This is a genomic window from Paenibacillus beijingensis (assembly GCF_000961095.1).
Lineage (GTDB): Bacteria > Bacillota > Bacilli > Paenibacillales > Paenibacillaceae > Paenibacillus_O > Paenibacillus_O beijingensis.
The window spans coordinates 230,686-461,371 of the sequence record NZ_CP011058.1; the positions used below are offsets into that span (position 1 = coordinate 230,686).

Annotated in this window: 214 protein-coding genes, 1 tRNA gene, 1 pseudogene and 1 riboswitch (2 of these 217 running past the window's edge); of the genes and pseudogenes, 42 read left to right on the forward strand and 174 right to left on the reverse strand. The window is 52.1% G+C overall.

The window, feature by feature from the left end:
* Window positions 1-232: the 3' portion of a VanZ family protein gene (locus VN24_RS01080; RefSeq protein ID WP_045668907.1), read on the forward strand. The gene continues 200 nt to the left of window position 1, outside the view; only the last 232 of its 432 coding nucleotides appear in the window; the start codon falls outside the window, past its left edge; it ends in the stop codon at window positions 230-232.
* A 76-nt stretch (window positions 233-308) separates the two neighbouring features.
* Window positions 309-485, forward strand: a complete 177-nt coding sequence (locus tag VN24_RS26715; RefSeq protein WP_082083553.1) for an H-type small acid-soluble spore protein — start codon at window positions 309-311, stop codon at window positions 483-485.
* An 84-nt stretch (window positions 486-569) separates the two neighbouring features.
* Here the strand turns inward: VN24_RS26715 and VN24_RS01085 are convergent, their stop codons facing one another.
* Genes VN24_RS01085 through VN24_RS01095 form a run of 3 tightly spaced genes read right to left on the reverse strand, consistent with a single transcriptional unit; the run spans window position 570 to window position 3,221 of the window.
* Window positions 570-1,040 carry a DinB family protein gene (locus VN24_RS01085; RefSeq protein ID WP_045668908.1) on the reverse strand — a complete coding sequence of 157 codons (471 nt, stop codon included), beginning with the start codon at window positions 1,038-1,040 and terminating at the stop codon, window positions 570-572.
* A 50-nt stretch (window positions 1,041-1,090) separates the two neighbouring features.
* Window positions 1,091-1,972, reverse strand: coding sequence for an adenylyltransferase/cytidyltransferase family protein (locus VN24_RS01090; RefSeq protein ID WP_045668909.1), 882 nt, complete (start codon window positions 1,970-1,972; stop codon window positions 1,091-1,093).
* Window positions 1,973-2,000: 28 nt separating this feature from the next.
* Window positions 2,001-3,221, reverse strand: a complete 1,221-nt coding sequence (locus VN24_RS01095; RefSeq protein ID WP_052702723.1) for an acyl-CoA dehydrogenase family protein — start codon at window positions 3,219-3,221, stop codon at window positions 2,001-2,003.
* Window positions 3,222-3,443: 222 nt separating this feature from the next.
* Here VN24_RS01095 and VN24_RS01100 point away from each other — a divergent pair, with 222 nt between their 5' ends.
* On the forward strand, window positions 3,444-4,226 hold the full coding sequence (locus tag VN24_RS01100) for a hypothetical protein (protein WP_045668910.1): 783 nt from the start codon (window positions 3,444-3,446) through the stop codon (window positions 4,224-4,226).
* Between the two features lie 242 nt (window positions 4,227-4,468).
* A complete protein-coding gene (locus VN24_RS01105; protein WP_202967423.1) occupies window positions 4,469-5,788 on the forward strand; it encodes an ammonium transporter in 1,320 nt (439 codons plus the stop codon).
* 139 nt (window positions 5,789-5,927) lie between these two features.
* Here VN24_RS01105 and VN24_RS01110 read toward each other — a convergent pair whose 3' ends face one another.
* Window positions 5,928-6,656 carry a helix-turn-helix transcriptional regulator gene (locus tag VN24_RS01110; RefSeq protein ID WP_148505176.1) on the reverse strand — a complete coding sequence of 243 codons (729 nt, stop codon included), beginning with the start codon at window positions 6,654-6,656 and terminating at the stop codon, window positions 5,928-5,930.
* Window positions 6,657-6,860: 204 nt separating this feature from the next.
* Between VN24_RS01110 and VN24_RS01115 the strand changes: the two genes are divergently transcribed.
* Complete coding sequence (locus VN24_RS01115; protein ID WP_045668912.1) at window positions 6,861-7,382, forward strand: DUF2243 domain-containing protein; 522 nt, start codon at window positions 6,861-6,863, stop codon at window positions 7,380-7,382.
* A 49-nt stretch (window positions 7,383-7,431) separates the two neighbouring features.
* Window positions 7,432-8,181 (forward strand): cytochrome c oxidase assembly protein, encoded by a 750-nt coding sequence (locus tag VN24_RS01120; protein ID WP_338012214.1) that lies wholly within the window; start codon window positions 7,432-7,434, stop codon window positions 8,179-8,181.
* A 56-nt stretch (window positions 8,182-8,237) separates the two neighbouring features.
* On the opposite strand, the gene VN24_RS01125 is transcribed toward VN24_RS01120, so the two are convergent.
* The 3 genes from VN24_RS01125 to VN24_RS01135 form a co-directional block, all read right to left on the reverse strand.
* Window positions 8,238-9,005: an IclR family transcriptional regulator gene (locus VN24_RS01125; RefSeq protein ID WP_045668913.1), complete on the reverse strand. Its 768-nt coding sequence runs from the start codon at window positions 9,003-9,005 to the stop codon at window positions 8,238-8,240.
* 336 nt (window positions 9,006-9,341) lie between these two features.
* The gene (locus VN24_RS01130; RefSeq protein WP_045668914.1) at window positions 9,342-9,698 is read right to left on the reverse strand and encodes a hypothetical protein; all 357 of its coding nucleotides are present in this window, start codon (window positions 9,696-9,698) and stop codon (window positions 9,342-9,344) included.
* A 21-nt stretch (window positions 9,699-9,719) separates the two neighbouring features.
* Window positions 9,720-11,663, reverse strand: a complete 1,944-nt coding sequence (locus VN24_RS01135; protein WP_045668915.1) for a primary-amine oxidase — start codon at window positions 11,661-11,663, stop codon at window positions 9,720-9,722.
* A 227-nt stretch (window positions 11,664-11,890) separates the two neighbouring features.
* Here VN24_RS01135 and VN24_RS01140 point away from each other — a divergent pair, with 227 nt between their 5' ends.
* On the forward strand, window positions 11,891-12,235 hold the full coding sequence (locus VN24_RS01140) for a P-II family nitrogen regulator (RefSeq protein ID WP_045668916.1): 345 nt from the start codon (window positions 11,891-11,893) through the stop codon (window positions 12,233-12,235).
* A 63-nt stretch (window positions 12,236-12,298) separates the two neighbouring features.
* On the opposite strand, the gene VN24_RS01145 is transcribed toward VN24_RS01140, so the two are convergent.
* The 11 genes from VN24_RS01145 to VN24_RS01195 form a co-directional block, all read right to left on the reverse strand.
* Window positions 12,299-13,252 carry a PDR/VanB family oxidoreductase gene (locus VN24_RS01145; protein WP_045668917.1) on the reverse strand — a complete coding sequence of 318 codons (954 nt, stop codon included), beginning with the start codon at window positions 13,250-13,252 and terminating at the stop codon, window positions 12,299-12,301.
* 14 nt (window positions 13,253-13,266) lie between these two features.
* Window positions 13,267-14,073 carry a dimethylamine monooxygenase subunit DmmA family protein gene (locus VN24_RS01150; protein ID WP_045668918.1) on the reverse strand — a complete coding sequence of 269 codons (807 nt, stop codon included), beginning with the start codon at window positions 14,071-14,073 and terminating at the stop codon, window positions 13,267-13,269.
* 30 nt (window positions 14,074-14,103) lie between these two features.
* The gene (locus tag VN24_RS01155) at window positions 14,104-15,072 is read right to left on the reverse strand and encodes a heme-dependent oxidative N-demethylase family protein (RefSeq protein ID WP_045668919.1); all 969 of its coding nucleotides are present in this window, start codon (window positions 15,070-15,072) and stop codon (window positions 14,104-14,106) included.
* Between the two features lie 95 nt (window positions 15,073-15,167).
* Window positions 15,168-15,569, reverse strand: a complete 402-nt coding sequence (locus VN24_RS01160) for a cupin domain-containing protein (RefSeq protein ID WP_045668920.1) — start codon at window positions 15,567-15,569, stop codon at window positions 15,168-15,170.
* A gap of 76 nt (window positions 15,570-15,645) precedes the next feature.
* Window positions 15,646-15,996, reverse strand: a complete 351-nt coding sequence (locus VN24_RS01165; RefSeq protein ID WP_045668921.1) for a cupin domain-containing protein — start codon at window positions 15,994-15,996, stop codon at window positions 15,646-15,648.
* A 239-nt stretch (window positions 15,997-16,235) separates the two neighbouring features.
* Window positions 16,236-17,471 (reverse strand): MFS transporter, encoded by a 1,236-nt coding sequence (locus VN24_RS01170; RefSeq protein ID WP_045668922.1) that lies wholly within the window; start codon window positions 17,469-17,471, stop codon window positions 16,236-16,238.
* Window positions 17,468-18,742, reverse strand: coding sequence for a PHP domain-containing protein (locus VN24_RS27230; protein WP_045668923.1), 1,275 nt, complete (start codon window positions 18,740-18,742; stop codon window positions 17,468-17,470). Before VN24_RS27230 ends, VN24_RS01170 begins: the two co-directional genes overlap by 4 nt.
* A gap of 14 nt (window positions 18,743-18,756) precedes the next feature.
* Entirely contained in the window at window positions 18,757-19,629 is an 873-nt protein-coding gene (locus tag VN24_RS01180) for a carbohydrate ABC transporter permease (RefSeq protein WP_045668924.1), read from the reverse strand.
* A 3-nt stretch (window positions 19,630-19,632) separates the two neighbouring features.
* Entirely contained in the window at window positions 19,633-20,508 is an 876-nt protein-coding gene (locus tag VN24_RS01185; protein WP_045668925.1) for an ABC transporter permease subunit, read from the reverse strand.
* 107 nt (window positions 20,509-20,615) lie between these two features.
* The gene (locus tag VN24_RS01190; protein ID WP_045668926.1) at window positions 20,616-22,106 is read right to left on the reverse strand and encodes an extracellular solute-binding protein; all 1,491 of its coding nucleotides are present in this window, start codon (window positions 22,104-22,106) and stop codon (window positions 20,616-20,618) included.
* Window positions 22,107-22,121: 15 nt separating this feature from the next.
* Window positions 22,122-23,150 (reverse strand): LacI family DNA-binding transcriptional regulator, encoded by a 1,029-nt coding sequence (locus VN24_RS01195; RefSeq protein WP_045668927.1) that lies wholly within the window; start codon window positions 23,148-23,150, stop codon window positions 22,122-22,124.
* A 448-nt stretch (window positions 23,151-23,598) separates the two neighbouring features.
* Between VN24_RS01195 and VN24_RS01200 the strand changes: the two genes are divergently transcribed.
* Entirely contained in the window at window positions 23,599-25,221 is a 1,623-nt protein-coding gene (locus VN24_RS01200; protein WP_045668928.1) for a PucR family transcriptional regulator, read from the forward strand.
* A gap of 133 nt (window positions 25,222-25,354) precedes the next feature.
* On the opposite strand, the gene VN24_RS01205 is transcribed toward VN24_RS01200, so the two are convergent.
* The 16 genes from VN24_RS01205 to VN24_RS01270 all read right to left on the reverse strand — a co-directional run bounded on the left by VN24_RS01205 (window position 25,355) and on the right by VN24_RS01270 (window position 41,689).
* Complete coding sequence (locus VN24_RS01205) at window positions 25,355-26,062, reverse strand: XdhC family protein (RefSeq protein WP_158453629.1); 708 nt, start codon at window positions 26,060-26,062, stop codon at window positions 25,355-25,357.
* The gene (locus VN24_RS26110) at window positions 26,032-26,316 is read right to left on the reverse strand and encodes an XdhC family protein (RefSeq protein WP_052702725.1); all 285 of its coding nucleotides are present in this window, start codon (window positions 26,314-26,316) and stop codon (window positions 26,032-26,034) included. The genes VN24_RS01205 and VN24_RS26110 overlap by 31 nt, the downstream gene beginning before the upstream one ends.
* 30 nt (window positions 26,317-26,346) lie before the next feature.
* Window positions 26,347-27,600 carry a YlbE family protein gene (locus VN24_RS01210; protein WP_052702726.1) on the reverse strand — a complete coding sequence of 418 codons (1,254 nt, stop codon included), beginning with the start codon at window positions 27,598-27,600 and terminating at the stop codon, window positions 26,347-26,349.
* Window positions 27,597-28,805, reverse strand: a complete 1,209-nt coding sequence (locus VN24_RS01215) for an amidohydrolase/deacetylase family metallohydrolase (protein WP_045668929.1) — start codon at window positions 28,803-28,805, stop codon at window positions 27,597-27,599. The genes VN24_RS01210 and VN24_RS01215 overlap by 4 nt, the downstream gene beginning before the upstream one ends.
* A gap of 47 nt (window positions 28,806-28,852) precedes the next feature.
* Entirely contained in the window at window positions 28,853-29,014 is a 162-nt protein-coding gene (locus VN24_RS27555; protein WP_158453630.1) for a hypothetical protein, read from the reverse strand.
* Window positions 29,015-29,039: 25 nt separating this feature from the next.
* A complete protein-coding gene (gene adhP / locus VN24_RS01220; protein WP_045668930.1) occupies window positions 29,040-30,056 on the reverse strand; it encodes an alcohol dehydrogenase AdhP in 1,017 nt (338 codons plus the stop codon).
* 17 nt (window positions 30,057-30,073) lie between these two features.
* Entirely contained in the window at window positions 30,074-31,480 is a 1,407-nt protein-coding gene (locus VN24_RS01225; RefSeq protein WP_045668931.1) for a purine-cytosine permease family protein, read from the reverse strand.
* A gap of 16 nt (window positions 31,481-31,496) precedes the next feature.
* A complete protein-coding gene (locus VN24_RS01230; protein WP_082083559.1) occupies window positions 31,497-33,815 on the reverse strand; it encodes a xanthine dehydrogenase family protein molybdopterin-binding subunit in 2,319 nt (772 codons plus the stop codon).
* Window positions 33,816-33,820: 5 nt separating this feature from the next.
* The gene (locus VN24_RS01235) at window positions 33,821-34,306 is read right to left on the reverse strand and encodes a (2Fe-2S)-binding protein (protein WP_045668932.1); all 486 of its coding nucleotides are present in this window, start codon (window positions 34,304-34,306) and stop codon (window positions 33,821-33,823) included.
* A gap of 2 nt (window positions 34,307-34,308) precedes the next feature.
* Entirely contained in the window at window positions 34,309-35,187 is an 879-nt protein-coding gene (locus tag VN24_RS01240) for an FAD binding domain-containing protein (RefSeq protein ID WP_045668933.1), read from the reverse strand.
* 214 nt (window positions 35,188-35,401) lie between these two features.
* The gene (locus VN24_RS01245) at window positions 35,402-36,055 is read right to left on the reverse strand and encodes a hypothetical protein (protein ID WP_045668934.1); all 654 of its coding nucleotides are present in this window, start codon (window positions 36,053-36,055) and stop codon (window positions 35,402-35,404) included.
* Window positions 36,056-36,068: 13 nt separating this feature from the next.
* The gene (locus tag VN24_RS01250) at window positions 36,069-36,812 is read right to left on the reverse strand and encodes an amino acid ABC transporter ATP-binding protein (protein ID WP_045672850.1); all 744 of its coding nucleotides are present in this window, start codon (window positions 36,810-36,812) and stop codon (window positions 36,069-36,071) included.
* A 142-nt stretch (window positions 36,813-36,954) separates the two neighbouring features.
* Window positions 36,955-37,602, reverse strand: a complete 648-nt coding sequence (locus VN24_RS01255; protein ID WP_045668935.1) for an amino acid ABC transporter permease — start codon at window positions 37,600-37,602, stop codon at window positions 36,955-36,957.
* Window positions 37,603-37,654: 52 nt separating this feature from the next.
* Entirely contained in the window at window positions 37,655-38,293 is a 639-nt protein-coding gene (locus VN24_RS01260) for an amino acid ABC transporter permease (protein ID WP_045672851.1), read from the reverse strand.
* A 23-nt stretch (window positions 38,294-38,316) separates the two neighbouring features.
* Window positions 38,317-39,036, reverse strand: a complete 720-nt coding sequence (locus tag VN24_RS01265) for a transporter substrate-binding domain-containing protein (RefSeq protein ID WP_052703163.1) — start codon at window positions 39,034-39,036, stop codon at window positions 38,317-38,319.
* A gap of 316 nt (window positions 39,037-39,352) precedes the next feature.
* A complete protein-coding gene (locus VN24_RS01270) occupies window positions 39,353-41,689 on the reverse strand; it encodes a xanthine dehydrogenase family protein molybdopterin-binding subunit (RefSeq protein WP_045668936.1) in 2,337 nt (778 codons plus the stop codon).
* A 230-nt stretch (window positions 41,690-41,919) separates the two neighbouring features.
* On the opposite strand from VN24_RS01270, the gene VN24_RS27785 reads away from it, so the two are divergent.
* From VN24_RS27785 to VN24_RS01290, 5 genes are all read left to right on the forward strand, one after another.
* Entirely contained in the window at window positions 41,920-42,075 is a 156-nt protein-coding gene (locus tag VN24_RS27785) for a hypothetical protein (RefSeq protein ID WP_169751039.1), read from the forward strand.
* 61 nt (window positions 42,076-42,136) lie between these two features.
* Window positions 42,137-42,358 carry a DUF2905 domain-containing protein gene (locus VN24_RS01275; protein WP_045668937.1) on the forward strand — a complete coding sequence of 74 codons (222 nt, stop codon included), beginning with the start codon at window positions 42,137-42,139 and terminating at the stop codon, window positions 42,356-42,358.
* A 241-nt stretch (window positions 42,359-42,599) separates the two neighbouring features.
* On the forward strand, window positions 42,600-43,295 hold the full coding sequence (locus tag VN24_RS01280; protein WP_045668938.1) for a response regulator transcription factor: 696 nt from the start codon (window positions 42,600-42,602) through the stop codon (window positions 43,293-43,295).
* Complete coding sequence (locus VN24_RS01285; protein WP_045668939.1) at window positions 43,292-44,368, forward strand: sensor histidine kinase; 1,077 nt, start codon at window positions 43,292-43,294, stop codon at window positions 44,366-44,368. Before VN24_RS01280 ends, VN24_RS01285 begins: the two co-directional genes overlap by 4 nt.
* Before the next feature lie 154 nt (window positions 44,369-44,522).
* Entirely contained in the window at window positions 44,523-46,151 is a 1,629-nt protein-coding gene (locus VN24_RS01290) for a multicopper oxidase family protein (protein ID WP_045668940.1), read from the forward strand.
* A 75-nt stretch (window positions 46,152-46,226) separates the two neighbouring features.
* On the opposite strand, the gene VN24_RS01295 is transcribed toward VN24_RS01290, so the two are convergent.
* The 14 genes and pseudogenes from VN24_RS01295 to VN24_RS01350 all read right to left on the reverse strand — a co-directional run bounded on the left by VN24_RS01295 (window position 46,227) and on the right by VN24_RS01350 (window position 59,210).
* Entirely contained in the window at window positions 46,227-47,069 is an 843-nt protein-coding gene (locus VN24_RS01295; RefSeq protein WP_045668941.1) for an aldo/keto reductase, read from the reverse strand.
* Between the two features lie 94 nt (window positions 47,070-47,163).
* Window positions 47,164-47,646 carry a heme-degrading domain-containing protein gene (locus VN24_RS01300; RefSeq protein WP_045668942.1) on the reverse strand — a complete coding sequence of 161 codons (483 nt, stop codon included), beginning with the start codon at window positions 47,644-47,646 and terminating at the stop codon, window positions 47,164-47,166.
* 270 nt (window positions 47,647-47,916) lie between these two features.
* Window positions 47,917-50,064, reverse strand: a complete 2,148-nt coding sequence (gene vanT, locus VN24_RS01305; RefSeq protein WP_045668943.1) for a serine racemase VanT catalytic subunit — start codon at window positions 50,062-50,064, stop codon at window positions 47,917-47,919.
* Complete coding sequence (locus VN24_RS01310) at window positions 50,057-50,899, reverse strand: D-alanyl-D-alanine carboxypeptidase family protein (RefSeq protein WP_052702728.1); 843 nt, start codon at window positions 50,897-50,899, stop codon at window positions 50,057-50,059. Before VN24_RS01310 ends, vanT begins: the two co-directional genes overlap by 8 nt.
* Window positions 50,896-51,963 (reverse strand): D-alanine--D-serine ligase VanG, encoded by a 1,068-nt coding sequence (vanG, locus tag VN24_RS01315; protein ID WP_045668944.1) that lies wholly within the window; start codon window positions 51,961-51,963, stop codon window positions 50,896-50,898. The genes VN24_RS01310 and vanG overlap by 4 nt, the downstream gene beginning before the upstream one ends.
* Window positions 51,964-52,128: 165 nt before the next feature.
* Entirely contained in the window at window positions 52,129-53,244 is a 1,116-nt protein-coding gene (locus VN24_RS01320; RefSeq protein ID WP_045672854.1) for a sensor histidine kinase, read from the reverse strand.
* A gap of 185 nt (window positions 53,245-53,429) precedes the next feature.
* Window positions 53,430-54,131: a response regulator transcription factor gene (locus VN24_RS01325; protein WP_045668945.1), complete on the reverse strand. Its 702-nt coding sequence runs from the start codon at window positions 54,129-54,131 to the stop codon at window positions 53,430-53,432.
* Window positions 54,132-54,314: 183 nt separating this feature from the next.
* A complete protein-coding gene (locus VN24_RS01330) occupies window positions 54,315-54,902 on the reverse strand; it encodes an RNA polymerase sigma factor (RefSeq protein WP_045668946.1) in 588 nt (195 codons plus the stop codon).
* A 174-nt stretch (window positions 54,903-55,076) separates the two neighbouring features.
* Window positions 55,077-55,246, reverse strand: a pseudogene (locus VN24_RS26720) (SDR family oxidoreductase); the annotation flags it as partial.
* 46 nt (window positions 55,247-55,292) lie between these two features.
* The gene (locus VN24_RS27235; protein ID WP_158453631.1) at window positions 55,293-55,925 is read right to left on the reverse strand and encodes an MFS transporter; all 633 of its coding nucleotides are present in this window, start codon (window positions 55,923-55,925) and stop codon (window positions 55,293-55,295) included.
* A 42-nt stretch (window positions 55,926-55,967) separates the two neighbouring features.
* On the reverse strand, window positions 55,968-56,696 hold the full coding sequence (locus VN24_RS27240; protein ID WP_148505178.1) for an MFS transporter: 729 nt from the start codon (window positions 56,694-56,696) through the stop codon (window positions 55,968-55,970).
* A 78-nt stretch (window positions 56,697-56,774) separates the two neighbouring features.
* Entirely contained in the window at window positions 56,775-57,350 is a 576-nt protein-coding gene (locus VN24_RS01340; protein ID WP_045668947.1) for a TetR/AcrR family transcriptional regulator, read from the reverse strand.
* Window positions 57,351-57,615: 265 nt separating this feature from the next.
* Window positions 57,616-58,440: an aldo/keto reductase gene (locus VN24_RS01345; protein WP_045668948.1), complete on the reverse strand. Its 825-nt coding sequence runs from the start codon at window positions 58,438-58,440 to the stop codon at window positions 57,616-57,618.
* A gap of 20 nt (window positions 58,441-58,460) precedes the next feature.
* The gene (locus tag VN24_RS01350; protein ID WP_045668949.1) at window positions 58,461-59,210 is read right to left on the reverse strand and encodes an IclR family transcriptional regulator; all 750 of its coding nucleotides are present in this window, start codon (window positions 59,208-59,210) and stop codon (window positions 58,461-58,463) included.
* A gap of 268 nt (window positions 59,211-59,478) precedes the next feature.
* Here VN24_RS01350 and VN24_RS01355 point away from each other — a divergent pair, with 268 nt between their 5' ends.
* From VN24_RS01355 to VN24_RS01365, 3 genes are read left to right on the forward strand one after another with little or no spacing between them, the layout of a single operon-like run.
* Window positions 59,479-60,066: a TetR/AcrR family transcriptional regulator gene (locus VN24_RS01355; RefSeq protein ID WP_045668950.1), complete on the forward strand. Its 588-nt coding sequence runs from the start codon at window positions 59,479-59,481 to the stop codon at window positions 60,064-60,066.
* Between the two features lie 53 nt (window positions 60,067-60,119).
* Complete coding sequence (locus VN24_RS01360) at window positions 60,120-60,761, forward strand: NAD(P)-dependent oxidoreductase (RefSeq protein ID WP_045668951.1); 642 nt, start codon at window positions 60,120-60,122, stop codon at window positions 60,759-60,761.
* A gap of 59 nt (window positions 60,762-60,820) precedes the next feature.
* A complete protein-coding gene (locus tag VN24_RS01365) occupies window positions 60,821-61,144 on the forward strand; it encodes a luciferase domain-containing protein (protein ID WP_045668952.1) in 324 nt (107 codons plus the stop codon).
* Between the two features lie 38 nt (window positions 61,145-61,182).
* On the opposite strand, the gene VN24_RS28650 is transcribed toward VN24_RS01365, so the two are convergent.
* A complete protein-coding gene (locus VN24_RS28650) occupies window positions 61,183-61,377 on the reverse strand; it encodes a hypothetical protein (protein ID WP_420798591.1) in 195 nt (64 codons plus the stop codon).
* 306 nt (window positions 61,378-61,683) lie between these two features.
* Here VN24_RS28650 and VN24_RS01375 point away from each other — a divergent pair, with 306 nt between their 5' ends.
* The 5 genes from VN24_RS01375 (at window position 61,684) to VN24_RS01395 (ending at window position 64,510) form a co-directional block, all read left to right on the forward strand.
* Entirely contained in the window at window positions 61,684-62,187 is a 504-nt protein-coding gene (locus VN24_RS01375; protein ID WP_045668954.1) for an SRPBCC family protein, read from the forward strand.
* Window positions 62,188-62,235: 48 nt separating this feature from the next.
* Window positions 62,236-63,021, forward strand: a complete 786-nt coding sequence (locus tag VN24_RS01380; protein ID WP_045668955.1) for an alpha/beta fold hydrolase — start codon at window positions 62,236-62,238, stop codon at window positions 63,019-63,021.
* A gap of 28 nt (window positions 63,022-63,049) precedes the next feature.
* Window positions 63,050-63,391: a DUF1801 domain-containing protein gene (locus VN24_RS01385; RefSeq protein WP_045668956.1), complete on the forward strand. Its 342-nt coding sequence runs from the start codon at window positions 63,050-63,052 to the stop codon at window positions 63,389-63,391.
* 73 nt (window positions 63,392-63,464) lie between these two features.
* Window positions 63,465-64,145 carry a DUF998 domain-containing protein gene (locus VN24_RS01390; protein ID WP_045668957.1) on the forward strand — a complete coding sequence of 227 codons (681 nt, stop codon included), beginning with the start codon at window positions 63,465-63,467 and terminating at the stop codon, window positions 64,143-64,145.
* Between the two features lie 32 nt (window positions 64,146-64,177).
* Window positions 64,178-64,510 carry an ArsR/SmtB family transcription factor gene (locus VN24_RS01395; protein WP_045668958.1) on the forward strand — a complete coding sequence of 111 codons (333 nt, stop codon included), beginning with the start codon at window positions 64,178-64,180 and terminating at the stop codon, window positions 64,508-64,510.
* Window positions 64,511-64,597: 87 nt separating this feature from the next.
* On the opposite strand, the gene VN24_RS01400 is transcribed toward VN24_RS01395, so the two are convergent.
* The 14 genes from VN24_RS01400 to VN24_RS01465 form a co-directional block, all read right to left on the reverse strand.
* Window positions 64,598-65,116 carry a hypothetical protein gene (locus VN24_RS01400; protein WP_045668959.1) on the reverse strand — a complete coding sequence of 173 codons (519 nt, stop codon included), beginning with the start codon at window positions 65,114-65,116 and terminating at the stop codon, window positions 64,598-64,600.
* Between the two features lie 289 nt (window positions 65,117-65,405).
* Window positions 65,406-66,083, reverse strand: coding sequence for a YdeI/OmpD-associated family protein (locus VN24_RS01405; RefSeq protein ID WP_045668960.1), 678 nt, complete (start codon window positions 66,081-66,083; stop codon window positions 65,406-65,408).
* A gap of 136 nt (window positions 66,084-66,219) precedes the next feature.
* Window positions 66,220-66,726, reverse strand: coding sequence for a tellurite resistance TerB family protein (locus VN24_RS01410; RefSeq protein WP_045668961.1), 507 nt, complete (start codon window positions 66,724-66,726; stop codon window positions 66,220-66,222).
* Window positions 66,727-66,850: 124 nt separating this feature from the next.
* Window positions 66,851-67,261, reverse strand: coding sequence for a VOC family protein (locus VN24_RS01415; RefSeq protein ID WP_045668962.1), 411 nt, complete (start codon window positions 67,259-67,261; stop codon window positions 66,851-66,853).
* Between the two features lie 272 nt (window positions 67,262-67,533).
* Window positions 67,534-68,490, reverse strand: coding sequence for an ABC transporter ATP-binding protein (locus VN24_RS01420; RefSeq protein WP_045668963.1), 957 nt, complete (start codon window positions 68,488-68,490; stop codon window positions 67,534-67,536).
* Complete coding sequence (locus VN24_RS01425) at window positions 68,487-69,488, reverse strand: ABC transporter ATP-binding protein (protein ID WP_045668964.1); 1,002 nt, start codon at window positions 69,486-69,488, stop codon at window positions 68,487-68,489. The genes VN24_RS01420 and VN24_RS01425 overlap by 4 nt, the downstream gene beginning before the upstream one ends.
* Before the next feature lie 35 nt (window positions 69,489-69,523).
* A complete protein-coding gene (locus tag VN24_RS01430) occupies window positions 69,524-70,468 on the reverse strand; it encodes an ABC transporter permease (protein ID WP_045668965.1) in 945 nt (314 codons plus the stop codon).
* 3 nt (window positions 70,469-70,471) lie between these two features.
* Window positions 70,472-71,407: an ABC transporter permease gene (locus VN24_RS01435; RefSeq protein ID WP_045668966.1), complete on the reverse strand. Its 936-nt coding sequence runs from the start codon at window positions 71,405-71,407 to the stop codon at window positions 70,472-70,474.
* Between the two features lie 114 nt (window positions 71,408-71,521).
* The gene (locus VN24_RS01440; protein WP_045668967.1) at window positions 71,522-73,222 is read right to left on the reverse strand and encodes a peptide ABC transporter substrate-binding protein; all 1,701 of its coding nucleotides are present in this window, start codon (window positions 73,220-73,222) and stop codon (window positions 71,522-71,524) included.
* A gap of 674 nt (window positions 73,223-73,896) precedes the next feature.
* Window positions 73,897-74,589, reverse strand: a complete 693-nt coding sequence (locus VN24_RS01445) for a response regulator transcription factor (protein ID WP_045668968.1) — start codon at window positions 74,587-74,589, stop codon at window positions 73,897-73,899.
* Window positions 74,586-76,052, reverse strand: a complete 1,467-nt coding sequence (locus VN24_RS01450; RefSeq protein ID WP_045668969.1) for a sensor histidine kinase — start codon at window positions 76,050-76,052, stop codon at window positions 74,586-74,588. The genes VN24_RS01445 and VN24_RS01450 overlap by 4 nt, the downstream gene beginning before the upstream one ends.
* Before the next feature lie 67 nt (window positions 76,053-76,119).
* Entirely contained in the window at window positions 76,120-76,869 is a 750-nt protein-coding gene (locus VN24_RS01455) for an ABC transporter permease (RefSeq protein ID WP_045668970.1), read from the reverse strand.
* Entirely contained in the window at window positions 76,862-77,596 is a 735-nt protein-coding gene (locus VN24_RS01460) for an ABC transporter ATP-binding protein (RefSeq protein ID WP_045668971.1), read from the reverse strand. The genes VN24_RS01455 and VN24_RS01460 overlap by 8 nt, the downstream gene beginning before the upstream one ends.
* Window positions 77,597-77,676: 80 nt before the next feature.
* Window positions 77,677-78,549 (reverse strand): hypothetical protein, encoded by an 873-nt coding sequence (locus tag VN24_RS01465; protein ID WP_045668972.1) that lies wholly within the window; start codon window positions 78,547-78,549, stop codon window positions 77,677-77,679.
* A gap of 257 nt (window positions 78,550-78,806) precedes the next feature.
* On the opposite strand from VN24_RS01465, the gene VN24_RS01470 reads away from it, so the two are divergent.
* The 4 genes from VN24_RS01470 to VN24_RS01485 are packed head-to-tail and all read left to right on the forward strand — an operon-like array spanning window position 78,807 to window position 82,954.
* Window positions 78,807-80,396: a spore germination protein gene (locus VN24_RS01470; protein WP_082083564.1), complete on the forward strand. Its 1,590-nt coding sequence runs from the start codon at window positions 78,807-78,809 to the stop codon at window positions 80,394-80,396.
* Entirely contained in the window at window positions 80,393-81,574 is a 1,182-nt protein-coding gene (locus VN24_RS01475) for a Ger(x)C family spore germination protein (RefSeq protein WP_045668973.1), read from the forward strand. Before VN24_RS01470 ends, VN24_RS01475 begins: the two co-directional genes overlap by 4 nt.
* Before the next feature lie 2 nt (window positions 81,575-81,576).
* Complete coding sequence (locus VN24_RS01480; protein ID WP_045668974.1) at window positions 81,577-81,819, forward strand: hypothetical protein; 243 nt, start codon at window positions 81,577-81,579, stop codon at window positions 81,817-81,819.
* 34 nt (window positions 81,820-81,853) lie between these two features.
* Window positions 81,854-82,954: a GerAB/ArcD/ProY family transporter gene (locus tag VN24_RS01485; protein WP_045668975.1), complete on the forward strand. Its 1,101-nt coding sequence runs from the start codon at window positions 81,854-81,856 to the stop codon at window positions 82,952-82,954.
* A 97-nt stretch (window positions 82,955-83,051) separates the two neighbouring features.
* On the opposite strand, the gene VN24_RS01490 is transcribed toward VN24_RS01485, so the two are convergent.
* From VN24_RS01490 to VN24_RS01580, 19 genes are all read right to left on the reverse strand, one after another.
* The gene (locus VN24_RS01490) at window positions 83,052-87,872 is read right to left on the reverse strand and encodes an alpha-amylase family glycosyl hydrolase (RefSeq protein ID WP_045672856.1); all 4,821 of its coding nucleotides are present in this window, start codon (window positions 87,870-87,872) and stop codon (window positions 83,052-83,054) included.
* A 132-nt stretch (window positions 87,873-88,004) separates the two neighbouring features.
* The gene (locus VN24_RS01495; RefSeq protein WP_045668976.1) at window positions 88,005-88,850 is read right to left on the reverse strand and encodes a sugar ABC transporter permease; all 846 of its coding nucleotides are present in this window, start codon (window positions 88,848-88,850) and stop codon (window positions 88,005-88,007) included.
* Window positions 88,847-90,196 (reverse strand): carbohydrate ABC transporter permease, encoded by a 1,350-nt coding sequence (locus VN24_RS01500; RefSeq protein WP_420798618.1) that lies wholly within the window; start codon window positions 90,194-90,196, stop codon window positions 88,847-88,849. Before VN24_RS01500 ends, VN24_RS01495 begins: the two co-directional genes overlap by 4 nt.
* An 83-nt stretch (window positions 90,197-90,279) precedes the next feature.
* Complete coding sequence (locus tag VN24_RS01505; protein ID WP_045668977.1) at window positions 90,280-91,581, reverse strand: sugar ABC transporter substrate-binding protein; 1,302 nt, start codon at window positions 91,579-91,581, stop codon at window positions 90,280-90,282.
* Window positions 91,582-91,939: 358 nt separating this feature from the next.
* Window positions 91,940-93,610, reverse strand: a complete 1,671-nt coding sequence (locus VN24_RS01510; RefSeq protein ID WP_045668978.1) for an extracellular solute-binding protein — start codon at window positions 93,608-93,610, stop codon at window positions 91,940-91,942.
* 44 nt (window positions 93,611-93,654) lie between these two features.
* Entirely contained in the window at window positions 93,655-95,067 is a 1,413-nt protein-coding gene (locus VN24_RS01515) for a response regulator transcription factor (RefSeq protein WP_045668979.1), read from the reverse strand.
* A complete protein-coding gene (locus tag VN24_RS01520) occupies window positions 95,042-96,766 on the reverse strand; it encodes a sensor histidine kinase (RefSeq protein ID WP_045668980.1) in 1,725 nt (574 codons plus the stop codon). The genes VN24_RS01515 and VN24_RS01520 overlap by 26 nt, the downstream gene beginning before the upstream one ends.
* 363 nt (window positions 96,767-97,129) lie before the next feature.
* Entirely contained in the window at window positions 97,130-97,705 is a 576-nt protein-coding gene (locus VN24_RS01525) for an NAD(P)H-dependent oxidoreductase (protein ID WP_045668981.1), read from the reverse strand.
* Between the two features lie 171 nt (window positions 97,706-97,876).
* Entirely contained in the window at window positions 97,877-98,179 is a 303-nt protein-coding gene (locus tag VN24_RS01530; protein ID WP_045672858.1) for an ArsR/SmtB family transcription factor, read from the reverse strand.
* Window positions 98,180-98,244: 65 nt separating this feature from the next.
* On the reverse strand, window positions 98,245-99,171 hold the full coding sequence (locus VN24_RS01535) for an NAD(P)-dependent alcohol dehydrogenase (RefSeq protein WP_045668982.1): 927 nt from the start codon (window positions 99,169-99,171) through the stop codon (window positions 98,245-98,247).
* 111 nt (window positions 99,172-99,282) lie between these two features.
* Window positions 99,283-101,958, reverse strand: coding sequence for a winged helix-turn-helix domain-containing protein (locus tag VN24_RS01540; RefSeq protein WP_045668983.1), 2,676 nt, complete (start codon window positions 101,956-101,958; stop codon window positions 99,283-99,285).
* A 208-nt stretch (window positions 101,959-102,166) separates the two neighbouring features.
* The gene (locus VN24_RS01545) at window positions 102,167-102,733 is read right to left on the reverse strand and encodes a TetR/AcrR family transcriptional regulator (protein WP_238590797.1); all 567 of its coding nucleotides are present in this window, start codon (window positions 102,731-102,733) and stop codon (window positions 102,167-102,169) included.
* A 92-nt stretch (window positions 102,734-102,825) separates the two neighbouring features.
* On the reverse strand, window positions 102,826-103,866 hold the full coding sequence (locus VN24_RS01550; protein ID WP_045668985.1) for an alpha/beta fold hydrolase: 1,041 nt from the start codon (window positions 103,864-103,866) through the stop codon (window positions 102,826-102,828).
* Between the two features lie 186 nt (window positions 103,867-104,052).
* Window positions 104,053-105,192, reverse strand: a complete 1,140-nt coding sequence (locus VN24_RS01555; protein WP_045668986.1) for a toxic anion resistance protein — start codon at window positions 105,190-105,192, stop codon at window positions 104,053-104,055.
* Between the two features lie 103 nt (window positions 105,193-105,295).
* Entirely contained in the window at window positions 105,296-106,984 is a 1,689-nt protein-coding gene (locus tag VN24_RS01560) for a vWA domain-containing protein (protein WP_045668987.1), read from the reverse strand.
* Window positions 106,985-106,996: 12 nt separating this feature from the next.
* Entirely contained in the window at window positions 106,997-107,743 is a 747-nt protein-coding gene (locus VN24_RS01565; RefSeq protein ID WP_420798592.1) for a hypothetical protein, read from the reverse strand.
* Between the two features lie 252 nt (window positions 107,744-107,995).
* The gene (locus tag VN24_RS01570; RefSeq protein WP_045668989.1) at window positions 107,996-108,982 is read right to left on the reverse strand and encodes a cell wall hydrolase; all 987 of its coding nucleotides are present in this window, start codon (window positions 108,980-108,982) and stop codon (window positions 107,996-107,998) included.
* Window positions 108,983-109,917: 935 nt separating this feature from the next.
* Complete coding sequence (locus VN24_RS01575) at window positions 109,918-110,298, reverse strand: DUF998 domain-containing protein (RefSeq protein WP_045668990.1); 381 nt, start codon at window positions 110,296-110,298, stop codon at window positions 109,918-109,920.
* Window positions 110,299-110,315: 17 nt separating this feature from the next.
* The gene (locus tag VN24_RS01580) at window positions 110,316-111,179 is read right to left on the reverse strand and encodes an alpha/beta fold hydrolase (RefSeq protein ID WP_045668991.1); all 864 of its coding nucleotides are present in this window, start codon (window positions 111,177-111,179) and stop codon (window positions 110,316-110,318) included.
* Window positions 111,180-111,298: 119 nt separating this feature from the next.
* Between VN24_RS01580 and VN24_RS01585 the strand changes: the two genes are divergently transcribed.
* The gene (locus VN24_RS01585) at window positions 111,299-111,769 is read left to right on the forward strand and encodes a MarR family winged helix-turn-helix transcriptional regulator (protein WP_045668992.1); all 471 of its coding nucleotides are present in this window, start codon (window positions 111,299-111,301) and stop codon (window positions 111,767-111,769) included.
* A gap of 88 nt (window positions 111,770-111,857) precedes the next feature.
* Here VN24_RS01585 and VN24_RS01590 read toward each other — a convergent pair whose 3' ends face one another.
* On the reverse strand, window positions 111,858-113,069 hold the full coding sequence (locus tag VN24_RS01590) for an MFS transporter (RefSeq protein ID WP_045668993.1): 1,212 nt from the start codon (window positions 113,067-113,069) through the stop codon (window positions 111,858-111,860).
* Window positions 113,070-113,281: 212 nt separating this feature from the next.
* On the opposite strand from VN24_RS01590, the gene VN24_RS01595 reads away from it, so the two are divergent.
* Window positions 113,282-113,860, forward strand: a complete 579-nt coding sequence (locus VN24_RS01595; RefSeq protein WP_045668994.1) for a TetR/AcrR family transcriptional regulator — start codon at window positions 113,282-113,284, stop codon at window positions 113,858-113,860.
* A gap of 485 nt (window positions 113,861-114,345) precedes the next feature.
* Here the strand turns inward: VN24_RS01595 and VN24_RS01600 are convergent.
* Window positions 114,346-114,421: transfer RNA gene (locus tag VN24_RS01600), tRNA-Ala, on the reverse strand.
* 78 nt (window positions 114,422-114,499) lie between these two features.
* A complete protein-coding gene (gene nrdR, locus VN24_RS01605) occupies window positions 114,500-114,979 on the reverse strand; it encodes a transcriptional regulator NrdR (RefSeq protein ID WP_045668995.1) in 480 nt (159 codons plus the stop codon).
* 138 nt (window positions 114,980-115,117) lie between these two features.
* Here nrdR and VN24_RS01610 point away from each other — a divergent pair, with 138 nt between their 5' ends.
* Window positions 115,118-115,336 (forward strand): alpha/beta-type small acid-soluble spore protein, encoded by a 219-nt coding sequence (locus tag VN24_RS01610; protein ID WP_045668996.1) that lies wholly within the window; start codon window positions 115,118-115,120, stop codon window positions 115,334-115,336.
* A gap of 281 nt (window positions 115,337-115,617) precedes the next feature.
* Here the strand turns inward: VN24_RS01610 and VN24_RS01615 are convergent, their stop codons facing one another.
* The 5 genes from VN24_RS01615 to polA all read right to left on the reverse strand — a co-directional run bounded on the left by VN24_RS01615 (window position 115,618) and on the right by polA (window position 121,471).
* The gene (locus tag VN24_RS01615; protein WP_045668997.1) at window positions 115,618-116,199 is read right to left on the reverse strand and encodes a lytic transglycosylase domain-containing protein; all 582 of its coding nucleotides are present in this window, start codon (window positions 116,197-116,199) and stop codon (window positions 115,618-115,620) included.
* Complete coding sequence (gene coaE / locus VN24_RS01620) at window positions 116,196-116,792, reverse strand: dephospho-CoA kinase (protein ID WP_045668998.1); 597 nt, start codon at window positions 116,790-116,792, stop codon at window positions 116,196-116,198. The genes VN24_RS01615 and coaE overlap by 4 nt, the downstream gene beginning before the upstream one ends.
* Before the next feature lie 125 nt (window positions 116,793-116,917).
* Window positions 116,918-117,640: a manganese efflux pump gene (locus VN24_RS01625; RefSeq protein ID WP_045668999.1), complete on the reverse strand. Its 723-nt coding sequence runs from the start codon at window positions 117,638-117,640 to the stop codon at window positions 116,918-116,920.
* 167 nt (window positions 117,641-117,807) lie between these two features.
* On the reverse strand, window positions 117,808-118,686 hold the full coding sequence (gene mutM, locus VN24_RS01630) for a DNA-formamidopyrimidine glycosylase (RefSeq protein WP_045669000.1): 879 nt from the start codon (window positions 118,684-118,686) through the stop codon (window positions 117,808-117,810).
* Window positions 118,687-118,813: 127 nt separating this feature from the next.
* Window positions 118,814-121,471, reverse strand: coding sequence for a DNA polymerase I (gene polA / locus VN24_RS01635; RefSeq protein WP_045669001.1), 2,658 nt, complete (start codon window positions 121,469-121,471; stop codon window positions 118,814-118,816).
* Between the two features lie 342 nt (window positions 121,472-121,813).
* On the opposite strand from polA, the gene VN24_RS01640 reads away from it, so the two are divergent.
* The gene (locus VN24_RS01640; RefSeq protein WP_045669002.1) at window positions 121,814-123,472 is read left to right on the forward strand and encodes a family 10 glycosylhydrolase; all 1,659 of its coding nucleotides are present in this window, start codon (window positions 121,814-121,816) and stop codon (window positions 123,470-123,472) included.
* Window positions 123,473-123,572: 100 nt separating this feature from the next.
* Here VN24_RS01640 and VN24_RS01645 read toward each other — a convergent pair whose 3' ends face one another.
* The 14 genes from VN24_RS01645 to VN24_RS01710 form a co-directional block, all read right to left on the reverse strand.
* Window positions 123,573-124,868 (reverse strand): Gfo/Idh/MocA family protein, encoded by a 1,296-nt coding sequence (locus tag VN24_RS01645; RefSeq protein ID WP_045669003.1) that lies wholly within the window; start codon window positions 124,866-124,868, stop codon window positions 123,573-123,575.
* Window positions 124,869-125,280: 412 nt separating this feature from the next.
* Window positions 125,281-126,456 carry a trans-sulfuration enzyme family protein gene (locus VN24_RS01650; protein WP_045669004.1) on the reverse strand — a complete coding sequence of 392 codons (1,176 nt, stop codon included), beginning with the start codon at window positions 126,454-126,456 and terminating at the stop codon, window positions 125,281-125,283.
* A 38-nt stretch (window positions 126,457-126,494) separates the two neighbouring features.
* Window positions 126,495-127,334: a carbohydrate ABC transporter permease gene (locus VN24_RS01655; RefSeq protein WP_045669005.1), complete on the reverse strand. Its 840-nt coding sequence runs from the start codon at window positions 127,332-127,334 to the stop codon at window positions 126,495-126,497.
* Window positions 127,334-128,248, reverse strand: coding sequence for a carbohydrate ABC transporter permease (locus VN24_RS01660; protein WP_238590798.1), 915 nt, complete (start codon window positions 128,246-128,248; stop codon window positions 127,334-127,336). Before VN24_RS01660 ends, VN24_RS01655 begins: the two co-directional genes overlap by 1 nt.
* 77 nt (window positions 128,249-128,325) lie before the next feature.
* Window positions 128,326-129,642: an ABC transporter substrate-binding protein gene (locus VN24_RS01665; RefSeq protein WP_238590799.1), complete on the reverse strand. Its 1,317-nt coding sequence runs from the start codon at window positions 129,640-129,642 to the stop codon at window positions 128,326-128,328.
* 378 nt (window positions 129,643-130,020) lie between these two features.
* Window positions 130,021-130,695 (reverse strand): FadR/GntR family transcriptional regulator, encoded by a 675-nt coding sequence (locus tag VN24_RS01670; RefSeq protein ID WP_045669006.1) that lies wholly within the window; start codon window positions 130,693-130,695, stop codon window positions 130,021-130,023.
* 248 nt (window positions 130,696-130,943) lie between these two features.
* Window positions 130,944-131,603, reverse strand: a complete 660-nt coding sequence (gene phoU / locus VN24_RS01675) for a phosphate signaling complex protein PhoU (protein WP_045669007.1) — start codon at window positions 131,601-131,603, stop codon at window positions 130,944-130,946.
* Window positions 131,604-131,640: 37 nt separating this feature from the next.
* Complete coding sequence (locus VN24_RS01680; RefSeq protein WP_045669008.1) at window positions 131,641-132,759, reverse strand: methyl-accepting chemotaxis protein; 1,119 nt, start codon at window positions 132,757-132,759, stop codon at window positions 131,641-131,643.
* A gap of 42 nt (window positions 132,760-132,801) precedes the next feature.
* A complete protein-coding gene (gene pstB, locus VN24_RS01685; protein WP_045669009.1) occupies window positions 132,802-133,557 on the reverse strand; it encodes a phosphate ABC transporter ATP-binding protein PstB in 756 nt (251 codons plus the stop codon).
* Window positions 133,558-133,580: 23 nt separating this feature from the next.
* A complete protein-coding gene (gene pstA, locus VN24_RS01690; RefSeq protein ID WP_045669010.1) occupies window positions 133,581-134,456 on the reverse strand; it encodes a phosphate ABC transporter permease PstA in 876 nt (291 codons plus the stop codon).
* Between the two features lie 2 nt (window positions 134,457-134,458).
* Window positions 134,459-135,409 carry a phosphate ABC transporter permease subunit PstC gene (gene pstC, locus VN24_RS01695; protein ID WP_045669011.1) on the reverse strand — a complete coding sequence of 317 codons (951 nt, stop codon included), beginning with the start codon at window positions 135,407-135,409 and terminating at the stop codon, window positions 134,459-134,461.
* Window positions 135,410-135,508: 99 nt separating this feature from the next.
* Window positions 135,509-136,495, reverse strand: coding sequence for a PstS family phosphate ABC transporter substrate-binding protein (locus VN24_RS01700; RefSeq protein WP_045669012.1), 987 nt, complete (start codon window positions 136,493-136,495; stop codon window positions 135,509-135,511).
* A 241-nt stretch (window positions 136,496-136,736) separates the two neighbouring features.
* Window positions 136,737-137,435, reverse strand: a complete 699-nt coding sequence (locus VN24_RS01705) for a TerC family protein (protein WP_045669013.1) — start codon at window positions 137,433-137,435, stop codon at window positions 136,737-136,739.
* Window positions 137,436-137,566: 131 nt separating this feature from the next.
* Window positions 137,567-137,920 (reverse strand): DUF3243 domain-containing protein, encoded by a 354-nt coding sequence (locus VN24_RS01710; protein WP_045669014.1) that lies wholly within the window; start codon window positions 137,918-137,920, stop codon window positions 137,567-137,569.
* Window positions 137,921-138,155: 235 nt separating this feature from the next.
* Here VN24_RS01710 and VN24_RS01715 point away from each other — a divergent pair, with 235 nt between their 5' ends.
* Window positions 138,156-139,169 (forward strand): zinc-dependent alcohol dehydrogenase family protein, encoded by a 1,014-nt coding sequence (locus tag VN24_RS01715; protein ID WP_045669015.1) that lies wholly within the window; start codon window positions 138,156-138,158, stop codon window positions 139,167-139,169.
* Window positions 139,170-139,272: 103 nt separating this feature from the next.
* Here VN24_RS01715 and VN24_RS01720 read toward each other — a convergent pair whose 3' ends face one another.
* The 6 genes from VN24_RS01720 to VN24_RS01745 form a co-directional block, all read right to left on the reverse strand.
* Entirely contained in the window at window positions 139,273-141,603 is a 2,331-nt protein-coding gene (locus VN24_RS01720; RefSeq protein ID WP_052702730.1) for a glycoside hydrolase family 70 protein, read from the reverse strand.
* Between the two features lie 367 nt (window positions 141,604-141,970).
* Window positions 141,971-142,354 carry a winged helix-turn-helix transcriptional regulator gene (locus tag VN24_RS01725; RefSeq protein WP_045672862.1) on the reverse strand — a complete coding sequence of 128 codons (384 nt, stop codon included), beginning with the start codon at window positions 142,352-142,354 and terminating at the stop codon, window positions 141,971-141,973.
* A 62-nt stretch (window positions 142,355-142,416) separates the two neighbouring features.
* The gene (locus VN24_RS01730; RefSeq protein WP_420798593.1) at window positions 142,417-143,067 is read right to left on the reverse strand and encodes a nitroreductase family protein; all 651 of its coding nucleotides are present in this window, start codon (window positions 143,065-143,067) and stop codon (window positions 142,417-142,419) included.
* Window positions 143,068-143,317: 250 nt separating this feature from the next.
* Window positions 143,318-143,947 (reverse strand): hypothetical protein, encoded by a 630-nt coding sequence (locus VN24_RS01735; RefSeq protein ID WP_238590801.1) that lies wholly within the window; start codon window positions 143,945-143,947, stop codon window positions 143,318-143,320.
* A 61-nt stretch (window positions 143,948-144,008) separates the two neighbouring features.
* Window positions 144,009-144,836 carry a transglutaminase domain-containing protein gene (locus tag VN24_RS01740; RefSeq protein WP_052702731.1) on the reverse strand — a complete coding sequence of 276 codons (828 nt, stop codon included), beginning with the start codon at window positions 144,834-144,836 and terminating at the stop codon, window positions 144,009-144,011.
* 342 nt (window positions 144,837-145,178) lie between these two features.
* Window positions 145,179-146,102 carry a MerR family transcriptional regulator gene (locus tag VN24_RS01745; protein ID WP_045669018.1) on the reverse strand — a complete coding sequence of 308 codons (924 nt, stop codon included), beginning with the start codon at window positions 146,100-146,102 and terminating at the stop codon, window positions 145,179-145,181.
* A gap of 230 nt (window positions 146,103-146,332) precedes the next feature.
* Here VN24_RS01745 and VN24_RS01750 point away from each other — a divergent pair, with 230 nt between their 5' ends.
* The gene (locus VN24_RS01750; RefSeq protein ID WP_045669019.1) at window positions 146,333-146,587 is read left to right on the forward strand and encodes a GlsB/YeaQ/YmgE family stress response membrane protein; all 255 of its coding nucleotides are present in this window, start codon (window positions 146,333-146,335) and stop codon (window positions 146,585-146,587) included.
* Between the two features lie 181 nt (window positions 146,588-146,768).
* Here the strand turns inward: VN24_RS01750 and VN24_RS01755 are convergent, their stop codons facing one another.
* Together VN24_RS01755 and VN24_RS01760 are read right to left on the reverse strand one after the other, a co-directional pair.
* Window positions 146,769-147,254 carry a hypothetical protein gene (locus tag VN24_RS01755; protein ID WP_045669020.1) on the reverse strand — a complete coding sequence of 162 codons (486 nt, stop codon included), beginning with the start codon at window positions 147,252-147,254 and terminating at the stop codon, window positions 146,769-146,771.
* 114 nt (window positions 147,255-147,368) lie between these two features.
* Window positions 147,369-147,854: a VanZ family protein gene (locus VN24_RS01760; RefSeq protein ID WP_052702732.1), complete on the reverse strand. Its 486-nt coding sequence runs from the start codon at window positions 147,852-147,854 to the stop codon at window positions 147,369-147,371.
* 128 nt (window positions 147,855-147,982) lie between these two features.
* Between VN24_RS01760 and VN24_RS01765 the strand changes: the two genes are divergently transcribed.
* Complete coding sequence (locus VN24_RS01765; RefSeq protein ID WP_045669021.1) at window positions 147,983-149,158, forward strand: M20 family metallopeptidase; 1,176 nt, start codon at window positions 147,983-147,985, stop codon at window positions 149,156-149,158.
* Between the two features lie 294 nt (window positions 149,159-149,452).
* Here VN24_RS01765 and VN24_RS01770 read toward each other — a convergent pair whose 3' ends face one another.
* Window positions 149,453-150,532, reverse strand: a complete 1,080-nt coding sequence (locus VN24_RS01770; protein ID WP_193790093.1) for a Gfo/Idh/MocA family protein — start codon at window positions 150,530-150,532, stop codon at window positions 149,453-149,455.
* Between the two features lie 160 nt (window positions 150,533-150,692).
* On the opposite strand from VN24_RS01770, the gene VN24_RS01775 reads away from it, so the two are divergent.
* Window positions 150,693-151,565: an AraC family transcriptional regulator gene (locus tag VN24_RS01775; RefSeq protein ID WP_045669023.1), complete on the forward strand. Its 873-nt coding sequence runs from the start codon at window positions 150,693-150,695 to the stop codon at window positions 151,563-151,565.
* Window position 151,566: 1 nt separating this feature from the next.
* Here the strand turns inward: VN24_RS01775 and VN24_RS01780 are convergent, their stop codons facing one another.
* The 4 genes from VN24_RS01780 to VN24_RS01795 all read right to left on the reverse strand — a co-directional run bounded on the left by VN24_RS01780 (window position 151,567) and on the right by VN24_RS01795 (window position 156,944).
* Complete coding sequence (locus tag VN24_RS01780; RefSeq protein ID WP_045669024.1) at window positions 151,567-152,283, reverse strand: response regulator transcription factor; 717 nt, start codon at window positions 152,281-152,283, stop codon at window positions 151,567-151,569.
* Between the two features lie 161 nt (window positions 152,284-152,444).
* Window positions 152,445-154,196 carry a two-component system histidine kinase PnpS gene (gene pnpS, locus VN24_RS01785; RefSeq protein ID WP_045672865.1) on the reverse strand — a complete coding sequence of 584 codons (1,752 nt, stop codon included), beginning with the start codon at window positions 154,194-154,196 and terminating at the stop codon, window positions 152,445-152,447.
* Between the two features lie 120 nt (window positions 154,197-154,316).
* A complete protein-coding gene (locus VN24_RS01790) occupies window positions 154,317-155,360 on the reverse strand; it encodes a bile acid:sodium symporter family protein (protein WP_338012216.1) in 1,044 nt (347 codons plus the stop codon).
* 45 nt (window positions 155,361-155,405) lie between these two features.
* Complete coding sequence (locus VN24_RS01795) at window positions 155,406-156,944, reverse strand: fumarate hydratase (RefSeq protein ID WP_045669025.1); 1,539 nt, start codon at window positions 156,942-156,944, stop codon at window positions 155,406-155,408.
* A gap of 128 nt (window positions 156,945-157,072) precedes the next feature.
* On the opposite strand from VN24_RS01795, the gene VN24_RS01800 reads away from it, so the two are divergent.
* A complete protein-coding gene (locus VN24_RS01800; protein WP_045669026.1) occupies window positions 157,073-158,212 on the forward strand; it encodes a YfbR-like 5'-deoxynucleotidase in 1,140 nt (379 codons plus the stop codon).
* Between the two features lie 122 nt (window positions 158,213-158,334).
* Here the strand turns inward: VN24_RS01800 and VN24_RS01805 are convergent, their stop codons facing one another.
* From VN24_RS01805 to VN24_RS26115, 6 genes are all read right to left on the reverse strand, one after another.
* A complete protein-coding gene (locus tag VN24_RS01805; RefSeq protein ID WP_045669027.1) occupies window positions 158,335-158,673 on the reverse strand; it encodes a hypothetical protein in 339 nt (112 codons plus the stop codon).
* 48 nt (window positions 158,674-158,721) lie between these two features.
* Window positions 158,722-161,631, reverse strand: coding sequence for a DEAD/DEAH box helicase (locus tag VN24_RS01810; protein ID WP_045669028.1), 2,910 nt, complete (start codon window positions 161,629-161,631; stop codon window positions 158,722-158,724).
* A complete protein-coding gene (locus tag VN24_RS01815) occupies window positions 161,628-163,298 on the reverse strand; it encodes an SWIM zinc finger family protein (protein ID WP_045669029.1) in 1,671 nt (556 codons plus the stop codon). The genes VN24_RS01810 and VN24_RS01815 overlap by 4 nt, the downstream gene beginning before the upstream one ends.
* A gap of 164 nt (window positions 163,299-163,462) precedes the next feature.
* The gene (locus VN24_RS01820) at window positions 163,463-164,155 is read right to left on the reverse strand and encodes a tetratricopeptide repeat protein (RefSeq protein ID WP_045669030.1); all 693 of its coding nucleotides are present in this window, start codon (window positions 164,153-164,155) and stop codon (window positions 163,463-163,465) included.
* Window positions 164,156-164,736: 581 nt separating this feature from the next.
* The gene (locus VN24_RS01830; protein WP_045669032.1) at window positions 164,737-164,961 is read right to left on the reverse strand and encodes a helix-turn-helix domain-containing protein; all 225 of its coding nucleotides are present in this window, start codon (window positions 164,959-164,961) and stop codon (window positions 164,737-164,739) included.
* Between the two features lie 357 nt (window positions 164,962-165,318).
* Entirely contained in the window at window positions 165,319-166,059 is a 741-nt protein-coding gene (locus tag VN24_RS26115) for a YhcN/YlaJ family sporulation lipoprotein (protein ID WP_052702733.1), read from the reverse strand.
* Window positions 166,060-166,317: 258 nt separating this feature from the next.
* On the opposite strand from VN24_RS26115, the gene VN24_RS01840 reads away from it, so the two are divergent.
* Complete coding sequence (locus VN24_RS01840) at window positions 166,318-167,322, forward strand: ketoacyl-ACP synthase III (protein WP_045669033.1); 1,005 nt, start codon at window positions 166,318-166,320, stop codon at window positions 167,320-167,322.
* Between the two features lie 13 nt (window positions 167,323-167,335).
* Here VN24_RS01840 and VN24_RS01845 read toward each other — a convergent pair whose 3' ends face one another.
* The 11 genes from VN24_RS01845 to VN24_RS01895 form a co-directional block, all read right to left on the reverse strand.
* A complete protein-coding gene (locus VN24_RS01845; RefSeq protein ID WP_082083568.1) occupies window positions 167,336-168,523 on the reverse strand; it encodes a CgeB family protein in 1,188 nt (395 codons plus the stop codon).
* 24 nt (window positions 168,524-168,547) lie between these two features.
* Window positions 168,548-169,642, reverse strand: a complete 1,095-nt coding sequence (locus tag VN24_RS01850; protein WP_045669034.1) for a CgeB family protein — start codon at window positions 169,640-169,642, stop codon at window positions 168,548-168,550.
* A 240-nt stretch (window positions 169,643-169,882) separates the two neighbouring features.
* Complete coding sequence (locus VN24_RS01855; protein WP_045669035.1) at window positions 169,883-170,179, reverse strand: hypothetical protein; 297 nt, start codon at window positions 170,177-170,179, stop codon at window positions 169,883-169,885.
* The gene (locus tag VN24_RS01860) at window positions 170,139-170,504 is read right to left on the reverse strand and encodes a hypothetical protein (RefSeq protein WP_052702734.1); all 366 of its coding nucleotides are present in this window, start codon (window positions 170,502-170,504) and stop codon (window positions 170,139-170,141) included. The genes VN24_RS01855 and VN24_RS01860 overlap by 41 nt, the downstream gene beginning before the upstream one ends.
* The gene (locus VN24_RS01865) at window positions 170,501-170,866 is read right to left on the reverse strand and encodes an alpha-helical endospore appendage domain-containing protein (protein WP_045669036.1); all 366 of its coding nucleotides are present in this window, start codon (window positions 170,864-170,866) and stop codon (window positions 170,501-170,503) included. Before VN24_RS01865 ends, VN24_RS01860 begins: the two co-directional genes overlap by 4 nt.
* Before the next feature lie 30 nt (window positions 170,867-170,896).
* Window positions 170,897-171,181, reverse strand: coding sequence for a hypothetical protein (locus tag VN24_RS01870; RefSeq protein WP_045669037.1), 285 nt, complete (start codon window positions 171,179-171,181; stop codon window positions 170,897-170,899).
* A 93-nt stretch (window positions 171,182-171,274) separates the two neighbouring features.
* Window positions 171,275-172,585 carry a glycosyltransferase family 2 protein gene (locus VN24_RS01875; protein ID WP_045669038.1) on the reverse strand — a complete coding sequence of 437 codons (1,311 nt, stop codon included), beginning with the start codon at window positions 172,583-172,585 and terminating at the stop codon, window positions 171,275-171,277.
* Window positions 172,586-172,623: 38 nt separating this feature from the next.
* Window positions 172,624-173,658: a GT-D fold domain-containing protein gene (locus tag VN24_RS01880; protein ID WP_052702735.1), complete on the reverse strand. Its 1,035-nt coding sequence runs from the start codon at window positions 173,656-173,658 to the stop codon at window positions 172,624-172,626.
* Window positions 173,659-173,661: 3 nt separating this feature from the next.
* Window positions 173,662-174,411 carry a sugar phosphate nucleotidyltransferase gene (locus VN24_RS01885; protein WP_045669039.1) on the reverse strand — a complete coding sequence of 250 codons (750 nt, stop codon included), beginning with the start codon at window positions 174,409-174,411 and terminating at the stop codon, window positions 173,662-173,664.
* Between the two features lie 6 nt (window positions 174,412-174,417).
* Window positions 174,418-175,203 carry a family 2 glycosyl transferase gene (locus VN24_RS01890; protein WP_148505181.1) on the reverse strand — a complete coding sequence of 262 codons (786 nt, stop codon included), beginning with the start codon at window positions 175,201-175,203 and terminating at the stop codon, window positions 174,418-174,420.
* Window positions 175,204-175,429: 226 nt separating this feature from the next.
* Window positions 175,430-176,380, reverse strand: a complete 951-nt coding sequence (locus VN24_RS01895) for a glycosyltransferase family 2 protein (protein ID WP_238590802.1) — start codon at window positions 176,378-176,380, stop codon at window positions 175,430-175,432.
* Window positions 176,381-177,363: 983 nt separating this feature from the next.
* Between VN24_RS01895 and VN24_RS27245 the strand changes: the two genes are divergently transcribed.
* Window positions 177,364-177,918 (forward strand): transposase, encoded by a 555-nt coding sequence (locus VN24_RS27245; RefSeq protein ID WP_148505182.1) that lies wholly within the window; start codon window positions 177,364-177,366, stop codon window positions 177,916-177,918.
* 220 nt (window positions 177,919-178,138) lie between these two features.
* On the opposite strand, the gene VN24_RS27560 is transcribed toward VN24_RS27245, so the two are convergent.
* The 8 genes from VN24_RS27560 to VN24_RS01940 form a co-directional block, all read right to left on the reverse strand.
* Window positions 178,139-178,654, reverse strand: coding sequence for a WIAG-tail domain (locus tag VN24_RS27560; RefSeq protein WP_158453632.1), 516 nt, complete (start codon window positions 178,652-178,654; stop codon window positions 178,139-178,141).
* A 281-nt stretch (window positions 178,655-178,935) separates the two neighbouring features.
* Entirely contained in the window at window positions 178,936-179,790 is an 855-nt protein-coding gene (thiD, locus tag VN24_RS01910) for a bifunctional hydroxymethylpyrimidine kinase/phosphomethylpyrimidine kinase (RefSeq protein ID WP_045669042.1), read from the reverse strand.
* Window positions 179,787-180,932: a glycine oxidase ThiO gene (gene thiO, locus VN24_RS01915; RefSeq protein ID WP_045669043.1), complete on the reverse strand. Its 1,146-nt coding sequence runs from the start codon at window positions 180,930-180,932 to the stop codon at window positions 179,787-179,789. The genes thiD and thiO overlap by 4 nt, the downstream gene beginning before the upstream one ends.
* A 53-nt stretch (window positions 180,933-180,985) precedes the next feature.
* Window positions 180,986-181,795, reverse strand: a complete 810-nt coding sequence (locus tag VN24_RS01920; protein ID WP_045669044.1) for a thiazole synthase — start codon at window positions 181,793-181,795, stop codon at window positions 180,986-180,988.
* Window positions 181,796-181,799: 4 nt separating this feature from the next.
* Complete coding sequence (gene thiE, locus VN24_RS01925; RefSeq protein WP_045672873.1) at window positions 181,800-182,642, reverse strand: thiamine phosphate synthase; 843 nt, start codon at window positions 182,640-182,642, stop codon at window positions 181,800-181,802.
* A 24-nt stretch (window positions 182,643-182,666) separates the two neighbouring features.
* On the reverse strand, window positions 182,667-183,866 hold the full coding sequence (locus VN24_RS01930) for a ThiF family adenylyltransferase (protein WP_045669045.1): 1,200 nt from the start codon (window positions 183,864-183,866) through the stop codon (window positions 182,667-182,669).
* On the reverse strand, window positions 183,853-185,619 hold the full coding sequence (gene thiC / locus VN24_RS01935; RefSeq protein WP_082083570.1) for a phosphomethylpyrimidine synthase ThiC: 1,767 nt from the start codon (window positions 185,617-185,619) through the stop codon (window positions 183,853-183,855). The genes VN24_RS01930 and thiC overlap by 14 nt, the downstream gene beginning before the upstream one ends.
* A 251-nt stretch (window positions 185,620-185,870) precedes the next feature.
* Window positions 185,871-185,975, reverse strand: a riboswitch (TPP riboswitch).
* Window positions 185,976-186,031: 56 nt separating this feature from the next.
* Complete coding sequence (locus VN24_RS01940; RefSeq protein ID WP_045669047.1) at window positions 186,032-187,192, reverse strand: glycosyltransferase family 4 protein; 1,161 nt, start codon at window positions 187,190-187,192, stop codon at window positions 186,032-186,034.
* A 270-nt stretch (window positions 187,193-187,462) separates the two neighbouring features.
* Here VN24_RS01940 and asd point away from each other — a divergent pair, with 270 nt between their 5' ends.
* On the forward strand, window positions 187,463-188,248 hold the full coding sequence (gene asd, locus VN24_RS01945) for an archaetidylserine decarboxylase (RefSeq protein WP_045669048.1): 786 nt from the start codon (window positions 187,463-187,465) through the stop codon (window positions 188,246-188,248).
* A 416-nt stretch (window positions 188,249-188,664) separates the two neighbouring features.
* On the opposite strand, the gene pdxR is transcribed toward asd, so the two are convergent.
* Window positions 188,665-190,185 (reverse strand): MocR-like pyridoxine biosynthesis transcription factor PdxR, encoded by a 1,521-nt coding sequence (gene pdxR, locus VN24_RS01950; RefSeq protein WP_158453633.1) that lies wholly within the window; start codon window positions 190,183-190,185, stop codon window positions 188,665-188,667.
* Between the two features lie 284 nt (window positions 190,186-190,469).
* Between pdxR and VN24_RS01955 the strand changes: the two genes are divergently transcribed.
* The gene (locus tag VN24_RS01955) at window positions 190,470-191,087 is read left to right on the forward strand and encodes a pyridoxamine 5'-phosphate oxidase family protein (protein ID WP_045669050.1); all 618 of its coding nucleotides are present in this window, start codon (window positions 190,470-190,472) and stop codon (window positions 191,085-191,087) included.
* A 151-nt stretch (window positions 191,088-191,238) separates the two neighbouring features.
* On the opposite strand, the gene VN24_RS01960 is transcribed toward VN24_RS01955, so the two are convergent.
* The gene (locus tag VN24_RS01960; protein ID WP_052702737.1) at window positions 191,239-199,806 is read right to left on the reverse strand and encodes a glycoside hydrolase family 94 protein; all 8,568 of its coding nucleotides are present in this window, start codon (window positions 199,804-199,806) and stop codon (window positions 191,239-191,241) included.
* A gap of 316 nt (window positions 199,807-200,122) precedes the next feature.
* Here VN24_RS01960 and VN24_RS01965 point away from each other — a divergent pair, with 316 nt between their 5' ends.
* Complete coding sequence (locus VN24_RS01965; RefSeq protein WP_045669051.1) at window positions 200,123-201,418, forward strand: aminotransferase class I/II-fold pyridoxal phosphate-dependent enzyme; 1,296 nt, start codon at window positions 200,123-200,125, stop codon at window positions 201,416-201,418.
* 112 nt (window positions 201,419-201,530) lie between these two features.
* Here VN24_RS01965 and VN24_RS01970 read toward each other — a convergent pair whose 3' ends face one another.
* The 13 genes from VN24_RS01970 to VN24_RS02030 all read right to left on the reverse strand — a co-directional run bounded on the left by VN24_RS01970 (window position 201,531) and on the right by VN24_RS02030 (window position 211,685).
* On the reverse strand, window positions 201,531-201,911 hold the full coding sequence (locus VN24_RS01970) for a winged helix-turn-helix transcriptional regulator (RefSeq protein WP_045669052.1): 381 nt from the start codon (window positions 201,909-201,911) through the stop codon (window positions 201,531-201,533).
* Window positions 201,912-201,936: 25 nt separating this feature from the next.
* On the reverse strand, window positions 201,937-202,620 hold the full coding sequence (locus VN24_RS01975; RefSeq protein ID WP_045669053.1) for an NAD(P)H-dependent oxidoreductase: 684 nt from the start codon (window positions 202,618-202,620) through the stop codon (window positions 201,937-201,939).
* Window positions 202,621-202,657: 37 nt separating this feature from the next.
* Window positions 202,658-202,945 (reverse strand): putative quinol monooxygenase, encoded by a 288-nt coding sequence (locus VN24_RS01980; RefSeq protein WP_045669054.1) that lies wholly within the window; start codon window positions 202,943-202,945, stop codon window positions 202,658-202,660.
* A gap of 422 nt (window positions 202,946-203,367) precedes the next feature.
* Window positions 203,368-204,618, reverse strand: coding sequence for an ABC transporter permease (locus VN24_RS01985; protein ID WP_045669055.1), 1,251 nt, complete (start codon window positions 204,616-204,618; stop codon window positions 203,368-203,370).
* Window positions 204,602-205,360 carry an ABC transporter ATP-binding protein gene (locus VN24_RS01990; protein ID WP_045669056.1) on the reverse strand — a complete coding sequence of 253 codons (759 nt, stop codon included), beginning with the start codon at window positions 205,358-205,360 and terminating at the stop codon, window positions 204,602-204,604. The genes VN24_RS01985 and VN24_RS01990 overlap by 17 nt, the downstream gene beginning before the upstream one ends.
* A gap of 76 nt (window positions 205,361-205,436) precedes the next feature.
* Window positions 205,437-205,652 carry a hypothetical protein gene (locus VN24_RS01995; protein WP_045669057.1) on the reverse strand — a complete coding sequence of 72 codons (216 nt, stop codon included), beginning with the start codon at window positions 205,650-205,652 and terminating at the stop codon, window positions 205,437-205,439.
* Complete coding sequence (locus tag VN24_RS02000) at window positions 205,645-205,995, reverse strand: YxlC family protein (protein WP_045669058.1); 351 nt, start codon at window positions 205,993-205,995, stop codon at window positions 205,645-205,647. The genes VN24_RS01995 and VN24_RS02000 overlap by 8 nt, the downstream gene beginning before the upstream one ends.
* Entirely contained in the window at window positions 205,988-206,509 is a 522-nt protein-coding gene (sigY, locus tag VN24_RS02005; RefSeq protein WP_045669059.1) for an RNA polymerase sigma factor SigY, read from the reverse strand. Before sigY ends, VN24_RS02000 begins: the two co-directional genes overlap by 8 nt.
* A gap of 12 nt (window positions 206,510-206,521) precedes the next feature.
* Window positions 206,522-207,355, reverse strand: coding sequence for an ABC transporter permease subunit (locus tag VN24_RS02010; protein WP_045669060.1), 834 nt, complete (start codon window positions 207,353-207,355; stop codon window positions 206,522-206,524).
* Complete coding sequence (locus VN24_RS02015; RefSeq protein WP_045672875.1) at window positions 207,345-208,247, reverse strand: ABC transporter ATP-binding protein; 903 nt, start codon at window positions 208,245-208,247, stop codon at window positions 207,345-207,347. Before VN24_RS02015 ends, VN24_RS02010 begins: the two co-directional genes overlap by 11 nt.
* Window positions 208,248-208,483: 236 nt before the next feature.
* Complete coding sequence (locus tag VN24_RS02020) at window positions 208,484-209,989, reverse strand: DEAD/DEAH box helicase (RefSeq protein ID WP_045669061.1); 1,506 nt, start codon at window positions 209,987-209,989, stop codon at window positions 208,484-208,486.
* A gap of 206 nt (window positions 209,990-210,195) precedes the next feature.
* A complete protein-coding gene (locus tag VN24_RS02025) occupies window positions 210,196-210,969 on the reverse strand; it encodes an SDR family NAD(P)-dependent oxidoreductase (RefSeq protein ID WP_045669062.1) in 774 nt (257 codons plus the stop codon).
* Window positions 210,970-211,223: 254 nt separating this feature from the next.
* Window positions 211,224-211,685, reverse strand: coding sequence for a chemotaxis protein CheX (locus VN24_RS02030; RefSeq protein WP_045669063.1), 462 nt, complete (start codon window positions 211,683-211,685; stop codon window positions 211,224-211,226).
* A gap of 166 nt (window positions 211,686-211,851) precedes the next feature.
* On the opposite strand from VN24_RS02030, the gene VN24_RS02035 reads away from it, so the two are divergent.
* Complete coding sequence (locus VN24_RS02035; protein ID WP_045669064.1) at window positions 211,852-212,883, forward strand: hypothetical protein; 1,032 nt, start codon at window positions 211,852-211,854, stop codon at window positions 212,881-212,883.
* Between the two features lie 78 nt (window positions 212,884-212,961).
* Here VN24_RS02035 and VN24_RS02040 read toward each other — a convergent pair whose 3' ends face one another.
* Window positions 212,962-213,957 (reverse strand): HRDC domain-containing protein, encoded by a 996-nt coding sequence (locus tag VN24_RS02040; protein ID WP_045669065.1) that lies wholly within the window; start codon window positions 213,955-213,957, stop codon window positions 212,962-212,964.
* A 297-nt stretch (window positions 213,958-214,254) separates the two neighbouring features.
* Between VN24_RS02040 and VN24_RS02045 the strand changes: the two genes are divergently transcribed.
* Window positions 214,255-214,533: a hypothetical protein gene (locus tag VN24_RS02045; RefSeq protein ID WP_045669066.1), complete on the forward strand. Its 279-nt coding sequence runs from the start codon at window positions 214,255-214,257 to the stop codon at window positions 214,531-214,533.
* Window positions 214,534-214,616: 83 nt separating this feature from the next.
* Here VN24_RS02045 and VN24_RS02050 read toward each other — a convergent pair whose 3' ends face one another.
* From VN24_RS02050 to VN24_RS02115, 14 genes are all read right to left on the reverse strand, one after another.
* Window positions 214,617-215,870, reverse strand: coding sequence for a DUF445 domain-containing protein (locus VN24_RS02050; RefSeq protein ID WP_045669067.1), 1,254 nt, complete (start codon window positions 215,868-215,870; stop codon window positions 214,617-214,619).
* Window positions 215,871-215,929: 59 nt separating this feature from the next.
* Complete coding sequence (locus tag VN24_RS02055) at window positions 215,930-217,747, reverse strand: APC family permease (RefSeq protein ID WP_045669068.1); 1,818 nt, start codon at window positions 217,745-217,747, stop codon at window positions 215,930-215,932.
* Between the two features lie 656 nt (window positions 217,748-218,403).
* Window positions 218,404-219,411: a 5'-3' exonuclease gene (locus VN24_RS02060; RefSeq protein WP_274520408.1), complete on the reverse strand. Its 1,008-nt coding sequence runs from the start codon at window positions 219,409-219,411 to the stop codon at window positions 218,404-218,406.
* The gene (locus VN24_RS02065) at window positions 219,381-220,610 is read right to left on the reverse strand and encodes an aminotransferase class I/II-fold pyridoxal phosphate-dependent enzyme (protein ID WP_045669069.1); all 1,230 of its coding nucleotides are present in this window, start codon (window positions 220,608-220,610) and stop codon (window positions 219,381-219,383) included. The genes VN24_RS02060 and VN24_RS02065 overlap by 31 nt, the downstream gene beginning before the upstream one ends.
* Entirely contained in the window at window positions 220,607-220,978 is a 372-nt protein-coding gene (locus VN24_RS02070) for an arsenate reductase family protein (protein ID WP_045669070.1), read from the reverse strand. Before VN24_RS02070 ends, VN24_RS02065 begins: the two co-directional genes overlap by 4 nt.
* Window positions 220,979-221,103: 125 nt before the next feature.
* The gene (locus VN24_RS02075; protein ID WP_045669071.1) at window positions 221,104-222,114 is read right to left on the reverse strand and encodes an RluA family pseudouridine synthase; all 1,011 of its coding nucleotides are present in this window, start codon (window positions 222,112-222,114) and stop codon (window positions 221,104-221,106) included.
* Between the two features lie 64 nt (window positions 222,115-222,178).
* Window positions 222,179-222,757: a cob(I)yrinic acid a,c-diamide adenosyltransferase gene (locus VN24_RS02080; protein WP_045669072.1), complete on the reverse strand. Its 579-nt coding sequence runs from the start codon at window positions 222,755-222,757 to the stop codon at window positions 222,179-222,181.
* A complete protein-coding gene (locus VN24_RS02085; RefSeq protein ID WP_052702739.1) occupies window positions 222,754-223,308 on the reverse strand; it encodes a hypothetical protein in 555 nt (184 codons plus the stop codon). Before VN24_RS02085 ends, VN24_RS02080 begins: the two co-directional genes overlap by 4 nt.
* Window positions 223,309-223,485: 177 nt before the next feature.
* Window positions 223,486-223,656 (reverse strand): aspartyl-phosphate phosphatase Spo0E family protein, encoded by a 171-nt coding sequence (locus tag VN24_RS02090; protein ID WP_082084165.1) that lies wholly within the window; start codon window positions 223,654-223,656, stop codon window positions 223,486-223,488.
* 249 nt (window positions 223,657-223,905) lie between these two features.
* Window positions 223,906-225,123 carry an aminotransferase class I/II-fold pyridoxal phosphate-dependent enzyme gene (locus tag VN24_RS02095; protein WP_045669074.1) on the reverse strand — a complete coding sequence of 406 codons (1,218 nt, stop codon included), beginning with the start codon at window positions 225,121-225,123 and terminating at the stop codon, window positions 223,906-223,908.
* A gap of 13 nt (window positions 225,124-225,136) precedes the next feature.
* Window positions 225,137-225,628 carry an Lrp/AsnC family transcriptional regulator gene (locus VN24_RS02100; RefSeq protein ID WP_045669075.1) on the reverse strand — a complete coding sequence of 164 codons (492 nt, stop codon included), beginning with the start codon at window positions 225,626-225,628 and terminating at the stop codon, window positions 225,137-225,139.
* A gap of 165 nt (window positions 225,629-225,793) precedes the next feature.
* Window positions 225,794-226,423 (reverse strand): spore coat protein, encoded by a 630-nt coding sequence (locus tag VN24_RS27885; protein ID WP_082083576.1) that lies wholly within the window; start codon window positions 226,421-226,423, stop codon window positions 225,794-225,796.
* A gap of 24 nt (window positions 226,424-226,447) precedes the next feature.
* Window positions 226,448-226,672, reverse strand: coding sequence for a hypothetical protein (locus VN24_RS02110; protein WP_045669076.1), 225 nt, complete (start codon window positions 226,670-226,672; stop codon window positions 226,448-226,450).
* A gap of 114 nt (window positions 226,673-226,786) precedes the next feature.
* Window positions 226,787-227,458, reverse strand: coding sequence for a hypothetical protein (locus tag VN24_RS02115; protein ID WP_045669077.1), 672 nt, complete (start codon window positions 227,456-227,458; stop codon window positions 226,787-226,789).
* Window positions 227,459-227,738: 280 nt separating this feature from the next.
* On the opposite strand from VN24_RS02115, the gene VN24_RS02120 reads away from it, so the two are divergent.
* The gene (locus tag VN24_RS02120) at window positions 227,739-228,875 is read left to right on the forward strand and encodes a CotH kinase family protein (RefSeq protein ID WP_045669078.1); all 1,137 of its coding nucleotides are present in this window, start codon (window positions 227,739-227,741) and stop codon (window positions 228,873-228,875) included.
* Window positions 228,876-228,906: 31 nt separating this feature from the next.
* Here the strand turns inward: VN24_RS02120 and VN24_RS02125 are convergent, their stop codons facing one another.
* Window positions 228,907-230,217: an MFS transporter gene (locus tag VN24_RS02125; protein ID WP_052702740.1), complete on the reverse strand. Its 1,311-nt coding sequence runs from the start codon at window positions 230,215-230,217 to the stop codon at window positions 228,907-228,909.
* 77 nt (window positions 230,218-230,294) lie between these two features.
* A protein-coding gene (locus tag VN24_RS02130; protein ID WP_045669079.1) for a hypothetical protein crosses the window boundary here: on the reverse strand, window positions 230,295-230,686 show its 3' portion. 121 nt of this gene lie beyond the right edge of the window; the window shows 392 of its 513 coding nt (coding positions 122-513); the start codon falls outside the window, past its right edge; the stop codon is at window positions 230,295-230,297.

Genomic DNA, 230,686 nt, shown 5'->3' on the forward strand with positions numbered 1-230,686 from the left:
GCATTTCATCGGTTTTGCCATTATGGACGTCCTGTTGTTCAATATGGTCCGGAGAAAAAATACCGCTTTACTATTGTCTATCCTGTTCGCAATCGTTACGGAAATTTTCCAGCTGTATTTTCATCGTGACGGGCGGCTGTACGATGTACTGATTGATTCAAGCGGGGCGCTCATTTCTTATTTGCTGCTTTCGGACCGGGCTTTCGATAAGGAGATCGATACCACCCGTTGATAAAATCGGAATATTTTCATGGGAAACGTTACATGCTATTTCAGGTTACAATCACAGCGCATTGGAGGATACGACATTGAACAAACAACGGGCAGTTGAGATTGCGGATTCACCGGTAATGGCAAATGTAACCTTTCAAGGCACCAATGTATACATTCAACATGTAAATGAAGACGAAACCGCCCGGATTTATCCGCTCGGGCAACCGGAGCAGGAGCAAAACGTGCCGCTGGACAGCCTGATCGAGCAATAGGTTACGGACGGTATTGAACCGAAGCGAAAAAAGGGAAAGGGGCTTCAAGCGGCCCTTTTCCCTTCGTTTGTCGTATAAGAAAATTCATAATGATTTCGGCTGTGCTAAAAATGACTCCACTTGTTTGATGTGATGCTCATCGTGCTCAATGAATTCGTCCAACAATTTCTCAAATGTATATTGCCCATGATCGATGCGGAATTGCGTTGTGTCATCATAACATTCATTCAACAGGAGCAGCAGCTGCTTCCGAGTGTTCACGGCGTCATCGATAAGAGCATCGGGCTTCGTATACGATTGAGAAAATAATGAGGCTTCTTGATTGAGCGAATCTATATCCACGAAAAACAACTCTGCGCCTTCTGTCACATTGGGAACTATCTTCTCCAGCAAATTTCGGTCCCAGAACATGATGTGGGTCAAAATTTCCCGGATCGACCATTTCCCTTCGGTGATCGGCTTTCTCCAAAGCTCATGGTCGAGGCTTCTCATTTTTTCCGCCCAAGCGATAAAGCCTGCGAACTCCTTTATTTTCTCGTTCATGTTCGCTGCCATCGTTCCGCTCCTTTTCATTGCTTCCTTATCAAGCTGGCGACAATGTCGTTTCAGTTGCTTGAAGCCCCCATTCGTAAAGCGAACCTTTGCTCTCTCACCCGATCGACCCAACTGAACTCGATTGCCGAATGCTCTTTTAGCTGAACAGATTTATCATGCCATATCATATCGAGCTTGCGCAACCCGTCCGGCTGCAGATCGATAGTTGCAATTCCGCTATACATTTGACTGTTCAAATAAATCATGACTTCATACGTACCTTCCGCCGGCAGCATATAATGTCGATCAACTTGAATATTCGCACTCACCCCGCGCTTTGAATCGTTGTTGAACGAATAAATTTGACCTCTCGTCGTATATAAACCGCCCAAATAGTCGGCGATCCGCTTCACTTCACCTGACCGCAGCAATTCCCGGATCATCGTTGAACTGATTTTCTGCTTCTGATGGTCCATCCGGGGGACGATATGCACCCGGTAAAAACCTCCTCCATCCGCTTCAAGCGTGTTCGCGTTTCCGCTTCCCTTGTCTCCGTAAGTGAAATCGAACCCGACAACGGCATGCTTGACGTTCAGTCGCAGCAAATAACGGTCCGCAAATTGTCGCGGGGACAAGCTTGCAAATTCGCGGTCGAACTTCACGACATAAAAGCGGTCTGCTCCGAGCGAAGCCATAACGTCCCTTTTTAATTCCAAGGGCATCAAATAATCGATCTCTCCGCCACTCTGACCCAGCACTTCCCGGGGATGCGGATGAAAAGTCAGCACGGCTAACGGCATGTTGTGGCGCTTGGCCAACTCCTTAGCCGTCCCAATGACCCGCCGATGCCCAAGATGGACGCCGTCAAAGGAGCCGAGTGCCATTACGCAGCGCTCTTGTTCAATCGAAAAGAAACCGGAGGAATCAGATTCTGACAAAAAGATGGTCTCCATGCATCTAACCCTCCTTTGGTAGTACCGCCTATTCGAGCCAAGGCAGTCCGATCAACGTTTTTCCAATCCAGTCGCGCAAAATCTCGTTTGTCGGCCCCATTACCGCGCCCGCGCGTCCGTCCCGCATATACCGTTCGACACCTCCGCGCAAGTAACCCCGGCCGCCCGAAATTTGCAGTGCTTTGTTGGTGACATCAATGACGATGTCGGCAGCATGCGTTTTTAATTCCCACAGCGGATACAAACACGTATCCAGCCCAACTCCTTTTGCAGTCGTCTCGTCCATCTTCTCGGCTACGCGGTACAGCATGCTTCTTGCGCTGTCGACCAAAATTTGCGCCTTGGCCATTTCATGGCGGATGACCTGGTAGCTTGCAACCGATTGGCCGGTATCGCGATGAACCTTTTTCTTCGCCTGCTCGACCGCCATACTGATTGCTCCCTGCGCAATTCCGACCCAGCAAGCGCTTGACCCGAGCAAGAAGAACGGATCGATAACGGTATCGTTGTAAAATCCGGCTCCGCCTTCATCGCCCAGCCGGTTATAAGCAGGCACGAAAACATCTTTATATTTCATCGGACCGCTGTTGTTTCCGCGCAGCCCAAGCGCATCGAACGGAAACGCTTCGACTCCCGGCTGATCGTTCTCGACGATCAAAAACATTAACGGATCGGATTTTGTGCTGTCCGGAGAGTTCGTTTCGACAATATACCAATCCGCCTGACCTGCGCTGGTGACGAACGATTTGTCCGCATTGAGCAAATATCCTCCGCTAGTCCGGGGCGCTTTGCTGACGACGTTCCAGAAGTGACTGCCTGTCGCCGGTTCGCTAAAAGCTAAGCCTCCGATTTCTCCGCGCGCAACTTTAGGAATATACCGCTGTCTCTGTTCTTCCGTTCCGGCCGCAAACAGCGTTTGAACCGCTGCGGTGTGCATCACCCACACCATTGTGGTGGAAGCGCAATATTGGGCAAACGTTTCGGCAAGCACTGCAAACCCGGAACAACCGGTACCGAGTCCGCCGTATTGTTTCGGAACGGTAACTGCGCCGAAACCGGCATCAGCCAGTGCCTGCAGACTGACTTTCGGATAGACCCCTTCCCGGTCGGAAATATCGGCGTTCGGGCGGAGAACCTGCTCGCCGACAAGCTTTGCTTTCTCCCGCATATCTTCATATCCAGGGATGCAATTCCACCATGCCGGAACTTTCATCAACAAACTGTCATCGATAACTTTGTCTAGCGCCATCCTCGATCTCTCCCTTTTGTTCATGTTCGATTTCATGACAGTATTGTTCCACAGACTTAGGAGAGGTGTCATGTCACCTTCCCGTTTATTGGAAAAGTCAAATATTTAATCTTGAAGAGCTATATTTTTAAATTTTCCCGGTTATGCGGAAAAGGTTCTGCGCCAATCGAGCGAGAGAAGCTATAATCATCCTACTTTAATAAAGAAAAGGAGCTGTTGAACATGCATACAACGACAAAGATACATTCAGCCGATTTCGAGCTCTCGGCATGCGGCCGCCCCGCTTCCCTGGAACATATTTTTCCCGGATTCAACCGGCTCGACCGCATCGGTTTCGTCGTGCGCCAGCCAGGCGGCGGGATCGGGGCAAGTGCTTTGCTTATGGCCGCTATGGCTAAGTTTTACGATTTCTATCGAGAGCAGTTGGGCAACAAGCCCGGCCGTTTAAGAATTTACCCCGAATTTTACATCTTTCATGTCGGCGATCGCTATATGGATCATTATTGGATGGATATATGGCCGTCTCACAAAGAAGTTGATGTTGCCGATGAAGCTGAGCAAATTCTCGAAGCTATTAACGACCGGGGAATTACCCGTTTGCTCGTTCCGGACGCAGCGCCTGTAAACACGGTTGCTCTTTACGAGCGTGCTGCCGCAGAAACACTGGACCCATCATCGGCGACTTTTCTCGCCGAAACGGTCAGCAGTGCGGAAACCCGGATCCTTTCTGCCCTCGCGTATTCTGCCACTGGACGAACGAAGAATGCCGATATTCAAATCGGAAGCTGCCCCGAAGCCGAAAACTGCGTACTCGCCTCCATTAACAGCTCTCACAAACTAACCGATTCCGAGCGCGAACAGCTTCGAACCAGCCGCCAATTTCTGTATACAGACGGGCGCGTAACCGAAACGTATCGACGAATCCCGCTGTCAGATGCGCTTGGCATGCTTACCCCCTGCACCCGCTTAAGCGAGACGACATTAAACTACATGTTAAACATGTGAATTTGCTATTTTCCCGAAATTCGGGAAGTCCGTATGTAATCAAAGTGTATAAGTAAGTTAATATGATGTCATGTTATATTACACGTTACGAATTGGGGTGGCTTTGAGTGAAAAAAAGTTTATGGTTAGGAGGAAGCTCCATGCTTCGACCAACGCGCTGGGTTTGGTTAATGGTTGGCCTATTTTTCACCTTTATGTTCAGTTTCCCCGCAGCAGCATTCGCGGCCGGCGAGACGCCGACCATTGATTCCGGGGATACGGCCTGGCTGCTTGTCTCCACCGCGATCGTGATCTTCATGTTCCTTCCCGGTCTCGCTTTATATTACGGAGGCATGGTTGGACAGCGAAATGTTCTATCCGTCATCATGTTAAACACGAGCAGCATGCTTATTATTAGTGTCGTTTGGGTGCTATGGGGGCATTCGCTTGCATACGGCACTGATGTAGGCGGTTGGATCGGGGGACTCGATTATATCGGCTTCAACGGCGTTGACCAATTGCCATTCGGTTCGCTTACGATCCCTCATATTTTATTTGCGGTCTTTCAAGCGCTGTTTGCCGCAATAACGGTGGCACTGATCGCAGGTTCCGTCGCAGAACGAATCCGTTTCTCGGCTTGGGTTTTATTTGCACCGATATGGGTGACTCTTATCTACGTGCCGATGGCCCACTGGGTCTGGGGAGGCGGATGGCTGTCCAAAATCGGCGGACTCGACTTTGCGGGCGGAACCGTAGTACACATTCTTTCAGGCGTTAGTGCACTGGTCGCCGCAATCATTCTTGGCCCGAGAAGAACATTCCCGAATCGTACATCTCCCCCTCACAATCTGGTGTTCTTCATGATCGGTGCAATGTGCCTCTGGTTTGGCTGGATGTGCTTCAATGGAGGCAGCGCACTTTCTGCCGGCAGCTTGGCCGGACATGTCATTGCCACGACACAATTCGCGGCTTGTGCGGGAGGAATTGTCTGGGGAGCAATGGAATGGATGCTTCGCAAAAAAGCGACCTTATTCGGTACCGTCACCGGAATTATTGCCGGGCTGGTAGCCATTACTCCAGCCGCCGGTTACGTATCCGTCCTTTCCTCTCTTGTTATCGGAGGAGGCGCCGGCGTTGTTTGCTACTGGGCGGTTAATGTTTTAAAATCCAAACTTAAATATGATGATGTATTGGATGTGTTCGGCGTCCACGGAATCGGCGGCATTTGGGGCGCTCTGGCAACAGGAATCTTTGCCAACAAAGAAATTAATTCCGCAGGAAATAACGGGCTCCTTTTCGGCAATCCGATGCAGCTAGTCCATCAGCTGATCGAGATTGGAGTCGCCGTTCTGCTCGCTTCCGTCGGCACGTTTGTTATATTGAAGCTTATTCAATCGGTGATGCCGATCCGTGTAACGGAAGAAGAAGAGACGAATGGGCTTGACATCAGCCTCCATGGGGAAGCAGCTTATAATACATTTGAAGCAGGCCGAAGCGAGATGGTAAATCCGGCTATTGACCAATATGAAGTGAATCAACCTATTGCGAACCAAACAGCATTAGGCAAAAACATGATCGGTTGAGAAAAAAGAAACGGATCCCAATGTAAAATTATCTATGTATTGAACCTGCCAAAAGAACCTCCGACCCCACTATTCTGCAGTGGATTTGGAGGTTCTTTTATGTAAAATTTTGGGACGAATCATTAGGGGAGGATAAAGTTCATAGGATCATTTTATAGGAAAGTTCCGTTCGGTTCGAGGCGCCTGTCTTGCGGTAGAGGTTTAACAAGTGGGTTTTGACCGTGTTGACGCTGATGTAGAGCTGTGCGGATATCTCTTCGTTAGAATACCCTTTTCGGACATATTCCAAAATCTCTTTTTCCTTTCGCGTTAACTGCACTTGAGTATTCTCTGCAAAGAACGGTACGGTTTGTTTGTACATTTCCAGACGCTGCGACAGAAACCGTGCAATAAATTCCAATTTCATCACTTCTTCATCACTGAATGGCGCTTCATTCTTCGACCTTATCAAGTCAATCAGACCCACCACCCTTTGACCGCTGACCAGATATACCGTCATCAAATGATAGTGCTGGTACTTGAGCATATAATCGTGGTAGTAGGGGTTTTTCTCATATGCTGCCCCAGGCACGATATCCCGAAGCCTCAATACACGACCTTCCTTAAGCATCGGTGATACAACTTTGGGCGCCAATAAATCCAGGCTGTAAAAATACTGGTCATATTCTTCGATGGCGCGCTGTTCAATATTACGGGATGTGATGCAGTGGATGCTGAGGTTTTTGTCACACGACCAGAGCAAGGATTGTGAGTACCCGAATGTGCTCTCAAATGAAGACAGCCAGTGTGTCAGATCAGGTTCACGATGCGAAGAAATATCATCCATGAAAGATAAAACTTTCCGCATACTGTCCGGTGACAAGTTCACCACAGCAAATCCCTCCTGAAATCAATATGTAATAAAACCTGACATCATCATAGCATAAATTATCTTTAAATCGAAGTGGAAATATTTTCTTGAGTGCCAAGGCAAAATTAGATGTGTATTTCGGCTGATTTCGTTTATATTTTACTAATTTGGATATAGTGGAATAAGAACAAAGAAACAACGATTTACACACGGGAGTTGCATATGAATTCTAAAAATGTAAATCCAAACAATAAGGCTGCCTATATGGATCGTTCTGCATACTTAAGTCGAAATCTATGGTCGGGTATTCTTTTCGGCCTTGGTTTAGTCGCCTTTATAGATGGAGCTGTTTTTCATCAACTGCCGCATTGGCATCATTTCTATGATAAAGCAACGAATGAAATTGGCCTCGTTTCAGATGGTTTTTTTCATGCTTTTAGTTGGTTTGCGACGGTTGGATCGTTGTTTATGGTTGCTGACCTTCGCCGCAGAAGCGCATGGCGGCGAACGAGGTGGGTAGGTGGTATATTCCTTGGGGCAGGGGGATTCCAGTTATATGACGGCATCGTTCAACATAAACAAATGGAGCTGCATCAGATTCGCTACAACGTGAACATCTTACCCTACGACCTGGTTTGGAACATATCTGCCGTTGTAATGATTGTAGTGGGCTTCATTCTCCTGATTCGCACACGAAGTCAATCAAAACAAGCAGGCACTATTGCCGAAAATGCATATGAATAATTACCTCAAATACGGTACTGGGAGCTACATTCATCACACGTAAGGAATTTTGCCCCAGCTTATCTTATCATTACCGTTTGTGATGGTATTGATTGCTTATCTTGTTGCGGTTGTTACATCCAATCGTCGAAACAAGTTATGCCCAATGTACCGTACCGCCTTCTGGGTAACCGGTGTTTTCTGCGCCGTCGCTGCTGTTGCAGGGCCTCTAGCTGATCGCGCGCGCATGGATTTCACAACCCATATGCTCGGTCATCTGTTCCTTGGCATGGCGGCTCCACTTCTTATGGTGCTAGCTGCCCCGGTGACTCTTATATTACGGTCTCTCAACGTAAGTTCGGCACGCCGCTTTTCGCTCTTCTTAAGAAGCTGGCCCATACGAATTATTAGTGACCCTATTGTTGCCTCCACCCTCAATGTCGGGGGGCTATGGGTACTTTACACAACCAACTTATATACGGCGATGCAGCAAAACATGCTTCTGCATATGGCAGTGCAAATTCATGTATTCTTTGCCGGTTACCTTTTCACGGTGTCTATGATCTCTATTGATCCGACACCGCACCGGACGAGCTTCGTTTACCGTGCCGTCGTACTAGTTACGGCATTGGCCGGTCACGGTATCCTCTCCAAGACGATTTATGCCAAGCCGCCTGCCTGCGTTCCTGCAGCCGAGGCGGAAACAGGCGGCATGCTAATGTATTACGGTGGCGATGCCATTGAGCTTCTTTTTATCTTTATTCTTTGTTTGCAATGGTTCATAGCCACCAGGCCTCGAGCTAAAGTTGACCGTGGGTAGCATATTGGGTCAATAAATAATGGCAGGCACCCTAAGGTTCCTGCCTGCAAAATTAGTTACAAGCGATAAAGTTTGCGGTACCCCAGTTCCTTTGAGATGAGATGAGCATATTTTTTAAGATAAAAGCTGATTTTCTCAATATTTTCAGATGTAAACCGCTGCGTCGGGCCTGCACAGTTCAGAGAGCCGATAACCGTATTCTCGTAAGAGAAGATCGGAGCTCCGATGCCTGTCGTTCCTTCGGTAGCCTCTCCCGAGGTTACGGCATAGCCCTGTTCACGTATCTGTTCCAGTTCTTTGTCTATAAACTCGCGGGTCAGCGGTTTCAAGGACGAGACGGAAGACCAGTCCACATCCGCTAATATTCTCTCTCTTGTTTTTTGCGGCAGGTAAGCCAGTATAACCCGGTTTGATGCGCCGATAAACAGCGGCAGCCTTAACCCTATCGGCTCGGATATTTTCAGGGCTTGGGAGGAATCGATGCTGTCAATATAGACACCTTCCATATTTTCCCTCATGGCCAAATAGACGGTTTCTTTCGTTTGTTTCGACAGTTCCTCCATGAACGGTCTGGCGGTTGATCTCAGCATTAAACTGTCTTGCATTAGGAACCCGTACTTCATCATGCATAAACCGAGTTTATACTTTCGGGTCTTGTTATTTTGCGAAACAAATCCATGCTGAGATAAAGAAACCAAGATTCGGTGCACGCTCTGAACCGGCATCTCAAGCTCCCTGCTGATTTCGGTGACACTTACCTCCTTTTCATTCCCCTGCGGCACCAGAATGTCTAAAATATTAATCGCTTTAGAAATGACAGACATGATCCTCATCCACCCATCGCGTTATATTTTATGACCATTTATCTGTAATTACGAAAAAAATAAAACAATTCAAAAATTTATGTTACGTTTTTTAACATATCTATGTAATACTATTATGAAATATTGGCATGAATTTAACTATCACCCGAACGGGTGATTTTTATCACACCGGTAAGTAGACATTCCAATAAAGTCAAATGGCCGGACAAGGAAGCTATTCCCCTTGACCGGCCATTTGGTGCATTTAAGATGAATGATTCGAGTCCAAATTCAAATCTTGCTCCAAAAGGAAAGCTGGCGCTTATTGAGCGCCAGCCAGTTTAACGATCCTGTTACTTAAAGGGAAATCGTCGTATAGATGCCCATACCAAGAACAACTAATGAAACTCCGGTACAAAGATACGAATGATGCCTGCTGCCCTCCCGTTTTTTCCATGCCATCGCCAGCTGCCTGACGGCAAGATACATACTGATCAAATTCGCGATTACGAGCGCAAGCATGAGCAGTGTCATCACACTGGAGCCGCTCCCCGACAGATCATGGTGATGCGAATGCATTTTAGAAGCGGCACCCATCAGGAAAGGGGTCGACAGCCAGTGAATGAGATGCAGAAGCAGAACCGCCAGCAGGGAAACAACGGAAAGAGCGGAATATTTCGATTGCTTACCCATGGAACTCATTTTCTGTATCATCACATGAACACTCCTCTACGTTCAGCTGTGGCAGCCGCTCTCTTTGACCGCGCTGCTGCAGCTGTTTTTCTTTGGTGAAGGGGGGAGGTCAATCGCCGGGTTCTGATTGAAGAAGCTGACCGGCTTCAGCATAAAGCCGATGTAGGCGGCTGGCATGACCGGCCAATCCTCCGGACGCGGAACGTGGGTATGACCCATCGTGTACCAAACGACAATATCTGTATTGGCAACCGAACGATCCTGTTCCGCCCATACCGAGAGGCCGTCTCCGCCGATGTGCTGATTCGGGTATTTGCCGGATGCGTACAGCTCATCCTCGTTATACGGCGTCACCCACAGGTGATGCTTGATGAAGCCGGCGCGCTTGATCAAGCTGGAGTTGTCGGAAGCGAACGGGAAGCAGTTCTCGCCCGTCACGATTTTATAGCCTACCGATTGGCCCAGCTCATTCTTCACGTTGTCATTCACGATCTTCCAGTAGCGGGCCGTTTCCAGCTTAATATCGCGAATGGCCTGCTGTTCCGTCTCCAGCAGAGTCGATTTCGCATAGAATCCGCTCTCGCGCGGATTGCCTTCGCCGAGCTCTTCCGGTACGACGTTGACTTCATAGACGGAATTCTCGTTACCGTCGATTTGCATATCCATACGCACGTTGAAGAAGTGCTGGTGGTTCGGAGCGTACAGGTCCGGACCGACCAAATTGCCGTATTTCGGCGTTTCGCCGGGATGAAGACCTGCTGTGGACAGAATGCCTGTCAGCTTCACTTCAAATTGAATATTGCCGTCCTGGTACAAATACCAGAAGAAACCATACTCGTAGTTGGCTACCGTCGAAACGGACGAGACAACCATCCGCCGCGAGCGTCTGACTTCAACATCGTTTGTCCGCCAGTCTGTATGCTTCCACAGGATGCCGTAGTCTTCCTCATGCATACAAATCGCGTTTTTAATCGTCATGAGCTCGCCCTTGCTGTTAGTCATGACGGCATCGAAATACTTGATATAACCGACGCAGTCGCAGCCGAGCTCCAGACTGTTCGCCAGCTGGCCGATGCCGTATTCCCCGCTGTCAAAAGCGTTTTTCCGGTTTTGGATCGGACCCGGATCTCCGTAAGGAACGACCATCTCGGACAGTGCCCCGCGGTACATGACCGGACGTTCCTGCCCACCGTCATTATATGAAACGGTATGCAGCGTTAATCCTTCTCTTGCGTTGAAGCCAATGCGGAACTTCCAGTTTTGCCACTCCACCTCATGTCCGTTGACGGTGAAGCTCGGTCCTTCCGGCTGCGTAATTTCAACCGGTTTGATGCCGGTGCGCAGCGGGCCAACCCGATCCGGCGTATAATTGAATTCTTTCGAAGGGATTTTCGTATATTCATATTCTTCCACGCGCAAAACTTCCATTTTGTTCAGATCGACGATCGGAACGAGGGGCAGCGGGCGGGCATAGCCGTTGTCCTTCTCGTCGCTGCGCAGGAAAATAAGCGGGCGGGCCAAGCGGACGTTCGCATCCTCTTCCGTTCCCCAATTGCCCGGCGACCAAAGATCAACCATCACAAGCTCCGGTGTATCGATTCCGAGACGTTGCAGCGCTGCCAGGAAGGTCGCATCCTTTTTCACGATTTCTTCGCATTCCACCTGCTCGTCAAGCATGATCGTCGGCTGAACGCCGGGAACATGCGTCCATGAAACCACTTTCTGTTCATTCAGCGAAACGACGGCTTCATAAGTGGCGTTATCTTGCTTGTTCAGAATAATAATGAACGCTTGGCGGTCGAAAGCTTGCGTACCGTCAAAGCTGAGCACGACTTCCTTCTTCGGCTCTTTCAACATGACCGAGACAAACCGGTCGGCATCGCCCAGTTGTTTCTCTACCTTCAAAATTTGTACGGCTGCCAAAATTTCTTCTTTGCTAAGCGGCTCAAGTGGATGGTTTCCGAGCTTGACGGTGATCTGCTCCATGTTGGTTCCCCTCACTTTTTCGAAATAGGATGTTGCTATAGCTAAATAGTAGCTCGTAAACCGGCAGTGCCATACCTCGGTTTCCTGTATAACGGGAAAACCATATTTTTTTGTCGCTGCCGATTTTTGACCCTTTTCTCGAATAATGAGATTTTCCGATACGTCCAATCTGTTAATCAGCGATAATGACGTCATAGACCTGATTATCTGGGAGGGAGCTTTGGCTTATGAAATTGCTTACGATCATTATCCGTCCGGAAAAACTGAGCAGCGTAACCGCTGCGCTTCATGAGCTCGGCATAAAAGGAATGACGATCAGCGACGTGCGCGGGCAAGGGATTCAAAAAGGGGTAAAAACCGTGTACCGGGGCGTTGAATATCAAACCGACTTTATCATGAAAAATAAGATTGAAATTGTCATTCGCGATGACATCTACGAACAAACGGTGGAAGCAGTCATGGAAGCCGCACGTACCGGTCAAGTCGGCGACGGAAAAATTTTCACGACCGATATATCGGATGTGATCCGAATCCGTACAGGAGAGCATGGAAAAGACGCGCTTGGACAGTAGCAGAAAAATGGTAAACCAAAAAGCCTTGACCAGGATCGTTCCTGTCAAGGCTTCTTCACGCTATTACAACCGGATCGATACCCGATTCGATTTCGCTCTCGAGACGCACGTAATCATCGCATTGCGTTTCTTCTTCTCCTGCTCGGAGAGGAAAAAATCGCGGTGATCCACCTCTCCTTCCTCCACTTCCACCTCGCAGCTGCCGCATCCCCCGATTTTGCAGGAATAAGGAGCTTCGATTCCTTTTTCCAGAAGAACATCCAGCAGACTCCGGTCTTCGGGCACTTGCAGCACGATGTTGCTGCCGGTTAACTCCACCTCGAACGGATGACAAGGACCTTGGTTCGGAGGCGTAAACAGCTCGAAATGAATGCTGGACGGAGGATACCCATAGCTCTGCGCCGCCTGTCTGAATTGGGTAATCATCGCTTCCGGACCGCAGAAATAAACGTGAGATCCGATCGGCTGATTCCACATGACCATCGTAGGCATCCGCTTCGATTCACTTGAAAAATAAAAATGGGCTTGTTCCCCGTAATGGGATTGAATAAAAGAATAAAACGGACAGTATTGTTCGGAAGCGGCTGCATAATGAAGCTCGAACGATTTCCCGGCCGCCTTCATTTCCGCCATCATCGCCATAAATGGGGTAATCCCGATGCCCGCTGCAATAAAAATATGATGCCTCGCCTCGAAGCTGACGGGCAAATGATTTTTCGGATGGCTGATCTCGAGTTCATCTCCGGCTTTCACCTGGGTATGCCAGAACTCCGACCCGCCTCGTGACTGTTGGCTAAGCCTGACGGCAATCGTGTAGGAGTCTCTATCCCTCGGATTGCCGGCCAGCGAATAATGCCTCTCCAGAAATTCATCCTGCTTCTGCAAATAAGTCGTAATATGGGCGCCGGCTGAATACCATGGAAGCCGCCCCGTTAGCGGAACCAGCTTGAAGCGTTTCACTAGCGGCGTCTCCTGTACCGCTTCCGTAACCTTTACTTTAATGTTGGCGTTATGCATCCAAGTGACACTCCTTACTCGTTGACGTTAACATAACCCATGAACGCCTCCAGCCGCGGCGAATAATGATTGGAAATAAGAAGCGGACTGCCGCAGCGTACGCAATCCATCTCACTCCCGTTCGGTTTAGGCTGCATTTCATAACAATGAGCGCAAAATACACGTTCCTCTTTTTCGCCAATACCAATCCCTTGAAATTCCTCGTTCGCGTAGCCGCTCTGACGGGCGATCCGTTTAATGCGGGAGAAATCACGCCAGTCGCAGAAGGCCATAATCCGGGTTCCAATCGTTTGCTCCTTAATGGCTGCGGCGATGCCTTGTTCCCCGCCGCCTCGAATCGAACGGATTGAAAAATCCATCCTTTTGATGTAGTTTCGTAATGCGTTCGAGGCAGCTTTATCGCTTGCGTTCATACGGAAGACTTCAATTTGTGCCCCTGATCTCGCCAGCCCCAAAAGAGACGGCAATGCCGGCAGAACACCGGAATCGTCGATAAACAACAGCTGTTTCCTGCCCTCCAGTGCAACCGTTTGATCAGGCTGTTGCATGCGAAGTGTACCGGATTTCGTATCCGTGATGATAGGCCTCACATTGTCCGGGCATAATCGGATATCCACGTAAAGTTTTAGTTGCCGATTGAAGTCTGTACCCAGCTTGAGGAATGAAACGGGAATACCCAGCCGCTGTTCATTTAACCAGATGCCGCTTGATATCAATCCCACCGGCTCCGCTAAACTCCCTTCCAAAATCTCGGCATTAATCATGTAAAATGCTTTCCCTAACGTCTCTCCCTGCAATATTCCGCATTTGATTTCTTCCAAGCCTGCTCCCCCTAACGTCGCCGGGTCTAATCAAATATGCCGTTTCAGATACTCAATCAATAATGGTTTATAGGAAATAAACCCTTTATAATCCGCCAGCGGATCGGGCAAATCTTCCAGCACCTTGCAAAACCGCTCCGCCCAAACCTGATTGCGGATCAACTCCTGAAATGGCAGCAGATGGGTATGTATGCTGAATAATATCCCATTGCTGCCAGGGATCCGGAACAGCCGCTGGTCTTCGGAGCGCAGGTGCATGATCTCGCCGACATTGTCCAGGTTCAGTCCGAATTTTTCCCGCCCCCATTCCCCGAACGCTTCCGGAGACGTATCCAATCTCGGTCCAACGTTCAACGTCCAATTGATCCGCGTCCAAGGCTTGCCCGCTTCCATTCGCAGCAGGAAGCCGAGCACCTTCTCCGCAAGCCCGCTGTCCGAGTAAATCGGTACCGGGGAATGGAATTGCAAATAGGTCATGCCGAGATCAAACGCCAGCGACCAGTTAGCCGGGAAGCACAACTGACCTGCGTCCATATACAAATCCCCGTCTCTTTGCTGCAGGTAGATCAGGTCCTCTTGGATATGTCTGCCGATAAAATCCAGCGGTTCATACGGGAGCGTAGAAGGGTCTCCAAAAACGAACGTGCATGTTTCATCCAGCAGCCGATTGTAAAACGTCCATTGATCCCCTTTCATATCGAGCGAAAAATAATCGGCGTGCACCGAAGCTAGCTCCTTCATCAGCATGGACATGATTTCCCACTGCGCCTCGAGCGTATGAGGGGCGGCCTGAAACGTGCGTTCGGGATAACGGTCCAGCAGCTTTCGTTTCTCTTCGATTTCTTCATAATACTCGGGTGTGATATCGGTGCAAACCGGTGGCGTGAGCGCCCTGGAATTGTTGGAGTACCGGTACGAGTCGCCTTGAAATGGAAATGGGAAGCGTTCCAGCAACGGGGCTGCTTTTATTTCCGTCCGGTGCAATTGCAATTTGTCCATGTCTGATCTCTCCCTTCAATGAAAAGCGGCCCCGCATATAAAAGAATGCCTGAGCGTCCTTGAATATTTGGAGCCGCTGCAATCATCGTTGCTGCTTACAGGAAAACATCCGCCGGCAGCCGATGGGCGAAGTAAACCGCTTCGCCGTCGCTTTCGCCGTCAAAAATCACCTTTGTCGTCGGAGTAAATACGAGGATGTCGCCCGCTTCGGCTACATACTTCACATTCTGTTCGTCCCGAATCACGATTTTGCCGAAAACAACGACTTTCACTTCCAGAAACGTGTATTCGAATTCAAAATCGACGGATGGACGCATCACGAAACGCCCGGCCGAAAGCGGATTGCTGTCCGCTGTAATCGGTATATCTTTAATTTGGCTGTCCAAAGTAGGCAGGCCCAGCAATCCGTTCAACTCTTTCAGAGGCGTCGTGCCAGCTTTTATTAATACAACGCCAGGCTTTTGGCTTACATATTCATAGGATGCAGTATTAGACATAACTTCAGGTACCTCCCGATTCAAATTGGTGTGATGAAACAAGTCATCGAGCCGTCAATCTCACAAGCATGCCGGCTTAAGCTTCGCCTACTTTACGCAATCCGCAGAAAAATCCGATTCCGTAATCCGGCGAGTCGAACGTAATCCGGCTGCCTTTTTCAAAGTAGAGCACATCGCCGGGAACGACATTTACGGTTTTGCCCGTTTCATCGGTAATCGTCATTTCGCCTTCCACAATGATTTTCATTTCATCGTAGGTATAGGTGTACGAAAGCGGCTTTGACTTTTCCATACGGAAGAATCCGCTTGTAATCGTTTTTTCCTGATCGCTCGAACTGAGCACGTCCCCCAGAAACGCCTTCGTATCCGGAACCCCCATCGTAGGAAAATCCATTTTGATCGCTTTGTTGACCACTTGCATCGGCATCGCAGTTCCTCCTCCATTCGTGATATATGATGTGACTGAATCTAACGACATCATCACATATACAACCGGTCAACGAAACGGCACTCTCCCGAATAGCGGGAATGAGTTCGAATTGTAAGAACATAAAAAGCGCCCTGCACGGGCGCTCTCAGGCAATCATATGAAAAACAATTCCGGCGTAACTGCCGGCACTATGAATATGTGCGAAATCTCCATTCCTGCTCGAACCGCTTGATGGTTTAAGAATAGCTGGATGGATGGCGGTTGAACAATGTCCTTAAAAAATAAACCGGCAGCACCCCGGCGGCAATGACGGCCAGCAAAAACCAGCTTAACGTATTCGCCGGATCCGTCGCTTTATAAAGCCAGACCAGCAATCCGACGCTGGCGATTCTGCCGACGCTTAATGCCAATTCCCTCCATACCATCAGCTCGACGCGGATTTGTCCTTTCAGATCGTGCCGGCTGACGGCGTTATACGAGATAGTAAAGAAAGGCGCGTTGAACATCGGCTTGCTGACGGCGTCGAGTACCGCGAACAGCATCAGCGTCCACGGGTTCAAATGCACCGTAATTCCGATCAGCGACAAGCTTAACAATGTAGTCCCCCACGTGAGGAAAAGCCATCTGTGCCGTTCCTGCCCATACCTGCCGATCAGATAAAAGACGACAACGGAAAGAAATGTCGTAACGAAGGCGTAATTGCCTGTCGTATTCTCGCTTCCGGTCGCCATATAAATCCACAGCCAAATGACGATCGACAGCACGCCTTCACGGAACGAGATAAAAACGAACGCCCACGAGATTTGCCGCCATTCGCGCTGTTTCTTCCAAACGCCGAGCATCCGGCGCCATTCGAAAGCTCCCGGCACGGAATCGGCCGGCAGCAGAAAAGAAGCGAGCAGCGACAGCAGGAAGCATAGAAACGCCGCCACAAAAATGGTCGTATAGCCGGCAAAGCCGGGCATAACCGCAACGACCCAGCCGGCGAGCAGCGGACCGAACATGCCGCTGAGCGAGCCGAAGATGCCGTTCAAGCCGTTAAACCAGTCGCGGTTTGCTGGACGGGTAACATCGACGGTCAGCACATTGGCGGCAAGCCAGTAAAAGCCTGAACCGACTCCATACAAGACGCCAAGCGCCTCCAGCCAATTTGCGGAACGTTCTCCCAACCCGAGAACCGCTACATAAAACAGCACCTGCAGCAGACTGCCGATCCACAACGCCTTGCTGCGCGCCGCTTTTTTGCTGAGCCAGCCCGCCGCAGCAAAAGCAGGCAGCCAAGCCAAATACGAAATCCAATTGAACATCAGTGTCTCGGAGACGTCCTGCGTAATTTTGAGCCAATACACATTAATGAAAATATTGGAGAGACTGTTTCCAAGCGAATTGAACCCGATAATCCACAGCAGCACTTTCGCCGCCTTTGGCAGCATGGGACGGTTTATCGCCGCAGTCTCCGTATGCAGATTCACTGGCCTTCTCCCGCTTTCCCGCTTCCGCGCAAGTAAATCGGGTTCGTCAGGCAGGTCATGATCGTCTTGTCCATCTCTGGAATGTAGCGGCGCGCTTCTACCCTGTAAAATAACCGGTCCGCCGCTGCGGCACATGTTAACTCAGCATTTCCGTCCACAATCCATTCCTGTTCCAAACCGCAGTCGGACCATAGGCTGACCCGGTCGTTGTTCGCGCGATGCACCTCCAGCGTCAGTTCAATGTGCTCCAATCCGTCCATTTCGATCTCGTCTCCGATCCGGCTGGAACCGGAAGCGAGCGTAATGAACGTATCATCCGGATCGCAGGAAAGGACAACCCGCCCCGTCCGGACCGCAGTCAAAACATCGTCGACGGTCTCGGCTTCCACCCATACATGCGTTGTCGGCCTGCCGTGCCGAACAAACAGATCCGGTCTGTGCGTATCGCTGCCGCCGATTGCCGGAAGCCTGCGCCCTTCACACAATTGCTTATGCCACCAGCCGACGGCAGCCTCATTAAGCGGACGCCAGGGACCGTTCCATACCTCAACCGCATCAAAAGAAACATCAAAACCAAGTTCCCAAGGACAATCCGGACAAAAGGGGTGGTTGAGCGATACCAGACCGCCACGGCCGGCTGCTTTTTGCAGTACATTTGAGCCATGGTCCGGCGTCAAAACCCGGAAATCGTCCAGCGCATCGGGGTGTCCCAATATATTGGCATGTCCTTTGTAGCTCGTTAGCTCGACGCCGGGAATGAGCAGCAGCTGATCATCGGAATTGGCTGCCGTCTTGTTTTGGGACGCTGTATTATGATCGGTAAGCGCGATAAACGACAGCCCCCTTTCCTTGCATATTTCAATTACTTCCGCAATCGTATAAGATCCGTCACTGTGCAGGCTGTGCATATGCAGATCGCCCTTCATCCAGCGGCCATGTTTTGTCGTCAGCTCAATCTCAATCGTCACGGTGCAGCCATCATCCGGAACCCGATACGCGCCAAGAAGGACGTACCAGGTCCCTTCCGTGATCGGACCGGCCAAATAGCCGGGCGTCGCTTTCTCCAGCGCGACAAAAAATTCGTCCCGGGCTCCGCCGCTCCAACCTGCAATGCGCTCCGGCGACCGTAAACCGATATCGATGACGGCTCTGCCGTCCGGATTATCGTAACGGTAACGAACCTCGATCCGTTCGATTTCGCCATTAACCTCAAACGGCACTTCAAGATAGGTTTGCTCTTCATGTTTGCCTATCATCCGCTGAATCTTCATTTCGATCAACCTCTCTATTCTTTACTGGCTCCGAGCATGATGCCTTTCATAAAAAACTTTTGAACAAACGGATAAATAGCGATGAGCGGAATAATAGCGATGATGATGCCCGCCATCTTCACATTAGTCGTCAGCAGATAGGTGCCCGAAGTCGAATTGGCATCGATAATCATCGACTTAAGGGCGACCTGAAGCGTATATTTCGTACTGTCATTAATGAAAAGCACCGGCGCCGTAAACATGTTCCAACGGCCCACGAATTCAAACAGCGTCACGGTCGCCAAGCCGGGCGTCGCCAGACGCATGTACATCGTACTAAAGATGCGGAGCTCCCCCGCGCCGTCCATTTTGGCCGATTCCGCCATTTCGTAAGGCACGCCCAGGAAAAAATTCCGCATGAGCAAAATGGAAAATCCGGATACGAGGCCCGACAAGACGAGCACGGTAAGCGTATTGAGAAGATGCAAATCTTTGTTGACGACATAAAGTGGAATCATAATCGCCTCTTGGGGAATCATCATCGTAATTAAGATGAACGTGACCATCAATTTTTTTCCCGGGAGAAAAGGATGCATCAGCACATAACCGGCGAAGCTGGAGAGCAGAACGTGCAGCACCGTCCCGATTCCGGTGACGATGACGCTGTTCAGAAACGGCTTCCAAATATCAAGGCTGTTCCAGACAATGGCAAAGCCTTCGGCGCTGAATTGTTTGGGGAACAAAATGATGTCGGGCTGCATGGAAGAAACGCCTGAAGAGAAGGCCAGCGCGATTACATTCAGGAACGGAATGATCATCGTTAACATAAGGAACAGCAGAAAGAGCAGGTTGAGCGTATCAAAGAGCTTGTTCAACGCCCCTTGACGGTCGTATCGTATTCGATTCATCGTTTACACCTCGTCAAAACGCGTTAATTTCCGGACGATCAAAGTGAGAATGAGCGTAAACAGCACAACGAAAAAGCTTGCGGCGGCTGCAGTCCCGATCTGCAGATCCATAATGCCCTTTTGATAGGTGTACATCATCAGCACATCCACTTTGGACGCAGTCGAGGGGTTGCGGAAAATAAATACTTGGTCAAAGATACGCAAAATCCCGAGCGTGTTCAGCAAAAAAATCACTTTCATCGTATTGGCGAGCTGCGGCAGCGTCACATTCCGAACCTGCTGCCAGCGCGAGGCGCCGTCCATCCGCGCAGCTTCGTAAAGCGAGGGGTTAATCGAAACGATGCCCGCCAGAAACAGAATGCACGTATACCCCATATCTTTCCATGTGGCGACTCCGATCATGACCCACCTTGCCCAGAAGGAATCGGCCAGGAAATGGACCGGCTGCAGCTGGATCGTTCTGGAAAGAAGCTGATTCACAAGACCGATATCAGGCGAGAGCAGAAAAATCCACATCCCCCCTATAACCACCCATGAGAGCAGGTGAGGGATATACAAAATCATTTGCGCCGCTTTTTTGAACCAGACGTTTAGCACTTCGTTTAAGGACAGCGCGATGATGAGCGGAGCGATAAAGCCGAACAGCAATATTCCGACGCTAATCACGAGCGTGTTGACGAACGATTGCCAGAAGATCGGGTCGTGCACAACTTTAATATAGTTATCCAATCCGATATAGGGCCTGTTGCCCATCAGCCGATAATCCTGAAAGCTGATTTGCAGCCCTTTGAACAGCGGATAATACGAATAAACGAGAAAATAAATGACGATGGGCAGCATCATCAAATATAAAGCGGCGTATTTCCGAAACACTTTCATCCGATTCGTTCACGTCCTATCCGGTTTGAAACTTTATACTTTCTCACCTTTGGAAAAGAAAGCCAAACGGAAATGTCCGTTTGGCTCCGTCACGTCTCAAGCGAGAGCTACTCGTCGATCAAATTGGCCGCTTTCAGCTCTTTTTGCATGCTTTGAACGGCATCCTTCGCGGGCATTTGTCCGGACATCGCCTTCAGCGCATAGTTTTGAACGATTTTTTCCGCGTCTGCCCATCCCGGCAGCGACAGCTCAAGCGTCGCGTATTGCGTTGCAATGGACTGCGCATCCTCAACGCCGGGCAGCTTGCCGAAAGGCGCTTTCACGTTTTGGTTGTACCAGAACGGAATGCCGTGGTCCATATTGTGCTCTTTGCCGGTTTTCGTCAGGACGAAGCTGCCGTTCTCCTTCGTGTAATCGACGCCTTCGATACCGAGGCTTCCGAGCGTAATGCCTTCTTCCGAATGCCAGAATTCCAGAAACTTCTTCGCGGCATCGGGATTTTCCGCATTGACCGGAACGATCCAGAAGTCCGGATCGCCGCGCCGCATAAGACGATTGCCCTCAGCGTCGGGAATGCCGGGGATGCCTTTGGCCTGGAACGTCGTGTTCGGGTCCTGTTCCTTGCGCAAGTTGTTGAACATGCCGACCCACGCATCCCAATACGTAACCATGCCGACACGGTCCGTCAGAAACAAATTGCGCATTTTTCCGGTATCATTCGTAATGAAGTTCGGGTCCATAATGCCTTCTTTCACCAGCTTCGCAAACCATTCATACATCGGAATAGCCGCATCGCTTGCATAAGGAATCGTCCGTTTGCCGTCCTTCATCACATAGCGGTATTTGAGTCCCGCCGCGCTCATAAAGCCTTGAATGTCGTACAATCCGGAGGTGGAAAGTCCGTACGTGTCATTTTTGCCGTTGCCGTCCGGGTCCTTCTCCTTGAACGCCTTCAGCACGTTATAGAACTCGTCCAGCGTTGCCGGTTCCTTGAGCTGCAGCTTGTCCAGCCAGTCCTTGCGGACGATCGGCATCGTGCCGCCTTGAAACTTCACGAATACGCCGTATACTTTGCCGTCTTCTCCCTTCAGCTGCTCCCATTCAATGGTCGGGATAACGGCCGGATCGGAGAGCACTTTCGAGGATTGGGCAAATTCCGTCATATCGGAGACGACGCCCTGCTTGATGAATTGGTTTAATTTGCCCAGGTCGCTCAATTCGATTAAATCGTATTTCTCTCCGGAGCTGAGCGCCGTCAGCACTTTTTGATCGTATTCGCTCGGCGGTCTTTCGACAGTTGCGTCAATACCGGTCAGCTTCTTGAGCGCCTCTTCGAACTGCTTGTTCTCTTCGGGCGTTTTACCCCCGACATTTCCCGCCAGCACGCGCAGCTTCATTCCTTCCGAGCTGCTGTCCGTACTGTTGTTCGTGCCGCTGTTCTTGCTGCTGTCCGGGGTTTTGCTCTCAGCTGTCTGCTGCTGAGTCGTGCTGCTTCCTTGTGCCGTGTTGTTGCCGCCGTTGCCGGATTGGCCGCACGCAGATAAAAGCAAGCTTCCTGAAATCGCCAGCACGGAGAGAGTTGCCAATGTTTTTTTCATGAATATTGCCTCCTTTTATAGTTCCGGCGGTTTCGAGCAGGACCCGCGCATCACCAGTTCCGCTGGTACCAGCGTACGCTTGGCTGTTCTGCTCTTGGACGCCAGTTGTTCAATAAGCATTGCGGCCGCTTCTTCGCCCAGCTGCTCCGCATTTAAGCGAACGCCGGTAAGCGGCGGGTTGAATTCCGGCGAAAACACGGAGTCATCGCTGAACGCAAATACGGACAATTGTTCCGGAATGCGCAGATTCAGCTTTTCAGCCGCCTTGTAAATTCCTAAAGCCATCGTGTCCGTATCGGCGATGACGGCGGTGATGTCCGGGTTCGCCTTCAGCATGGAAAGGGTCGTTTCATAGCCAAACGAATACGATGAGGAGATTTGATCCGGTTTATGTACGATCCACTCCGGTGAAGTTGCCAAACCGGCGTCCTGGAAAGCGCGCAGGAAGCCGAGCCCCCGGTCTTCTGCGACAGTGCGTCCCTCGGGCGCATTCAAAAATAAAATACGGCGGTGACCGAGGGAGATGAGATGCCGGGACACCTGCTCCGCGATCCCCGTATTGTCATTGTCCACATAAGAGACACGGGTATCGTATTCCTTATGCGGTCTTCCGACGATCACGATCGGCACCTCATTGTGCAGCCTATCGGTTATTCGCAGATCTCCAACGGCCGGATCGAGTAAGATTTCACCGTCAACGGGGTCGGAAGACAAGTTTTCAACCTGATTGGAATAAGACGACGAAAGGGTGTTGACGAGCAGTCTGTAGCCCTGATCGAAGCAAACCCGCAGCACGCCGTTCAGCAATGACAAATGAAATTGACTGAACTTGAACTGTTCGCCCGGAATGTTCAAGCCGATGATGCGGGTTGTCTTATTGACCAAGCTCCGCGCCCAATAGTTCGGTTTATAATTCAATTGTTTGGCGATGTTCAGCACATGCTCACTGACCTCTTTGCTGATCGGCCTTTTTTTGCTAAACACATTGGATACGGTTCCTTTGGATACGCCTGCCGCCTTCGCGACGTCATCAATCGTTGCCATTCTCTCGTCGTCCTCGCTTTCACCTTCAATCCGATTAGAGATCGTTCTCTTTTCAAGAAGTAACATTAAACCGGTTTTGTAAAAGCAGTGTTAGATCAAAACGAATCTTTTGTAAACCGGATATAATAGGCATAAAATCACCGTTTCCACGCCAATTAACGAACGTAAGTTCGTTAAACCGTTTTGATAAAACCTGTCATTTCTCTCATTAAGATGAGTTAGAATCAGTCATAGAGTAAGCCGGATTTTGCATGAAACGGCAGGTACAAATAAAATAGCGCAGCAGCTGGAAGGGCTGTATACGGCAAGTGCGGTGGTGGGTAGTGAAATGACAGAGCGGATATTCGCAAAACATGATTTAATTTGTGTACATCATGTGCTAATATAACACTTAAAGTGACCTTACTTAACAGTTACTCGGTGAATTTATCAACAGGGAGGGTCTACCGTGGCAGTTACGATCAGGGAAATCATACAAGATCCAGATAAAATCGGAGTGTTGAAAGCAGGACAAAATGGGATTAACCGAATTGTGCAATCGGTAACTGTTATGGATGCTCCGGATATAATAAACTGGGTCAGATCAAATCAAATCTTATTAACAACAGGTTATGTAATCAAAGATGATATTACTGCGCAAAAAAAACTGATAACGGATTTGGCCAATCTCGGTTGTGCCGGAATCGCAATTAAAACGAAACGCTTTCTTATGGAAATTAATCCTAGCATAATTGAATTAGCCGATAAATTGAATTTTCCAATCATTGAGCTGCCTGTGGACAGTCATTTTGCCGATGTCATGAATTGCGTCCTGTCTAAAATTTTATATCCTCGCAACGATAATTTGCAGCATACACGCAATGTACATCATCAATTAACGAAACTGATCCTGAATGGTTCCGATTTTTCTGCGATCGCAAACAAGCTGGAGGGCTTACTTTGTACCGGGGTTATTTTTTTGGACGCAAAAGGTGTTGTTATCGCGCACTCCAATCGGATTAAAAAATATTACAACTCAATCATTCCGCTTATACAGCAGTATGTTTCAAATATTCCTCTAAAACATAACATAATCCATACGAATAATCTTGTTGTAAACGGCAATTCACTTCGGATTATCGCGTACCCGGTATATATCCGAAAAAGGATTAAAAACTTCATCATTCTTACTGAAACGACTGAAAACTTCGTTGAACATTACCTTACCATACTGGAGCAAGTATCCACGATGTTAGGTTTCGAACAAATTAAAAATGAAGCAATTATTGAAAATGAAAAGAAAAAACAACTTGATTTTTTTTCACACCTTCTTGAGAAGAACACCTTATCGAATGAAGAAATCCTGCTTGGAAAAACTTATGGATTAATTGATTCTCCTTATACTTGTGTTATTGTTCAACCACCAGATAAGATATTCGGGAAAAATTCTCAACATTTGTTGCGAGATCAAATTGAGCAGAAGATCCTCCCCGCGTTTCCTAGTACAATCGTTATCCAAAATAGCGCCGAGTTTATTTTACTGATTCCCTGCCCGCAGCACTCATCCCGCGGCAAAGAAAATCACATCACAGCGAAATTGGAACAGTGCTTGGTTGAAATAACGATTTGGTTTGAAAAATACCAACTATTTCCATTCAAAATTGGCGTAGGAGGACGCTATCCGCTGCTCGCCGATCTTCCAAAATCGTTCAGAGAGGCAAAGGAATCTCTGGACGCGGGTTATCAAAGTAAAGCTTCTCCCAAAATCCGATATTATAAAACAAAGGAAGTCGTTGAACTGCTGCGATACATTCCCCAAGATAAAATAGATGAACTATATTCGAACACGCTCGGTAAATTGCATGTTCTTAAAGGACAAGATCGCGAGGAAACACTGCAAACTCTTTATATCTACCTGGAGAACAATTGCAATATTTCCGAAACTGCAAAACAGCTTTACGTTCATCGAAACACCGTTTTATACCGGATTGAGAAATGCGAAGAATTGTTGGATTCCAGTCTGAAAAACCCGGAAAAAAATTTGCTTCTGCGGCTTATGCTAAGAGCATCAGAGTTGTTTACGATCTCTTAAGAGGGATTTGACCCGCGCTCGCACTGATATTGCTACAGAAGCAGGTGGACAAATAGCGCCACCTGCTTCTGTAGATCTCCTAGTATATACATTGAGCAGCAGAAATCTTAAAGTTCGCCGGAGACTCTCAAGCTCAGCTCAAACTGCATTCTGCAAACGAATTCGCGCTTATGACCTGTCCGTTCTTGATCTGGATCAATTTCGCAACTATACTGATCCCTATTTCCACTGGCCCCTGCGAGCCAATGGATATCCCCGCCGGATATTGAAGCCATGGCGGCGAGTCGCAGCCGGCAAGAATTCTTCGGGTCCTTTCCTTCGAACCCACGATGCCCAAATACCGCAAGCAATAAGGAATTGCCAGCTGCAGAAATTGAAAATCCTTTTGATACTGGTGGCTCATGATGACCACATAATCCCTATCCGACAGCTTCAGTGCCGGAATGAGCCGATCGGGGAGACCGATATGAAGCTCCGCCATCGGAAATCGCTCATTCGTGCACAACCCCGTCCTCCAATCGGCGACGGCGACCCGAAAGCCCGTCTTAGCTGCCAAATCGGCCAGCGGCCGGGCATCGTTCCCCGCTCCAAAAATAATCAATCTGGGGCACGGGTCGAATACCGATTCGAAAATTTCGCCGGAGTCTCGCGCTCCGCTGTCCGAACAGCCTGCTGCCTCGTATGAAACGGACATTGGTGACTGCCGAAAGCAGCGGATCAGGCGAACACTCTCTCCGCTGTCCAACCGACGTTTTATTTCCTTCAATGCGTCGCGAAGCTCTCCGATAACGGGCTCAAGAAGAATGCGCATCATCCCCCCGCAGCCAAGTACCTCCCCCAAGACAGATCATCCGGGTCTCTGGAATCGTACACCGAGAATTGCGGCTTTCCGGTATGCAGTACATCTTGAACCCGTTCGATCAAATCCGCTTCCAAACAGCCGGGACTCAAGCTGCCCAGGGTGTCTCCGCCGGCCGACATCAACATGGACACGCCTTTCTTGCGGTAAGCGTGGCCTTCCACTTCCATAATGGTTGCCAGTACGAGCTGGCCGTCGATTTCATTCATATGGGAAAGAAGATCGTGCATGTCCATTAGCTCAGCTCCTTGACGATCCGATAACAATTAGAGTATTGCCGCTTGAAAACAATGGCTTGGAATGTCGAAGCTGCCAACCCCTAAGAAACGGCCGTCCAGCGAAAGACGGGCTGTATTGACGCGAACCGGAACATGTCCGTGCGCGGCTTTCTTGGCAACAAGACCGACAGTGAGGGCATTGCCGAAATCATTCGGTACCCATACGCCGGGCAGAGCGGCTGCCGCCGCGAGCGATATCCGATTCGAAGCCGCGAGCCACTCGCGCGTGCCGGACAGGCCAAAGGAAGGCCACAAGCCGGGCGCAAGCAGCGTGATGCGGCCGCCCCATCCGAAAGCTTCGATCACAGGACTATCCCCGATGACCGGGCCTGCGACCTCACCGGAACCATGTCCCGAACCGGAAGGGAGAGGTGCCGGTGCGGTAAACCAGCGGCCGGGCTTTGAGGAAACTTGAATCCCGATTTCCACTCCGTTGGCCGCGCATGCTGTCACAAGGCATTCCTCTTGTATATCTTCCATTACCTTCAAATACAATCGAGATACGCACATCGACAGGTTTAGAAAAAACAACGGATTGTTTTGCAGAAATCGAATGACCCCTGCTTTCTGTTCACCGGGCCGATCAAGTTCCAGAATGGCGGGCGTCAGCTTGGCGGCCAGCAGGAGAGACGCCGCCTTCGAGCGCATGTGCAGCTCGTCTCCCATAAGCAAAGCCTCCTGGCACACCGGAAGCAGCTCGATGCTCCCTGCCGCCTGCAAAGCTTCAGACAACAGCGGAGCCAACACGCCGTTCATCCAATGAAGCCGGTCCGCAACATCCAGGCCCAATGAACCGAAGCGCACCGTTCTCCCGACGCCTTCATTTAACGGCGAGTAGACGACTTGCTTGGACCTTTCATCCTCGATTATCATAACGGGCATCGATTCGGAGACCATCCCGACCAGAGGGGCTACGATGTTCATCTCCCAGTTGGACCGCAAAGATATGCCGCTTCGTAAGAAGGAATGGTTGATGAGCCGATCCATTTCTTCCGATCGTTCGCGCCCGTCAAGCTCAACAAGCCGGGAAAGGTCCCTCGGATCTACCTTTCCTTCGTAACAGAGCAGGTCGATCAGGCCGTGCTTGTGCACCGTTAGCATGTCTTCCGCCTTCATGGGAGGGCCCGAATGACCGATCGTACCGCGCAGCTCCGGCACGGCCTGTCCGGCGGGAAGGATACCGACCCATCGAGGCTTCACCGCCTGTAGGCGTTCACTGATCTGTTGGCGGGCCGTACTCATCCGGCAAATTCCACCAAGTTCGATTCTTCATCCTCGGCAAGCTCGATGGCTTCGCCGGATTTGATGCAATATTTGGCCTTGAGTTTCTTGTCGCCCATTCTCGACGTTCCCCACGGATCCTTGTATTCGAACCTTCCGCTCTCAATGGCGAATACCGTAATATCCGCTTCTTTGCCCGTCTCCAGGTGGCCGATTTCATCAGATAGTCCGATGAGGGACGCTGGCTTCGCCGTCACCATATCGATAACGGTCGGCAGATCGAAGCCCAAGGCGAGCATCCGGGACATCGCTTTGTTCAATCCGTACGATACTTCCAAGCTGTGCGGCTTATTGAAAGGAGCATGCACGTCGCTGCTCAGCACAGTCGGAACGATACCCTGATCAAGCACCTTGTCCGCGATTTCGAAAGAGAAATGTTCGCCGTAGCCTACATCCAGCACGATGCCTCTTTCCAGCGCCTCGATAATTTCCGGATGAACTTTCCCGTTCCTCGCCAGAATGCCGCCTTCGTTTGCGGTAAAGCAGTGAGTCAGAATGTCGCCGCTGTCGAGAAGCTGTACCGCTTCGGGAAGCACCTCGTCCGGATTTGGAATTCGGTCTTCATCAAAAGTGAACAGCTTTCCGGTATGGACATAGCAGGGAACTTTCGTCGCTCTCGACGCTTTTTTGGCGAGCCGGAGCACTTCCAGCCCCCACCTGGAATAGCCGCCCATCTCCGCATGCGTCTTGATGCCGCGGATGATGTCGCGGTTCTCCTCGATTGTTTCGATCGTTACTCGGACATCGACCGACTGAGGGCCGTGAAGGGGAGGCAGCATGCTCCCTTTTATCGTGCCGACCGCGCCGATGTTGATAAACGAAAGGACGCGGGATTTCGACGTCTCGATCATATAATGCTTGAAGCCCGGAAACGTCAACGCTCCGCAGCTGCCCTGATCGACGACGGTCGTGACGCCCGTCAGCACCCCGACTTTGTCGGGGAACGTGCCGTAATCCGTATTGTAGGCATACCCGTGGATGTGCAGGTCGATAAAACCGGGGGAGACGTAACAATCTTTGGCATCGATGACGACCGTATCGGGACCGCTTTCAAGCGTTCCTCCGATTGCCGCGATTTTGCCGTTCTTGACGGCGATATCTCCAATGACGTCCAGTCCGTCGGATTTGCTCAGCAGTCGTCCGCCTTTGATAATCATATCGTACATGTGAAATCCTCCTCGGTTCGATAGTGAGATTTAAGATAGAATGAGATTCAGACGACCCGGCCCCGGTAAATCACGCATGTCGTGACCGGCATACGGCGCATGAGGTCCCACGGATCGGTGCCGTCAACGATAATCAAGCTGCATGGTTTGCCCGGCTCCAGACCGTAAATATCCTGGATTTGCAGCGTTTTGGCTGTCAATAGATCCATCATTTTCCACCTCGGAAAATGAACATCATGAAAGCTTGACAACGACACGTCCATTGATATAGCCCGCTTCCATATCCGCAAAGATTTCATTAATTTGCTCGATGGGTCGCTCGTTGACATGAACGCTGACTTTGCCTTCGCTGGCAAACTGCAGCGCCTCAATCAGGTCCTGCCGGATGCCGTCGGCGGAACCGACGATCCGGGTCTGGTTATGCACCATGTCGAAGATGGGCACGCTCAGGTCGTCCGAAGGAAGGCCGACCATGACGAGCGTTCCGCCTTTTCGAAGGGATCGGTAAGCCTGCTTATAAGCTTGCTGGCTTACCGCAACGCATACGGCCGCATGAACGCCGCCGAGCTCCTTTTTCATGTACGCGGCCGGATCCTCGGAGCGGCCATTTACGGCCAGATCCGCACCGAGTTCTCTCGCCAGCTCGATCTTCTCCTCGTGGATGTCGATACCGACGATTTTCAAGCCCATCGCTTTCCCGTATTGAACCGCCAGATGCCCGAGTCCCCCGAGCCCGAACACAGCCACCCACTCGCCCGGCTTCGCTCCAGACACTTTCATCGCCCTGTAGGTCGCTACGCCCGCGCAGAAGATCGGGGCCGCCTGTTCGTCACGAAGGTTATCCGGCACTTTCACCACATACCGGGCGTCCGCCTTCATGTATTCGGAGAACGCGCCGTTAACTGTAAAGCCGGTATTTTTCTGCAACTCGCAGAGCGTTTCCCGTCCCGTCAGACAATATTCGCAGTACCCGCAGCTGCTGTGAAGCCACGGAACGCCTACCCGGTCGCCGATCTTAATATTCGTGACGCCAGGCCCCACCTGTTCGACGATTCCCACGCCTTCATGACCGGGGATTAACGGCAAACCGTCTTCGACATGCCAGTCTCCCCGCGCGACATGCAGATCGGTATGACATACCCCGCACACATGGATGCGAATTAAACATTCGGAATACGCCAACGATTCCGGTTTGGGAACGTCGGTGATCTCCAGCGGTTTTCCGAATTCCGTGATGACAGCAGCTTTCATGGTTCCCCTCTTCCGCTCTACGGTGTCGTTGTTTCCTGCAGCATGACCGAGGCGCTCCGGTTCTTCTCAATCGATGCAAAGGCGTAGTAGAGCACTGCCGTCAGTCCGATGCCGATTACCCAACTGAAGTCCGCGCCGAAGGACATCTTAGCGAATGGGCCGGTATACAGCGGGGTGTTCGCATATAGAAGGGAGGCTACCGAACCGATGAACCAGCTGGCGAGCGCAGACCATCGGACGGCAGGAAGCGGATCATACAGCCGCTGGCCATTCATCAACTGATCTTTCTTGAAATAAAGCAGATCCATAATGGTGATGACCGTCCACGGTGTCATCCACAGAATAAGAGTAAGCATCCACTGGTGCATCACACCGCTTATCGCTTCGAAATAGATACTGAGAATGCAGATCACGAAGCCGATGAGTCCGTTGATGAGGCCCGCCCCCCATCTCGGCAGCTTGGCGCCCATGGCCAGAATCGACAATCCGCCGGACTCTACGTTCAGCACGTTCGTCGAAACCGTTCCAAGGAAGATCAGAATCAGAGCCGGAAGAACAAAGCCCGGTATCGTTTGGGATACCATGGCGGCAGGGTCAAGCCCTGTACCCATCGATTGCGCGATGGCTGCGCCGACGATTTCGAGCCAGACGGTTGCGACAAACATGCCCAAATAGGAAGCCCAGAACAGTTTGCCGTTTGACATGCTTCTCGGAACGTGACGGGAATAGTCGGCCGCCCACGTCGTCCAGGAAAGCGGCCAGCCGATGCCGGCCGCTGCGAAAATCAAGGCCATCATGCCGAACCGTTCTCCACCGGTCAGTTTCCCTTCCGTCATACTGACCGGATTGTCGAACGCGAACCAGGTCATCACGAGCATCATCAAGAACATGAGCGGCACAATGACCCGGTCGAACCGCTGAATAAGCCGGAAGCCGTAGACTGCAACCAGTACTTGTACCGCGAAGATGAACAGCGAAGACAAAAAATAGACGAAGAACGATTTCCCAATGCCAAGCTGATTCAAGATCTCGACCGCCACGTTAACCGCAAAATAAGTATTGATGCCCAGCCAGACGATCGTATTAATCAGCTGCAGCAACGTAATCGAAAGGGCGCCTTTTGTTCCAAAAGAATAGCGCGTGGACACCATGGCCGTGAGGCCCGTGTTCTTCCCCGGCAGCGTCGTGAGGGCAAAGAATACGGCGCCGACCAGATTGCCAAGTACCATCATCAGAATGGCGTCCCACAAGCTAAGTCCCAGTATGATCGGCAGCGCGCCGAGCGCCCAGTTCGTTACCGAAATATTCGCCCCCATCCAGATTGAAAACTGGTCGATCGCAGTCCCTTTTCTCTCATCTTCGGGAACAGGCTGCAGTTCCTTCATATCATCCGTACCGGCAAATCCCAGAGCTTTCTCACTCATTAACATTTCACTCCCGTTAGTTAATGGTTAATGGACTGGCATTTTTAACGGCCTCCCTGACACGCGCCGGCGTCATCGGGATTTCCCGGATTTCGGCGCGGAAAGGCTCGAGGGCATCCGCCACCGCGCCTGCGACAGCTGCGGCGGCGCATATGATGCCTGCTTCTCCCGTTCCTTTGAGCCCGAGCGTATTGCGGGTCGAAGGATATTCCACTTTGTGCAATTCAATCGGCGGCAGAGAGAATATGCTCGGCACCAAATATTCTTTGAGCGTGGGGGTCTTGAGCCGGCCCTCTTCGCCATACTGAATTTCCTCCATCAGGGCGCTTCCGATTCCCTGGATCATCGCCCCGATAATCTGGCCGGTCACCACCTTCGGATTGATCTGTTTGCCGGTATCATGAACCGCCCAATAACGTTTGATCGTCACTTTTCCCGTAGCGGGCTCGACTTCCGCCAGGACGGCGTGCGCGCCGCTGGCATAGGTCGTTGTACCGGGGTGAAAGCTGTTCGAAACGGTAAGGTCATCTCCGCATGCGTCCGCCAACTCCTTCAAGCGGATTTTATGATCAGGATTCCGGACCGAATAAACGGTCCCCCGTTCATAAGCCGCTTCCTTCGGGTCAATGAGCAGCCGCTCGGCAGCCAGCTCGATGATCCGCGCCTTCAGGCCGATGCCGGCGGCATAAATCGCATTGCCCGCCACCACGGCGCTACGACTGGCAAAGGTGCCGATTCCGTCCGGCACGATGCCGGTGTCCCCTTCGATGATGTCGATCTGGTCAAGGTCGAGCTCCAAAGCTTGGGCGCAAACCTGGGCGAACGTCGTTTTATGGCCCTGTCCTTGCGAGGCGGCACCCGTAGCGGCACGGACCGTCCCGTCCGGAAGTACACTTACCACCGCTTTCTCATAAGGGCCGACACCGGTTCCTTCCACGAAATTGGCAACGCCGAGACCGATATATTTCCCTTCCTCCCGCAGCCGCTGCTGCTCGCGCAGAAATTCGGCATAATCGACCTGGTCCATCAATTTGTCAAAGTTTTCTGAAAAATTTCCGGAATCATAGACCATCCTTGTCTGGTCCCGGTACAAAATGCCGGCGTCGTAAGGAAACTCATCTCCTTGAATCATGTTCTTCCGGCGAAGTTCCATCCGGTCGATTCCCAGCTTCTTTGCCGATTCGTCGAGCAGCCTTTCCAGCACGAATACCGCTTCGGGCCTGCCCGCTCCGCGGTACGGTGCGGCCGGGGTCTTATTCGTCAGGATGTCGTACGCCCGGTAGAACAACGCCGGACACCGGTAAGGCCCGCTCATGGACGATGCGGTGTTGTAGGCGACGCAAGTTTCCCACAGATTGTAAGCGCCGCAGTCCACATAAAATTCGTCCTCGATCCCGAGCAGCGTGCCGTCTTTGCGGAATGCGGCCCGGATACGGTGCTGCTGGTCCCTCGCATGGCTGGCGGTCAGCAGATGTTCCGTCCGGTCTTCAATCCATTTCACCGGCCTTCGCAGCTTCTTCGCCAGATAAGGAACGACCAATTCCTCGGGATAGACATTGTCCTTAATGCCGAATCCGCCGCCGACATCCGGCGCGGCCACCCGGATCTCCTCCGAGGCGCAGCCGAGCGCTTTCGCCAGGTTGCCCCGCAAATCGTACGGAATTTGCGTGGCCGACCAAACCGTAAGCCGCCCGTCGTCTTCATCGATTTCCGCCATGATGCCGCGGCATTCCATCGGGATGCCGGTAATCCGGCCGACCGAATAGCTTCCTTCAACCACAACATCCGCTTCCAGAAACGCGCGTTTCCAATCTCCCTTTTCGATCACGAATTCCGCCTGAATGTTATCGGGCCATTCATCAAATAATTTCGGACCGCTGCTTTCCAAAGCAGCCCGCATGGTGACGACCGGCTGGAGCGGCACATAGCTCACCTCGATCAGCTCGACGGCATCCTCTGCTATGTACCGGTTCTCCGCCAACACGACCGCAATCGGCTCCCCGGCGAATCTCGTTTTCTCCCCGGCCAAGGGAGGCTGCGACCATTCTCTGCGCTTCAATCGGGATATTTCATGCATCCCCGCGGGAAGGACCCCCATAGGCTCCACATAGCCGAGCCCTTCCAGCTCTTCGGCCGTCCAGACGCCGACGACACCGGGCAGGCCACGCGCTTTTGCCGTATCGATCCCGGCAATGAGAGCATGGGCTTCCGTGCTTCGCAAGAAACAGGCGTGCAGCATGCCTTCCCGTTTCATATCGGCGACAAACTGCCCTTTACCCGTCAACAGCTTCTTGTCTTCCGTCCGCTTGACCGATTTCCCGATCCAGGATGACAACCGATTCACCCCCCCGATGATTGGAGCGCCGCTTGTTTCATCGCTTCCAGAATGCCTTGATACCCGGTGCACCGGCAAATATTGCCCGACAGCGCTTCCTTGATCTCTTCTTCCGTCGGATTCGAGTTGCCGCTGAACAGCTCAGTTGCCGTCATAAGAAACCCCGGCGTACAGAACCCGCATTGCAGTCCGTGCTGTTCATGAAACGCCTGCTGCAGCGGACTCAGCGAACCGTCCGCGTTCGCAAGTCCTTCAATGGTCAAAACGGAGCAGCCGTCCGCTTGAACCGCCAGCATCAGGCAGGAACGGACGCTTCTTCCGTCCACCAGCACGGTGCACGCTCCGCAGAAACCGTGCTCGCACCCTAGATGCGTGCCCGTCAAATCCAGCACCTCGCGCAGACCGTCCGCGAGCGTGTAACGAACCGGGACCGTTATTTCTTGTTTTGTTCCATTGACGTTCAGCACGATGTTTCTTGTGAGCTCGCTCATCCCTACATCTCCTTTCGGACAGCTTCAGTATAAGCTTCCATGATCCCCTTCTTAAGCAGATGGACCGCCAGTTCTTTGCGGTACGCCGCCGAAGAAAACAAATGATCGGGCGGCTCAAGTCCCGATGCCACACGCTCCGCCGCATCCGCGGCAGCCTTCTCATCCGCTATGGCGCCCACAAGCGAGGCGGCTTCCGGTTCGAAGTATACCGGCGTGCTTCCGACGCCCCCAAGCGCCCCCCGGATTCGGGTCACGACCCCGAACTCATCGGTAAAAATGCTGACGGCCGACGTTACAATAGCCGGATCGTTATAGCGCATAGAGAACTCGTGAAACGCGTGTCCTTCACCTGCCCGGATTTTCGGAAACCGCGCTTCCTGCAGGTACTGCGTGGGCAGCAGCGATGTCTGATTGACCCCTTGGAAAAACCGGCTCGCCACTATCTCCATCCGCTCGTTGAGGCCAGCAGCCGTCAGCTCACCGCCCAGCGCCGTCATGACCGTCGGCAGTTCCGCTCCCGGGTCGGCATGAGCCAAGCTCCCCAAAGCGGTGCCTCGGTTGCGGATCGCCTGATGGCCGATGAACCTGACCGCTTTCGAAAGCATCGGACACTTTGTCCGGACAAGGTCGCTCTTCACCAGATCGCGATGGCGGATCAACGGACCGACCGCAATCGACGTTTCCTCTTCCCGGATATAGTGGAAGCTTTCGATCCGATTGATATCCACGACCAGTTTTGGCTTGAGCACCCGCATATTCATGAGCTGCAGCAAACTTTGTCCGCCGGCCAGCACTTTTGCTTCCGAACCGCGCGAGGCGAGAATCTCCGCCAATTCCGCTTCACCCCGAGGACATTCATATTGAAAAGGGGCAGGTTTCATATTCGGAACTCCCTTCTTCATCATCTTTGTCATATATATGTAACATCAAGTTTCGTATAAGGTTAATTCCTAACCCGTTGATAACAAAATTATAATCCTTATTATGGAACCGTTGAAATATACACTTTATACAAAATAAAGTTTAAGGTTTTGTGCAGTTTTGCGTTATATAAGGTATCGTTACTGTGTCATGACAGTGTGAGTTCTCAAGACTTTAATTTACCGCATTAACAGGGTAAATGACATTGTACAATTTGAACATTCGATCACGCAGCTGCCTCGCGCCCCAAATGGCGTTCATCCGCCGTTCATCCGTCGTTAAATATTTTTTTAAAATGGTCACTCCGAGATTGCAATGAAACGCTTCGTCTTTTTTAATTTTTTCGTAACAGCGAGCCAGATCGTCCAGTCCGATTCTGCGGCAATTTTCAATAAGGACATCCATCGTTGTTGTGGTAGAAGTCTCGGACACATTCCAAACGGCTACGGCACAAGCACAATCCATCGTAAGAGCTTTCATGTGCAGTTCTTCCCATTCCTTGGATGTCTCCGGCGTCGTTTTAGGCACGCTGTATCCGTGCTTCTCAATGACATTACTCAACATTTCATAATGCTTGGCTTCATCCCACATATGCTTGCAAAGGGCCGTTACAATACTTCTGTCAAACTCTCTCCAGTAGTTAAGCAGCTCGGTACCCAGGAAAATAACATAAGCGATCTCCAGCCAATCCCTTACAATAATCGCCTCGAAAACTTCATCATGAGTCAGGTCTTCCCGCGACCAGAATTGTTTCGCATTCGCTCCGGAATGGGCCATTAGTTCCTCTTTGATACCGTTAAATTCCGTCCAAAACTGTTCTTCTGTCATAATAAAATCCCTCCTATTTGAGATTTGTGAGAAAGCTGCGAATGCGGAACTCATTGGAATTGTAAAAGATATCTTCCGAAGAGCCTTCTTGCAGAATGGAACCATTTTCCATAAAAATCGCTCGGCTCGAAATCTCTCTGGCAAAACCCATCTCATGCGTGACAACCATCATTGTTCTTCCCGATTCGGCCAAACGCTTAATGACCTTGAGCACTTCCCCCACCAGTTCGGGATCAAGTGCGGACGTCGGCTCATCGAACAGAATCACCTCGGGGTCCATTGCAAGCGTACGCGCTATGGCCACCCTCTGCTGCTGTCCGCCGGATAATTTGCTCGGATAACTGTCCTTCTTGTCCAAAAGTCCGACCGTAGCAAGCTGTTCGAGTGCTATTGTTTTCGCCTCTTCTTTGCTCATCCGTTTCACGACAAGCAGCGCTTCCGTCACATTTTGCAGCGCAGTCATATGCGGCCATAGATTGAACGATTGGAAAACCATCCCCACTTTCAAGCGGATCGCTTGAACGTCTTGGTTAAATTGACGATCGGTCCGGACGGGAAATCGGATCAGGTGACCGCAGCCGTTCACTTCTCCACCATCGGGGATTTCAAGTAAATTCAAACAGCGTAGCAGCGTACTTTTCCCGGAACCGCTTGGACCAATAACGGAGATGACATCGCCCTTTTGAACTTGGAGCCGAATATCTTTCAAAACCGTTTGCGTACCGAACAACTTAGTAAGTCCTTTAGCGGAAATCATCGTTTGAGAAAATCGGGATACTTTCGCTTGTGTGCTTCCCACAGATAACTCTCCTCCTTCCATTCGCTTTTCCGTTGAGGATACCGCAGATCATAATCCTTCTCGATAAGGCAGCGATGGCCGCACACGCGTTATCAGCCGTCTATTTCAAATGGGCTGATAAACGGTTTTCGAGTCTATTACCCACGAGGGATAACAGATAGGCAAGTACCCAATAGACAATCGAAATAATAAAGAACGGAGCGATATAACTGAAGCTTTCCGACACTACCATTTTCGCGATCGCCAGCAGGTCGCCTACCGTTATGATGGAAACGACCGTAGAATTTTTTAACATCATAATAAATTGATTAGTTAACGAGGGAATCGAAGAGACCAACAATTGCGGCAACAGGATGCGAATGAATTGATAGCGTTTCGGTATGCCCAAAGCCGAACACGCTTCTGCTTGACCTTTCGGAATCGTCAACAAATTCGCCCGGATAATTTCAGCCACGTAGGCTCCGTTATAAAGCCCGAGGCCAATCACTCCCGTCGTAAAACTGTTCAGAACAAACCCGGCCTTGGGACCCACGAAGTAGATGATAAACAATAAGATCAGTATTGGAATGCCGCGCATAAACTCGATGTACAACCGAACGATGAGTCGCGGCACCGCAAATCTGGATAATGCGATTAACGCCGCAGAGAACCCGACCAAAATAGAGAGGATGCCTGCAAGTACATTAATTACAACGGTCGTGTAGAAGCCTTTCAGAAAATCATCGGCATAGGGCAAGAGTTCAACCAAGCTCTTTCACCTCCCAATATCAACGGACATCGAGCGTGCAGCGTTCGAACATTCAGCGGAATACATTAACCTTGCGGCGCTCGATATAGCGTGCCAGAGTAGAAATGGAAAACGTCATGATGAAATAGAGAAGCGCAGTGGCCAGGTAGATTTCTGTCGGATTGAAATAGACTCCGACAATTTGACTTGCGGTAAATGTGAGCTCCGTCAACGAGATCACCATGACCAGAGAGGAGTTCTTCAATACAATACTGAATTCATTGGTCAACTGCGGCAAAACGGATAAAAGCGACTGCGGAAGTACGATGTGCCGCATCGTCTGCCAGGAGTTGAAACCGAGTGATTCCGCCGCCTCCTTTTGTCCTTTGGCTATACCCATTATGCCGCCGCGGATGATTTCGGCACTGAAAGCCGAAGTAGTAACCGCTAAGGCCGTCACCCCGCTCAGAAATGGAGGAATATCGAACCCGAGAAGAATGGGTGAGCCGTAATATATAAACATACAAAGAACGAGAAACGGCAGGCCGCGCAGCAATGCGATATACCCTCGGGCAAAGCCGGAGATCACACGGTTGGAAGAAATTTTCAATAAGCAAATGAATAGCCCCAAGAGCCAACCGGCGAGAACGCCCAATACCGTCAACTCCAGGGATACGACGGCTCCTTTAAGCAACTGCGGTATAAATTCCATCATTTACGTTCACCTTCGGCCCGTTAGTTCGGCACATCCTTTGGCAGATCATAAGACTCAGCAAAGTATTTTTCCAGTAATTTTGCAATCGTTCCGTCTTCTTTGGCTTTGGTGATGGATTGCTCCACCCTGTCCCTCAGTGCTTTGTCTTCCTTGCGGAACGCCCACCCCAAATACACTTTGGGACCGATTTTATCCACGATTTTATATTGATCCGGGAATTTCATGACAAGGGCTTGAAGATTCGGCATTGTGTTAGCGACAGCATCGATTCTTCCGTTCTTGAGATCTTCATACGCTTCCGGATATCCGACAAACTCCTTGATTTCCTTAACACCTCCATTCAGCTCGGTTGTGTTATAATCTTTCAAAATCTTCATCATGGCAGAACCTCGTAGAGCTCCAACGACCTTCCCCGCCATATCCGCGGGAGATTGAATATCTTTGTTATCTTTTCTCACCAATACTGCGACGCTGCCATCGGCTATCGGTGAAGTAAAGAGATATTTCTCGAGACGTTCAGGTGTCATAAGGAGCACATCGGAAATAAAATCAAATTTTTTGGATTCCAGTCCTGGCAGTACGCCGTCCCATGGCAGCAAAATCTGTCTATACTCAATTCCCATATCCTTCGCTACGTAAGCTAGCAGATCGACGCCATATCCTTTGTTTTCTCCATTCTCTACATATTGAAAAGGAAAAAAGTCCGGTTCGTTTCCCGTCACAACGAGCTTCTTTGCCATGACCTGTTTCAGAGTATCCCCTTCACCTCCGCCAGCCGCCCCGCTCCCGCCGCTTTCACCGCTTGCCGGATTGGCCGGTTTCGCTTGACATCCGGCCGCGATAAGGCTCACCAGCAGCAATGTCACAAACAGCCAAATCTTCGTGGCCCTTCGTTGAGAACGAAACCGTTTTGCGAACAACGAAATCGAATGCCGTCCCAAACCTCTGTTCGTTTGCATCTTGTCCATTAAAAGTACCTCCATCTGCATTTTTTTAAACTAATCAAGAAGACGTCAGATCGTGTTTCAAAATTTTACTGTTGTACATCTTTTTTATTTATATATACCGATACTCCGGCGTCTTGCTCTCATTGATCAACCGTTTGATCCGTTCCGGCATCACCGGAACTTCGCGGATTTGAACACCGAACGGCTCAAGCGCATTCGCCACCGCGTTGGCAACAGCGGCCGGAGGACAAATAGCCCCCCCTTCGCCCGTTCCTTTAATCCCCAATTCGTTCCGGATGGACCTGTTTTCGGCATGAATGATCTCCACTTCCGGCATATGATAGACGTTGGGAAGCAAATACTCTTTGAGCGTGCCGCTCCCCAATCGGCCGTCATGCTCATAAGCAAGCTCCTCGAACAAGGCGCCGCCAAGCCCCTGCAAAAGTCCGCCAAACAATTGTCCTTTGACGACTTGCGGATTGATCTCCACCCCGCAGTCGTGAACAACGTAATATTTTTGCACATTGACCTGCCCCGTATGGATATCCACTTCCACAATCGCGGCGTGAACGCCGTTAGCATACGTGACGGTTTCCGGATAAAAGTAGTGCTCCACTTCCAAATCCGCCGCATCTCCATTCTCAAAAGCGTAACGGGCCAGATCGGGGAGCGACCATCTGACCGCATCGTCCACGGTATGACGGATCGTTCCTTCATCGTAAACCAAATCTTCACGGGACATATCGAAGCATTTGGCCGTATACGCGAGCAGCTTCTCTTTGAATTGTTTGCTCGCCTCGAAGATTGCGCTGCCGGCAACAACAGCGCTCCGGCTAGCGAACGTTCCGATCCCTTTTGCGATTAGCTGCGTATCCCCTTCGCGAATTTGAATCCGGTCCAGATCCAGCTCCATCGCTTCGGCGCAAATTTGTGCAAAAACCGTATAATGACTCTGACCCTGCGTTGCCGCTCCCGTGGCAACCCGAATGACCCCGTCCGGTTCGATCCCGACAACCGCCCCTTCGAACGGTCCGATGCCGGTGCCTTCCACAAAACAGGCCAAGCCGAGTCCGATGTATCGGTTATTCCGCCTAAGTGCCAGCTGATCTTCCTTGAATTGCTTATAGTCGACCGCCTCCAGCAGCCGTTCGAAGCTGGACGCGAAATCGCCGGAGTCGTAAACGACCGGTTTCCCATCACGGTAATAAATGCCGGCAATGTAAGGCATCTCCGACGCATGTATTAAATTTCTTCTTCTGATTTCCATACGGTCCATCGACAGAAGCTCAGCCGCTTCATCCAAGAGACGCTCCATGGCAAATACAGCCTCCGGCCGCCCGGCCCCCCGATAAGGAGCCGATGGAGATTTGTTGGTCAGCACTGCGTATCCTTTATTGTGGTAGGACAAACATCGGTAGGGTCCTAGCAGATGGGCGGCCGAATTGTACGATACGCACGTTTCCCATAGGTTGTACGCTCCGCTGTCCACATGATATTCGTCGTCAACGGCCAGCAGCATGCCGTCTTTGCTGAACGCGGCCCGGATCCGGTGAATTTGGTCGCGTGCGTGGCTCCCCGTTTTCATATGTTCCATCCGGTCCTCCACCCATTTGATGGGAACCTTCAATTTCCATGTTAAGAAAGGGATGACCAGCTCTTCAGGATACACATTGCCTTTAATCCCGAATCCACCCCCGACATCAGGAGCAACGACACGGATTTGTTCCACCGGACATCCGAACGCTGCGACTAAATTATCGCGGACAAAATGGGGAACCTGGGTTGATGACGTTACTAACAGTTGGCCGGTATGCGGGTCGAGCTCCGAAAATACCCCTCTGCATTCCATCGGCACGCCTGTCGACCGCTTCATTTCATAAGTTCTTTCCACAACGACGCTTGCAATTTCGAAAAACTCACGGTAATTGCCGGTTTCGACTTCGAACTGCGCCTGCACATTGTCGGGCCAATCTTCGAACAATCTCGTATCCGAACGCAAAGCTTGCTCGGACGATGTAACAGACTCCAAAACCTCATAGTTCACTTCGATCAATTCAGCCGCATCTTCGGCGATATGGCGGCTTTCCGCTAGCAAAACCGCCACCGGTTCACCGACAAACCGGACTTTCCCTTTCGCGAGCGCAGGCTGCGTCCATTCCCTGCGTTTCAGCGACACTTTCTCCCGCAATGATAAGGGCAGCATGGCCAGCGGCTCAATTTCACCCAGCTCCTTTAAGTCCTCCGATGTCCAAACACCGTAAACTCCGGCCATTTGAACCGCTTTGCCGGTATCGATGGAACGAATATGGGCATGGGCATAGGGACTCCGCAAAAAACAAGCGTGCAGCATATGATCCGCTTTCAGATCGGCGACAAACTTCCCTTTTCCCGTGAGCAAAGGATAATCTTCTTTTCTTGCTACCGATTTTCCAATCCAGTTATACAATTCCCTTCCTCCTTGTTGGCCGCTTTAAGAGAACCGATAGGCTAGCTCCAGTATATTTTTATGTAAGTTAATATGACATATATATATTGCATAAAGATTAATCGTATTATTTGTGCACATTGGAGCGAGCAACCGCACGGGCCAGCGGTTCCAGGATCGGTAACTTTATGTACGAATGGATATTTGTTCAATAAGCAATACTAACGGCATGAAAGAAAGGAGCGATAACATTGCCGAAACAAAGAAAACAAAACGATGAACCGACGATTGCCCCCGGTACGGATACCCATAATTCACTGGAGGAAGAGGCAACAGAAGAAGAAAAACAACGCGGAGATTATACGGAGGTGACGCGATTATATCTGGACCGGACACCGGAAGACTAATTACGCGCGTAGACTGTACTTGGATTCGATTTTTGACCTATAATTATATAGGGTGATGCGAATGAATTCTTTTCCGAAGCTGCTCATTGGGGCGGGGATCGTTCTGATCGTCATCGGGGTGATCTGGATGGTTGGAGGGAAATTTTTCAACCTTGGACGCCTTCCAGGCGACATTGCTTATGAGAAGGGGAACTTCAAGGTTTACTTTCCGATCGTGACCTGCATTGTGGTGAGCGTTGTGTTGTCGTTCATTTTTTATATTGTGCGGTTGTTTATGAAGTAATCAAAAGAAAGAGATCCCTATTGGAAGATACGGATCTCTTTTTCTCATTTCCTGCCCTTGCATCGTTTTCGCTGCATTTGCAGCCGCTGCTAAAGCTTTATTTGTTGCGCTAGACCCTACCGATCGGCGTACCTGTAAAGGTGTTATGCGCTATAGTATAATTATCGCTACAAAAAAAGCATCTTTTTCTTCAAGTAATGTTACATGATGCACTTATCTACTGGCTTGAAAGGCGGATATGATGAACAAAACGATTCTTGTTGTCGACGATGAAGACAAAATTCGCGATGTCGTAGCTTCTTATTTGCAAAAAGACGGATTCCGTACACTGGAGGCGGATACGGGAGAAAAGGCGCTTCACATTGTTCAGTTCAAAGCGCTTGACCTGATTATTCTCGATTTAATGCTTCCCGATATGTCCGGTGAGCAGGTATGCAAGCAAATCCGGCAGTTCTCCTCACTGCCGATTTTGATGCTCACAGCTAAAGTCAGCGAAGATAACCGGATTCACGGTCTTAGCATCGGTGCGGATGATTATTTGCTGAAACCTTTCGATCCTCGGGAGCTTGTCGCGCGCGTACGGGCCATTTTGCGGAGAACCGACAATCAGCACCTGCTCGCCGACCGCATTTCATTCCGTAATGACGAGCTCATTATCGACTCCGTCCGCAGCGAAGTATTTGTACAAGGGGAACCCGTCAACTTGACCCAGAGCGAATATAAATTGCTGCTCCTGCTCGCTCGCCACCCGCAGCGTCAATTCAACCGGGAGGAGCTGGTTGCGAAAGTGCTCGGATTCGATTTTGAAGGCGACGTTCGCTCCATCGACCAGCACGTCAAAAATTTACGTCAAAAAATCGAGCCGGACCCGAAGCAGCCGCGTTTTATTACAACCGTCTACGGAGTCGGATACAAATTTATCGGCGGTGCATTATGAGCCGCATAAGTCTTCGCCTGTCGTTTCTGCTAATCGGCGTAGCATCCAGCATTCTGCTCATTTCCATTATCAGCCTATTCGCTCTGGTTCACGATCATTTCGCGCTGTTCGCAGCCCAGACCTCAGACGGTCGGGACAGCATGCCGGGGCTGATGCACCATTTGGAGCAGGCGGTGTTCCAGTCGATGCTATGGACGTTAGTAGGAGCTGTGGCGCTAATTATTCTGATCAGTCTATACATTGCGAAGCGGGTTTCGGCTCCGCTTGAGCAAATGAAAGTAGCGGCGGAGCTCATGACGCAAGGGAAGCTGGATAACCGGATCTTTATCGCCGGAAGGAACGAGTTGTCCGATCTCGGGAAAGCGCTGAACCATCTCGCAGAGCAGCTGCAAAGACAAGAAAAGCTGCGAATCACAATGACGCAGGACATTGCGCATGAGCTCCGAACACCGCTGGCCACTCTCAAAAGCCATATGTTGGCGTTGCTGGACAACGTATGGGAGCCGACTCCTGACCGCCTGAGCGCCTGCTATGAAGAAATTGAGCGTCTGATTGCGCTCGTGGCCGATCTTGAACAGCTGTCCGGCATGGACTCCCCCCATTTTCAGCTGAACAAAAAAACAGAAAACGTTTCTGCCCTTATTCGGCAGAGTGCGGATATTATGACGGCCGCATTTATGGAAAAGGGCGTCCATCTCACCTTTCGCGCGGACGAATCCCTTTATATGTATGCGGATCGCGACCGGTTCATCCAGATAATGGTTAATATTTTGAGCAATGCCCTTACATTCACTCCTGCAGGAAAGAGTGTCCATATACAGGCAAAGGATGAGGAGGCTTCCGTTCTGATCGCCGTTCAAGATACGGGAATCGGCATTCCATCAACCGAACTGCCGTTGCTGTTTGAACGATTTTACCGGGTGGACAAGTCACGAAACCGCAAGTCTGGAGGAGGGGGAATTGGGCTTGCCGTAGTCAAGAAGCTTGTGGAAGCCCATGACGGCGCCGTATGGATCGAAAGCGGCGATGGAACAACCGTCTACGTTCGCTTTCCGAAACATTCGGTACTCTGAATGAAGGGAAACCTTTTTCACCGCATCCGCAAGTCACGAAAGTGACAAATCTGTTAACATCGTCTCGCCTTCCCGCGCTGCTCACAACTTCTACATATTCTCCTGTTAAGGTACGATTGAGCTGTTCACGCAGATAGCGCAGGAGGTAATAAGAATGAGGAACGCTACTACACTGAAAAGCGCGGCCGTCATCGCGGCTGCAGCCCTTCTGTTTGCAGGTTGCTCCGGTTCCGGCGGCAAGGGGCATTCCGGCATGGATCACTCAAGCATGGGCCATAATATGGAAACCGGATCAAACAATGCAACGAATACCGGTTCCACTGAAAGATTAACCGGCACCGCCTTCAATCTCACCGCCCAGGTCAGCAAGCAGGAGCTTGCTCCCGGCATTACGCTGCCGGTATGGACGTTCAATAACTCTGTTCCCGGCCCACAAATTCGCGTCAAGCAAGGGAATACCGTTACCATTAACTTGAAAAATGAGCTGCCTGCGCCGACATCGATCCATTGGCATGGAGTTCCGGTTCCGAATGCAATGGACGGCATCCCTGGTGTAACCCAGAATGCGGTTCAGCCTGGAGAGACTTTTACTTATACGTTCAAAGCGGAAGCCCCGGGCACGTACTGGTATCATTCCCATCAAGACAGCGCTAATCAGACGGACCGCGGACTGTACGGGTCCTTCGTTGTAGAAGCGAAAGACGGGGACAAGCCGGATCGCGACTATACCCTTATGCTTGATGAGTGGGTAAGCGCCGGAACGGGAGATAAAGGCGAGAATATGGCCGGTATGGACCACGGCACGATGAATATGAGCGGTTCAAATACGAGCGGCAGCTCCGATATGGGAGATACAAGCAGCGGACATGGCGGCCATGGGGCATCAAACGAAGCCGGTATGAATATGGGGCATGATATGAGTATGTACGATCTGTTCACCATTAACGGCAAATCCGGTTCTGCGGTGGAGCAGCTTCCGGTTAAAAAAGGGGAAAAAGTACGCATCCGTCTCATTAACGCCGGGTTTTTAAGTCATCAAATCCATCTGCACGGCCATGAATTCAAAGTAGTTACATCGGACGGTCAGCCGTTCAACAACCCTGCCGTTTTGAAAGATACGTTGGTCAATATCGCTCCCGGCGAGCGTTACGATCTTGAGTTTGTAGCGGATAACCCTGGGCAATGGCTCATCGAGGATCATAGCGGCGGCAAAGCCGGACAAGGACTGAAGGCGGTTATTGGATACGAAGGAGCAAGCGCCGGTACAGACAAACCGGACGTCTCCGATTCGTTGCCCTTGCTTGATATTACCCGCTACGGCGAAGCAAGCGCAGCTATGTTTACCCTGGATCAAACGTATTCGAAGTCGTACGATCTGGAGTTGAATACCGCAATGAAAAACGGCAGCATGGTCTACACCATTAACGGCAGCATCTTCCCGGATATCCCGCCCGTTAACGTGAAGAAGGGAGACACCGTAAAAGTGCGCATGGTCAACAATTCCCCGATGGACGACCATCCGATGCATCTGCACGGTCACTTCTTCCAGGTGCTGAGCAAAAACGGCAAGCCGCTTGAAGGCTCTCCCGTCATAAAGGATACACTCAACCTCAAACCGGGGGAAGAATATGTTGTCGCCTTTAAAGCGGATAACGAAGGAAACTGGATGTTCCACTGCCACGATCTGCACCACGCTGCCGCGGGTATGGTAGCGGAAGTGAAGTATGATGATTTCAAGACGAACTTTGTTCCTGATCCAAACGCCGGCAACATGCCGGAATAACGCTTCGGCAACAGCACAAAGGGCTGTTTCAAAAGGCCAATGACCTTTCGAAACAGCCCGTTCGTCTTTCATTTATTAGAAATCAAAGTTGTCCGGGTCCGGACCGACACGATGGTTTTGATTCAGCCCGTCAATCTTCTCCATATCTTCTTTTGTCAGCTCAAAATCAAACACAGCCGCATTTTCAACGATCCGATGCTCTTTGGTCGATTTCGGAATGGTGACAACACCGTTTTGCAAATCCCAGCGCAAAATAACTTGGGCAATCGATTTGCCGTATTTATCGGCAATTTCTTTCAAGTCCGAATTATCGAGCAGTTCGCCTTGCATGAGCGGAGACCATGCTTCAAATTGAATGCCCTGCTCCTTGCAGAAAGCGCGCACTTCGTGTTGGGCCAGACGAGGATGGAACTCCACTTGGTTCACCATCGGTTTAATTTCGGCATCGTGCAGAAGTGTTTGAAGATGATGGACGTGGAAGTTGCTTACCCCGATCGCTTTTACGCGGCCTTCTTTATAAAGAGTTTCCAGCGCTCTCCAAGCTTCCTTGTATTTCCCTTCAACCGGCCAGTGAATCAAATACAGATCCAGGTAATCCAGACCGAGTTTTTTCAAGCTCGTTTCATAAGCGGCGATCGTGGACTCGTATCCCAAATCGGCATTCCATACTTTCGATGTTACGAAAAGCTCTTCTCTGGAAATTCCGGCTTCTTCCAGTCCTTCGCGGATCCCGCGTCCGACTCCCTCTTCGTTTCCGTAGATCGCTGCCGTATCAATGCTGCGATATCCGTGTTTGATCGCCACTTTTACCGCGTTCTCAAGTTCAGGACCTTCCTCCACTTTAAATACGCCCAGACCAAACCAAGGCATTTTCACTCCATTTTGCAGCGTTGTTGTATCTTGCAAGTTTTTAGCCATTATGTGTTCCTCCAATTATATTGTTGTTTATATAATCAATAATCCATTCAGATAATGAGAACCATATGGATTAACATTGCCGGGTATCCTGATATTAAAGCGGTTTGCTAATAAAAGTGCGAATCGCTTTTGTAACGAGCTCATGATCTTCTTCCGGGGTTAATCCCGATACCGTCACCGTCCCGATTATTCCGGCGCCTTTTACTTTAATGGGAAAAGCTCCGCCAAATGCAGCGTATTTAAAACGATCGAGCAGATAGCTTTCGTGGTAAGGTACCCCATTCAGCTCGCTCTGGACTTGCAAATAATAGGAGCTGTGATCATGCAGGGCAACGACACGATTTTTCCGCTGAATCCAATTGCTGTTATCTTCAGATGTTCCTGTCATCTTAAAATGGAACAGCTGCACCCCGTTTTTCGTGATGTCTACGGCGATTCGCTTCCCTGCTTTATCGGCCATTTCAATAATCGATAACCCTAATTGAAGAGCATCTTCGTTCGTAAAAGAAGCGAACTGCAGCGTTTCTTCCTCTTCTGCGATCATTGCCAACTTTTCGTTCAAAAACGCAGTACCCATATTATCACCTCTTAACTTTGCTTTATTGTTTGTATCCAGCCGACAAATGTTATTATGGGATATATCAAATATAATGAAAAGTACGTACTTTTTTGTACCGTAGGAACTTAAAAGTACCTATAAAATTGGAGAAGTATGGGCGGCCCCGTCAATAAAATGATCGCCAAATATAAGAAGGGGTTTACCAGCGGAACTGAGTTCCTTTTGTGTCCTGTTTAGGACTTGCTCGATCAATCGTCAAAAAATAGATAGATGGCGATCGTGTTGTTCTTAAATAAAAATTCGCGAAACCCGCGCCCCGAGGGCGCTAACCACTTCGTTCGTAATTGTGCCGGCCATTTCGGCGATTTCCCCGGCCGTAATCCGGTTTTCGCCGTCTTGTCCGATCAGCGTTACCGGATCGCCCTGGCGGACATCGTTAATATCCGTTACGTCCACCATCATCTGGTCCATGCACATTTTGCCGACGATTCTCGCCCGCTGACCATGAATGAGCACGCAGCCGCCTCTTTCCGGCAGCTCCCTTGGAATGCCGTCGGCATAACCGATCGATACCGTCGCCACCTTGCAGTCGAGCGGTGCGGTGAAGCTTCTGCCATAGCCGACGGATTCGCCCGCGCGAACGCCGTTCACCCTCGTCACCCTCGCCTTCAGCGTTAAAACCGGGCGAAGGTCGACGTCTGCGCGAATCCGGTCGCACTCGCTGGACAGCAGACCGTAAAGTGCAATGCCGGGCCGCGCCACATCAAGGTTAAGCTCGGAATAGTTCAGAATGCCGTAGCTGCTTTGAAGATGAACCATGCCGGGACGGAAGCCCACGGCACGAACTTGCCTGACAATGCTTTCGAACCGCTCGATTTGCATTCGGGTGAAGGCGACATCCTCCTGCTCCAGGCTGTCCGCCGCCGCCAGATGACTGAAGGTGCCGGTTACTTTCAGCCGGCTGTGCCGGTACATGGACAGCACCCGCTCCGTATCGTCGTACGGCTCGCCGAGCCGGTTCATACCGGTATCGATTTTAATATGAACCTTTATTTTCTTGCCGAATGCTTGAAGCCGCTCTGCATCATTGGCGCTGACGGCCGTCTGCGTAAGCCTGAAGCGGACAACATCGCCAAGACGATGCGTGGGCGTATAGCCGAGGATGAGAATTTCTCCGCGGACACCCTTCCGGCGAAGCTTTATCCCTTCGTCGATCTCCGCAACCGCGAAGCAGCGTACGCCCGCCCTGTAAAGCCGCTTCGCAATTCGAATGCTACCATGGCCGTAAGCCTCTGCTTTGACAACGGCCATGATTTGCGTGCTGGGCGGCAGCGCGTTCTTCAGTTCCCGTAAATTATGATCCAAATGCTCCAGGTTGATCTCCGCCCATGCCCGATCCGTGCCGGGAATCTTGTTGGCAACCTTAGTTCTCCTTATCCCGGCCAGGAAAACGACCGCAGACGATAGAAGCATCGACAAAGCTGTAACGGCAAGGAAGTGAACGAGGCTGTCTTTGACCAAGACAGGCTCAAGTCCGGTCAGCTTGGCAATGCCGCGAATGAGGACGATGGCAAGCGGGTGAAGCATATAAACCCAGGTGCTTGCTTGTCTCATAAACCGTCGCTCGCGGCCTCCCCACGTAAGCAGCAGGCGAAACAGGGCGTAAACGGCCGGAACCAAAGCGATATACATGCTGTCGTGCCGGGGATAACCTGCCTCGTGCAGCACAATCCCTTCAGCCAGCAGCAGCCCCATCGAGACCAAAAATGCAGCCGCATACCAATTGCCGGATCGGGACTTTTCGTCGCGGTTGGCGGCCGAAGCTCCCAAGGCAATGTACAGGGGAGCGAAGCCGATGCCGCCCCTGGTATAATCGAACCATTCGAATAGATGATCGTAAAAGGAAGAGAGGAAGCCGATTTGAGCGGCAAGCCCGTAATAGCTGTCTCCGAGCAGCGCGAAGACATACAGTACGCTTGCCACAACCAGCACATAGCGGTCCGTTGTCTTGGCGCGCAGCCAATAGACGATGCAAGTGCCTGTCATAAGAGCCGGAAGATACCACAAGTGATAAAACGTGCCGTCGAACACAATGTCTTTCGCTAATGAGGCAATACTCCACGGTTCGTTGAAATGCCCGGCATAAACGTTCAGCGGCAGGTACATCAGAAAGCCCGCCCCGTACAGCAAACCGATGCGGAGCATGAATCGCTTCAATGCCGCCCGCTCCTGCGCCTTCTCTCCCTTCATCCTGCCGAAGAAAAAGTAGCCCGATGCCATAAAAAAGAACGGAACCGCAAGCCGTGCAACGATGCCGGTCAAAATAAAATCCGCGCTTGGGCTGTAAGAGATGAACGGTCCGGTATGTATGGCAATGACTAAAATGGCGGCGATCAGCTTGAAGCGATCCACCTCTCCATGGCTAATCTTAGCCATAGACGGCACGCCCTGCCTTGTTAAATGCGGTGACAACATAACCGTCCTCATTGTTACCGGACAGCTGCCAGCCGTCGCACGCTCTCGGCACCCGCACAGCTGTAACGTCTTCCTCCGCGGCGACATAATAGATCTCAACCAGCGCCTCATGACGCTTGACGTATAGATGTGATTTACTCCACGCATGCTCCTTGATATAAGCTGTATATTCTTCGAGGCACAACCCTTCTCTTTCCATAATCCCCGAATGCGGATAACCGACATAACGGAAATGCCACGGTTCGTTTGCGATGCCCGTAATTTGCGATTTACTTTCCTGGTACCGCTGGATAAAGCCGTATTCCGCCGCAAGCCGCTTGAAGTCTGCGGCGGCGCCGTGATCGGGAAAGGACGGCCGGATGTAATCCATGTTGCCTTCATAAAGCCCCACGTCTACTGCCAGCCCTGTTTGGTGCTCGCTTGCTCCCGGAAGCGCCACGTAGCTTGCCGTAAAAGCCGCGCCATTGTTCTGTAAGGACTCCTCATAAAGACGTTCCTGCGCTTCCTTCGAGCGATAACCGCTGACGACCGCTATCGCCTCTTTACCCCCGCAGGCTTCAAGCAGGGCGGTCAGCTGCAGCAGGCAGGTACTCTGCAGCGAGATGAGCGGTTCCTCGCGCGATTCAATCTGAAGAATGCCGGCAGGTACAGCGACGATATTCCGTGCTGGCCGTCTCACGGGATGCTCGCGGTTGACAAGGATGAGATTTCCGTCGTACAGCCGCCCCCGCTCAATCGGAACAGCCTCATAATCCGCCGCTATCGGCGCTTCACCCCAATAGGTCCATTCCGTCATGCCCGCACCTCCTGAACGGCCGCTGCCACTAACCGGTCCAACAGCTCGGGGAAGTTCATCCCCGCCTCCCGCATCATGCTCGGATATCTGCTTTTCGCCGTGAAACCGGGAATCGTGTTCACCTCGTTGAACAGCAGCGTTCCGTCCTTTGTCAGAAACAGATCGACTCGTGCCAGACCGCTGCAGCCTAATGCCCGATAGATCCGGAGCGCCATTTCTGTTGCTTCTTTTGCCTTGTTCGGATCAATTCGCGCCGGAAGATGAATGGAGGCGGTGCTTAACGAATATTTCTCCTCATGGTCGAAGAACTCGCCCGCAAGCTCGATCTCGTCCATTTCCCCCATTACAAGGTACGGCGTGTTCCCCAGCACCGCGCAGCCAAGCTCAAAGCCGTCGACATGCCGCTCGATCACGACCTTGCTGTCGTGCAGATGTGCGGCCTCGATCCCTGCCATCAGCTCCTGCTTGTTATAGACTTTGGTGATGCCGATCGAGGAGCCGGACTTCGCAGGCTTAACGTAAAGCGGAAACCCCAGCTTCTCCGCCGCGGCAACGGTCTCGAACACCGGATCTCCCGCCGTTACCGTTATAAAAGGAGGAACGCCGATACCCGCCGCTGCGACCAACGTTTTGGCAATTGCCTTATCCATGCAGATCGCGGAAGACAACGTATCGCAGCCTACGAACGGAATACCCGACAGCTCCAGCAGTCCCTGCATCGTGCCGTCTTCCCCGTTTTTGCCGTGCAGTACGGGGAACACGGCATCTAGTGGAGTGAACCGGTACTCCGTCCCGACCAGCTCGATCAGCCCTTTCATCGCCCGGTTGGGCGAAAGAAGAACGGGGGTGCAGCTTGGGTGCAAGCTCCAACTGTCCTCCTGGATACGGTCAACCTCGCCCTCATATCGATACCACTGTCCGTCTCTCGTAATGCCGATCATGACGATGTCATACTTTTCTCGATTCAAATTCAAATGATTCAAAACAGCTGCCGAAGAGGATAAAGACACCTCATGCTCCGTTGAACAGCCGCCAAACAACACGCCGATCGTAAGCTTTTTCATCAATAACCAGTCTCCTTGTTCATCGTGATGACTCTAGGATAACGGGCCGAAATTATGAAGCAATGAAGACGGGCTTAGCAAAATCATAACTTTTGCTTATCGTTTCTTAAGATTTAGTCGACAAAAAAACACAGCCTCCTTTAGGTAAGGTAAGCTGTGCCTCAATTAAGAATGGTAACCGGCTGCTGAGAAGCTCTCAATCGCCAGCGGGAAGCGGGTCTCGAACACCGTCTCCCGATGTCCGCTTCGGACCGTGATGAAACCGTCGTGCAAATCGACGATGCTCTTGACGATCGCAAGCCCAAGGCCCGTGCCCCCCGTTTGCTTCGACCGGGACTGCTCGACCCGATAGAACCGATCGAACAAATAAGGCAGGTCCTTCTCGGGGATCGGCTCGCCGTAGTTGACGACCTCTACCACTGCAAACCCGTTCTCCGCACGCAGGCGGATATCGACAAAATGTCCGTCCCCTCCGTAAAGAATCGCATTCGTGATCAAATTCTCGAAGGCGCGGACTAGACGGTCGCCGTCAGCCATAATATGAAGCGGCTGATAGTCCGATTGGATACGGCCGGCCATACCTGCAGCTTCCAGGCTCGGAACAAATTCCTCCAGCAGCTGCCGGAAGAACGCGTCCAGGTCGAGCTTGAATTTCTCGATCGGCATGCCGTTGTTCAGGCGCGTGAAGTCGAATAGATCGTCGATCAGCTTCTTCAGAGCGATCGATTTCTCATAAGCAATACCGACGTAATACCGCAGCTCGACCTCGTCCTTGTACCTGTCATTCTCGATCAGCTCCAGAAAACCAAGGATCGACGTTAAAGGAGTGCGAAGATCGTGCGATACCCCGGTAATCAAATCGTTCTTCGTTTTCTCGGCAAGGCGTTCCTCTTCGATCGAGGCGCTCAATCTTCGGCTCATCTGGTTAATATTATATGCCACTTCGCCCAGTTCGTCGGATGATCTGACCGGAATCTCATAGTCCAAATTCCCGTGCGCGATATGCTGCAGCCCGTCCGTAATCTCCTTCAAATACCGTATCATCTGGTTGCTTAACAGGAAAAATAAAACCAGAAAGAGCACGCAGCCACTGATAAGCAGAACCGGCTCGACGCCGATGGAACTTAAGAGCAACACGAGCAAATCCCGGATAGGCTCTATTCTTTTCAGAATGGGGCCGACGAACAGTAAGAAAAAGAGAATGGAGAGGGTAATCGCAATGCTGCCCGCAAAGGCAAAAATAAATTTCCAGCGGATGGTCCTATACAGCCAGCCTCCCATCCGGTCCGTGCCGAAGCTTTCGGACCTGGCATGCGCTCGGCCGCGAAAGCGGAAAAAAAGGCGTACACCTATTAACAAGCCGCCAAGGAGCAGGAGCATCAAAAATACGTTGTTATAATACAACCACGATCCGAATCTGTACAGAAACCGTATTCCGATATCCCAAATCACATTGAAGGCATCGCTCATAAGGCCTCCATTTTGTACCCGATTCCCCAAACCGTCTTAATGAATTTGGGATTCTGCGGATCCTTTTCGACTTTTTCGCGAATTTTACGGATATGAACCATAACGGTATTTTTCGATTCCATATAAGGCTCGTTCCAAGCCGCTTCGTAAATGCGTTCCGTACTGAGAACGATCCCCCGGTTAATGGCCAGCAGCGTCAGGATCGCGAATTCGCGGGGAGTGAGTTTGACCTGCCGCCGGTCCACCTCCACCGAATGGGTTGCCGTATTAATGACAAGATCGTCGATCACGATCTCCTGCTCGCTCTGCTCTGTCTTTTGCACGCCCAACCGTTTGTAGCGCCGAAGCTGGGACTTGACGCGGGCAACGAGGACAAGCGGACTGAACGGCTTGGAGACGTAATCGTCGGCGCCGATGCTGAGTCCGGCAATTTTATCGATATCCTGCGTTTTGGCGGACAGCATAATAATCGGAATGTTGTTATCTTCCCTGATCTTCATACAAGCCTGAAGCCCGTCCATCTTGGGCATCATCACATCCAGAATGATCAGATCGACTTCGTTCCGGCTCAGTTGCTCCAACGCTTCAAGCCCGTTCGACGCCTGCAGCAGCTGAAAGCCTTCATTGCGCAAATAAATTTCCATCAGCTTTAAAATTTCTTTCTCGTCATCGACGATCAGGATCGTCTCGCTGGACATATGGCCCCTCCTAAAGGTTTTGCGTAAGCAAAACCACTTCGTTAGCATAAGCTTAGTTTTGCGAAGCAAAACACTTCGTAAGCATTAGCTTAGTTTTGCGGCAGCAACACCACTTCGTTAGCATTGCGTTGATTTTTAATATACATAGGGATGAAGCCAACTACAAGCTTGTGGCCTGCTCTTTCACAGACAAGGCGGGAGATCCCGCATAATCGCCTGCGACCAGAGCTCCGTATCAAGACGGGCGAAGCCGCTAAGCTTCATATTGACCTCCTCTCCCTGCTTCAATCTATGGAGGTATTTGCGCGTGCGGAAAAGATGGGCTTTTACGGTTGGGATCGTACAATCCATCGTATCCGCGATTTCCTGCATCGTATAGTTGAAGTATTTGGCGAGCAGCCACATTTCGATATTCCGCCGGGGCAGCCGTTCGGCCAGCCATTCCACCAATTGGCGCACTTCGGCGTAATCGTTATCCCGGTAATACAATGGAAAAACCTGCGAGCTTAACCGGCTTCTTCTCTTCCTGCTGCGGCAAATGTCGATCCATAAATTTTTGGCTACCCGGAACAGAAAAGGCTTGGCATCCCGTGCCGGCTCCCAATTGACAACATAAACCATGGATCTGAGCAGCGTTTCCTGAAACAAGTCTTCGCTATCCCATTTAGATTTCGTCAGAAAATAACAATAACTCCGCAGATCGTTCACAGCGTCATTCGTCAGCATGGAGTCCATCCGGATATCTTTCACGCCGGTCGCCAGCTTTTTCATTAATCGCCCGTCTCCTCGTTCATCATAATGCCTTTAGCATAACGTGCCGAATTGATGAACCATTGAAGGCTCGCTTAAGAAAATCATAAGATTTGCTTACCGTTTCTTTAACAAACAAAAAAACCACATCTTCACGACGTGGTTTGATTTACGGTATTGCGCTGCAATGAACTGTTAAAATACACTGCGTACTAATCCGCCGTCGATTCGCAGCGCAGAACCATTGATGGCTGAGGAAAGCGGACTGCTTAAGAAGGTGACGAGATAGGCAATTTCTTCCGGACGAACAGCCTTTGAATAATGGAAGTCGGCCGGTTCTCCTTCATAAACCGCTCTTCTACGTCCGGGTACTTCTCAATAATCTCCCGGCATCCTTGTTCGGTTCCCAGATCAGCCGCTGCGGATTGAAGATTCGCGTCGGTTCTCCTTTTTCATTGATTTCAGATGCCAAATGGTATATTTCTTAAGCAAGATGAAGGATAGAAGGGGCAGTACGGATAGCCCAAAGTAAATGTTTTGAAACGCCCCTGCCATATCCGCTCCTTGCTGCAGCACGATCAGCATGCCCGTCACGCCTACCCCAAACGCGCCCCCGAAAAAGCTGGCCAGCTGATTCATACCAAGTCCAGCCCCCAAGTGTTGTTTCGGAAGATACTGCGAGATTTCATTGGAATTGCTGGCAGTCAGACCGGAAAATCCGAGACTCATAAAAAAGTAACTGATGAGAACGCCATATATGGAGAGATTGGCTACGGCTGCAAAGAGTACAACGGAAAGCAACAGGAATCCGATTCCCCATCGTGTGACAACGGTATTTCCAAACCGGTCGATCGTTTTCCCTATTTTCTTAGAGGCGAACGCAGTCGTGATGGCACCCGGGAAAATAATCAATCCGATCTCCATCGGACTTAAATGATAGACTTGCGCAAGCATCATCGGCATGCAAAACAAGGTTGCGAAATTGATAAAATACGCGGCGAAGCTAATCGTAATCAGCGGGGTGAAGCCTTTCTGCCGCAGCAATTCCGGATGGATAAACGGCGAACGAATTCGATGGATATGCCGTCACAGAAGCCCTGCAGCAGCAAGGCCCATGAACAGCGCCCAAAGAGCGAACGTCGTCACGAACAGCAAAAGACCCGTAATCCCTGCCGCCACCAGAATGCTTCCGAGCAGATCGAAATGGACGGACTTTTTCTGTTCTTGCGGCACATAATGATGAAAGAATGGAATGGTCAACAAAACCAACCCTGTCAGGACAAAAAGATAATTCCATCCGAGAAACTGTGTCAGAGCTCCCCCGATCACAGGACCTAACCCAAATCCAAGCGATGTGCCTGAAGCAATAGCGGCCATGGCGCTGCCTCTGCGCTCACTCGGGATATACCGGGAAAAGAGCACATAGCCCAGTCCCGGAAAGGAAGCAGCCCCGACGGCCTGTAAAATCCGGGCAGCTAGCAATAAAATAAAATGATGGGCAAAATAGCCGAGCAGCGAGGAGATTCCCAATAGAAGCGCACCAAACAGAACCATTTTTCGGATGGGCAAATAATCGGTCAGCCTGCTGTACGTAATGGTCGCGATTCCAAAAACGACGGAATACGCCGTCACGATCCAAGATGCAACCGTCGGAGTTAACGAAAACTCATTTGCAACATTGGGAAGAGCAACGTTAAACATCGTCGTATTCATGACCACCAGCAGCGCCGCCAAGCTCCAAAACGGGACGATTACTTTTTCATTAAACGTTTTTTCTCTTTTTTTATTGATCTCGATTTCAGATGTGGCTTGCATAATAGCTTCGTGCCTCCTTTCGCTCGATTCATGTCTTAATATTGAGAACGATTGTTCTCAAATTAGTAAAAAAATTTTTTAATCCAAAATAGCCAACGTCAAGTCGACAATACTTTCCAGCTTTTCTCTGTTGTCTGTTGTTTTCACTAAAACCCGCAAGCCCGTTAACGAATTGAACAAATAATAGGAAAGCTTGGCTGCATCATAATGTGCGGGAATTTCGCCCGTTCTTTGCCCGTGTGCAACCAGCTCGCAAAGGAGCCGCTCTGTTTTGGCAAAAACCTCATTGACTTTCGCCGCCGCTTCCGTGTCCAGTAAAGCCAGCTCACACGCCGTATTCACGATCAGGCATCCTTGCGGCCGAACATCCGACTCGCTGATTGCCATTTCAAAAATGCTCCGGATCGCTCGTTTAGCGGACGGCAAATCTTGAATGCGGGCTTCGATGGAAGCTCCCACCATCTCGCCATAGCGTTCCAATGCTTGCATAAATAAAGCATGCTTATCTCCAAAAGTATCATACATGCTTCGTTTATGGACACCCATTGCTTCGACCAGATCTTTCATGGATGTTTTTTCATAACCTTGACTCCAAAACAAGTGCATTGCTTTCCGCAGCACCGTATCAACATCAAACTCTTTATTTCTAGCCACGCTCCCTGCATCCTCCTTCCTGGCAAAACGATCATATCATATTGAGAACGATCGGTAAAGAATTTTGAAAAGATTTCTTTTTCCTGCCATACCGAAGCGGGAAATCAGATGCACCTATTGAAACGATCTCAACGCAAGAAAAGCCTGTTGAGTTAACGATACTCAACAGGCTGGCGAGGCTTAGAATCGTTTCCAAGACTCGAACAACATTTATTGTTTTGCTTGAAGCGCAAGACGAGCAGTCGAGCGCATCTTTTTTTCAATTTCACCGCACGTGCAATTCGTTTGGATGCGGACCTTTGCGGCGGTTACGATCCAGCTTGTTGATTTCATCCATTTCATTCGCGCTCAACTCGAAATCAAAAACTTGGAAATTTTCTTCAATTCGCGAAGGTGTCACCGATTTCGGGATGACGATCGAGTTGTTTTGCAGATGCCAGCGAAGCACGACTTGAGCCGGCGTTTTGCCTTGTGCTTCGGCAATCTTTACGATCACTTCGTCTTTCAGCACTTCGCCGCCTTGATCGAGAGGACTCCACGCTTCCACAAAAATGTCATGTTTGGCACAGAAATCTTTGAGCTCATTCTGGGCAAGGTATGGATGACACTCGATTTGGTTTAATACCGGCTTCACTTCACATTCGTTAAACAGACGTTCCAAATGTTCAATCTCGAAGTTGCATACGCCGATCGCTTTGACACGGCCGTCCTGATAAAGCCGTTCCAATGCTTTGTAAGTATCGACATACTGATCGAATTGCGGAGTCGGCCAGTGGATCAAATACAGATCGATATAATCGAGACCGAGCCGCTCCAGACTTTCGTCAAATGCGCGCAACGTGTTATCATAGCCCTGATCGCTGTTCCAAACTTTTGTCGTAATAAACAGCTGCTCACGAGGCACGGACGACTGCTTAATCGCTTTGCCTACACCTATTTCATTCTTGTAAATCATCGCTGTATCAATCGAGGTATAACCCACTTCAATCGCTTTTGCGACCGCAGCAGCAGCTTGTTCATCTTCTACTTGCCAAACGCCAAACCCGAGCTGTGGCATCTTCAAACCGTTATTCAAGGTAACAAAATTCATATTATTATTCTCCTCCTTGATCAAAGTGTTTCCGAAATCGCTCTAGCGCACGCTGTAACAAGCTCAATATGAAAGGCGTCCTTTTCTCTGCTCATTCGAACCGAAGGGCCGGTTAACGCGATGGCCGCAATGACTTGATCGCCTTTACGAATCGGCGCACCTATACATCTGACGCCGATTTCTCCCTCTTCGTTGTCCAAGGAATAACCGTTTGTTTTGATACGGTCTAATTCCTCATGAAATAATTGCAGGGACGTAATCGTATGCTCCGTCTTTTGATCAAAAGATAATTGATCCATGATCCTGATCTGCTCTTTCTTGTCTTGGAATGCTAACAGACATTTCCCGATCGCATCGGCATGAAGAGAAAGGCGATCTCCGATTTCATGATGGGTCCGCGTAGCATATTTTCCTTGAACGGCCTGTGTTATCATCACGTCCGTCCCTTGGAGCATGCCGATGTAGGTTGTCTCCCCGGTTTCGCTGCTTAAGCGATCCATAAACGAAACCGATCTCCACAGGAAATAATCATGCCGTTGCTGATTCTTGTTCATAAGCTTGGAGAGCAGAATATCCGATACTGCATAACGATTCTGCTTGTTTTTCGAAATGAAATGGTTCTGCTCCAGTGTGCTCACCAAACGATAAGCGGTGCTTTGATTCAGCTTCAGCTTTTCGATGATCTCCTGAGTGGACAAGCCCGGCTGCTCGACAAGCAAATGGAAAATATCCAGCCCTTTTTTTAGCGTTCCGACTTCGTTGCGGTTGATCTATAACCTCCTCCTCTATGTATTCATTAGTTACAGGAAATAGTATAGCACTAAGATGATTGATTATCAAATAAAGAGAATGTGAATAGGGATTTTATCCATAATGGATAAATTATAGTTTTCGTTGCTTCCACTGATGCACGCTTCCGTTATCGTTAGTCACTCACTTCTTATTACAAGAGCGGAATTACGTTGACATTGGCGGCTAGCGGTTCTATATTGATGTTAGTTACCACTAACAATCATTCAACGCAGACGAGGTGTCATAATGGAGGAAGCAGCAGCGGGAACCGCGGACCGGATTCTTCTGGCAGCTCTTCGCTTAATGCAGGAAAAAGGGTTCAAATCGGTGACGATCAAAGATATTGCTCAAGCCTCGCAAGTCAGCGAAATGACCGTTTTCCGTCATTTTGAAACGAAAAAAGGGGTTTTGGAAGCAGCCGTTACGAAATACTCGTATATTCCGAGCTTCAAGAAATTATTTGATGAAAGAATCGTTTGGGACTTGGAACAAGACCTTGGGCTGATTGCCGAGTCTTATCTTGATTCGATGGATCATAATCAATCGATTTTTCTGATTGCGGTTCAAGAACGGACAACAATGCCTGAACTGGCAGGATTTATTTCCGAAAATACAATGCAATTGAAGCAGCTTATCGCAGCCTATTTTATTGCGATGCAGGATAAGAAGAAGATGGTTCATTCCGATGCGAACGTGCAAGCGATGACTTTCTTAACGACGTTATATGGCTATTTTTCTTCAACCGCCTTATGGGGTACACAATTCATCCGCGAATCGAAAGAACAATTCATTCAACAATTTATCGCTGCTTTTTGCAACGGGTTAAAAAAATAATTTTTTCGCATAGGTTAGTTACTGATAACTATCCTTGCACAGGAGTGTGCGCCATGAAACTGATCGTTTTCGGAGCTACCGGCGGCACCGGCCGTCAAGCTGTGGAGCTACTGCTGGCCGCAGGCCATGAGGTGACCGCCGTCGTCCGACAACCCGACAAGTTTGAGATGTTTCATGAACGACTGATTGTCATACGGGGGGATGTGTTCGCCCCTTCCACAATCCAGTCTGCCATGGTTGGGAAAGATGCCGTGCTTTCAGCACTTGGCGTCAATCACCGACAACCGACAACCGTTTATTCGGAAGGTACGGACCATGTGATCCGGGCCATGCGAAACGCCGGTGTGCACCGGCTCATTTGCTTATCGGCTTCCGCTCTCGAGATCCCTCCGGATACGCGGTTTATGCCGCGTCTGATCATTCAATTGATTGTTCGGCGCTTATTTAAACATCTTTATGAAGACATGGAGCGGATGGAACAGAACGTTCGCCGATCCGCACTTGATTGGACGATCATCCGCCCTCCGAGATTAACGAACGGCTCGAGAACGGGCACATACAGAATTGCCGTCAATCGACCGATGACCAAGGCGAAAGGTCTACGAGGAATTTCGCGGGCGGATCTCGCCGACTGTATGGTAGACCTGTTGAACAACCCCGCTTCTTATCAAAGTCTCATCGAAATCTCCTATTAATGTCATCACGCACCGTCGCATCTCGCGCAGGGAACTCCAATTGAGAGGGGGTGAAACGGATGAAACAATCCAAACGGGATTTTCTGATGGAACAACTGCTCTTGTGGCCCGGAGTAACGGTTCAGCCTCACCGGTTCGGCGGTGACGAATTTGTTCTGGACGGCAAGGAAATCGGACATCTGCATGGGGATCATCTTGTCGATCTGATGCTCACCAAACCTGTTCGGGACAGAGTGGTTGAAGCCGGGCTCGCCTCCCCCCATCACATCTATCCCGACTCGGGATGGGTTTCGGTTTATTTGAAGACAACTGAAGATGTAAAACAGGCAATCGAACTATTGCGCATGAATTATGAACGGATCGAAAAATCGCGGAAGGCTTAGACTTGGTCGAGTGGTCGGAATTGGTTGAGAGGTCGATGCTAAAAAACCAGTTCGCGGGGCGATACGTGTTGGTCACCACACAAATGATTTTTTTCATTATAGTTGATATGTTTCAACAAAAGTACCGTCGTGTTCGGCGTGTACATCACTTGTTTGGCGTTTTCATCCGTATGCAAGGGAACCACAATCTCCGTATCGGCATGAATAATGGAAATCCCGCACTCCATCAGCAAATAGCGAAATAAATATTTATTTCAATGACCTGGTTGCGAGATCGAGACTTCCTCCATGCAAAAAAAACGCAAGCAGAACCGGCTGCGTTTGCGTTAATATTTCATAACTTCAAGGTTTTATATTCCTTGACAAGTATATACTCCAATTGGTATATTAAATCCAAGAATTTGAAATAGACTGCTCTTGCGGAGTCCACCGCTCCAAAGATTCAAAGATTCAAAGATCTGGACGCCTAATGAAAGAAGGAGCAAATGGAGGAAAGTTCGCTTTTTCAAACGTCTAACCCAAAACAAGGAGGACATGAAATGGCAGAGAACGATGTATCAGAAAGTGTTACAACAAGCTCGGGGGACCGGGATTTCGTGATGGAGCGCTTTTTCAACTCGCCGCGCGAGCTCGTGTTCAAAGCATTTACCGAGCCCGAGCATGTAGCGCGTTGGTGGGGACCGTTTGGTTTTACGATTCCGGTCTGCAGGATCGATCTTCGACCGGGCGGCATCTGGCATTACTGTATGCGGTCGCCCGAGGGGGATGAACATTGGGTCAGAAGCGAATACCGCGAAATCACCCGGCCGGAGCGAATCGTTTACGTCAGTACCTTCGCTGATAAGGACGGCAACCCGGTCGACGGGATTCCGGAGCAGCTCTTCACCATAATGTTCTCCGAAGACGAAGGCAAGACGAAGCTTACCATCCGCATCGCTTACGGGTCTGCCGAGGACCTCAAGGCTACATTGGAAATGGGCATGGTTCAGGGCCTCACTATCACTTTGAACCAGCTTGCCGATTATTTGTCGGAAATCCAATAATGAAATTTGCTCTAATCCTAAAGTAAACATTCGTCTAAGGAGAATTCGATGAAAAGAGTCATTTCGAAAGACGGCACTGCAATCGCCTATGACCAAACAGGTCAGGGGCCGGCTCTTATCTTGGTGGGCGGCGCGATGAGCTACCGTTCGTTTCCCGGATTTGTTAAACTTGCCGGGCTGCTCGCGACGGACTACACCGTCATCAATTACGACCGGCGGGGTCGCGGCAACAGCGGAGACACTCATTCTTACGCCGTTGCTCGAGAGGTTGAAGATCTTCAAGCCGTCATCGACGGTGCTGGCGGAGGGTCAGCCTATGTGTGGGGGATGTCCTCCGGCGCAGCACTTGCGCTCGATGCGGCAGCAAGCGGTTTAAATATCACAAAGCTCGCCCTTTATGAACCGCCGTTCATGGTTGGCGACAATCCGCCTGCGCCTCCGGCGGATCATGAAGAGCAGCTCAGAAAGATGATCGCTGCAAACCGCCGAGATGACGCCGTCAAATTTTTCCTCCGCAATATGGGCGCTCCCGGCATCGCGATCGCAATTATGCGCGTCATGCCGTTCTGGGCAAGATTCAGAGCCGTAGCGCACACGCTGCCATATGACGCTGCTGTCATGGGAGACTACTCGCTGCCGGCCAAAAGGATCGCTTCCGTCAACGTGCCAACGCTTGTGATCGGCGGTGAAAAAAGTCAGGCGGTGCTGCGGCAAGCAGTACAAGAAGTCGCGAGCATCCTCCCGAACGGAGAATCTCTAATGCTGAAAGATCAAACCCACAACGTATCGATGAAGGTCCTTGCGCCGGCGTTAAAATCGTACTTTTCCCGCTAAATCCAATTCAAACGAAAGAGGAGATTCGATGAATCAGGAAGTTACCGACTTTATTAACAATGTAAATCAATCGTGGCAAGTCAATATCGGCAGCCAGCTTCGACAAATCGTGCACCAATCGATTCCCGATGTAGAGGAGCGGATCCAATACCGCAAACCTCATTTTTTGAAGAACGGCAAATATGCAGCTGTGATCTCGACAGCAAAGGATACCGTAAGCTTTACGATCTTTAACGCCGCAGAACTCGAATTGCCGGAAGGTTTGTTTGATGGCCCTCCCGAAAGAAAGACGATTAAATTCCGCAACGGTCAAACGGTTGATGACGAATTGTTAACAAAGCTATTAAAGCAGGCGTCCAGTTCCCTGTAAACCATTCATTGTTTTCTAGCTTATGCTTACGAAGTGTTTTTGCTTCGCAAAAACTTTGCTAGGAGGGTTTATTATGCAAGCTGTTACAACAAAGCCTGAGACGCAGATCTCACAAACGGCTGCTCGGCTTTCATGGGCGTCTGCCGTTTTGTTCCTGGTATTACTTGCCGCTCTGCACGTTATAAAACCGGAGTTTGATCCTTCGTGGCGTATGGTCAGCGAATATGCGATCGGGCGTAATGGCTGGGTCATGACGGTCGCTTTTCTTTCCTTATCGGTAAGCTGCGCCGCCTTATTCGTCGCAATCCGGTCGCAAATAAGGACTGCCGGCGGCTATGTCGGGCTGACTTTGCTGCTGATCAGTGCAGCCGCTATTGCCGCTGCAGCCTTCTTTACCATTGATCCGATAACGGCAAGCAAGGATTCCTTGACAACGCATGGCAATCTTCATGGGTTGGCGTCCATGATCGGCAACCCCGGCCTTACAATTGCAGCTATACTCATAAGCCGGAGTTTGACTCGCGCCCCATCCTGGTCCCCTGCACGGCGATCGATTCTATGGATGTCCAACCTGATCTGGATATGCCTGTTGTTGATGCTGTTGACTTTAGCCGTCATGCTGCCGGGAAGCGGAGGTAAATTCGGTCCGGACGTGTTAATCGGATGGCCCAATCGGCTTCTAATGGCAGCGTACGGCGCATGGTTGATATCGGCAGCATCGCGCGCATTAAAGCTGCACAGGCAAAGTGCCTAATGCTTTAAATATTCGATTGGAGTGGATTCGTTATGATCACAACGACTCTAAGTGCTCTGGCGGAGCCAATCCGCTTTCACATCGTCGAAATGTTGCGGGACGGTCCTCGTCCGGTCGGGGAAATCGCCGAACGGCTTCAGCTTCATCAACCGAAAGTTTCCAAACATCTTCGGGTGCTTAGCGATGCAGGCCTTGTCGATGTGCAGCCGGTTGCCCAGATGCGGATTTACAAGCTTCGGCCCCAGTCTTTTAATGAGCTGGACACTTGGCTGCAGTCCTTTCGCCTTATTTGGGACGAGAGGCTCAATCAACTGGATGACTATTTGCAGCAAATGCAAGAGAAAGAAAAGAATCAAATGGAGTAAATGACTGATAATAACCGGGGCTTAGTTCAGGCGAGAGCTGTTCGGCGAGGGCAGAAGGGCCGCCCAACCGGCGGCCCGGATGATTGTTTAATTTTCTGGGCGCTTTTTCTGTGTTCGCGATCCCCACGGTTTGAAGACCGAAATGACGAACATCGCCGCAATCGAAAGGATCTGCAGAATAATTCCGGTCCACAGCTGACCGCTGTTCACATGGAATGACGGATTTTGAAGAGCGCCCAACCCTTCCGCCGATGTCATCGTAACCGCTTTGAGCGTCCAGAAATACATGCCGACCGGTCCTAATACGATGGCGAGGATCGTCAGCCCTTCCTTGACGATAATCCAATAAAACCTAAATAGCCCCCACTGTGTCAGCACAGACAGTAATATGCCGGTAACCAAAGCGCCGATTGTCGAAGCCCGAACAGACGTCTCGGCAAGCAGATGCATACTGGCATAACATGCTTTTAACACGCCTTCATCGTTCGTATTTGCCGCCGTGATGCTTAGTATCAGAAAGACGATCGCCACTCCGAACATAATTGCCACGAACAACAAATGGAGCGTGAGCAGCCACCTTCTCCCGTTTACAGCCAGCTTTACCAATCCCATCACCTCCTCGCAGGATTTACCTCAGCCTTCTGAATATCATCATAACGGTCATGTCTAAAACGCCTCTTAATCAATTCTAAAAAAAGTATAAAGTTCCCGAAGTACTCTCCATAACAAAAAACACAGCCTCATCGGCTGCTGCACTCATTTTTGGATACGAGCAATTTTTCCAGCTTAATCTTGACAGGATCAACAGCCAATTTCCGGAACTGACGCTCCTCAAAAACAGAAAAACACGCCGTATAGTGGCGTGTTCTATTGATGCGTTTGAATGAGCAATGCTTTACTGCACTCTTCTTCGATACAAATCGATCGACTTATATCCCTCGGCTAAAATCGCCTTCATCTCGGCTAATCGTTTCTCTTGTGTTTCGCTTCTTTTGGCGCTGTAAACGTAACGGGCCCAATCTTTCTGGTAACCGGGCGTTAGTTTAGCATAGATTTTAAATATGTCCGGATCATCGTTCAAATAATTGCTGATGCTAGCAACATGCTCGATATAATCGTCAACACATTGACTGCTCTTGGTGCTGGCCGCTTGCTTCCCTTTTTTCGCCTGCGATTTCAGACCGACAACTGTGAACACCTCATCCAGACTGACCATCCTTGAAAATTTCAAGCTGCTGTTCATCACGTACCCCTCCTCGTCTGCAGGGATATGTTGAATGAAGCTGTCGCGGTCAATGTATTCGTTGTATTTCGGGTTATTTTTTTTGGGATAAGCAAAGTACAAGTAGCCGTTGTCAACGATTGCTTGTTTAACAATTACGTGCTGCAAATAGTGACTAAGCTGCTCGAGAGTAAAGATAAAAATAAAAATGAAATCATATTTTCCGTTAGTAAAGACCGTGTCAAATTCCAGCTCATTGAAATCGTCGATATCATCCGGCTTATTCAGGATCAGCTTCGCAGGGTATTTATTTATATTTAATTTTGTGATCACGCTATTCTTCGAATTCACGCTCGAGCCCCCACACTCTCTTATTGTGATTGTTATCGCAAACCATATTATAGCCGGATTTGTTTTGAAAATACAGGATACAGCAAAGCCCGGAAGCGAACGAATCGCTCCCGGGCCCGGACTGACAGTCCCTATCTTATACGCCGAGGCTGACTTGGTAGCCTGGCTGGTTCTTCGGATGGTTTTCGTTGAGGAACACGGAACGGTCGTTCTTCAGCACGATCACTTCAAAGAACGGCGTGAAGCGTTCTTCCGAAATGTTGAACGCCGACAGGAACTTCGCAAACAGCTCCTGCTCTTGACGCTCCGGCTCGCCGTCGGCAAGCGAGGAGTCGACAAGGTTGACGAGGATACACATTTTTTGCGCATCGGTCAAGACCGGAGCTGCTTCCTTCAGGAAGGCGTCGATGGAATTCGTACGGATATACTTCAGAGCGCGGTCCAGCAGAGCCCGGTTATTCGCGCCGACGCCGATTACGCCGCCCTTGGATTCTCCGCCGAGCACCGCCAGCAACTGGCCTATTTCCTCGTTGTCCATTTCGCCGTCGGACTGCATCATATAGAGAAGTGACGTCGCGAATGCGAAGTGCGGTGTCATGCCTTCCGTTGCTTTATCGCCTTTGAACATATCAAACAATCCCATGTTTGAAACCTCCTGAATAGATATGTAGTCCAGGTGTGTTGCCCGGTACATCTACATACGGACAACCTTCAAGTTGGTTTCAATCGGCTTTGGAAGATTATCGATATGCGGCGGATCCCATGTCTTACTCCGGCATCTTACTCATATCCATATACAAAACATTCCACCGGTGACCATCCAAATCCGTAAAACCTGCGCCGTACATCCAGCCCTGACCGGACGGCTCGCTATAAGCTGTGCCGCCTGCTTCTACCGCTTTCCGCACCATTTCATCGACTTCTTCTCTGCTCTCCGCATCAATGGAAAGCAATACTTCGGTTGCTTGCTTTGTATCTGCAATTTCATTTCTCGTAAATTTTTTGAACGTGGATTCCGGAAACAGCATGACCATAATATTTTTCTCCCCGATCACGAGCCCTGCGGCTTCATCGCTGTTGCTATGCCTCGGATGAAAAGAAAAGCCGAGCTTGGCGAAAAACTCCTTTGACTTCATCAGATCCTTCACAGGAAGATTAATCCAAAGCTCTTTTGTCATCGTTATCGCTCCTTTTTGGGATTTGAACCAACATTTTGCACGTATTGTTTCACCCCCTTGTCCTACATTTTACCACAAAACAAAACATATGTTCTTACAAAAAAAAGTGCCAACGATACGGCTGCGCGTCTGAGTGCAACCTCTGAACGACAAGGGAACTCACAAAGAGGCCCGCAACTTTTGACGTGCGGACCTCTTCCTGATACAGGCGTTTATATTGATACAACTTTAAATAAACTCACAGCATTCACCACGTTGAGGGACTTCCCAACTTAAGCATAATGGCAAGCGGCAAAATGGCCCTTGCCCACCTCCAGCAGCTTTGGCTCCTCCGCCCTGCACTTCTCCGTTGCAACCGGGCAGCGGGTATGGAACTGACATCCCTGCGGCGGATTGATCGGACTCGGCAAATCACCTTTCAGCACAATCCGCTCGCGGGTTGCTTCCACCTCCGGATCCGGAATCGGGATTGCGGACAGCAGTGCTTTTGTGTAAGGATGCCGCGGGTTATCGTACAGCTCGCCGCTTTCCGCCAGTTCAACGATCTTGCCCAGATACATGACCGCAACCCGGTCGCTGATGTGCTTCACCATGGACAAGTCATGTGCAATGAACAGATAAGTCAGGCCCATCCGCCGCTGCAGATCTTGCATCAAATTGACGACCTGAGCCTGAATGGAAACGTCCAACGCGGAGATTGGCTCATCGGCGATAATGAATTTTGGATCGACTGCAAGCGCGCGGGCAATGCCGATCCGCTGCCGCTGGCCGCCGGAGAATTCATGCGGATAACGAGTTGCGTGCTCGGGGTTCAGTCCGACCAGATCCAGCAAGCCTTCAACTTTGCGCTTGCGCTCGGTACGGCTGCCTGCCAGGTTATGAATATCAATCGCTTCACCGATAATATCGGTGACCGTCATGCGGGGATTGAGCGAAGCGTAAGGATCCTGAAAGATCATCTGCATATTGCGGCGCAGCGCCTTCATTTCCGCACCGCGCAGTTTATAGACATCCTTGCCTTGGAACGTCATTCCGCCACCGGTCGGTTCATACAGGCGCATCATCGTGCGTCCGGCCGTCGATTTCCCGCAGCCGGATTCGCCTACGACACCTACAGTCTCTCCGGATGCGATCGTAAAGTTGATATCATTGACGGCTTTCAGCACTTTCCCGCCGCCAAGGCTGAAAAACTTGCGCAAATCCTTTACTTCGATTAACGGAGCACTCACACGGACACCTCCCGACCCGCATATGGATGCAGCGTCCAGCAAGCTGCAGCATGGGAATCACTTCCCTCTATCCCATGCAGCGCAGGATCGTTATCGACGCATATTCTCATTGCTTCGTCGCAGCGGGCGCAGAAGCCGCAGCCTGCAGGCGGCTTTATTAGATCCGGCGGTGTGCCGTGGATTGGAATCAGCGGTTCGTCTTTCTTCTGGTCCAAACGCGGCAAGGAACGAAGCAAACCGCGGGTATAAGGATGCTGCGGGTTCCGGAATATTTCCCACTTGGTTCCCGCCTCTACAATCTTCCCCGCGTACATCACGATAACGCGATCGCAAACGTCCGCGACAACACCGAGATCATGCGTAATCAGAATAATGGAGGTGCCCATTTTCTGCTGCAGCTCCTTCATCACGCGCATAATTTGCGCCTGAATCGTCACGTCGAGCGCCGTCGTCGGTTCATCTGCTATAAGCAGGGAAGGATTGCACGCCAGGGCAATCGCAATCATCACCCTTTGGCGCATGCCTCCGGAGAACTGATGCGGATATTGTTTGATGCGCGCTTCCGGATTGGGAATGCCCACAAGAGAAAGCATCTCAATCGCTCGGGCTTTCGCCTCTGCAGAACGTACCTGCTGATGTTTGGTCAAGCCCTCCATAATCTGGTCGCCTACCGTCATAGTAGGGTTAAGCGAAGTCATCGGATCTTGAAAGATCATGCCGATTTTGTTGCCGCGCACCTCATGCATCTCTTTCTCCGTCAGCGTCAGCAAGTCCTGACCTTCAAACAAAACGGAACCATTTTTGATTCTGCTGGGAGGAGACGGATTTAAACGCATGATGGATTGCGCCGTTACACTCTTTCCCGATCCGGATTCGCCGACAATCGCAACAGCTTCCCCCTTCTTTATTTCGAAGCTGATGTTGCGGATCGCTTGTACTTCGCCGCTGTACACATCGAAGGATACGCTCAAATTTTTAACTTCCAATAACGGCTTCATCTTTCGTAACGACCTCCTCTGTGCTAAACTGGCTGTCATTTTCTTAATTTCGGATCGAACGCATCCCGCAGACCGTCCCCGAATACATTAAACGCAAAGATCGTCAGGCTTAAAAAGAAAGCCGGGAACAGAAGCCGCCATGGATAAATGAGCAGCGCTTTCGTTCCGTCATCGATCATCGTTCCCCATGAAGCAACCGGCGATTGGACGCCCAGCCCGAGAAAGCTTAGAAAAGCTTCAGAGAAAATTGCTCCGGGAACGGTTAATGTCAGCGTGACCAGGATCGGTCCCATCGCATTCGGTATGAGATGACGAAAAATAATGCGCATGTTGCCCGCTCCCAGCGCTCTGGAAGCCAGTGCATACTCTTGATTTTTCAATTGCATGATCTGTCCACGCACAATCCACGCCATCTTGATCCAACCCGTAATGGACATGGCGACAATGATGGTCGTGAGGCTCGGTTCCATGACAACGAGCAGCAGGATGACGACGAGCAGATGCGGCAGCGAGTACAAAATTTCCGCGATCCGGTTCATTACCTCGTCTACTTTCCCGCCGTAAAAGCCCATTATGCCACCATAGATGATGCCGATAACCAGATCGATTAAGGCGGCTGTCACGCCTACAAACAACGATATTTGCGCGCCTTTCCATGTCCGCTCGAGCATATCCCGTCCCAAATCGTCCGTTCCGAACCAGTGAGCCCAGCTCGGAAGCTGATTTTTGCTCGCCAAATCATTCGTAAAATGGTCGTGCGGGGAAAGGATCGGGACAAATATCGCACATACCACGATGGCGGCAATGATCCAGAAGCCGCACATCGCGAGTTTATTGCTCACTAACCGCATTCTGATATCCTGCCAAGCGGTCAAGCTCTTCCGTACAATTTCTTCCGAGCCGGCCGAGTCCTTCCGGATCTTCTGAAACATATCGGGCGTCGGATGGTTGACCGAACGCTCGTTCAATTGAATCGACATGTTTTATTTCCCAGCCTTTCCACCGGATATTCGTATACGCGGATCAACCAGCACATAAGCAATATCCGCCAAAAATCGGGTTGCCATCAGAATGACGGCATAAAATATCGTGATACCCATAATAAGCGGGTAATCTCTATCTATGACACTTTGAACAAAATACTTTCCGATGCCGGGGATCGCAAAAATCTTTTCAATAACGACCGATCCCGTAATGATCCCCGCCGTAAGATAACCTAAATATGTGACAACAGGCAGCATCGAGTTGCGCAGCGCGTGCCGCATGACAATCACATATCCGGAAAGTCCTTTGGATTTGGCTGTTTTGATGAAATCCGCATGCAGCACTTCGATCATCGTCGCTCGAAGCAATCTCGCAATAAACGCAATCGGCCCGGATGCAAGGGCAATCGTTGGCAACACATAGTCCATTGGACCGTTCAAGCCCGCCACTTCAAAAATTCTCACCTTGACCGCAAGAAAATATTGCATTAGAGGAGCCAATACCATGCTGGGAATGGCTAATCCGATGACCGCGATGATCATGGCGATATTATCGATCAATTTCCGGTGGTACATCGCCGCGAGAATCCCGAGCAAACAGCCGACAACGACGGAAGTAATGATGGCCGTTATGCCGAGTCTAAGCGAATAGCCGAATGAGCTCGCAATCATCTTATCGACGGATTGAAATTTTTTCTTCATGGAAATGCCCATATCGCCCTGCAGCAAATTTTTCATGTATGTCCCATACTGAATTATAAGCGGTTTATCTAAACCGTAGTACGCTTCCAAATTTTTCTGTACTTGCGCGCTCGTTGCCTTCTCCGATTGCAATGGACTTCCGGGAACCGCGTTCATCAGGACAAAGGTGGCGCTGGCCAAAATAAAAAGCGACAAAAGCATATACAAAAACTTGCTTGTAAGGTAGCGGACCAATCGATCACCCACTTTCATTCTGTTTAAATTCCAAAAGGTATATATAGCGTGATCACTATATATACCTTTTGGAAACAAAGCTGTCTAAGTTAATTGCTGACTATAAGGAGCGGTCTATTTCTTGCTGCCGAACACCCAGTCGATGTGTCCCGCATAATCCGAAACGACGTCCTGGAAGCCGTCTTTAACCATTGTTACCGTCGTATAATAGTAGATCGGCAATGCGCCCATATCATCCGCAAACGTAATTTTCTCCGCTTGGGAAATCAGATCCAGACCTTTCTTGATATCCGTCGTTTTCAGCGACTCGTCGAGCAGCTTACCAACTTCCGGATTGTTGTACTTCCCGTCGTTATTGCCGGACGTTGGATAAAACAGGTCGTACGTGAAATTGATCGGATGGTTGAAGTCGGCTCCCCATCCGGCACGGGCGATATCGAACTGTCCCGCGTCCCTCGTTTCCAGGAACGTACCAAACTCCTGGTTGGCCAGTTTCACTTCGACGCCGAGGTTGGTGCGCCACATGTCAACAATCGCTTCAGCAATTTTCTTGTGGCCTTCGCTTGTATTGTACAGCAGCGTAATCTCCGGCAGTTTGCTGAGCCCTTTCTCCGCCAGCCCTTCGGCAAGCAGCTTCTTCGCTTCCTCTACGTTTTCCTGGAAGTAGTTGTCAGGATACATTTCGCGGTACGCTTTGCCGTCGGCACCTGCGATGCTCGGCGGAACAAATCCGTAGGCAGGTTGTTGGTTTGCTTGCGTTACGTTGTCAATAATGGATTGACGATTAATGGACATCGAAAACGCCTTGCGGATTTTCACATTGTCAAACGGCGCTTTCTGCGTATTGAATACGTAGTAGTAAACAGAGGCCACCGGTTTGACATCCGCTTTGCCTTCCCCGATCAATTTGGCCGTCAAATCGGTCGGCACCGATCCCGCTTGAGCTCCGATCCAGTCGATTTTGTCCGTCTCAAACATGTTGTAAACCGTATTGTCGTCTTCGACGAGCGAAATCGTAACCTTGTCGAATTTCACCTTGTCCGCATTGAAATAATCCGGATTTTTCTCCAGTACTAATTTGTCAGCATGCGCCCATTCTTTCAGGAGGAACGGTCCGTTCGTCACAATCGTGCTCGCTTCAGCAGCCCATTCCGGCTTCGCTTCCACAGTTGCTTTATGCACCGGGAAGTACGTGTAGTGCGAGATCAGGCTGACGAAATACGGTGTCGGTCCCGTCAATTTGACTTCCAATGTATGGTCGTCCAGCGCTTTGATGCCAAGCTGACTCGCGTCCTTCAATTCTCCCTTGTTATATTTCTCGGCGTTCTCGATGTAGTAAAGAAAATATGCGTACTCGGAAGCTGTCTCAGGCTTCAATGCGCGCTCCCAAGAATAGACGAAATCGCTCGCGGTAACACTGTCGCCATTACTCCATTTCGCATCATCGCGCAGCGTGAACGTATAGGTTTTGCCGTCATCGGATGACTTCCATTCCTTGGCGATGGCCGGTTCCGGTTCACCGTTCGAATTCAAGCGCGTAAGCCCTTCATATATACCTGCGGCTACAATGCTGGACTGAGCGTCTGTCATCGTAGCGGGATCCAGGCTTGGCGGATCGCTTGCCAGCGTGAAGCGGAATTCTTGCGGCTCCTTCGGCTCTTCGGTGGTTTGGGTCTGTTCAGTGCTTGTCTGCCCTTCCCCACTGCTTGACTGCTGTCCTTCATTCTTGTTGCTGCTGCAAGCCGCCAGCAATGTGCTGAATGCAAGCAGGAGGGCAAACAGGATGAAGATCGGTTGCTTGAATCTTTTCGCCATGAAACAACGACTCCCATTCTATATAAATTTAGGTAAAACCAACATTATGTAACTACCTTAAACAAATTTCTCAATGTTAAGTTTTATATCATTTGCCAACTTTATTGTCAATTATAAATATAATTATAGTGTATATAACCTTATTTATATGAATAAATATGTAAATAATTAAATAAAATAAATGGTAGAATCAAGCAGATTGGCGCTATCCTCGGATGGCCGGAACGGTAAATGGTAGAGAATAATTGTAATCAACAGCCCTCCCTGCCTCGAAGTGGAAGGGATTTGTATAGTGATGTAAAGTTTCCTGCCAAATAATCTAAGAATGCATAAATATTAATTCATATGGACTGTTTCTACGTTAGAATGGAATGAGAAGCGTTATGCGAAAATGTAGAGCATATGAGCGACAATTTCTGCTGAACAGCAATCGGAGCAAGCCTTTCCAGTCGAATTATTGAATGAAATCCATTTTCTGCATTTCCATTCAATGTTAACAAATATACTACCCGTTACATAAATTGTCAATATAGTTAACATAAACTTACTTTTCACTACTATAAATTTTTCAATAGTGGAACCATTGAAATAAGCGCACAACAAAAAAACGACCTCCACCGGCACGTGAACAGTCGCTTCAAACGCTTAATATACTGATTTGATGTCCTTGCAAACTATAAATTCAACCGGTACCCGACGCCCCAAATCGTCTCGATATATTGCGGCTTGGACGGATCCGCTTCGATTTTCTCCCTCAGCTTGCTGATATGAACGGTCACCGTGGCGTTGTCGCCCAAAGCATCCAGACCCCATATTTTTTCAAACAGCTCGTCTTTGCCGAACACCCGGTTCGGATGTGCCGCCAGAAACAGCAGTAGATCATATTCCTTGGAAGTTAGCGGAACCTCCGTTTCGTTCACGAACACTTTTCGCGACAGCTTATCGATGCGAATTCCCCGAATTCGGACCTCTTGCTCCCGCTTCAACCTGTTATCCGTCATTAAGCGGTCGTAACGGGCAAGATGCGCTTTCACCCGGGCGACCAGTTCGCCGACGCTGAACGGTTTGGTCATATAATCGTCCGCACCAAGTCCGAGACCGCGTATTTTATCGATTTCTTCCTTTTTTGCGGAAATCATCAGGATCGGAATGTTTTTCACTTGGCGGACTCGCCTGCATATTTCGAATCCGTCCGTTTTCGGCAGCATCAGATCGAGGATGATAAGATCAAATTCCTCTTCAAGCGCCTTATGAAGACCGACGTCACCGGTGGCCGCAGTCTCCACCGCAAAGCCGCTTGCTTCCAAATAGTCTTTTTCCACTTCTACAATGACCTGCTCGTCTTCGATGATCAATATTCGTTTCATCCCTGCTCACCGCCGCGTTCAGTCTTTGGCAACGTAAAATAAATGCCGGTCCCTTCTCCCATCCGGCTTTCCGCCCACACTCTGCCGCCTTGCCCTTCTACGATTTGTTTCACAATCGCAAGCCCGATCCCGCTGCCTCCCGTTGCTGTGCTTCTGGAAGGATCCGCCCGGTAAAAGCGGTCGAATATATGCGGCAGCGCCGCGCTTTCGATCCCCGGTCCATTGTCCCGGATATGCACCGTTGCTTCCGCCATGCCGTCGGTCAATTCCACACGGATCGCATTCTGTTCCTTGTTCATATATTTCAAGCTGTTATCGATAATATTCATGATGACTCTGCGCAGCTTTTCACGGTCGGCCATAACGGAAACCGCTCCGCTGCCGGCACCGGAGAACGTAATCCCGGTTCCTTCCATTTGCGGGTCCAGGCTCAGTTCTTCGACGCTGTCGCGCAAATAAGCGGCAAGGTCGATCGGTTCCAAATGAAACGGGAGCCGGTTCAAATCGAGTTTGGAAAACAGCATCAATTCGTCGATCAACCGGTCCATTTCTTCCGTTTTTTTCGAGATCATATCCATATATTTTTCCCGCTTCGCACCGGTGCCGGCGATGCCGTCCTGAATGCCTTCGACGCATGCTTTGATTCCGGTAATCGGCGTTTTCAGATCATGGGAAATGTTGGAGATCAGTTCTTTGCGGTTCTCTTCATATTGCTGTTGAAGACGGATCGACTCGTTCAATCGGCCGCGCATTTCTTCAAACGCCGCGCCGAGCTGTCCGATTTCGTCTTTTTGTTTCAAATTCACCGCATGATCGAGATTTCCCTCTTTAATTTGTTCCGCGGCGTGTTTCAGCGTGTACAAAGGTCTGATAAGACTGCGGGAAACGAGAAAAGTCAAAATGCCATTCGTTAAAGCAATGACAACGAGCAGAGAGAGCACGAGCAGTGGCAAAAACGTTTTTGCCTTTTCGAAGAGCAGGTTTATATCCGAGAGAACATAGACCGTGCCGGTGCTGCGATCGCTGAACCTGATATCGTAACCTTCGACCACAAACCGGCTGCCCGATATTTTCCCCCATCGGTATTGATCCGGATCCGCCAGCACTCGCTGGAGCTGATTGTAAAGATCGGGACTGTCGACAAAAGGAGAGACGTACGTCATCCTCTCATCCCTTACGACAACAAGCCCCGCCTGCACCTGGTTCAGCTGTTCGTCCATGTTTGTCAGAAAACTGCTGTCCGTAAAGCGGTCGGGTTCTATGCGCGCCATAAACTTGACGCCGGCAATAAGTTCATTCCGATTACTCGACGTTTCCCAGGGCGGCATCGCATTCCCGTCCGCAGTTCCTGCTGTTTCTTTAAAAAATAGGGAAGCGAGCGTTGCGGCAATAAGAGCAAACAAGATGACCGGAATGAATGTCATGGCGATATAGGAAAGCAAAAGTCTCATCTTGATGGACATGAACCAATCTCCTTCATGCATTTCGAAGCGGCAGCCGCTTCGAAAGCAAAAGCTAACCGGCGGAGCATTACAACTGTTTTCGGTCGAACAGCATCGACCCCGCCGTATAAGCCATTATACAATAAGAAAGAAGCAGAACGGACATATTGAGCCCTTTTTGAACCGATATCCCGTCTCCGACCAAAAGCACGTACCAATTCGTATAAGAAAAGACGGACCACAACGAAACTTGCGGGTAAATGAACGGTAAAATTTTGGCCGCCGCATAGATGATGATGTTCAGTGTGATGACGCCGGAGGTGTTGCTGAAGCACTGCGCGATGAATACCGCAATTAATCCGATCGCCGTCATAGGCACAAAAGCTGCCGAGTAGGCAATCAGGCTATCCGGCAAACCTCCGGTCATATCTCCTCCCGGCACAAACCATCCCGAAAGGACGGAAGCCATCCAAAGCACACCGAGATGAACGGCAATATAAAACGCGATCGCCGCCACTTTCGATGCGAACACTTTGGTACGGGAGATCGGACGGACAAGTACGAGCTTCAATGTGCGCGCTGCCGCTTCGCCGGAAAAACTGTCCGCTGCGCTCATAAACAGAAACAACGGAAGCAAGGCGAACGTGAACAGTCCGAGCATCATCATCGGGAGATCGCTTCCAAGCCCGCCGAAAACGCCTATATTATTTTGCAACGTAGCAAGCAGTACGGCAGATAGGGCCGGAAGGAGAACGGTAAGCAACAAAAATGCTTTCGTTCTGCGCCGTTTCCACAGTTTTTCCATTTCATTCCGCACATTTGCAACTAAACTATGCATAAGCATTCGCATCCTTCGCCGTTTGAATTTGCGTCACGACATACTGCTCGAGGGTCGTCTCATCGGGTAACAATTCACTCACTTGCCCAAGACGGATCAGGCTGCCGTTATTCATGATCCCGATGCGGTTTGCGATCATGCCCAAGTCGTGGATCAAATGGCTGGAAATGAGGAATGTAATGCCCTGTCCGAGAGCCAGCTGCCGGATTGTATGGCGGACTTCGACCATTCCTTCAATATCGAGACCATTGGTCGGTTCATCCAAAATGACCAACTGCGGATTCGAAAGCAATGCAGAGGCCAGCGCCAATCGCTGCTTCATGCCGAGCGAATAGCCTCTCACCCGTTCCTTCTTATATGGGGCAAGACCGACCAACTCGAGAACCTGGTCGATTCTGGTCTTTGCAAGATCAGGATAAAAACGGGCCGACAGCTTCAGGTTATCGTACGCGCTCATATAGTCATAGGCATCGGCTGTTTCAATAATGCAGCCTACCTGTGCAATGGCTTGTTCGTAAGATTCCGTCACGCTATGCCCGAAGATGCGTATGCTTCCCTGATCGGGCCGAATTAATCCCATGATCATTTTTAACAGCGTTGTTTTGCCTGTGCCGTTAGGGCCGATCAATCCGAAAATATCTCCCCGAGACAGATCAAAACTGACATTTCGGACCCCGCGGCCGTTTTTATACAGCTTGGTAACTTCGTTTATTTCCAATAGAGTCAACGTTCGATCGCTCCTTTCGAACTAGGTTCGCTTCATTGGTGAGCAATCGGACAGCATCGCTGTCCGGTTGCCCCCCGCGCTTAATGATGCCAGCCGCGCTTCGTTCCGTCATTCTGGATTTCCACCGTTTGTTTTCCCGTTAAGTCGATCCTCTCCGGGGTCGTTTCGTTAATTCCGGAAAAATCGACGTGAAGCCGGATGACGAGAACATGAGCTTTGCCGGAGTCATCCGTACCGGAAATGTTGATCTCCGCCGTTTGCTGCTCAAGCAGGTTATCCGGGCTGATGCTGGCATCCAAATTGATTTTCTCGACTTTAATATTGTCCGTCAGCTCCGGAAGGTTCACTTTCTTATCGGGAGACGTGAATGAACCGTTGTGATGTTCGTCAGCCTTGGAAACGGCCAAGCTGCCGAGTGCGTTTACAACTGCTGGAATCTGGCTTCCCGAAAGATGCAGCGAAGCTTGCTTGCCTCCATCCGGTTCACTTTCCACTGTCGCAAGTTCCTTGATGTTGCCCGTCAACGCATCGAACAGTTGCTCCACCGCCTTGGGAGGATTCGGCATCGCCCCATCATGCTGCCATTCCGGATCGTTTTGTTTCATCACCCGATAGATTTCATCTTCGCTGCTTTTGATAATGACGTTTCCATCTTGCCTATACACATTGGTGGAGTGCGTTTGAGATCCGTCGCCAAAAGTTGCGGCTATACTTCCGGTATTCGATGGTTTGTTCAGCTTGATGTCCGCTGTGCCCGCAAGCACCTTCGTTCCGTTATCGGTAACGGTCATGTCCACATTCGCCGTCACGCTCTGTGCCGTTTTCGTATTGTTCATCGCTGCTTTGTACGCATCATATCCGGATGTATTTGCCATTGCGGAAACTCCGCTGACAACCAGCATTACCGCGCCGATCCCGAAAGCGGCTCCCGCCGTCAACCATTTTTTTCTCATTGATTCATTGCCTCCAACGTGAATTATTCGAAAGCTTCCGGCAGCTATATGTTTCGATATCTGTCTCACCTCCTAGCGGATCTTGCCAAAGCTTTCTGTAATTCATCATAACCGTCAGGTCTAAAGCGCCTCTAAATCAATTCTAAAAAAAGTATAAAGATCTGCAGTTTCTCTCTGCCCAATATGAATATGAGTCCCTTGCGTGGGGAAAATAACAGAAATATTTCCATGATTAGCTATATGGGGAGTGATCAACGATGCGGAAACAGCAGTTCAATAAGCAGCGTTCGCTCAACCCGTTATCAGGGGGTGTTTCCGACAATATGACGAAACAGCAGTCCGAAGAATCAAGCAAACTGCCGATTTCGACAAATTTGCCGGACAATCTGAAGCGGATCGAGGATACGTTTATCGACTGTACAGATCTTACCATTCTTCCTTGGAGCTATGGCCCGGAGCTTGAACAAACGGCATTCTCTGTTTATTTTGATACACTGGTCCAAACCAAAAAAGTGAATTATATGAAAGAATCCCTGCAGGATCTGGTCACACATGAAATCGGGCCGGCAACGACAGTCACTCCCGAAGATGTGATGCACTTTTTTACAAAGAACGGGGTATCTGCCCACTCGGCAAGGGTTATAGATGATTTCGGTCTAGCCGTTCAGCAAATTTTGGACGGGAACCTTGTCATCTTCTTTAATCAGTGGAATAAAGCGCTTAGCTATAATGCGCTTGGTCTGGCGCAGCGGGCGATTACCGAACCGATCACGGAGCCAGTCGTACAGGGCCCTCACCTGAGTACGATTGAGGACCTCAGCAGTAACATCGGCTTAATTCGAAGCTTGCTGAAATCTCCTCGGCTTAAATTCGAATTTCTTACGGCAGGAGAGGAAAGCCAAAGGACCATCTCCTTCGGTTATCTGGACGGAGCCGTCAATCCGGAAACGTTAATCGAGTTCAAACGGCGGATATCGGACATCGACAAGGAAGAAATATTGGAAACGTCTTATTTGGAGGAATGGATCGGGGAGTCAGCCTATTCCCCCTTTCCGCAAGTTCGTTATACGGAACGGCCGGATACCGCTGTTGCCGCCCTGCTCGACGGAAAAATTATCGCTTTGGTGAGCGGCACGCCGACGATCTTGATTTGCCCGGGTCTTTTTTTTGAGTTTTTTTCAACAAGCGAAGATTATTACCACAGATGGTTTTTTTCATCGTTAATCCGTTTGCTCAGGGTCGGGGCGTTCTTCATGGCGCTGATGCTGCCAAGTACGTATATCGCGTTAACCACCTTCCACTCCGAGCTGATTCCGACCGTTCTGCTGCTGGCGATCCTCGATACACGGGAAGGGATTCCGTTTCCGGCCTTGGTGGAAGCGTTCATTATGGAATTTTTCTTTGAATTGCTTCGGGAAGCCGGGATTCGTTTGCCGCGGCCGATCGGCTCCGCCGTCAGCATCGTCGGAGCGCTCGTGATCGGGCAGGCTGCGATCCAAGCCAAAATCGCATCTCCCGTAATGGTCATTGTCGTTGCCTTAACCGGGATCGCCTCCTTTTCGCTACCTCAATACAGTATGGCCATCTCAATCCGTATTTTGCGGTTTCCTCTAATGGTTCTCGCGGCTACGTTCGGGGGGCTCGGGGTCATGATCGGTTTCCTGCTGTCACTACTGCATCTGACCTGCATGCGTTCGCTCGGCCAACCTTATTTGGCGATGATGGCACCTCTTGAAATCAATCAGCTGCGGGATGTGTTCATCTTGATACCCAAAAAAATCCTCCTTCACTCTCCGCGAAACCGGCATAAACATAAAAAGACAGGTGAAAGGAAGACGACATCATGAGATCGTTCGCGGCATTCACACTTTCGATTTTGTCATTATTCCTGTTTACCGGGTGCTGGGACAAAGCGGAATTGACGGAATTCGGGTATGTCCAAGCGGTTGCGATCGATCAGAACGAAGAAGGGAAGATTGAATTTACATCACATCTTTATAAACCGGCCAGAGGCGGGGAAGGCGGCGGGCCAGCCGGAAAATCGGGAGGGGGAGACTCAGCGTTCAGTATCAAGACAAAAGGCGACACCGTCTTCGAAGCCGATCGTGATGTCAACACCCAGTTGGGACGCAAAACCAAATGGGATCATATGCGAGTCATTCTCATCGGTGAAGAACTGGCAAGGAAACGAAAAGTCGGAGAAGTTCTCGATATGTTCTCGCGGAATCATGAACCGAGGGCGACCGTCAGCGTGTTGATTGCCAAAGGAAAGGCGAGCGACATTTTGAATATAAAACCGTATATTGAACATACAATCGGGCAACAATTGCGGAAAATGGAAGAAAACTCTGCCCGCTTTACAGCAAAGACATCATTAACCCGGCTGCACGATCTCGCTATTCAATTAAAAAGCGAAACGGGCGTCGCTGTAGTCCCTTATATAAATAGCAACAATTCGCCGAAAAAAATTTCTGTGGAAGGGATCGCTGTGCTAAAAAAAGGAAAGGTAGCAGGGAGCATCTTGACGCCGACAATTTCCGAACAATTATTGATGCTGACCAACAAATATAAAAGCGGGATTATTGAATTCCCCTGTACCGGCGCAACCGAAGAAAAGATGAAGACCAAGGAATCGTTAGAGATCATGTTATTGAACACAAAATTAACGCCTACGGTCAAGAAAAACGAAATCACCGTCCGAGTAATGACTAAAATCAAAGGAGCGGTCGGCGAGCTCCGCTGTTCCACCTTGAAAACCGAAGAAGATGAAAAACGTTTTGAGGAGAACATTGAAAAAAGCGTGGAGCGCAATTTACGGAAAGCGATATCGGTTTTTCAGAAGAGAAAAGTGGATGTGTTAGGAATTGGCGATAAACTATATAAAAAAAATCCCGGGTTATGGAAACAGTTGAAGCCTGATTGGAACGAACGTTTTGCCGAAATCCGGTTTGAAGTCCATGCAGACGTGAAAGTGCTGAACTCAGGGATGAACGTCGGTACCCCGTTCTCGAAAGGCGGAGAATAACCGTGTCAGCAAGTATCGTTTATCTTCTGCTATTGTTTACTGCGATGGTGGCCTATGACTTTTCGAAATGGAAGCAGGCATGCTTACGGGACCGTCTCGCTTACGGTGCGCTCATTTTGCCTATGCTTTACCTCGGTATTCTTTATGTGACGGAAATGCCTTGGCCAAACCTCGACGAGCTTGTCCATTTCTTCTTTGCGGAGCCGGCCAAACGCATCGTCGAAACGGTCAAGCTTCCGTCCTGACTCCCGCAAAACGCTGCAGCGAAAAGAGGATATCATGAACAAGCAGGAAACCGTCAGTTCGATCCAGATGGCCATGCTGTTTCTCACCTATGTAACCGCTTCGGCCATCGTCAATATTCCGGCGCCGCTCACAGGCGCCGCCAAAAACGGAGCATGGATTTCAATATTGCTTGCATGTACGATGGGCATGCTTATTTTGGCTTGTGTCCTCTATTTGCACCGGCAGTATCCCGGACTGACTTTTATCGAATACACCCGTAAAGCGATTGGGAGGTGGCTGACGATTATCGTGGCCATTCCTTTTCTGTGTTCCGCGTTCTTGCAGCTTGCCAATATCGTGATCGATATAGGGGGATTTTTCAGCACCTCGATGCTGAGGAGCACGCCCAACTATGTGGTGCAATCCATATTTTTTTTTATGGCTGCGTTGACAGCCAGGGCAGGGATTGAAGTGATGGCCAGAATGTCCGTGTTATTGATTATCTCGATGCTCGGGTTTGTAATCGCGGTTTTGTTGATGGTAAGTCCCTATTTTCATCCGGATTACCTACTGCCGGTTATGCCAAACGGGATCAAACCGATTCTTCATGGCGCTTATATCGCATATGGGTTCCCTTATGGGGAAGTTACGTTGTTCGCCGCGATGCTCCCGTTTGTCCGGGTGAAAGAAAGGCCTAAGATCGGAAAATACTTGTTTTTGGCCATTATCGTCAATGGGTTCACGTTGTTGACATCGGTCGTTTGCTCGATTATGGCCAATGGGCCTTTGGTCGGCGAGCTCAAATACTCGCTGTTTCAGCTTGCGCGTTTGATCAATATCCAGGAAATTATCGAAAGGATCGAGTCCGTGATCGGATTCTCGCTCATCGCCGGTTCGTATATGAAAGCCTCTATCCAGCTATTCATTTTAACGAATGTTTTATCGCAATTGTTGAAATTGCAGGATGAGCGCCTGTTGACATTTCCTATCGCGTTTGTTTGCCTGCTTCTCTCGCTCACGATGTTCAAGGATGAAATGGAATTCGTTGAAACCGTCAGCGTAATCTGGCCCTTGCTCCTTAACGTTACATACGTTCTGCCGCTGCTTTTGATCGTCGCGGTCACGTTGATTAAACGGATGATCTCGGCACGATAAAATTCGGGACGGCTGCTGCAGCCGTCCCGTTTCTGTCGCTTCCCATCCGCCGTTGCTGCAAAATAACATGCAGTTGCCGGGCAACAGCCAAGTTAATCTAGCTCGTTCTCGTCACCGAAATCGTCAACGTTTTCGTCGCTTGATCGGCGCGTCCCTTATCGGTATACCACGGCAAGGCCAGCGTTTCCGCCGTCGGTTCGATATGCAGCGTAAAGGTATTGAGCCCGGGGGCGAGCGGAATGTTATTCAGGACGACGTTCCCTCTGGCATCCATCGCGCCTTCGGGGATCGGCTTGCCGTTAATCATGAAGGCGACGCCGAACGGAACGACGGCCTTCAAATTCATCGTGCTCTCATCGGTCGTATAGGAGATGTCTTCCCCGTAGGAAGTTCTCGGCAGCGACACCATCATAGGCATATCGAGCCAGCGCAGCACATAATCGTCCACGACCTGCTTGTTGTCGCCTTGGTTGGCAATCGTCAGCTTCATGTTCGTGTCGGTAGAGCTGTAAGCCCAGTTGCCCGGATCGGTCGTATCGTTCTCTACTCTAGCATGGCTGGTGAACGCTTCGGTCGACCAGGAGCCCCGCGTATATTTGTACTCGATCTTTTTGCCGGCCATTATTTTAAAATTGTACTCGACGACGCTGCGGTCGGTCGCTCCGCTCGGCACATGCAGTTTGGTGGACGACGCGTTCCAGCCCTGGAAGTCTCCGGCGATCGTAATATCATCGGTAGTCGGCGTATAAGGCGGCAAATGCAGACGCAACGTCACATCGACCATGACCAGCTTTGGCGTGACCGGCTTTTCCGCCGAATCGCTGCGGTTATAAGCCATATCGAAGGTCGTGACCTTATAGGTGTATGCCGTATCGTTGCTTACCGTATAATCGACGTAATCCTTGGCCTCTTTGCCGAGGGTCGCGATCAAGGCATAGTCGCCTCCGTTTTCGTTGCGGTAAATTTCGATTCCCGCAGTATCGGGAGAAGCATTGTCCAGCTCCCATCTCAGATGGGCCAGGTTGGATTCGACATTGATATCCGCAAGAACCGGCGCCGCCGGCGGGACGGTATCATCGGAATCCGCATAAACATTAACCGTTACGGTCTGTGATTTGAAGAACGTCTCGCCGTTATCCGAAGAAACCTGCGCCTCATAACGATATGCCCCGGCGTATTTCGGCTCGAACGCAGCCGAATATATTTTCGAGCCAACCGCCGCATCGTCTGCTTCGTAGTAAAGCTTCGTTTCCAAAGCCTGGTCCGGAGACAGGAACGACGGGTAATGGATCAGCCGGGTAATCAAGCCGGGCGCCGGCTTGCCGGAATAGACGGTGTCGTCGGTTAAGCCGGGTACGCGGATGCTGACTTGAATTTTGGACGTTATCTTGCCGACGCCGACGGTCATATCGTCAGCCTGCTTGACGAACTCGGCCGCTTGAATCGCAAATGCCGGCGTAGCGGAGGCCATATCGCCAGGAACGCTTTCATTCAGGCCGATTTTTGCCGTAACCGTGTAGTAATATTTGGTGCCGTTGTTCACATTCGTATCGGTAAAGGCGGCCCCATGGACACCGCTTCCAATCAGCTGCAGCTCGCCGCCTTCGATCGCGGCGCGGTAAACCTGGTATTGGTCAGCGCCGGCAACCGCCTCCCATGTAAGGGTCACGCTGCCGTTGCCCCCAGCGGCTTGAAGGCCGGTCACTTGCGGAACGGCCGCGATGTTTGTGGTCGAAAGCATCATCATGCCCGACATCGCCGGAACGGTTAGATGAATTTTGCCGCCCGTCACCGTACCTTGAGCGCCGCTGCCGAGCCGGTCGGCGAGGACCAGTCCGTCCGGCAGAAATCCGCTCACCTCCGCGTCGATTTCGGCGTTGCCGGCACCGCGGTTAATCGCGACAAGACCGCCCTTGGTATCGTTCTTGCGGGCATAAACGATGACGTCGCCTTTGGCGAAAGCGACTTTGAGCTCGCCGGTGCGGAACACCTCACCGTCTGCGCTGCCGCGCAGATTGGCCGCTTTTTGATACGTACCGAACAGCTCCTGATAACGTCCTGCTCCGCTAAAAGAGCCGTCCCCGCTCTCCTGGATCCGGTCCCACGGGAAGGCGCGGCGGGAATCGGGGTCCTTCGTGCCTTCGAGACCCACTTCATCCCCAAAGTAAATCGTCGGAGCGCCAGGGTAGCCCATTTGCAGAATCGCTGTCAGCGCTTGCTGCTTCAACGCTTTGTCCGTTGCCGCGGGAGCGATTTTCAAATGCTCCTCTTCCCACTCCGGATGGTCGTACTTGGTCACCGACCGGGTCGTATCGTGCGAATCCACGAGATTCATCATCGCCTGCCAGGCTTCCTTGGGGTAATCCTCGCGGATCGATTCCAAAGCCTGGTTCATTCTTTCCGCGTTGCCGGAGCCGATGAAATCCTGAACAGCCCCTCTGAAACGGTAGTTCATGACGGAATCGAACTGGTCGCCAAGCAGGTACCTTGTTGCGACGCCCCATTCTTCGCCGATCAGCACCGGTTCTTCAATCGGATTGCCGTTCGCGTCCATGCGTCCTGCAGCGGATTTCACCGCTTTGCGGAATTGCTTCCACGTACCGGCGGATACTTCCGGCGCTACGTCAAGTCGCCATCCGCTCGAACCCATCCACAGCCAGCGCTGCGAGTTGGTCTTCTGCATCGCTTTGTCGGCGTCCGCATCGGACAAGCCGGTCAGATCATGACCGATGACCTGTTCGCGGAGACCGATATTGTTCCACTCATGCTCGCCCGGCAGCGCCTTGCTGTCCGCAGGGAAGAAATCGGTCGGCACCGTCTGCGGGCTTTTCGAATCCATCGCCGGCAGTGAATCATACCCCCACCAGGCGTCATACTTGTAATGCAAATTGCTGCCATCGCGGTCTTTTACTTTTTCGGGAGAAACGGTAAACCAGGTAATATATTCGAAATCGTCCGGGTATTTGTAGTTCTTTCCGGTCAACGGATTAACTTTGCTTGTAAACTCCGCCCGCACCGCCTTCTCCGCTTCCGCCTGCGTGATGCGGTTGGCTGCCATTTTGTCATAAACCTTCGCCCAATACTCGTAAGCGCCGATTTCCGGATACTTGCCGTAGCGGTCAAAATAGATCGAATCGTCGCCGACGTGATTAAACACGCCGTCGTTGATCAGATGCAGCCCCTGCTCGCGCGCTTTTTTCGCAAACAGCTGGTAAATGCGGTCCGACTTGGCCCGCGTCTTCGCGTAATCCAGGCCGGATTCCGGATGGGCCGGTTTAGTATAGACCGGCTCGCCAAACATCGGGTCCAGATGCTCGTAATCGGTGGCGTCATATTTGTGGTTGGAGGCCGCCCAAGAGACGGGATTCAAATAAATAGCCGTAATGCCAAGCGACTTCAGATAGCCAAGCTTCTTGCTGATGCCCTGGATATCGCCGCCGTAAAATTCATTCGTCCAGGCGCCGTCCGACTTGGCGTCCGGATAGTAAGGTTTGTTCTCCGGCAGGACGCGGTCCGGATTCTCGGGCGCGGTCTCCCAATCTCCCCAAACCTGGTCCGGGGTCGGATCGCTGGGTACGCCGTCGTCGAAGTATTGGACCTTTTGCCCGCCTTTGACGGTCGCATCCTCTGGGGAAAGAGCGCCGCGGACGCCGTCAACCGTTTTGGCCCGGTTATTGTGCTTATTTCCGTCGAAAAACCGGTCGGGGAAAATTTGATAAATAACGGCGTTTTTCACCCAATCCGGCGTCTTGTAGTTCAGGTCATACACGGTCAGGTCGTACGGCACGGCTCCATCGCCGGTTACGGAACCCGCAGCCCCGCGGGAAGAATCGTCGCCGTATTCGATTTTCGTCCCGCCGTCCACCAAAATAAACTTATAGCCCCATATGCCGATTTTTGTAAAAGCGGTTTTTGGAATCGTCACTTCAAAATAATCCTGGCCTTTTACCGTTGTGACGCGGTGCATCGGAAATGTTCTGGACACACTGTCGCTGTTGCTCAGCTCGACTTTGGCAAACTGCACATCGTCCTGCTTGGCGGCGATCCGCAGCGTCAGATCCTCCCTGCCTTGTTTGATCGCGCCGAAAGGTTTCTTGTACGTGACCGAGCGGCTGTCGAACGAAATGGACGAGCTGTCGATCAAACCGTCGAAGCCTTTCGTGGCGAGCGTGACCGAAAGCTTGCTGCGGTCGAAGCTGAACGTGGCTTCCGTCGCTTCGGGAACCATCACGGCCAGGTTGGCCCCGTCCCTTCCATCGGCGCCGTAGTTTTCGCTCCAATCCGGCCCGAACGTCACCTTCGCCTCATAGCTGCCCGCAGGCAGTGTCCGCTGCAGCTTGTACACGGTGTTATCAAAGTTGTAGTCGACAAAGAACTGTTTTGCCGTTTCGGGTGACCATGCGCTTTCGTCAAAAACGGTTTGAATGTCGCCAACGAGCCGCGGCCATTTGCCGGTGGACAGCGCCGGCACGTACTGCTTGAGCCCATGCACGTTCGAGATGCTGATCCGGGCCTTGTCATCGAGGTCCTCGTTCACATAAAAGTTGACGACCGTATCCTCGGCCAAATCGATGCTGAAGTTATTGCCTCCATCGCTGATTGCCAGATCCCAATTCCCGTCCTTGACCAGCTTGAATTCGTGATGGCCCTTGGTTAGTACGGTGGAAAACATATAATAATTGCCGACCAGATGCTTCAGCCGCGTTTCCTCAGAGGCAGGGTTCCAGCCTTGGAAATCGCCCGCGACGACCCACTTGCTGCTCCCGCCCGGCTGTTCGGTAAGCGCTTCCGGAACAAGGACGCCCGAAGCCGCCTGAGCCGGAGCCGGCAACATACCGGCAAGCAGCTGCAGCACCACAATGGAAGCGATTACAATTGATAACATTTGAAATCGATGCTTTCCGTGCAACGTGAACATTCGATCATGACCTCCTAAATGATATTCGCTTCCCTGCTTTTATCAGGAATAAGCCGTCCGCCGCCGGCGATGTCTCTGCAGGCGGCAGACGAACGGCTGTCAATCCGATATTGTTGCGGTCCTTCCAAGTAATCAGCCCTTCTCCGCTCCGGCCATCAAGCCGTCCACCAAGAATCGCTGTAAGAACACAAAGAGCAAAGCGACCGGAATAGAAGCGAGCACCGCACCCGCGGCGAACAGCGTAAACTCCGTGCTTGTGAAGCTGTTAACCAGTTCAAACAATCCGACAGCAAGCGTCCAGTTCTCTTTGGACCGAAGGATCAACCGCGCAAAAATGAAGTCCACCCATGCTCCGGAGAACGTCGTTAGCGCGATGAACGTAATGATCGGCTTGGATAAAGGCAGCACGATCCGGGAGAAAATCGTCATATGGCTTGCACCGTCGATTCTTGCCGCTTCCTCCAAGCTTTTCGGAATCGTATCGAAGAAGCCTTTGGCGACGAACATTCCGAGCGCGGCACCTGCGGAGTAGACCAAAATGAGCGCAAAATGAGTATCCAGCAGGTCCAGTTGAATAAGCATAATATAGATTGCGATCATGCTCATGAAGCCGGGGAACATTCCGAGTACAAGAATGGTGGACATAACGGTTTTCCGTCCGGCAAAACGGAAGCGGGAAATCGCGTAAGCCGTCAAAATTTGAATGAAGGTCCCCAGCACCATACTGATCGAGGCTACTTTCAGCGTGTTCCAGTACCATTTTGCATAAGGAACCTGTTTATCCTTCTGCTCGACGAACAGGTCGATGTAGTGCTGCAGGGTGAGCCGCCTTGGGATGAATGTTTCGCTGAACAACGAATCCCCGAATTTAAAGGACGACATGACGACCCAAGCGATCGGGTAAACAAAAGAAACGGCTAACAAAATGAGCAGAATATAGCTGCCGGAAAGTTTAATCGTTTTAGCCGTCTTATTCATTGGATCATGTCCTCCTCCCGGTAAGAGCGCGTTCTGCGGTAGTTCCACAGCGAGAACGATGCGATAATAATAAACAGGATAATCCCGATTGCAGAGGCGAAGTTGTAACGCTGATTTTCCAGCGTCAATTTGTACAGCCAGGTGACAAGCAAATCCGTACTGCCCGCATAAGCATATTCGCCTTTGGCCGGAAGCCCGTTCGTCAGGAGGAAAATGACGTTAAAGTTGTTGATGTTGCCTGCAAACTGCATGATGAGCAGCGGTGCCGTCGAAAACAATATATACGGCAGCGTGATGCTTCTGAATTTCTGGAAATCCGTTGCGCCGTCGACTTCCGCCGCTTCGTACAGATCCTTTGGAATGGTTGTCAAAATTCCTAATACAAGCACCATGGAAACCGGAATCCCTACCCACATGTTAACAAGAATAACGGTTACTTTCGCCCAGAAAGGATCGTTCAGCCACGGCAGGCCTTGCAATCCGAAAAACCGGAAATATTGGTTAACCGGTCCGAACTGGTAATTGAGCAAGTTTTTCATGACCAAGAAAGAAATGAACTGCGGAACCGCATAAGGAATAATAAACACACTGCGCCAAAACGTCTTGTATCGAATCCCCTGCTGCTGGATAAGAAGGGCTACGAAAATGCCGCCAAAATAACAGGTAACGGTCGCCAAAACAGCCCAAATGATTGTCCAGGTAAAGACTCCGACAAACGTGCTCGCCCATTGCTTCAGGAACAATAAATCTTTAAATGTCTTCAGTCCAACCCAATCCACCAGGTTTTTCGGCGGAATATGATCCGGAGCGGAATAGTTCGTGAAAGCCATCAGGACCATGAAAAGAATCGGCAGGATCGTAAAGAACAATACGCCCAAAGCCGGAAGCGACAAGAGCAGAAAAGGAAAGCTGTTCTGCGTTAAATTGCGAACGGTCTGCGTGAACCCGGGAGCTTCTTTCCCCTCGTCGCGCAGCTTGCCGGTACGGTAGGCGTCACGCACGTTGATCACATACAACACCGCTAAAATGCCGATAAACATCAATGCCACCAATCCGTAGATCATCATAAAAATGGAGTGGTCGCCGGCTACGTTTTTATATAATTTTCCTACCTTTTGCAGCTTAGTCGGTGTTTCCCCAAGTGTTATAAGGCCGGCAAAGTTGGATGCAAGCGAAGTAATCAGATAATAGATGTAGATGATTTCCGCCGCCAAAAACAACATCCCTTTTACGAATTGACGGTTGTAAAATTGTCCTAACCCCATGCCGAGTACAGACAATATCGCAGCGGTTTTGGCATGTGCTCTTGCTTGCGTCATATGTGCGGTTCTTATCGGATGCTCCATCAGACAGACCAGCTCCTTTCTTCCGAATGCCGCAATCACCCGCCGGGCAAACTCCGGCAGGTGACACAGCATAGGCATACAAATTATTTGCCTGATGCAATACTGTCTTTCATCTGTTTGACCATGTAGTCCATCGCTTGCTGCGGATCCGCCTTGTCATTCCACATGGAAGCAAGCGTCGAATCCATCGGTGCCCAGAATTGAGCCATTTCTGGTATGGACGGCATCGGAACGGAATTTTCGAACTGCTTCAGGAAACCGGTAGCGATCGGATCGCTCTTGATTGCCGCATCTTCAGCCAGAACTTTATTTGCCGGAAGCAAGCCGAATTTCTCGTATTGTAGCTTTTGATTCTCGGCGGATGCCAATTCGCGCGCGAACAGCTTCGCGGCATTCGGGTACTTCGTATACGCGCTTACATATAACGCTTTTACACCGGAAAATGGCTTCATCGGTTGACCGTTCGGAAGTGCAGGGTAAGGAACAACGCCAAGATTTTTAACGCTCTCTTTCAAAGACCCTGTATCCCAAGGACCGCTGACGTTCATGGCAAGCTTGCCTTCGGCGAACAACGATTTCCGGATATCTCCGTTAATATCCGAGCTTTTAAGCGGAAGAATTTCCGTCAGGCTTTGATAGAACTTCGCCGCTTCGATCGCCTCCGGCTTGTTCATCCCGATATCTGTCGCATCCGTACCGTTTGCGCCGAACAAATAGGCGCCAAAACCGCCGAAGATGCCATAGTTGAAATAACTGCTGCCGGCATCCCACATATAAGCGAATTTATTGTTCTTCACATCGTTAAATTGTTTGGCGAATGTCACGACTTCTTCCCATGTTGCGGGAGGCTGGGACACGAGATCTTTATTATAGAAAACCGCAGTCGTCTCAACCGCTCTCGGGTATCCATAGAGAATGTCTTCATGACTAACCGCTTGAATGGCCGTATCGTATGACTCGGCCTTCGTTTCTTCTTCGAATTGGTCGTTCGGAAGAATGATGCCGGCTTGTGCGCCGCTTCCCGTTCTATCATGCACCGCCGTAAATACGTCGGCACCGACGCCTGCAGGACCGTCCGTAACCATTTGACCCATCGATTTGTCCGCGCCTACATCGGCGAATGTAATTTCCACACCGTATTTTTCTTTAAACGATTTGCCGATTTCCGCGATAAAGTCTTTTTGCTCGCCTGCATCCCAAACAAGCAGTTTAGCGCCTTCTTCCGGCTTGAATTCCTCTTCGGCCGCAGCCGTACTTCCTCCGGCATTTGCCTGCTGCTGGCCTTCGGCTGCCGGCTCGTTGCTCTCTTGGCCTTGGCTGCAAGCGGCGAGGGAAAACACCATCACCAAAGCAGTAAGCGCTACCATCATTTTTTGCAGTTTCATCCGTAAACCCGCCCTTCAATCGTTTTTCACATCTGCCGTGCATTCAAAGCGCAAAAGCCGCGTAAAGCAAAAGAACTTCAGCCGCTTATGGCGTCGTCCGCGAATGAATGCAAGCGTTCGCACCATTTCTGTGACGTTTTTCGACTTGATGTCTCCCGGCTTTGTCAGTATAAACGAAAAAAATCGCTTCCTGAGATAGAAAGCGATCGGGAATTAAGTTAGATGAATGAAAGCTGTTTCATGCAGCGATGATCCTCATAATGTTGAATCGGCTTCATTTATCGTCCTGTTTATCGGTCATTTACCTACCCTGTCCATGCAGGGGAGCCGAACAATGGCCGATTCTTATATTAAATCGTTACCGATTTAAAGACTCCGCCATTTCCTTGGCGATTTGGTCTCCGCCCTGTGTTTTCCAAGCACGGACAAATGTATCGAAAGAGTCAATTGGAGCGGATCCCAGTATAATTTTGATGAATGCTTCAGATTCCAGTTTTTTTAGATTCGCCCATTTGCTCTCAACGGTTCGGGTACGCAAATAGGAGACGCTTCGTATTTTGTTTATATTCCGGTCAAGCAAATTTCTTCCGCCCACCATTAGCGAATATGCGCGGGGGAAATCCTTGTCTGCAATATTCCAGTATTGGATATCCGTATGATCATATGGCTCCAGCTTCGCGTTTTTTATCGTTGCAAGGTCGTGTTTGAGCAGCTTATATTCTTCCTTATCCGCAAAATCTTCCGGCGTTTTGGCTCCGGACAACACTTCTTGCAGCGCTTGTACGGAGAATGCGATTTCATCGCGCGGAGCAAGAACGCTGCGCAATGGCTGATAATCGAACCCATACTTCACCTCGTCTCTGAGGATCAAATTATGGATTCTGATGACAGCTTCCGGATGCCCGTATCCTTTCCGGACAACGACGAACGTTTTCGACGGGTTGAACGCTTTCGCATTAAATTTGCCGTCAGCGTCAAGCGGCAACGCATACGCCTGCCAGTTGGCGTCCGGATTATTCTTCAGCACCTCCGGCAGCGGCGTATACCCGCCATAGAACGGCAGAAAAAAAATACCCGTCGATCCGTTGATTACAACCTCTTCCGGAGCTTTATGGATGCCTATATCCTTGTCGATCAAGCCCTTGGCATATAAATCGCGAATTTTCGCAAGCGCTGCTTTCGTCTCCGGCAGGATGGAACCATAAACGGGCCTTCCGTCGGTGCCCTCGCGCCAAAAGCCCGGATATGATTTGTATGCGGCAAAGATCGGATCCAGCGTAAACGAGCCGGGACCGTAGGTGAAGTCATCATATAACGGACCGCCGGCGGTTATACCGATCGTATCTCTCTTCCCATTGCCATCCGGATCGTTCTCGACAAAAGCCTTTGCAGCCCGTTCGAGCTCGTCCATCGTTTTCGGCGGCTGCAGTCCCAGCTTATCCAGCCAGTCTTTGCGGATCCACATCATGCTCATATCTTCCGCATCCACGGAAGGAAGCGCTAACATTTTCCCATCGAATGTAACGGACTTGAGCGCGATTCCGTCCGCGCTGTTCATAATCCTTTTCATGACAGGGGACGCAGCTTTATGGTAAGCCTCCGTCAAATCCGCCAATTGTCCGGCCTTCGCCATATGATTGAGCTGGATACTGTCGACAACCATCGCATCCGGCAAATCATCGCTGGCGATCGACAGGCTCACCTTTTGACTCAAGTTCGGATTGGCAACCTGCCAGGCGATTTTTATATCCACATTGAGATTTTCTTTAATGGCCGCAACCCAAATGTTATTCGCGGGGGTTTCCCCTTTGCTCGACCTGAAGCTCGGATCAACGCCGATTCCGATTTTGAGCGTAACCGGATAATTGTATTTCCCAAACGGATCCGCATCCGCAGCAGCTGCAGCCGTGGAATTTTCGACTGGATTCCTGTTGGAGTCCGCGCCGGAATGGCCCCAGCTGCTGCATGCATTTAACGCAACCAGAGAGACAGCGAGCAGAACCACGATATTTCTTTTAATGCCGACCATGAACGTCCCTTCTTTCAATCGAACTAATGGAAGATAAGCGGCATTTATCCGCCCATCCGGGTGCTCAGCCGGAATTCACTTGGCAGCATACCGTTATATTCCCTAAAGACCCGGCTAAAATATTTTTCGTCCGTGTAACCGGTATTCTCAGCGACCCAGCAGATCGTTTTGTTCGAGCTCCGCAAATACTCTTTTGCTTTCTCCATGCGAATATGGCGCATATGGTCATTAAACGTTCTGCCGATTATATCTTTAAAGCATTGGCTGAAATAACTGCGGCTCAAATTCAGCCTCTTTGCCACTTCGGCCGCGGTAAGAGGACTGTCCATTTCCGCCTCCATAATCTGTACGGCTCTCATCATGCAATCCGTAATTTCTTGCGAATAGTGGGACTTCTCGGAGAAATGCTTAATGATACCGCGGATTTCGCCAATCCATTGCTCAACTTGAAACCAGGAATGAGGGGATTCCGGAAAGTGAATTTTCCCCATATTCGTCTGAGCAAACAATCGGTTCCATTCATTCACAAAGTAATACAGCACCCCGATCAGCTTCACTTGAGGGAGTTTCAGATCCTTGAATTCACGAAGCAGGCTCTGAAATAGAATATCGCTATGGACCCATTCCAATGTAAGCCAAGTCTCTTTTAATCGTTCCAGCTTTTCTTCATCGGAGTAATGCCGCCTGACGTCTTCTTCTTGCCGAATCGAAACGGTGACGGTTTTGTTGTCAGGATCATAGGCATAAAACAATTCATTGTCTCTATATTTCCGCAGCCAAATCTGTATTTCCGCGTGCGTGAAGCCTTTCAGACCGGTCAGCAGAAGCAGCGTCCATTCCGGCTTTGCCGCTGAAGCAGCCGATAGCTGCCCGAACAGGGTGCTTTCATGACCATCATCGGAAAAACAAAAAAATACATTGCGGTCCGCTTCAATCATGCTCATCTCCCGAGGCAAATTCAATTCCTTCACCCATGAAGAGTTCGATACCCCGTGAAGAGACATCAGTACATAGCCTTGATCCTGATCAGACTTCACACTTTCATCCTGATGAAGAGCTGCTGCCGCAAGATTCGGCTGTTTTTGAATCCGGGCGGCAATTCTTCTAAGTACTTCCTCGAACTGTTCTTTTTCGAGCTGCACCTTGGCAATATAATCAATAGCCCCTAATCGGAGCGCTTCCTGGATATATTCAAAATCCTGATGAAGAGTAAGCACGACGATATGAAGGTGCGGCAACCGTTGACGGGCGATTCTCATCAGTTCGATGCCTGACATAACGGGCATTTCCAGATCGGTCAGCAGCAAATCGATCGCCTGCGATTCCAGAACCTCCAATGCCTTCTCGCCGTTACCCGCTTCCCCGACCACCTGCATGTCGAAATCGTGCCAAGGCATGGCCGAAATAAGCCCTTTTCGTACCAATTTATCGTCATCTACTACAAGCACTTTGATCATATGAAGTTTCCCCCCCTTGGATCGGCAAGGTTAAAAAGATGCTTGTCCCTTTCCCGATTTCGCTTTTAATTTCCAAATTGGCTTTATCCTCATAACGGGATTTGATCATACGCTTCACATAATTCATGCCGATCCCCATTCCAACCTTTTGCTGGTCGACCGTTTGGCTGTTCAGAAGATTGAAGATTTTCTCCTCCGACATGCCGGAACCGTTGTCATGGATCGAAATTTCGATGCCATTGTTCAAGATAACGTTTACCTGTATAAAACCGTCATCATTTAACCCATGATACAGCGAATTTTCCACAAGCGGCTGGAGGATGAATCTCGGAACAGGTATTTTCAAAACGTTCTCGTCCACATCGATGCGTACATTAAACTGGAAATCATAACGAATTTGTTGAAGCACTAGGTACTGTTTCAATGCGTCTATTTCTTCTTCAATTGTTGAAGCTTGTCCCAGCTTGCCCAGATTGTAATAGAGGAGCTTGTTCAGCGATTGAATTAAACGGTCGATCTCATCCTGGCCGTTCATGACGGCAAGCCAGTGAGCGGTATTCAGCGTATTCATTAAAAAGTGGGGGTTAATCTGGTAAAGCAGCTTCTCCACCTCAAGATCGATGCGGTGTTTTTCCTTTTGTTCGATCTCATTAAACAGCTCCCATATTTGCTTCTTCATTTGTCTGAATTGATTCAGTAAATAATCGAATTCCGGAATGCTTGTCTGCTCGAGATTGTGTTTGGTCCGGCTGTTTGACATCCACTTGATTTCGTTATGGAACCGGCCAAGCGGCTTGTAGACCATTTTCCATAATAACCATGCCAGGAAAAGAGTTACGCCGAGAAACAGCAAGGAAACGAGGGCGATCTGCAGAAACCATCGGTTCTTCTCTTTATTGTAGTCCGCCTCGGCGATTACCGAGACCAGACTCCATCCCTGGTTGCTCGTCTCCTTAAACCAGTAAAACTCGTTATTAAATCCGGATGCTCCTCCCATGTCAAAATCGGGAAAAATAGAATTCGTCTTAAAGATGTCCGGCACCTCGCTGTAAGCGATTCGGCCATTGTTGTCCACAATAACGTGGGAAAGCCGGCTGTCACTTCGATCCGTATCCAAAATATTTTGCGTCAATTGAAATCCCGATTCGACATAGATATAAACATCGTCGCGGTCAGGGAGCTCTACTTTTCGTAAAGCGGACAGCACATATTGATTATCCAGCAAATTATTGCTGATATGGGGACCATAATACGAGATTCCGGTATACTCAGCGAGCAGCGGCAGCTGTTCCGGCGAAAATGGATGCTTTACCGGAAAATTCTCGAATTGATATTTGCCTTGGCTCTTGAAATAATACATCGTTAAGCCGATATTCGGGTTCGTAAAAGCAAGCAAATTTAAATCGCTTTTTATCGCGTTGTCCAATTGCAATCGTTGATACGGTTCCTCCGCAAGCATAAACTCATTCAGTCTATTGCCTATGACGCCGCCATATGTAAATTGCTGCGAGATATGATTTAAGTCCCGGATCGAATTTTCCAGTGACAGTGTAACCTGCATTAGACTGCTTTTGATCCCGGCTTCGATTTTATTCGACAAGATAGAGAACATCGTATAGTAAGAGATGATGCTTAAACAGATTAAAGGTACAAGTGAATTAAATGAAAAGATAAGGAATATTCTTCGTTTTAAAGTCATACCTATGAACCCCTTGAAATCTCATTTATGTAAGCGTCTACAATTTAAATATTAACCTATTCCGCATTGTAATTCTACAAATAAAATACCGTTTGCTTGCTTCCATGAAATATGGATATATAGGAATACTCCTTCTTAAATTATTATTATGGAAAATATTTCTGATGGTGTTATCGTATTACTAGAAGAAGACATAGAGCCCACATCCCGGCATATAGCGCCAACCCGGATGTGGACATTATCTATTGGAAAGATGAACGTTGCGCTTCGATGAGATATATCGCGAGGGTGAGTTTCACAACAAACTTGCAAACGGGTTACTGCTCACTAGACTTACATCCTTTTTTGAATATGCCGCTGCGATTAATCTTTTGTGCGGGAGAGGGCGAGCCGGCCCTCCACATAGGCAGCGTAATCGGCGGCATATTTCTCCAGCTGTTCATCGCTCACTTCGCGAATTCCGCTCACAACAAAGTGCGGACGGTAGATCATTCCGGCCAGATTAGCAGACTGCTGGAACGGCCGCAGCAGCTCGCTGTAAGAGTAATTGTGAAAGCCTCCGGCTTGGTACATGCTTTGAGCGCCTCCCGAAGAGGTGGCAATGAGGAGCTCCTTGCCATTCAGCTTATCGCCGCCTTTGCCGTGAGCAAAGCCGAGCTCGAATACATCATCCATCCATTTCTTCAGTAGGGAAGGCGAGCTGTACCAGAATAAAGGGAATTGAAGCACAATACGGTCGTGAGTCAACAACAGCTCCTGCTCGCGCGCAACGTCGATCTTTTCGTCCGGATAAGTCTCGTACAGCCGGTGAACGGTAACATTGCCCCTTCGTTCAAGCTCGGCCGCCAATCGTTTGTTAATCCGGGACGTCTCCAAATCCGGATGTGCAACGATAATGAGCGTTGCGGCGCTGCCGGACGGGTTGGAACGGTTGGACATGTGGAACAGCTCCTTTTTTCGGTGAATTAAGACCCTTTCAATCATTAATACAATTCGGAATATGTCGATTTTTTGGGTAAAAGTAGAAAAATTAAGTTACAAATCTCGAATTATCGATTTATTATTTATATAAAAACTGAATTCAATGTATTGAATCCAGTACTGTATAACCTAGAGGTCTTGCTGAATGTAGGAGGCAATTTGTTTTATTGCTTCTTCATCTCTTTTGTAATATGTCCATTTGCCCAGACGAGTCCCATGTACAAGCCCCGCCCGCTGTAGGACAGACAAATATTGAGATGTTGTTGATTGGGTCATATTCAGTTTTGCTGTAATCAGACTAACACATACCCCAATCTCGATATGATCAACGCCTCCCTGGGGTCCAAAATGGGCTTTAGGATCTTTTAACCACTCTAAGATTTGAAGTCGCGCTTCATTCGACAGTGCTTTAAATATTTCAATGGGGTCAATTGGCTTCATGTAATTATTATATTGACATTTCCCGATATGTCAACCCATCGGCCCAATTGGCGTGTTTAAATTTTGTTTTCATGCTGCACCGTGATGACAACATTACCCTTTTTGTGTCCGTTGTCTACATATCGATGAGCTTCGCGAATTTGTTCCAGCGGATAGCGTCTATCGATGACCGATTTGATCTTCCCCGTCTCCATAAGCTCTTTGAGGAAAATTAAATCTTCCGTACGTTCCTTTGCAATCCCCTGCCCGTCAACCGTCACGTATGTGCCGTTCGGAGCCAGCGCTTTCTTGCAATTGGATTTTGAGCTTTTCCCGACAGCATCAAAGACGATATCGTAACGCTCTCCTCTTTTTGCAAAATCCTCTTTCGTGTAATCAATGATGTTATCGGCTCCCAGAGATTTCACCAATTCAAAATTTCCCGTGGTGCATACCCCTGTAACTTCTGCCCCAAAATGCTTGGCAAGCTGCACGGCGGAAGTCCCCACCGCTCCGGAAGCCCCATAGATCAGCACTTTTTGTCCATTCCGGATGTTTCCTTTTCGAAGAAAATGCAAGGCTGTCGTTCCCCCAAAAAGAACGGCTGCGGCTTCCTCATAGGTCGCATTCGCCGGTTTTAAGGCTACGACCCCGTCTTCTGGCAGACACGTGTACTGGGCATGAGCGCCAAAACGCATCCCACTTAATGCATACACCTGGTCGCCTTTCTTAAACCGTTTGACATTTTTCCCTATCTCCTCGATTTCACCTGCTAATTCCACCCCGAGTATCGGTTTCCTTGGTTTTCTGATGCCTAAAAATAATCGCATTGGAATCCAGTACAAGATCGGACTGTTGAAACTTCGAACTCTGCAGTCCCCTGTTGTTACGGTTGTTGCATGAACTTTTATCAGTATTTCATTGGCTTTGGGAGTCGGCTTATCGACCTCTCTTAGCTCCAGAACATCCGGTGATCCATAATTTGTGCATACAATCGCTTTCATGGGGTTCCTCCAAACCTCAATTTGCAATTAGTATAGCTGCACCTCGGTATTGGCATATAGATACTAAAGTATTGTTTTTGGAAATTGTTCTGAGCTGCTGCGCGGGTAAATTCACAACAGACCCAACTTGCGGGCACGCGCTACAGCTTCGGTTCGCCGCCCAACCTGCAGTTTGTCAAAAATCATCCGGTTATGTCCTTTAACCGTAGTGAGCGCAATGAAAAGCCGCTCGCTAATCTCGCGATTCGAGAGTCCTTGGGCAATGAGGTGCAGCACTTCGAGCTCCCGCCCGCTCAGCGGCTCGATCAGGGGCTTGGCAGGCGGGGCTACGCTCTGATCCGATTTAACTTCACTTGTCAGTTCCTCTGCTTCAAATGCAGCCAGCAGCTTACCTAGATAGTTCATCATCCTTCCGTGAGCAGCTGCTTCACCTAACAACCGGTACATCGGAATGCCTTCGTCGACAAAAATCCGGATGAAGCCGCCAGGCTCGGCCATCGTCAGCGCGTCTGCAAGCAGCTGTACGGCCTTGAACTTTTCGCCATGCGCATGCAGAGCAACCGCTTGTAGAACCGTTGCCTTGAGCTGTTCGTCCTCAAAGCCCTTCGCCTCAGCCTCCTCCCGTAATGCGGAAAGCACCGCCAATGCTGCGGACGTATCTCCCTGCGCCAGATGTACCCGGGCCTGGCTGATGGGAAGATTGTGCTTCTGCGCCAGAGTAGCGGCCGCCGCCAGATTGCCCTGGTGAAGCAACGCAAGCACATGCGCGGTAGCAATGTAGGGCATCTGATTCACGAATTTTTGCCGGCGGGCGGAATGGTCAGCCCTAGCTAAAATAGCGGCTGCATCGTTCACCTCACCCCGCGCAAGCTTCAGCCTCGCGAGAAACACCTCGCCTGCAACGACTCGGTCCGTCTGTTCAAGCTGCTTCGCCAGTTGGATGGACTGGAGACCGTGCTGCATAGCGGCATCCAAGTCGTTCCATTCATAGCATATACGGGCCATGCCAAGGTGAGCTTCGCAAGCGGTCGGCAGCGGCGGTTCACCCGCCAAATTCAGAACACGCCTATAGGTATCAGCGGCCGCATAAAGCTGGTTTTCCGCTTCCTGTATGTTCCCTAGGCCGAGCGCAGCCATAATGCTGATGATGACATGGCCGATCATCTGACTGATCGATAATGCTTCGGTATAGGCCTTGCCCGCCGCGGCACGATCCCCCTGGAGCTGGTAAGCATATCCCAGCGTCCAGATCGTCGCTGTGCGGACAGGCAGGTTGTCCGGGCGCAAATATTCCAGAGCGCGGCGCGACTCGGCAATGATGGTTTCTGCCTGGTGCTTGCTGACGGCCAGAGTTGCGCGTATGGCGGCGATATGACCGATAAGATCTTGGATCTTGTCGTCTAGCCCGGCACCTTCCAGCGCTTTTTCAGCAGCTTGCAGTTTCGGTTCAACGCCGGTCATTTGGCCCGCCATCAGCAATGCAGAGGCATACAACACCCAGAGCGAGGGCCTTGCATCCAGTTCCTCCACCGGCAATGAATCCAGCCAATTCATTACGGGGGCAACCGCTCCGCGAAAAAGTAAAGGCATCCCCTCTCCCTCCAGCAGGCGAGCGGTACGCTGGATATCTTTTGCGGCAGCGGCATGGTGAAAAGCCTCAATCGCAAAACCATTATCTTCATACCATATACTGGCACGAATATGTAATTCAGCCACAACCCGCTCATTATCACCTATATTCGAGGCGATGCTCCGGCGCAGCCGTTTCCGCAGCAAATCGGCAAAGAGATGGTGATAGCGGTACCAGCGCCGTTCGTTGTCCAGCGGGACGATGAATAGGTTGGTGTGCTCGAGATATTCCAACGTTTCTTGCCCGGAAGACGAGAAGGCGAGCTGTTCCCCGGCTCTCCGGCCAAGAACGGCATCGCAAAGAGGACCGCACAACCGGTCGAGAATAGATGTGTACAGCAAAAAATGGTGAATGTTTACGGATTGCTTTTGCAGCACTTCTTCAACCAGATAGTCCAGTACGAAATGGTGGCTGCCGTTGAACGATTTGATGAAGCCGGCGGGATCTTGATGTCCCTGCATGGAAAGCGCGGCTAATTGCAGGCCGGCAATCCAGCCTTCTGTTCGGGATTCAAGCAGGGCGACATTTTCCGCTGAAAGGTTTAGCCCCATCACACGGCCGAGAAATTCGGCCGCCTCTAGGGAGGTAAAGCGCAAGTGTGCGGCGCGCACTTCCGTCAATTGGCCCCTGACACGCAACCGTGCCAAGGGCAGACGCGGGTCCTCGCGGGTGGCGATGACCAGATGCATCTGCGGCGGCATGCGATCGAGCAGTAACGCGATGGCATTGTCAATCGGTCCGGCATCTATAACGTGATAATCGTCAAGGACGAGTACGAAATTGTCCGGAACCGCGGTAATTTCATTGAGCAAGGCCGCTATAATCGATTCGGTCTGCGGCGGCTGAGGAGATTGGAGCAAGCCGGCCACACCTTCTCCAATATTCGCCGCAATCGTCTGCAAAGCAGCGATGAGGCAGGTGAGAAAGCGTGCAGGATCGTTATCCCCCTCTTCCAGTGACAGCCAGGCGGCCGGCCCGGAGCAACCGGCGAGCCATTCGCTGACAAGCGTCGTTTTACCATAGCCGGCGGAAGCAGAGACGAGGGTGAGCTTGCGTTGCAGCCCCTCGTTCATGCGCTCGATCAGGCGCGGTCGGGGAACCAATTTAGACCGAGACAAGGGGATATATAGCTTAGTAGATAAAATGGGTGCAGACATCGTAACCACCGTCCTACGTCGTTAAATGCATGCGGTAACATACCTTGTATATATGTTCGGCAATTCGATCGTATTTCCCTTGAGCGTCCTGTTTCAGCATGACGGTGAGCTGCGACAATCTGCGCCAAAAACAGAAACCCGCGTCCAATGAACGCAGGTTGAATTGTTGTTTGGTGGAGCCAGCGGCCAGGTGAGTGAGGAAACAATGCTACCTTGACAGAATTCGCATCAATACGTCTGTGTCCGGCAATCCGTATTTTTCAATTCCCAGTTCCTGCATGATGAGACTGTTAACGACGGTAAAGTACCAAGACAGCAGTTCCCGGGGGTCCCCTTCAGAGAATTGACCTGCTTGTTGCCCCTTGATTAAGACGGGAACCAGCCGGTCGATCAGAACTTTTTCGGAATATTGATCAAGGAATTGCCCAACCTTCTCCGGGACCTTATCCGCTTTTCGCGCCTGTAGAATAAGCCTGAAAGCGTACTTGTTGTTTTCGTCAAGCATGCTTTGAGTCAAAGTTCTGATCTGATCAAAAGGGCTCTCGGGTGAATGTTGAAGGTTCCCGATTTCCTTTCCCGCTTCTTCCATCAACTCTATCACGAGGTCGGTGAACAATTCGTCTTTGGATTTGAAGTACCGGTATATTAACCCTTCGCTAATCCCGGCCTCGGAGGCAATCATGCTCATTTTCGTTCCTGTAATTCCACGGCAGGCAAAAATTTTGAGCGCCGCTTGTTTAATTTGTTCTTTGCGTTCGTCGCGAATTTGATCCAATTGCTGTTTATTTAATGGGGACAATGAACTTCAATCTCCGATCGTTAAGGAATATTGCATTCATTGTATCATGAACGATTCATCCGCTGCCATTATAAGGAACTTGAAGAGAGCGCCAGAGGGCGGACTCTCCTGATCAATTCCTCGAGAAACTGATCGGGCCGGGCAAAACACGCTAGGTGACCGGCATTTTTGATTCGTACAAACTCTTTGAGGGGGGCTTCGATTTCGTCGAAGAACGCTTTAGCCGCTGTTGTTGGCGTAAAAATATCGGAATCTCCATGGAGAACGAAAAAGGGTAATTCAAATCTAAGCCCAAACCTAGAGAAATCGAAGGCCATTAATTCGTTGAACAAGTGATCAAGGGAGAAATGCATGCCTTTGAATATTTCGATGAGATCGCGCATGGTATGATCCGGTGACGAGAGCATGGACGGCAACATAAGGTCCATAATCATATTGGGAACGGTTCGAATGCTTTTCACGAGAAATTGATTCAACTGATCGAAGTCTTTACGGTTCCAGTTGGATCGATCCGGGCCCATTCTCTCGATTAACCGAATACCCTTTATTAGACCTGCATCGCGGAAAGCGTCCAGCGCCAATTGATACGAAAGAAATTGGGGATCCGGGGCATTCTGATCGGTCCCGACATAAGCATGAAACAGGTCGGGGCGAAGTTTTACCATGATCATCGCGATTAAGCTGCCCGCAGAGCTGCCGATTAGAATGATTTTTTGATGGCCAAGATAATCGCACAGGAAATCAGTCAACTCGATACCATCCTGGGCGAGCCGCTCGAAGGTGATGTTCCCGCTGTCGTCTCTGCCGTACTTGCGAAACGTTTTGCCCGCACCGCGTTGATCCCATTGAATGATGGTGAAATGTTTCTCCCACGAGCGTAACAAAGGGTTGAAGATGGAATAAGGTGAAGCCGGACCGCCATGGATAAAAAGCAGAACAGGATTCTGACGATCCTCGCCGCGTATTGTGATCCACTGTTCAATACCGCCGATTCTAACGAAACGGCTTTCGACGATACTGTTCGGTTTATTCATTCGAAGTATCCTCGCGTTCTTTCGCTGATTGCGTTTCCGTAGAATGAGGTCAGGCAAGATGTTGTTTTTGCTCATCTTCATTTCTCCTATCGCTACTCTTTTATTATTGAGTGAGTCACTCACTCATCCATAGATTAATTTATTTCCTGGAAATTGTCAATTAAAATTAACCGCTCCGAAGAAACTGAGACGTTCAGGGAAGCACGCGTCAGTTGATTCGCAAAAAAACCACGCCGTAATCGACGTGGTTTATTCCATATGTTACAGACCCAACTTATGACCTTTCTCCAGACGAACAATCTGCTTCTCGCCATCATCGGCCAATTCCCGGAACTGATGGATCGTTTCGCGCATTTTTGGAAGAGCTTCCTGCTTGTAGGTGCTGATCGAATCGAGAGCGGCCAACACATCCGTAAAGGCTTGTTTCAGCGTTTCGACCGAGATACTCGTTTCAAGCGATTGCTTGTGGATCTCAGCTCCTTGATCTTTAAGCAATCTGGACGTGCCGGCAATCAAATTATTCGTGGTCTCGTTCAGGAGCTCAATCTTTTTCAAAACAATCCTTTGATTATAGAGCGCGCCGGCGACCGTTACCGATATTTTCAATGCCGAAATCGTCACGTTATTCGCACGGTCGACCCCGCGAATCAGTTCTTTGTTATTTCGGACGACCACTTCGATGGCCATAATCCCCTGCTGATTGACGACCAGCATCTGCTGCAGGTCCATCACCCGCTGACGCAGAGGGAACAGCACTTCTTCCGTGATGAAACGGATCTTGTCAGGGTCTTCCGAACGCAGTTTGCCCGCTTCAAGCTGCGATTCAATCGACTCATCCATCAAAGCGCCCAGCTGAATTTCCTTTTGAAGCTTTTTGGTCAAATCCCGAAGCGTCTGCTGCTCGATCTCCAATGTGGTGTTATCGTTTTTGAGCGTCGCCTTGCCCTTATCCAAAGAAACAACAATATCCGCGATTACGGAATCGGCTTTTTCGTACTTGAGAAAGTAGGCCCGCAGCGGATTAAACAGCTTGCTCAGGAAACCTTTTTTAGCAAAATCCACCATGCTCGGATCCAAATCCTTCAACTGGGTGTGCAGCTCCGCGAGCCCTTTGGCTACCTGGCCTCCCTCATCGCCCGTCTTGGAGAGATTCCCGATCGAAACCTGCAGCAAGGAATTTTTCTGCGAAGACGATTTCATCGTGTTTAGACCGAACGTTTCGATGGATTGCAGAATCTCTTTGCGCTTTTCAAGCGACTCGATATCGAGCGCCATAATCGTTGCAACGTTCGAATCGGCTGCCTCCTTGAGCTTTGCAACTTCCTCGGGCACAGGTTTAACCTCTTGTTCAATGGCGGCCTTAATCTCTTCCGGACTTGTCACTTCCATCGAAAAAGACATCGTCATCCTCCTTAAGGTTTTGCGTCAGCAAAACCACTTCGTAAGGTTAAGCTTAGGTTTTGCGTCAGCAAAACCACTTCGTAAGGTTAAGCTTAGGTATAAGTTACATTTGAACGTTAAACAAGTTTCCGATCTTGTAGATCACATCATCCGTATCGGCATTAATGCTGGCCGCTTCGTTGATGCTCGAAATGCTTTGAAGCGCCTTAATGTTGGCATTATACCCGATCGTATAGATGGGAACCTTGTAGTTCTCAATTAACCCCCTGACATCCTTTAACGAATAGCCCTCATTCGTCTCGCCATCGCTTAAGACAAAGATAATCGGTTTTTCATTCGGATGGAGAGCTAACTCATCTTGAAGCATTTTCAAAGCGACAACAATTCCATCAAAGGTAGCCGTACCTCCGCTCGCTTCGAGGCTGTTCACCGCCCCGACGAACATGGACTGCTGGTTCGTATCGTATTTTCCAATCGGCAGATTAATGGTTACATCATCGGAATAAGAGACAAGGCCGATACTATTGTCTTTCCCCAAATACTTTTGACCCTTCAATAACGATTCTTTCAAGCGGTTCAGAGGTTCACCCGCCATACTGCCGGACACATCGGCTACGAAAACAGCCGCAATCGGCTTATTTCCATTCTTCTTTTCTTTCCACAATTTCTGCGCGGATGACAAAAGGCTTCCATCGACTGCGGCAAGCTCCGGCTTGTAGTCATCGAGATTATTGAAGCCCTTTTCCTTCGCTAACTGTTGATACTTATCCTGTAAAACAAAATCCGCAAACTTCTTAATAATGTCCAGCTTCGTTTGAGGCAGATCGCCCAGCGCATACAACGGACTGTCATGTCTTACACCGAAAGGAGTGAAAACGTAACCGTTCTTCAAGTCCGCCGCATTGACATACGTCTGGTACTCGAGCACAAACCCGTCAAGCATACCCGACTTGGCCGCATCCCGCATTTGTATCGTTGTCGACGCAATAAAGGGCACATTGGCTTGAAATTTTTCAAACCCCTGAACCGCTTTATCTCCCAACATGTTGGAACTGTCGAACGTATGGAGAGCTGTTACAAGGAAGTTTAAGCCTGTTGAGCTGGCAAAAGGATCCGTATAACCCATCGAGAATTCGTTGTTTGCGATCGCTTCGGTAACGGTTTTGACATTCACGAACCCGTACGTCTCCACTAAGGCATCGTATTTGGCTTTGGCGATGACAATACCGGGAACATTCCCGGCGAGACGCTTGGAAACAAGCTGAGCGTTAACACCGCTCGCCTTGACCATTTCGCCCCACAGCTCGTTTGACGGCGTGAAAGCGTCTGGTACGTATTTACCGGATTTGATAAAGTCCGCGGCCGTACCGGAAGCGATATTGCGAATCTTAACCGAAGCCGGTTTCCCGTCTACGATAATATTCGACTTGTTAAATTCGGTGGCTACCTCAGTCAACCATCCGTCGACGCCGCTGCCCGATTTTTCGGTAGATGAAAAGATCTCCGCAAAAGTATCCGTCGTGTTGTCCACGGTGATCGGGAACTTGGAGATATCCGGCAGGGACTCCGCGACATCAATCGGGTTAAGATCGATCTGGCCCTTTACCGGCGTTTCGGTTGTTACCTTGATATCGGAATAAAGATTACTTAATCGCTTATCTGCATTTTCCGCAGTCACTTGAACTTTTGATTTCCCCAAATTAGAGGTTAATCTTACCCCTGCATACACAAGCCCGAAAACGATTACCAAAATTAGACCTGATAGAAGGAAAAACTTGCTCTTCTTTGCCAAACGCAGCACCTCTCACTGTTTATAATATTTGGTTTGGTTAATCAAGGCGTTTATTTCCTGCATGCAGGGCATATTTTCAAAATCACCCGGCTCAAAACTATCCAAGCGGGAAATCTCCAGCAGCAGCTTATCCAGCTTCAACAAAATTTCCTCGTTCGTGCCTAAGGAGCTTTTCATGAAAAACAGAAACTCGTTGTGCAGATTTGTTTTTTCTTGAATAAGCTCTTGAGAAAAAGGTGTTGTCCTTTGACGTCTGCCACTCTCGAACTCCGACTCGTCAAAAACATGGAGCCTGTTCAGAATACTCCTCATATTAAGGTAAAACAGCTTTTCTACCTCTTGAATGACGGAAGCAAACTTCTTGTAAGTTAACTCCGTCGCATCGAATCTCTGGTGGAGGACGTTTAGCAGGGTGCCCGTCTTCTTATTCATCCGGTCTACTTGCTCCAAGGCAAGCGTAATGTCGTCTTCCAGCGCTTTTACACGCCGGTAGCGCGTCAAAGCTTCCACGAAATCTGCGCGTGTTTGGATTTGCTTAACAGGTAAAATAACGGGCGGTTTAAACAGCAGGACATAACTGCCGTAAAACAGAGCAAGCGCACTGGCGCACAGCAATGTTACTCCGGATGCTGTTGCAAAAGCGCCACCGCCTATTTCAACCCCTAAAAATCCGGGCGAGAGCACGAGTATATCCAAAACCGCCACGCCTGAAATAAGTCCGAGCAGTTTGATGTACTTTGTACCGGTCAATACTGACACCTCCTCTTCCCACACATTAGGAATACGCCCAGATGATCAAAAAGTGACGCTATTTTTTAATATGGAAATTCGACATATTCCTTCATTTCCCTTTTTTGTAAACCAAGTTGTGGGATTGTGCTGAAAAAATGATTTACGAGGGCCGTGTTATCGTTATCGTGGAGCGTGGAACGCCCTCCCGGTACACCTCCTTTGTTACGCTCCTCTAACGCAAAAAAACACGCCAGTAATGGCGTGTTTGAACGGACTTTCCTATCTGGCAAAACGATGATGACCTATCGTTACCTTAACATCCAGGCTGGACCAAAACGCTCCCTTGGAAATATCGGGATTGAAGAAATAGACCGCATTCTCGACGTTATTATTCCCGTTTAAGGCATCCTTGGCGGCACGCAGAGCGGTTGCATGAGGCTTGCACTTCTCAAGAATGCCATTATGCGCTGGTGGAAACTGCTTCCCCGAATAAATCACGTCGCGAATCGAATCCGGAAATCTTGTATCCTTTACCCGATTCAAAATGACGTTCGCAACGGCGAGCTGACCCTCATACGTTTCATGTCCGGCCTCGATCATCGTTATCTTGGCGAGCAGCATCAAGTCCTGTTCCGTGAACGGTTCTGCTTTCTTATTAAAAAACGTTGGGATAACGACCTTAAGCTTCGCTCCCGATTTGATCGTCGCCTTGGCATCCAGCCCGTTCCGCTTCAATAGTTCAGACTTGCCGGTTCCAAATTCCTTGCTGATTTCATCCAAGCCTGACTCTTCCGTTACGACCGCTTGCGGCACCGTTATGAGTTCGACAACGTCGGAATCTGAATTAACGCTCAAGTTTGCATGGAGCAGCTCCGACAGCTGAAGCAGCGGAATATATAACCTGCCGTCCTTAACGAATGGAGGGGCGTCCATCCAATAGCGGACTTCGTTGAAGTATACGACCGGAACGCCGTCTCCAAGAACAATATGATCATTAAATGCCGTATGTATCATTAATTCCTGATTTTCTTTATCCCATCTAGACTGCGCTCCGAATAATCCGGCGATGAGAGCCACGGGCGCATATATTCGGCCTTCCTTTATAAAAACAGGATCGTTTATCCTCACAGTATCGCTATTTACTTTTATGGTCACATCTTTCGATGCTGCAGCTGCCCCCGCGGAGACAATGGACATCGGTCCGATACAAAGCAGAAGCAATCCCGCAACCATTGCGATAATAGTCGGCTTGAATTTTCTGATCATTTGTACCTCCCAGCTTATTAAGTCTGTTAAGCACTCAACGTTCATCTTCTCACGCAAAATTATAGCACAGCAAATTACTTGTATAGGATTAACATTTTCACAGAATTAATCAAAACTTGCATAATGGAGCGAAAAATAGCATTCCTGCGCAACCACGCGACACTGTCGATGCGTTCGTAGAAATGAACATCTGCGATCACAGACCAGCAACGTATGGCTTATGAACCGAGTCATCGTTATTTGTACATATTGAACCTGTTCCAAGCTCTAACGAATTGTAGCGTCACTATTCGATTCCTATCGACTCGGTTGGGTTGTTATTTGATGAAATAGTGATTGTAGGATTCGTTATCGCTCAAGAAGTCTCATTATTCCTGAATTAACGGTTTTACGATTCCTTAGGCCAGTTTCATAAGTCGTTCGCTTCGTTCACTGCTTGAAGACTCCCCCTGCCTCAAGATTGATCATGAGCCGATTCAGCCACTTCCGCGGGAGCTTCCTCTTGAACCCATGAGGCTTCGGAAGTATCTTTCATGCACTGAACAAGAAATCGCATCTGCTCAACATCGTACCTGCTCCGAAACTTTCGAACATTTTCGAGGAACATTTCGTAAAATGGGGACAACAAGCTGAAATGGTACAACTACACCCGAATGGAACATCGCAATTTGGAGAAACGCCAGCAATATTTATTAAAGACGGAACGTTTATTTGCAAGCCTGTAATTTCGATGTGGAGCCATTCCGTTTCGGATTGAACCCCTGACCTCATCGCTGCCAGCGATGCGCTTTCCCTCATTGGTGAGCTCATGCCAGAATGACTATCTCGACTTTTGGCGTAAGATTATCCAGCCTAAGGCCACATAGAAGGTATGAACCTCGATTATCAAGATTCGCTCGATTAACCCTGCTGTTCCTACATCTGTGTTCAGATAGTCAAAAGTGGTCATAAACATATACATCAGGATCAATGTAGGTGTAAAGACCGCAAATAATAGCGCCAATCGGCGAGAGTTCGAGCAGGATGATGCAACTCCAACGCGCAACTGCACCGAGCTCCTTCATGCTTCGGAAGATGCCTATTACGCCAACAAATATCAAGAGCCCCAGCAGTACGAAAGATGCATTCATGGCGAAAGCATTTGCTCCAACCCCAAGGCCGCTGACAGGCTCACTGACAAGCGAATAGCCGGGACGCAGAAAACCTAGGATTGTGTATGCTAGCGTAAACATAATCGGTCCGGCGACTGCACCGAGAGCGAGCCACCGATTGATTCCCGATACGTTATAACCTCGAGTATTATCTGAAATTTTCATTTAATATCCCTCCTTTGTTATATCCCCGTCTTAAAAAATCGGAGCAATTCTTGAGCAACGCGTTCTGGCTTGCCGCCTCTGTTGGTATTTCCTGTGGCCCCGTGATTAAGTCCGGCAAATTCAATACGTTTAGCATGAGGAAGAATTTGTGTCAGGGTATCCAGAGCTATTTTGAAGTAGTTCGGACTTTTGCTTGCTCCAAGTAATAGAACCTCGGCGTCAATTGCTCTAAAACATTCATGCTTGTCTTCCAGCTCGAAAGACAAATTAAAATCATAGTGAATCGTCGGAGCCAGCTTCCTTATCGTTACATCGTCGTTCTTGGTATTCTTCTCGTCGCCTGTCATCATCATCTTCGTGAGCATTTTAAGCAACCAGCGAGGGACAGAATTAAAAACAGGCGGCCCCATTTGTCCTCCCAACATAGCTGTGACCAGCGCTGACACCAAGTCTCCGTCGGCAATCTCTTTGTCATACCGTGCCATGAAATCGCCCGATACCGACCCGTTAATGATTAAAGGAGGGTCAAAGAGAGCGGCTTTGTGAATATTAGATGAATTGAGTGCCGCTTGGAGGCAGATAAGAGCGCCTGCACTAATGCCAAATACGAAGTTAGCACCTGTACTAGAAAGAACAGCCTTGAGGTCTTCCACATCCTTCTGGATCTTGTGGTCTTTCCTATATGGACCGCTAAGGCCGCGCCCACGACGATCGGGCAAGTAAACCGTGAAGTTGTCCGCAAGTACTTCGGCCAATTGGCTATGGCTTAGAGACGATTCCATAGTGCCGTGAACAATTAACAACCCGGGACCTTGCCCCATTTGGCGATAACCAATGGTCGTGCCGTCTTTAGAGGATACGAAGTGAGTGTCAATGTTCAATGAATGAACCTCTCTTCTTGAGAAATTTTTCGAATCGTACTATAATATCTTTGTTAATATCTTAATTATTATCTTAATCGTTAAGATAAATTCTGTCAAGTGATAAAGGAGCGCGTTTTATGAACGATTCAGAGAAGCGAAGGGATCTTATGGATCAAATGCAAAGCTTAGCCCAAACGGCTAGTACCGAAACTGCCCTTTTTCATCAGGTCGCGGCCGCAAAGCTCGGGTTAGGGATTACTGACCTGAAGACAATTTCGGCTCTATTGCAAGAAGGCCCTATGACGGCCGGACAACTTGCTGAACGACTAAACCTCACTACCGGTGCGGTTTCAAATGTAATCGACCGCCTGGAACAAGGAAATTTCGCAAGCCGCGTACCGGATACCAAAGACCGCCGTAAAGTGATTGTTACCATCAATCAAGATATGCTATCTACCTCTAACAATGTGTATCGTTCAATGGGGGAAGCTTTCGAAAAGTTGCTTGAAACATACTCTGTAGAGGAACTTGAGTTCTTGGTCAAGTTTTATAATTCAACTATAGATCTGACCAAGCTGGAAATTGCTAAATTGAAAAGCCGGAGGTAAAACGAAGGACAAGAAAAAGGTACAGCACTCATTTTTCTTGAGTGGCTGTACCTTCCTTACATCAAAGGGACTTTTTCAGTGGCCTCACTCAACTCCGTCCGCGCGGACTGAACCCGGGTATTTTTTCGGTAATAAAGTAAAGTAAGGCTAAGAGCGGCATAACAACTCCAATTAGAGATGTGAAACTCCAGCCGCCATGGGCATAAGACCAACCGCCCAAAGATGAGCCAATTGCTCCGCCAATGAAGAATATGGACATGAAAAGCCCGTTCAGACGGCCCCTTGCTTCACTCCCCAACGAAAAAATCGCACGCTGTCCAAGAACAAGATTTCCCGATACGGCCATATCCAGCATAATAGCAGCAAGAACAAGCAGTGCAAGAGCCGTTGTTGAATTGTCTTGAAAAAGATATGTGAGCAACAAAGACAAAGCGGCAATAATCATTGCCAGTACGGTCAAAAATCCGGTCCAGCCTTTATCCGCCAGTCTTCCAGCAATCGGCGCCGCTATTGCACCTCCCACACCTGCTAAAGCAAACAATGCGATGCCTTGCTGGGACATTCCGAAATCATCCGCCAATCGTAAAGGAACCACAGTCCAAAAAAGGCTAAAGGCCCCAAACAAACAAGCTTGATAAATGGCCCGGCGGCGCAATATAGGCGTTTGTTTTAAAAGAGTGCCTAAAGTGACGATTAATTTACCGTAGTCTATCGTAGGTAAAGGCTTACGCTTAGGGAGAATACGTGACAGCAGAACCGTCAATAAAGTAATAACAATCGCAGACAAAGCAAATACGGCTTGCCATCCCCAAATGCCGGTTATAAAGCTTGCCACCGGCCGGGCAAACATAATTCCGAGTAAGAGTCCGCTCATCACGTTTCCTACCACGCGGCCGCTCTGCTCTTCAGACGCTAAATAGGTAGCATAGGGAACCAGTATTTGGGCTACCACCGATGCCATTCCAATAAGCAGGGACGCTGTCAGGAACAACGGCGGATTGGGGGCGAATGTTGCCGCAAGCAATGCACCTACCACAACAATCAGCGATACTACCACGAGGCGCCGATTTTCAATAATGTCACTGAGCGGTACGATGAACAGCAGCCCTACAACATAACCGATTTGAGTTAAAGTGACAATTAATCCTGCTGCTCCGGAAGAAAGACCCGTGGCGTCACTAATAGGTCCTACCAGGGTTTGAGCATAATAAAGATTGGCAACGATAAGACCGCAAGCGGACGCTAACAGAAACATAATCCAACTTGAAATGCGTTTACCCTCGATTTGTGTCGTTTGCATTGCAATCCTCCTCATTTTCATTTCTGAGTGTGCGGCAGGGCTAACAATGTTCAGCAGCACCGCCACAAAATAAATAATGAACGTTTAGTTTAGTAATTCATGTTTAAATAATATACTGAACGTACGGTTTTGTAAATAGCTGAATTTACTTTTTCTTTTATTGGATGTTCAGTATAATGAACGTATAGTTTTTATTGAAGGGGAAGATTCATGTGAATGTCAAAAGAGGGCGTCCACGTAATGTTGAAACGCAAAAGTCCATCCTTTCTGCTTCATATGATTTGTTGTTGGAAAATGGCTTTGGAACGGTCACTGTAGAAAAAATTGCTGAGCGCGCAGGAGTTAGTAAAGCCACCATTTATAAATGGTGGCCCAACAAGGCTGCTGTCGTTATCGATGGCTTCCTCTCTGCTTCCGCAGCAAGACTGCCTGTCCCCGACACGGGCTCAGTATTTAATGATATACAGATTCATGCCACTAATTTAGCTCGCTTCTTGACGAGTCGGGAAGGTAAAATCATAACGGAGCTTATTGGTGAAGGGCAATTTGATGCAGGACTGGCAGAGGCATACCGGACCAGATATTTCCATCCTCGCCGGCTTGAGGCTAGGAATCTTATCGAACGAGGGGTTCAGCGCGGAGAATTGAAGGAAAATCTCGATATCGAATTAAGCATTGACCTCATTTACGGGCCGATTTTCTACCGATTGCTAGTACTAGGTGAACATTTAGATGACGTTTATGTCAAAAATTTAGTGACCTATTCATTTTCAGGAATTCGTTCAGATTGAATTTACGATCGCCCCCTTTAAGGGACTCCACCAAACACAAAAAAACCGCTTCCTATTGAAGTGGTTAAAGTTTATTGTTTGGTGGAGCCAAGGGGGATGTCCGAATCCTGATCATAGGCTGACGAAGCTTACTCAATGAGGACTTTTAGCGGTAGATTCAGACGCCGTGCTCCTCCGTATTCACTCCGTCCGCGCGGTCGAACCCGGGTTCGTCCCCTTGGCAAGCTCCACCATACATAAGAAAAACCACGTTTATTTCAACGTGGTTTGATTACTTATGTATGGTGGAGCCAAGGGGGATGTCCGAATCCTGATCATAGGCTGACGAAGCTTACTCAATGAGGACTTTTAGCGGTAGATTCAGACGCCGTGCTCCTCCGTATTCACTCCGTCCGCGCGGTCGAACCCGGGTTCGTCCCCTTGGCAAGCTCCACCATACATAAGAAAAACCACGTTTATTTCAACGTGGTTTGATTACTTATGTATGGTGGAGCCAAGGGGGATCGAACCCCTGACCTCATCGCTGCCAGCGATGCGCTCTCCCAGCTGAGCTATGGCCCCGATCTGACGACAGGATTTATAATATCACAAGGCCGGCAGAGGAGTCAATCTTTTTTCTAGTTTTTTTTCAGCTCCTATCTACTCTTGTTGTTCCTCATTCATCGGAGGTCTGGAGAGCAGACTCGTAAGCTCTTTCATGAACATGTCGATGTCCTTGAACTGGCGGTAAACGGAGGCAAAGCGGACATAAGCCACCTCGTCCACCGGGTACAGCTGGGCCATGACCAGCTCGCCGATTTCGCGGCTTTCCACTTCTGCCTTTGCTGTCGTCCGCAGCTCCTTTTCCGCTTCGGATACGATCACTTCCAGCCTCTCCACCGAGACGGGACGCTTCTCGCAAGCGCGGATCAATCCCCGCAATATTTTGTCGCGGCTGAATTCTTCGCGGCTGCCGTCTTTCTTGATGACGATCAGCGGCGTTTCCTCCACCATCTCGAACGTCGTAAAACGTCGGCTGCACTGCTCGCATTCGCGGCGGCGGCGGATCGATTTATTTTCGTTCGCGGGACGGGAATCCAGCACCTTGGTGCCGGCATAATCGCAATAAGGACATTTCACGCCTTTGCATCCTCCTTTCTAGTTTCAATTCTTCATGGCATCGCATTGCATCTCGGATATATTTACCACGAAAACTGCGTATGAAGTTTTAATTGTCGCCGCATAATACAGTTACCAAAGTGAAGGAGGTGAATCACAATGAGTCAGAATCGCAGCAGCAACCAACTGGTCGTACCGCAAGCCAATGCGGCGCTGGACCAAATGAAGTTTGAAGTTGCACAAGAACTGGGTATCTCGATCCCACAAGACGGATACTACGGTAATATGGCTACCAAAGACGCAGGCTCCCTCGGGGGGTTCATTACGCGCCGTCTGGTGCAAATCGCTGAGCAATCTCTTGCCGGCCAATTCAAATAATCGGGCTTAATACCGGGCTGGACAGCCTCTCCGAAGCGGGAGGCTGTTCCGGCTTTATTATTCCATAAGCATATCAAATGCACCGCAGCGCCTGCTTTATAAGAAAACCTCTATCGAGGCCTCTCAGGGTTGAGCGACCGCGTTTAAAGGTTGGTTTTATCGCCAAGATAGAAATTGATTTTCGCAACTGCGAAATTTATAAATTCTATCTGTGGTAAAAAAACATGCCGTTTGGAAAGCTTCCTTCATCGCCTTCAAACTTAGCCAATGTGCTGCAGCGGTTATAATGAAGCTCCCTTGAGCTCCGGATATAATTGTTTGTACTTATTATAATAGTAAATAACCCGTTGTACATAGTGCCGCGTTTCCCCGAAAGGCAAATTTCTTACCGACTCCAGGCTGCCGTCCCAGACCCCGCTGCTGATCCACTTGTTCACATTTCCCGGCCCTGCATTATAAGCGGCCACTGCTGCGACTGAATTGCCGTCAAACTTTTCGTGCAGCGATCTAAGATACCATACCCCTGCTTCAATATTGACATCCGCCCGCTCGGCAAGAGTTTCACGGCTTACTTTCGTAAAATCGGCCTTCTCGATAATCCAGTCGGCGGTTTCAGGCATGAGCTGCATAATGCCGAGCGCCCCCTTCGAGGACACTTTGCCGGTAGTGTAATTCGTCTCCACGCGAATGATCGCTGCAATCAAATAAGGATCCATTTTATAATTGCCTGCACTCGCTTTAATATCCTCCGTATATTTGACCGGATACATCTTTCTTCCGATCCAATCGGATTTCAGAAATAAAAAAAGCACAAGCGCGATCAACAATAGAAGCAGTACCCGTTTGCGAAGCAGCCAGCTCATGAAAACCTCATTTCTTTCCAAAACCGCTCTACTTGCGCTCGCGTCTGCTCACGCGTACCGCTGTTGTCGATCAGCCAATCGGCCCGTTTTTTCTTCTCTTCAATGTCCATTTGAAGATCGACACGCCGCATGGCTTCCTCCATGGGCATATGATTGCGCTCCATCAGCCGTCTGATCTGCATTTCCCGCGGTATGTATACAACCATGACGCCTTCATACCGCGCATCCTGTCCGGTTTCGAACAACAGCGGGATGTCCGCCACGATTAAGCGCCCGGGGAATGACCGCTTATACTCCTCAATCTTGGCTTGCATCCGCTCGCGTATCGCCGGATGGAGGATACTTTCAAGCTGTTCAAGCAGCTCCTTCGCTCCAAAAACCTTCTGTCCGAGCGCAGCCCGGTTCAACGTTCCATCCGCATTCAGCACAGCTTGTCCAAAGCGCTCTACAATCGAATCCAGCGCCTTCTCTCCCGGTAAAACGACTTCCCTTGCGGTATGATCGGCATCCACGAGCAGCGCTCCGAGCTCAATCAGCATAGCGCCGACGGTGCTTTTTCCGCAAGCGATGCCTCCGGTTAATCCGATGATCATTCAAGGTCACCCCACTCTATTGAAACGGACCGCCGCTGGCTGCGCCATGCGATCCCAGAATATTGTCATCATTTAATGAAAAACCCAAAATCCCTCCGCAGCATCGGGAGGGACCCTAAGCGAGTTCAAAACAGCTTGGAAATGCCGATCAAAATAAGCAATATCCCCGGCAAGGCTGACAAGGACTGAATTCGATGCCAGCTTGAAAACCGAAATCCGAAGCGCAGCCCGAGCAGCAGAAAAAGTCCGCTCGATAAAGTGATCGCGCATGCCGTCACAAGCGGCTCAAGTCCGACCATTGCCGCTCCCAATCCGGCTCCGAAAGCATCGAGCGACAGCGCAGAACCAAGCAGGAGCGCTTCTGATGGTGAAATGGTCCCCGAGCGGTCGATATCGGCTTCCTGGGGCGTCCGTAAAATTTGAACAACCAAACCCAACGTTTTGATTTCCAGTTTAAGAACTGTTTTGGCCGCTGCAGACGCTACATAGGAATTCTCTTCCGAAATGAACGAGTTCTCTTCCGGAACGGCTTCCGTAGCTTCGTCCGCTTCGTCCGCTTCGTCAGGCTCTCGGCCACCCCGCCTAAGCTGGAACAGCCCCCAGCTGCCGATGCCGATCAGGACGCATGCCCCGAATAATTTGGCCGTTTCCGGCGCCAAAAATTCAGACAGCCACGCTCCGATACGCATCGAGATTAAGATGACGAGTCCCGAACAGCCGGCAATAATCAGAACGGACAGGACGGGAATACGAATACGTCTTAATCCGTAGGTTACGCCGACGCCGAAGCCGTCAACGCTGACGGCAGACGATAGCAGCAGCAGCGACGCAAAATGCGAAAGCAGCATATTGTCCCTCCCCACATGCAATCCCGCAGCGGTTTTTCTTCCGAACCGTAAGCGGGACTGAGCTTTAGCTTAGCCCAGGTCAGTACATCATATGCGGGGATGGGAAGGCTGTGCCTCGCCTCTGGCTCCTCGAAGGATAAGGCCCGTCAACCTTTTGTCGGTCCAGACTACTTGATAACCGATAACCGTTGCTGCTTTGAAGCGATTCGCAGACTGTGCGGCAGCGGCTGGCATTGCAAACAAACATGCGTGCCGCGTCCGCCGACGACCGATTTCGTGATGAGCGTGCCGCAGCTGCGGCACGGCTCGTTTTTGCGGCCGTAAACCAGCAGCTCGTGCTGGAACGATCCGGCGTCGCCTTGACCGTTCACATAGGACTTAACGGACGAACCGCCCGCTTCCACCGCGCGCTCGAGCGTGCTGCGAATAGACGCGTAAAGCTTTTTCCAGTCGGAAGGCTTAAGCTCGTCAACACCCGCTTCGGGATGGATGCCCGCCTGAAACAGCGCTTCATCGACATATATATTGCCAAGTCCGGCGATATAGGACTGGTTCAGCAATAGCGGCTTCATTTTCGACGTCTTGCCCTTCAATCTGCCGCGCAGCGCCTCCGGCGTAAACTCCTCCTCCAGCGGCTCCAGTCCGAGCTTGTTCAGCGGCGGAAGCATAAGATCCTCTCCGGGCTCGAACAGATGCATCGTGCCGAACTGGCGGACATCCTTGTAGCGCAGCTCGGTCCCGTCTTGAAAATGAAAAATGACATGGGTATGTTTATCGACCGGCTCCCCCGTTCGGTACAAGCCGTAGCGGCCTTCCATTCGAAGATGCGACACGAGCACGAGACCGTCGAGTATCAGTCGCAAAAACTTCCCCCGCCGCTCCACCGTCCGGATCGTCCGGCCGGCAAGGGCGCCTGCAAACTGCTCCGGCTCTGCGGGGCGCTGAATAATGCGCGGCAGCGAGACGGTTACCGCAGCGATCGTCTTATCCGTCACAAGCTCATTCAATGTGCGTTTTACCGTTTCAACCTCCGGCAATTCCGGCATTTTATTTTCACCTCCAGCCCATTATACCCGATTCCCGCCCGGCTTCGCATGTTTATTCCTGGTAAAAGAAACATCGAAGCCGGTCTGAAATAGCGTCGCAGTCGGCGGGCTTCCCCTTGTTCAGCCTTTACTTCGCCTCGTACCAATTGATGCCGTAATTCACGTCCGCCTTAAGCGGAACATCGAGCGCAAGCGCCCCTTCCATCACTTCCGGCACGAGCGTCTTCATCTTCTCCAGCTCATCCTCCGGCACTTCAAATACAAGTTCGTCATGCACCTGAAGCAGCATGCGGCTCTTCAACCCTTCTTCGCGCAGACGCTCCTGCATCCGCACCATTGCGAGCTTAATAATATCCGCGGCCGTCCCTTGAATCGGCGTATTCATCGCCGTCCGCTCGGCAAACGAACGCAGATTAAAGTTAGACGCCTTGATTTCCGGCAAGTAACGGCGGCGCTCCAGCAGCGTCTTCACATAACCGTCCTGACGCGCCTGCATGACGATATCGTCCATATATTTGCGCACGCCTTTGAATACGTCAAAATATTGCTCGATAAACTTGGCGGCTTCTTTTCGCGTAATGTTCAGGTTTTGCGACAGTCCGAAATCGCTGATGCCGTATACGATTCCGAAATTGACCGCTTTGGCCGAACGCCGCATGTTGGCATCCACCTGCGTCTCCGATACGCCAAACACGTCCATTGCCGTTTTCGTATGGATATCCATGTCGTGGATAAAAGCTTCCTTCAGCCGTTCGTCGCCGGAAATATGGGCCAGCACCCGCAGCTCAATCTGCGAGTAGTCCGCCGCCAAAATGTACCAGCCCGGCTCGGACGGAACAAACGCCTTGCGGATTTTCCGTCCTTCCTCCAGCCGGATCGGAATGTTCTGCAAGTTCGGGTACTGGCTGGACAGACGGCCGGTTGCGGCAATCGTCTGCCGGTAGTACGTGTGGATTTTGCCGGTTTCGCTCCGCACTTCCTTCAGCAAACCTTCCACGTAGGTGGACTGCAGCTTCGCCAGTTGGCGGTAGTGAAGGATAAGCGGAATGATATCGTGATACGGCTCCAGCTTCTCCAGCACATCCGCATCGGTGGAATAACCGGTTTTTGTTTTTTTCATGACCGGCAGTCCCAGCTTATCGAACAATATTTCGCCCAGCTGCTTCGGGGAATTGATGTTGAACTCGGTTCCCGCGTGTCTGTATATTTCGCTCACCGAAGATTCGATCCCGTGCTCCAAATCTTTGCCCAGCTGCTGGATCGTTTCGGCATCGACTTTAATTCCCTGCTTTTCCATGTCGGCCAGCACGACCGCGAGCGGCTGCTCCAGCTCATAATAGAGCCGGTTCATGCCGCTCTTCTCAAGCTCCGCCCGCTGCAGCGGCGCAATGGCGCGGACCGCGTCGGCCTTGGAAGCAAGATGGGCGTAGAGCGTTGCGTTGTCCGGCACTTTAAACTTGGCGCCTTTGCCGTATACCGATTCGTCGGAAGCTACCGCCGGCAGCCCGCTGCGCTGGGCAATGCCGCTGACGCTCTGATCGCTTTCCGTCGGGTCGAGCAAATAAGCGGCGAGCTGAATATCGAACTCCGCACCCTGCAGATGAACGCCCAGCCTTGCAAGCACCAGCTCCGTACGGTGCAGATCGCAGCCGATCTTGGAAGCTTCCGGATCGGACAGCCAGTCGCGGACAAACTGCCCTTCTGCCCCTTCCAGCAGCGCCTTAGGGAGCACATAGACGGTATCTTCAGCAGCCAGCGCCGCCCCGATAATGTCCGCATGATGCGGATTGTCGCCGACCGATTCCAAGAAAAGCGCGTTCGGCTTCTTGAATGCCGCCGCTAGCAAGGATGCCGCCTCTGTATCGCCTGGATCTACCGGCACTACGTTCAGCTCCGCTTTCGGCGCCCCTTGGGCCGCACCGGGGGCGGACAAGTTCAGCCGCTCCGTCAGCGAACGGAACTCCAGCTTCGCGAACATGGCCGACACCGATTCGGCGTCGAAGCCGCCATAAGCGATGCCGCCCTCCGCGCCCTCCAGCGGAACTTCGCGGAAGATCGTCGCCAGTTTTTTGCTCATAAGGGCGTCATCACGATGCTGCTCGACACGCTCTTTCATTTTGCCCTTCAGCTCACCGGTGTTCTCCAGAACACCTTCAACCGAGCCGTATTCATGCAGCAGCTTGAGTGCGGTCTTCTCGCCTACGCCCGGAATGCCGGGAATATTGTCCGACGTATCGCCCATCAGCCCTTTCAGGTCGATAATCTGGTGCGGCTTCAGCCCGTATTTCTCATTGACCGTCTCCGGCGTAAACCGCTCCACTTCGCTCACGCCTTTGCGGGTAACCGCAATCGACACCTTGCTAGACGCGAGCTGCAGCATATCCTTGTCGCCGGAGACGACGAGCGTCTCCACGCCCTTCTCGTCGGCAAGCCGCGTCATCGTTCCGATAATGTCGTCCGCTTCATACCCTGCAAGCTCGAACTGGGCGATTCCGAACGCTTTCAGCAGCTCCTTCATAATCGGAAACTGCTCGGAGAGCTCCGGCGGCGTCTTCGCGCGCGTTCCTTTATAGTCGCTGAACCCTTCGTGGCGGAACGTCACTTTGCCGGCGTCGAACGCGACGAGCAAATGGGTCGGCTTTTCCTCCTCCAACAGCTTCAAAAGCATCGTCGTGAACCCGTAAACCGCATTCGTATGTAATCCGGCCGAATTGGTCAGCGGCGGCATCGCGTAGAAAGCCCGGTTGGCGATGCTGTTTCCGTCGATCAAAATCCATTTATCCATATGAATAAGCTCCCATCAATAATGTGGTTTCATAGATCGATTTTTCAAGTCGTATACCGACTATCATAACATAAGAAAAGCATCTATTCGAAGTCTATCCACGATGAAAGACCCTGCGCAAGCGGTAGCTTTTCATGCCGAACAGAAAGTCTGCGCGCTGTTATTACTTAAGCGTAGTTAAACTTTCTGTTGCGGTAAGAAAAGCATCTATTCGAAGCCCTATCCACGATGAATGACCCTCAGAATATTCTCTTTACAGCAACTTTATACGTCAAAAGTCGTCTAGATAAACAGTAACTTATATTACCCCTATATATTGTACAAGTGGAGGAATAAACCGCAATGAAGTTTCGATTGTTACGCTTGCTGCTCAGTTGGCTGCTTCTGTTAACCGTCACGCTTTCGGCAGCCGGTCAAGCGGCCAGAGCGGCGGAGCCACGAATTACACTCTATTTGGACGGACAAAAAATCGAGAGCGACGTGTCTCCTTACATTTTGGCCAAAGTCAACGTGACGATGGTTCCGATGCGGGTCATCAGCGAAGGGTTGGGGGCGTCAATCGTTTGGAATTCTGCAGACCGAACCGTCACCGTCCGTTCGCCCGACACGACGATCGTCATGACTTTGAACCGGAATACGGCGACCGTTAATGGAAAAAAGGTAAATCTGGACGCTTCCGTCCAGTTTAAGCTGAACCGCACGATGGTTCCGCTCCGGTTTGTCAGTGAACAGCTCGGCCTCAAGGTAGAGTGGGATCAAACGACGAAAAGCGTCAAGTTGATGACCTCGGGTGCTACAGAGCCGGGAGACGATCCTTCCTCCGGCCCTGCACAGCCGGGGAATGAGCCGGGATCGCCGGGCGGCGGCAGCGGCTTTTATGACAGCTATACGACCGTCCGGGGAGCGTGGATCTCCACCGTCTTCAATCTGGATTGGCCGTCAAACGCCTCAAAAGGAATTGTGTCCAAGCAGAAAGAGGAGTTTGCCGGCCTACTGGATAAACTTCAGGCGCTCGGCATAAACACGGTGTTCGTGCAGGTGCGTCCTGCCGGGGACGCGCTGTACCCATCGGCGGCCGTTCCTTGGTCCAAGGTACTGACGGGGATGCAAGGTCAAAATCCCGGCTACGATCCGCTTGCCTTTATGGTGGAGGAAGCGCATAAGCGGGGCATGAAATTCCAGGCGTGGTTCAACCCTTTCCGCGCGAATACGGATGCTTCCGTCAATGGACTGGCGCCAAACCACGTATCGCTGCTGCATCCCGACTGGATTGTCAATGCGGGCGGCAAATCTTACATTAACCCCGGCATCGCAGAAGCGCGGCAGCATATTATAGACACGATCCTGGAAGTTGTGAACGGGTACAATATCGACGGCATTCATCTCGATGATTATTTTTACCCGGCCAATACGGCCTTTAACGACGATGCCGCCTATCTGGCCTATGCCGCGAACAATACGATCGGCTTAATGAACCGAGACGATTGGCGGCGCAGCAACATTAACGCATTCGTGCAGCAATTGGACGTCTCGATCCATGCCGTCAAGCCGAGGCTCGACTTTGGCATAAGTCCGTTCGGGGTATGGCGCAATAAAGCAGCCGATGCAACAGGCTCGGATACGAGAGCAAGCGTGACCGCATACGACAGCATGTACGCGGATGTGCGCACCTGGATCCAAAACGGCTGGATCGATTATGTCGTGCCTCAAGTGTACTGGAGCTTTGCGTTAGATGCAGCCCCTTACGACAAAGTGACCGAATGGTGGGTAAACGAAGTGAAAGGCACCGGCGTCCGGCTCTATATCGGGCATGCCCCTTACAAGCTCGGTACGACGAAGGAAGTCGGCTGGTCGACGTCCGACGAAATCATCAATCAGTTGAAGTACAACCGCAATCATATTGAAATTAGCGGCGACATCTATTTCAGCGCTAAAGATTTGCTCAAAAATCCGCTAAATATCGTCGGCAGGCTGACCGCTTTCTATCAAACCGGCGACTGAATTCAGAGCGGAGCTGTGCCTTCATCAACACAACAAAGCACCGATTCGAACGCCTTGTTCGTCGGTGCTTTATTGTTACCCCTGTCAACCGGAAGAGCGGTTATAACGAACCGTTTTCGAAGCCTGCTCCCTTTGCTCCGCTTATGAAACTTTGCTTAAACGACTCCAATTCGATCGACTGCCCAGCCGCCTTTCGCGACTGTTCCGCCGCAAAGGCCATAAGGTGGCTCTGCAGCGATACATCCGCCGAGGTGAGGCTGATCTGTCCGCTATAGGTGCGGATGTCCCGCAAAAACCGGCGCATAATGCCCTCGTCGCCTCCGCCGTGGCGGTCCCCAAAATCGGAGCAGATGCGTGTAACTCTGTCGCCCGATACGAAATCGTGCAGCGTAATCTCGCCCGTTTCCATATAACCTCTTATTTCGCCGTGCGTCCCCATAATTTGAACGCCTCTCGTCGAGTCGTGAGTGAAGCCGCACATGCTGAACGTCGCCGTCGACCCGTTCGCAAACTCCAGATTGACGACCTGGTGATCGACCACATCGTTATCGGTCCGGTAGACGCAGCGCCCGTACGGCCCTTCCTTCAGCGCTCGGATCACGCCTTCACCCGAAAGATCTTCGGTAATATATTGTTTCCAGCGGTCCCCGGCATTGAGATAAAACCGCGGTGCGGAATACGGGCATTCATGCTCGACCAGACATCCGTCGGTACACCGATCCGTGGAGCCCTCGGGAGCATTTCCTTCATGAAAATGGAACAACGAGCCGTAAGAGCTGACCCGGGTGCAGTCCTGTCCGACAAGCCACAGCAAAATGTCCATATCGTGGCACGATTTCGCCAATATCATCGGGCTGGACTCACGCGCATTGCGCCAGTTGCCGCGCACAAAGCTGTGCGCCATATGGAAATAGCCGACATTCTCATTCAGTTGAACCGAGACGACATCGCCGATTTTGCCGTCCTCAATCATCGCTTTGATCGCCGACCAGAAGGGGGAATACCGCAATACATGGCAAACCGTCAGCAGACGGTCATTTCTCTTCGATGCTTCCGCCATCCGGATGCATTCCTCCGGCGAAGGCGACATCGGCTTTTCCAAAAGGACATGATATCCTTTCTCCAGAGCGCGCATCGTCGGTTCAAAATGCATCCGGTCCTGCGTGCTGACGATGATTGCATCCGCAAACCGTTCCTGCTCCAGAACCTCCTGCCAATTCGAGTAAACACGGTGCTGAGGCAGCGAATATTCATGTGCGAATGCGGTCCGCCTCTCATCCGAAGGCTCGGCAACCGCTGCAATTTCCAGTTCATGCGGATACTTCAGCGCATACGGGGCATAAGCTCTCGCTCCGCGCGCGCCCGCTCCGAGCACGATCGCCGAAATCTTTTTCATTGCGAAAATTCTCCTTCCCCTGTCTTCTATGAAAAAAAGATCCGGCTGCGGCAGCGAGCGGCAGCCTGATCAGCCGCCAAACGGATCCTGAGATTGGAAATGTTCTTTTCTTCTATATAACCAGCGGAGCACAGCGGCTTCTTTGTTACCCATCCTGTGCAGCGGCTTCCGCTCTTCAGATCGCAGGCAAACGCGTTTCTCGCGCCGCCGCGCTCTGCTCCACTCCGAAAAAGGACAGCGGAGCGGGCTGGTTTGAATCTGGAGAAGCGTCAGCGGTCGTTTTTGTCCCCGGATTCTAACCTTGTAAAGGTTAAAATCCAAGAATCCGGGGACAACGGCGATCGGAAGATCAAACCAGCAGGCGCAGCGGCTCCTTTTTCACTTCAAACAAGCCCGCGCAGCGGCTCCTTTTTCACCCCAGCCGTTTAAATGCGCGCTCAATGTCACCGATCAGCAGCTGCGGATCTTCCAGGCCGATATACATCCGCACGAGCACGCCCGTTACCGATTCGTAGCCGTCAGGCAGGCTCGGAACGGTGATCAAGCTTTCGTAGCCGCCCCAGCTTACTCCGATCCGGAAATACTCCAGCTGATCCGCCCACCTCTTCACCGTTTCGACCGGCAAGTCCAATTCGAACGCAAACAAGCTGCCGTAACCGCTCATCTGCGCTTTCGCCAGCTCATGCTGCGGATGCGACGGCAATCCCGGGTGGTGAACTTTGATCACGTGCGGCATGCCTTCCAAATGCCCCGCGACCCGCAGACCGCTTTCGTGAAACCGTTCCATGCGCAGCGGCAGCGTCCGCAGGCCGCGCATCATCAGCGATGCGGTATGAGGCGTCATGATGCCTCCGAGCAGCAAATACTCGTTCTCATCGATTTGCCCGATCCGCTCCGCCGAGCCGATAATGACGCCGCCGATCCCGTCGCTGTGCCCGCCGATGAATTTGCTCGTCGAATGGACGACAAGGTCGATGCCGTACGCGAACGGGTTTTGCAGGCATGGCGTCGCCCACGTATTGTCAATGAGCGTCAGCGCCCCGATGCTTCTCGCCAAATCCGCGCAAAACTTCAAGTCTTGCAGCTGCATCATGAGGCTCGTCGGACTTTCCAAGTAGAACAGCTTCGTATTGGCGCGTACGGCCGCTTGCAGCTCCTGTTTGGATGAGCCGTCCACAAACGTCGTTTCAATCCCCATCTTCGTCAAAAAGCCTTCGAGCAGCTTGCGCGCCGGACCGTACACCTGATTGACGCAGACGATGTGATCTCCCTGCCGGACCGACGACAATACAGCCGTTGAAATAGCAGCCATGCCGGAAGCGAAACAGCGTGCTTTCTCCCCGCCTTGAAGCTGCGCAAGCCGCTGCTCCAGCTGCTGCACGGTCGGATTGTTTCCCCGCGAATAGACCGGCTGATCGGTAAAGCTTTCCATCGCATGGTCGAATTCCGCATACGTCGCGAAGCTGAACAAGCTCGTTTGATATAAAGGCGTCGTGACGGAGCCGAAGTGACGTTCGTCGTGTTTGTCGTGAACGACGAGCGTCTGCGCCGATTCCCGGTTCATGGTAGAGCTCTCGGTTTCCGTCATAGTGTCGTCATATCCTCTCTTCTTAGATCTGCTGGTTGTTAACCTTTTACGGCGCCGTCCGTGAGTCCCTGTACGATCAACCGCTGGCAAAGGGCGAACAGGATGACCGTCGGAATGATGGACAATACGGTTGCCGCCGACATCGATCCCCAATCGATATCAAACTTCGTAATAAAGGAATTCATCGCGACGGGAATCGTCTTCGCTTCTTCCCTGTCGATGAACATGATCGAAAGAAACAGCTCGTTCCAGTTTTGCACAAAGGCGAAAATAAAGGTGGCGGATATGCCCGGCTTCATGACCGGCAAAATGATGCGGAACAGCGCGGACAGCCGCGAGCAGCCGTCAATCATCGCCGCCTCTTCAAGGCTGGCCGGAATCCGTTGAAAAAACCCTTTGAGCATCAGCGTACAAAACGGAATGAGCAGCACCGAATAAATAAGAACGAGCGCGCCCTGCTTATTGAGCAGCCCCATGCTGGACATCATGCTGTACAGAGGCCCGAACCCGATAAACATCGGAATCATCTGCGTCAGAAAAAATCCGGTCATAACCTGTTTGTTTCCGCGGAACGTAAAGCGGGCCAGCACGTAGCTGCTCAGTATGGCGACGACAAGCACGATCAAAGCCGACAGAAGCGATACGAGCAAGCTGTTGCCGATATAGACGTGAAACTTCGAAATTTTGAAGATATTCGCGTAGTTTTCAAACGAAAGATGCTTCGGAAAATATTCGAGCGGAAATTTGAAAATTTCGTTTTTCGGTTTTAACGACGTAATGATCATCCAATACAGCGGGAATATCATAAACAGCAGCCAGACGCCGAGCACGATGACTTTGGAACCCGTTCCAAGCCTGCTCACGACCTTGTTCTTCATTAAAAGTCACCTGCCTTACTTGCCCTTGTCGCAAAGAGATAGAACATCGTGTACAGCAGCAGCAAAATGATGGCAATGACGCCGATCGCGCTCGCCAAGCCGTAATCGCCGTTAAACACGATTTTATCGAGCATGAATGTGGACAAAATATGCGTCGAGTTGGCAGGCCCGCCGTTCGTCATCGCATAAATAATATCCGGGAAGTTGAAAATCCAGATGACCCGCAGCGCGCTGGTCGTAATAATCGTCGGCAAAATATACGGAACGATGACGTGAAACAGCTTTTTGAACCAGCCCGCCCCGTCCATATCCGCCGCTTCAAACAGCTCTTCGGGAATGGACTGCATTGCGGCCATCAGCATGATGGCAAAGAAAGCGACGCCGTACCAGACGTTGGCCGTAATGACCGAAATCATCGCCCATTTCGGGTCGGACAGAAATCCGATGCGTTCCGAAATCAATCCCCACTTCAGCAGCAGATCGTTAATGACGCCGATTTGGCCGTTGAACATCCAGCGCCAAATGATGCCGATCAGAAAGCCGGACATCGCCCACGAATAAAAGATAAGACCTTGATAAACACCTCTGCCCGGAAACTTCTTGTACAGCAGCAGCGCGAGCAGAAAGCCGATTCCAAACTGGAGTATGAGCGAAATAAATACCCAAGAAGCCGTATTTTTCAAGATCGTCGGAAGGCTCGGATCCTGCAAAACCGTTCGGAAATTATCGAAACCGATAAATCGGATATCGTTCAAATTGAATAAAGAATAATTTTGAAAGGCCATCACGATGCCTTTGAAAATCGGATAGTAAGTAAATAAAAGAACGGGAATAAGCGCCGGTACCAGACAGAAAAAAATAAAGATCGCGGTACTGCTCAATCGACGAGGTTTACGGGCTTGCGTGTCGTTCACTAACTGGAACCTCCTCTGGGAAAACAGCAGATGGGCAGCGGTGTGCCCATCTCCTGTCATCTAAATCGTGGTGGGTATTATTTGCCTTGCTTTTTCTCGTTCAGCCAGTAGGCATCCCATTTTTTCAGAGCGTCGTCTACGGAGAGCTTTCCTAAAATGACAAGCTGCGTATCTTGCTGAATTACATTGCGCCATTCGCCAAAGCCTTTGTAGTCCGTTTCAGGCTTCACCGGAATGTAGTGGGCGGTATCCGCGCTCATGTCCATGTACGGTTTGTAGTAGCCCGTTTTGTAGTACTCGTCTTCGGCAGCGGTCGTATGGACCGGAATGAGGCCGGTTTTTTGCGTAAAGAATTTGTTTTGATCCGGGCTCGACAGGAACGAAACGAGCTTCCATGCTTCCGCTTGATGCTTGGAGTACGATGTAATGCCCCATCCGGCAGCGCCGACTTTAAAGTGCGTGAGGCCGGAAGAACCTGCCGGGATTGCAGCCGTGCTCCACGTTCCTTCTCCCATCTTTTGCTTCACAACGTCAATAACGTCCGGGTCCTGAATGAGCATGCCCGTAATGCCGGATTGGAACCCTTCCACCATTTCGGAGAAGCCCCAGCTCAGCGAATCTTTAGGAGCGCCTTCTTTATAAATGTTGAGGTGATTTTCGAGTGCCTGCTTCGCTTCCGGCGTGCTGAAGATCGTGCTGCCGTTTTTCAGGAACATCGCGTCGTCCGGATTCGTGTTCGCGCCGTTGTAGTCGCGGATCATATCGACGATATAGCTGTCCGCGCCTTTGCCGCCCCGGAAGGAGTAGCCGTAACGGTTTTTGGACGGGTCGGTAATCTTTTTCGCCGCCTGATAGAGGTCTTCCCACGTTTTCGGCGCTTCAAGACCTTTTTCTTTGAACCAGTCGGTGCGATAGAACAAAATCTTTTCATACAGACCGTAGGGTATGTAGTACGGCTTGTTGTCAATATAGTTGGCCGTCAGCTTCGCGCTGTTGTTCAGCGTTTTGTAATCAGCCCAGTTTGCCGTATCGGCGGACAAATCGGCAACCCAATTGTTGGTGACGAATTGCTTGACGGTCGAATCCCGTACTTCCATCACGTCCAGATCGGCTTTGGAGGACAGCATTTGCGCAATCTTGTTGTCCGCACTTTCAAGCGGCGGCGAAATCAATTCGACTTTAATGCCCGGGTTCGCCTCTTCGAATTTCGTGAGCATTTGCTTGATGACTTCCGTGCGGGCAGGGCTTGTCAAACTTTCGATCATTCTTAACGTTACCGTCTCGGATTTACTGTCACCTGCGGAACTATCCTTGGTCGAACCGCTGGAGCAAGCTGTAATGGAACTGAAAGCTGTAACGGACAACAATGCTGCTGCGAACAATTTCTTTTTCAAAACGCAATCCCCCTAAATGTTTGAATAAGCGGCTCACCGCCATTTCCATCCCGGCTGTTCTCAACCGGAACAATACCACTATCTACCTGTCATACAGGTAAAGCGAAAAAAATATTGCATCTTTCTTCGGGCTTGCTGAAACCTTCGTAAATCCATAATTCGTCGTTCTACTTGCAGCCTGTCATACAGGTTAAATCAAACAGATCTGGTATTGTTCCCCCTTATACGAATGTTTTGTATCTAATGGGCATTGTGCCCATTAAAACATAAACAAAGGAATAATGCTGTCGACCTGTCTTACAGGTGAAAAAATCGCTAACTTCTTGTCCTATACTATCATCCCAAAATAGCAGTCGTCAATTCTCATGTCAGGTTTATTTACTCGAACTCGTTAATCGCTCTAACCATCACGTCCATCATCTTATTAAACTCTTCTCTTGCCTTCTGCGGGTTCCGCTCCTCAATCGCCTCAACCATGCTTTTGTGAAACGGATAGCTGTCGTGGAAAAATTCATTATGTCCGAATGGAGCGCGCCAAAATTCGACAAATGTATTCCAAATCGACCCGATGAGCTCCTGCAAAATGATGTTGTCGGAAGCTTTATAGATCGCTTGATGAAACTTCATATCGGCAATGGAGCTCTCCGTTCCTTTCGTGTTGCCGATCAGCTCGTAATAATGCCACATTTCGTCCAGATGCTCCTGCGTCGCTCTTACAGCAGCCAGTTCAACCGCAATGCCTTCCAATCCTCTGCGAACTTCGCACAGCTGCAGAAGCGCCGATTTTTCGTTCTCGATCGTGATTTTGGTCGACAATTGGTACAGGGACGGTTCTTTTACAAAAATTCCTTTTCCGTTCAGCACTTCGACGACGTCGAGCGCTTCCAGATAACGAATCGCTTCCCGGATCGAGGATCTTCCGACGCCCAGCGTCGCCATAATTTTCTCAGCGGATGGAAGCTTATCTCCCTTTTTCAGTTGATTATTCTGAATATAGTCTTTTATTTCCTTTGATACCATTTCATGTGTCTGAACCTTTTTAATTTTCTTCATTTTCGCTTCCCCTCTTGGCAGCCTAATTTACATAATTCATTGTTAAAAATGATAGCATGGCGGTTGGAAAGTTACAAATAGAGATTTATGAGGTACAACTGCGACATGTATCGGTTTATGTTATGTCCTCCCATTATACCAGATATTCCCGCTTGTCCGCTTCAAATCTTTATGCTTAAAGCCAAATAAAAAAAGCCAACCGTTAGCAGCGGCTGACCCGATTTTTTTGCATCTTGATCCGTTTACCGTCACGCGTTCAAATCCGGACGGTGACCTGTTACAAGATAGGTGACGTTCTCGCCGATATTGGTCGCATGATCGGCGATCCGCTCGATATAACGCCCTACAAGGCAAAGCAGGATCGACTGCGATACGCCCATCGGCTTCTCGGCAACGAGCGTAAACAAGTCCCGCATAATTTGGCTGTACAGCATGTCCACCGTATCGTCGTCTTTGGCCATTTTGTAAGCCAGATCGACGCTTTCGTTTACATATGACTGGATGGATTCATAAACCATCGTTCCTGCAAGCTCGGCCATTCTCGGCAAGTCATTGAGCGGCTTGATGAGCGTCTGGCCTTCCATTTGCAGCACAACCTTGGCGATGTCAACGGACAGATCCCCCATCCGCTCCAGATCCGTAGAAATTTTGAAGGCGACCAGAACGCGCCGCAAATCTTTGGCGACCGGCTGCTGCGTCGCGATCAGCCTCGCCCCCAATTCCGTAATCCGCTCCTCCAGCCGGTTCAAAGCGGGATCGGCGCTAATAATCTCCCGTGCTTCGTCGGCGTTCAAGGATTGAAGCGCCTCCATCGACTTCGTCAGCGCGCCTTCCACATGCTCTCCCATTTCCAACAGCATGCTGCGGAGCTGGTCCAAACCCTCATCCAACTCTTTCCGTTTGATCATGTTGCTTCTCCTCCCATTATCCAATTCAAAATTTTGCTTATACTTTCCCCTTCTCCAGCTCCGCCATGAGCCGACTGAGTTCCGTCATCGCCCCATCGGCGCGGGCTTCGGCCTCCGCGGCGAATCGATTGATTTGATCCATTACGCTGCCGCTTTGCAATGCGGCCACGGACAGCTCGCCAAAGAGGTCCTTCGCTGCATTTACAGTCGGCCGGGTGCGCTCCGCTTCTTCTTTTCCACGCCCGCTTGCTGCGATCGCCTTCGCAACCGCGCTTTCGATATCGGCGATAAGCCCGGTTATTTGCAGCGCCGAACGCTCAGTCTGATCGGCCAGCTGCCGGATTTCATTGGCCACGACCGCAAAGCTTCGTCCGGCCTCGCCCGCTCGCGCCGCCTCAATCGTCGCGTTGAGCGCAAGCAGGTTGCAGCGTCCGGCCAGCTCCGTAATGACGGCGGAAATGCCGGTAACCGAGTGTGCCGTCTGCTCCAATCGGTCCATCTCACGCTGCTGGTTTCCGGCATGGGTCCAGATGTTGCCGAACGCTTCCGCTGCATGATCAAGCTGCTGTCTGCCCTGCTCGGTCGCCGCTCTCATCGACCGCGCCGAGTCCGCTCCTTGCCTGGCCGCAGCCGCTACGCGTTTCACGTCTTCTTCAATCGCCGTCAGCAGGCCGGACGTTCGCTCGGCCATCCGCCGCTGGCTGCCGCGCGCTTCTACCTGCATGATCCGGGAGCGCTTGAGCAGATCAGCAACCGTCACAATCCCCTTGAACCGACCGCCATCGGTAATGACGACCGCATCATACAGCCGCTCTTCTTCGCGTCCGAGCGCAAGATCGATCAGCTCCGGCAGCGGCGTGTCCGCTTCCAGAATAAGGGCGCCCTCATCGGCCAGCAGCATAACCGGCTTCTCGAAGTAAAGCGAGCTGCCGTATAACGTTCCAAGCCGGGAATAAAATTTGTTCCGCATCAGAAGCGACTTTGGCTTGTTGTCCGCCGCGCAAATGACAACCGCTTCGGTTCCGGCATGCTGCTGAAACAATTGGTGCGCATCGCGTGAAGGGGAGTCCGGCGCAACAACCGGCGCCGCTCTGAGATCCGGTCCGATCGCGTCATGTTCTGTCTCGCCACGGTTAAATACGGCTGTAGCCGGCATAATGAAGTCCTCCCGTATTTATCTATTGCGCGAGTCCGGCTATTAACCGAAGCGGCCGCTGATGTAATCTTCCGTCCGCCGGTCGACCGGGTTGGAGAACAGTTTCTCGGTTTCCGAATATTCAACGACTTCTCCGCTTAAGAAAAAAACGGTCTGATCGGAAATACGCGCCGCCTGGTGCATATTATGAGTGACCATAACAATCGTGTAGCGCTCTTTCAGATCTTGGACGAGCTCTTCGATTTTCAAGGTAGATATAGGGTCAAGCGCCGATGTCGCTTCATCCATAAGAAGGATATCAGGGTTGACGGCGAGCGCGCGCGCAATACAGAGCCGCTGCTGCTGGCCTCCGGAAATACTTAAAGCCGACCGCTTCAGATGATCCTTTACTTCATCCCATAAAGCGGCGGAACGCAGGCTGGTTTCCACGATTTCATCCAATTGCTGTCTTTTTGTAATGCCATGCAGCCGGGGGCCGTATGCGATATTGTCGTAGATGGATTTCGGAAACGGATTGGGCTGCTGGAACACCATGCCGACTTTTTTCCGCAGCGTTTCGACATCCACTTCGGAAGAATAAATATCGGTATTGGCGATTTTGATGCTGCCTTCGATCCTTGTGCCGGGAATCATATCATTCATTCGATTGAGCGTTCGCAGCAAAGTCGATTTTCCGCATCCGGATGGGCCGATGAAAGCGGTAATGGCTTTCTCGGGGATTTCCAAGTTCACATTTTTCAAGGCCTGAAAATCACCATAGAACAGTTTCAGATTGTCGATCTTAATGAGTGCTTGCATAAGCGATCCTCCGAATGTGGATATTATTTATGTTTCGAATATTTATTCCGCAGCAGAATGGCGGAGAAATTCATGAGCAGAAGCAGCGCAAGCAGAACCATAATCCCTGCAGCCGCAAGCTGATGGAACTCTTCCTGAGGACGGGACAACCAGTTAAAGATTTGAATCGGCATAACCGTAAACGAATCCATCACGGAGCTCGGAAGGAAAGCGACAAAGGTCAACGCACCGATCATGACGAGCGGAGCCGTCTCTCCGATTGCCCGGGACATGGCCAAGATGACACCGGTTAAGATTCCAGGGAATGCAGACGGCAACACCGCACGGTAAACGGTCTGCCATTTGTTTGCTCCAAGCGCAAACGACGCGTCGCGCCGGGATTTAGGCACCGCCCTGATCGCTTCTTGCGCAGAAACGATGATGATCGGCAGAACAAGCAGCGTCATCGTAAGGGCGCCAGCCATCAGACTGCGCTCCAGACTGAACAGGCGGACGAACAAGGTTAATCCGAGAATGCCGTAAACAATGGAAGGAACGCCTGCGAGCGTACTGATGTTCAGCTGAATCAAGCGCGTCCAGCGGTTCTTTGACGCGTATTCCTCAAGGTAAATAGCTGAACCGACTCCGAGAACGAACGAAATGGGTGCCATAAGAAGCAGCATATAAATCGTACCGACAATGGCCGATTTCAATCCGGACTGGCTTGCTCTCCGCGAAGGATAGTTCGTAAAAAGTTCCGGCTGCAATTTCGCCAAGCCGTCAGCGGCAATACTTACAATAAGCACCATTAACGCCAGCACGCCGACCGAAGTGCTTAATACAAACAGGATCCGGAATATGAAATCCATTCTCCGGCGGCTGGCGATTTGGTTTCGATCGACATCTTGCAGCATACTCATCGTTAATACTCCTCCCGGAATCGTTTCGCCATAAACTGAGCAAAAATATTCAGCAGTAAAGTAATGACGAACAAAGTGATGCCCACGGCAAAAATGGTGCCGTATTCGACTGAGCCATGAGGCGTATCCCCTAAACTTACTTGTACGATATAAGCCGTCATCGTCTGGATGCTCTCCAGCGGATTGGCGGTCAATTTCGGGGTCGCGCCTGCTGCTACGGTTACGATCATCGTTTCCCCGATAGCACGGGAGAACGCGAGTACGAAAGAAGCGACGATACCCGACAAAGCAGCCGGAACGACGATTCGCAGCGCCACTTCGAGCTTTGTAGCACCAAGCGCATAGGCTCCGTCGCGCAGACTGCGCGGTACGGCGCTCATCGCATCTTCACTGAGAGAGGATACCATCGGAATCGTCATAATGCCGACAGCGATCCCCGCGCTTAATGCGTTGAAAACACTGATATCCGGATTGATGCCCCTAATGATCGGTGTAATGAAGGTCAAGGCAAAATATCCGTATACAATGGTCGGAACCCCTGCCAGTACTTCCAGAATCGGTTTTACAATTTTACGCACGCGAGCCGTTGCATACTCGCTTAAATAAATCGCACTGGCCAGACCGATCGGAAGTGCGACAATACATGCGATAAAGGTAATCATAAGCGTCCCGGAAAGAAGGGGAAGAATGCCAAACGATTTCGGTTCTATAAGCGGCGACCACTTGGTTCCCGTTATAAAATCGATAAACGGTATTTTTACGAAAAATTGATAGGTTTCCGAAATCAATGTATAAACGATACCAATCGTCGTAAGTATGGAAACAGCTGCACAAAGGAAGAGCAGATACGGCATGACCTTGTTCAGAACGGAAACTTTCTTATTTTTAAAACTGTACGCTTCCTTACCGGCAATACTGGCAGCTTTAATGTTGTGCAAACGTTCACCATCCATGTCTGCGACATCTCCTTACCTTTACAATTCGTTAATAAACTTTGCGCAGAAAAATGTGATGCCTGAGATGACATCACATTTGATTCTGCTAATCAAAACTTATCCCTGCAGCTTCGCTGCTTCTTCTTTATATTTGTCATCAGGAAGCGGAATGTAACCGACTTCGGTAGTCAACTTGCCGATATTGGCAATATAATATTCAGCGAAAGCTTTAACTTCAGGACGTTCCATTTCTTTCTTATTGATATAGATGAACAACGGACGGGAAAGCGGAGCATACGAACCGTCTTTAATCGTTTCCTGAGTCGGTGCGACCGCACCTTTGCCTGCATCAATCGGAACGACTTTCAGCTTGTCCTGGTTTTCCTCGAAGTAGGCAAATCCAAAGTAGCCGATACCAAATTTGTTGCCTGTAACACCTTGCACGAGCGTATTGTCGTCTTCGCTGAAGCTAATTTGCGCATCGTTGCGGATACCTTTTTTATCAAGAATTTCTTCATTGAAATAGTCATACGTACCGGAGTCAGCACCAGGGGAGAACATCTTGATTTCTTCAGCCGGCCAGCCGGAGCGAACGTCAGCCCACGTTTTAACCGTGCTGCCCGAATCGAAGATTTTGTTCAGTTCCTCAACCGTTAACTTATCGACAAAGTCATTTTCTTTGTTCACGACTACGGACAGACCGTCATAAGCGACCGACAATTCGATATGTTCGATGCCCTTTTCTTTACATGCTGCAGCTTCTTCGTCTTTGATCGGGCGGGAAGCGTCGCTGATTGCGATCTCGCCGTTACAGAAGCGTTTGAATCCGCCGCCGGTACCCGATGTTCCGACCGTGACGCGCACATCGCCGTTCTCTTTGCCGAACTCTTCAGCTACCGCTTCCGTCAGTGGAAAAACAGTACTGGAACCATCGATTTCAATCGTACCGGACAGTGCTGCTGTATTCGTCGAGCCGCTTGTGTTTGTCTGGTTTGCAGCATCTTGTTCTCCTGAACCGCTATTATTACCGCAAGCAGAAACAATGACAAGAGTCAGAACCATCAGCGTGAATAAGAACCCCTTGTGTTTACCGTTAAACAACATAACCACTCCTTGTACATTCTCTTTTTCAACATTAATTCGCTACAAGCGTTATCATAATCCGCCTATGTTAATTCCAAACACGTATTTTGTAAACTGAATGTAAAAATCAAAACAATCGGCAGATTCGTTTATCCGGGCTCCGGCTTAAGCGCAAAGAAGACCGGAGGTTTGCTTTATCAGCTTCCTCCGGTCTTCTATTTAAAATAAAGATTATCCGATTCCCGTGCAGCCAGACTTTGTTTCAGCCGGCCTTCCGCTCCATGCCGCGTGCGTTTCCGTGCCTTGACTGCCATTTGTTCATCAGCCAGCCGGCGATTACGACAAGCAGAGCAAGCGCAATCGGTATAACGAGGTCGGCCGCGGGAAGCAGCCCTTCCATCCTGTTCCCGACGCCTTTGTCGCTGAGAACCATTTCACCTGCCGTATATCCGAGCACAGCCGAGCCGATCATAACGATAACCGGGTACCGTTCCATGATTCGCATCAGCACGTTGCTCGCGACGACAATAAGCGGAATCGTGATGAGGAGCCCGATGATGATGAGCAGCAGATTGCCCTGCGCGGCTCCGGCCATCGCCAGCACGTTGTCCAAACTCATCACCAGATCGGCGACGACGATCGTACGAATGGCGTCGCTAAGCTTGTTTCCTGCCTCGACATGATCTTCACCGTCATCCTTTTTAAGCAGCGTTACGGCGATATAGAGCAGCATAAGCGCCCCTGCCAGCTGAACATATGGAATGTGAAGGAGCCAGACCGCGGCAAATGTAAGCAGCACCCGCAGTACGATTGCCCCGATGCTGCCCCACAAAACCGCCTTTTTTTGCTGCTGCGCGGGCAGCTTGCGGCATGCAAGCGCAACGACAACCGCATTATCACCGCTTAGCACAATATTGATCAGGATCAATTCAATCAATCCGGCCCAAAATTCCATTTTCATACCTTCTTTCCTGTCCTTACCTTGAAACTATACTCCTATTGCTTCTTCACCGCAAATTCCGATTCAATAATTAGCGCCGCTTTTTTCCTAAAAAAAAGCACCCGCCGCGGCGGGTACTTGATCAGTATGAATCAGGATCGTTCGATAACCGGTTCATTCGTTTCCTGACAAAGTCTTACGAGCATATGAGCGAGCTTATGGCGCTCTTCCTCTTTGCCCACTTTCCACAATTCCTGAAGCAGCTTCTCCTCGTTGTTGCGCGGCGTTTCGTTCTTTGCCAAATAAGAAGCGATTTGCTCGGCGGCCACCGCCAGCTGTTCCTCTCCGAGTCCGATCCGCTTGGCCAAATCGATCCGGTTGCCGAGAAAGCTCTTAAAGTCGTCGAAGCTTTGCAGAATCCGGTCCTTCTTGCCCTGCTCCATGCCGCTGATCGTTTCATGCACCTTATCAGATGCCGATGGATGGATCTCATTCTGTTTCGTCATTCGTAACGCCTCCTTCGAACTATCAAACTTGACTGACGTCGATAACCGGCGACAACCCCTACTTACCCTGCGCGGCCGGCAGCGAAACGTAAAGCCGGATTGCAAACGCATATCGGTACCGAACATATACCCCTTGCGCACCTTTAGGTTTGCAACGAACGAATAAGTGCCTCCTTACTAATTTTTAGTTCATGTATTATCGTATCCCTATACCTTAATTGAGGAGCGATGGTTCATGAAAGTATACGAAATTCAAGACGGATTCGGACTGGGGCACGTGAAGGCGGCGCAGCGATCGGTTCCGGTTCCCGGACCGGGTCAGGTACTGCTAAAAATAAAGGCCGTTTCGCTCAATTCGCGCGATCTGGGCATCATCGACGGATTTTATTTTCCGGACCTGAAACTGCCGTTCATTCCAGTATCCGACTGTGTCGGCGAAGTGGTCTCCTTCGGCTCTCAAGCTTCCAAATTCAAAATCGGCGACCGTGTTAACGGCATTTTTCTGCAGAAATGGATTTCAGGGGAGCTGACGAAACCGGCACTGGAAAGCACGCTTGGAAGTCCGTTGGATGGCGTCCTCGCCGAATATGCCGTTTTGGATGAGGAAGGTTTGGTCCTTACTCCGGAGCATTTGACGGATGAGGAAGCCGCCGCTCTCCCCTGCGCAGGCGTAACGGCGTGGAACGCCATCGTGACGGAAGGAAACGTCAAAGCCGGCGATACGGTCGTCGTACAAGGCACCGGAGGGGTTTCTCTGTTTGCGCTGCAATTCGCCAAGCTTCACGGCGCAAAGGTTATCGTCACCTCCAGCAGCGGCGAGAAGCTGGAGCGGGCGAAAGCGCTCGGCGCGGATATCGGCAACAATTACAGGCAAAATCCGGATTGGGATCAAGCCGTGCTTGAACAGACGCATGGCCGCGGAGCCGATCTTGTCGTCGATCTGGGGGGCGCGTCTACGCTCAACCGGTCCATCTCGGCGCTTCGCATAGGCGGAACAATCAGCATGACCGGCGTTCTGTCCGGAGTTACGGTGGAACGGTTCGATATCGTCCCGGCGATTCGGAAAAAAGCGCGGCTGCAAGCCATCAATGTCGGCAGCCGCGACATGTTCGAGGAGATGAACCGGGCCATCGTGCAGAACGAGCTCCATCCGGTCGTCGACCGGGTATTCCCGTTCGAGCAAGCTGTCGAGGCGCTTCAGCATTTGGCGGCGGGAGCCCATTTCGGTAAAATTTGCATCAAAATCTGATTTGATGCTGCCGCGAGCGGCAGTCTTATCGCGAAATGTTAAAACGAAAAAAAACGGGGCGTTCCCAAGGTCAATGACCTCAAGAACCAGCCCCGTTTGTGGATTAATTGCTAAACCGTCTTAATGCTTTATTCCATTTCTTTAATTGTTCCGCTTCCTGCTGTTGCTGCCATTCGTGTCCGTTGGTTATGCCATCAGTCTTGGTCTCGCTCTCCGTATTGCTTTCGACGGAAGCGTCAACTCCGATTTTGCCCTTGACTTTAACTTTTTCGCCGCCTTTTTCTTTGGATGGAACCCACACGCCCAAGTAACCATGTACCAACGGATTGCTTACGCCTTTAACCGGAACGGTCAAAACGCCGTTTTCATCCGTTGTCAGCTTTTGCGTGTTGAAGCCCATGACGTCTTCAAAGGTTTGGTTGGCATGCAGTTTGCCCATATCGACACTGATCAGCTCTTGCGTGTTCGGATTGCTGCCGATAACAGTTGCTACGCCTGTATCGCGGCTGGTTCCGAAACGGACGCTGGCGAGCAGATCCCAACCTGCAGACCACGATGTGTTGCTGTTGTAATACGTGATTTTCTGGTCGCCGGAAACGTATTTTTGCCGCGCTTGCAGCAGCTTGACGATCGGCTCGAAATATTGCGTCTTCTCGGACATGTAGGATGCGGTAGACTTGAACATGTCACCGTAGTAAACCGTCGGAACCGTGTCTTTATTGGTCAGAAGATACGCGTATTGGCTCGGAACGTTATAGTTCGCATACTTCTTATCGGCATTGACCATATCGGCGTAATATTTTTCAAACTGCTTTTTCTCATAGTCGACTGTATTTTTTTTCGTTCCGCCGGCTTCTTCTTCTGTGAGCGGAATCCCCTTAATGCCGTTGTGCTCCTGATCATGGTTCATGACGAACGACCAGTTCGGCGTCGGTTTGGCGTCCGGGTTCGCCCGGTTCACATACGAGCTTGTGACGATGTCGCTGAGCGGCCGCCAGTTGTGCTCCTTGCCGAGACTGTCGCGCAAGGCGCCGAACACCCCGTGATCGTATACCAGTTGTCCGTTGCCTGTGCTGTTCTCGAAACCGAGCTGATTGTCGGTGTAGGATTCGATATAGGACAAATGATTGTTCAAATCGTCGCCGAAACGCGAGCTCATCTCGTCCCTCATATCGGTCAGAATTTTGGTGTTGTAGTGGGACGCCGCATCGATCCGGAAGCCGTCAAAGCCGTATTTGTCGATCAAAAATTTGACCCAGTTCAACTGTTCGGCTTGTACGGTCGGATTCGAGTTGTCGATGTCCGTTCCGACCAGGAATTCGTACTGCAGCACGTTCTGGTTGACATTGCCATTTACCCCGTTGTTGTAACGGTGAAGGCCTTTCGGATCGGTAGCCGCGGAATATCCCGGTTGGGCGTTGATATAGCTGTCCGTCAATTTGGTAACCGCAGCGCTGTCCGCCGCGATAATTTTCTCGCGAACCTCGTCGTCGGTTGCGCCTTCGAAGCCGTTCTTTCTCATGAAATCGAGATAGCTTTCATTGGCGGAGCCAGCTTGCGGGTCGACATAGTAAAGCAGCAGCGAGCGCCATACTTGATCGTTGTCCGTATTTGCTCCCTTAACGGCAAAATAGCTGTCAACAGTCAAATAGTTATCGATGTGATTGATTTTGCCGTATTTTTGCGCTTCCGAACTTGCGAGCCATTCCGGGAGATAGTTATCCTGGTGATCAGGTCCGAAATAACGGTACGGCTTCCCTTCCGCATCGACCATGATACGCATCGAACCCATCTGCATCGGGCCGCCGCCGTTGAAGTACTTAGAGCTCCATTCTTTGATCAACCCGTATTTTGCCTGCCCTGGCCCGCCGCCCTTGGTATAAAGCGGAACCAGCTTGTCCTTGAATGCCGGATCGATTTCGTTTCCGTAAGAATCAACGGCCGTAACATTGACAATTTCTTGCTTTGGAAAGCCCATCATCTGATTCGGAACAAGATCGACCTGAACGTTAAGATCTTTCGAATGCAATTGCTTGATTGCACGCTTCAGTTCGTCGCTCGTGCCGTATTTGGTCGCTCTCTCGCCGTTCAAGCCATTAGGGAATTCGCCCAAATCATAACGGTCGCTGATTGCATACCCCTCGCCATAGTAAGAACCGGAAAACGTCCGGTATGCGGGAGGCATCCAAATGTCGGTGATCCCCCAGTCTTTCAGCTTCGCGCTATTTTTGCCCAATATGTTATACATATTTTTTTCGTAGGGCTGATACAGGCTGAAGCTTTGGAAAATAACATGCTTGTCAAGCTCGGCGTTCGAAACGAATCCTTTCGCATTGCTTTCCGCCGCATTGGCCGGAGCCACGCCTGCAATGGCCGTTCCCGCCAGCAGACTAAGACTTAAACTCACCTTCATCCAGTTGTTTCTAAGCGTCATGTACTGTCCCCACTCCTGTTACAATCAATTGCGCTGAATTTGTTAGGATGCGCTAAGCGTATTATTATTTTTCTTGAAACCATTTGTCACTGTAAGTAAATGTAATCGGTTTTATGGTTCCAGCGACATGTTGACATGATTAATTAAGTAATGTATGCGCTTTATTTTATTTTGAAAACGTATTAAATCATGACTGAAATTAAAACCTAGTAACTATTTTGCAAAAAATATTGAATAACTATCACTAAATTTTTATAAAAAAAGGAGCGAAGGTGTAATATTTTTTGAAAAAAGGAGATAAGGTGTCCTATATTAAGAAAAAAAGGACCTGAGCGGTCCTTTTTTTCAAAAAAATATTCAAAAAATACTATTTTGAGATACTATCCCGGTCATATGCCACCCTTGCCTGTTCGACCTGGGAATAATAGTCGGTTGTCCATTGCTGCAGCCGGCGCAGGTGGGGAATGAGCGTGTCGCCGAGCGGGGTCAGCTCATATTCGACGATCGGGGGAACGGACGGATATACGTCGCGCTTGACGAGCCCGTCCCGTTCCAGCTGGCGGAACGTTTGAGTCAGCATTTTCTGGGAGATGCCCTCAATGCGCTTTCGGACCTCCCCGTATCGCATGCGTCCGTCCTGCAGCGCATAAATGACAAGAACGGTCCATTTGCTGGAAATAATCTCGAGCAACCGCCGGTAACCACATGCCGAAACCGAAATATCGGACTTGTAAACCGCAGTCTTTGTCATGATATCCTCCTGTTCACGCTTTTTGATAAGCAAAAGAAGAATGTCATAGAGCAAAAATCCGGTTATTTGGCTCCAAATTGGTTCCAATACGTAATATCTGCAACATCGAGACGGACGGTCGGATGACCCGGCTCCGCCGCTTTGCCTACGGCAATCAGCATGACATTGGCATAGCGGTCGGTAATACCCATCAGCTCGCGGAACTGCTCCACATTGTAACCCGCCATCGGAACGGTATCGAAGCCTTTCGCTTTCGCCGCCAGCATCAGCTGCATCGAAACAAGGCCGCCGTCGATAAGCGCCGCATTGCGGATCGCTTCCGGTTCGCGCTTTCCGTAAAATTTTACCGAATTATCGACAAGCTTGTCGCGGGTTTCCTGGTTCATATAGCCCGCTGCTACAGCTTTGTCATAGATACGTCCCGCTTCTTTGTACGCTTCGAGATCGGCCAATACCGCGATCACGGCGGAGGCCGTCACAACCTGCTGCTGGTTGAATGCGATCGGCAGCAGCTTCTCTTTTGTTGCCTGATCCGTAATCACAATAAAACGCCAAGGCTGGAGATTGCTCCCGGACGGCGCCAGCACCGCATCGGCAAGCAGATCTTCCAATTCGGCTTGGCTCATTTTATACGAAGCATCGTATTTGCGAACGGAACGGCGCTCGCGGATTACCGTGCCGAAATCGGCACTGATCGTTTTGTTAAGTTCCACAGTATCCACTCCTTCTCTAGCCATCCAAGTGAAATTTCATCTCTCTTTCGGCTGCCGGAAACGGCTCGCCGATAAACTGTACACTTTATAAGTACAGTATAATCCCGCTTAAAAGAAGCTGTCAATCCGCCCCCGCGGGCAGCCAAATCAGCTTCCGTCGCTTTTCGATCAGCCACAACAAACGTCCCGGCATGGCCTGACCTCTAGCCAAGCAGCGGGGACGTTATAAGCGCCTGCTTTATGAAGCGTTCTACTCCAGTCCGTGCTCCTCGCGGATTTTGTACAAGCCTTGAACGAGCGGGTCCGCCGGGTCGCGGTTTAACAAATAAAGCGTCAGCAAAAAATGAAACGGCATCGCGCACACATTGTTGCCTTCCTTAATCGACGGGAAACCCGCCTCGAGTACGGGTCCGGCCTGTTCATGAATATCCAGGTCCACATACACCTGCTCGGGCGCGAACTCTTCCCGCAGCGCGCCGGCGCAGTGCGGCACGATATGTCCGTCAAACAGCTGCTTCGCCTCATCCTCCGATTGGGGAGGCTGCGGCAGCGGCCGGCTCTCTCCGCCCCTCATCAGCTCCACATAAAACGACGATAACCATTCGCCGGCGTCCCCGCCGCCTCTATATTTTTCGAGCAGCTCGTTGATAAAAAATCCGCACGAATAAATATGTCCCGCTTGATCCGTCAATTGGAAAGCGTATAACGGCCCGTAGTTGCCATTGTTTATGATCTGTCCCTCTACGCTATAATTCTCAAATTCCGCCTGCAGCGTCTGCATCGTGCGCTGGTAAACGCCGAGAATGATCTGCTTGGCTTCCTCTTCCCGATTTGCGTTCTCCTGTTTTTGTTCTTCCGTCAAATTGTTGTCCGTGGTCATCGGCGGACCTCCTTCCCTGATGTCCATCTTACCATTCCGGGAGGCCCAGTGCTACCTGATGTTATGCGGACGGATAATCGGCTCTGTTCCAGCGGTGATCCAAGGCGATCATTGCATCGCTCAAATTGTAATAACTGTACCGGTTCCAGTCGTATTCCGTGTCGTCAAGCGTGACATCGACATGAACCCATTTGCCGTCCAGCTTTACGAGATTCCACACATGCAGCGTGCCGAGATAGTCTCCATAAACGATGCGGCTTTCCAGCCCCGCTTCCTTGAGCATCCGGTAGGTCAGCAGCGCGTAGCCTTGGCACACCGTCTTGTAAGGCTGGACCAGACCGGCGTATGCGGAATGATTCTCCAGCGTCTCGTCGTAGGTTACATTGTCGATCACCCAGTCGTGGATCGCTTTTACTTTATCGGCATCGGACATTCTTGGCTTCACCAGGCTTGCCACGACCCGCTTAGCCGTTTGTTGTACGTATTCGCTTTGCTCCGTCGTCTCCCAGTACTCGATATTATAGGTAATAAGTGCCGACCAGCCCGTAGTCGTCCAGCTCCAGCTGATTTTCTTCTCGACGAAACGAAGATAGTCGTCTTTCATGACAATTTGCTTGAACACATCTTTCAGCTTGCTTCCGATATCGCTTGTATTGGAATTCAACTGGATGGTGACAGACGTCCCATGCCCGTTTGCCATTACTCCGTGTACAATGTCGGCAACTTCTTCATACGAAAATGCGGTATAGTAACCGCCTGACTTATAAATCGTTGAATTATTTATATCGGCTGCATAAGCTTTCCCGCCAATACCGCCTGCCGCTGTGCCAAACAGAAGTAAGACCGCTACCGCCAGTGGAAATACCATTTTGCGAAAATAGTTCTTCATGCCTATTTCTCCTCCTACGGATAGTTCCGATATTGATAGTTATCCCGGTTTTCAGCCGGCGAAAAAGGTGACCTCACCTGGTTTACGCGCCTTTTGAACTGGGCCTATTACTCTATCTTTCGGATGAGAGAGGACAATAGTTTAGTCGTTTTGAATAAATTTTTTGTCGAATTCGACTATTTTTTTCGCAATATGAATTGAAAGCGGTCTTTTTTTCCTATAACACAATCGGCTTGGAGGCTCAGTGACAAAATTCACAAACACCCGGAAGCTACAGGCCATTTTTCCCATAAAAAGAGCAAAGGACCGTCCCCTAAGGGAACGGCCCGCGATGTAATCAAGTTATAGAATTAACAACCCGTTGTCGATGTACGAGACGTTAAAATCATGCTGCAGCCGATGCAGAGTTTCCTGGTAGCTGCGATAATCTGCGCTGAGGATGCTGATGTTATGCACAAAAACCTCGTAGAAACGGTTTTTATCCAAACGAATCTTGATTTCCTTCGTGATCCAGATCTGTTCTTTGGCAAAAGGAACGGCGGCGAAGGCAGCGGTAATGTTGCGGAACTCGTCTTTCAACTGCTCATATTGCCGCTCGTCGGGCGAGACGAATTTTCGCAGCTGCTCATGATACAGCTCGACGAGCTGTTCGATTTCTTGATCAGACAACAAGTCCATCTGCTGCACAAGCGTTTTGGGAAGGTCAATTTCCTCAAGCCCGTCCAAATATTCCACTATTTCCGCCCAAGCTTGTTCCATGCTGTCCCCCATAATCGGTTCGTTCAAAAAGACGCCGAAATGCAAAGCCATTACTCTCCCGAATGTGCCGGGAAACAGCTCGAACAGCTTTCTCGCCATATAACCCGATCTCTGTTTCATCTCGGATTCGAGATCGTCCGAATAGCTCTTCGCTAAACCGGCCAGCTCTATAAAGCAGGGCGATCGGTTTGGATGGCCATTTAATAGCGAAGAAATGTTCTCTTTTATCCGCTGCAGTCTTTCCAAAGACGCGCTCACTCTGGATAGCTGTTCCTCCAAAACGGTTTTCGTCAACGCTTGGCCGTAAAGCACCTTTTTGATTTCATCGACGGGGATGTCCAATTGACGGAGCAGCCGGATGGATAAAAGTTTGTTTACATCTTCGTCCGTATAATGCCGGTAATGATTGGACGTTTCGGTTTGCGGGTGGAGAAGCCCTTCCTTTTCATAATAATAAATGGCTTTGCGGGTCAGTCTGGTCTTTCCCATAACCTCATTTATTTTCATTTTCTTTCCTCCTACAGTTTTTGCGAAGCAAAAACACTTCGAAAGCATAAGCTTAGTTGACTGTACACGTTTCCCCGGGGGAAGAGTCAAGGATTTTATTCCATTTCAGCAGGCCCATTACGTGCTGATACGCTTCAGGATTATATCCGGCCTGATTATAAACCTGCGATACGGGTTATTGAGAAACAGGACGACAACAAGCAAATTATCATCTAAGGGAGGAATCAGATATGGCTTGGTTGTGGGCAATCATTGTAGGCGGCGTTATCGGATGGCTGGCAGGTTTGATCGTCGGACGCGACATTCCGGGCGGCATCATCGGCAATATAATCGCAGGATTTGTTGGCGCTTGGCTCGGAGCCTTTATCTTCGGCGACTTTGGTCCCGAAACAGGAGGCTTCTTCATTGTACCGGCACTTATCGGTGCCATTATCTTAATCGCAATCGTCAGCCTGATCATGCGTTCGATGCGACGAGCCTCTTAAACAGACAGCTTGACAAAGTGAAAAATAAGGCAAAAATACCGGACCGCTTTCCTATCAAGCGGTCCGGTATTTTTGTGTCCTTTCGCCCGTCGGTCCAGCGCAAGCCCCCCTCGAACGGGATTCGGCTGGCGGACGAACCGGCGAGCGCCTTAAAGCGCCTGCCGGTTATGTATCCGTAGCGCTAACCGCCCCATTCCCCGTGTACAAGCATGGCAGCCACTTTTTCCAGCGACTCCTTCTGCTTCTCGTACTGCTGCTGCGTAATTTTTCCTTGCGCAAGCTCGATATTAAGCTGCTCCGTAAACTTACCGGCTACCGTACGGACGACGGTGCTGCCGGCAACGCCTTTTTCCATTGCGACTTCAGCAAGCGTATGGCCGGACATCAGCGCTTCTTTCAGCTCCGGCTTGGTGACGCCGATCACGTCGGCCGTTTCCTGCGAGCGTATGGCGGCGCCGCTGCCTTCGCCCGCTTTCAAATCCCGGACGGCGTGGGCCGCCGCGGCGGCGCTGGCCGCAGATTTCATCCCTGCAGGGCCGGACATCGTCAACGTTAACGCCAGCGCGCTGGCCGTCCACATTTTTACGCTTCGTGAACGTTTCAGAGACGTTTGCCCTGCCGGCATCCGTGAGCGATTGGAGGTTTGATAAGAAAATTGCCGATCCATTGAAATCCCGCCTTTCGTGTTGTAACGGTTCATAGGACCAGCTTAGACGACGAGTATGAGCAATTCCGTAAAAAGAGCTTAAATTGCCGTTAAAAAAAAGTGACAATCCCGCATTCATTCATTAGCGAACTTCATCTTTCCGATATGGCGAAACAGGATGTAGCCGATTAGTGCGCCGAACGTATTCAAAATAATATCGTCAACGTCAAAGCTGCCCCGCTTCAGAACAAGCTGCATCAGCTCCACAATTGCAATAGCGGGTACAAATACGGACAGAAAGCGGGATAACGTAACCCTTGGCAGCATAACCGCGGCAGCCCCAAACGGGACGAATACCGCAATATTGCCGATTATATTAACCAGCCAGACATGAAGCCGAAAGTGATCCGCATGATTGAAATAAAGCTTGATGGTGTGGAAGGGGATCACATTATAATGGTATCCGCCATTATGAACAACGCTGCGACCGAAGCCGACGAACATCCAATAGAACAGCAAAGCGGAATAAACCGCCATCAACAGCGCAGCCAGCGCTCGGAGCAATTTCAAGGCAAGCGTCACCTCCACGTTTACTTTACTCTCTTCGGTTTGCTGATTCAAGCTGCTCCCATTTCTTATCAGTATATTTGCTTCAGTGAAAAATTATTTTCCCGCTATTAAGAGAGGGGCATTCCGTTGCCGTTTGCGGTACAATTGTACCATCATCTTCAATAGGAGGCCGGAGCTTCATGCATCGAACCAAAACCACTCTATACGATACGATTGACCGACACAGCAGCAGCTGGAAGCAAATAGCGCTCCAGATCGGCAGCAATCCCGAGCTGGGCAGCGAAGAATACCGCTCTTCCGCCCTTCTCGCCGATGAGCTGCAGCGGCACGGCTTCCAAGTGGAACGCGGAACGCTGGGCATCCAGACCGCTTTTATCGGAATATACGATTCAGGCAAACCCGGGCCTGCGGCCGCGTTTTTATGCGAATACGACGCGCTTCCCGACCTTGGCCACGCCTGCGGGCACCACCTGATCGGCACGATGGGCATCGCGGCGGCGATCGGATTGAAATCCGTCATCGGGGATACCGGCGGCTCCATTCGCGTGTACGGCACTCCCGCCGAAGAAACGAAAGGGGCGAAGGTGCCAATGAGCGAAGCGGGGCTGTTCGACGACTGCGGGTTCGCGCTGATGGCCCACCCCTATTATGTTCATGAAAAATCAAGCAGCTCGCTGGCGCTTGATGCGCTGCAGGTTCAATTTTACGGCCGTTCGGCCCATGCCGCCGCCAATCCGCATCAAGGCATCAACGCACTCGACGCCGTCATCCAGCTGTTTAATTCCATCAACGCCCTGCGCCAGCAGACGCGCAGCGACGCACGCATTCACGGCATCATCGACCACGGCGGCAGCGCGCCCAACATCATTCCGGACTATGCGTCGGCCAAGTTCTACATCCGTTCGGCAAACCGGGCCTACACGGATGAATTGACTGCCAAGGTGATGGATTGCGCTAGAGGCGCCGCAATGCAGACCGGCTGCCGGCTCGAGACGAGCAATTACGAATATTCCTACGACGAGCTGCGCACCAATGAGACGCTGTCCGGGTTGTATACAGCCAATTTGCTTGAAAATGGAGTTGCCGAAGAGGAGATTCGCTCGGCAGCGGATCACGGTTCCCTCTCTCTCGATCTCGGAAACGTGTCGCTGCGCTGTCCAAGCATTCATCCTTACCTCAAAATCACAGATGAACGCTACATGCTGCACACGGTCGAATTCCGCGATGCCGCCATGAAGGAGCAAGCGCTTGAGAGCATGATTTTCGGAGCGAAAATGCTCGCCGCCACCGCTTATGACGTGCTGGCCGACCCCAGCTTGTATGAGCAGGTCCGCAGCGAATTTAACGGGGAGTGAAAGCTGCTGAAACGGAAGGTCGCTGCGCGGACGGATCATTCTTACGATCGCTGTTGTCCGTTGGATTTCTTGATTGTATAACCCATTAATGGGTTGAAATCCACGGACAAATGCGAACGCTTGCGCTTCTCCAGAACGATCCGTCCGCTACGCTCTCCTATTCAGCAACTTTGAAGGAGCAGAAAAAGGACGTTTCTCCGCCAGCTTACCGGAGAAACGTCCTTTTTTATTAAAGCTTGGGGCGCTGTGCGAAATAAGTTAAAATGTCTTTCGATAGCGCCCCTTATTTTGCGATTAGTCGAAGTAAATCGCTTTGCCCGTACGGGACGATTCGTAAACGGCTTCGAGAATCTCCGATACGACGAGCGCCTGCTCCGGCGTTACGACCGGCTGCTTGTCGTTCTTCACCGCATCGATCCACGAGCGCGCTTCCAGCTCGCCCGGATCTTCGGCAGCTCCGCTGAAGAACGCGACGCCACCGCCGTCAAGCTGAATGTCTTTCACGTACAGACGGCTGTTTTCCTCCCCGTTGATGCGGAGGCCGCCTTTCATATCCGCGCCCGCTTTCGTGCCGCTGAGCGACACTTTCGCTTCGTCCACTTCGAGCGTATTGAGCGCCCAGCTGGATTCCAGAATGATCGTCGCGCCGTTCTCCATCGTAATCATGGCGAAAGCGGAATCTTCGACGGTGAACTGCTTCGGATCCCAAGGACCGAATGCGTTTGCGGCATTTTCGGTTTGCGACAATTTATGGTATGCGCGTCCAAGAACGACTTTCGGTTTGTAGTTGTCCATCATCCACAGCGCCAGGTCAAGCGCGTGCGTACCGATATCGATGAGCGGGCCTCCGCCCTGTTTCTCTTCGTCGAGGAATACGCCCCAGGTCGGAACGGCGCGGCGGCGGATGGCATGCGCTTTCGCGAAATAGACCTCGCCCAGTTCATCCTTGCGGCAGGCATCGTTCAGGAAGCGCGCATCGGAGCGGAAACGGTTTTGGTAACCGATGCTCAGTTTCATGCCGGTGCGTTTCGCCGCTTCCAGCATGCGGCGTGCGTCGGCAGCCGTTTTGGCCATCGGTTTTTCGCACATGACGTGCTTGCCCGCTTCCATCGCTGCGATGGAAATTTCGGCATGGGAATCGTTCGGCGTACATACGTGAACGACTTCAATGGAAGGATCTTTTAACAGATCATGATAATTTTCATAAACGGCGGCTTGCTCGCTGCCGAATTTGTGTTTCGCTTCTTCCGCGCGTTCGCGTACGATATCACAGAATGCGACCATTTCAGCATCTTGTACTTTGCTAAGGCTTGGCATATGTTTGCCGCTTCCAATACCACCGCAGCCGATAATGCCCACACGAACTTTCGACAAGGTTTTCATCCTCCTGACAGATCCATTAATTTTCAAAGGTGTCCCGCTTGCTTTACAAGCGCTCGAAACACTAGAATAAGTATAGAGCAAAATCGAGTCGAATTAAAATGCCCATTGTAGCGCTGCTTTTATGCAATTTTGGTATGCGGAGGAACAGATCTTGGAAAAGTATAACGAAAAAGTTGTTTATGAAAACCCTCTATTGTCCCTTCGTGTTTTCCAGCCCCTTCGCTTCAGTAACTTGCTCGCCAATTGGCACTATCATCGGGAGCTGGAGCTGCTGCTTGTGGAAAGCGGCTCGATGGAAGTCTACATCGAAGAAGAACAGATCGATCTTCACGCGGGCGATCTTTGCATTATCGGCACCAATCAGCTTCACCGCGACCGCCTCTCCAGCGACGTGCTAGATTATATCGTGCTGCAATTCGATCTGGAACAATTTTTCGATCACAGCACGATGCCTTATATGCGTTATTTTTCCGAAACGAAAAATCCGCTGAGCCAAGCCAATTACATTTTCCGGGAAAACGAAGCCGTCCGGGGTGAAATCGCCGATTGTGTCCGCGAAATCCTGCAGGAAGCGAACCGGAAGGAAAGCGGGTACGAGCTCGCCGTCAACCTGCTGATCAAAAAAATATTGCTGCTGCTGCTGCGGGGCGACAATCGCAAAGTGCTGGCCGAGCAGGAGGACTTCGACCGGATCCGCCTGAAGCCGGTGCTGGCGTTCGTAGAGCAGCACCTGACCGACCGGATTCAGGTGGAGGAAGTATGCAAGCTCGCCAATATGAGCTATTACTACTTCGTCAAATATTTCAAGAAATCGATCGGCCTCTCCTTCACCGAGTATGTCAATTACCGCAAAATAAAATGGGCCGAACGCATTCTGCTCACAAAAGACCTCAGCATCTCCGAGGTCGGCGACAGGATTGGAATGCCGAACATGGCCCACTTTTATAAAATGTTCAAAAAATATAACGATTGCTCGCCGAAAGAGTTCCAGAAACGGATGCTCGCCTGGGGCCGCGCAAAGTGAATCAGGCCCGCGGCGCCCGTTTCGGAAGCACCAGCTTGTAGCCTACGCCGCGGATCGATTCGATCGAGACGGAATCGCTGCCGAGCTCCAGCTTTTTGCGCAGGGAGCTGACATGGACGTCCACCGTCCGCTGGCCGCCGATGTAATCAAATCCCCATACGATATCCATCAGATCGTCGCGCGTAACGACCATTCCGGGGCGCTGGACCAGGTAGACCAGTACCTCGAATTCCTTCGGGCGCAGCGCTACGGTTTCCCCGTTAAGGACGACCTCGTATCGTTCCGGATAGATCACCAGATCCCCTGCCGAGATCGCTTTGCCTTCCTGATCCGCGGGCAGCTCGTCTTCCAGCTTGGACCGCCGCAGCACCGCCGAAACGCGGGCCAGCAGCTCCGCCACGCCGAACGGCTTCGTAATGTAATCGTCCGCGCCGCGCCGCAGCCCCTGAACGACTTCTTCTTCCGCATTGCGGGCCGTTAAAATAATGACCGGCGTAGTGACTCCATTTTGTCTCAGCTTCGTTAATATATCGAATCCGTTCATACCCGGAAGCATCAGATCCAAAATAATGAGATCAAACCGGCGCTGGAGCGCCGCCTGCAGCCCTTCGGCGCCATGATCGATCACGGTCGTCTCGTAGCCTTCCTGCGACAGGTTGTAGGACAACAGCCGCGATAAAGTCGGTTCGTCTTCTATGACAAGTACACTATGGGACATGTTTACCTCCATGCGCCTTACCCAAATTCACAGGAATTCGGGGGACGCGTATTAAATAGCCGGGCAAGGAAACATCTCCCGCCCTTTTACTCTATCGTATCAGGAAAAAGCGTGACAATCCATCCTATTCCTATTTTTGCCGCTTTTACGAGGCCTGTTTGCTACGGCTGGATAACGGGAAGCTCGATCGTGAACACGCTGCCTGTCCCCGGATGGCTGTCCACCGATATCGTCCCTTTGTGCAGCTCAACGAGATGCTTTACAATCGACAGCCCGAGCCCCGTTCCCCCTGAACTGCGGGAACGCGCTTTGTCGACGCGGTAGAACCGTTCGAATATGCGGGGCAAATCTTTTTTCGGAATGCCGATGCCGGTATCGCTGATCCGGATAATGACCGTCTCGGCGGCATCGGGGGCATTCGCGTGACGCACCGTCGCTTCGACCGCCACCCGTCCGCCTTCGGGCGTATAGTTGATGCCGTTCTGCAGCAAGTTGATCAATATTTGGCGCAGCCGGTCTTCATCAGCCTCCAGAAAAATGCCGCTTTCCGCTTTCAAACTAAGCATAATCGATTTGCGTTCGGCTTCGGCCGTCATCACCTGCACCGTATTGTGAAGAAAAGCCGACAGTTCCACCGGCGAGAATTGAAGCGGAACCCGCCGCGATTCGATTTTCGACAGCTCCAAAATATCCCCGATAAGCCGGTTAAGGCGCTCACTCTCATCATAAATAATTTGCAGAAACGAGCGCGATATTTCCGGATCGTCCATCGCCCCCGCCAGCAGCGTCTCCGCGAACCCTTTAACGGCCGCAATCGGCGTCTTCAGCTCATGGGACACATTGGCGACGAACTCGCTGCGCATCCGCTCCAGCCGGCGGATCGCCGATACGTCCTGCAGCACTAGCAGGACGCCGCCGAACGTGCGGTCTTTCTGAAAGACCGGCACCAGATTTAATTCCAGCAGCCGTTCTTCGGGAAAATAAAAGGTAATTTCATCATGCACATGTTCGCGTTTTTCCATTCCCTGCTGAATCATGCCGGACAGCTCATACTGCTGCTTCGCTTCCGAATAATGACGGCCGACCAGCTCGCGCGCGGAAAAGCCGAGCACCTGCTCCGCCCGCCGGTTGAGCAGCAGAATGATTCCGTCCGGGTCGATCATGACGATGCCGTTGATCATATTGTCGAGCACGCTTTCCAGCTGGCTTTCGTTTTGCTGGATCCGGTTCATCTGCACCTGCAGGCTGTCGGCCATCGAGTTGATGGCGAATCCCAGCTCTCCGATCTCGTCTTTTTTACCGATTTTCACGCGCGCCTCGTAGTCCATATTTTTGATCCGCTTCGCGACGCGGGTAATTTGTTCGAGCGGCCGCGTGAACCCTCTCGCCACCCTGTAGCTTACCAGCACAGCGGCGGCAAACAGCAGCAGCAGCCCTGCAATAAGAACCATCCACATTTTGCGGATGCCAGCATCCACTTCCTTAAGACTGAGCGCCATCCTCAGCACATTCGAGCGCGGATTTCCGGGATCGGTTGCCATGGCGACGTACAGCATATTTTCCTTGACGGTTTCGCTCCTGCGGATGGCCCGGCCGATGCCTTCAGCCTCCGCCTGCTTCACTTCGTCGCGCTGCGAATGGTTGTCCATCGTCTCGGGGCGGTGATCGGAATCGCCCAGCACCGTTCCATCCCCGCGGATAAAGGTCACCCGTGCGCCTGTCAGCTTTTTAAGCGAGCCCGCCTCGTTCGTAAAGTAATTGTAAAGCTGCGCCGGATCTCCTTCTTTCCAATCGGTCCTCGCTTCAATGACCCGCATTTCGCGAACGAGATTTTCCTCCAGCACGTTAATATGATTTTGCTTGTACATTCTTCCCATGTAAAATCCGGCCGCCGTAACCGACAACCCGATCATGACGATAAGAATGAGGGTAAGTCTCCCGCGAAAACTGTTAAACAATGCTTCCACTCCTTCGCCAGCCGCCTGATGTCTATGCGAGTTTTCATATATGATGTCCGAAAATGTCGCATAATGTTATGACTGTATCGTACCCTCACGCCGCTCCGCCGCGCCAGACCTATCATTGTAAATTTTTCGTAAAACATAATGATGCAGCGTTGCCAGCGGCTGTTGAATGAGGATCGAAAGGACGACCGGAACGGCGGCCAAAGGGCTGAAGTAGCCCATCGCGAGCACGGTGCCGAGGGAAATATTGCGCATTCCCGTCGCGTATGAGACCGTCGTCTGCAGCTGGCGGCTGCGCATCGGGATCGTCCCGATGAAGCCGATCGCATAGCAGAATCCGACGAGCAGAATGACCAGCGGTACAATGCGGATCATGTCCGCTTTCAGTAGAGCCGCGTGCGGAGCGATCACCGCCGCGTTCAGCGACACGACGCCGATGAAGCAGAGCTTGGACAGCGGGACGGCGTACGGCTTCACGGCCGGCTGTATCCGCCCCCGGCTCGCGATATGAAGCAGCACGCCGGCCACCGTCGGCAGGACGACGATCAGCAGCAGATCGGAGATGACGCTGCCGGTATCGACGGAGACGCCTTGGCTGAACAGCAGCCGGATGCCGGCCGGAACGACGATCGGACTCAGCAGCGAGTCCAGCACGACCATCGCCAGCACGAGCGGCACGCTGCCGCCCGATAGCGCCACCCACAGCACCGTCGAGACGCCAAGCGGAATCAGCGTGAACAATACCAGTCCCGCTACATAGGGAGAGTCGCTGCCGAGCAGCAGCGTTCCCGCTCCGTATGCGGCCAGCGGCGAGACGACATGGGCAAGCAGGAGCGAAAGCAGAATCGCCCACGGGCGGCGCAGCACGACAAGCAGCTGCTCCGGTCCGCACCCGATCGCCATGACAAGGGTGACATAAGCGAACAGCCACGGAGCCAGGCCCGCAAACGGCAGCAGCTGATCGGAAAAAATAAATCCCAGAAAGAGGGCTCCTGGGATAATGAGAAACATCCATTGTTCAAAACGGCGGTTGAAGGCCAGTCCAAATTCGCGCGTAACGATAACCTTCTTTCTGTCTCGTAGATAAAGGACCCCGGCGTCCGGAAGCCGCACCGGGCATCACGATGATGCCGGACACTTCCGTCCGGCGCGGGGATCTTACTTGAATACCGGCTCTTTAAATTGCCCGAGCTTCTGAAACGAGTCTTTCTCCACATCCACATGCAGGCTGTTCCCGTGTGCGTCCATCGTGACGATCGCCGCGAACCCTTCCGTCTGCAGATGCCACATCGCTTCCGGAATGCCGAATTCCATGAAGTCGACGCCGTTTACGTTCTTGAAGCACTGCGCATAATACTGCGCCGCGCCGCCGATGGCGTTCAAATATACGCCGCCGTGTTCCTGCAGCGCCTTCAGTGTCTTCGCGCCCATGCCGCCTTTGCCGATAACGGCGCGGATGCCGAATTTTTTCAAAATATCGCCCTGATAAGGTTCTTCGCGAATGCTCGTTGTCGGCCCCGCCGCTTTCACATGCCAGCCCTCTTCGTCCTTCAGCATCACCGGACCGCAGTGGTAAATGACCGCTCCGTTCAGATCGACCGGCGCGTCGTGGTCCATTAAATATTTGTGCAGCGCATCACGCCCGGTATGCATTTCACCGTTCAGAATAACGACGTCGCCGACGCGCAGCGAACGAACCTGCTCCTCCGTCAGCGGCGTCGTCAGCGCCACTTCGCGGCGTCCGGCATCCGCCCCGTTCTCTTCCGCTTTCGCCGCCAGAGCTCCCATCGGGCTTTCGCTGCCCTGCGGATAAATCCATTCCTTGATTTCGCCGGTGTCCGTGCTGAGCAGCACGCCTTGCCTGCGGAACGCCCAGCAGTTGTACGCAACGGAGACGAAAAAGCTCGCCGGCAGCCGGTTCATGACGCCGACCTTGCAGCCGAGCAGCGTCACCTGTCCGCCAAAGCCCATCGTGCCGATGCCGAGCTTGTTCGCGTTCTCCATGACATACTCTTCAAGCTGCCGCAGCTCTGGATGCGGATTGACGTCGTCCACATTGCGGAACAGCTGCTGCTTCGCCAGCTCATAGCCGCTCGTGCGGTCGCCGCCGATGCCGACGCCGATGAAGCCGGCGCTGCATCCCTGCCCCTGCGCCTGATAGACCGCATGCATCATGCACTTGCGGATGCCGTCCAAATCGCGGCCGGCTTTGCCGAGCCCTTCCAGTTCGGCCGGAAGGCTGTATTGAATGTTTTTATTCTCGCAGCCGCCGCCTTTCAATATAAGACGGACGTCGATCTCGCCCTTCTCCCACTGCTCGAAGTGGATGACCGGCGTTCCCGGTCCGAGGTTGTCGCCGGTATTGCCGCCTGTCAAGGAATCGACGGAGTTGGTGCGCAGCTTGCCGTCCTTGGTCGCCTTGGCGACCGCGCTCCGGATTTGCTCCTTCATGACGATCTGATTGGCGCCTACAGGGGTATGCACGATAAACGTCGGCATGCCCGTATCTTGGCAGATCGGCGACACGTTGCATTCGGCCATCTCGATGTTGGTTGCGATCGTGGACAGCGATATGCCGGCCCGGGTCGCGGCGACTTCGGCCTCCTGAGCCGCTTTGACCGCTCTGCGCACGTCGCCGGGAAGGTTGGTGGACGTTTCGACAATCAGTTTGTAAACGCTTTGCTCAAACTGCTGCATAAGTCGGACAAACTCCTCTCTGGTCGTTACACATGAATAGCTATATAATAGCATAGATGATCCTGTTGGCATACGAGCATAACCGAAGCGTAAGCCGGGATCGCCAATTTCTTTAGGACGGGATGGCATTGAAAAACGGAAAATTTACCGGCACCATCATCCGCATGCAGTACGTGCCCAGATGGAGCGAATTCGCTCCGAGGTTCGAAGACAGCGCGGCAAGCCACAGCTTCCGGTGCGCGGCGATCTCGATTCTGGTTGGAATTATCGAGGAGAAGCTGCTCGGCAACCCGGTCGACCGGCTGCAGCTGCTTTCCCGCTCTTTGTGGGCCGACCTCCGCAATACGGGCACCGGTTCGATCAAGCATGTAACGAAAAAAGATTCCATCGTGGCCGAGCATATTGCCGCTTTGGAGCTGGAAATAAGCAAAGATATCGTCTCTTATCTGTCGCGGTCGCTGCAGCCGTTCGCCTACGATTATATTGTCCATCCCCAGGATGACAGCTACGTCGGCCGGCTTGTCAATGCGATCGATACGTTCGACGCTTTGATTTATTGCCACCGGGAAGCGGAGTACGATTCCAATCCGTTCTTCAAGGCAAAGTACAAGGAGTTGCTGGACAAAGCGTCGGCCACAAAGATTCCCTCCATGAAGTGGCTGATCGACGAATACAATAAAAAAGCGGAAATTTACGAGTTTCTCGGGTATATTCTCAATCTCGACACCGTCAAGCGGTGGAACGGCAGCTTTAATCTGGTACCCGATAACGATGCCACCCATTCCTTCCGGGCGGCGTCGCTGGCGCTGTTCAACGGACTGCTGGAGAGGGAGCGGTTCGGCGTCCGCAGCTTCGACCTGTTCCGGCTGGTGGCCAAGACCGTCCTGCACGACCTGCCGGAAATCGTATCCGGGGACGTCGTGTCCAATTTCAAGCATACGAGCCCCGAAATGTCGAAAGCGTTCGAACGGTACGAGCGGGAAACCGCCGAATCGATGATCGGCAAGCTGCCCGCCTTTTTTCACGACGATTTATTGGACTTTATGGTCGACAGCAAGTCGTCCGACTATGAAGGCGAAATGGTCGACATCGCCGACAAGCTGGACGCGCTCATTAAAGCGAATCTGGAAATGCGGAACAATCCCCATTATGGGGAAACGTATTACCAGCAGCTGAACAAGATTCAGCACAACTTCGAGAACCCCTGCGTCATTTTTTTCCTGGCTTATATTTTGCACGATCTGACCTATGCGAACCTGATCAAATAACAATCCGGCCTCCGTGCCGGAGCCGGCCGCACGCGAAGCTTGCCGCAGCAAAACATGAAAAGGCAGACGCCCCGGAGACAACTTCTCCATTGCGTCTGCCTTTTTGCTGCGGCCGGCCCCAGTTACAGCTCCGGTCCGCGCAGCTCCTCCATCGCTCTGCGTACCGCGCCGTAGAAGGCCCGCCACTCGGAACTTGCCTCCTCCGGTCCGGCCCCCGGTTCGTCCACGGCATCTTTGCCGCTTAAGCCGATTTCCCCCAGCTTGCGCAAGGCACGGCGCCGCCCCCCTCCGGCCGCTTCCGCGCCGCCGGTACCGGGATCTGCTTCAGCCGGGACTTGCGCCGGTTTGGCTTCCGCTTCATTTGCGGCGGCAGGCGCAGCGCCCGCAGCCGCCGCGGCACTGAGCGAAGCATCCTTGCGGGGACGGCCCCGCTTGTTAGGCTGCGGCTGATCCGTATCCATCTCTTATCCCGCCTTTCGTTATGAAGCGGCCGATCCGGCCGCGGGCCGCTAATCTTTCAGCCACTGTTTGCGCAGCGTGAACAGCTCGCGCAGCTCTTCCTTCGACAGCTCCGTTATCCACTGCTCGGACTGGCCGACGACCTGCTCGTTCAGCGACTGCTTGCGTTCGATCATATCGTCGATTTTCTCCTCCAGCGTTCCAAGCGAAACGAATTTATGCACTTGAACCCGCTTCTTCTGTCCGATCCGGAACGCGCGGTCGGTCGCCTGATTTTCGACGGCCGGATTCCACCAGCGGTCGAAATGAAATACATGGTTGGCCGCCGTCAGGTTCAGTCCCGTTCCCCCGGCCTTAAGCGAGAGCACGAACGCGCAGCCCGGCTGCTCCTGATTTTGGAAACCCGCGATCATCTCGTCGCGCTTTGCTTTCGGCACCCCTCCATGCAAGTACGGAACGGGCAGCGACAGCCGCTCCTCCAGCAGCTTCTGCAGCGTAGCCCCCATATCTACGAACTGGGTAAAAATAAGGCAGCGCTCGCCTTCGGCAGCGACCTCCTCGCACATTTCAAGCAGCCGCATCACTTTCGCGGACCGTTCCGGATCCCACAGCTCCGCCTCCCGCTCGGCTTCGCTTCCGTCCTGCAGCAGCGCAGGATGGTCGCACACCTGCTTCAACTTCGTGATCGAGGCGAGAATGAGGCCGCGGCGCTGCATCGGCTCCAGCGTATCCAGTTTCTCCAGCAAATCGGCCACAATATTTTCGTATACGGCGCCTTGTTCCGCCGTTAAGGCGATGAACATTTTGTTTTCATTTTTATCCGGCAGCGACAGCTCGATGGCGGGATCTTTCTTCAGCCGGCGCAGCATGAACGGCTTCACCCAGCGCTGCAGTCCGGCGATCGTTTTTTCGTCCCGTTCCCGTTCAATCGGCAAAATAACGGCCCGCCGGAATTCCGCCATCGTACCAAGATAACCGGTATTGATAAAGTCGTAAATCGACCACAGTTCCGTCAGCCGGTTTTCCATCGGCGTTCCCGTCATGGCGATCCGGTGGTGCGCACTCAGGCGGCGTATCGCGGAAGATTGCTTTGTGTAGACGTTCTTGATGTTTTGCGATTCGTCCAAACAAAGCGTCTCCCATTGCACCGAAGCGAGCTCCTCCTCATCAAGCGGTGCAAGCGAATAGGAGGTAATGACCAGATCGGCTCCTTCGGTGAATTCCGCGAACGACTCGCCCTTCATTCTTCTGGGCCCGTAATGAAGCCGCACATCCAGCGTCGGGGCGAACCGCTCCAGCTCTTTCTCCCAGTTGCCGATGACCGACGTCGGACAAATGAGCAGCGACGGACGCTTCGGTTCTCCCGACTGCGCGACCAGCTCCTTCACATGCAGCAGATAAGCGGTGAACTGGACCGTTTTGCCCAGACCCATGTCGTCGGCCAGACAGGCTCCAAGCCCGAAGCGGCGCAGGAAGAGGAGCCATGACATGCCCTGGCGCTGATAAGGGCGAAGCTCTCCCCGAAACTGCTCCGGCTCCTGAAGCAGCGGCAGCTCGTTCACGTTCTGAAGCTGTCCGATCAACCGCATCATATTTTCGTTCAGCTCGACTTCCGCCTGCAGCGGCTCCTCGCCTTCTTCTTCGGTGACGGGAATTCCGCCCTGCAGATGCATCTGCATGACGTCGCGGAAAGAGAGCCCCTTCTTCCTGCCGACCCGCTTCATCCATTCCCGGATTTGCCGCACATCATCCGGGTTCAGGTGTACCCACTGCCCGCCGATTTGCATCAGCCGCCTGTTTTCTTCCGCCAGGCGCAAAAATTCGGCTTCCGTCAAGTCCACATCGCCGACAGCAAGCTTCCAGTCAAACTGGACGATCTGACTCAGGCCGAACATCGGCTGCTCTGCGGAACCGACCGAAGACTTCAGCTTCGCTTTCAGTCTCAGCTTCCGCTTGCGGACCGCTTCCCACCAGCCCGGAAGGACGACCGCGCAGCCGTAGTCAAGCAGCTTAAGACTCGCGTGCTCCAGAAAGCCGTACGCTTCCGTGTCCGTCAAGTTCCGCTTCACCATGCCGGGCGCCGCCTCATCTTCCCAATCGGGAAGAGCCTGCAGCCATCTTTCTTCTTCCTTGATTAGGCGCTCCTTCAGCAGCGGCAGCCAATCCTCCGGAACCGTCCACGACTCGCCCGCCGCCGGCAGCCAACGGCCGGGTTCATCCTGCCGCTCCAGCGGAATCCACTGCCCGCCTTCGCGGTCCTGAAGAGCGGCCCGCAGCCTCCAGCTCCGCCCTTCTTCCGGCTCCGCCAGCTGCAGGGCGGTGCGGAACGGGAACGTGTCCTTCTTCAAGCCGATCGCGATCAGCCAGTCTTCCTCATGAGGCGATTTGCGCGTCAGCTGCGGGCCTGCGCCACCTTCGACGCGTTCCCAGGCGGCAGCCGCGCCCGGTTTGTCCGCGATCAGTTCCTCGACAGCGAGACTGAGCCATTCGTCCGCGGTGTCCTGCAGCGCACCGTTCTCGGCCAGCAGCGCATTCCAGCGCCGGGCGGCCTCCGGCTCCGATTCCGGCAGCCGCACCTGCCAGCGGCGTTCGCTCTCCGACCATAGGCGCCAGTGGGGAGCGAACCAGCCGCCGATCAGCGCTTCGCGAAGCAATCCGCCAAGCCGCGCGAGCTGCTCCAGCTCTTGCCCCCATTCGACCTCCAGCAGCCGGACCGGTCTTGGGAAGGCGAAATAATCGACGGCAAGCAGCGGAGTAAGCAGAAGGGCCGCCGGGCGCCCTTCTTCCGGTTCCAATTCCGCCAGTTCCGTTCCATACCAGCTCGCCGGATGCCAGGCAAACAGCAGATTGCTCAGCCTGCGTCCGTATTCCGACGGGTCCGACGAATAAAGCGCAATCCCCCTGCCGGGTTCCCAATGTCCGTTCACAAGCAGCGATCCAGCAGCGACAAATCTTCTCATTTCAAAATGTTTCCTTTCCACAGCTCTTCCTGCAGCGCCCTCATCCGTTGATACTTGCGGGCGAGCCTGGCCGTATAATGTTCGAACCGGTCGCTCTTTTTATCCGCCTTATACAGCTTCTCCAGCTTCTTGAGCTGCTTCACGGCCATCCGGTATCCTTGCCGGTTGCGGGTGGAGATCCACTCTTCCACCGCATGATGGTACAGCGGGACAAGCACGGCGGGCGCCGATTTGGCAACGATCCGGATATCCTGATTGTCAAGCTCATCGGGGCGGATCCCCATCGTCAGCTGCAGATCGGCCCACTCCGTGTAACGCCCCCGGTCAAGCCAATGATCGGCCAGCTCTCCGTACGCAAACGGCAGCAAGCGGATCATATAAGTCTGCCAAGAGGGGTTATCCGGCTGCCGCAAATCGGCGTTCCGGCAAAGCAGTAAAAACGGCTGAAGCAGCGAGGAGTTGCGGTACTCCCCCATTTCCCCGAACAAATATTCCATCCAGCCTTCAAGCTTGCCCCATTCGTTTTCTCCGGTTCGAATGTTCGCGTATTTAAAAGCGAGCAGCGAGGCGTTCTCAAACGGCACCCGGCGAAGATTTGCGATCGCGTCCGCGTCGTTTCCTTCGGAAGCATCCAACCGCGCCAGCGCCGCCAGTGCAAATATGGTTCCGCTGTCCTCCTTGACGGGCGTAGGGGCGGCTGTCCGCTTATCTTCCTTGTATGCTCCGTTCCCCGGCGATGCATCGGCCGGTTCCGACCCGCGCGCGTTCCGGAGACGGCGCTCAAGTTCCTTCCGTTCCCGCACCCGCCAGCGGCGATCTTCATCCAGCTTGTCGGCGAACGTAAAATAAAAATAATCCCAGCGGAACAGCTGGCCCGCACCGCTCGAAGCCTGATCGTGCAGCAGTTCGCACGTCCAGTCGCGCCATCCTCGTTCCCTCTCGTTCATCGCTTCCGGCTCCAGTTCACGGATGAGCGTTTCATAATGCTCGATCCAAGGCTCCGCCATTCGCGTAAAACTCATTTCCTGATAATACCGGCTGAAGGCATCTACCGTCGTAATCGCCTTTTCCGCCTGCATCAGCACAAACAGAATCGCGTTCATCCAATGAAGCCGCTGGCTGCTCTTCGGCCACATTTTCGCCGATCCTTTAAGCGCCGACAAAACAGGCTGCAGCGCATGCAGCGAATGGCGGCACTGGCGCCACGTCTCCCCGTAACGCTCCGACATCCACCGTTCCCATTCCTCAGGCGCGGCATCCAATCCCGGCGGCATAGCTTGCGGTGGCCCATCGGATGCCGCAGCCGTCTGCCGAAGATCAATATAAGGCTTGAACTCGAGGCCCATCAATCGCTCATAAGCTTCCTGCGCCCCATTTTCCTCCAGTTCGTACGCCGCGAAAAAGACAGCCGCCATATGCTTGCAGTATCCTCCGTATGGGCAAGTACAGACGCTCCGGGTAAATTTCTGCGCATCCAGCGTGACGGCATACAGATCGCTTCCGCGCACGATTCCCTCCAGCGTATGATCTCCCGCCAATCGGATGCCGGATGCTTTTTCTTTCCGGAAGTAGTTCCATCCCCGTTCAATCATTACCGACGGCAGTTCATCCATTAATTGCTCTTCCAGCATCGGCAGCAGCGCCGACATTCCGGTAGTTGTGTCCATACGTATCCTCCGCTCGGTCCGGCATTCCTTATATTATACCAAAAAAAGAGCGCTACAGGCGATGAATCACACCTTTATGCGCTCTAATTATCTCCGAATTCCGGAAATGATGTCTGTTTATGTCGAGCCGGACCGTAAAGAACGCAGGTAACCGGCGGCAGCGGTTACGCAAACCATTTCCGCATCAAACTGCGAAACGCCCATTTGCGTTCTTCCTTCTTTTTATACCGCGGCAGCACGCGGTAGATCCCCAGCGCTTCATCCAGCGCTTCCTTCGCTTCCGTCCTTTGCCCCAGACGAGCTTTGATAAGGGCCAGCCGGTAATAGCCTTCGCAGGAAGAGGACTGGATGCTGCGGAACGCTTCCAGTTCCAGGAGCGCCTTGGCAGGATCATTGCCTTTATCTTTATCGCTGTACCATGCTGCCAGCCTCAGGTGAGGCTGACCGTACTTCACGTTCGAATTAATGGCAAGGGCGCGGCGAATGGCCGCTTCGCCTTCGGCTGCTGAGCCGGTATACAGCAGGCAGGTTCCGTAATCGTCCCAAAACTCGGCCGAGTCCTGGGTCGCATGCGAATCTTTCATCGGCTCCAGCAAACGGCGCGCCTCGCCGTACTTCTTGCGCTCCATCCATAAGCGGGCCAATTCGTGCTTGGCGCTGACATCGTTGTTATTGACGGCCAGCTGCCTGCGCAGAGCGGTCATCCGGCTTTGCCGCCGGAACGGCTTGACGAGGCTCGGCGTCAAACCGACAAACCGGCGGTCGAGTATATAAAGCACGACGAGCAGCACCAGAAGCGCAAGGAACGGATTGCCCAGTATTCTCCATAATAGAGCGAAAAGAAGGATTTTCAGCACATCTGTCACTCCCTGCCTTTTTTCCCTATCATAGCATGGGAATCGTCCGGTAAGAAGACGCACGGCCGATCGCATACGGTTGCGGGCTGAATCAAGAGATCAGGCTTATCATTACCTTTTTGAACCTGCTGGTTTATAATAAATATAATGGCATGGAAGACAGTGATGCATTTGCAAATCGACGCCACCCACAACATCGTCTCCGCATTGCTGGACTGATCTTCCAGTACGGTTCAGGTCCGTGTAAAGTCTGAGTTTCCGGGCGGCCGGCTGGTCGGAGGAAAATATTCCATGGGCGCAAATCACTTATGCAGCAATCCGCTTAATATACATGCGAGAAGAAGCCGGCATCCGCAGCGGATGCCGGCTTCTGCCTTCATTCAATCCCGATGTACAAACATTATGATAGGATCAGTCCCGCTTTGCCCCGGGACTCTCCGCCTTTTTCACCTAATGAAACGCCAATCAACAAAATGATCAAAGCGTTGTCCGGTTTGCATATGTACCAAGCCTTCCCCCGATACGCTCTTTTATAAGCGAAACCTTGGAGGGAAGGCTTATCAAGAAATACGCAGGGTGCGTCAGATCAGCAATTCCCCAAGCTTGATCAGCTCGACAACCGCTTGCGAACGACCTTTAACGTTAAGCTTTTGCATAACATTAGAAATATGGTTCCTCACGGTTTTTTCACTGATAAACAATTGCTGTGCGATATCCCTTGTCGTTTTGTCTTGGACTAATAATTCGAAAACTTCACGTTCTCTGTGTGTCAGTAAAAATTTGTTTTTGTGGTCGCTGCCCTTCAAATTCGTCACCCCTCCTTGCTCGGGTTTTTATGTGGTAACAAGGTTAAGGGATACAGTCAACTTATCTTATGAAAAGGGCGATTACATGGTGCGGTGTTCATACAAAATGGGCAGTGCAGGCCACAAAAAACCGGGTCCCTCATCGGGATGCCCGGTTCATATAAACAGTCGTCTCATTTGGCGTCGGTCGGGTTTAACTTTGGAAAGAGGCTCTGTAACGGGAACGCTCCCCCCCCCCCGGTTTTCAATAACTTTAAACGCTTCGGGAGCGTGCTCCCCGGACGGATTAAGATAGCAGCAATATTAATAAAAAAAGACCGACCCCAAACGGCCGGCCCTGCGTATATTATGGCGGTACTACCTCGTCCCGGCGGGATTATTAGCGGCGGCATTAACGGGAAAAATCTGGCGCACCATTTCGCCGAACTCTTCGGCGAAGCCTTGAATCGGCCGGCCTCTTCTCACGTCGTTCATATAATTTGTCATCCTGCCGACAAAATCCGGATTGGTCGAGACGTATACATTATCGACATTCGGCGCTGAGTTCCGCACTTTATCGGAAATTTTAGCTTTAAGGGGATCCGTCAACTCGGAAGCTTCCAGCATGCCGTTGCCGTTCATGCCCGTACGATCGGTCATTCCTGTGCGGCCGTTCATGCCCGTACGGTCGGTCATTCCTGTACGGCCGTTCATTCCTGTGCGGTCGGTCATTCCCGCGCCTCGCCAGTTGTTCGTGCCCGTCATTGCTTTCGGCCTCGTGCCCGCACCGGTATTGTTGTCCAGCGTGACGGCGACATAGGCGTTGTTGTCCGTAAGAAGGACATATGCAGAATCGACTTCCTTCATCTGCGCGATTTTGTTCGCGATTTTCTCGTCCATCGTCATGTTATTGGCCCCGACTGCATCGTTGCGATCCGGACCGACTCTGTCGTTCCCGTTTAAACCATTCATATTGTTGTCCGTTACGCGTCTGTCCAAAATCCGGTAGCCGTCGTTTCTGTTTTTGGTGCGCACGCCGTCTTGATTCATCGTCGTGCAACCCGCCAGCAAGGAACCAAGCATGACGCCGGTTGCCAGCACCATCAGTTTGCGCTGCATTCCTTCATCCTCCGTTTCGTCTGCTTCGTTGTTGGGCAAATCACGCCCTGTTATATCGTTAGCCAATCACCCTGCCGCTATGTAGTCAATGGTTCCCAGCCGCCATTATGAACCATGGCAAGGGCATTTGCGCCGATCAGCCGGTATGAGTTCGAACTGGAACTTCATCTCTTGACGAAAGACGGATGAAGGTAGTACATTTATAGTATCAAGTATTAGTATCTGGTACTAAATATAAAGAATGGATGGTGAGTCGATATGCAAGCTTCCGTTTCTTCTTTTCATACAAAAGCGATTATTAGCGCTGTCGGCGCTTATGTACCCAAGCGGATACTTTCCAATGCCGATTTGGAACAAATGGTCGAAACATCCGACGAATGGATTATGCAGCGTACCGGAATCCGCGAACGACGGATTGCTGCCGAAGACGAATTTTGCAGCGATTTGTGCTTTGCAGCCGTTCGTAACATGATGGAGCAGTCCGGAAAAGAGGTTGACGATGTCGATTATATACTCGTTGCGACAACGACGCCCGACACCTTCTTTCCGAGCATGGCCGCCCGCGTTCAGGCCGAATTCGGCATCCGCCAATGCGGTGCCGCCGATCTCAACGCCGCCTGCGCCGGTTTTATTACGGGGCTGCAAATGGCCGGCGGTTTGATCGCAAGCGGAGCGTTTCGTAAAATCCTTGTCATCGGAGCCGAAACGCTGTCCAAAATTACCGATTATACGGACCGGACGACCTGCATCCTGTTTGGGGACGGAGCCGGAGCGGTGCTTGTCGAGGCCGGCGATGCGCAGAGCGAGTCGTCCTTCCTCGGAACGCTGTCGCTTACCGATGGCGCGGAAGGACATCAATTGTACCGCTCCAGCCTCTCCGCTTCGATCGGAGAGGTGCCGATTGAAACAACCGGCAATATCGTGCAGAACGGACGAGCGGTTTATCGCTGGGCGGTTAGCCGGGTTCCGGAAGGCATCGAGCAGCTGCTGAAACAAAACGGCTTGGCGGCGGCCGATATCGACTGGTTCATCCCGCATAATCCCAACATGCGGATTATTGATTCGGTATGCGAGAAAACAGGCATTCCCGTCTCCAAAACCGTGACTACGCTGCTTCATACGGGCAATACGTCCGCCGCTTCGATTCCGATTGCGCTCGATAGCGCTCTGCGGGACGGCCGAATCCGCAAAGGCGACAGGCTGCTGCTTTACGGCTTCGGCGGCGGCCTGACCCAGAATGGACTGCTGCTGCGCTGGGAATGATAACATCAGCGTGCTAGGCGAGCATGACGGAAAGCATCTGTTCCAGCCGCCGCGGGTACGTATGCTCCCGCATCGTCCGGTACATGCCGCGCATGGCGATTTCCCGCCGTTCCTCCTCATGATGGAGATAATACTCGATTTTTTCGATCATTTCCGAAGGAGAGGAGTATGTCACCAGCTCCACTCCGGGTGTATAAAATGACGCAAGATCATCGCGGATATCGGTCAGCTGCAATGTTGCGCAGGCCGATATTTCGAACGTGCGCGGGTTCGGGGAAACGGCGGCGATGTGCTCTTTATTGCTGTTGTATGAATCATCATCATGAGCCCGGTGCATATTGATGACGATTTTGGAGGCATTATAGGCCTCCGCCGTTTCCAGCGGTCCCATCCAATGTCCGGGTTTGATTTTGGACTTCAGCAGATTGAAATGACGCAGCCTCTCCCACCACAATCCGGATATGCTGATGTCTCTCATGGCCAAATAATTGGAAATCTGATTGAAAAATTCGACCCGTTTCCAATAGGCGGAGCCGATAAAACTAATCTCCTTGCGCAGCGAAAGCGGCGGATTTCGCGGACGAAAATCGTTCAAATAAGCGGCAAACGGCAAATAGTGCACATTGACGCAGCCGTTGCGCATATAGAACTCGACGCATTGTTTCTCAAGCGTAAACACATAATCGTAATGCGGCGCCAAATTTTTCGTTACGTCGGTATAATACGGGTCATCCGTAAACCACACCGCGGTTTTGATCCCAAGTGCGCGAATCGCGTCCACCTGTTTCGTCGGAAACTGCAGGCCGTCAAGCACAATGACCGCATCCGGACGGAGCGACGCCGCTTGCTGCGCAACCGGCTGCAGAGCATTCGTCAGACTGAGACGGCCGACCATCCCTTTGAGCGATTCCGCAACGGCCGTATCCAATGGGGAATACGGAAATCCTTTCCCGGTCGCCACGAACATAATATGAACGGGAAAATGTCTGATTTCATCTTTAATGCTTCTTATAACCGCCTCGCATTTGCCGTACCAAACCCCATGATCCCAGCCGGTCAGGTAACCGTCCGTTCGGCCCCTAGCAATTGCGGATCTATGAGCCGTCAAGTTGCGCAGACGTCTCGTCTTTCTTCCGCCCGCCGTTTTGCGCACTCGATGCAAGCGGCGCCGCGGCCGCCGCTTTGCGACTTTTACCAACATGATCTCCTCCTTGGTGTGAACCGATTAATATCCGAGCAGCATGAGTAACCTTTGGATGCGGGCGGCATAGGAATGATCTCGCATTGTCCGGATGAGTCCCTGCAGGGCGATGCGCCGGCGCTCGTCTTCGCGCTTCAAATAATACTCGATCTTGCCCATCAGCTCCCGCGGTCCGGTAAACGTTTCGAGCTCCAAGCCGGGCCGGTAATAGCTCGGCAGATCTTCGCGGATATCGGTCAGCTGCAGCGTACCGCATGCGGAAATTTCATACGTGCGCGGATTGATCGACTTTCCCTGCAGACGGTACGTATTTTTGTTGTCGGAAAGGGCTTCCGTCGTCCGGTGAATATTAATGACAATCTTTGCGCCGTTGTAATATTTGACCGACTCTTCAATGGGCATCCATCCGTCCTTTATGTTCGACTTCAATAATCGGTGGCGTTTCAGTCGATCCCACAGGCCGCCTGCGATAACGACCCGATGCTTTGACAGTTTGGAAGCGACGGCGTCGAACAGTTCGATCCGATTCCAGAAACCTTGACCGATAAAGCAAACGTCGCTCCGATATTGAGGCTCCACTGCCATTGGCCGGAAAAGGCTGGGATCGGCGCCGAGAGGGAGGTAATGCACATTGGAACAGCCGATGCCGCGGTACAGGTCGACTGCTGCCAGCTCGTGCGTCAGAACCGTATCGTAATGGGGGGCGATTTCCACCGTCTGCTCCGTAAAATAGGGATCGTCGGCAAACCAGATCGCGGTGCGGGTTCCAAGCCCGCGAATCGCATCGATCTGCTGCAGGTGATTAGGAGGAAAAAAGTGCAGACCGTTCAGAACGAGCACCAAGTCGGGCTTGATGCTCGCGGCCAGCTCCAGCATCCGGCTGCTTTCCGCGATATGAAGCTCGCCTACAGACATCCGGAGCGCTTCGCTCACTCCGTGATCGATGGCTGGAAAACCTTGCGGCACGTACAGCACTCTTAAGGGCCGCGGCGGAAGGGCCGGCTGCGGGATCGCGGCAAAAGCCGCGGTACAAGCCCCGTCGCGCACTCCGTCCTGAAACCCTTTTTTGTAACCGGCGACCTTCCTCCTCATCCGCGTACGTTTCAATTGCCTGCGCATCACATCTGTCTCCCTTCTTCTTGCGGCCATATTACTTATTGATATGCCGTGCACTCCAAACACACATGGTCACTTGTCCGCATCTGCATAAATTTGGCTTCTATCTATCCGCTGCCGCCTAAAGGCTTGTCCGCGCGCAAAAAAAAAAGGCGCCGCCCCTTAAGATCATCTTCGATGACTGTTGGGACCGCCCCCAATATAAGGTTGATCATCCTGACGACCCTTTCCTAAGATCTCAAGTCAAGGCTGCTGCTCGTATGCAAGCTGGTGACCTTCCTGAAGCCCGACGCCAAAGCCGGCGTTATAGCCTTGCTGATAAGCCTGGTTGAAACCTTGGTAGTAACTGCTTAAACTGCGGTTGCTTTTACGGGTTACTGTGCGCCGGCGTCTTGCACCCGCAGCTCTGCCGGCCGATTTCTTTTTTTGTCCTCTTGCCGCTTTACTATTGCGCTTTATACCGGTGTCCGGACGGATCCGGCGCTTTCGGGAAACAATTTTACGCCTTTTTATCCCTTTGGCGCTTTTGGTGAATGCCATGTCCATCCCCTCCTCTTCGTTCCAATCGGACAGATGGATTCATCCATGGCGGAGATGGTTTCGCAGAGCGTTTGCGGCTGCGGAGCGCCATACCGGTTACCGATTCCGCCATCGACATCTGAATCCCCGTCAGCAGCCGGATATGCTCACGAAGCTTGCCGGGCATGCCCGGCAGCTGTTCCGCGGCATCGGCCGCGTTTTCCAGCAGACGCGCAAGCGCCTGCTGGCTGCGGGCGATTGCCGCAATCAGCAGCAGCTTCGCTTCGCGTTCCTCGAGGCTGTACCGCGTTCGTTCATCGAAGCTTAAGATCATATCCTTCGTCAAGGCCGGTCACCGAAGTCCATTCCGCCGCCCATCATGCCTCCGCCCATCATTCCGCCGCCGAAGCCGTCCATCATGGACCGCGAATCATGTTCGTGACGGAGCACAACCTTGAGCATCGAAACCATCCCCTGTCCAAGCTTGTTTATGCCGTCGATAATATCGATGATCTGGTCGTGAACCTTTACGCTTTCGTCCAATTGGACCTGCTGTTTAGGATGGGAATCGTTTGAAATATGGTTGTAAATCCATGTGCGGACTTTTTCGGCTTCCAACGCCTTTGCATCGAGAATATGAGCAATATTCCACTGCAGCAGAGCGGTCGTTTCCAATAGCCGCACTAATGACTGTTCGCGTTCGGACACGTCAAAGAATCCTCCTTTCCATCAAACGGATTACTCCTCTTCTCCGTCCAATTCACGCATAATATGCGACAGCTGTTCTGCCATCGTATGCTGCAGATCTGCGATGCTGTTCAAATAAGCGACAATATTTTTGTTTACCATTGCTGTATTGTCCAGCAGCGCCGGAACACCTTTAAATTGCGGGTGATGGTCCGGCAGTGCATGAACAATTTGGGCCATGCGCACCGCTTCATGCTTTTTCGCTTCAAGAATGCGCGCAAGCTGCCCGTTCATATGGGATATATCTGATAAAATTTGGTCCAAATGATGCTGCATGCCCCATCCTCCTCGTTGTACAGCATATGCGCGAATGCGGAACCTGCTACCCGGGACTATTGCTTATGCGAGTCCGCATACAGCCGCCGGATGCTACAGCCGTTGAGCCATCTTCTCCGGCGCGATAATGGGAAGACCGTCGGGCAGGGCGGCAACAACTGCGGGATCCCCCGTCCCTTCCCTTTGATGATGCAGGCCCCAAGCCTCCAAAGCAGCCCTGGAAACGATACGCCTTTTGCAGCCTTTTGCAACCCGGTACGTTCCGGCTCCGGGAACGATGCAAATAAAGGGGGCATCCGCACCATCCCACTCTGCAGCGGCTGCGGAAGCATCGATCTCCATGCCGAGCGGCCATTGGTTCATTTTTACCTGGGACAGGCGGACGGACGGAAGCTTCCATTCGCCCCGAATGGCACGCCGCTCCCCGTCTTTCAGCCAATACAGCTTGCCTCCGGGACCGTTCACCGCAACTCCTTGGGGATAAAAAACCGTCTCCCCGCGGTGGTGCACTTCGTCCGGCCGCAGCCCGGATCTCCACGCGGCAGTCTCGGCGAGCAGCTTGTGCGGATTGCCCCATTTTTCTTCATAGAATTCCCGGTTATTGCGGTTGACCGCTGCAATCTTCTGTTTACCGAGCGCGCGAATGCTGACGCTGCCGTAATGATGAATAAACGTGTCTCTGGCGATGACCAGCTTGCCGCCGAGCAAACGAACCCGCACATTGTAATCGTCGTCTTCGAAATTGCCGATTTGGTAACCTTCGTCCAAATATCCGGCCCGCTCCCACACCGATCGGTTAAAAAGCATGCAAAAACCCGTCAGTCGTTCGGTCTCCTGCCATTTGGCCGCATCGGAGACGTTGTGGCGCCGGGCAAATGCGTTCATTCCGCGTATCGAACGATACGGAACCTTTATCAATTGGTCGCCGCTAATATAGTTCGTCACCGGTCCTACGATCCCGATGGAGGGATCGCTGTTCAAACAGGCAAGAAGATTGTCAAGCCACCGGGGGGTAACGATCGTATCGTTGTTGAGCAGCAGCATCGTCGTTCCTTTTGCCAGCATGAGCCCGCGGTTGACCGCGCCGGCAAAACCGGCGTTGCTGCTCATGGTTGCATACCGCAAGCGGCGTTCGCGCCCGCTGTAAGTTCGTAAATATTGCGCCGTTCCGTCGGTTGACGCATTATCGACCACTATAATTTCGTAAGGCTGGTTCGTATGGGCGACAATGCTTGCAATGCACAGCTTCAAATAACGAAGCTTATTATGGCTTGGAATAATAATGCTCGTTCCTTGAAAATAGGTGCCGAAGCTTTCCTTCCCGCTCAATAGACCGTCTGCATAACCGGCACCAAAACCTTCTTCAAACCGGGATCGGAATGCATCTCCTCTTGACGTTCTCATCGGTAACGCCCCAATCGGTTAGGTTTAATCATACTTCTTTAGATAACGGCCCTCCCGTCTACAAGCCGGTCGGCCATATGTCCGATATCGAGAGCCGTCTTCTTCATTTCGGCGGCTATTCGCGACGCCAGCACAACAGCCGGGATTCCGGCAGCGATAAGCGCAAGATCGAAATCGGCTTTACGCACCTCTTCCATCACCATTCCGATATCGAGAAAACCTCGTACAGGCGAAATAACGGCCGTCACCGTAAAGCCTTTTTCACCGAGCCGCTGCGCAAGCCCTCTCGCCTTGTTGCCGACAAGCAGCAGCTTGCGGCCGCGGATTAAGTCCGGCAGCAGCCCCGCTTCATGAAGCTCGTAATTCACCGTCGATCTGCACAGCCGCAGCGAACGAAGATTAATGTTCAGCCCGTTCAGAGCGGGATGGAGCAGCTGTCCGAAATAAATGCGGCGTGACACAGGCACACCGACCAAGTTCGCATTCCGAATCGCTTGGGCGAGTTCATCCCTTGCGGCCAGATTCGGCGGGTGAATGCCGGCATAAGGCAAAAAAGGCCCCCGCTCCAGTATCTCTCCGGCAGGATAAACCGTATCCTGTGCAAGCGCCAGCAGTTCACCGTCCCCGAGCCTTACCATAGAAAAGGGCAGTCCCTCATTCAGTGCATGCTTTATTTCGTTATACACCGCCTGCGCATCCAGCACGTTGACAAGTCTTGGGCGCATCGCTTCCACTCCTGCCGCGATTACCTCCCGCAGTCCGATATCCGGCAAAATCGTGTTCGGCGGCAACGTTTGCTCCAGCAGCTGTTCCCCGCCTTCGTATCGCGCTTCATCAATCTTTGCCTGCAGCTTAACTCCGGTTGCCGTAACGGTTAAATTTTTACCGGCTCCCTTACGCTTTACAGGAAGAAGCATACCGCGCATACTTTTTTTGCTCCGCGAATGCCGCTTTCTCCCTGGCCGGCCCGCTATACGCTTAAAGCTGTGCAGCGGCGGACGCTTTCTCCCGAAGCGGCTCCGCATGCGGATCGAACCGGCCGCCGCTCTTGTCGTCGCCTTACTTTTGGCCACGGCCTAACTCCCTTTCCCGCCGCGCCTGGACGACAGCTGCTTCCGTCTCATAAACGCGGCCGCTTCGTGCAAAGAATCGAACGTTCCGGCATCGGTCCACCAACCCTCAAGCACGCGGTAAGTCAGCTTACCGGCCGCCGCATATGCATTGTTCACATCGGTAATTTCCAGTTCCCCGCGCGCCGAAGGTTCAATGGAAGCAATAATATCAAATACGCTTCCATCGTACATGTACACACCGGTCACGCAATAATAGGATTCCGGTTTGGCGGGTTTCTCCGCAATATAAACAATTTTGCCGTCTTTGCCAAACACCGGAACGCCGTAGCGTTCAGGGTCGGGAACCTGCTTCAACAGCACCATCGCGCCCTCGTTCTGCCGGTTATAGTCTTCAACGTAAGGACGAAGCGACTTTTCAACCAAATTGTCTCCCAGCAGCATAACGAACTTTTCGTCGTCTTTGACATAAGGTTTAGCCAGCTCAAGCGCTTGCGCAATGCCGCCTGCTTCCTCTTGAATCAAATAAGTAATCGAGACGCCGAACTCACGGCCGTTTCCAAGATAATCAACGAACAGTCCTGCAGATGACCTCCCCGTTACAAGCAGAACATCATGAATGCCGGCTTCAGCTATTTTTTCGATCGCGTAATGAATCATCGGATAGTTATAGACCGGAAGCATATGTTTATTCATAATGGTTGTTAATGGCTTCAGCCGCGTTCCGGTTCCTCCGGCCAGCACGATTGCTTTCACTTTGTATCACTCCCTGAATGAACTTTCACTCTTTCCGCTAGTCCAACCGGCTGCCTCCCGGTTTCTGGAACGGTCCGGAAATGTCAGCCGGCTGCATCCATTGGATTGGACCATTACCCTGCGCAGCGCATCAATATGGCTGATGGGCAGCCAATCGGAAACCACGCTATGCGGCCTGCGAACGGGGCATCCTTTGCCGGTGACAACCTTCATTTTTGCCGCGAGAAGACTGGCGTGGGCCACGGGCGGAACCGCAATAATATCCCTTCCGAGATAATCAATCGCCCGGCGAGAAAGCGAATAAGGAAGTGCCGTAAGCGAATTGGCGATTAAATCCGGCCTTCTGAGCGAACAGTTCAGAAACGTCTGAACCTTCGCCCAGTCATCCCATGTCGAGAATTTCCCCAAGCGGCCGGAAATGTCGCTGACAACAGCATCGGCCCCTTTATCGACTGAGGTCAAAAAGCCAACGAGCCGTTTGGCCGGAACGGGGGTGCCGCCTTCCATAAAAAGCACATTGTCCGCTGTCGTCTGTTCCGCTCCAAATGCCCTTGCAGCTTCCCCGCTTATCGCAGCATCATATTGAATCACTTTCACCCGTTCCGGAAATCCGGCTGCTGCAGACCGTTCGCTTGCTGAGGAGCCATGAAGCACGACGATAATTTCCTGCAGCGGCAGCCGAAGCAGCTCATTAACGACAGCTCCCAGTGACCCGTTAGACCCGGTATCACTACTGCTAACCACAGCAGCCGCATTTTTGCGCAGACGAACGCTGAGAGGTTTCAAGATCACCCCGGAATCCTGTAAGATGCGCCTGCGATTTAACGGCAGAGCATTTTGAGTCCGGCCAGCTCGACTTGAACGCCTTAACCGGCTTGCCCCACCTGACCGACCTGACCGACCTGAACGCCCTAACCCGCTTGACCGACTTGCTCTTTTTATGCTCCTAAAGGAGGAGTTATCAAATCGGATGTGAAATTTACGCTTTCGACGTTTTTGGATCACTCAGACTCACCTGTCATATTCCGGACTTCCAGCCGGTCATCATATTCAGCGCTTCCAAAACTGGCGCCCAATGGATTGCTCGCTCCCCAACTCCTGATTTTTCCGCTGGCTGAGCTCTTTCAAACTGCTCGTCATCAGGCCATTGGGCTTTTCCGTCATCATGCTCAATCATCCACCCTATCGCCTCCAGATGATCGCCGATAATAAGATGTTCGAGCGGTGTAACCCGCTCTCTGCGGCGGCGCAGCGGATTAATTTTTCCGACGTTGACCTTATTGACAGTTGCGACTTTAAGACCGAGACGCACCGCCTTCGCATGTGCAAGCGGAGGAACGGACAATACAGCGGAGCCCAACACCTGAATAGCCTGCCTGCTGAGCGCGTGAGGTACGGCCGTTAGCGATGTGCCTTCTAGATCGTGACGGCCCAACAACTCATTAAGTGCATGCTTGGCAAGAACGACGTTGTGAACCTTTTTTTTGCCGGTAGGGCCCGAATAATTGTTAAGCGCGACATCCGCATCTCTCTCCATGATCGCCTTCACAAAAGGTCGGAGCTTCCCGGCCGGAATAACCATATCCCCGTCGATAAACAGCAGCACTTCTCCGCGCGCAGCCTTCGCCCCTACACTTCGTCCGACATCGTGTCCCAATGGATAAGGGTATTCAATCAACCGTACTCTTTTTTGTCTCGCGATCTGAACAGATCCATCCGTAGATCCGTTTGCGACGACAATAATTTCGTAGCGGGGATGAATTTGCTCTGCTTGCCGCAAAACACGGGCGAGCGTCTTCCGTTCATTCATAACCGGAATAATAACCGAAACCAGAGGCGGCTGGCCCGTTTCAGGCTCAAATGTATGTTCGGTATATTCCGTTTGGCTCCGGGCGGTCCGGCGTTGGCTGCTTCCCCGCTGCATTTGAGCATCTGCGCGTTTGAATTTGCGTTTGCGTGCGTGCTTCATCGGGTTCACCTCACGTATTCTCTTTATCCTATGTCGGAATAAAAGTGCGGTAACGGCATTTGTACAGGTTAGCCATTTGCCGGGTCTGTCGTAGGCCGGTTGTCGCAAGTACGAGACGGAATCGGCCGCTTGAACAATTCCGCACATTGCATTGCTCATCTCACTAGTTGTCTCTATTTTGCTTACTTTTCTTCACTCTCCCATTAACTCAGGAAAATTTATCTTGCTTCCTCTCGTAATTAATGGAGCAATTTCCATACCTCGCCCTTAAAAATCACCTTATTTCGCTGAACCTTCTTCTTTTGAAAAATGATGCTTCCCTTTATCTATGGAAAAATCATCATATCTGCGCTCTTCCTCTACCTACATGGAAATCATAACCACCCTCTCTCTCCCTCTGACCTGTAGAAAATCATCATTATCCCCACTTTCCTTCTAACCGTATGGAAAATCGCCTTTTCTTCACACTCGACTCGCTCTCTGACCCTATGGAAAAATCGCCTTTTCTTCACACGTACGTTCTCTTAACCCTGTGGAAAAATCGCCTTTTCTTCACACGTACGCTCACTTAACCCTACGGCAAAATCACCTTTTCTTCACACGTACGCTCTCTTAACCCTATGGATAATCACCTTTTGTGCACTCTCCCCCTAACTCAGGGAAATGAACTTATGCACCAATATTTTCTTCAAAAAACAATTGAAACAGGAACATATGTTTGGTATAATTGAATCATAAGCGAGAACATACGTTCCTTCATTGATTGTATCTTGTATTTAATCCTGACTTGGAGGTCATTGCTCTTTATTTGTGTCTGCATGTGAACATGAGCAGGACGCGCGGAATGTGTATTAAGCTTTGCTTTATACAAAATGGAAGGATCTTATCGAGGTGGAGGTGCAGATGATGGGCGGAGGAATGCTGCTATAAATGCCGTGCAGCTTGCCGCCGTGCTGGACGTCACTTATAAGAGAGCCTGGTCCATGCTGCATAAAATCCGGATGGCCATATCTGCCGCCGACGGTATAAATCCTCTTTCCGGCAATGTACAGGCAGGCCTGATTCTATACGGGCGTCAGGTAAAACAATACGATTCCGCTTCCAGTCGACCTCAGTCGGCCCAATCTGTTTCCAAACTTCCGGTCATCATCGGCGCCAGCTACGATCGTATTGATAATCTTGTACACCTCAAGATGAAAATCGTGCCAGCAAATCATATGAATGGCCATCATTTGCTTCGTTCCGGCAAGCAACACTTTATTTCCCGATGGGGACATTCCGGTATGCTGGAACAAAATATTTGTGCCAAACGATTCATTTTTTACCGCAACCGGGCATTAATAGATATCGTCCGCACTGCTACAGCCTGGATAAATCGTACCTTCCACGGCATCGGGAGACGATACCTTCAACTTTATTTTGATGAATTCTGCTTCCGGCATCATTTCAAACATAGACCGCAGGAGGCTTTCAATCAGTTGGCTTCCTTCTGCATTTGCTTTAGTTCAAATCGCGACCTTTCACTTAAAGCCGCATAGAATATTGCACGGTGTCATGCCGGGCAATTGTGATTTTTTGTTTGTTTCCTGAGCTGAAGGGAGAGTGCCCCAAAGGTTGTAAACAGAGGGATATCGATCTCCCAATGCATTCAATCTTACACAGCAAAAAAAACTTGCCTGAACCAGGCAAGTTTCCATGATGATCAAGTTCATCAGAATCATTTCTCTTGAGTGCCGGCCAAACGGAACTCCTAATCCGTCAGCTTCCGAATGCAATCCAGTTCAGACAGCCTGCCGATCCGGCCGATGGTTGAGTGCGGATAATCGACAAAGTCGCCGCTTCCGCCGTCTTCGTTTGCAGGACCGTAAAGCAAAACGGGAGATTGACGGAGGCGACAAATGAGTAATCCGTATTTGAAAACGGCTCCTTAAAAGATACGGTTACATGAATATGATTCGTGTTCTTAAAAGAAAAGAGCTGCTGGCCGTACTGCTGAAGTGCAGGATTCGCAGCACTCGCTGCCCGACTCAAGCCGGCTTCCGTATCCACAGTTGCTTCCCGACCAACGCCGGGGTCCGTACCCGTTGTTATAGCGGCTGCTCCGCGCGTATAACCGGATGGATCGACAGTTGACGGTTGGACGGTATGCGGACTTGAAACTGCTGTCGAAACCCCGGAAACATGGACAACCGGAGCCGTAAGAGGGACTCCGGGTTGAACCGCAACCGAATTAATGGCTACCTTTTTCCTCTCTTCAGCAGATGCAATCTTCATACTGCCTTGTTCTTTGACGGATTCTGTGGAAGCTTTTATAGGAAATTCTGAAGAAACTTTTATAGGAACTTCTGAGGAAGCCTCCAAGAGAATGTCTGTGGACAAGTTCGTCTTACGATGATTGTCCAGCCATTTCAACTCCGATATATTGGGATTATCGACATAAAACAACGGCTTTGCAGGTTTGCGTCTCTTCGGACGGCTCGGTTTTCTTTTCATACACATCTCCTTCTCCCGACTCTTAGTTCTTATCACTATATGCTGTCTTCTCGGGAGGGATACTAAAGAGTGCGATGCGCTGCATGCCACAACGAACCGATACCTGCGCCAAGCGGCACTGCAGACGAAATAGCTTGGTGTGTAAATCGTTTCGCTGAACCGACCGCTTCCTCCATCTGCATGCCGAGCGCCAAAAAAGCGGTAATCGCCGAAGCCGTCGTACACCCCGTGCCATGGGTATGCACAGTTGCAATCCGGGGAGCGCTGAACAGCAGGTGACGGCTCGGGTCTTCTTGGCTGACAAGAACATCGATCGCCGTTTCATTCGCAGCCTGATCGTCTAAATGTCCGCCCTTCAGCAGTACATGCCGCGGACCGTATTGCAGCAGGCTACGAGCCGCTTCCGTCATCGCGCTTACGGAACGAATATCGGATTCCTGCCAGCCGAGCAGCAGGCACGCTTCCGGTATATTAGGCGTTACAAGCTCCGCCAGCGGCAGCAGTTCCGTACACATTGCAGAAACCGCGTCGCCCTCAAGAAGCGCAGAACCATGCTTCGATAGCGTCACCGGGTCGACAACGATGTGAGAGGACCGGTATTTGCGGAGAAGCCGTGCCGTCAACTTCACAATTTCAACCGAACAAAGCATTCCTGTTTTGACCGCATCGGTGCCGATATCGCTCAGCACAGCTTCGATCTGCGCTTCAACGCTCGATACGGGAGCCGGCCAGATGCCATGAACGCCAACGCTGTTCTGCGCGGTCAACCCCGTAATCGCGCTTGTGCCGAATACACCCAGCTCTTGAAACGTTTTGAGGTCGGCTTGAATGCCGGCTCCGCCTCCGGAATCGGAGCCCGCTATCGTAAGCGCTATAGGAACGCGTCCGGCGCGGGGGATCACAGCTGCTGCGCTCATGCTTGCCGCCTAAATGCGGAGGCGAACCGTTCCGGCGCAAAAGCAACCAATTGCTCATTCACTGCACCGTCCAATAATCTGCCGACATGGTAAGCTGTTATCGGACTAAGCAATATACCGTTGCGGTAATGACCCGCCGCCATAATGATATTCGGATGTCCGTTCACACGACCGAGCAGCGGCCAGCCGTCCCGGGTTGCGGGCCGTAAGCCTGCCCAGCTGTGAACAGGATTCTCCCCAGCCAAAAACGGCATCATTCTCGATGTCCATCGGCATAACCGCTGAATACCGTGTTCGGTTACCGTTGAATCGAAGCCGGCTACATCCTCCGATGCTCCGCATACTAGAGTACCGTTATTTTTTCCGACCCAATAGGCTTGACTTGTGAACACCATATGGCGAACAAATCCGGCCGGTACTTCGTAAGCGCAAATTTGGCCCCGGATCGGATGGACCGTAACAGGGATATTAAACCAGTTCTCGAATATACCCGACCACGCGCCTGTACACAGCACAATCCGGTCCGCTTGAAACGAACCGGCGCGTGAAGTGCCGACCGTAATTTCAGATGACACCGAATGAAAATCTTTGACGATGAACTCGGTCAACTCTCCGGCATGTTCAATCAGCGTGACGCCGGCATTACGGCAAGCCTTTTCCAATGCAGCAACAAGCAGCGGAGCATTAATATGACTTTCCTCGGGGATGTAAACGCCCGCAATGGCTTCTCTTGATAACAACGGCTCGAGTTCCCGGAGCTGGCGGCCTTCAACCAATTCCGCCCGTTCCGTGAACGGCGATTGCCACGTCAATCTTGTTTGCAGCGGCAGCAAATCGGCTTCATGGAAGACGGCGTTGATGCTTCCCGTGCGAAGCCACTCCGCTTTCATTCCGGACAAGCCTTCAACTTTTTCCAGCCATTTCGGATATAATCTTAAACTGTCAAGGCACAATCGGAAGAAAGGATCGGGCTGCTCAGTATTTTCAGAGAAGGGAGCGAGCATTCCCGCTGCCGCTCCGGATGCCTGCCCCCCAAATGCTTGAGACTCGATGACCGTTACCGCACGTCCGTCCCGAACCGCCTCCAGCGCACAGGAAAGGCCGATGATGCCTCCGCCGAGTACGATTACATGCTCCTTCACGATAAAACGGCTCCCTTCAAATGGTAGTTGACGCACATTTATTGTTGATCAAGCTAAGTCGCGCTCGGAGACGCCGCTGCAAAAAGAGAGCCTTCCGGCGTGCTGCTTGCCGAAGCATACTGCTTCTTCGGAATGCGTCCCGCCTGACGGGAAAGTCTGCCCGCCTCGATTGCAAGCTTCATGGCATGAGCCATCATAACGGGGTCAAGCGCTTTGGCGACCGGCGTATTGACCAATATTCCGGCTGCGCCCAGCTCCATTGCCTGAGCCACATCCTGTGCGCTGCCAAGGCCGGCATCTACAATAATAGGCACATTGGATTGTTCCGTAATCAATCCCAGATTGTATGGATTCAATATGCCGAGGCCTGTTCCAATCGGCGCTCCGCCGGGCATAACAGCAGCTGCTCCCGCTTCTTCCAGACGTCTGCATAGAATAGGGTCGTCGGACGTGTACGGAAGAACGGTAAACCCGTCCTGCACCAGCCTTTCGGTCGCTCTTAAAGTCTCAATCGGATCCGGAAGCAGTGTCTTACTGTCGGCGCTAATTTCCACTTTAATCCATTTCCCCAAACCTGCCGCACGCGACAGCTTCGCAATTCGTACCGCTTCGTCCGCATTACCCGCACCGGAAGTGTTGGGGAGATAAATGAGCTTTTTCCCTGATAAATGCTGTAATACGGAATCGTCTCCGATTTCGTCCAGGTTAATTCGCCGAACGGCAAAGGTAACGACGTCGGCGCCAGAAACGTCCAGCGCTTCTTTAAGTACGGCCGGGCTTGGAAATCTGCCCGTTCCTAGAAACATTCGGGAAGAAAGCCGTTCCCCGCCAATAACTAACAGATCTTGATCTTCGACTCCCATATCGTTAACCCCCTGCCACAAAATGTACCAGTTCGACAACTGCTTCATGACGGAGCTGGGTTTGATCCCATTCATCGCGGTTTACAACGGCGCCGTCAAGCTCGACAACGATTCGTTTATTGTGGAGCTCATAGGACTGAACCAGCTGACCCACATTCTGTGAGCGAGTAAAAACTTGCTTGCCGTTAACGGTTACGCGAAGCAGCGAACTGTCAATCGCTCCGTTTGAACGGGAAACAATCCGGCTTAGGAAATCACGCGTTGTCGCTTCAACGTTACGGCTGCCGACAATGGCGGAAACGGCGCATATCCGTGAGGCTCCAGCCTGAAGCACATGGTCAACGTTATCGAGTGTAATACCGCCGATCGCAACGAAAGGAATCGTAATTTCCGCCGCCGCTTCGCTGACATAGCTAGTCGTCACCGCCGCCCGTCCCGGCTTCGTACCGGTTGGGAATACCGGACCGACTCCAATGTAATCGGCCCCGTCCTTTTGGGCCGTTCTGGCCTGATCGATATTATGCGTGGAAATCCCGATAATCCGGTCAGGACCTAGTATCCGGCGGGCTTCCGCAAGCGGCAGATCCTCCTGTCCGAGATGTACGCCGTCGGCGTCACAAGCAAGAGCAACATCCAAATAATCGTTCACGATAAAAGGAACGTTGTAACGCCTTGTGAGTTCGCGCAGCGTCTGCGCTTTTTCCATCAGCTCGGCTTTGGAGGCTTCCTTGTCGCGAAGCTGAATGCAGTCCGCACCGCCTCTCAGCGCCTCCTCGATCACTTCCGCCACGCTTCTGCCGGGGTGATAGTTTTCGCCTGTAATGACGTACAGGCGGACATCGTTCATACGGGTCACGTTCAACCCTCCTGATCATAAAGATAATAAATTGCATAATTGCCGGGCACGCTCGGCATCGGAAGTTCCGTGTACGAGAATTCTTCCATCGGGAAAAATGACCATTTTTTCGGCATTCCCGTTCTCATCCGGATCGGGAAATTCAGCCCGCAACAGATAGGGGTTTTTCGTTACCGCAAATCCGCGCCGTTCCAGAACATTGTGCAGCTCCGGCAAATGGAAACTTGTACCGAGCTTAACCTGTACCGTATCTCTGCCGCATAGGGTTACGGCTTCAAGCAATGTGGAAGGTTCAAACTCACTGTCAGCCTCCCCCCCGATGGATGGATTCTCGGCAGCTCCGCTCGCGCCATCGAACTCGTTTTTCGGCTGATTAACGTCCGATCTGTCCGACTTTATCTGCCGAGGCCCATCGATGCGGGCTGCAGATGACTCGCCGCAGAACGGACAGCTGTGCCGCCCGGGCGGGAGCTGCGATTCGCGGATGCGAAAATTCCACAAATCTGCGCTAAGCCACGTCCGCCGCAGACCGGCGTCGCTGCCGAGCCACTTTAACGCTTCGGCAGCCTGCTGGGAAGCGACGAACTCCACCGCTGGAGAAATGACGCCGGCCGTATCGCAAGTTTCCGCGTCGGCGCCTCCTTCTTCGTCTCCGATCAGGCATCGCAAGCAAGCCGTACTTCCCGGCAGCAGCGACGCCGTCATGCCGCTTGCACCCGTGACGCCGCCATACAGAAACGGTATTCCATTCCGAAAGCAGTAATCGCTGAGCAGCAGACGTGTCGGAGCATTGTCCGTACCGTCCAGCACCAGGTCCACACCTTCGGCGATCGCCGGCAGTGTGTGCCGGTTCAAGTCGGCCACATGGGGGACGATCTTTACGCCGGAATTGATGCGCGCCAATCTTTGGGCAGCGGCAACGGCTTTGGGCAGCATCAGACGTGCGTCCTCTTCATCGAACAACGTCTGCCGCTGCAAATTGCTCGGTTCCACATAATCCCTGTCTGCCAGCCGAACCTCGCCGACTCCCGAACGGACCATATGCTGCGCCAGCGAGGCGCCAAGGGCGCCGCAGCCTGCAATGAGGACGCGCGCCTCGCCCAGCTGCCGTTGTCCCCTCTCGCCTAGAGGGGCAAAGCGAATCTGCCTCGAATATCTCTCCCGCCAACTCCCGCTGCCGGCTGCATGAGGCCCGGTTTCGTTACTGCCTCGCATAGATGCTTCCGCCTGCCGCTTTGAACGCTTCGGCCTGCTCTTTCATGCCGGCTTCGATTGCTTCTTCGGAATCGAGGCCTTTGCTTTCGGCATAATCGCGGATATCCTGTGTAATCCGCATGCTGCAGAACTTCGGTCCGCACATGGAGCAGAAGTGCGCTGACTTCGCCGCTTCCGCCGGCAGCGTCTCGTCATGGTACGACATCGCACGCTCAGGGTCGAGCGACAGGTGGAACTGGTCGCGCCAGCGGAATTCAAAGCGCGCCTTGGACAACGCGTCGTCGCGCTGCTGTGCGCGCGGATGTCCTTTGGCGAGGTCTGCTGCATGCGCTGCGATTTTATAGGTGATGACGCCTTCTTTCACATCTTCTTTGTTCGGCAGCCCCAAATGCTCTTTCGGCGTCACGTAGCACAGCATCGCCGTTCCGAACCATCCGATCATTGCCGCCCCGATCGCGGACGTAATATGGTCGTAGCCCGGCGCGATATCGGTCGTCAGCGGCCCAAGCGTATAGAAAGGCGCCTCGTCGCATACGGCAAGCTGCCGGTCCATGTTTTCCTTGATCAAATGCATCGGTACGTGCCCCGGACCTTCGATCATGACCTGAACATCATGCTTCCAGGCGATTTTCGTCAGCTCGCCGAGCGTGTCGAGCTCCGCAAATTGAGCGTCGTCGTTAGCGTCGGCGATGGAACCCGGACGAAGTCCGTCGCCGAGAGAGAAGGCGACATCGTACTTTTTCATAATTTCGCAAATGTCTTCAAAATGGGTGTACAGGAAGTTTTCTTTGTGATGTGCCAAACACCAGGCCGCCATAATGGAGCCGCCGCGCGAAACGATGCCCGTCACCCGTTTGGCCGTCAGCGGGATGTAGCGCAGCAACACCCCGGCGTGAATCGTGAAATAATCCACCCCTTGCTCCGCCTGCTCGATCAGCGTATCCCGGAATACTTCCCAGCTAAGGTCTTCCGCTTTGCCGTCCACTTTCTCCAGCGCCTGATAAATCGGAACGGTACCGACAGGTACAGGGGAATTGCGGATAATCCACTCGCGCGTCGTATGAATGTTTTTGCCCGTCGACAAATCCATAATCGTATCCGCGCCCCAACGGGTCGCCCACGTCATCTTCTCGACTTCCTCATCAATGGAGGAAGCAACGGCCGAATTGCCGATGTTGGCATTGATTTTGACATGAAAATGCCGCCCGATAATCATCGGCTCGCTCTCGGGGTGGTTAATGTTCGACGGAATGATCGCGCGTCCGGCCGCCACCTCGCTGCGCACAAACTCCGGCGACATGCCTTCGCGAATCGCGATAAACTCCATCTCCGGCGTCACAATGCCTTGACGGGCATAATGGAGCTGCGTCACGTTGCGCCCTTGTGCCGCCCGCAACGGCAAGCGGTTCAAGCCGGGAAAGACCTCCGCACCTTTCTCTGCGGCGCGCTCCTGGCTTGCAAAGCCATTATCCTCCGGCTTGATCGTGCGTCCTTCATATGCCTCCACATCCCCCCGCTCTTCGATCCATCCGCGGCGAAGCGGATGAAGTCCGCGGCGGATGTCGGCCTCAAAGCTCGTATCCGTGTATGGTCCGCTCGCATCGTACACCCGCAGCGGCTTGTTCGCTGTCTTCTCGCCTCTCAGTTCGCTCGGCGACAATTCAATTTCTCTCATCGGTACCCGTATATCTTCTCTTGAACCCGTTTCATATACTTTGCGGCTGCCCGGCAGCGGTGTCGTTAAAATCGCCATTAAAAAAAACCTCCCAGCAGATATTGGATAATCCGCTAGGAGGCTCATTAACGTAGATTGAGAATCGGCCTAGTTCGACACAAAGTTGACCCTAATGAGCCGTACGAATCCGTTTCGCTGCGTCAACCATGCTGAAAGAAGCGCCATTAAGCAAATCTCCCAAGCATTTTTCCGCCGCTACAGCTTTTGACCGTACCTCTCATTCGTCAAAAAAGCCGCCCCGACGAAGGAGCGGCTGAAATGTGTCAAACGCGCACACAATTCCACTTTCCTACGCTGGCATGACCCAGATCAGGTTCTAAGGGACCAAAGCAAATGCTTTATCTCAGCCCATACAGGCGCCCCTAGTGGATTTCCTTGTTTGACTATAATCCTCTCGGCTGCGGTTTGTCAACCTTTCAAGTGCAGCTTTTCAAGTGGGACTGTCCTCCTGAAGAAGCGACAGCCAGCGGCGTGCCGTATTTTCCCAAGTGAACTGCCGCTCGATTCTTTCGCGGCCGCTGCGGCCCATGTTGATCCTCAATTCTTCATCTTTCAATAACTGAAGCAAACGCTCCGCAAGCTCCTCCTCCATCCGGTCGGGGAGCACCAAATATCCCGTCTCTTCGTGCACGACGACTTCTTTTATGCCGCCTGCACGTGAAGCGACGACCGGTATCCCGCACGCCATCGCTTCCACGTTGACCAAACCAAACGCTTCCCTTGCCCCCGACGGCACGACGGCCACATCCGCTGCCAAAAACCAGTCCGGTACTTCGTGATAAGGCACATAGGGAACGAATCGTACATGATGCGGATACTTTTTGCCAAGCCGCTGCAGCCCTCTGCTGTAACTTGTCGTCCGGTGTGAGCCGTAAAATGGGCTGCCCACGATGACCAACAGCACGTCCGGATGACAGGCAATGAGCCGAGGCATTATGCGCAGCAGATGATGGACGCCCTTGTAAGGCACCACCCTCCCCATATACAACACGACGCTGCGCCCTTCCCATTTTCGCGCCGATCTAAGCCGCTCCCGTCTTTCCTCTCCTTCCGGCGAATGCCGGGAAAGAAACCGCGACGGCTCCACCCCGATATGAACGACGCGCAGCTTGGACGCCGCTTCCGGAACCCTCTCCGCTACCGCCTCGCGCAAAAACTCGCTGTTCACAATAATCCGGTCTGCCAGCAGAAAGCTGCGCCGCAGCGAGGAAAGCGAAATCGCTTTAGGGCTAATAAAAGTCGTGGAATGCAGATTGAGCCATATTTTTGAATTCGGGTACCGTTTTTTTATTTTCTCTATATTCTTGGGACGGTTTTCCACTTGGACGATATCGGGCATGAACGACCGGATCGCCCTGCATATCCGCGCGATATACATACTTTTGTCCCCTGCCGGAAAACGTTCGCATCTGACGCCGCCAACATTGCCAATCCGTTTCAGCTTGCGGCCCGTCCGGCCATAAATCCGTACGGTAACCTCTGATTGGAGCAGCGGCGCCATCTTTTCAATCACCCGCTCCACGGAGCTGCTGCCCGGCGATGGAATCGGGAACGAACCCGGTGTCACAAAGGCGACTTTCGGTTTCGTCATCGGTCGTTTGTCTCCTTCCTGGCACAAATGCTACACCAGCGTATGCTTGACGGACAGGTTTGGTCACGCTTGACCGCGCCTGTCTTGCCCCGAGTTGAAACGGAAGGGTAAAGGGCGGCTTTTGCCCGAACTAACGCAGGCGGATAGCTGCATAACGATGCATGAAATTGGTAAAATCGTGGCGATTGATTTGTGAGGCAGGTTATGGCAAACTTATGCGAGACGATATTGGCTATGCCCAGTAAAGTGAGAGGACGTGAAGATACGGGCATGATGAAGTGGCTGCTTCGTTCCATGACTGAATTAAGCTCGCGCAAATGGATTTCCAGACTGACGGGCCGGTTTGCCCAGTCGCCAGCCAGCCGCCGGTTTATTCCGCGCTTTGCCCGGATGTACGGAATCCGCGTAGAAGAAGCGGAAAAAACGATGGCGGAATATGCAACGCTGAATGAATTTTTCACGCGGCGGCTGCGCCCCGGCATGAGGACGATCGACTCGTCTCCGGACGCGCTGGTCAGCCCGGTTGACGCTCTCGTCACCGGAGCGGGGCCAATCGAAAAGGGACTCCTTCTAAATGTCAAAGGGCAGGACTACACGATTGAGGAGCTGCTCAACCGTTCGCCCCGGCTGGAAAATTATATACACGGATTTTATATGGTGCTTTATTTAAGTCCGACGGATTATCATCGCATTCATTCCCCGGTAAACGGCACCGTTGTCGAACGTGAACATGTGCCGGGAAAAGTATATCCCGTCAACGAATTCGGACTGCGTCACATGCGCAAAGTACTAAGCCGCAACGAGCGGCTGATTACGTACATACAGCACGGAAAAGGCGAAATCGCCGTCGTTAAGGTCGGAGCGATGAATGTGAGCAGCATCCGTTATGCCGAGCCGAAGCGGGACGCATTGGCGAAAGGCGACGAGCTGGCATACTTCGAATTCGGTTCCACAGTCGTTCTGCTGACGGAAGAAAACACATTCCAACCCCGCGAAGATTTAAAGCCCGGGCTGAAGGTGAAAATGGGCGAGCTGCTCGGCCGGCTGTCGGATTGAATCCGCAGCCGGTTTTTTTCTAATTTTCTCTTGGTGCCGGTACTCCCGCCTAACAACTGCTGCTTTTTGCGATCTTTTGGATACTATCCCGCTCACTCAGGAAACCTTAGGGTTCGGGGTTAGTGATTAGAGATTAGAAATTTGAGATTTGAAATTAGGTATTAGAGTATCTCCCTTTCGAAAGAGGGTTCGTTAAGTTTGTACCGTAACTTCCTGAGTAAAAGGGATAGTGCCCGCAGGCTCATAAAACCAATACCTGTTAGTCAAGCAATCCATCCCCATTTCTCGTTTTCCGGACTTCCTCACCTTCCCGGACTAATTCTTTTGTTGACCCACTTCGGAAAACTGTTCCGACCGACCGGTCCAGATGCCGGATTTTTCAGGACCTGATGCCGGATTTTCGTCATATTCGATTGCTATAACCCGAGTTTGTGTGCGATCGCCCGGATTCGCTGCATACCGGCTGATATCTCGTCCTCGGTTAAATGACCGAAACCGAACGTGCCGCCGCTTTCGAGCGGCTTGTCGTGCCAATTGCCGGCGCCATCGCTCCAGCCCAGCCCTTCGCTGAGACAGGCATTTAGAAATGCGGAATACGAATCTTGTTCTCCTTTCCATGCGACATATTGATGAAGGCCCGAATTGGCCGGAACGAAAGAAAACATCCCGCCGGGAAGCCGCCGTAGCCCCTGCTGCAGTGCCGCGAGTCGCCTGCCGTAATGCCGGCGCATTCTGCGCAAGTGACGTCCGTAACCTCCGCTGCCCATAAAACGCGATAGTGCCCCCTGCTCCGTCAACCCTGCCGTGGACGGCTCGAACAACGATTTTGCCCTGCGAAAAGGTTCGGACAGCCACGGCGGAAGTACGGCGTAGCCGATACGAAGGCCGGAAAACATCGTTTTGGAAAAGGTGCCGATGTACACGACACGCTCCTGCCTGTCAAGCGACTTAAGCGGTTCAACGGGGCGACCTCCATATCGGAATTCACTGTCATAGTCATCCTCCACGATAAGCGCGCCGCGCTCAGCCGCCCAATGAAGAAGCGCCGTTCTGCGCTGGTGGCTGAGTACCGCTCCGGTCGGAAACTGCCTGCTGGGCGTTACGAACAGCAAGCTCGAATCCCAATGCCTAGGGACGATTCCTTGCTCATCGACGGAAGCGGATACGACTGCGCCGCCTGCCGCCGATACCGCCCGTTTAAATCCGCGGTAACAGGGATTTTCCAGTACGACCGAGATTCCCGGCTCTACCAGCAGCTGACAAAGAATACCGACCGCCTGCATGGAGCCATTAGTGAGTACAATATGCTCCGGCGATGCGACAATTCCGCGTTCCCGCCGAAGTTCCGAGGCAATTTTGCTGCGGAGCTGGAAGTCGCCTTCGGTCGGATTATCTTTTGCTAGCTTCGCGGTTCCGCTCTGGCGCACTTCTGCGTACATGCAGCTTTTCCACTCCGCCGTCGGAAACAATCGCTCATCCGTCAATCCAGCCGAAAAAAGCTGTCCGCGCTCTTCTCCTACGGTTCGACCTTCCGTCTCATGAGTTGCCAACAGGCGCCTGGCCCATGCTGTCCCCGCAAACGAAAAGCCGTCCCGATTGGGACTTGCTGCAGATGACTCGGCGATAACATTTTTAACCGGAGAACTTTTCGCAGCCGCATGCCGTATAGGGCCGGAGTCCGGCGGCCGGTAGGCGGTGAAGGTGCCGCTCCCTTTACGGGCGGTGACGTATCCTTCGGAGTACAGCATATCGTAGGCCTCAGTGACGACGCCTCTGGAGACTCCGTACATTGCGGCCAAACTGCGTGAGGAAGGAAGCCGGGTGCCATAAGGGAGCTGTCCGGACAAAATCGCTTCGCGCAGCGATTCATAGAACGCCATATGTTTCGTTCCCGCATCCAGCAGGAAGCGATCGTAAGCAAGTCTAAATTCGAACAATATCATTCCCCTCCTCTGGCCCAACTTTAACATAGTGGACTATTAAAATCGATAGAATGTGGACCTTTTTTGATATCCAATTCCGCGATATGCTGTTTGAAAACAAGCGGATGGCTGCTGCGGTCCAGCTTGGAGCGATTGGCCCTCGTGAGGTTGCTTAGCCCGGCTTGGATCGGTAGGATCCACATAGCCTGGCCTAGCCCCGCTTGGACGAGCCGGATGGACTTTATGAACCGGCTCGGTTCGGCAAGCGATCGGGGCAATAAAAAGGAGGTCTTGCTTACATGCGCAGGGAAGAATTTGATGAGACGGAAAATGAAGCTGAAGTAGAATCGTTTTTGAACGAAATGTCTTTCGGGTTTTTGGGAACCGTTCTGGAAGACGGAAGCCCCGGCGTTACCCCGCTTAATTACGTCTATTTGAACGGAAACATTTATGTTCACGGAAGCCGGGCCGGGGAAAAAATGCGAACGTTGAAGAAAGAAGACCGGGTAACCTTTTGTGTGGCCAAAGAATACGCGGTCATTCCTTCTTACTTCTCGGATCCTGTTATGGCCTGTCCGGCAACAACCTATTTCAAATCGGTCGTGCTGAAAGGAACGGCTTCGCAGCTGGAAGAATCCGAGGAGAAAGCGGCGGCGCTGGAAGCGCTGATGCAAAAACTGCAGCCCGAGGGCGGATACAAAACGATTACGGCGGGCGACCCCGATTACGTGCCGCGTTTGAAAGGGGTGGCCGTCATCCGGATCAAGGTCGATCAAATGAGCGCCAAATTCAAGTTCGGCCAAAATTTGGCGGCCGACAAACGCCGCTCGCTCACAGATCAACTGGAGCGCCGCGGATGCCCTTTTGACCATGAAACCGCGTCGCTGATGAACCGTTACGCCCCGCCTGATAATTAATAAAGACACGGCAAAAACCCGTTTTCCACAGCTCCTTCCGGTCATTGCTTTGTTGTTTGACCAAGATGAGAAACCGCGGTACGCGGGTTTTTGCTTTTGTATTTGTATTTGTATTTGTATTTGTGTTGTTTGTTATCGAGCTCTAACCGGCTTAATAAATCTCTTGCGCGGCATCCTGCTGCTCATTTGTCGTTTCAGACGGACGTTTGACAAGCGTGACGGTAACGCGGTGCTTTCCGCCGTCCCGACTGAGCATTATTCCATCTTCCGTCTGCGCGGCTTGAGCGTCGCGCCCGGAGCTTCCGGGATGTGCATCGCTGACGGTTTGCGCACCGCTGACACTTTGCGCACCGCTGACGGTTTGCGCATCGCTGACGGGATGCCGATGGCTGCCGTCCGTCACGATTTGATAGCGCTGATCCGAATCTTCGCCGGTAAGCCCTTCGGGATTCAGCACCGTAATTTCGTACGTCGATTCGCCATAGCGATAGCGGACAGCGAACTGTTTCCAGCTGCGCGGTGCGCAAGGACGGACGTATAGACGCTCGTGTATTTTCCGCACGCCGAGAATCCATTCGACACCCGCCTGGTACATCCACCCCGAGGCGCCCGTATACCACGTCCACCCGGAACGTCCTTTATGAAGATCGGTTGAATAAACGTCAGCAGCCATCACATACGGCTCGCCGGCATACTGCCGAACGTCTCCCGGCGATTTGGTATGGTTGACCGGGTTCAGCAGATGGAACAGCTCGCCCGCCTTGTCCCCGTCGCCAAGCACGCTCCAGGCGACAATGCTCCAGATGACGCCGTGCGTGTATTGGGCGCCGTTTTCGCGGATGCCCGGAGGATACCCTTGGATGTAACCCGGGCTCGGGTCGGTGCGGTCGAAAGCCGGCGTAAGCAGCTTCGCCAATGCCAGATTGCGGTCCACAAGCTCCCGGTCGAACGAATGCATGGCGCTGCTGGCCCGCTCCGGCGGCGCTCCGCCGGAAATGACGGACCATGACTGGGCGATGGCGTCGATCCGGCATTCACTGTTCTGGCTTGCGCCGAGCCAGCGTCCTTCGTCGGTCCGCGCGCGGCGGTACCATTGGCCGTCCCACGCATGCTCGTTGATGGCGGCTGCGATTTTGTCCCGGGATTTGCGGTAATGAACCGACCGGACCTTGTCGCCCCGGCGCTCGCAAACAGCGGCAAAACGTTCCAGCACGTCGCATAGAAACCACCCGAGCCAAACGCTTTGACCTTTTCCGTCGTCGCCAACGGAGTTCATCCCGTCGTTCCAATCGCCGATTCCCATCAGCGGAATCCCTTGCTCCCCATAGGCGAGGCTGCGGTCGATGGCGCGAACGCAATGCTCATACAACGTGCCTTCGCCGCCGGAGGCAACGGTCGCTTCGTAGCGCTCATGCTCGCCTTTGCGAAGAGGCTCGCTTTGCAGAAACGGCCGTTTTTCCGCAAAAACGTCCCAATCGCCGGTATGGACGGCATACCGTGACGCCGCATAAGGCAGCCAGAGCAAATCGTCGCTGTAAAGCGTGCGGATGCCCCGCTCCGTTTCTTCATGCCACCAGTGCTGAACGTCGCCTTCTTCATATTGATGGGAGGCGTGCAGCAGCAGCTGGGAGCGCGTCAAATCCGGCCGCGTATGCAGCATCGCGAGCGAATCCTGCAGCTGGTCGCGGAATCCGTAAGCCCCTCCGGCTTGATAAAAAGCCGTTCGGGCCCACATCCGGCAGGAAAGCGCCTGATAAAGGAGCCAGCCGTTTACAAGCAGATTAAATTCCCGGTCAGGCGTTTGTACGGTAAGCTGTCCGAGCAGCTCTTCCCAATGCTTGGTTGTCTCGGCATAAGCCCTGCTGCATCGCTTCGGATCGCCGAATGCCTCCGCCAGCTTGTGCGCTTCCTCCCGGGAAGACGCGGCTCCCAGCACCGCGTAGACGGTCCGCTCTTCGCCGGCATCAAGCATCACCTGCGTTTGAATGGCGCCGCACGCGTCATACTGAGTGCCGGAGAAGCCGGACAGCTTTCCTTTTCCAAAAGCGCCGGGCCGTCCCAATGATCCGTCTCTCCCGATAAATTCGCGGCGGTCCGACGTCCACGACAGCTCCTCAATCGAAACCCCGTCACCGCACAGAAGCAAAAAAGCGGTCGTATCCCGGAACGTTTCCTGGTAGCCGCTTCGGGCATAAAGGCTGGCCGCTGCGCCGTCCCATTCCGTAACAGTGTAAGGCGCGCTCCCGTCCTTGCTGACGCCGAGCACCCAACTGCAGTAGTAAGCAGCCGACAGAAAACGGGGGCGGCCGGAATCGTTGCGCAGCTTAAGCTCTACGATTTTGACCGGATCTTCTGGCGGCACATAGACCGTCATCGTCTGCCGGATTCCCGAATATTCCGATTCAAACCGGCTGTAGCCCCGGGCATAAGACACCTGGCAAGGCTCGCCTGGCAGACCTGGAGACGGGGCAGCTGTCCAAACCCTGTCGTCTTCCTCATCATATACATAAAACGCTTCCCCCGGCGGATCGAGAACCGGATCGTTGCTCCATGGCGTCAGCTTGAACTCCCGGCTGTTGCTGTACCATGTATATCCCGTTCCAAGCTCGGTCACTAGGGTGCCGAACTTCGGGTTGGCCATCACATTGCTCCAAGGCGCCTGCAAATGTTTGCCGCCGCGCAGCAGAATGCGGTATTCACTGCCGCTCTCCGCGAATCCGCCCCATCCGTTAAATAGCTGCAGGTTATCCGCGAGATCCGCAGCGGAAACCGGGGGGCGGGCGGCCGCATAAGGTGCTTGCGGCTCATCGTAGGGAATGGTTCCGGCTAACGCAGCCTGCTCCATGTGAGTGGATTGCCCGGTTGCCGCTCGATGTTCCGTAAACGCGGACTGCGCGGTTGCCTTGTGATTGCGGCCCGGGAAGCCTGCCTTATATTTAAGCTGTGCCGTAAGACTCGCTCCACCCGCTTGAAGCAGGACACGGGAAACCGCCATCACCAGCAGCAGCTCCTCCTCGGACCGTTGATTCGCCGCTACCGGATAAATGCCGCCAGGCACTTCATACGGCGGGTAGCTAGACATCTGCTCCACGGCCCGATGAAGCTCGTCCTGCAAATCCTGCTGGTAGCCGCCCGCCGATTCGTTCAGCAGCACAAGATCGAACGATACGCCTTTGCGCCGCAAATAGCTGTGCCCGTTGATCATGCGCCTGACAAAGCCCATATTTTCCCTATCCCGGACCGTGACGGTTACGATCGGCAAATCGCCCGAAATGCCCATCGGCCATAATCCGGACTGGCCTTTGCTATTGGCGGCAATCGCCTTTTTCCTGGCATCCCGCAGCGGCGGAGTATACAAGATTTGCGCTGCCAGCGTATGAAACGTTTCCGCCTCCGCCGCCGACAAATGCTGATGGCGCAGTTCGATCTGGCTGTGCGTAAAAGCGAGCTGAAACGCGCTTTCCACCTGCTGCGCGCTGTGCAGCTTCGTCACGATGCCGACCGCTTCCCCGCGGGAGGCAGCGACGCCGCTTATCATATGGGCGCTGACCGCAGCTCCCGGCGGCACCCGCAGACGCCGGCGGATTATGAACGCCGGGTCAAGCACCGGCCCGGTTGACCCCGACAGCCGGGCGGCGGCGCTGACCGGCCTTGCCAGCGAATGACCACGTCCGATAAAGCATGAGCGGTCGGTATCGAATTCCATTGGCCCGACGCTTTCCCCGTCGACCAGGAGCGCATGAACGGCCCAAAGCGTTTCGTCATCCGGCGAACGCGGACGCCGGTAAGCAAGCAGACCCCCGCTGTCTTCGTCCAAAGCCGTCTGCACGAACAGCTTGCTGAACGCGGGATGCGCATTGTCTGCCGCCGGCGGCGCAAGCGTAATTTCCACAAAAGTCGTCACTTCCAGCAAAACTTCGGCCGCTCCATTATTTGTCAGCCGAAGTCTGCGCAGCTCGGCATTATGTTCGGAAGACACGCATATCTCCATCACCGTGTCCACATCGCCGTCGGTCCGCGAAAATTCCGCACGGTCCGGCATAAACCGAACTTTGGCATTGTCCCCCTTGACGCCGGTCGGATACAGGGAAGGCGACCATATTCCGCCGCTGCTAACATTGCGAATATAGACGGCACATCCGCCGGTCTCCGTAACGGGATCTTCCCGCCAGCGGGTAAGCGCCGTCTTGCCGGATCGGATATAGCCGCTTCCGGACGCTGTGACCACGGACGAGAAGGAGCCGCTTCCGAGCACGCACACTTCCGGCGTATACGTAACCGGGTCCGTAAATTCACGGACCGGTCTGGCGTTTGCGAATGCGGAGGAGCGGGGCTGTTTCGACCTTAGCACCGGCGCCTCGATCAGCGCCGCCTTCTCCGGTATCCGCTCCTGAAGCAGCAGCTCCGCCGCGCGCACGCGTTTATCGGCGTGAAACCGCTGCTGCATGCTGCGGGGCAGCAGCAGATTGCCGAGCGTGAGCAGGCTCATGCCTTGATGATGAGCCATAAAGCTGCGGATCAGCATTTGGGTTTTGCCTTCCGGCATCCGGCTCGGCGTGCAGTCAATCGCTTCATAGAAGCCGTATTTTCCTCTCGCGCCGAGTTTTTCAAGCCGCTCCAGATTTGCGAGCCCATCGCGAACCTGCAGCGGCAGCGCCATGACGGCCGCATAAGGAGCAAGCACCAGATCGCGCTCCAATCCGCGCTGGAAGCCGAGGCCGGGCACGCCGAAGGCGCGGTATTGGTAATTCAACGCATGGTCGAACGCGTAGTAGCCGGATTCGGAAATGCCGTACGGCACGCCGTTGCGGCTTGCAAACTGCCGCTGTCTTTTCACGACGCCCCGAAACGTGCTGTCCCAAACCGTATTGCGGTACGTCCGCATGATGAGCGAAGGCATTAAATATTCGAACATCGTGCCCGACCAGGAAAGCAAAGTCGGAAACCGGCCGATTCGCGTCATCGCGCGGCCGAGGCGGAACCAGTGCGAAACGGGAATCTGGCCGAGCGCGATTGCAAGAAAGCTCGCCTGCCTCGCTTCGGAAGCGAGCAGATCGTACAAAATCGTCTCACGCCGGTTCAGTCCGGCATGAAACCCCAGCGTCAGCAACCGTGCCCCGTCGTCATAAAGCGGCCGGAAATCCGTGTCGGCAATGAGGCGCTCAAGCCGCCCCAGAAGCCGCTTTCCCTCCGGCGGCCAATTCGTGCCGAAATCCTGCCGCATCCACTCCGAAAGCCCTTCCTTGACCGTGATCAGGTAGGCTACAAAATTGCCGGAGTCAACGGTGGATACATAAAGCGGAGCAAGCGGGGCAAGCGTCCGGGTATCGTACCAGTTGTACAGATGGCCCGCCCATTTTTCCATCCTTTCGACCGTTCCGACCGTCCGCTCCACAGTCATGAGCAGCGTATCTGTGGTAATAAAGCCAAAATCGCGGGCGGTTACCGCACAAGCAAGCATCAGGCCGATGTTGGTCGGCGAGGTCCGGTGTGCGGTTCCTTTCGCCGGGTCGATCTGCACATTATCCGGAGGGAGCCAGTTGTCCTCCTCCCCGGCAAAATCGGTGTAATACGCCCATATTTGCGCCGCCAGCTTGGTTAGTTCCTCCATTTCGTCTGCGGTCAACCGAATCCGGTTAGTGCGCGGACGAGCGTTCAAATAATGGACGGCCGGCGGCGCCAATAACCAAACGGCGCTCAAAACAGCCGCCGCGGCCGCATAGCCCGGTGCAGCGAACCAAAAGGATACAGCGGCGTACAATACGGCCAAAGCGTACCCATAGCGTAGACCGATGATGCTGCCTCCCGCGCCCCCGCGCCCGTCTTCGCGGCGGTCAATCTCCGCCGAGCTGACCCATTCCAGCAGACGGCGCTTTGAAACGCCGAGCCGGTACAGCGTCCGGGCAATAGCATCGGCCATAAGCACCGTTTGGTACGGCAGCGTAATGACAGTAAGCGCCGACTGCATCAAAGCGGCTGCCGCGGTACGCGGATGGCGGACCCAATTGCCGACCGGAAAAAGCGAACGTACGACCGGGATGAAAAAAGTCAGAACAGCCGCGGCAAGCAGTACGCCTCTTGTCCCCGCAGGGAAAAAAGCGCCGAGCAGCAGGAGCAGGTACAGCGCCGGAGCCATCAGGCTTCTGCGCATATTGTCGATCATTTGCCAGCGGGTTATCGCGGACAAATCGACCGGGTGCAGCGTGCCGCCGCAGTCTTTCACTTCGGAGCGCAGCCAGCACAGCAGCTGCCAATCCCCCCGCACCCAGCGGTGCAGACGCTGCTGGTAGGAGCGGAAGGTGACGGGATGCCCGTCAATAAGCTCGATATCCGAGAGCAGTCCGCCCCGCAAAAAACCGCCCTCCAGCAAATCGTGGCTCAGCACACGGTTTTCGGGTATGCGCGCCGAAAGAAGCTCTCTGAATACCGGCACGTCAAAGATGCCCTTCCCTGTAAAAATCCCTTCGCCAAGCCCATCCTGATACGGGTCGGATACCGCAAAAGCGTATGGGTCGATACCCGGATTCCCGGCCCACAACGCGGCGAGCCGCGATTTGTCCGCCGATTCCCGGCTGATCGCGATCCGCGGCTGCAGCACCCCGTAGCCTTGGGTTACCCGCGTCCGCGTTTCGTTCATGCGGGGCCGGTTAAACGGCAAATGAATGGAACCGACCATCCGCTGGGCGCTGCCGATCGGCAGCTGCGTGTCCGCATCGAGCGTGATCAAATACCGGATCCGGTCCAAAACGGTCCGGTCGTGTCCAAAGTCCATAAACCCGGTGTTCTTTTCTCCCGCGAGCAGCCGAACAAATTCAACCAGCTTGCCCCGTTTCCGTTCCCATCCCATCCAGACCGATTCCGATTCATTCCATACCCGCCTGCGCTGAAAATAATGAAAGGTGGTTCCGACAGCTGCGTCGTCCGGATTCGAATAGCGGCGGTTCAGCTCCATAATGCGCCTTCCCGCCGCAGCGAGAAGCGCTTCATCCTGATCGGTCGTTTCGGAGGAAGCGTCGGCAAAATCCCCGAGCAGCGCAAAATGGAGCCGGGGATCGCGGTTGGCCAAATAATGAAGCTCAAGCTTGTCCGCCGCTTCATGCACCTCCTCCGGCTTTGACCAGATGACGGGAATGACGACCATCGTCTCCGCTTCCCCGGGAATACCGGCGGCGAAGTCGTAACGCAGCAGCGGGCGGGACGGCATCATCTTGCCAACGAGCGCGTGCAGGGCGGTTACCGCCCATTCCGACGCCGGCAGCAGGGCAAGCGCTCCGAGGAGCAGCCAGCCCGCTGCCGGCAGCCTGCCGCCATACCCGCCGGCCGCAATCAGGAGCGCTGCAAAGACGGCAAATAAGCCTCCGAGCAGCATAAAATAAACGTGAACGCGCCGGCGCAGAAGGCCGTTCTCCAGAAGACGGCGCGGGCTCGTGCAATCCTTGAGCGACTGCCTCAGCTGCTGCGCACCTTCCGCTTCAAGCAAATAGTAGGCGGCAAAAGCTTGGCGCGGCAGCATGTCCGCCGAGCCGTCCGCCAAAACGGCGGCGCCGCCGGCATTTGTTACCGCTGAAGGTTCTGCCGCGGGGGAGTTGGCGGCAGCAATAGCCGCCGCTCCCTCTGCCGCCGTGGCAGAAGCGTCCGCCTTGACGGAGAAGCGGTCCCCGCCGTTTCCCGGCGGCTCCCCTTCCGCCGGCGTCTGCGCAGCAGCCGGCGCCGCAAAGCGGTTTGCCAGCAGCACCGCCCGCTCCGCGACCAGATTCTCGGGTACGCCCAGCCTTCCGGCAAGCTTTGCGACCCTAAGCCGCAGCGTGCCGCGGCTCGTTGCATCCATCAGCGGATAGCTGCCTGCCAGCTCCCCTGACAGTGTCCGCTCCGAGAAGCTGATCGCTTCCAGCGCGGGTTCCCAGTCCGCCCGCTCCGCATCGCGCAAGCTTTGAATCAGGCGGCCGGCAGCCATCTGGTAAGAAGCCTGCAGCTTATGCTCATAGGCCGTCAGTCTGCCCAGACTTTCATCGCCGTTCTCAAGCCGGCCGGCGAGCCAAGCGCGGACAACGGCCGGGTCGTCGCACCATTCCCGCAAGTAGCCGACCAGGTGTACGATAACGGCGCCAGACAACGGCAGCTGTTTCCCCGCTTGTTCCATCGCGGCGACGATGGCACCCGCATCCGGACGCGATGCCCCCGCAAGCACCGGCTCCAATATCGCTTCAGCCTGACGGCATGCGTCGTGACGCTCACGCACTTCCCCGAACAGCTCGCCGAGCCGGTTGATCAGCCTAAAGCGCAGCGCCAGCGGCAGCGTCCACGTCTCGGCGTTTGTCAACACCGCCACTTCCTGATAAGCATTCGTATAGGTTAGGAACGACGGCAAATCGAAGCCGCCTTCCGTTTCATCCAGATAGCTCCCGCACAGCGCTTCAATGCGGGTCTCGCCGCTCTTGCGAATGACAGGCAGCCCGCGCAGACAGCCGCTGCGAAGCTCTTGGCGTATTCCATAACCCTGTTCTTCGATAAATTCGGCATGATCGAGCAGCCACTCTCCGGCCGGCTGCGGGCAGCTCGCTCCTTCCGCTCCCAAATCCGCGGCAAGCGACACAAGCTGAGCAAGCTGGCGGTCAAGCATCAGACGCTGTCTGCCCCGGTTGATCCTCTGCCTTCTCACGTCGTGTGTAAGCGCAAGCCTGCGCGCACGCTCCTGAAGCTGTTCTGTAAGCTGAATCATGAGTCCCCCTGGGTCCTTTAATCGAAGTGTCGATACACCTAAGTAAATATTCCCAAAGCGGCGGAATTTTATGACTTAACAGGCTGCGGCGCACAAAAACATGCCTTCGATAAATAGTGAAAACGACATCCGCAATTTCAAAATAGGCTTTGAAACTAAGTATTCCTGCCGGATTTTCAGGTTTTTTCCTTAAGCGTGAAAAAAAACGTCCCGATGTAGTCTCCATCCGCAAAAAAATGTTATAATAGCACCCGAACAATTCCTTACGGAGAATTCCCGTAAAGACATATTGAGTTGAAAAGGATGGAATCTATCCATGAACCCACTTGCCCAGCAGTTAAACGAAACGTTGGAGCGGGAAAATGCCAACGTTTACGCCATGTTATCCGGTCTTGGCAAAGCCATTTATTTTCCGAAAGAGGGCATCTTGAGCCAGTCGGCCGAAGCGAAAAGCAAAGCGAATAAATTTAACGCGACGATCGGCATTGCAACCGAGGACGGCGGCCCGATGCACTTGAAGGTCATTCAGGACACCTTGTCGGCATACGATCCGAAGGATCTGTACGTTTATGCGCCGCCGGCCGGGAAACCGGAGCTGCGCAGCGTCTGGCGCGCCAAGATGATGAAGGAAAACCCTTCTTTGGAAGATAAAAGCTTCGGCAGCCCGATTGTGACCAATGCGCTGACGCACGGCCTCAGCATCGTGGCCGACCTGTTCGCGGACGCTGGCGACGCCGTCATCATTCCGGATAAAAACTGGGAAAACTATGAGCTGACTTTTGGCATACGCCGCGGTGCGGCGATTGTGGAATATCCGTTATATAATGAGCACAACCGCTTCAATGCGGAAGGTTTGCGGCAGGCGCTGCTTGCGCAGAAGAACAAAGGCAAGGCGATCGTCGTCCTCAACTTCCCGAACAACCCGACCGGCTACACTCCGGGTCCGCAGGAAGGGAACGAAATCGTTGCGGCAATCCGCGATGCCGCCGAAGCCGGCATTAATGTCGTGGCCGTTACGGACGACGCCTACTTCGGTCTTTTCTTTGAGGAATCGCTGCATGAATCGCTGTTCGGCAAGCTGGCCGATCTTCATCCCCGCGTGCTGGCGGTCAAAGTCGACGGCGCGACCAAGGAAGAATATGTGTGGGGCTTCCGTGTCGGCTTCATCACTTACGCCTCCCCGTCCGAAGCGGTGATGAACGCTTTGGAGCAAAAAACGCTCGGCATTATCCGCGCCACCATTTCCAGCGGCCCGCATCCGTCGCAGACGTTCGTGCTGAAGGCGCTCCAGTCGCCGGAATTCGAAGCGCAAAAAGACGAGAAATTCGAAATTATGAAAAAACGCGCCAACCGCGTAAAGGATCTGCTCGACAGCGGCCGCTACGAAGGCGCATGGACCTATTATCCGTTCAACTCCGGTTACTTCATGTGCCTCAAACTGACGAACACCGATGCGGAATCGGTGCGCAAACGGCTGCTGGACGCGTACGGCATCGGCACGATCGCGCTGGGCGAAACCGATCTGCGCGTTGCGTTCTCCTGCACCGAAGAAGCGAATTTGGAGGAGCTGTTCGACAGCATCTACAAAGCCGTGCAGGATTTGCAGCAGTAAGATTCCAATCCTATATGGGTGATGCGGAGTGAATCCATCACCATAAAATCAAACAAAGAAGCTTCCGGCACCACTTGTTGAAGTGGCCGGAAGCTTCTTTTTCATTTCTTTATCATGAGGACTGCCCGGGTCCGTTGAAGATGAGCGACCGTGCTTTCTTTTTATACGTTTCCCCCCACTGCTTCATCTGGAGGATAATAGGTTCCAGCGTTCGGCCGAATTCCGTAAGCGAATATTCGACCTTTGGAGGCACCTGTTGATACACCTCCCGGTGAATGACCCCGTCCTCTTCCAGCTCTCTAAGCTGAAGAGTCAGCATTCGCTGCGTGATGGAAGGGCATATTTTTCGAAATTCGTTAAATCGTTTCGTTCCATCAATGAGATGGTAGAGCAGAACCCCTTTCCACTTCCCGCCGATCACATCAAGCGTAAATTCAACGGGGCACCCTTCGCCTTCCGGACAACCGCCATACCCGCTTTTGCGATCCCGCATGAAGTGCAGCTCCTCTCCATCAAAATTAACGAACCCACTCCACGACTTGCTCGATCGATTGTCTCGTTTTCGATTGCGGCTCACGTACACGGTATCCGAAAGCAACCATGCAGGCAAGCTCGAAGTTTCCTTTCAGGATGCCTTCTTCTTTCAAAATCTGCTCTACCTTTTCTTTATCGAATCCTTCGATCGGGCAGGAATCGATTCCGACTTGCGCGGCTGCTGTCATCATATTGCCTAAAGCGATATACGTTTGCCGGCAGCCCCATTCGAAAATAATCCGGTCGCTTTCGAGCAGCTTGAAATCATTTTCGAGGAAATTGCCGTATACCTGCCCTTTGCCTTGCTGGACGGCCTCAGGGAGCAGTTGGACATCCTTCATCATCCCCCAGATAAATGCGGAGTCGGCAACCATATCGGCCCTCGTGCGGGAGAGAACGACCACAAAATGGCTCGATGTCGGAAGCTGTTTCTTTGCGCCCCAAGTAAACGGAAGCAGCTGCTCGCGCAGCTCCGCGTTTTGGATGACAACGAATTTCCAAGGCTCAAATCCAAATGAGCTTGGCGACAAACGTCCCGTTTCAAGAATAAAGTCGAAGTCGGCATCGCTTATTTTTTTCGCCGGATCAAACTCCTTGCAAGCATGCCGAAATTGAAACGCCTCAATAATGCGGTCTTTAATTTGAATGCTATCTTTAACTTGTTCCATGATGGTATCCCCTTCCTTTTCCGGTCGTTATGTCTTTTTATGATTGAACGGTATATTTTTTTAATTGGATCGGCTTTGCAAGCAACGGTTTCGTTTGATGCAAAAATTGAAGGAGGTGCGGAGTTTCGTTATGAATCGCAACCGCTTGCTCGTCCTTCCACTCCTCTACCATAATCAGCACATTCGGCTGATCGACGTCCCGGTACAAGGCGTAGCTGATATTTCCGGGTTCGGCCGTTGAGCTCTCGATCAGCGGCTTCGTTTGTTCCATGAACGCCTCGAGCGCATCGGTTCTCACATGAAAATAAGCGTGAATAATAACCATACACAAGTCCTTTCTTGTAACAGCAATGGCATTTTTCGGTACCCATCTAACGTTTGCAGCCGGCCGACTACTTATCCAGAATAGTATAAAACGATTAAAAACGTAAGTACGCACATTCATGTTGTATAGTATCTATTTATATACCATAAACGTTGAACAGACGGTGTCACGTTCGGGCAAAATAAGCTTGGAATTCCTGTACATTCGGAGGTTTTCCATCTCAGCATACGGTTTCGATCGATAAAAACTGCACATTTGCAGGCTCGGCTGCGAAAGTTGCCTTAGTCAACGCCGGGAAGACGCGGAAAAAGACCTCCAACTCCGCGTTGCTTAGCGGAACTGGAGGTCTTATCGTCATATTGGGACTCGCTCATTCATGCGAACTGTTGTGAGACAGCGGCCGGCGCAGGCCGCCGACGGAGCTAGTCTTCTTCCTGATCGGCGGATAGCTTGCGCCTTAGACGCGCCGGCCGGAGCAGCAGCAGGTATGCGGCTGTCGCCCCGACACCGGCTGCGGCAGGGGCAAGATGACCCGCCGCCATAAGGGGCATTGTCAGCGCAAGCAGCAGCGGAACCGCCAGCGCAGCATTAGCCGCACGGTCGACGGCCAGCAGCGAGCGGTTGCGCCTCTCTTCGGGCAGCGGATAGACATGCCGCCAGACCGAGAAACGATGCGTCAGCCGCAGCGCCGACAACTGCACCCCGGCAATGCCAAGAAACAACAGCTGCACCGCTGCAGCGCCCCACCCCGCCAGCCAGGCCGCATCGGACAGCCAATAAACGACCAGCAGCCCGAGCAGAAGCAGCCGCAGCAGAATGCCGCCCAGCTCCGTACGGATCAACGTCAGCGTGTACCAATACCGGTAAGCGTTCGATTTCCGCAGCGTTATTAGGCTTGGGATCCAAGCGGCGTAAGGACGTTTGTAGACCCGTGGCGGAAGAGCGGGGACATCGACGAACAGACCGAGAAAACGGTAATAGCGGCTGCGCGTTCTCTCTTCCTCCTCGATCAGCCGCTCCCAAGGAAATGACAGCCTGCGCGGCAGCCGGTATGCCGCAGCCAGCAGTGCGGCTGCCGGGAGCGTGAACAGCAGCGCTTTCCATGGCTCCACGGTCAGAAAAAAAGAAACCGCCACAGCCGTCAGCAGCCACCTAAGCAGCCGCGCAAGCCGCCTGGCGCCGCTCCACGCCATCCGGCGCTCCTGCCACGAAGCAACCGTATTGGCCGCAAACAGCGCCGCGGTCATGACGGCAAGCGTCCAGGCGCCTGCATTTCCGCTGCCCGCTTCGCTCCGGTACAGCGGCCAATAAACCGCCAGCGCCGCCAGCGCAAGAGCGGTTCCCGGCAGCAGGCTGCGCCGGATCGAACGCCCGATGTAGGCGGGCATAGCCGGCTCCAGCCGAAGCAGAAAGACCGTATCCGCCGGCTGCAGCCACGTCCGCAGCGGGCTCCGGCAGAGCAGCGGCGTCAGCAGCAAGACCCCGGCTGCCATTACCGGAAAATCCGGAGGGATATCGCGGATAAATGTGCCGTAACCGACCGAAGCGAGTATGAGCAGCAGCACGCTAAAACCCGGGAATCCGCTTTGCACGACGTAGCCCATATAAGGCATCATTTCGCTGCGGAAAGCGCCGGCCCGCCGCTTCCATAATTGCTCAAGCTCCCGGTTCATCGGAATCTTCCTCCACGAGCCGGTAAAACGCTTCTTCCAGCGTTCCGCCGCTGCCGGCCGCGGCTCTTACGTCGGCGAGCGTTCCCTGCGCCGCCACGCGGCCGCGGTGCAGCACAATGTAGCGGTCGCAATACGTCTCCACCGTGGACAAAATGTGCGAGCTCATCAAAATCGCCGCTCCGCGCCGCTTCTCTTCCATCAGCCGCTCCAGCAGCGACCGGATGCCGAGCGGGTCGAGTCCCAGGAAAGGCTCGTCGATAATATATAGGGCCGGCTGGATGAGCAGCGCGTTCATGATCATCACCTTCTGCTTCATCCCTTTGGACAGATGGGCGGCAAACGCCTTCCGTTTGTCCCGCATCCGGAATTCGTCCAGCAGCATTTCCAACCGCCGGCTGAATGGTTCCCGCTCCAGCCCGTATGCCATCGCGGTCAGCCGCATATGCTCCTCCACCGTCATCTCGTCAAAAAGAACCGGCGTTTCGGGCACATACGCGAATGCCCCCCGGTACGCTTCCGGATCCTGTTCCAGCTCCGCCGCCTGCACCTTCACCCGGCCTGCGTGCGGTTTCATCAGCCCGAGAATATGTTTGATCGTCGTGCTTTTGCCCGCGCCGTTGAGGCCGATCAGGCCGACCATCTCGCCGGCTTCCACATGAAAACCGACCTGATGCAGCACCGGGCGTCTCGGGCTGTAGCCTCCCGTCAAGTCTTCCACCTGCAAAATAGGTTCCGGTTGCATCCTCATTCACCTCATCACCCCCCATTATAGCGGAGCGGCTTCAGGAATGGAAACAACCGGAAACGGGCAGAGAGATTCAGCGCTCTTCTTTTCTTAACCATTTTGACCAGATGAGGTAAACGATTATCGGCATCGGCACCTGGATCAGCCCCCAAAGACCCCAAAACCAGCGCCGCTGCCCCTTCCGGCCCGCATGTACAAACAGCCATGTACTCTGGATGAGCAGCACGAGACAAAGCAGCACCCATAAGTACCACGGGATATCCGCCGGAGTTACCTGCGTTCTATTCATGACGGACCATCCGCCTTTGCAGCCGCCGCCGGCGCCATAGGAATCCGATAGCTGCGCCCGCTGCAACCGTTGCTGCCGCCTGCAAGATGAGGACGGCTTCGAAGAAACGGGCATAGCTCCAAAGCATCAGCGCAATGATGAGTAGAGCGATAAGCCAGAACATGCACAGATCCCTCCACAGGCGCTGGCGCTTCTCCGCTTGCACCGCCCGCACAAGTCCTTCCAGATCTTCCAGGGAAGGCGCCGTATCCCGTACCGAGCGGTCAACGATCGCAAGCTGCTGCGTCAGCTTTGTCTCAAGCTCCGGCCTGTTCTCTTCATCCTGCTTTCCGTTGTCATGCATTGCTCTCCAGCTCCTTTCGTACAAACGCGATTCCGTGATGGACGCGGGACTTGACGGTGCCGGTGCTCACATTCGTCATCCGGCCGATCTCCTCATACGTATACCCGTAATAATGCTTCAAAACAACCGATGTCCGCTGCTCATCCGGCAGCAGAGACAACGCTTCAACCATTTCCGGCCACCCGTCTTCCGCCTCGTTTATTTCTGACATCAGCTGTGCGGTGCCGTACTCCCGCTGCAAGCGGCTGCGTCTCGATTGTTTGCGTTTTTCATCCAGAAACAAACGGGTGGCGATTTTGACCAGCCAGGTCGAAAATGCCGCCCGGCCTTCAAAGCTGTGAATTTGCTCAATAGCCTTGATCATCGTCTCCTGCGTCAAATCTTCGGCCAGCGACGGCTGCAGCGATATTTTCATCAGATAGCGCTTGACGTACAAATAATGATTTTGCAAAAGAACGGCAAACGCGCGTTCATTTCCTTTTTTGGCTTGTTTGATCAGCTGCGTCTCGTCCATGGCAACTCCATCTTAAACGTGATGTTCCAAAAAGGTATGCCGTTCGTTCCATTTGGCAAGCGATTGCAGCAGAAAAACGTTAATGACCAGCAGCACAGCGCCGATTACGAGCAGCACGAGCGGGCTCAACAAGAGCAGTCCGGTCGCCTGGCTGACAACAAGACCGAGCACCGGCAGCACGACGAGACCCCCGAGCTGGAACGCTTCCTGGAACCCTTTGACCTTGGCGGAAATAAATACGTTGATCAAAATAACAAACACGCTGACAACCGGCACCACGACCAGCATCAACACGAGCCAGCTTACATTCGGAAAAATCAGCCGGCCGAACATCGGATAAGCAACGGCATCGACCACGATCCCGTATGCCGCAAAAGCGCCCGCCGTCAAAAGGATCGACGGCACGAAAGCAGCCAGCATTTTTCCGAGAAACAGCTCTTTCATCGTGATCGGCGTATACAGCAGCCCTTCCAGCGTTTTGCGCTCTTTTTCGCCGGCGAAACTGTTGGCCGTAATGATGCTGGACGACATGATCGGAATAAGCAAAAAGAACGGCGCGAACATATACAAACTGAGATAATAAACGAGCCGGTGGTTATCGGTCGGCATCGATGTGAGGTCCGGCTGCCCGCCGGAACCTGAAACCGACTGCAGCAGCGGCAGCAGCTTTTCGAAATTGCCCAGAGCGGACAAATCAAGCAGCCGCGACGCGATAAGCAGGCCTCCCGGCAGCACAACGCCCATCAGCAGCGGCACGATCAGCATCGGCAGCCATAGCTGAACGCTCGCGCGCACCGCGTATATATCTTTTTTGGCAATCGTCCAAACTGCTTTTTTATCCGGCATGAGTGCTCCTCCTAATTTGAAAATAAATACTTTCCAGATCGGCGTTTCTCGTCTTCGCTTCGTACAGCTCCCCGGCGCCGGTGAGCCGCCGCAGCAGCTCCGGCATCCGTTCGCGGCCCGGCACCGTAAACCGGAAGCGGTCATCGCCCAGCCGAACGGGATGGAACTCGGCGAACCTCTCGAGCGGCTCGCCAAGAACCGCCTCTACCTCCACCGTCCGCTCGCGAATATATTTTCGTTCAAGCTCTTTTCTCGTGCCTTCCTCGAGTTTGGTCCCGTTCTCCATAAAAAGAAACCGGGTGCACACCTCTTCCAGCTGGCTCAGAACATGGGAGCATATGAGAACCGTCGTTTGCTCGTATTTGTTGAGCGTTTTAATATGCTCCAGGACGCGCTGCGTTCCGTCGGGGTCAAGCCCGTTGGTCGGCTCATCGAGCAGCAGGACGGCCGGTCGATGCAGCAGCACCTTGGCGAGGCCTAGCCTTTTTTTCATGCCCGTACTGTACGTTCCGACGCTCCGCTCCACAAAAGGACGGAGCTCCAGCAAATCAATCAGCTCCTCGATGCGCCCGGGATTGCCGACGCGGAACAGATCGGCAAAAAACTTCAGGTTCGCCCGCCCGCTCATATGCTCATACAATCCCGGCTGTTCCGTAAGCGTCCCGCATAAAGAACGCACCTGCTCCCCCTGCCGTATCGGGTCCAGCCCCTGCACCCTCACCTGTCCCGACGTCGGGGCGAGCAGGCCGTTCAGCAGCCGTATAATCGTTGTTTTGCCGGCGCCGTTCGGCCCTAGCATGCCGACGATTTCCCCTTTGCCGATCCGCAAATCCAGCTCTCTCACGGCGCGGTTGCCGCCGAACGTCTTTGTCAATTGCCGCGTGTCAATCATAAAATCCCTCTCCTTAAAATCGAACTCCGGTGACTTTGATTCCTCTCGGCCTTCCTTTTCACCGTTCATTCCGGCCTTTTCCTGTTTGACGCGCGGCACAGCCGAATCGTTCAATACCTCCAAATAAATTTTTCCGGCGAAAAAAACAGAAAGCGGGCCCCTCGTTACAGGGGCCCGCTTACGGTGCTTGAAGCGGTTAGATCGTTATTCTGATCCAACAGAGGAGTCTGCAATGATCATTTATCGCCGCCGCTGCGCTTCGCCTTCAGCCATTTGGGAGCGCCCTTGTCTTTGCGTTCCCGTTCGCGCTGCGCTTTGGACTTGCCGGAACGCTCGTCCGCTTTCGTTTTTCCTCTGGACGGGTGTGCCGCTCCGGCTCCCGCTCCCGGCCTGCTCTGCGCTGCGCTTTGCGCGCCCTTATGGCTGCGCGCGCCTCTAGCTGCAGCCTCTCTTTGGGCCGCACCGTGAACCGTTACTTCTTTTTCGTCACGTCCGTACTGCTGCTGCGGGCGGTCTTTTTTACCGTTCTGCGGTTCCGGGTGCGCCGCTGTCGCTGTCCGCCGTTTGCCGGCAGACGACGATGCTGAAGCCGGACGGCGCCGCAGCGAATCCGGGCTGTGAAGCTCGCCTTTATACATAACTTGTTCCGGCAGTTCGATCCCAAGCTGCTTGCGGAATTTGTCCATAATGAAAATTTCTTGCGGCGTTACGATGTTGACGACCGTGCCCGGCCGGCCCATCCGTCCCGTTCGTCCCGCACGGTGCACGTAATGATCGGCATCGATCGGCGGATCGAGATTGACGACGAGCGGCAGTCCTTCGATGTCAAGGCCGCGGGCCGCGACATCCGTCGCCAGCAGCAGCTGGCAGCGGCCGTCGCGGAAGCGGGCCAGCGTCGCCGCCCGGCGCTGCTTGTCCGCGTCGCCGTACAGCGTCTCCACGGTGAAGCCTTCATAGCTCAGCTTCGCTTCCCAGTTAGCGATCTGATCCGTATCGTTCAGGAACAGCAGCGCCGAAGACGGCTCCAGCAGCCGCAAAATCCGGCGCGCGGTGTCCGTTTTTTCCCGTTTGTCGCAAACGAGATAAAACTGCTTGATCGTTTCCGATACGCGGCTTTTCGGAGTGATATCGATGCGGACGAAATCATTCATCCATTTCCGTTCCAGCTCCGCCATCGCTTGGGGATAAGTCGCCGAAAAGAATGCGATTTGCCTGCTTCGGGGAGCAGCCGCAAATAGCGCCTCCACCTCACGGACGGAACCGAGCTGAAATACTTGATCCGCTTCGTCGATGACGATCGACTGCAAGCCGGACAGCTTCAGCTTCCTCATCTTCAGCAGCTCGTGAATCCGGCCCGGCGTGCCGACAATGAGCTGCGGATGCTGCTTCATCTTCTCCAGCTGCCGTTTGAGCGCGGCGCCGCCGATGAGCTGCTGCACGCGGATTCCAAGCGATTCACCGTACTGCTCGGCGACACGGTAAATTTGCATCGCCAGCTCCTGGGTCGGAGACAGTACAATCGTCTGGATCGCCGGGCTTGCCGCATCCATCCGCTGCAGCAGCGGCAGCAAGTAAGCAAGCGTCTTGCCCGTACCTGTCTGCGATCCCGCCGACACGTCTTTGCCTGCTAGCAGCAGCGGCAGCGCCTGCTCCTGCACCGCTGTCGGTTCCGTAATTCCGTTCTCTGCCAAACGCGCGATCAAAGCATCGGCAATGCCGAGCTGTTTCCATTTATTATCCATTAGATAACGTTGTCCCTACTTTCTTTTACCTGATCGTTCTTTCATCATTGTTTCCGCTTCCCGTCTTGCGCATGATATCCGGCGGCATCGTTTCTCTTTCGCATCGTTGCATATGGCGGAATGGTCTGACCGGCGCCTTGGCGTGATCCGGGAGAGGCGCGCGGGTTCGCAAATCGGGCGTATACGCCACGAGCGGATTGCAGCGCTTATTTCCGGTCGAGCATCGGCCCGGCAATCCGGTCGGCCAAGCGCGGAAACAGCTGATACAGCTTGATTCCGGCTGCCGCCAGCCACGGCAGGTCCAGCTCCGCCCTTGGCCGCTCGATGATGCCGGCAATCCGATCGGCCACTTTGTCCGGCGTCATCATAAACCGTTTGACATTCCGCACGTAGGACCCGCTTGGGTCCGCCTGCTCGAAAAAAGGCGTGTCGATCGGACCGGGATTGACAGCCGAGACGAATACGCCGCTTCCTCTCAGTTCGTGCCTGAGGGCGTTGGTCAAACCGAGAACGGCGTGCTTGCTTGCCGTATATCCCGTCGATTTGGGGGTGCCGATCTTGCCCGCCATCGAAGCGATATTAACGATATGGCCTTGCCCGCGGGCGGCCATATGGGGCAGCACCGCTTTCGTACAGCGGACGATGCCCATATAATTCGTATTCATCATTTCCGAAAAATCGCCGATCGGCGCATCCATAAACGGCTTGAACCGTCCAAAACCCGCATTGTTGATCAGCGCATCAATCCGTCCGTACCGCTTCATAATCTGTGCGACCGTTTCGTTAACGCCCTTTTCGTCGGTCACATCCAGGACATACCGCCCGTGGCTCCCCGCTATTGCAGCCGACGCTTGCTCCAGCTTCTCCAAGCTGCGGGCGCACAGCACCGGAACGGCTCCCCGCTGCGCCAGCTTGCGGGCTGTAAGCGCGCCGATACCGCTCGAAGCGCCGGTTATCATAATTACTTTATCCTTTATCATCCGCTCTCACCTGTTCCCAGTGTACTTCAAAGCCCGCCTGCACGCAAAACAAAAACGGCCGCTGTTCCGCTTGAGCGGCGGCCGATATTCGAAGATGAGGACTTCGGAACTATGAAATCGTTTGCAAGGGCCTACAAAATGAAAAAAAGCTCCCCCGGAAGCTTTTTTCATGATACGATGCGTTTAACATCTATTCATTTATTCGATTCATGTTACACTCCGGTCTGCATGTGCAAAGTGAAGCTTATTTTCGCTTATGAAGCGATCAGCACCTGGATGTCAAGTTGTCCGATCCCGTGCAGGAAAAGCGGTACCGTTAACGCTTTGCGTTCCTTAAAACCGGCCGCTTGCGCGGAATGCATAACTTTGGGAGGCGTGATGTCAACGATTACCCCTTGATTGTACAAGCGGGTGCTTGCATTGCCGCTGATCATATTGCCAAGCTCCGAGATGGCGCTTCTGCCCATTTCGTCCAGTTCGGATACGGCAAATCCGCCCATCATGGCGGAGATCAGCTTCAAAGCGACTTCTTCGCTAAGTCCGAATACGATATCTCCGCTCATTTGGCCGTTCAGCCCGATTTGGATCCAGATATAATTTTCGACGAATTTAATATCTTTCAGACCTAACTGACCTGTTTCCGGACGAATTTGACAGACCTGTTCGATGACCGTCATCGCGGATTCCAAAAACGAATTTATGTATTCAGCCTTCATACGAACATTCTCGCCTCTCTTCGACAATTTTCTCGTTCTCCCTTATCACTCGCCTAATTATACTAGATTATATAGGACAAGTATACTAAAAATAACAATATTGCGACTTTGGGCCTAAATTGTCAAGGAGGCAATCAGTTCTAATTTTTCCTACCGGAGGATGAGAATGCCAACGATCTGGTCCCATATTTTATTTGGTCAAAAAGTACTGGAAACGGTGGGCGTACAGCAGCTGATTGCCTTGCCGGAACGCGAGAGATTGTTTAATTTGGGCTGCCAAGGTCCGGACTTTCTGTTCTACCACCGTTATCTTCCGTGGCAGAAGAGCGAAACGGCCCGCCTTCTCGGGAAGCTGATGCATACCCGTTCCTGCGGGCCGGCCATGATGGAAATGCTGGACGCCGTATGCGGGCTGCCGGTTGACGGCACCGATTCGGATCCGGGTGCCGTCTATGTGCTCGGTTTTATGCTGCATCATATTTTCGACCGTAATCTGAATCCGTATGTAATCGGCAGTGCCGGATTTCAAGCGAGGGACCGCTGCCGCTTTGAAGCAACAATGGATACGTTGTTTCTGCGCAAGCTGAAAGGGATGGACGCCTGGAATACGCCGGTCTGGAAAGAAATCGATCCGCCCGGCACGCTGCCCCGGAACGTCCTGGACGGGTTCGAGCAAATTACGGCCGTATATTACGAGCCTTATGCTTCATTCATGACGCGTGATGTTTGGGATGAAGCGGTAAGAGACATGATCTCGGCCCAGCGGCTGTTCCATGACCCTTACGGAGGGAAGCGGGTGCTGACGCTGGGCCGAATAGAACCGTATGTGTATAAACGCGAGCCGAATCCGCCCGATATTTTGAACGAATCGGGTCGTCTTTGGAGAGACCCTTTTCTCTCCGGCAAAACAAGCAGCGAATCGGCAATCGACTTATGGCAGCGGGCAATGGATGAAGCGGTTCCCCTCGTCAAGGCGGTGCTGCGCTGGTTCAAGGCAGCGGCGGTTGCGGCCGCAGTCAGTCATTCTATGCCGGACAGCGCCAAGGAAGCCGCAGCCGCGGCAGAAGATGCCCAGTGGCATGCTGCAGATTTAAGGCAAACCGTGCGGATTCTGATCGGCAACCGCTCTTATGACACGGGACTGCCCCTCGCCGGCGCGGCCGAACTTAACGGGGTCCGGTATGCGGAGCCGATCTGACCCGCGACGGCCGACGAGCGGATTCTTCCGGCTGAAACTGGCGGCTGACGTATGAGTCTGAACGCAGCTGAAGCGCTCCTACATCGCCTGGGGATCGGCGCTGCGGCGGAAACGAAGCCGAAGCATCCGCAGCCGGTCGTAAATGATATCGAGCTTGTTCCCAAAATTCGTTTCTTCCCCGTACACCCGGTGGAGAATAGGCTTCAAATATTTATCTCCCTCCTCGAGCAGAGCATTCCAAACCTGCTGCTGCTCCTCCGGCGGCATTTCGCTAAGCTCCCTGCTGATCAGCGGCTCCATGTCGTAGCCTTCCTGCTCAAGCTGCTCGATGCGTTCCATGAGCTCGCGGCGCGGGAGCCCCGTTTCGCCGGAAAGCTGCTCGAGCGTGCCACCCTCCTTCACAAATTGCAAAATGCGGCGGTTCAGTTGCTGCTTGTCCATCCGGCTTTTATATTTATTTTCCTTCTGTTTAAACAACCACTTCGTGTAGACGTCCTGCTCAAGCGCACCTTCCACCCAATCCAGCGGGAATACGCATTGCTGCTCGAATTCCCTCGTAATGTCCAGCACTTCGGCCGCGTACGATTCCTGCTTGGACGTTCCCCAGCCGGGAATTTGCCGCATTTGTTCCGGCGTGTGCGGCACGAATGCGCTGATCATCCACAGCATCCGGTTGGTCGCAACCAAATAAGCGGATTTTTTCTCGGACAGCGCTTTGAGGCGTCTCCATTCCCGAAGCTGCTCGAACAGTTCCGGTTTGGCGTGCAATTCCCCGTAGCATTGAAGCTTGCTTACCGTGCTTCCGCGGCCGATCGGCTTGTCTTCGAGCATGCCATCAATAATCGGGGTAAACCCTTCCCCCATTTGGATCGCCACTCCATGGCGGAAAGCGGTGAGCATTTCCTCCCAAGAAATCCCTTCATACCAGATGGAAGGGGACTCGTCTTCATGCCCGCTCTGCTTTTTCCACAATACCGACCACAGTCCCTGCTGCTCGCAGATCGTCAGTTGGGCGCTTAGTGCCGACCCGTCCGGGAGCCATTTTTCAAACGTGTTCAAAAAAACGATTTGCATAGTTCGCACCTCCGATGATTTTATCGAACCGGGCCGGTTAAAAGACAACGCAAAAAAGCACCTCCCATGCCGTTAAGCAGGAGAGGTGCTTCCTCACGAACGTCCGATTCAATTGCTTTCATGGTATCATACGAATGGTGAAAATGACAAGCAATTTGTTGTGGGACCGATTCTACGGCGCTGCCGCTGGTGAAACGCATTTGGCCAACAGACCGACTGACTTGCTGACCGACTGAAGGAATGAAAGCGGACGAACCGGATAAAATAACGTTATCTGCCAGCAAAAGGAGAGCGGCTATGGACCGTATTGTAAAAGACGAAGAACGTTCATCCTCCGCCGATGTATCGACGGTGGAATCGCAGCGCAACGACCTTATTCCCGAGGAGTTCCCGGAAGGCCCTTACGGATCGGCTCTTCAGACCCGGCAGCTTGGCAAAAGCGGCTCTTGGCGGGCCGAACAGCGGCCCCCGAACAGCTTCGGCTACGAGAACCGCGAACTGCACGGCGCCATGGAGCGCGGTTACCCCGGCGATGACCGTTCCGGAGAAAACAACGGAGCAGCCGGCGAGCATTGAAGCGCGCGCCGCTCCCGGCGCGCGCGGCGGCGTAAGCATAGCGGTTGTCAGATGCGTCCGCCCGGGACCGGTATCCTTACCGGTTACCAATGAATCCAGCTGACCAGCGAAAGCACAATTCCGATCAGAAAGCCGCAAAGCGCTCCATTGACGCGAACCCATTGCAGATCGCTTCCGACCTTTGTTTCGAGCATATTAACGAGTTCACGGTCATCGAGCCGGTTCAGATTATCACGGACCAGCAGGCCGACACGGTAATGATTGTCCTCGATGATGCGGACAAGAAACGCCGATATCCGCTGCTCCCAGACTTGAACTTCTTCCCCATTGGCAACGAACCCTCTCTGAAGCAGCCGGAACGCTTTCAGGACGAGTCTTCCACCCTGCTGTTTGTCCTTCTCCAGCACTTCAACCAGGTGCGAGCGGAGCTGTTCCAGCCGGCCGGCGATGAAGCTCTGGACGTCGGGCTGCTCCAGCCTCGATGTGAGCCATTGCTGCAGACGCCGCATTTTTTCCTCGTCCTCCGGCAACCCTATCATCCGGACGCGAAGCTCCATCAGCAGCTTTTCGCGCTGCTCGCTTCCTTCCGTAGACAAGTCTTTAATTCCCGACAGCAGCATGTGCTGCAGCATCGCGCCCAGCTTCTCCTCGTTCATAAAGCCGGCGAACGCCTGCACCGCAAAACCCATAAAACCGCCGAGCTGAAGCTCCTGCATCTTTTTTTGCGCAATGTCGCCGAGCATGCGGCCCGTTTCGGGATTGGCCGCCCAGTCGATCGCCTGATCGAGCGCATAATCGAGCGCCCGCTCATCCCAGCCTTCGCGAATGACCGTCTCGGCAGCCTTTTCGACGACCGGCTTCAGATCTTTGTCGCGAAAGTAGCCGCTCAAACCGTTATGTAAAGCTGCGGCAACCCGTTCCGCCGGTACGCGAAGCAGCATGCTCTGAACGATTGTAAGCGTACCGATGCGGTTCGATCGTTTGGACAGCAGGCGCATTGCAAATCTGCCCGCCCCACCCAGCAGGTCGATCGAGCGCAGCCTGCGAGTGATGCTTTCTTTGTTAAGCAGTTCGTTCTCCAGGGACGAGATAAGCGCGTTCACAATTTTGTTCTTGTTGCGGAGAATAAGCGACGTATGCGGAATCGGGATTCCGAGCGGATGGCGGAACAGCGCCGATACGGCAAACCAGTCCGCAATCCCTCCGACCAGCCCGGCTTCGAAGCCGCCTCTTAATAAACCGATCACTCCGCTGCGGTCCTCGCCAAGTAGCAGCGTGACGATAAAACCGGCTGCCATGAAAGCCAGCGAAAACCCGGCGATATATCTGGTCTTCATTCGATCCCTCCATGACGATACCGCACCCTCCATGGCCGGAGAGCCCGGCTGTAGCAACGTTAACGATTCAGGTGGAACGGCACGGTCGCAATCACGACATCTTTTTGCTTGAACAAATAAGCCCGGATAACGAGACTCGTTTGGTTATGCAACAGATTTTGCCACCAGTGCTTCGTAATAAACTGCGGGATCAAAACGGTGATATGGTCCGTCTCGGCCGTCTTCCACTCCACCGTATCGATAAACTTGATGAGCGGCTTAATGACGCTCCGGTAGCGGGAACGAAGCACAATGAGGCGCACGCCCGGATTCCATTCCTCCCATTTATCTTCCATCTTCTGAATTTCTTCTTCTTCAAACCCGACGTAAACCGCCACCACATTGTCGGTAAGCGATTTGGCGTAGCTGATCGAATTCATGACGGCCCGCGTAATCCCGGCCACCGGAATTACCATTGTGCTTCCTTTAATGACCGGTTTATCCTTGTGCAAATCGATGCGCAGCTGATCGGCGGTGTTGCGGTAATGCTTGCTGATCTGGTAGAACATGCCGATGACGATCGGCAGGAACACGAATACCATCCACACCTGGGCAAACTTGGTAAAAATAAAGATAAGCGTAATCGTCAGTGTCGTAAGCATTCCGACCGTATTTACAACGAGACGGATTCCCCAATGGGGCGGCCGAATACGGAACCAGCGGACCATCATGCCGAGCTGTGACAACGTAAAAGGGATGAAAACGCCAACGGCATACAGCGGGATGAGATTTTCGGTGTCTCCGTGAAAAACGATAACAAGCAAAGCCGACATAATGCTGAGAAAAATAATGCCGTTCGAAAAAACGAGCCGGTCCCCGCGCGCCTTGAACATGTTCGGCAGAAACTTATCTTTTGCCAGCATGAAGGCAAGCAGCGGAAACGCGGAATAGGCGGTATTTGCAGCAAGAAACAGGATCAGCGCCGTCACGCCCTGAATCACGAAATATAAAATGCCGCGTCCGAACGTCGATTCGGCAATTTGCGAGACAACCGTCGCTTTAGGATTCGGCGTAATCCCGTACCAATAAGCAAGCAGGCTGATGCCGAGAAACATCGAGCCAAGTATAATGCCCATCATCAGCAGCGTTGCCGCCGCGTTGCGCTCTGCCGGCTTGCGGAAGTTCGGAATCGCATTGGAGACGGCTTCCACCCCTGTCAATGCCGAACAGCCGGAGCTGAATGCCTTCAGCAGCAGAAACAAGCTGATATTGGAAACCGCCGTACCGATTTCAGGCACATCCGCATGAACCCCGCCAATCATTAATTTTATCAGACCGGAGACGATCAGCACAAATATCGACAGAACGAACAAGTAAACCGGTATCGCCAGGAAAGAAGCCGATTCGGTCACGCCACGGAGATTCATGATCGTCAAAAAAACAATCATGATCAGCGAAATGCCCACCCTGTGATCGTGCAGCTGCGGGAAAGCCGATGTGATCGCGTCCGTGCCGGCGGCCGAACTGACCGCAACGGTCAGGATATAATCGACAAGCAGCGAGCCGCCGGCAATAAGACCGGTTGAAACGCCCAGATTGTCTTTGGCCACAATATAGGCGCCGCCGCCGGTCGGATAAGAAAAGATGGTCTGGCGGTAAGACAGAATGAGAATGGTCAGCAGCCCAAGAACGGCCAGCGATATCGGTACGGAATACCAGATCGCAGCGAATCCGGCCGCCATCAGTACGAGCAAAATTTGTTCCGTACCGTAAGCGACGGAAGACAACGCATCCGAGGAAAGGATGGCCAGCGCTTTAAGTTTCCCAAGCTTTTCTTCTTCGATCGCGCCTGATTTCATCGGTCTGCCGATCAATAAACGTTTCACTTTATTTACCATTTGTTCATCACAAACCTCTCATGAGGAAAATAAAAACATGCGGACTGTAATCCGCATGACGTTCCGTCCTTCAATTCCAAGCATTAACTATAGCGGATTTGTAAAAGGCCGTAAATGCGCAGATGGAGCAAAAAGCGAACAATTCCGCTTTATGGAGCCGAATTCGGAAACCGAATCCGCATTTTTCTTTCATTAGCTGGTATTATCCCATGTTTTCGAGGCCATATTCGCCTTGCACTCCGCCATTTGATGGGGTTTCAAGCGACAAAAACCGTCAACGTTTACATCTGACGGATGAACGGTTAGCAACACCCCAAACCATCATAACAGCTGAAAATGAGCTTGCTTATTTTCTCTTTTAAGCCGGATCGTGCCGCTTGAAACAAACCTGTGCGGAACAGTCCCCCTTACTCGCACAGTATCCCTTCCCCCCTTTCTGAGCTAAAGGGATAGTGCCGCGAAGCCAGCTAATGCCGGCAACTTACCCGCAACCTTTCTGAGCTAAAGGGATAGTGCCGCGAAGCCAGCTCTAGCGACATAAAAAGAGCAGCGGAGCCTCATTCTAGAGGCCCGCTGCCGCAATGTTTATTATGATTCGGATAACACGGATCATTTCTGAAAGCTGAATTTTGAAGTTTGGAGTTTGTTAGCGAAGATCAGCCGATAAGCGTAATCAGATTGCGGAATTCCAGCTCCTCGAACTTCTTCATGACCGCTGTCCGGTCAACGGACCAGCAGCAATTGTCTATGTGAAGCTCGACCGGAACGTCGCATCGGATACGCGCCAGCTGCCGCGACAGATGCAGCATTTCCAGGTCGGCCTCGATTTTGCCGCGCACCGATGCGGTGAGCGCGTCCAAATTGGCAAGCAAGCCGTCAATGGAGCCGTGCTCCTGTATGAGCTTGTAAGCGGTTTTTTCGCCGATGCCGCGCACTCCGGGATAGTTGTCGCTCGTATCGCCCATAAGCCCTTTGACGTCAATGACCTGCTCCGGCGTCAAACCCCGTTCCTCCAGCAGCGACTCCGGCGTATACACTTTATAATTGCCGTGACCTTTCTTCATAATGACGACGGAGATCTTGTCGTCCACCAGCTGCAGCAGATCGTGATCGCCTGTCAGCACGAACACCTCATGCTCGCCCCCATGCAGCTTTGCAAGCGTGCCGATGCAGTCGTCCGCTTCAAATCCGGCCAGTCCGATATTCGGCACGCCGAAACTCGATACAACCTCTTTCACCAGCTCGAACTGGGGAATGAGATCCTCAGGCGCTTCCGGCCGGTTCGCTTTGTAGCCGGCGAATTGTTCCGTACGGAATGTTGCGCTTCCGAGGTCCCAACAGCAGGCGACGTGCGTCGGATTAAAGGTGTTAACGGCGTCCATGAAGTAGCGCACAAATCCGTGCACCCCGTTAACCGGAATGCCGCCGCTCGTTCTTCTGATTCCTCCGCCATAAGCCGTCGCAAAATAAGCCCGGAACAATATCGCCATTCCGTCCACAAGCAGAAGTCTCGAAGGAGCCGCCCCCACCTGAACCGGAGTTTCGTCGGCATTCGCCGCCCCGCCGGCCTGTTCATCGCCCGATGTTTGAGCGCCGCTCTCTTCGTTCCAACTAAACAAGTCCATCGTCACCTTCACCCTTTCAATCCGTGTTTCCGCAGCCACTCGCCGATCCGCCTCGCCGCTTCCTGCAGCCGCTCTTCGCTTTCCACAAGCGCAATGCGGACATAACCTTCCCCTTCGCTGCCGAAAGCGTCGCCGGGAATGACGACGACACCAGTTTCCAGCAGCATTTCCCGGGAAATCCGGCGTGAGCTCCACCGCTCTCCCGTCGCTTCGCCCGGCTGCGGCACGGGCGCCCATAGAAACATCGTCGCCGGCGGCGAAGGAACGTTCCAGCCCTCCTGCCGGAGCGCTTCAACGAGACAGTCGCGCCGCCGCTGATAGAGCGGAGCGACACTTTCATAATTCGGATCGTTCATCCCTTCTTCCAACGCTGCGATACCCGCTTCCTGGACCGCGTTGAAGACTCCGTAATCGATGTTACCTTTCAATTCGCGCAGCGCGCCGACCGCTTCGGCGTTGCCGGTTAAAAATCCGATGCGGCAGCCGGCCATATTAAAGCTCTTCGACAGCGAATGAAATTCGACGGCCGTCTCTTTTGCGCCTTCCAACTCCAGAATGCTTGGCGGCCGCAACCCGTCGAAGCCCAGCTCCGAGTATGCCAGATCATGGACGATCAGCACCCCAAAGCGGCGCGCCTTGTCGATCAGCTGACGGAAAAAGTCGGCATTCGCGAGTGCCGGCACCGGATTACCCGGAAAGCTCAGCAATATAAACACCGCTTCCTCCCAGGCCGATTCCGGCAGAGCATCCAGGTCCGGCAAATACCCTCTCTCGCGCTTGAGCGGCACGAAAATGGGCTCCACGCCCGCCACGGCCAGCGATGCGGCGTAGATCGGATAACCGGGATCGGGGACGATCGCCCGATCGCCCGCATTGCACAGCGCGGTCGCCAAATGCGCAAGTCCGTCCTGCGAGCCCATCAGCGTTACGATTTCCTGTTCCGGATCGACGTCTACGCCGAAGCGGTGCTTCATCCAAGCCGCCGCCTGAGCTCGGAACGCTGCGCTACCTTTGGAGGCCGGATACGAATAGCTGTCATCGCGGAGCGCAGCTTCGCTTAATATCCGGCGGACATGTTCGCTAGGCGGACGATCCGGACTGCCGATGCCAAGATCGATCACATCGATGCCCCCGGCGATCGCTTCATCCTTCCATTGACCCACCTCGGCGAAGATCGAAGAACCAAGCTTCGACAGCCGGTCCGAACGCCACGGCCGCCGCTTGCCGCCCGCCGTCACTTGTCCCACTCCTGCCGGTAAACTTCATCTTTATATCCGACGGTCACACGGCTGCCGTCGGTTACGATCGGGCGCTTCAGCAGCCTGCCGTTGGAAGCGAGCAGCTCGAGCTGTTCCTCCTCGCTCATTCCCTCCAGCTTGTCCTTCAGCCCAAGCTGCTTGTACACTTCCCCCGACGTGTTATAGAACCGCTTGAGTCCGAGTCCGCTCCGCTCCACAAGCTCGCGCAGCGCTTCCTTGTCCGGAGGGGTATCGAACAGCGGGACCAGCTCCAGTTCATAGCCTTGCTCTTTCAGCCTTTTCACCGCGCTGCGGCACGTTCCGCACTTCGCATATTGGTACACTTTTAACGCTTTTGTTTCACTCATTCCCGCACTCCTTAACCTTTTGCGTTCGTATATTGCGTTCTAGGATGCAAATCTTTCATTAATGAAGCACCGCTCACAGCTCCAGTGTGCGGCGGGGCTAATACGCGTTAAGCGCCCAACAAGATTCAATTCTGTTCCAACAGCTTTACCAGTTGCTGCAAGTCCGGCGGCAGCTCCGCCTTAAACGATATTCGCTCGCGCGTAATGGGATGCGTGAAGGCAAGCAGCTCCGCATGCAGTGCCTGCCGTCCTGCAGCCGCTTCCCATTGCGGATGAAGCCGGTCGGGCTGCGCCCCGTACATCGGGTCACCGATCAGCGGACAGCCGATATGTTTCATATGGACGCGAATTTGGTGCGTCCGCCCCGTTTCGAGCCGCAGCCGCACTTGCGACGCTTCACCGGCACCGAATATTCGGACCGTCTCATAATGCGTGACGGAAGGATACCCGTCCGGAGTGACGATGCGTACGTGCGGCGACACCGGATCCCGGTCAATCGGCCCGTTAATCGTACCGCTAACGGTTCCGGCTTCGGCATCCGGCTGCCGCGGTTCGTTCGCGGAATCGACGTCCGCTACCGCCTCACCGCTCTGCGGCGTACCGTACACAAACGCCAGGTATCGCTTCTCGATCGTTCCGTCACCGTGCTGCTCGGACAGCTGCTGGTGAACGTACGGATTTTTGGCGATCGCGACCAGCCCGGACGTATGCTCGTCAAGCCGGTGCACCGGACGAAAGCGTACCTGTTCACCTTTTTCCTTCCAGTGATGGACCACTCCGTTTGCCAGCGTCCCGGTATAGTGGCCGTGCGTCGGATGGACGACGATGCCTGCAGGCTTGTTGACGACGAGCAGGTGATCGTCTTCAAATACAATGTCCAGCTCCATCTTCTGCGGCAAAATATCATCCGACGTTTCGCGCTCCATCCGGATGGCGAGCAGGTCGCCGGCATTTACCCGTTCGCTCGTATAGACCCGCTTGCCGTTCAGCGTAATTCCTTCTTCTGTAAGCTTCAGCCGGGAAAGCAGCTTGCGGGAGACGCCAAGCCGCTTCTCCAGTACGGTGCGGACCATTCTGCCTTGTTCGGATTCGGTAATGGTGACCGTTAAAGGTTCGTAGTAAGATTCCGTCTTCATTCGTTCTCCTATCCTGCCTGCTTTAACACAACATTGCCTTACCGCGCGTAATCCCCAATCCCTTTTACTCTTTGCGGGGACTCCGAAACACTTCGGCGCTGCGGACATACTCCGTATCGGCTTCGCCGAGGCGGGCATTGACCGCCCTTGCCGCCGCAAAAAACAGATCGGAGAGCCGGTTCAAATAACGCTGCACCTCGATGTTGATTTCATATTCGGAGGCCAGCGTCACGACCCGGCGTTCCGCTCGGCGGCACACGGTGCGGCATACATGCAGCGACGAAGCGAGCGCGCTGCCTCCGGGGAGCACAAACCGCTTCAGCTCGGGCGCCTCCGCTATGAAACGGTCGATCCACGGCTCCAGCGCATCTACCATGCCTGCGCTTACTTTCATTTTATCTTCGTTAAACTTGGCAAATGCAAGATCGGATCCGCAATCGAACAGTTCATGCTGGATTTCCGTCAGCAGTCCGGCCAGGTCCGACAATTTCCCATGGCGCTGCGCTTCCGCCTGCGCCTGACCGACAAAAGCGTTCAGTTCGTCGATCGTGCCGTAAGCTTCGACGCGCAGATCGTCCTTGCTGACGCGTCCGCCTTTAAGCGAAGTTTGCCCGTTATCCCCGGTTTTCGTATAAAGTCTCATGATTCCACCAGTTCCTTTATCATTTGTTTGGCCGCTTCTTGATCGGGGGCATTGGCCGGAATGAACAAGATCAGCTTGTCATCGTTAATGCCTGCGCTTTGTACAAGCTTCGCCTTCGTAACGGGAATTCCGTACAGATGGGTTTCCTTACGGTCCGGTTCGTCTTTATCCCCGGGAATAGTCCCCTCCAACACGCCTTCGGGGTACAGCTTCGGATCAAATACGTCGTCCAGCGAAAGAGCACCTCCCTGGCCGAGCAGGCTCACAAAATCATCCTTGTCCAGCATCATGACGGCGTTGCCGCCTGCAGCCAATTCGACAATCAGCTTCTGTTGGTTATAAATCGGGCTGCTGCTCACTTGGATTTTCGTATCGCCGAACTTGGCTTGCAGCGACTTCGTTAACGCTTCGGTCGCATCGGATGACAGACCATTCTTCGCCATGATAAACAATGTCGGATCCTTTGTGCCGCCGCATCCCGCAAGCAGAAGCATTGCGCCGATCAAAACGAGGGTAAATGCGGAAATATGACGTTTGCGATACTGCAGCAACCTAAATCCCTCCACAACGCGGTTTTATTCCACTATATCATAATCATTCTTACTTTCGAAGGGTGCCGCAAACGGCCGAATTCACCGTTTACGAGCCTGTTCCCCTCTCTTTCCACAAAAAAACGCCCCCGGCAGGCTCGTAGCGAGCGGACAACCGGGGGCTTAGCGTCGCAGTTGTTAATTGCGGCGATTGCAGAAATTCCATTTATGCATCATATATTCATTAATTTTCAAATCCAGCCTGCGGCTGATGTCGATCACATTATCCGCCTGGAAGGACGCTTCCTGCAAAAACGTTTGCTCCATTTCCTTGCGTAAATCGTCAATTTCGTCTTCAAGCGTTCGCATGGATGGGGACAGTTTGCCAGCTTTGTATGAATCGGGATCCTCTGACAACGAAATTCCTTGATCCGCAAAAGCCAAATCTATCCCTCCTTCTTACGTTACTCCATACAAATAGTATCGGACAATAATTGCGATGAACACAGAATCAACCGCTATTATTCACTTTACTTCATAATTATAACAAATCTTTTTCAATTTGAATACATTTGAATGAGTAGAAGATATATCCATTTCGTTAACAAATTCTACTATTCACCGGTTTCCGGCTTTAATACTATGCACAAAATTACCGATTCTTTCCAGAGCTTCATTCAGCTGTGCGACCGAAGTCGCATAGGAGCAGCGCAAATGTCCTTCTCCTCCCAAGCCGAACACATCGCCCGGAACGGCGGCTACATTTTGCTCCTTGAGCAGCCGTTCGGCGAAATCGGTCGAGGATAAACCGGTCCCTTTGATAGACGGAAAAGCATAGAATGCGCCCTGCGGCTCATGGCATTCGAGCCCGATCTCGCGGAATCCCTTCACGACGAGCCGGCGCCGCTGGTTATACGATTCCATCATTTTTTGCATTTCCTCCATGCCGTTCCGCAGCGCTTCAAGTGCGGCTACCTGGGCCATGTTCGATGCGCACATGACCGTATATTGATGGATCTTCAGCATCGCATAGAGCAGCTCCGGATGCGCGCACGCATAACCGATCCGCCAGCCCGTCATCGCAAAAGCTTTGGAAAAGCCGCTGACGAGAATGGTGCGGTCCCTCATGCCCGGCAGCGATGCAAAGCTGACGTGCTTGGAGCCGTACGTCAATTCCGCATAGATTTCATCCGAAATGACGATCAGATCGTTCTCTTCCACAACTTTGGCTATCGGCAGCCAATCTTCATATGTCATGATGCCGCCGGTCGGATTGCTCGGATAGCAAAGAATGAGCACCTTGGAGCGCGGTGTGATCGCCGCGCGCAGCGAATCGGCCTGCAGCTTGAACGAATGCTCGGCAAACGTCTCGACGCCGACCGGAACTCCGCCGGTAAGCGAGGTGATCGGAGAATAGGAAATATAGCAAGGCTCGGGAACGAGGATTTCGTCTCCCGGCTCAATCAGCGCTCTGAGAGCGAGATCAATCGCCTCGCTGCCGCCGACCGTTACGAGCACTTCGTTTGCGGGGTCGTAACCGACGCCGAACGAGCTGTGCAAATATTCGGCGATCGCCTCGCGCAGCTCCGGCGTGCCGGCATTGGACGTGTATTGGGTTTTTCCCTTCTCCAAAGCCGCGACACACGCGTCGCGCACGTGCCACGGCGTCACGAAGTCCGGCTCACCGACGCCGAGCGTAATGACGTCACGCCGGCCGCTGACCAGGTCGAAAAAGCGGCGGATTCCCGATGGCTTGATTTCCTTTGCCTGCCGCGACAAATAATCGGACATCGATTTGTGTGCAGGCACTGCGGTCTGCTGTTGATCTTTAATCATAGCCTATCATCCTTTACGGCGATATCTTCAGCCGATGGTCACCCTCGTTATCCTCGAAGATGAAACCGTCCTGCTTGTATTTTTTCAAAATGAAAAAAGTCTTGGTAGAAAGCACCGAATCGATCGGCGATAGCGTATGGGAAACGAAGTTGGCCACTTCCTTCAGCGATTTACCTTCAACCTCCACGAGCAGATCGTACGCGCCCGACATCAGATAGACGGTTTTCACTTCCGGATACAGGTAAATGCGCTCGGCAATACCTTCGAAGCCGCGTCCGCGTTCCGGCGTAATTTGCACTTCAATAAGAGCGGTCACTCTCTGGTCGTCGACTTTGCTCCAGTTGACGATCGGCGCATACTTTACGATGACGTGATCCCTCTCCATTTCCGCAATCGCCTGCTCCACCTCTTCCTTGGTTACGCCAAGCATCGTGGCAATCAATTCCGGGCCGCGGCGGGCATCTTCTTTCATAAGATCCAAAATTTTGTATTTCAGTTCGCTCATCGTCAAACTCCTTCCCTGAAGCAATGAAATAAACCGATATCGAGGTGCCGCACTGATAGAGCGACTGTCTATAAAGGTTCATGTTACAAAGAATATATTACAATGAATCCAAGCTTTATTGCAAAAAGAAAAACGAAAGACCCCGCATTGGGGTCTTGACCGATCTTACATATAATTCGGGCTTTGCTGCCCGTTTGAGGGGGGCATCGGCTGCGGCACAAAGGTAGGCAGATGCGGAAAAACAACCGGCTTGCTGATATAGTGCTGCCCCGGCTGCAACTGGGGCTGAGATTGCGGTTGGAGCTGAGATTGCAGTTGGAGCTGAGATTGCGGTTGGAGCTGAGATTGCGGTTGGAGCTGAGATTGCGGTTGGGGCTGCAATTGCGGCTGCGGTCCGGCTTGCTGCCCGAACTGCTGGTGGGGCTGTTGCCCGGATTGCCGCCCTGGCTGCGGCTGCCCCATTTGCATTCCTTGTGTCCCGGATAAACGCTGATGAAGAAACTGCTGCGTATTTTGCTGCGACTGCTGACAGCTGCTTACTTGCTTCTGAATTTCCTGGCGCAGCGCCGGCGAAGAGGCTTTGTACATATTGTTCTGGTTCATCGTCTGAAACAGCTCGCCTTGCATTTGCAGCGTGCTGTTCAGCAAATCCGTAAACATTTTGCGGACAGAGGGATTAACGGACTCCGTAGCGGCGGTCGCATATTCGCGTACCACCCGCTTCAGATCGGCGAGCACCGTATAGGCCCAGTCTTGATCCGGCAGCGGCGTCTGCATGCTCGCTTGTTGGTACATGTTGTTACCTCCTGGAGTTGGTCTCTAGCTTTGCGGCGACGAAGGCGCCAATCCCTGATGCTGCTGCAGGCAGTTCAGCAGCGTCTGGTAGTGCTGCTGATGGCCCAGCAGAAACCGGGAAGCCGTCTGCCCAAGCGCCTGGTTGCCCGCGCTCGTTGACATGCATGCGCACTGCTTCATCAGCAACTCTTCATTGGACAAGGAATCGGCGATATATTCCAGCTCTTTTGCCGTTAAAGGTTGAAGCATTCGGCTTCTCCTCCTTGCAATTCTAGATTTAACCAAACGTATTATCCCGCTTTCTGCCGCTTTTATGTAAAAAAAGATCCCGTCATGGCTCTTCAGCCGGACGACGGGCGCAGCTTACAGCAAGCTTAAGCAACGGATCGAGCCGATATGCACCATGACCGGCCGTCCATCCGCCGTTGTCAGATCAACCGTGCGCTCGCTTGCTTCGCGCAAAACTCCCGCCATCATGTCGTGCTCATCAATGGCCAGCATGACAAATTTGCCTTCGAGTTTGCGCAGCTGCTGATCGAACGTCCGAGCCATCCCCATCGATGCCGGCCGGAGCGGAAACTGCTCCGCTGTCAAATTGTAAGGCGCAGACGGCTTATTGGTCGGACTAATATATTTTAAATGATGAAGCGGAATAAAGATGGATGAACAGGCGGGAGAGCAAAAGACGAAAAAATCGTTCATAATGCCCGACAAGTAGCCGTAGATGCTGCCGCCCGAGACCCCGATTTCGGCGTATACGCCCCTCGCTCCCATAAGCGCCTTGCGGTAAGATGCGCGCTCGCCGCGGGGGACAAGCGGTTGCTCCGCCTTTACCGGTGCCGGTTCCTCTCCTTCGGACAACAGCCGCAGCTTCCGCGTTTGAACAAGCGGGACATAATAGTACCTCTCATTATTTTCCTCATAGAGTACGAGAACATCCTGTCCCCATTCCGCCAATACGCCGCAGACGGCGGTTGTGCCGCCCGCAGCCTGCCACTCGACACGTCTCCCCTGCCACGGATGACCGATTTTCATATGCTGTACCTCCTCGTGACCTTCCCATATCATGATTTGCCCATACGTCATTCGAATACCGGTATTTTTATACTCTATTTATATGTCTCCCGTACATTGCCGTACTAGATTCGTAACTATTCCTACTAAAAATGAGCGTTAATCCAATCGCTGCTAGAGATGCGTATGAGAATTGTCATGAAAAGGCGAACCATTAACGGGCGAGCGGAATATTGTATCGTATACAAAAGCCTACCCTTGAAAACGGGAGGCCGATTTTTTTGCCCGGGGAGATGGTCTTGTGTCCAATGGACAACTGCCGATTCGCCGCATTGAAATAAAGCACGACGATTTTGCAGAGCTGCAAAAAGACGCATGGACTCAAACGTTCGTTCCGGTTCGACTGGAAGTCGACGGGAAGCCTTATGAAGCAAAAATCGCATACCGGGGCGGGCACACGTTAAATTATTCCAAAAAATCATATGAAATCCGGTTTGAGGAAGGATTGGTGCTGCATTGGAATGCGGAATATGACGATCCGTCCATGATACGCAACGCGTTGTCATTCCATTTTTTCAATGAGATCGGTGTTTCTGCCCCACGGACGCGTCCGATTTTACTGGAATGGAACGGCGAACCGCATGGCGTCTATTTGGAGATCGAAGCGGTGAACAGCCGGTTTTTCAACAAGAGGGGACTTGGCTGCAGATCGCTGATTTACGCCGTCAATGACAACGCCAACTTCGACCTGTTCGAATCGGAAACGAAAAAGCGCAAATCCTCGTTAAGCGAAGGATATGAAATCGTGATCGGCGAGAGCAGAGCGAAGCAACGGATCGTCTCCTTTGTGCGTAACGTCAATACGCTGCGCGGCACGAAGCTATCTGCCTATCTGAAGCAAAGACTGGATACGAACCAATATTTGCTTTGGCTTGCGGGAGCCGTTCTGACCGGAAACTATGACGGCTTCGAACAAAATTACGCGTTATACGAAGAGAAGCAAGCGGGGAAATACCGCATTTTGCCATGGGATTATGAAGGGACATGGGGACGCAACTGCTATGGAAAGCAGGTGTCAAGCGATCTGGTGCGCATTAACGGCTACAACCGGCTGACGGCCCGGCTGCTTTCGTTTACCGTTTGGAGAAAACAGTACTGCGCCCTGCTCCGCGAGCTGCTCGATACCCATTTTACGATTGAAAAGCTGTCGCCTGTCATTGACCGGATGCACCGCAGAGTGTCGGACGCGATACGGCTTGATTATACCCGCAATCATTCCTATCAGCTTTTTTTAAGCGAGCCCGCGCTAATTCGCAATTACATCAAAGAACGACGGGCGACGATACTGCGCGACCTTAAACTGCTGGAAAATGGGAAGCGGAAGCAGACCGCCGGCCCGTCCGAAACCACAGGCAGCCTGCTCACCGTGAAAATTTGATTAGACGCGGCGAAAAAACGCAGCATTAAACTTAGGGACGCTCCGCCTGCCTCTTCGCCGCATATCTCCGTTCTCCCACGTAATGCCGGATCAGCCACCATCCTGCAATCGGCGCCGCACCGACCCCGAGCATCAGCCAAGTGATCGCACGCTGAGTCGGGTGCTGCGGAAGGACGAGCAAGTAGGCGGTCAAACCGATAAGCCGGCCTGCCGTCAGTGCCGCTTCCCTTAGCACAATATACTCGACACGCGCCCGCGCGCTCTGCTCGTTTCGTCCGATCAAATCAAAGACCGACGAAGTCATTGGAATCATATAGAGCGGTATGAATAGCGAAGTGCCTATTCCAAACATGAGCAGCGTGCCGTATTGAATGCCGCCGAGCAGCAGCGGTAAAATAACCGCCGTCACCGCGATTACGCCGACCAGCATGGACAGCCTGCGCCAGCGCGGACGCAGCCAGCGGCCGACCGTCCAGAAGCTTCCGAGCGCCACCAGCGATGTGATCAGCGTAAACGTACCCAGCTTCTGCTCGCTGCGGGTGGCAATATAAACCGCAAGCCCCACCAGAAAGAGAAAGACCCCTTCGCGGACACCCTGCATCATAATGGCAGGCACGAATTTCCGCCAGGGGTTTCCCCGCTCCCGCAGCTCCCGAACGCCGAGAAACCAGCCGTACTGTCCTTCGGCCGGCCGCTTTCGCAGCCAGAAGCTGAGCACAACCGATACGGCAAAGATGACGATCGATACGCTGAAAATAATCCGGTAGCCCGCCGTTCCCGCCGACCGGCTAATAATAAGCCCCGAAAGCCAGGGGGCGACGATTCCCGCGCATGAACCGAGCAGACCTGCCCAGCCGTTATAGCGGTCGCGGTTGTTCGGCTCCGTAATCTCGAAATAAACGACATTGTAGGCGAGCCAAAAAAATCCGCCGGCAATTCCGTTCAATGCCCCTAGCGGAATATAATAGTGCCGGGATGCATTTCCGAGCAGCAGGACGGTCAAATAAAAACAGCCGGACAATGCGACGCCAAGGCGCAGCGTGTTCATTTTGTTGTACTGCTTCACCCATTTGCCCGCCAGCCAGAACGTCAATCCGCTGATGCCGAACTGGCTGAATGAATACCAGCCGATCAGCGCGTACGATTGGCTCGCTTTCCACAAATAGACCGGGACAAACGTTCCCGACAAGGCATTCGCCGTGTTGAACAGGGAAAGCACAAGCAGCAGCAGCACTGCCTGCGCGTCAAGTCCCGTTCCGCCGCTGCGGGCCTTGCCTTCCGCATCGCCCTTATGCAGCGCAGATTGGCGCAGCCTGGAAGCCGATTTTCCGGCGTAAGCCATGACCTTCCCCCCTTCGCTTCTTAAAGGGTTTCCCACCCGGGGGAAGGTCATGCCGCCTTTCATTGAATTACCAACGATTACTTGCCGGCGAGCGATTCAATCAGTTTCTTTCGCGTCTGCGGGCTTAGTTTGGTCGACGTTTCAAAGCATGCGGGGCATACATACAACGAGAACCGGACAGGCGCCTCCAGCAGCGGACGGCCGAGCGCTTTCGGTACAACCGGCTCGAAGCCTTCGGTGACCGTCTGCTCACCCGTGAGCACCATATATTCCCGGCAGGCCGGACATTCCGGAACTTCATCCTGATCTTCAAGCACTTTTTCCACGGACTGCCGGGCAGCCAAATCCGCCAGATCGCCTTGACGGTAGCCGTCCCCGTCCATATCGCCCAGCCAGCCGCCATCGTCGCCGGCTTCGGCATCCTTCCAGTCCTGATCCCCGTCTCCCTCGTCGTCGCCGAGCGTGAGCG

Coding starts and splice junctions, on each gene's coding strand:
- VN24_RS02035 (WP_045669064.1), top strand. CDS start 211,852: ATGCCAACGATCTGGTCCCATATTTTATTTGGTCAAAAAGTACTGGAA.
- VN24_RS02110 (WP_045669076.1), bottom strand. CDS start 226,672: ATGCTTCAACCTTTAACGGCAAAAGAGCTGGAATATATCGCCGATTCC.
- VN24_RS01395 (WP_045668958.1), top strand. CDS start 64,178: ATGATCACAACGACTCTAAGTGCTCTGGCGGAGCCAATCCGCTTTCAC.
- VN24_RS01470 (WP_082083564.1), top strand. CDS start 78,807: ATGCGGAAACAGCAGTTCAATAAGCAGCGTTCGCTCAACCCGTTATCA.
- VN24_RS01260 (WP_045672851.1), bottom strand. CDS start 38,293: ATGGAATTTATACCGCAGTTGCTTAAAGGAGCCGTCGTATCCCTGGAG.
- VN24_RS01645 (WP_045669003.1), bottom strand. CDS start 124,868: ATGAAAAAGATTTCGGCGATCGTGCTCGGAGCGGGCGCGCGCGGAGCG.
- VN24_RS01320 (WP_045672854.1), bottom strand. CDS start 53,244: ATGGGAGGCTGGCTGTATAGGACCATCCGCTGGAAATTTATTTTTGCC.
- VN24_RS01895 (WP_238590802.1), bottom strand. CDS start 176,380: ATGAAGCACGCACGCAAACGCAAATTCAAACGCGCAGATGCTCAAATG.
- VN24_RS01845 (WP_082083568.1), bottom strand. CDS start 168,523: ATGTTGGTAAAAGTCGCAAAGCGGCGGCCGCGGCGCCGCTTGCATCGA.
- VN24_RS01920 (WP_045669044.1), bottom strand. CDS start 181,795: ATGGGAGTCGAAGATCAAGATCTGTTAGTTATTGGCGGGGAACGGCTT.
- VN24_RS01795 (WP_045669025.1), bottom strand. CDS start 156,944: ATGCAGCAGTTTGAGCAAAGCGTTTACAAACTGATTGTCGAAACGTCC.
- VN24_RS01700 (WP_045669012.1), bottom strand. CDS start 136,495: ATGTTGTTTAACGGTAAACACAAGGGGTTCTTATTCACGCTGATGGTT.
- vanG (WP_045668944.1), bottom strand. CDS start 51,963: ATGAAAAAGCTTACGATCGGCGTGTTGTTTGGCGGCTGTTCAACGGAG.
- VN24_RS02025 (WP_045669062.1), bottom strand. CDS start 210,969: ATGATAAAGGATAAAGTAATTATGATAACCGGCGCTTCGAGCGGTATC.
- pnpS (WP_045672865.1), bottom strand. CDS start 154,196: ATGATCGGGTTGTCGGTTACGGCGGCCGGATTTTACATGGGAAGAATG.
- VN24_RS01995 (WP_045669057.1), bottom strand. CDS start 205,652: ATGAATAGAACGCAGGTAACTCCGGCGGATATCCCGTGGTACTTATGG.
- VN24_RS02015 (WP_045672875.1), bottom strand. CDS start 208,247: ATGATTGACACGCGGCAATTGACAAAGACGTTCGGCGGCAACCGCGCC.
- VN24_RS01495 (WP_045668976.1), bottom strand. CDS start 88,850: ATGAATAAGACGGCTAAAACGATTAAACTTTCCGGCAGCTATATTCTG.
- VN24_RS01140 (WP_045668916.1), top strand. CDS start 11,891: ATGAAATTGCTTACGATCATTATCCGTCCGGAAAAACTGAGCAGCGTA.
- VN24_RS01355 (WP_045668950.1), top strand. CDS start 59,479: ATGGAGGAAGCAGCAGCGGGAACCGCGGACCGGATTCTTCTGGCAGCT.
- VN24_RS02030 (WP_045669063.1), bottom strand. CDS start 211,685: ATGAAGGCTGAATACATAAATTCGTTTTTGGAATCCGCGATGACGGTC.
- VN24_RS01930 (WP_045669045.1), bottom strand. CDS start 183,866: ATGCGAGGCAGTAACGAAACCGGGCCTCATGCAGCCGGCAGCGGGAGT.
- VN24_RS01425 (WP_045668964.1), bottom strand. CDS start 69,488: ATGAAGCCGTTATTGGAAGTTAAAAATTTGAGCGTATCCTTCGATGTG.
- VN24_RS01130 (WP_045668914.1), bottom strand. CDS start 9,698: ATGATACAGAAAATGAGTTCCATGGGTAAGCAATCGAAATATTCCGCT.
- VN24_RS01250 (WP_045672850.1), bottom strand. CDS start 36,812: ATGATTTCCGCTAAAGGACTTACTAAGTTGTTCGGTACGCAAACGGTT.
- VN24_RS01625 (WP_045668999.1), bottom strand. CDS start 117,640: ATGCTGCTTTCGCATTTTGCGTCGCTGCTGCTGCTATCGTCTGCCGTC.
- VN24_RS01125 (WP_045668913.1), bottom strand. CDS start 9,005: ATGTCTGTCATTTCTAAAGCGATTAATATTTTAGACATTCTGGTGCCG.
- VN24_RS01225 (WP_045668931.1), bottom strand. CDS start 31,480: ATGAGTGAGAAAGCTCTGGGATTTGCCGGTACGGATGATATGAAGGAA.
- VN24_RS01360 (WP_045668951.1), top strand. CDS start 60,120: ATGAAACTGATCGTTTTCGGAGCTACCGGCGGCACCGGCCGTCAAGCT.
- VN24_RS27555 (WP_158453630.1), bottom strand. CDS start 29,014: ATGGATCTATTGACAGCCAAAACGCTGCAAATCCAGGATATTTACGGT.
- VN24_RS02080 (WP_045669072.1), bottom strand. CDS start 222,757: ATGAGACTTTATACGAAAACCGGGGATAACGGGCAAACTTCGCTTAAA.
- VN24_RS01135 (WP_045668915.1), bottom strand. CDS start 11,663: ATGGAGCAGATCACCGTCAAGCTCGGAAACCATCCACTTGAGCCGCTT.
- VN24_RS01810 (WP_045669028.1), bottom strand. CDS start 161,631: ATGAGAAGATTTGTCGCTGCTGGATCGCTGCTTGTGAACGGACATTGG.
- VN24_RS01815 (WP_045669029.1), bottom strand. CDS start 163,298: ATGGACACAACTACCGGAATGTCGGCGCTGCTGCCGATGCTGGAAGAG.
- VN24_RS01100 (WP_045668910.1), top strand. CDS start 3,444: ATGCATACAACGACAAAGATACATTCAGCCGATTTCGAGCTCTCGGCA.
- VN24_RS01955 (WP_045669050.1), top strand. CDS start 190,470: ATGCGCAGGGAAGAATTTGATGAGACGGAAAATGAAGCTGAAGTAGAA.
- VN24_RS02095 (WP_045669074.1), bottom strand. CDS start 225,123: ATGATTAAAGATCAACAGCAGACCGCAGTGCCTGCACACAAATCGATG.
- VN24_RS02050 (WP_045669067.1), bottom strand. CDS start 215,870: ATGAAGACCAGATATATCGCCGGGTTTTCGCTGGCTTTCATGGCAGCC.
- VN24_RS01485 (WP_045668975.1), top strand. CDS start 81,854: ATGAACAAGCAGGAAACCGTCAGTTCGATCCAGATGGCCATGCTGTTT.
- VN24_RS01240 (WP_045668933.1), bottom strand. CDS start 35,187: ATGAAACCTGCCCCTTTTCAATATGAATGTCCTCGGGGTGAAGCGGAA.
- VN24_RS01390 (WP_045668957.1), top strand. CDS start 63,465: ATGCAAGCTGTTACAACAAAGCCTGAGACGCAGATCTCACAAACGGCT.
- VN24_RS01985 (WP_045669055.1), bottom strand. CDS start 204,618: ATGAACCGGGAGCTTGAGCAATTATGGAAGCGGCGGGCCGGCGCTTTC.
- VN24_RS01525 (WP_045668981.1), bottom strand. CDS start 97,705: ATGTCCAACCGTTCCAACCCGTCCGGCAGCGCCGCAACGCTCATTATC.
- VN24_RS02125 (WP_052702740.1), bottom strand. CDS start 230,217: ATGGCTTACGCCGGAAAATCGGCTTCCAGGCTGCGCCAATCTGCGCTG.
- VN24_RS02045 (WP_045669066.1), top strand. CDS start 214,255: ATGGACCGTATTGTAAAAGACGAAGAACGTTCATCCTCCGCCGATGTA.
- VN24_RS01765 (WP_045669021.1), top strand. CDS start 147,983: ATGCATCGAACCAAAACCACTCTATACGATACGATTGACCGACACAGC.
- VN24_RS26110 (WP_052702725.1), bottom strand. CDS start 26,316: ATGGACATGCACGATCTTCTTTCCCATATGAATGAAATCGACGGCCAG.
- VN24_RS01975 (WP_045669053.1), bottom strand. CDS start 202,620: ATGGAACAAGTTAAAGATAGCATTCAAATTAAAGACCGCATTATTGAG.
- VN24_RS01855 (WP_045669035.1), bottom strand. CDS start 170,179: ATGGCATTCACCAAAAGCGCCAAAGGGATAAAAAGGCGTAAAATTGTT.
- VN24_RS01190 (WP_045668926.1), bottom strand. CDS start 22,106: ATGAAAAAAACATTGGCAACTCTCTCCGTGCTGGCGATTTCAGGAAGC.
- phoU (WP_045669007.1), bottom strand. CDS start 131,603: ATGATCAAACGGAAAGAGTTGGATGAGGGTTTGGACCAGCTCCGCAGC.
- VN24_RS01640 (WP_045669002.1), top strand. CDS start 121,814: ATGAAGTTTCGATTGTTACGCTTGCTGCTCAGTTGGCTGCTTCTGTTA.
- mutM (WP_045669000.1), bottom strand. CDS start 118,686: ATGCCGGAATTGCCGGAGGTTGAAACGGTAAAACGCACATTGAATGAG.
- pstC (WP_045669011.1), bottom strand. CDS start 135,409: ATGGATGGTGAACGTTTGCACAACATTAAAGCTGCCAGTATTGCCGGT.
- VN24_RS01550 (WP_045668985.1), bottom strand. CDS start 103,866: ATGAGCAAAAACAACATCTTGCCTGACCTCATTCTACGGAAACGCAAT.
- VN24_RS01310 (WP_052702728.1), bottom strand. CDS start 50,899: ATGACGGAATGGACCTATTGGGGTGAAGCGCCGATAGCGGCGGATTAT.
- VN24_RS01670 (WP_045669006.1), bottom strand. CDS start 130,695: ATGAAGAAAATTAAAAAGGTTCAGACACATGAAATGGTATCAAAGGAA.
- VN24_RS01735 (WP_238590801.1), bottom strand. CDS start 143,947: ATGACCACGGACAACAATTTGACGGAAGAACAAAAACAGGAGAACGCA.
- VN24_RS01575 (WP_045668990.1), bottom strand. CDS start 110,298: ATGAAAATTTCAGATAATACTCGAGGTTATAACGTATCGGGAATCAAT.
- VN24_RS02055 (WP_045669068.1), bottom strand. CDS start 217,747: ATGGTAAATAAAGTGAAACGTTTATTGATCGGCAGACCGATGAAATCA.
- adhP (WP_045668930.1), bottom strand. CDS start 30,056: ATGAAAGCTGCTGTCATCACGGAATTCGGAAAACCGCTGGAGATCACC.
- VN24_RS01520 (WP_045668980.1), bottom strand. CDS start 96,766: ATGACTTTAAAACGAAGAATATTCCTTATCTTTTCATTTAATTCACTT.
- VN24_RS01610 (WP_045668996.1), top strand. CDS start 115,118: ATGAGTCAGAATCGCAGCAGCAACCAACTGGTCGTACCGCAAGCCAAT.
- VN24_RS01570 (WP_045668989.1), bottom strand. CDS start 108,982: ATGATCAGAAAATTCAAGCCGACTATTATCGCAATGGTTGCGGGATTG.
- VN24_RS02000 (WP_045669058.1), bottom strand. CDS start 205,995: ATGCATGACAACGGAAAGCAGGATGAAGAGAACAGGCCGGAGCTTGAG.
- VN24_RS01540 (WP_045668983.1), bottom strand. CDS start 101,958: ATGTCTGCACCCATTTTATCTACTAAGCTATATATCCCCTTGTCTCGG.
- VN24_RS01450 (WP_045668969.1), bottom strand. CDS start 76,052: ATGTCCATCAAGATGAGACTTTTGCTTTCCTATATCGCCATGACATTC.
- VN24_RS01750 (WP_045669019.1), top strand. CDS start 146,333: ATGGCTTGGTTGTGGGCAATCATTGTAGGCGGCGTTATCGGATGGCTG.
- VN24_RS26115 (WP_052702733.1), bottom strand. CDS start 166,059: ATGCAGCGCAAACTGATGGTGCTGGCAACCGGCGTCATGCTTGGTTCC.
- pstA (WP_045669010.1), bottom strand. CDS start 134,456: ATGAGTATGCTGCAAGATGTCGATCGAAACCAAATCGCCAGCCGCCGG.
- VN24_RS01385 (WP_045668956.1), top strand. CDS start 63,050: ATGAATCAGGAAGTTACCGACTTTATTAACAATGTAAATCAATCGTGG.
- VN24_RS01725 (WP_045672862.1), bottom strand. CDS start 142,354: ATGACAAAGACTGCGGTTTACAAGTCCGATATTTCGGTTTCGGCATGT.
- VN24_RS02090 (WP_082084165.1), bottom strand. CDS start 223,656: ATGCGAACGCTTGAAGACGAAATTGACGATTTACGCAAGGAAATGGAG.
- VN24_RS02075 (WP_045669071.1), bottom strand. CDS start 222,114: ATGAAGACGGAATCTTACTACGAACCTTTAACGGTCACCATTACCGAA.
- VN24_RS01160 (WP_045668920.1), bottom strand. CDS start 15,569: ATGTCTAATACTGCATCCTATGAATATGTAAGCCAAAAGCCTGGCGTT.
- VN24_RS01455 (WP_045668970.1), bottom strand. CDS start 76,869: ATGCATAGTTTAGTTGCAAATGTGCGGAATGAAATGGAAAAACTGTGG.
- VN24_RS01585 (WP_045668992.1), top strand. CDS start 111,299: ATGAACGATTCAGAGAAGCGAAGGGATCTTATGGATCAAATGCAAAGC.
- VN24_RS01505 (WP_045668977.1), bottom strand. CDS start 91,581: ATGAAACTGCAAAAAATGATGGTAGCGCTTACTGCTTTGGTGATGGTG.
- VN24_RS01940 (WP_045669047.1), bottom strand. CDS start 187,192: ATGACGAAACCGAAAGTCGCCTTTGTGACACCGGGTTCGTTCCCGATT.
- VN24_RS01145 (WP_045668917.1), bottom strand. CDS start 13,252: ATGCATAACGCCAACATTAAAGTAAAGGTTACGGAAGCGGTACAGGAG.
- VN24_RS01990 (WP_045669056.1), bottom strand. CDS start 205,360: ATGCAACCGGAACCTATTTTGCAGGTGGAAGACTTGACGGGAGGCTAC.
- VN24_RS01960 (WP_052702737.1), bottom strand. CDS start 199,806: ATGATTCAGCTTACAGAACAGCTTCAGGAGCGTGCGCGCAGGCTTGCG.
- VN24_RS01650 (WP_045669004.1), bottom strand. CDS start 126,456: ATGACGGAAACCGAGAGCTCTACCATGAACCGGGAATCGGCGCAGACG.
- sigY (WP_045669059.1), bottom strand. CDS start 206,509: ATGGACGAGACGCAGCTGATCAAACAAGCCAAAAAAGGAAATGAACGC.
- VN24_RS01210 (WP_052702726.1), bottom strand. CDS start 27,600: ATGAGTACGGCCCGCCAACAGATCAGTGAACGCCTACAGGCGGTGAAG.
- VN24_RS01430 (WP_045668965.1), bottom strand. CDS start 70,468: ATGTCGATTCAATTGAACGAGCGTTCGGTCAACCATCCGACGCCCGAT.
- VN24_RS01275 (WP_045668937.1), top strand. CDS start 42,137: ATGAATTCTTTTCCGAAGCTGCTCATTGGGGCGGGGATCGTTCTGATC.
- VN24_RS01840 (WP_045669033.1), top strand. CDS start 166,318: ATGCAAGCTTCCGTTTCTTCTTTTCATACAAAAGCGATTATTAGCGCT.
- VN24_RS01705 (WP_045669013.1), bottom strand. CDS start 137,435: ATGAAAATGGAATTTTGGGCCGGATTGATTGAATTGATCCTGATCAAT.
- VN24_RS01265 (WP_052703163.1), bottom strand. CDS start 39,036: ATGGCAAAGAAGCTCGTTGTGACGGGAAACGAACCGGACTTTTTTCCT.
- asd (WP_045669048.1), top strand. CDS start 187,463: ATGATGAAGTGGCTGCTTCGTTCCATGACTGAATTAAGCTCGCGCAAA.
- VN24_RS01510 (WP_045668978.1), bottom strand. CDS start 93,610: ATGGTCGGCATTAAAAGAAATATCGTGGTTCTGCTCGCTGTCTCTCTG.
- VN24_RS02115 (WP_045669077.1), bottom strand. CDS start 227,458: ATGAAAATCGGTCATCCGTGGCAGGGGAGACGTGTCGAGTGGCAGGCT.
- VN24_RS01655 (WP_045669005.1), bottom strand. CDS start 127,334: ATGAAGAACAAGGTCGTGAGCAGGCTTGGAACGGGTTCCAAAGTCATC.
- VN24_RS01090 (WP_045668909.1), bottom strand. CDS start 1,972: ATGGAGACCATCTTTTTGTCAGAATCTGATTCCTCCGGTTTCTTTTCG.
- VN24_RS01870 (WP_045669037.1), bottom strand. CDS start 171,181: ATGCAGCATCATTTGGACCAAATTTTATCAGATATATCCCATATGAAC.
- VN24_RS01720 (WP_052702730.1), bottom strand. CDS start 141,603: ATGACGCTTAGAAACAACTGGATGAAGGTGAGTTTAAGTCTTAGTCTG.
- VN24_RS01555 (WP_045668986.1), bottom strand. CDS start 105,192: ATGTCTTTTTCGATGGAAGTGACAAGTCCGGAAGAGATTAAGGCCGCC.
- VN24_RS01535 (WP_045668982.1), bottom strand. CDS start 99,171: ATGAAAGCGATTGTATGCACAAATTATGGATCACCGGATGTTCTGGAG.
- VN24_RS01615 (WP_045668997.1), bottom strand. CDS start 116,199: ATGAGCTGGCTGCTTCGCAAACGGGTACTGCTTCTATTGTTGATCGCG.
- VN24_RS01375 (WP_045668954.1), top strand. CDS start 61,684: ATGGCAGAGAACGATGTATCAGAAAGTGTTACAACAAGCTCGGGGGAC.
- VN24_RS01710 (WP_045669014.1), bottom strand. CDS start 137,920: ATGACGAAACAGAATGAGATCCATCCATCGGCATCTGATAAGGTGCAT.
- VN24_RS27885 (WP_082083576.1), bottom strand. CDS start 226,423: ATGTACCAACAAGCGAGCATGCAGACGCCGCTGCCGGATCAAGACTGG.
- VN24_RS01380 (WP_045668955.1), top strand. CDS start 62,236: ATGAAAAGAGTCATTTCGAAAGACGGCACTGCAATCGCCTATGACCAA.
- VN24_RS01330 (WP_045668946.1), bottom strand. CDS start 54,902: ATGAAAAAGCTGGCGACCGGCGTGAAAGATATCCGGATGGACTCCATG.
- thiE (WP_045672873.1), bottom strand. CDS start 182,642: ATGAACGATGTCCGCCTGTACGTCATTACAGGCGAAAACTATCACCCC.
- VN24_RS01295 (WP_045668941.1), bottom strand. CDS start 47,069: ATGGCTAAAAACTTGCAAGATACAACAACGCTGCAAAATGGAGTGAAA.
- VN24_RS01465 (WP_045668972.1), bottom strand. CDS start 78,549: ATGAGAAAAAAATGGTTGACGGCGGGAGCCGCTTTCGGGATCGGCGCG.
- VN24_RS01875 (WP_045669038.1), bottom strand. CDS start 172,585: ATGAGAACGTCAAGAGGAGATGCATTCCGATCCCGGTTTGAAGAAGGT.
- polA (WP_045669001.1), bottom strand. CDS start 121,471: ATGGATAAATGGATTTTGATCGACGGAAACAGCATCGCCAACCGGGCT.
- thiC (WP_082083570.1), bottom strand. CDS start 185,619: ATGGCGATTTTAACGACACCGCTGCCGGGCAGCCGCAAAGTATATGAA.
- VN24_RS01440 (WP_045668967.1), bottom strand. CDS start 73,222: ATGGCGAAAAGATTCAAGCAACCGATCTTCATCCTGTTTGCCCTCCTG.
- VN24_RS01095 (WP_052702723.1), bottom strand. CDS start 3,221: ATGGCGCTAGACAAAGTTATCGATGACAGTTTGTTGATGAAAGTTCCG.
- VN24_RS01235 (WP_045668932.1), bottom strand. CDS start 34,306: ATGAGCGAGCTCACAAGAAACATCGTGCTGAACGTCAATGGAACAAAA.
- VN24_RS01755 (WP_045669020.1), bottom strand. CDS start 147,254: ATGGATCGGCAATTTTCTTATCAAACCTCCAATCGCTCACGGATGCCG.
- VN24_RS02010 (WP_045669060.1), bottom strand. CDS start 207,355: ATGCCGGATAAAAAAGCAGTTTGGACGATTGCCAAAAAAGATATATAC.
- VN24_RS01475 (WP_045668973.1), top strand. CDS start 80,393: ATGAGATCGTTCGCGGCATTCACACTTTCGATTTTGTCATTATTCCTG.
- thiD (WP_045669042.1), bottom strand. CDS start 179,790: ATGAGCGCAGCAGCTGTGATCCCCCGCGCCGGACGCGTTCCTATAGCG.
- VN24_RS01290 (WP_045668940.1), top strand. CDS start 44,523: ATGAGGAACGCTACTACACTGAAAAGCGCGGCCGTCATCGCGGCTGCA.
- VN24_RS01970 (WP_045669052.1), bottom strand. CDS start 201,911: ATGCGGGATCGCAAAAGCGGGTATGGCGGTTGTCCGGAAGGCGAAGGG.
- VN24_RS01085 (WP_045668908.1), bottom strand. CDS start 1,040: ATGGCAGCGAACATGAACGAGAAAATAAAGGAGTTCGCAGGCTTTATC.
- VN24_RS01280 (WP_045668938.1), top strand. CDS start 42,600: ATGAACAAAACGATTCTTGTTGTCGACGATGAAGACAAAATTCGCGAT.
- VN24_RS01780 (WP_045669024.1), bottom strand. CDS start 152,283: ATGTCCCATAGTGTACTTGTCATAGAAGACGAACCGACTTTATCGCGG.
- VN24_RS01165 (WP_045668921.1), bottom strand. CDS start 15,996: ATGCCGATGCAAGTGGTCAACAAAGCGATCAAAATGGATTTTCCTACG.
- VN24_RS01715 (WP_045669015.1), top strand. CDS start 138,156: ATGAAAGTATACGAAATTCAAGACGGATTCGGACTGGGGCACGTGAAG.
- VN24_RS01180 (WP_045668924.1), bottom strand. CDS start 19,629: ATGAATCGAATACGATACGACCGTCAAGGGGCGTTGAACAAGCTCTTT.
- VN24_RS01745 (WP_045669018.1), bottom strand. CDS start 146,102: ATGAAAATAAATGAGGTTATGGGAAAGACCAGACTGACCCGCAAAGCC.
- VN24_RS01805 (WP_045669027.1), bottom strand. CDS start 158,673: ATGGATACGGATCAGCCGCAGCCTAACAAGCGGGGCCGTCCCCGCAAG.
- VN24_RS27230 (WP_045668923.1), bottom strand. CDS start 18,742: ATGAAGATTCAGCGGATGATAGGCAAACATGAAGAGCAAACCTATCTT.
- VN24_RS01415 (WP_045668962.1), bottom strand. CDS start 67,261: ATGACAAAAGAGCTTTGGATTAATCTTCCTGTGAAGGATCTGATGAAG.
- VN24_RS27245 (WP_148505182.1), top strand. CDS start 177,364: ATGCTGCATAAAATCCGGATGGCCATATCTGCCGCCGACGGTATAAAT.
- pstB (WP_045669009.1), bottom strand. CDS start 133,557: ATGCAAGCACTCATTAAGATCGACAATCTGAAACTGTTCTATGGTGAT.
- VN24_RS02100 (WP_045669075.1), bottom strand. CDS start 225,628: ATGAGCGAACTGAAATACAAAATTTTGGATCTTATGAAAGAAGATGCC.
- VN24_RS01590 (WP_045668993.1), bottom strand. CDS start 113,069: ATGCAAACGACACAAATCGAGGGTAAACGCATTTCAAGTTGGATTATG.
- VN24_RS01965 (WP_045669051.1), top strand. CDS start 200,123: ATGAACCCACTTGCCCAGCAGTTAAACGAAACGTTGGAGCGGGAAAAT.
- VN24_RS01490 (WP_045672856.1), bottom strand. CDS start 87,872: ATGTTCACGTTGCACGGAAAGCATCGATTTCAAATGTTATCAATTGTA.
- VN24_RS02020 (WP_045669061.1), bottom strand. CDS start 209,989: ATGGATAATAAATGGAAACAGCTCGGCATTGCCGATGCTTTGATCGCG.
- vanT (WP_045668943.1), bottom strand. CDS start 50,064: ATGGCTAAGATTAGCCATGGAGAGGTGGATCGCTTCAAGCTGATCGCC.
- VN24_RS01850 (WP_045669034.1), bottom strand. CDS start 169,642: ATGCGCAGGCAATTGAAACGTACGCGGATGAGGAGGAAGGTCGCCGGT.
- VN24_RS01680 (WP_045669008.1), bottom strand. CDS start 132,759: ATGCCGGCTACAGCCGTATTTAACCGTGGCGAGACAGAACATGACGCG.
- VN24_RS01285 (WP_045668939.1), top strand. CDS start 43,292: ATGAGCCGCATAAGTCTTCGCCTGTCGTTTCTGCTAATCGGCGTAGCA.
- VN24_RS01515 (WP_045668979.1), bottom strand. CDS start 95,067: ATGATCAAAGTGCTTGTAGTAGATGACGATAAATTGGTACGAAAAGGG.
- VN24_RS02070 (WP_045669070.1), bottom strand. CDS start 220,978: ATGAGTGAAACAAAAGCGTTAAAAGTGTACCAATATGCGAAGTGCGGA.
- VN24_RS27560 (WP_158453632.1), bottom strand. CDS start 178,654: ATGAAGATTGCATCTGCTGAAGAGAGGAAAAAGGTAGCCATTAATTCG.
- VN24_RS01740 (WP_052702731.1), bottom strand. CDS start 144,836: ATGAAGAACTATTTTCGCAAAATGGTATTTCCACTGGCGGTAGCGGTC.
- VN24_RS01500 (WP_420798618.1), bottom strand. CDS start 90,196: ATGGAGCATCCGATAAGAACCGCACATATGACGCAAGCAAGAGCACAT.
- VN24_RS01980 (WP_045669054.1), bottom strand. CDS start 202,945: ATGGTTATTATTCACGCTTATTTTCATGTGAGAACCGATGCGCTCGAG.
- VN24_RS02040 (WP_045669065.1), bottom strand. CDS start 213,957: ATGCAAATCGTTTTTTTGAACACGTTTGAAAAATGGCTCCCGGACGGG.
- VN24_RS01245 (WP_045668934.1), bottom strand. CDS start 36,055: ATGACAGAAGAACAGTTTTGGACGGAATTTAACGGTATCAAAGAGGAA.
- VN24_RS27240 (WP_148505178.1), bottom strand. CDS start 56,696: ATGCAAGCCACATCTGAAATCGAGATCAATAAAAAAAGAGAAAAAACG.
- VN24_RS01365 (WP_045668952.1), top strand. CDS start 60,821: ATGAAACAATCCAAACGGGATTTTCTGATGGAACAACTGCTCTTGTGG.
- VN24_RS01155 (WP_045668919.1), bottom strand. CDS start 15,072: ATGGACAAATTGCAATTGCACCGGACGGAAATAAAAGCAGCCCCGTTG.
- coaE (WP_045668998.1), bottom strand. CDS start 116,792: ATGATCATCGGATTAACCGGAGGCATCGCTTGCGGAAAAAGCACCGTC.
- VN24_RS01115 (WP_045668912.1), top strand. CDS start 6,861: ATGAATTCTAAAAATGTAAATCCAAACAATAAGGCTGCCTATATGGAT.
- VN24_RS01185 (WP_045668925.1), bottom strand. CDS start 20,508: ATGAAAGTGTTTCGGAAATACGCCGCTTTATATTTGATGATGCTGCCC.
- VN24_RS01300 (WP_045668942.1), bottom strand. CDS start 47,646: ATGGGTACTGCGTTTTTGAACGAAAAGTTGGCAATGATCGCAGAAGAG.
- VN24_RS01325 (WP_045668945.1), bottom strand. CDS start 54,131: ATGTCCAGCGAGACGATCCTGATCGTCGATGACGAGAAAGAAATTTTA.
- VN24_RS01195 (WP_045668927.1), bottom strand. CDS start 23,150: ATGGCAACGATTGATGACGTCGCGAAGGCGGCAGGCGTATCCAAAGGA.
- VN24_RS01345 (WP_045668948.1), bottom strand. CDS start 58,440: ATGAATTTTGTTACCTTGAATAACGGTTTGAAGATGCCACAGCTCGGG.
- VN24_RS01410 (WP_045668961.1), bottom strand. CDS start 66,726: ATGGGATTGTTTGATATGTTCAAAGGCGATAAAGCAACGGAAGGCATG.
- VN24_RS01215 (WP_045668929.1), bottom strand. CDS start 28,805: ATGTACGATATGATTATCAAAGGCGGACGACTGCTGAGCAAATCCGAC.
- VN24_RS01445 (WP_045668968.1), bottom strand. CDS start 74,589: ATGAAACGAATATTGATCATCGAAGACGAGCAGGTCATTGTAGAAGTG.